Consider the following 230,686-nt stretch of genomic DNA (forward strand, 5'->3'; position numbering starts at 1 on the left):
CTGTCTCAACCAGAGACTCGGTGAAATTATAGTACCTGTGAAGATGCAGGTTACCCGCGACAGGACGGAAAGACCCCGTGGAGCTTTACTGTAGCCTGATATTGAATTTTGGTACAGTTTGTACAGGATAGGCGGGAGCCTTTGAAACCGGAGCGCTAGCTTCGGTGGAGGCGCTGGTGGGATACCGCCCTGACTGTATTGAAATTCTAACCTACGGGTCTTATCGACCCGGGAGACAGTGTCAGGTGGGCAGTTTGACTGGGGCGGTCGCCTCCTAAAGTGTAACGGAGGCGCCCAAAGGTTCCCTCAGAATGGTTGGAAATCATTCGTAGAGTGCAAAGGCATAAGGGAGCTTGACTGCGAGACCTACAAGTCGAGCAGGGACGAAAGTCGGGCTTAGTGATCCGGTGGTTCCGCATGGAAGGGCCATCGCTCAACGGATAAAAGCTACCCCGGGGATAACAGGCTTATCTCCCCCAAGAGTCCACATCGACGGGGAGGTTTGGCACCTCGATGTCGGCTCATCGCATCCTGGGGCTGTAGTCGGTCCCAAGGGTTGGGCTGTTCGCCCATTAAAGCGGTACGCGAGCTGGGTTCAGAACGTCGTGAGACAGTTCGGTCCCTATCCGTCGTGGGCGTAGGAAATTTGAGAGGAGCTGTCCTTAGTACGAGAGGACCGGGATGGACGCACCGCTGGTGTACCAGTTGTTCTGCCAAGGGCATAGCTGGGTAGCTATGTGCGGAAGGGATAAGTGCTGAAAGCATCTAAGCATGAAGCCCCCCTCAAGATGAGATTTCCCATAGCGTAAGCTAGTAAGATCCCTGAAAGATGATCAGGTTGATAGGTTCGAGGTGGAAGCATGGTGACATGTGGAGCTGACGAATACTAATAGATCGAGGACTTAACCATATAATATGTAGCAAATGTTATCTAGTTTTGAAGGAATATGCCTTCATAGTTTGGTGATGATGGCAGAGAGGTCACACCCGTTCCCATACCGAACACGGAAGTTAAGCTCTCTAGCGCCGATGGTAGTTGGGACCTTGTCCCTGTGAGAGTAGGACGTCGCCAAGCAAAAACCTAAGTCGTTTCGACTTAGGTTTTTTTGTATTTATTTATATATATCAAATGACATAATCCGTAAATTCAGTAATCTTAATGAGAGAAAAGAATGAAAATGAGGCTATTGAGGGTAACTGTTATTTCTTACTACAAGTATATATTTTACATAATGAGAGTAAGAAAAGCGGGATGATATAAGAATGAAAATAAGTATTCAATCATTACAGTAATGAATGCGATACAAAGGAATAGAAACGATATGCTTTATTCCGCATTAACGGGCAGTAAGACCCCCACCTCAAATTTCAGCGGAAGCAAAGAAGCTAGGTGGGGGATCAACTGCCCGTAAAAGCCCGATTGGTGAAGGTTGATTAAAGTTTCACTTTATATAAAAGCATACGGAATTAATATACAAACCGTTTTGTGTATGGTAGATCTCTAGAAATATATATTCTAATTGCTTATCCTTCTTGCATATAGTTACAATTATTCTTTTGAATATAACTAAAACACGAACGTTATTGGTGAGTAATAAAAAAACATTCGATTATTTATTGACATTGTTTATGAAATATTGTTAATATAGCCATAGAAAGAATAATATATAAGACCTCATATAATCGCGGGGATATGGCCTGCAAGTCTCTACCTAACGACCGTTATTCGTTAGACTATGAGGGAAAGTCACTCGGTATTTTTCTATTCACAAGGGATACGTATGCCTGAGTAGAGCGCTTTCTCTCATAGTAAAAGAGAAACTGTTCTATTTCAGGCTTTTTTTATTTGAATCGGGGGGATTCTAATATGAAATCACTAGTTGGAGTCATAATGGGAAGCACGTCAGACTGGGAAACAATGAAATATGCTTGTGACATTTTAGATGAATTAAATATACCGTATGAGAAAAAAGTTGTATCCGCTCATCGGACTCCGGATTATATGTTTGAATATGCAGAGACGGCTCGTGAACGTGGATTGAAAGTTATTATTGCTGGAGCTGGTGGAGCAGCGCATTTACCAGGAATGGTTGCAGCGAAGACGAATCTTCCTGTAATCGGAGTGCCAGTTCAATCAAAAGCGTTAAACGGCTTAGATTCATTATTATCCATCGTCCAAATGCCAGGAGGGGTTCCAGTTGCAACAGTTGCAATTGGTAAGGCTGGTTCAACAAATGCTGGTTTACTTGCTGCACAAATACTTGGATCATTCCATGATGACATACATGATGCATTAGAATTGAGAAGAGAAGCAATTGAAAAAGATGTGCGCGAAGGTAGTGAGTTAGTATGACGAGAATCATTTTACCTGGAAAAACAATCGGCATTATTGGAGGCGGCCAGCTAGGAAGAATGATGGCATTGGCAGCTAAGGAAATGGGATATAAAATTGCTGTTTTAGATCCTACAAAAAACTCACCATGTGCACAAGTTGCTGATATTGAAATTGTTGCATCATATGACGATTTAAAAGCAATTCAGCATTTAGCCAACATTAGTGATGTTGTCACATATGAATTTGAGAATATTGATTATAGATGTTTACAATGGCTTGAAAAGCATGCTTACTTACCGCAAGGCAGTCAGTTGTTAAGTAAAACGCAAAATCGTTTTACTGAAAAGAATGCAATTGAAAAAGCGGGATTACCAGTAGCAACGTATAGATTGGTTCAAACTCAAGAGCAGCTTACTGAAGCAATCACTGAGTTATCATATCCTTCCGTCTTAAAAACAACGACAGGTGGATATGATGGGAAAGGGCAAGTTGTTTTAAGAAGTGAAGCTGACGTTGATGAAGCGCGAAAGCTTGCGAATGCAGCAGAGTGTATTTTAGAGAAATGGGTGCCTTTTGAAAAAGAAGTATCAGTTATCGTAATTCGTAGTGTAAGTGGTGAAACGAAAGTATTTCCGGTAGCGGAAAATATTCATGTAAATAACATTTTACATGAATCCATCGTTCCAGCTCGCATTACAGAAGAACTTTCTCAAAAAGCAATTGCTTATGCACAAGTGCTCGCGGATGAACTAGAACTTGTGGGAACACTAGCGGTAGAGATGTTTGCTACAGCTGCTGGTGAGATTTACATTAATGAATTGGCGCCAAGACCTCACAATTCAGGACACTATACACAGGATGCATGTGAAACGAGTCAATTCGGTCAACATATTCGAGCAATCTGTAATTTACCTCTTGGAGAAACAAATTTGTTAAAACCAGTTGTCATGGTAAACATTTTAGGCGAACATATAGAAGGGGTCCTAAGACAAGTGAATAGATTAACCGGGTGCTATTTACACTTGTATGGAAAAGAAGAAGCAAAAGCGCAGCGAAAAATGGGGCATGTTAATATTTTAAATGATAATATTGAAGTCGCTCTAGAAAAAGCGAAGAGTTTGCATATTTGGGACCATCAAGAACAACTGTTGGAGGGAAAAAGATGATTAGTCGTTATACACGCCCAGAAATGGGTGCAATTTGGACGGAAGAGAACAAATTTAAAGCGTGGTTAGAAGTTGAGATTTTAGCTTGTGAAGCATGGGCTGAGCTTGGCGATATTCCAAAAGAAGATGTTAAGAAAATTCGTGAGCATGCATCATTTGATATTGATCGTATTTATGAAATTGAAAAAGAGACACGTCATGACGTAGTTGCATTCACTCGTGCTGTATCAGAAACACCAGCATTAGGCGAGGAACGTAAATGGATTCATTACGGTTTAACATCTACAGACGTAGTAGATACAGCGTTATCTTATATCTTAAAACAAGCGAATGAAATCATATTAAAAGACTTAGAAAACTTCGTAAGTATTTTAGCTAACAAAGCGAAAGAGCATAAATACACGATCATGATGGGAAGAACACATGGTGTTCATGCAGAACCAACAACATTTGGTTTAAAACTTGGTCTTTGGTATGAAGAAATGAAGCGTAACGTAGAGCGTTTCAAACAAGCTGCTAATACAGTTCGCGTTGGTAAATTATCTGGTGCGGTTGGTACATATGCAAATATCGATCCATTCGTAGAAAAGTACGTTTGTGAAAACTTAGGATTAGAAGCAGCACCAATTTCAACACAAACATTGCAACGTGATCGTCATGCTCATTACATGTCAACACTTGCATTAATCGCAACATCTATCGAAAAGATGGCAGTTGAGATTCGTGGTTTACAAAAGAGTGAAACACGTGAAGTTGAAGAAGCTTTCGCAAAAGGTCAAAAAGGTTCTTCTGCAATGCCGCATAAGCGTAATCCAATTGGATCTGAAAATATGACTGGTTTAGCTCGTGTTATCCGCGGTTATATGATGACAGCTTATGAGAATGTTCCATTATGGCATGAGCGTGATATTTCTCATTCTTCAGCAGAACGCGTAATTTTACCAGATGCTACAATCGCGTTAAATTACATGCTAAATCGCTTTGGTAATATCGTTAAAAACTTAACTGTATACCCAGAGAATATGAAACGCAATATGACAAGAACATATGGCTTAATTTATTCTCAGCGCGTCATGCTTACATTAATAGATAAAGGTATGGTGCGTGAGGAAGCTTACGATATCGTACAACCTAAAGCGATGGAAGCTTGGGAAACACAAGTACAATTTAAAGAGCTTGTAGAAGCTGATGAGCGTATTACGAGCAGGTTAACACAAGAAGAAATTAATGAATGCTTCAACTATGAGCATCATATGCAACACGTTGATACAATCTTTGAACGCCTAGGATTAAACGAAGCGTAAAATTTCATATGGCACAGAATAGAGTCATTCTGTGCCATTCTTTATAAAAACATTATTCACATTTTTCAAACTACAGGGGGCTTGCGAAATGCAAAAGCTAGAATTGCTGTATGAAGGTAAGGCAAAAAGAATTTATCGTACAGAATCAGCAGATATGGTTTGGGTAGAGTACAAAGATAGTGCGACTGCTTTCAATGGGGAGAAAAAAGAGACGATTACAGGAAAAGGTCGTTTGAACAATGAGATTACAACTTTATTGTTCAGAAAGTTACAAGAAGTAGGAATTAAAACACATTTTGTTGAGAAGTTATCTGAGACAGAGCAACTTGTTAAAAAAGTGAGTATTATTCCTTTAGAAGTTGTCACAAGAAATGTAATTGCAGGAAGTCTTTCAAAACGATTAGGAATGGAAGAGGGAACTGTACTTGCAGAACCAATCGTAGAATTTTACTTCAAAGATGATGATTTAGGAGATCCGCTTGTAACGGAAGATCATATTCGTGTATTAAACGTTGCATCGCCAGAGCAAGTAAGCGTATTACGAGATATGGCTCTACAAATCAATCAAGTGTTGATTGATCATTTCGCAAGCTGTCGTGTAAGATTAGTAGATTTTAAATTAGAGTTTGGTGTAACGGATGAAGGGGAAATCATTTTAGCAGATGAAATTTCACCAGATACTTGCCGTTTATGGGATGAAACGAGCAATGAAAAGTTTGATAAAGACGTATTCCGTCGTGATCTTGGAAATTTAACAGATGCTTATGAAGAGATTTTAAAACGTTTAGGGGGAATTTCACATGTATAAAGTTAAGGTATATGTAACATTAAGAGAAAGCGTATTAGATCCACAAGGAACAGCAGTAAAAGGAGCACTTCATAGTCTTTCATTCACAGAAGTACAAGATGTTCGAATTGGAAAGTACATGGAATTAACAATTGATAAATCAGTATCTGACCTTGACGCAAAGGTAAAGGAAATGTGTGAAAAACTATTAGCGAACGTTGTAATGGAAGACTTCCGTTATGAAGTTGAGGAGGTTGTCGCACAGTGAAATTTGCCGTAATAGTATTTCCAGGTTCGAACTGTGATGTTGATATGTTCCATGCAATTAAAGATGAGCTTGGCGAAGAAGTAGATTACGTTTGGCACGACACAGAGAATTTAGATGAATATGATGCAATTCTACTACCAGGTGGATTCTCTTACGGTGACTACTTACGCTGCGGTGCTATTTCTCGCTTTGCGAATGCAATGAAAGCAGTACAAAAAGCTGCTGAGCAAGGAAAGCCAATTTTAGGTGTATGTAATGGATTCCAGATTCTTGTTGAATCAGGATTACTACCAGGAGCATTAATGAGAAACGAAAACTTAAAATTTATGTGTCGAACAGTTCAGTTACGTGTTGAAAATAATGAAACGATGTTTACATCACAATATGAAAAAGATGAAGTAATCAATATTCCAATTGCACATGGTGAGGGAAATTACTATTGTGATGAAGAGACTCTTAAAAAATTAGAAGAGAATAATCAGATCGCATTCCGTTACGTAGAAAACCCGAACGGAAGCGTTTCAGATATTGCTGGTATTGTAAACGAAAAAGGAAATGTACTTGGTATGATGCCACACCCAGAGCGTGCTGTAGATGAATTACTTGGCGGTGCTGAAGGGTTAAAAGTCTTTCAATCTATCTTAAAACAGTGGAGGGAAACATATGTCGTTAATGCTTGAACCAAATCCAACACAAATTAAAGAAGAGCGCATATATGCGGAAATGGGGCTAACAGACGAAGAGTTTGCCATGGTTGAAAAGATTTTAGGCCGTCTGCCAAATTATACAGAAACAGGATTATTCTCTGTTATGTGGTCTGAACATTGTAGTTATAAAAATTCAAAACCAGTGCTTCGAAAATTCCCAACAACAGGTGAGCGTGTCTTGCAAGGACCTGGGGAAGGTGCTGGAATTGTAGACATCGGTGATAATCAAGCGGTTGTATTTAAAATGGAAAGTCATAACCACCCTTCTGCTATTGAGCCATATCAAGGAGCAGCAACAGGTGTTGGTGGTATTATTCGTGACGTATTCTCTATGGGAGCACGCCCAGTCGCTCTATTAAACTCACTTCGATTTGGTGAATTACAATCACCACGTGTGAAATATTTATTTGAAGAAGTAGTAGCAGGAATTGCAGGATACGGTAACTGTATCGGTATTCCAACTGTTGGCGGCGAAGTACAGTTTGATCCATGTTATGAAGGAAATCCACTTGTAAATGCAATGTGCGTAGGCTTAATTAACCACGAGGACATTAAAAAAGGGCAAGCGCACGGTGCTGGAAATACAGTAATGTACGTAGGAGCATCAACTGGTCGTGATGGTATCCACGGTGCAACATTCGCATCTGAAGAGTTATCTGAAAGCTCAGAAGCGAAGCGTCCAGCAGTTCAAGTAGGAGATCCATTTATGGAGAAACTTCTTATCGAAGCTTGCTTAGAACTTATTCAATCGGATGCACTTGTTGGAATTCAAGATATGGGTGCGGCTGGTTTAACATCATCTTCTGCAGAAATGGCAAGTAAAGCAGGAATGGGTATTGAAATGTACTTAGATGATGTACCACAACGAGAAACAGGAATGACACCATATGAAATGATGCTCTCTGAATCACAAGAGCGTATGTTAATTGTTGTGAAAAAAGGTAGAGAGCAAGAAATAGTAGATTTATTTGAGAAGTATGGTCTTGCAGCCGTTACGATGGGGAAAGTAACGGAAGACAAAATGCTTCGTTTATTCCATAAAGGTGAAATGGTAGCTGAAGTTCCAGCAGATGCTCTTGCAGAAGAAGCGCCAATTTATCATAAACCATCACAAGAAGCAGCATACTTTGCTGAATTCCAGCAGATGAAAATGGAAACACCAAAAGTAGAAAATTATAAAGAAACGTTATTCGCCCTATTACAACAACCGACGATTGCAAGTAAAGAGTGGGTTTATGATCAATATGATTATCAAGTTCGCACAAGCACAGTTGTTACACCAGGTTCAGATGCAGCAGTTGTACGTGTACGCGGTACAGAAAAAGGATTAGCAATGACGACAGATTGTAACTCTCGCTACATTTATTTAGACCCAGAAGTGGGCGGTAAAATCGCAGTAGCAGAGGCAGCACGTAATATCGTATGTTCTGGCGGGGAGCCACTTGCAATTACAGATTGCTTAAACTTCGGTAATCCAGAGAAACCAGAAATTTTCTGGCAAATTGAGAAATCAGTAGATGGTATGAGTGAAGCTTGTCGCACATTACAAACACCAGTTATTGGCGGAAACGTATCAATGTATAACGAACGTAGTGGTGAAGCGGTATATCCAACACCGACAGTTGGGATGGTCGGACTAGTACATGACTTAAAGCATGTAACAACACAAGAGTTTAAGCAAGCTGGCGATTTAGTTTATGTTATCGGAGAGACGAAAGCTGAGTTTGGTGGAAGTGAATTACAGAAAATGCTTCACGGAAAAATTTTCGGACAATCACCAAGTATTGATCTAGACGTAGAATTAAAGCGTCAAAAACAAATATTAGCAGCAATCCAAGCTGGCCTTGTTCAATCTGCACATGACGTTGCTGAAGGTGGTTTAGCAGTTGCGATTTCAGAAAGTGCAATTGGTGCTAACGGCTTAGGTGCTACTGTGAAATTAGACGGGGAAGCAACAGCGGCATTATTTGCGGAATCACAATCTCGCTTCGTAATAACTGTAAAACGTGAAAATAAAGAAGCGTTCGAAAAAGCGGTAGAAGCAATTCAAGTTGGAGAAGTAACAAATACAAATGAAGTGACAATTCATAATGAAGAAAATGAAGTATTACTTACAGCAAATGTAGATGAAATGAGAAAGGCTTGGAAAGGGGCAATCCCATGCTTGCTGAAATAAAGGGGTTAAACGAAGAATGTGGCGTTTTCGGAATTTGGGGGCATGAAAATGCGGCACAAGTTTCATACTACGGATTGCACAGTTTACAGCACCGTGGACAAGAAGGCGCAGGCATTGTCGTAAATAATGGAGAAAAAATCGTCGGTCACAAGGGGTTAGGTTTAATATCAGAAGTGTTTTCAAGAGGAGAGCTAGAAGGATTGAACGGAAAATCAGCAATCGGACACGTACGATACGCGACGGCTGGTGGAAGTGAAGTGGCTAACGTTCAACCATTACTATTCCGTTTTTCTGATCATAGTATGGCATTAGCTCATAACGGAAATTTAATTAACGCAAAAATGCTTCGTCGTGAATTAGAGGCAGAGGGAAGTATTTTTCAAACAAGTTCAGATACAGAAGTACTTTTACATCTTATTAAACGTAGTACGAAAGATTCGTTAATTGAAAGTGTAAAAGAAGCTTTAAATAAAGTGAAAGGTGCGTTTGCATATCTTTTACTAACTGGAAATGAAATGATTGTTGCGCTAGATCCAAATGGATTCCGTCCCCTTTCAATTGGAAAGATGGGAGATGCTTACGTTGTAGCATCAGAAACATGTGCTTTTGATGTAGTAGGTGCAACATACATTCGTGATGTAGAACCGGGTGAATTACTTATCATTAATGATGATGGAATTCACGTAGATCGTTTTACAAATGATGTAGAACATGCAATTTGCAGTATGGAATACATTTACTTCGCACGCCCAGATTCAAATATCGCTGGTGTTAATGTCCATGCAGCACGTAAAAACATGGGGAAACGTTTGGCGGCAGAAGCTCCTATTGAAGCTGATGTTGTTACTGGTGTACCAGACTCTAGCATTTCAGCAGCAATTGGTTATGCGGAGGCGACAGGCATTCCGTATGAGTTAGGATTAATTAAAAATCGTTACGTTGGACGTACGTTTATCCAACCTTCTCAAGAACTGCGCGAGCAAGGGGTTAAGATGAAACTTTCCGCAGTAAGAGGTGTGGTTGAGGGGAAACGAGTTGTTATGATTGATGACTCTATCGTAAGAGGAACGACAAGTAAACGAATTGTTCGTATGCTTCGCGAGGCTGGAGCGACAGAAGTTCACGTAAGAATTGCTTCACCGCCTTTGAAATATCCTTGTTTCTATGGCATTGATATTCAAACGAGAAAAGAATTAATTGCAGCAAATCATACGGTAGAAGAAATTCGTGAAATGATCGGTGCAGACTCATTAACATTTTTAAGTGAAGATGGATTAGTAGATGCAATTGGACGTCCATATGAAGGGAAATACGGTGGCCTTTGTATGGCGTACTTCAATGGAGATTATCCAACAGCTCTTTATGATTATGAGCAAGAGCTTTTAGAAAGTATGAAATAAGAAGAAAAAAGCTTCTACTTCTTTTGATGTAGAAGCTAGCTTCTTTCTTAAAACGGCCCGCACAGGATAGGGAGAAATTAAAAGACGAGGTGTAAATAACGATGGCGAATGCATATAAGCAAGCAGGAGTAGATATTGAAGCTGGATATGAAGCGGTATCTCGCATGAAAAAACACGTACAAACAACAATGAGAAAAGAAGTACTAGGCGGTTTAGGCGGTTTTGGAGGTATGTTTGATCTATCAAAATTTGCATTAGAAGAACCTGTATTAGTATCTGGAACAGATGGCGTGGGAACGAAATTGATGCTCGCTTTTATGGCAGATAAACATGACACAATTGGTATTGATGCAGTAGCAATGTGTGTAAATGATATTGTTGTCCAAGGAGCAGAGCCGCTTTTCTTCCTTGATTATATTGCTTGTGGTAAAGCTGAACCTAGTAAAATTGAAAACATCGTCAAAGGTATATCAGAGGGCTGTCGCCAAGCAGGTTGTGCTTTAATTGGTGGAGAAACAGCTGAAATGCCAGGAATGTATTCTACAGAAGAATACGATTTAGCTGGTTTTACAGTTGGGATCGTTGATAAAAAGAAAATTGTAACAGGTGAAAAAATTGAAGCTGGTCACGTATTAATTGGCTTGGCATCTAGCGGTATTCATAGTAACGGTTATTCTTTAGTACGAAAAGTATTACTAGAAGATGGAGAGCTATCTTTAGATCGCATTTACGGACGCTTAGAGCTACCTCTTGGTGAAGAATTATTAAAACCAACGAAAATTTATGTCAAACCTATTTTAGAACTATTGAAGAAATATGAAGTATACGGTATGGCACATATTACAGGTGGCGGATTCATTGAAAATATTCCACGTATGTTACCAGAAGAAATCGGTGCAGAAATTGAATTAGGATCTTGGGAAATTCAGCCGATCTTTAGTTTACTTCAAGAAGTTGGCAAGCTGGAAGAGAAAGAAATGTTCAATATTTTTAACATGGGTATTGGTATGGTAGTAGCGGTGAAGGAAGAAGATGCAAAAGATGTTGTTCGTCTTCTTGAAGAGCAAGGAGAAACTGCTCGTATTATTGGACGCACTGTACAAGGAGCTGGCGTTACTTTTAATGGAGGCACAGCGCTATGAGTAGATTAGCAGTTTTTGCTTCTGGAAGCGGATCTAACTTTCAATCTCTCGTTAATGCAGTAGAAGAAAAAAGATTGGATGCAGAAATTAGTTTATTAGTATGTGATAAACCAGAAGCACGCGCTGTTGGGCGAGCACATTATCATCATATCCCGTGTTTCGCTTTTTCAGCGAAAGCATATGAGTCAAAAGAAGCGTTTGAAAAAGAGATATTAAAGAAGCTAGAAGAGTATGAAATTGATTATGTTATTTTAGCTGGATATATGCGTTTAATTGGACCAACTTTACTAGAAGCTTACGGCGGAAGGATTATTAATATTCATCCATCACTATTACCGAGTTTTCCAGGGAAAGATGCTGTTGGTCAAGCGTTAGAAGCAGGTGTGAAAGTAACTGGAGTAACGATTCATTATGTAGACGCAGGTATGGATACAGGGCCAATTATTGCACAAGAAGCAGTAGTTGTTTCTGAAGGGGATACGAGAGAAAGCTTACAAAAGAAAATTCAACAAGTTGAACATAAATTATACGTAAATACAGTGAATCAAATTGTTCAATCTGTGAAAGAACCAACTGTTAACTAACATACAACCAGGGGTGAAGGATAAATGAAAAAGCGTGCATTAGTAAGTGTTTCAGATAAAACAGGAGTAGTAGAATTTGTTAAAGGTTTACTAGAACAAGGGATCGAAGTTATATCAACAGGTGGTACGAAAAAATTACTAGAAGAAAACGGCTTACAAGTAATCGGTATTTCTGAAGTAACTGGTTTCCCAGAAATTATGGATGGTCGTGTGAAAACATTACATCCAAATATTCATGGTGGTCTATTAGCAGTTCGTGATAATGAAACACATGTAGCGCAAATGAATGAATTAGGTATGGAGCCGATTGATTTTGTTGTCGTTAACTTATACCCATTCAAAGAAACAATCGCTAAGCCTGATGTAACATTTGCTGATGCAATTGAAAATATTGATATCGGTGGCCCGACAATGATTCGCTCTGCTGCGAAAAATCATAAATTCGTGTCTGTAATTGTAGATCCAGTAGATTACGATATTGTATTAGCAGAACTGAAAGAAAACGGTGAAGTAAAAGAAGAAACGAAACGTAAATTAGCAGCGAAAGTATTTCGTCATACAGCGGCATATGATGCGTTAATCTCTAACTACTTAACAGAGCAAATGGGCGAAGAAAGCCCAGAAACATTAACAGTGACATTTGAGAAAAAACAAGATTTACGCTATGGAGAAAATCCACATCAAAAAGCAACATTTTATAAAGCACCATTCGCTGTAACTTCTTCTGTTGCGTACGCAGAACAATTACATGGCAAAGAATTATCGTATAACAATATTAATGATGCAGACGCAGCGCTTAGCATCGTGAAAGAATTTACAGAACCAGCAGTAGTAGCGGTAAAACATATGAATCCATGTGGTGTTGGAGTAGGTACGGATATTCATGAAGCATATACACGTGCTTATGAAGCGGATCCAGTATCCATTTTTGGAGGCATTATTGCAGCGAATCGTGAAATTGATAAAGCTACAGCTGAAAAGTTACACGAAATTTTCTTAGAAATTATTATTGCACCTTCTTTCTCAAAAGAAGCTTTAGAAGTATTGCAAAGTAAGAAAAACTTACGTTTACTAACTGTAAATATTGAAAAAGCGACAAGTGCAAGTAAAAAACTAACTTCTGTACAAGGTGGCCTTCTCGTTCAAGAGGAAGATACGTTATCGTTAGATGAGAGCACAATTTCAATTCCAACAAAACGTGAACCGTCAGAGCAAGAATGGAAAGATTTAAAACTAGCTTGGAAAGTTGTAAAGCATGTAAAATCAAATGCAATTGTTTTAGCGAAAGATGATATGACAATTGGTGTCGGTGCGGGACAGATGAACCGTGTAGGTTCTGCAAAAATCGCAATTACACAGGCTGGTGAAAAAGCACAAGGTAGCGCGCTTGCATCTGATGCTTTCTTCCCAATGCCAGATACATTAGAAGAAGCAGCAAAAGCAGGAATTACAGCAATCATTCAACCGGGCGGATCAATCCGTGATGAAGATTCTATTAAAGTGGCGGATACGTATGGGATTGCTATGGTGTTCACTGGCGTACGTCATTTCAAACACTAATAATAGAGGAAGTTTAAAAAGTCCGGTTAAGATAACCTTCCTTTTTAAACTTTAATTGATATGAAAAAACAAACTAGGGGCATAGCTTCTAGTTTGTACTTATTTAAATATTGGGGGATGAAATATGAATGTTTTAGTAATTGGCCGCGGTGGGCGTGAGCATGCTTTAGCTTGGAAGTTTGCACAATCTGAAAAAGTAGAAAAGGTATATGTAGCACCAGGTAATGAAGGTATGCGTGATGTTGCAACACCAATTGATATTGATGAAAATGATTTTGATGCATTAGTTTTATTTGCGAAAGAGAATCATGTTGAGTTAACTTTCGTTGGACCAGAAATTCCACTTATGAATGGAATTGTTGATCGTTTTAAAGAAGAGGGACTTCGCGTATTTGGTCCGAATCAAGCGGCTGCTGTTATTGAAGGTAGTAAAGCTTTTACAAAAGAGCTTATGAAAAAATATAATATTCCAACTGCGGCATATGAAACTTTTACAGATTATGAAGAAGCAGTACAGTACATTCAAAAAGTTGGTGCACCAATCGTTATTAAAGCGGATGGCCTAGCTGCTGGTAAAGGTGTAACAGTAGCGATGACGCTGGAAGAAGCATTACAAGCTACGAAAGAAATGCTGCAAGATGTAAAGTTCGGGGAAGCGAGTAAGAAAGTTGTTATTGAAGAGTTTTTAGATGGACAAGAATTTTCATTAATGGCATTTGTGAATGGAACAACTGTACATCCGATGGTAATTGCACAAGATCATAAACGAGCTTTTGATGGTGATAAAGGTCCAAATACTGGCGGAATGGGTGCATATTCTCCAGTACCACAAATTTCGGAGTCAGCAGTTCAAGAGGCGATTGAAACGGTGTTACATCCAACTGCTAAAGCGATGATCCAAGAAAATCGATCGTTTACAGGAATTTTATATGCGGGACTTATTTTAACAAATGATGGTCCAAAGGTAATTGAATTTAATGCACGCTTTGGTGATCCTGAAACAGAAGTTGTATTACCCCGCTTAGAAAATGATTTAGTGGATGTTTGTAACGCTATATTAGATGAAAGTGAGTTAACGTTACAATGGTCAGAGGAAGCGGTAATTGGTGTTGTACTTGCTTCGAAAGGATATCCGGAAGCATATAAAAAAGGTGACATTATTAACGGGTTAGATGCATTGCAAGATGTGATTGTTTTCCATGCAGGTACAGCAATGAAGCATGGTGACTTTGTAACAAACGGTGGTCGTGTACTATTTGTTGCTTGTAAGGCGAATAGTTTACAAGAAGCGAAAGATAAGGTGTATAAAGAAATCGGTAAAATTGAGAGTGATGGTCTATTTTATCGAAGTGATATAGGATATCGTGCAATTGGGCATGAGATGACGAGAAATTAATATGTGAAAAATCCCGCTGATTCCTCAGCGGGATTTTTTATGCATCTTTATCTTTTTTTAATTTCCCTTTTTGCTTTGCCATTTCTCGAAGTAAATATTCGATGTGTGCATTGACGCTACGAAACTCATCATTCGCCCATTTTTCGATGACTGCGTGTAATTCAGGATCAATACGTAATGGAAAGCTTTTCTTTTTAGCCATAAGGATTTACAACCTTTTAGTATAGGCTTCCTGTATTAATAACTGGTTGCGCACCTTTGTCTGAAACGATGGCAACTAATAAGTTGTTCACCATATTTGCTTTACGCTCGTCATCGAGTTCTAGTACGCCTTCTTCATCTAACATATGGATTGAATCTTTTGCCATCTTCACAGCACCTTCAACAATCTCTTTTCTAGCAGCTAATACTGCTTTTGCTTGTTGACGTTGTAGCATTGCATGGGCAATTTCTGTTGCGTAAGCTAGGTGCGTTAAACGAGTTTCTAATACTTCTACACCAGCAATTTCAAGGCGTGCTTCTAACTCACGTTTTAATTCTTCAGAGATTTCTTCAGTATTTCCACGTAATGTAACGCAGGTTTCATCTTGGAAATTGTCATAAGGATATTTTGTTGCAACGTGGCGGATTGCCGTTTCGCTTTGAATTTCTACAAATCGATCGTAATGTTCAACGCCGAACATTGCTTTTGCAGAATCAACAACTTTATATACGATAACAGCGGCAATTTCAATTGGGTTTCCGTCGACATCATTTACTTTTAATTTTTTACTGTTAAAGTTTTCAACACGTAACGATACAGTTTGACGGAATGCGAACGGAATCGTTAAAAATAAACCGTTTTGACGAATTGTTCCTAAATAATTACCGAAGAACGTAATAACTTTTGCTTGGTTTGGTTGAACAATACCAATACCTGTAGCAAGAACTGCGGCTAAAATAATAGTTAATGCTGCTCCTATAAAAATTTCTTGCACGAGGAAAAATACACCGATAGCGGCTAAAATCAAAATTCCAATAATCCCAAGAAAACCATTAACATAAAATACTTGTTTTTCTTTCATATGATCGCCTCCTGATATAAAAATGATATCACTTTTATATCATTTTAAGCAAGGGATTTACACCTAATTTTCTGAATTTTATTGATTAGATATATTTTATGTATATTTTAATGTTTAAAATAAGAATGTATGTTCTGTTTTATGGTAATATAAAGAAGACTTAACCGCCCACTGCAGCAGCTAAGTCTCTTTGAGAGCATCTTGCATCGTGACAAATGATTCAAAGCGGTTTTGCCAGGATTATATCTTCAATCGCTGACTCAATCTCTTTGTCAGAAGCGTCATAACTTCCGTTTGACTGTGGTTTGTCGTGATTGGAAGTTTGATTCACTTCTTCTTTAGTATGTCCCTTCTCAGCAAAATTCATGCTAGGCATTTTAAATGCCCCCATATTCATGTATTTTCCGAATTTCCACATTTCAACAACAGGGCAGAAACGAACAATTCCCTCTGCAACTTTCATTGCACCAATCCATAGCAAAATGTTAGACCAAGTGCACCAAGGTTTGCGTACGAGTTTCGTTGCACTACAACCGAAGAGGACAAGTCCGAGTGTAATTCGAATTAGGGCATTTATTGTACCGATATTTTGCTTCATTAGAAAAACACTCCTTTTTATGAAAGTTGAAATAGATAATACTATTTCTCTTATTAGTATCCCGTTTGATTTTGGGGATATGTAATCCAACATTTGACGTGGAAAAAGATGTTGGATTGTGCGTGTGTGTAAGTAGCTTTTTTTGTTATAATGAGAGAATGCATAAAAGGAAGTTCAAAATTAAATCCTCTCGTTTGAAAAATGTGGAAGAGGGGATTCCAAACTTAATTCTCCGCTTTAAACAAATATTTAAGGTGAACTTAAAAAATCCTAATGAAAATAAACTGTTATTTTAAACAGAAATATATACAACTTGAGAAAAGAAAGGGTGTTTTCATGTACGATATTTCCGGGTGGAAACATGTATTTAAGCTTGATCCGAATAAGGAGTTAAGTGACGAACATTTAGAAATGATTTGTGAGTCTGGAACAGATGCTGTTATTGTAGGCGGAAGTGATGGAGTGACAATTGATAATGTACTACACATGCTAGTTAGCATTCGTAGATATGCAGTTCCTTGTGTGTTAGAGGTTTCTGATGTAGAAGCAATTACACCAGGATTCGATTTTTATTATATCCCAAGCGTTTTAAATAGCCGAAAGGTAGAATGGGTAACAGGCGTTCATCATGAGGCTTTGAAAGAATTTGGGGATATTATGGATTGGGACGAAATTTTTATGGAAGGATATTGTGTTTTAAATCCTGAAGCGAAAGTAGCCCAGCTTACAGATGCAAAGTGTGATGTAACAGAAGATGATGTAATTGCATACGCGCGTTTAGCAGACAAGCTATTACGTTTACCGATATTTTATTTAGAATATAGCGGTACGTATGGAGATGTTGAACTTGTTAAAAATGTGAAAGCACAATTGAAACAAGCTAAGTTATATTATGGCGGCGGTATTTCTAATGCTGAACAGGCGAAGGAAATGGCGCAGCATGCTGATACAGTAGTTGTCGGAAATATTATTTATGATGATATAAAAGCAGCGTTAAAAACGGTTAAAGCAGTAAAAGGAGAGTAGGTGCAGGCGTATATGAGTATGACAGATAGATTATTAAATGGTTTAAATCCGCAGCAACAAAAAGCAGTACAAACAACGAACGGACCACTTCTATTAATGGCAGGCGCAGGTAGTGGTAAAACGCGTGTGTTAACACATCGTATTGCGTATTTACTCGGTGAAAAAGGAGTAGCGCCATGGAATGTACTAGCTATTACCTTTACAAATAAAGCCGCTCGTGAAATGCGCGAGCGTATTGATACACTTGTCGGACCAGAAGCTGAAGATATTTGGATTTCTACGTTCCACTCTATGTGTGTACGTATTTTACGACGTGATATCGATCGCATTGGTATTAATCGTAATTTTACAATTTTAGATTCAGGTGATCAGTTAACTGTAGTCAAAAAAATTATGAAAGAGCGCAATATTGATCCGAAGAAATTTGAACCGCGCTCTATTTTAGCTGGTATTAGTAATGCGAAAAATGAATTGTTATCTGCGGATAAATATGCAAAGAAAATTACAATTGCTGATCCATATGAAAAATTAACGAGCGATGTATATACAGAATATCAAAAACGTCTTTTGAAAAATAACTCACTAGACTTTGATGATTTAATTATGACGACGATTCAACTATTTGAACGTGTTCCAGAAGTACTAGAGTTTTATCAGCGCAAATTCCAGTATATTCACGTGGATGAGTATCAAGATACGAACAAAGCGCAGTACCTTCTTGTTAAACATTTAGCAGCACGTTTTAAAAATTTATGTGTTGTAGGTGACTCAGATCAGTCAATTTATCGCTGGCGTGGTGCGGACATTTCCAACATTTTGTCATTCGAAAAAGACTATGAGAATGCGCAAGTTATCCTGTTAGAACAAAATTATCGTTCGTCACAAAATATTTTAAATGCAGCGAATGCGGTTATTGAAAGAAATACGAATCGTAAACCGAAGAAATTATGGACAGATAATGAAGTTGGAAACAAAATTTCGTATTATCGTGCTGCAACCGAAAAGGACGAAGCATACTTTGTTGCGAAAAAAATTCGCGACGATATTCAAATGGGAAAACGAAAATATACTGATTTTGCAGTGTTATATCGTACAAATGCGCAGTCTCGTATGGTCGAGGAGATTTTCCTGAAATCTAATATTCCTTACAAAATTGTCGGCGGTACGAAGTTCTACGACCGTAAAGAGATTAAAGACATTTTGGCGTATTTACGTTTAATTGGGAATCCAGATGATGAGATTAGTTTTGCGCGTATTATTAACGTACCAAAACGCGGAATTGGTGCGACTTCTATCGACAAAATTATTAATTATGGTGTACAAAATGGAATTTCTTTAACTGCTGTATTCGATGAGATTGAGCATGTTGGAGTAAGTGCAAAGGTTACAAAGGCAGTAAAGGAATTCGCAGGTTTATTACACAACTGGGTAAATATGCAAGAGTATTTATCTGTTACAGAATTGGTAGAAGAAGTTATTGAGAAAACAGGCTATCGCGATATGTTGAAAAATGAGCGTACGTTAGAAGCAGAAGGTCGTCTAGAGAACTTAGATGAGTTTTTATCTGTTACGCAAACATTTGAATCTCAAAGTGAAGATAAGAGTCTTGTTGCATTCTTAACAGACTTAGCACTTGTTGCAGATATTGATCGTGTAGATGAAGACCCAACTGCTGGTGAGGAAGTTATTTTAATGACGATGCACTCAGCGAAAGGATTAGAATTCCCAGTTGTCTTTATTGTTGGTCTAGAGGAAGGAATATTCCCGCATACTCGTTCTCTAATGGAAGAAGATGAAATGCAAGAAGAGCGTCGTCTTGCTTATGTAGGTATTACTCGTGCAGAAGAAGAGTTGTATTTATCTAATGCACAAATGCGTACTTTATTTGGTAGAACAAGTATGAATGCCGCATCTCGATTTATTACAGAAATCCCGACAGAACTAGTGGAATCATTAAATGAAACAGCGCCGAAGCGTGAAACTTCATTTGGTGCAAAAGGAAGAACGGCAAGTAGCAGTAAAACGACAACTACAACACGTTCTCGCTCAGCTTTCGCGCGTCCTGCAGCTAAGACGACAGGCGGCGAACAAATTGGCTGGGCAGTAGGCGATAAAGCTTCCCACCAAAAATGGGGAGTCGGTACAGTTGTAAGTGTAAAAGGTGAAGGAGATGCAAAAGAATTAGATATTGCGTTCCCAAGCCCAATTGGTGTTAAACGTTTGTTAGCAAAATTTGCACCTGTGACGAAACAATAGGAAAGGAATGAGGATATGTCAAAAGAGATAGCAAAAAAACGTATAGAAGAATTACGTGATTTGTTAAATACATTTAACTATCAATATCACGTATTAGACAATCCTTCTGTTTCTGATGCGGAGTATGACCGTAATATGCAGGAGCTTATAAAATTAGAAGCAGAGAATCCAGAGTTTATGAGTGAAGATTCTCCCTCCGTTCGCGTTGGGGGAACGGTTCTTGATATATTTGAAAAAGTAACACATAAGTCACCGATGTTAAGTTTAGGAAATGCATTTAACGAAGGGGATTTACGTGATTTTGACCGACGAGTACGTCAAGGAATTGATGATGCGAATGTAAGATATATATGCGAATTAAAAATTGACGGACTTGCTGTTTCACTTCATTATGAAAAAGGACGCTTCATTCAAGGGGCAACACGTGGTGATGGTGTAACAGGTGAAGATATTACCCAAAATTTAAAAACGATTAAAGCAATCCCGCTTCGTTTAAATGAAGAAGTAACGTTAGAGGCACGAGGCGAAGCTTATATGCCGAAGCGTTCATTCGTTAAGTTAAATGAAGAAAAAGAGCAAAATGGTGAAGATGTATTTGCGAATCCGCGTAATGCGGCAGCAGGTTCAATCCGCCAACTTGATCCGAAAATTGCAGCGAAGCGTAACTTATCTATGTTTGTATACGGTCTTGCGAATGTAGAAGAAAAAACAATCCTATCACATAGTGAATCGCTTGATTTCTTAGGTGAACTTGGATTCAAAACAAATCCAAATCGACGCACATGTGAAACAATTGAAGAAGTTATAGCTTATGTAGAAGAATGGCAAGAAAAACGTCCGCATCTTGATTATGAGATTGATGGGATCGTTATAAAAGTAGATGATGTCGCTCTTCAAGAAAGTCTAGGCACTACAGCAAAGAGTCCAAGATGGGCAATTGCTTATAAATTCCCAGCTGAAGAAGTTGTAACAAGATTAACAGGCATTGAATTAAGTGTTGGTCGTACAGGGGTTGTAACACCGACTGCAGAGCTAGAGCCAGTGCGAGTGGCTGGTACGATCGTTCGTCGTGCTTCTTTACATAACGAAGATTTAATTCGTGAAAAAGATATTCGAATTGGTGACTACGTTGTTGTGAAGAAGGCTGGAGATATTATTCCTGAAGTTGTGAATGTTCTTTTCGATAAGCGTACTGGTGAGGAAGAAGAATATCATATGCCAACGCATTGTCCAGCATGTGAGAGTGAACTAGTTCGTTTAGAAGAAGAGGTAGCACTTCGTTGTATAAATCCAACTTGTCCTGCTCAAATTCGAGAAGGGTTAATCCATTTCGTTTCAAGAAATGCAATGAATATTGATGGACTTGGAGAACGTGTCATTACACAACTCTTTGAGGCAGATTATATTCGTACATTTGCTGATTTATATTCGTTGACGAAAGAGCAATTATTACAGCTAGAACGATTCGGAGAAAAATCAGCAACGAATTTAGTACAAGCAATTGAGAATTCTAAAGAAAACTCATTAGAGCGATTATTATTCGGTCTTGGTATTCGCCATGTCGGAGCGAAAGCAGCACGTACATTTGCTGAGCATTTTGAAACGATGGATGCACTTGTGAAAGCGACAGAAGAAGAACTAAAAGCAATTAACGAGATTGGTGAAAAAATGGCTCAATCCGTCGTGGCGTATTTTGATAATGAAGACGTATTAGAGTTATTACAACAATTTAAAGAATACGGCGTGAACATGACATATAAAGGCATGAAAATTGCTGATTTACAAAACGTTGAGTCGTACTTCGCAGGAAAAACTGTCGTTTTAACAGGGAAATTAGAAGTTATGGGACGTAGTGAAGCGAAGAAGAAGATTGAGGCATTAGGTGGAAAAGTAACAGGAAGTGTTAGTAAAAGTACGGATTTAGTTGTTGCAGGTGAAGCGGCAGGTTCGAAATTAGCACAAGCGGAGAAACATAATGTCGAGGTTTGGAATGAAGAGAGGTTCTTACAAGAGCTAAATAAGTAAGAGGTGCAAACTTACCATGAAAAAAATAGCATTAGCGGTATTAAGCCTTGGCCTACTTGTAAGTGGGTGTAGTGCAGGTGCCGACAAAGATGAAAAAGTGGTTGAGAAATCGGGGAAAGCAAAAGAGCAAGCAATCGTCCCGAATTACTCTATTTCGGATGAATATTATAAGACGACTATTCCATTTGAGGGAGGAAACGCACGTGGCTTAGTTGTGCAAGGAGTAAGTAATCGCCTTGATATAGATGAATTTGAAACAGGATTAATGCGTATTGCGAAAGAATCATTTAGTACGAAAGATAATGTTTTAAAAGGCGGAAAGTCCCTAACTACTCAGTATATACAGATGCTTGTTAAAAGAAAACGTACAGATGCAGAACAAAAGGAACTAGAAGATACATTAAAAAAAGATGCGGTTAAATTCCCGAACATAGGGTTAAATCCCGCATTAGGTGCAGGATCCGAATCATTAGAGGCGAAAAATAAAAAAAATCCAATATATATTTCCAATATTTTAGAACATGATTATTATGTGAACAAAGACAAAAAAGATGAGCGTAGTGGCATTGTAGTTGGATTAGCGATGAATTCGGTTCATTATTATGAGGAAGAGCATGGGTATCCGCGTGAGGCTGCAATTTCGAATGAAAAGATGTTAGCTGAAGGGAAAAAAATGGTGCCAGAAATCTTGAAAGTTATGCATCAACAAGATCCTGAGACAAAAAACCTTCCGATAACATTTGCGATTTATCGTCAGGCTCCAAAGTCTTCGCTCGTACCAGGTAACTTTGTTTCTTATGCGAATGTCGAAAAAGGTAGTGAAACGGTTGAGGATTGGAAACAAATTAATGAGAAATATTATTTGTTCCCATCTGAACAAGCGAAAACAGATAATAAACGTGAAGACTTGGCTAGAGTATCAAACTTCAAGGCAAAATTAAGCGATTATTTCCAAGGTGACTATACAGCTGTTATCGGTACTGGTATGTATAGAGACGATGAATTAAGAGAAATAAAGCTTGATATTCCTGTCCAGTTTAATGGGAAAGCAGAAATAATTGGCTTTACACAATATGTAGCCGGGCTTGTTATGGAATACTTCCCGAATTATATGAAAGTACAAGTAACGATTAAATCTGTAGAGCGTCCAGAAGCGATTATTATACGTGAAGCGAAGCAAGATGAACCGTATGTGAAAATTTTAGATTAAGTAGAAGGGCCGTTCCTTTATGGAACGGCTTTTTTTCTTGGGTAATTTTGTTATAATTTAAAATGTTATAAATAATGGGGTAAGGGGTAAAGGGCATGGATGAATTAAGTTTTCAAGTCATTATTTTATTAATTGCATTCGGTTTTTTAGCAGCTTTTATTGATTCAGTTGTTGGCGGTGGAGGGTTAATTTCGCTTCCGGCACTTATGTTTGTTGGTTTACCGCCAGCTTCGGCAATTGCAACCAATAAATTAGCTGCAACGATGGGGACGTTTACGAGTGCGATTTACTTTATTCGATCGGGAAAGGTCGATTTTAAAATTGTAGGAAAGTTAATCCCGTTAACTGTTATAGGAGCAGTAGCAGGTGCTTTAGTAGTAAAGTTTATTCCTCCAGATATTTTACGTCCGTTAGTGCTTGTAATGTTGGTATTTATTGCTATTTATATTATTGCGAAAAAGGATTGGGGAAGTGTGTCTACCTATAAGAAGATGACGAAAAGAAAAACATTAATATTTTTCTTTGTTATTTTAATGATAGGGTTTTACGATGGTTTTTTTGGACCAGGGACGGGATCCTTTTTAATTTTTGCATTTTTATTAATTGGTTTGGATTTTATTCAAGCGGCAGCATCTGGAAAACTTTTGAACTTTGTTAGTAATATCGTATCGTTAATCACTTTTTTATTTTTAGACGTAATTCATTTTGAATACGGTATTATTATGGGGTTATCGATGATTTTTGGCGCTTATTTTGGATCGAAGTTTGCAGTTCAAAAAGGTGTTGGATATGTAAGGACTTTATTTTTGTTAGTAACCATTTTATTGATTAGCAAAAACATTTTGGAATATACTCATATTTTGTAGAGTTATACATTTGTATAACTCTGTTTTTTTATTATATTTTAAAAATTAATTAATTTTTAAAATATAAGTCTAGGAATATTTGAATAAATCTAAATTATCGTGTAGAATAATGTTGTAAAATGTAAACGTTTTTCTAAGGGGAGGCTAAAAATAATGGTAGTAGCATACAAACATGAGCCATTTACAGATTTTTCAGTGGAGGCTAACAAATTAGCGTTTGAAGAAGGTTTAAAGAAAGTAGAATCTTATCTTGGGCAAGACTATCCATTAATTATTGGGGGAGAAAAAATCACTACAGAAGACAAAATTGTTTCTGTAAACCCTGCAAATAAAGAGGAACTTGTTGGTCGTGTTTCAAAAGCAAGCCGTGAGTTAGCTGAAAAAGCAATGCAAGTAGCGGATGAAACATTCCAAACTTGGAGAAAATCAAAGCCAGAAATGCGTGCAGACATTTTATTCCGTGCTGCAGCGATCGTTCGTCGTAGAAAACATGAATTCTCTGCTATTCTTGTAAAAGAAGCAGGTAAACCATGGAATGAGGCAGATGCTGATACAGCAGAAGCAATCGACTTTATGGAATATTATGGTCGTCAAATGTTGAAATTAAAAGACGGAATTCCAGTAGAAAGCCGTCCAATTGAATATAATCGTTTCTCTTACATTCCATTAGGAGTAGGTGTTATCATTTCTCCTTGGAATTTCCCATTCGCAATTATGGCAGGTATGACAACAGCTGCTTTAGTTTCTGGTAACACAGTATTACTAAAACCAGCTAGTACAACTCCTGTAGTAGCAGCGAAATTCATGGAAGTATTAGAAGAAGCTGGCTTACCAGCTGGTGTAGTAAACTTCGTACCAGGTAATGGTTCTGAAGTTGGTGACTACTTAGTAGATCACCCTCGTACACGTTTCATTAGCTTCACTGGATCTCGTGATGTAGGTATCCGTATTTATGAGCGCGCAGCGAAAGTAAACCCAGGCCAAATTTGGTTAAAACGCGTTATCGCTGAAATGGGCGGTAAAGATACAATCGTTGTTGATAAAGAAGCAGATCTTGAATTAGCAGCTAAATCTATCGTTGCATCAGCATTCGGATTCTCAGGACAAAAATGTTCTGCATGTTCTCGTGCAGTAATCCACGAAGATGTATACGATCACGTATTAAATCGTGCTGTTGAATTAACGAAAGAATTAACAGTTGCTAACCCAGCTGTATTAGGTACAAACATGGGTCCTGTTAATGACCAAGCTGCATTTGATAAAGTAATGAGCTATGTTGCAATTGGTAAAGAAGAAGGTAGAATTTTAGCAGGTGGCGAAGGAGACGATTCTAAAGGCTGGTTCATCCAACCAACAATCGTTGCTGACGTTGCAGAAGATGCTCGCTTAATGAAAGAAGAAATCTTCGGACCAGTAGTAGCATTCTGTAAAGCAAAAGACTTTGACCATGCACTTGCAATTGCAAACAATACAGAATACGGTTTAACAGGAGCAGTTATCTCTAACAACCGTGATCATATTGAAAAAGCACGTGAAGACTTCCACGTAGGTAACTTATACTTCAACCGTGGATGTACTGGTGCAATCGTAGGATACCAACCATTCGGTGGCTTTAACATGTCTGGTACAGACTCTAAAGCTGGTGGTCCTGACTACTTAGCGCTTCACATGCAAGCAAAAACTACTTCTGAAACTTTATAAGAAATAGTAGAAGAGATCTTCGCAGTCTGCGAAGATCTCTTTTTTTTGAAAAAATTTTTATATGTGGATTAACATAGTAATCAGTAGAAAAACTAATAAAGTAATAAGGTTTACTTCAGCAAAATGAGGTATATTTATATTTGCTGAATAGATTCTCTTTAAAGATAAGAAAAGTAGGTGAACAAAGTGGGAAAATATCAATTGGATTACAAAGGCCAGGTAGCTGTCGCAAAGTTTCATGAAAAACAGACGCCTGTCAAATTTGATAAAAAGCAGCAAATTGAAAAATTGCGTGCGGAGTATTTGAAAAAGAAACAAAAACAAACAGATAAATAATAGGAGAAACTAGTTAATTTGAATCAAAAAACACTTACCATATATTACTACTTGGTAAGTGGAACTAGCTAAACCCTATTAATACCGGGATAAACATGTAAATAGAAATAAAACAACGAGAAAAGTTGACTTATTAGTCACATTTTTTTGTATTCATTTTAAGGATTTCCTGTATAATACAATTTGAAAGAAAATCTATGGTTTGACAAGAAACACTCTTTTCGGTTTTGCTCACTGAAGAGAGTGTTTTTTTGTAGCTAAAAACTCCTCTGTACTCATTACATTTGCATATACGCCATTTAAACTAGCTAAAATTGTATTATGAATATAAACAGCGGGTATCGTAGCATTCTTAAAAGAAAGATCTTTTGTCGCACAAGCATCATGTATAACAGTACATTGCAAGCCGAAATCAAAGGCAGCCCTTACGGTAGCATCAATACACATATGAGTCATCATCCCGCATATGACGAGGTGCTCAATATTTAAACGTTGTAATTGCTCTAGAAGATCGGTTTCGCGAAAACTATTTGGATAATGTTTGAGTATAACGGTTTCTTCTTTAAGTGGGCGCACGCTTTCATGAATATGTACACCTTCTGTATTGGGTAGGAAAAAAGTAGCGTCCTCTTTTATTGCTACATGTTGGATATGAAAAATAGGTTCGTTTTTCTTTCTAAAGAGCTGTAGTAGCCGACGGGCATATGCGCTTGCTTCGACTGGATTACGTAATTCCATTTTGCCGTGTGGAAAATAATCATTTTGAATATCAATGAGTAAAAGAGCTGTTTTCATATATTTATCTTCCTCCGATTTCATATTCAAATAATGGTATTCAATTAGTAGAGAAGATTATCCTTTTAAAAAATATGCAAGAGGAGAATTTTACATAACTTTAAATATTACTATTTTTTCTTGAATTTTTCATCTGAAAATTTTAATAAAGAAATAATTAATATTTTTCTAAAAAATGTATTGACTCTTATTATTCTGAGTTCTATAATGAGAATTAATTAAACGACAATTAAATCGATACATTCTTATCCAGAGAGGTGGAGGGACTGGCCCTACGATACCTCAGCAACGGGTTTTTTTAATACCGTGCTAACTCCAGCAAGTCTATGAAAGGCTTGGAAGATGAGAAGATGTGAACGAGTACATATAAGTGCTCTCCTTCTTATCTTTATGGTTGATAAGAAGGAGAGCACTTTTTATTTTACCTCGAGAGCTCTGCTTCAAGTTTTTACAGCATATAGGAGGGGGAAAAATGATTTCTTTTAATAATGTAAGTAAAGTATATGAATCAGGTGGGCAATCTGTTCATGCGGTGGAGGATGTAACGTTATCAGTTGAGAAAGGCGAAATTTTTGGCATTATCGGTTTTAGTGGCGCTGGAAAGAGTACATTATTACGCCTAGTAAACATGTTAGAGAGACCAACGGCAGGAACGATTTCAATAGATGATAAAGATATTACATCATTGTCGACGAAAGAATTACGGAAGCTAAGACAAAGAATCGGGATGATTTTTCAAAGCTTTAATTTATTTAATTCAAGAACAGTGTTTGGGAATATTGCTTATCCATTAAAGTTAGCGAAAGTACCAAAGAATGAGATAAAAGAAAGAGTAAATGAATTGCTGAAGTTTGTAGGGTTAGAAGATAAAGCAAACAATTATCCAGAGCAGCTATCAGGCGGACAAAAGCAACGTGTTGGTATTGCTAGAGCACTTGCAACATCACCAGATATTCTTATATGTGATGAGGCAACATCAGCTTTAGATCCAGAAACAACGACAGAAATTCTAAACTTATTAAAGAAAGTAAATCGAGAATATAATTTAACAATTCTTCTTATTACACATGAAATGCATGTTGTGAAAGAAATTTGTCACCGTGTAGCTGTAATGGAGAAAGGAAAAGTTATTGAAGAAGGAAAACTGTTTGATGTTTTCACACAACCAAAAACAAAGACGACTCAAAACTTTGTACGTTCTGTTATTAATGATCATTTACCGGAAAGTGTTTTAGCAAAAATTCAAAATGGTGGTCAGATTTATCGTCTAACATTTACTGGTGAGGAGACAGGACAGCCAGTACTATCATATATCGCAAAAAACTATAATGTCGATGTAAATGTACTGTACGGAAATATTATTGAACTTCAAAATGTGTTATTTGGAAATCTTCTTGTAGAATTGCAAGGTGAACAGAGGGAAATTCAAAAAGCATTACAACATCTAAGACTGCAAGTGCAGCTGAAGGAGGTAGAAGCTCATGCGAGTTGATTGGAGTATATTTTGGCCGCGCATATTAGATGCGACGGGGGATACCCTCTTAATGGTAATTGTAACCCTTATATTCGCTACAATTCTTGGTATACCTCTAGGTTTACTTTTATATGTAACGAGAAAAGGAAACTTTTTAGAAAATAAATGGGTCTTTTCTATTCTTAATATTATCATTAATACAATTCGTCCAATTCCATTCATCATATTCTTAGTAGCTTTAAGCCCGCTAACAAGAAGTGTTATCGGAACGACAATTGGAACGGCGGCAGCAATTTTCCCAATGACGTTAGTTGCATCAATCGGTATTGCTAGAATGGTTGAAACAAATCTTGTTTCTGTTCCGAAAGGGGTAATCGAAGCAGCGCAAGCGATGGGTGCTTCACCAATTAGAATTGTTTTTGAAATCCTTGTACCAGAAGCGTTAGCGCCATTAATTTTAGGTGTTACATTTATGACAGTTGGTTTAATTGAATTTTCTGCGGTTGCGGGGCTTGTCGGTGGCGGCGGTCTTGGTGATTTAGCAATGACATATGGTTATCAACGTTTTGATACATCAGTTATGTTCGTAACGGTCGTTTTACTTATCATTCTTGTACAGTTAGCTCAAAACTTAGGAAACTACTTTGCGAAAGTCTTTTTACGCAGATCATAAAAAGGAAGTGGGGAAAAGGAAATGAAGAAAATTTTAGCATTTGCATTATCAGCAATTGTAGGAATTTCGGCGTTAAGTGGCTGCTCGGATGCAGGAACAAAAGAGAAAACAGTTCGCATTGGTGTAACTGGAACGGATGGAAACGCTTGGGAAATTGTAAAGGAAAAAGCTGAAAAAGAAGGAATTAAAGTTAAACTGGTTGAGTTCTCTGATTACACAACGCCAAATAAAGCGTTAGCTGATGGAGATATTGAATTAAATTCATTCCAGCATATTGCATTCTTAGAGCAATTTAAAAAGGAGCATAAGCTAGATATTACAGCTGTTGGTACAACGCAAATTGCACCAATGGGTTTATACTCTGAAAAACATAAGAAAGCAAATGAAATTCCAGATGGTTCAGAAATTGCGATTCCAAATGATCCAACGAACCAAGCACGTGCATTAAAACTTCTTGATGCAGCTGGGTTATTAAAGCTTAAAAAAGACTTTGGTCTATTTGGAGATCCAAGCGGCATTGCTGAAAATCCGAAGAAGTTAAAAATTACACCGGTTATCGCACAGCAAACACCTCGTGTATTAAAAGATGTAGCAGCTTCAGTTATTAATAACGGTGTTGCTGGTCAAGCTGGATTAGATCCAGCGAAGGATCCAATTTTCTTAGAAGATCCAAAGAATGAAAATGCGAAGCCATATATTAATATTTTCGCAGCTCGTACGAAAGATAAAGATGATCCAACACTGAAAAAAGTAATTGAACTATATCATTCAAAAGAAGTAACAGATGCAATTAAGAAAGAAACAAATGATGGTTCAATTTCAGTAGATCTTTCACTTGATGAGCTTGAAAAAATCGTAAAATAATGATTGGGTTTAATGGACTAACAGAAGGAACCCCTCCGCTGTTAGTTCGTTCAACATATAATCTACTTAACAAACAAAACAAACCCTAATTCTGTACCTTCCAATTCTGTATAACATAGAATCCAATGTTTGTTAAGTAGAGTAATGGACCAGGAGTTTTCCTGGTCTTTTTTATGAATGAAAGTAGCTAGCGAATAGTAAGGTAATCCAAATTATAATAGGATAAGAAAATAAGCTGAAAGCGAGTGTAATTAAGAATTTATTTTTATGAATTAAGTGTTTTTGGGATGAAAAAAAGAAAATAGAAAAGATGGCAATGAAAACTGCGGATATTACGCCAGGGTTATAAGAACGGTAAATGAAAAACAAAATAATATGTTGAACAGAGTTGAAGAAAATTGCCCCTTGTATAAAAATAATCCAGTATATAGAAGACAAGATGTTTATTTGATATAGAAAGACGATAAGTAAAACAAAGAGAGTCAATATAAAAATAGCAATGGAAAATTGTTGACTAGTTATAAAAGTAATTGAAAATTGATTAGCAAGATATTGTGGCATTTGGAAAGATTCTTCAAGGTTATGAATGAAAAATAAAAAGGGAATAAGCCAAAGCATAATAGTTGGAATTTTTTTTGACAACTTACATCACTCCAATATGGAGATAGAAAGCCTAGAAAGGCCCTCTACCCAGAGATATTCATTCAATTATAATACTTTTTAAATTATCTTCATGATGCCCTTGTTCTTTTGGATAAGCAGCTAGTTCCTCTTGTAAAATATTTAGCATTTGCTTAGCTGATTGCTGGATTGGGGTAGGTAACTCTTCTAATATATGCATACCTACTTTTATTTTTGTACGGATGACTTTCCTTAGTAGTTCTTCATGCATGTACGACACCTCCAAATCGAATGTTTAGTACATCATCTTCGAATTTTGCTCCTTGAATAGAAAGATGTGTTAACGTTTTGGGTAATGTGATGTTCCGCTTAACAGAACCAGCACGAATGATAAGCTCATCGCCTTTTTGATTTAATGCAAGTTCACTTTTGTTAGAGAAGGGAATGGACAAAACGAAAATATATTCATCGCCATCTTTTTTTACATATTGAGTGCGACCGTTAAATTTTACTTCAGTAGGACAATGATCCGTTTTAAATAAAGTATCTCCTACACGTTCTAACATAGGTAAACCAACAACTTCTTGTTCAAACATTGGAGCTTCGTAAATAGGAAGTGGATCAAAACTATCTTGAATTAATGTTTTATATTTCTTTTGGGTATCTTTCCATGCTTGAAAATAAGGATCGGTGACAGTGTTAGGAATGACACGATTGATCATAATGGCATCTACGTTATAATCGTATAGATTTAAATACGTAAAGCTGCGCTGTGCTTCTTTAATGACCATTTTTTCGGGATTTACAACGATGCGGATACTCGTTACGTCTCGGTTTGATAAAATATCCCTCATTTCTCCGAGTTGTTCAAGTGTATTTGTTAATTCGTCCATAATATCATCGGTTGGAAGGGGGACACCAAGAAGTGGTTGAGCTACAGGGCGAACAACTTTTAAAACTTTTCTTTTAATAGGAAAGAGTTTTTCCATCCACCAGCCGAGCATGTCTGGAAAGCTGAGCATTGCTAATGTTTCTCCTGTTGGAGCACAATCAATGATAATAACGTCATATGTGTTTTGTTTATAATAATCGAGCACGCGAAGTAAGCTAATTAAATCTTCCATACCAGGAAACATCGTTAATTCTTCTGTTGTAATATCATCGGCTGCTTTGGAAGTGAAGAGTAGTGTAATATATTTCTGTAATTTTCCCCAGCCTTTTTCCATCTCATAAATCGTATTAATTTCTTGTGCCCACAAATTTTTACGAACTTCTAATGGCTCAGAAGATAGCTTTATACCAAATGAATCTCCTAAACTATGAGCAGGATCTGTGCTCATTACTAAAGTTTTTAATCCTTGTTTCGCACTTTGAATTGCTGTTGCTGCTGAAATGCTAGTTTTTCCTACGCCGCCTTTACCTGTATACAAGATAATTCTCATCATTCATATCCCCTTTGTTTCGAATATCGAATATTACGAGTGTCGAAGTATTTTTTTGAATAAAAACCCTATTAGGGTTTTTATTCAATCGGAATGTTTTTCATTTTAGGTGTAGAAACTTTTTCTTCTGTTTTTTGCTGTGACGTAGCGATGTGATTCATAATCTTTTGGAAGATTTGTAGTAAGAATGCTTTTTCTTCTTCTGATAATGCTTCTGTTACTAAGCTAAAGTAATGGGCTGCATTTTGCTTTACTTCTTGAACGAGTATTACGCCGTTTTCTGTTAAACGAATTAATACAATACGTCGGTCGTTTTCATCACGATAGCGTTCAATATATCCCTTTTTTACAAGGCGATTTACAACACCTGTCGTTGTACTCATCGGTATATCAAGAAGATCAGCAATTTTCGTCATTGTAATATCTGTATTTCGTTCCATCCAAAGTAAACAAAATACTTCTGTTTTAGAAAGTGTTAAATCTAGGCTTACCCATTCTTCAGGATAGAAAAGTTTCTTGGCGTTATCTAGCAGTAAGTCTAAAAAATGTTCATATTGCAACAATTAATTCCACTCCCGTATATTTCGAGGTTCGTAATATTTATTTTTATTTTATGTAGAATAGAAATAATTGTCAATGATTTTAATTGTTTTTTCAGATTAGGCAGAAAACTTTCTTTAAAATAGTATTCTTTTATGATAGATTTATAAATATAAAACTAGAATTTACATAAAAATCCATCATGGTAAATATACTTATCTATAATGGATGTACTGCTAACGAGGGGGAGAACGATGAGAAGACGTAATACGCAAGCGTTCACGTTTTTAGCATGGACTTCATTTGTTTGTGCACTTTCAGGTATGCTAATTGGTATTTATACGCTAGATGAAACGCTTAGTGTAAAAGGATACTATTTAATTGGAACATTATTTTTAACGATGTCTTGTTTTGTATTACAAAAAACAATTCGTGATAATGAAGAAGATAACGAGAGATTTCCGAAAAATAAACCGTTAGATAAAGAGTAAATTGTAAAGAAAGGCATTTGCCTTTCTTTTTTTATGTAAAAATGGCGTAAGTACTCTGTGTTGACTTGCTTGAAGTACTGAAAATTTGGTATCATCAATAGTATTGTAGATTGAACGATATATTATGGAGGTGGCCTAGCCGTGTCAAGAATTTCCGTTGAGAATGTAAAGCACGTAGCACATTTAGCACGTCTTGCAATTACTGATCAAGAAGCAGAAAAATTTCAAAAACAACTAGATGCAATTGTTACATTTGCAGAACAGTTAAATGAATTAGATACAACAGATGTAAAACCAACAACTCATGTATTAACTATGAAAAATGTTATGCGTGAAGATGTACCAGAAAAAGGTTTACCAGTTGAAGAAGTATTAAAAAATGCACCGGATCACAAAGATAATCAAATCCGTGTTCCAGCAGTATTAGAATAGAGGAGGGGAATTTCGATGTCATTATTTGATCATTCAGTATCAGAGTTACATAAGAAATTAAACAACAAAGAAATTTCCGTTACGGATTTAGTAGAAGAATCTTACAAACGTATTGCGGATGTTGAAGATAACGTAAAAGCTTTTCTTACATTAGATGAAGAAAATGCACGCGCAAAAGCGAAAGAATTAGATGCAAAAATCGGCGCTGAAGATAATGGTTTATTATTCGGTATGCCAATTGGTGTAAAAGATAACATTGTAACTAACGGTCTTCGTACAACTTGTGCGAGCAAAATGTTAGCAAACTTTGATCCAATTTATGATGCGACAGTTGTGCAAAAGCTAAAAGCTGCTGACACAATTACAATCGGTAAATTAAACATGGACGAGTTCGCAATGGGTTCTTCAAATGAAAACTCAGGTTTCTACGCTACGAAAAATCCATGGAACTTAGATTACGTTCCAGGCGGATCTAGTGGTGGTTCTGCAGCAGCTGTAGCAGCAGGAGAAGTATTATTCTCTCTAGGTTCTGATACAGGTGGTTCTATCCGTCAGCCAGCTGCATATTGCGGCGTTGTAGGCTTAAAACCAACTTACGGACGTGTATCTCGTTACGGATTAGTTGCATTCGCATCTTCACTGGACCAAATCGGACCGATTACACGTACAGTAGAAGATAATGCATACTTATTACAAGCTATTTCAGGTCTTGACCGTATGGATGCAACTTCTGCAAACGTTGAAGTAGGAAACTACTTAGCTGGTTTAACAGGCGACGTTAAAGGTTTACGTATTGCTGTACCGAAAGAATACTTAGGAGAAGGTGTTGGCGAAGAAGCTCGTGAGTCAGTACTAGCTGCTTTAAAAGTATTAGAAGGTATGGGCGCAACTTGGGAGGAAGTATCTCTTCCGCACTCTAAATACGCTCTAGCAACGTATTACTTATTATCTTCTTCTGAAGCATCTGCGAACCTTTCACGCTTTGATGGCGTACGTTACGGTGTTCGTTCTGATAATGTAAATAATTTATTAGACCTTTACAAAAACACACGTAGCGAAGGTTTTGGTGATGAAGTAAAACGTCGTATTATGCTTGGTACATTTGCACTTAGCTCTGGTTACTATGATGCATATTACAAAAAAGCACAACAAGTACGTACATTAATTAAAAACGACTTTGAAAATGTATTTGCTAACTACGATGTTATTATTGGACCAACAACGCCAACTCCGGCATTTAAAGTGGGCGAAAAAGTTGATGATCCAATGACAATGTATGCAAACGACATTTTAACAATCCCAGTAAACTTAGCGGGTGTTCCAGCGATTTCTGTTCCATGTGGATTCGGTGCTAACAACATGCCACTTGGTCTACAAATCATTGGTAAACACTTCGATGAAGCGACAATTTACCGCGTTGCACATGCGTTTGAGCAAGCAACAGACTATCATACAAAAAAAGCAAGTCTGTAAGGAGGCGAGCATAGATGAATTTAGAAACAATTATTGGTTTAGAGGTTCACGTTGAGTTAAAAACAAATTCGAAAATTTTCTCTGCGAGTCCAACAGAATTCGGAGCGGAGCCAAATACACAAACAAGTGTAATTGACTTAGGATACCCAGGGGTACTTCCTACTTTAAATAAAGAAGCAGTTAACTTTGCAATGAAAGCTGCAATGGCATTAAACTGTGAAATCGCAACGGAAACGAAGTTCGACCGTAAAAACTATTTCTACCCAGATAATCCGAAAGCTTACCAAATTTCTCAATTTGATAAGCCAATTGGTGAAAATGGCTGGATTGAAATCGAAGTAGACGGTAAAAAGAAACGTATCGGTATTACACGTCTTCATTTAGAAGAAGATGCTGGTAAATCAACGCATACAGCTGATGGTTCATTAGTAGACTACAATCGTCAAGGTATGCCTTTAATCGAGATCGTGTCTGAGCCAGATATGCGTACACCGGAAGAAGCATATGCATACTTAGAGAAGTTAAAATCAATTATTCAATACACGGGCGTATCTGACTGTAAGATGGAAGAAGGTTCCTTGCGTTGTGATGCGAACATTTCTCTTCGTCCAGTTGGACAAGAAAAGTTCGGTACAAAAGCAGAACTGAAAAACTTAAACTCATTCACTTACGTACAAAAAGGTCTTGAGCACGAGCAAGTGCGTCAAGAAAAAGAATTATTATCTGGTGGTATCATCCAACAAGAAACACGTCGTTATGATGAAGCAACGAAGAAAACAATCTTAATGCGTGTGAAAGAAGGATCTGATGATTACCGTTACTTCCCAGAACCAGACTTAGTTGAACTTTACATCGACGATGAGTGGAAAGAAGCAGTTCGTGCTTCTATTCCAGAACTTCCAGATGCACGTAAAGCTCGCTACGTTGCAGAATTAGGCTTACCAGCTTATGATGCACACGTATTAACATTAACGAAAGAAATGTCTGATTTCTTTGAAGCAACTGTTGCAGACGGTGCTGATGCGAAATTAACATCAAACTGGTTAATGGGTGAAGTACTTGCATACTTAAACAAACAACAAAAAGAATTAAAAGATGTTGCATTAACGCCTGCTGGTTTATCTAAAATGGTTCAATTAATTGAAAAAGGTACAATTTCTTCTAAAATTGCGAAGAAAGTATTTAACGAATTAATTGAAAAAGGTGGAGACCCAGAGGAAATCGTTAAAGCGAAAGGTCTTGTTCAAATTTCTGACGAGGGTACACTTCGTAAAGTTGTAACAGAAATTCTTGATAATAATGAGCAATCTATCGAAGACTTTAAAAACGGTAAAGACCGTGCGATTGGCTTCTTAGTTGGTCAAATTATGAAAGCTACAAAAGGACAAGCAAATCCACCGCTTGTTAACAAAATCTTACTTGAAGAGATTAATAAGCGATAATAGTAGTAACTTTTAAAGATTAAGCAGAAAAACACCCGTACATGGGTGTTTTTCTAGGTTAATCAAACGTTTGTTTAAATGAGAGAAAATCATTTAAACAAACGTTTGATTAACTGTCAAAAGTGGAAAAATGTTTGTATAGCAACTATGGTATGATAGTTGCAAAAAGGTGGGAATAATGATAAATCTAGACATAGAGGTTTTTTTCATCTCATGAAATAATAGATAATTATTATTCGTTATATGTAAATTGTTGTGAGGAAATAGATGGACATAAATTTTTTTGTCAAATAAAACAAAACCATTGAAATGAATACTTACTTTTGATGGGCTACACGAATCGGGTTCTTACTGCCTGTTTGAGCGAGATAAAAGAAGGATAGGAAGATGAGAGGAGGTAGGCATGGGAATACTGAATAGAAGTTCGGTATGTTCTTTTTCAATACATAAAGAAATCTCCTGTGCTAATAAATGATGAAGCGAGCAAGAATTATTTATAATCCTACTTCTGGGCGTGAGCTATTTAAGAAGAGCTTACCGGAAGTATTACAAAAATTAGAACAAGCTGGATATGAAGCATCTTGTCATGCGACAACGGGTCCTGGAGACGCAACTGTGGCGGCGAGGCAAGCTGTAGAGCGTAAATTTGATGTTGTTATTGCGGCTGGTGGTGACGGCACGTTAAATGAAGTCGTAAACGGTCTAGTTGGTCATGAATTCCGTCCGAAATTTGGAATTATTCCAGTTGGAACGACAAATGACTTTGCACGTGCAATCGGTGTACCTCGTTCTATTGAAGAGGCAGCGGATATTATTTGTGAAGGAAAAACTGTGCCATTAGACCTTGGTAGAGCAAACGATACATATTTTATTAACATCGCTGGTGGCGGTCGTATTACAGAATTAACATATGAAGTACCAAGTAAGCTAAAGACAGTATTAGGACAACTTGCTTATTATTTAAAAGGTATTGAAATGCTACCATCACTACATCCAACATATGTTGAAATTGAGTATGATGGAAAATTACTACAAGAAGAAATTACGATGTTTTTAATTACGAATACTCGTTCAGTGGGCGGCTTTGAAAAGGTAGCACCATATGCATCGATTAACGATGGCTTATTTGATTTATTAGTGCTGAAAAAAGGTTCGATTGCCGACTTAATTAAAGCTGCAACACAAGCGCAGCGTGGTGAACATATTAACAATCCAAAAGTACTATACACACAAGCGAACCGAATTAAAGTGCATTCACCAGATAAACTAATGATTAATTTAGATGGTGAATATGGTGGAGATGCACCGATGGAATTCGAAAATATGTATCATTGTCTGGAACTATTTGTTCCTGAACATCAAGAGGATGCCCTGTAAAGGCATCCTTTTTTATTTATACATATATGAACGTGTCCAAGGAATGGAATCACTAATCCCTTTTGTAAATACAAATTGATGTAAATCAATGTTACCAGTATAAAACGAAGCTGCACAAGCATTTAAATACAAGCGCCACATACGAATAAATCGCTCATCTTTTGTTTTACGTATTTCATCTAGTGTATTTTCAAAGTTTTCTGCCCAGTGTTGAAGTGTTTTACCGTAATGTCTGCGCAAACTTTCAACATCAACTATAAAGAAATGCTGATTAGTTATGTTAGTAATTAATTCATTAACGGCGGGGACGTATCCACCAGGAAATATATATTTCTCAATCCAACTATTAGTAGCGCCCTCTGTAGGAGAAGTAATACAGTGAAGAACGGAAATACCACCATCATTGAGTAATGCATTGACCGTTTCAAAGTACTCTGTAATGTGATCTTTCCCGACATGTTCAATCATACCTACACTAACAATTTTATCAAACTTTCGCTCGTGAATATCACGATAATCGAGTAAATTTACTTCAACTAAATCTGTGAGATTTTCTTTTTCGATTCTTTCTAGAGTTTTTGCATATTGTTCTTCACTTAATGTGACTCCCGTTGCTTTCACACCATATTGTTTTGCGGCAGCTGTAATGAGTTCACCCCATCCGCAACCAATGTCTAGCAAAGTATCTCCTTTTTGAAGGTTTAACTTTTTTAAAATATGATTTACTTTATTATGTTGAGCAGCTGTTAAGGAATCGGTTTCATTTTGGAAATATGCACAAGAGTATGTCATTGTTTCATCTAGCCATAATTTATAAAAATCGTTCCCAATATCATAATGATGGGCGATATCTTCTTTATTTTTTCGTTTTGAAAAATTCCATCTGCTTGTAAAGTATTGTAATTTGCTATTACCTAAAAAACTGTCTTTGTTTTTATAAATAGACTCAATCGCTTTTTCAAGGTTACCCTCTATTTCAATATCTCCATTCATATAAGCTTCACCAAATGCGATGGAGGGATCTTTTATTATCTCTTTTTTGGCAAGAGGTTTGTGGAATGTAATATGAAATTGAGGATTCCCTTCACCGTACTGTACAGTGTTTCCATCCCAAAGTGTAATTTGAACAGGATCTAAAAACAGATTTTCTAATGTTTTCTTATAAAATATTTCTTCAACCATATATAAACATCTCCTACTTAAAAAAAGAATTAGGAAACTATCATGATAGTTAATGAGGTTAAGTAATTAGCTAATTTTCAATAAGATGAGAGTAATTTTACGCTTCTGTTACGTAATAGTCAAACAATCCGATTTGTATTGTAAATTGGAAGTTAGTTTGATTTTCATGGTATTTTTACAATTCGTTTATTTTATATCCATACTTTATTGATACACTGGAGGAGATAAGAGACGAGAGGTGGGGTGTTATGGAGAAAGTAAAAGCAATACTATTTGATAAAGATGGGACATTAATGGATTTTCATTCAATTTGGATAAAAGTGGCTGAAGAACTTGTGGCTGAATGTATAAAATTATACCAACTGCCACAATCAATGCAGCCGACTTTATTAAAAGAAATCGGTGTGGATGGGGTATTTGTTCACCCACGTAGCGCAATAGCGGCAGGAACGAGCCTTGATGTGGCAAAGGGGCTTTGTAAGTATATTACGTCATCTAAAGAAGAGGAAATGCATGAATGGGTAAGTGAAAAACTGTTTGCCCTTATGTACGAGCATCGTTCTTACATGAAAATGACGGCGGATTTACCGAGAATTTTACAAGGTTTAAAGGATAGAGGATTTATTTTAGGTGTTGTCACGGCGGATGATTTTGCACCGACAGAATTATTTTTAAAACAGTATCAATTAGAGACCTTTTTTGATTATGTTGTAGCTTCAGATACATTTCCAGCACAAAAACCAGATAAAAGAATTGTAGAATCCTTTTGTGAGAGGTTTCATTTAGAGGCATGTGAAGTAGCGGTCGTTGGAGATACACCGACTGATTTATATTTAGCGAAAAATGGCGGTGATTGCTATGCAATTGGAGTACTATCTGGTACAGGAGATCGTCAAACATTAGAACCACTTGCTGATTTAGTAGTACAGTCTGTTGGGGACCTTATTTCTCATTCAGGTGAGTTTGTTTGGGAAAAAGGAAAGTCTAATGTGTAAGAAAAATAAGTCTATAAAGACTCTTAATGAGTCTTTATAGACTTATTTTTTATGGCGAAATAGATGAATACTAGAAAAGAATATTGGCATACATTTTGCAATGAAAAGAGAAAACAATGTAAAGAAAAGGATGGGGTACGTAATGAATATAAAAAAATTTGCTAAAGTAAATGAACAAATTCCTGGACCGAAAGCAGCGTCTTTATTAGAACGCCGCCAAAGTATAGTACCAAAAGGAGTAAGTAACGGCATCCCAACGTTTGTACAATCTGCAAATGGTGCTCTTGTTACTGATGTTGATGGTAATCAGTACATTGATTTCGCTGGAGCGATAGGAACAATTAACGTAGGACATTGTCACCCAGCTGTTAAAGAAGCGCTCCATAAACAAGTAGATCAATACATTCATACTGGCTTTAATGTCATGATGTATGAGCCATATATTGAATTAGCAGAAAAACTTGCGGCATTAGCGCCGGGAAGTTTTGATAAGCAAGTACTATTTTTAAATAGTGGTGCAGAAGCAGTTGAGAATGCGGTGAAAATCGCTCGTAAATATACAAAAAGACCTGGTATTATTGCATTTTCTAAAGGTTTCCATGGACGCACATTAATGACAATGACGATGACAAGTAAAGTAAAACCATATAAGTTTGGATTTGGTCCATTTGCGCCTGAAGTCTATAAAGCACCATTCCCGTACGAATATCGCCGCCCAGAAGGATTAACGGAAGAGCAGTACGATAACTTTATGATTGAAGAGCTTAAGAATTTCTTCGTATCAGAAGTAGCACCAGAAACGATTGCAGCCGTTGTAATGGAACCTGTTCAAGGGGAAGGTGGATTTATCGTCCCAAGTAAGAAGTTTGTGCAAGAAGTACGCAATATTTGTTCAGAACACGGCATCTTATTTGTAGCGGATGAAATTCAAACTGGATTTAGCCGTACAGGAAAATATTTCGCCATTGATCATTATGATGTCGTTCCGGATTTAATTACGGTATCTAAATCATTAGGTGCTGGTGTACCGATTAGTGGTGTTATTGGGCGCAAAGAAATTATGAATGAGTCTGCACCAGGAGAACTTGGTGGAACGTATGCAGGAAGCCCGCTAGGATGTGCGGCAGCATTAGCAGTACTTGATGTAATAGAAAAAGAGAATTTAAATGATAGAGCGATAGAATTAGGAAAAGTCGTAATGAACCGATTCGAAGAGATGAAAAATAAATATAATTGCATCGGTGATGTGCGCGGTTTAGGAGCAATGTGTGCATTTGAGCTCGTTCAAGATCGTAAGACGAAAGCACCTGATAAAACGTTAACAGCTAATTTATGCGCAGAAGCAAATAAACGCGGCTTACTTCTACTATCAGCAGGAACATACGGTAATGTTATTCGTGTGCTAATGCCATTAGTGATTACAGATGAGCAACTGGAAGAAGGATTAACAATCATTGAAGAATCGTTGCAAGTCTGTTATGAGAAAGCAAATATTGCTCGTGTTTAAAAGTTAAATAATAAAACAGCAAACATTCTAGCTGACTCTATATAAAATGCAGAAAATTCACTTTATAATAAAGGTAGTGAAGTGAATCGACGGAGTGGAAGTTAGGGGTGGCTAGGATGGTTGCAGAAAAGGAACGAGTGTTAATGGATTTACAAGATGTATTTGAATATGCGTTTGACGAAATTTTTGTGACTGACGAAAAGGGAATCGTTGTACGTGTAAATAGTACATGTGAAAGGCACTATCAATTGGCTGCAAAAGAGTTAGTAGGTAAACATGTAAAAGAATTGCAGAAAGATGGTATCTTTTATCCATCAGCAACGTTAGAAGTAATTGAAAAAAAGAGGCCAATCGAACTCGTTCAGACGACAAAATCAGGAGAATATTTACACGTTCGTACAAGGCCTGTTTTTGATGAAGAGGGCAATTTAAGAAGAGTAATTAGTTACTCTCGTGATCTTACAGAACTCTATCAATTACGTCAAAAGGTAGAAGAAATGGATAATCAGTTAAAAACATATAAAAAAGAATTAAGAGAAACATATGAACATGAAGGACTTATTTTTAAAAGTATCGCTATGCAAAAAATAGTCGAGACAATCAAGAAAGTATCCGTGGTAGATAGTACGGTTCTCGTTTTAGGTGAGACAGGAGTAGGAAAGAGTCGATTGGTGCGTCATTTACATGAAGTGAGTAACCGGAAGAATGAAAGTTTCTATGAAATTAACTGCGCGGCATTGCCGACAAATTTAATTGAATCAGAGCTTTTTGGATACTCAGGCGGATCCTTTACAGGTGCGAATCGTGAAGGGAAAAAGGGACTATTAGAATCAGCGCATAAAGGAACACTATTCTTAGATGAAATTGGCGAAATGCCGCTTGAAACTCAAGCAAAGCTTTTGCAAGTGTTGCAAGAAAAAACGTTTCGCCCTATAGGCGGAAGAGAATTAAAAAAGGTGGATGTTAGAATTGTAGCGGCAACAAATAGAGATTTAAGTATGATGGTGAAACAAGGAACATTTCGGAAAGATTTATATTATCGTCTGAATGTCATTCCCATTGTAATCCCACCACTACGGGAAAGAACAGAAGACATTTTGCCACTTATTTATCATTATTTACAACACTTTAACGAGAAATATGGTAGAAATGTAAAATTAGCGCCTAGCACATTACAAATGTTTGTTGGTTACCCGTGGGAAGGAAATAATAGAGAGATTGAAAATGTGATTGAGCGAATTGTTATAACTGCCGATGATATCGTTACGATAGAAGATTTACCAATAGCGATGCAAGAATCAACGGTTGAACAGTCCGGTCAAAGTCTCTATAAAATGTTAGAAGAAGTAGAACGGAATATTATTTTGAAAGCATATAAAACATATGGATCGAGTTATAAAGTAGCGGAGTTTTTAAAAATAAGTCAATCTGCTGCCACTAGGAAAATAAAGAAACTTATAGAGGAGGAAGAGAATATTGGATAAAAAAGCGACGTTTGTAAATGTAGAGAAAAAGGCGATGTATATAAATGGTGAGTGGGTTACATTGCAAGAGCAAATCGAAGTAAATAATCCAGCAACGAAGGAAATATTTGCGACTGTACCAAAGGGCGGGGTAACAGAGGCAAAGCAAGCTGTTGATGCTGCGCATGAAGCTTTTAAATTATGGTCTAAGTTAACAGCGGCAGATCGTGCAGCGAAATTAAAAAAATGGTTCACACTTATTGAGGAAAATAAAGAAGAGATTGCAGCGATCATGACGAAAGAACAAGGAAAGCCCTTTGCAGAAGCGCTTGGTGAAGTGAATTATGCAAATAGTTTTGTTGAATGGTATGCAGAAGAAGGAAAACGCGTATATGGTGAAATGATTCCTGCTTCTCATCCGAATAAACGTATTTTAGTCATGAAGCAACCAGTTGGTGTTATGGCAGCTATTACGCCTTGGAACTTCCCGGCTGCTATGATTACGAGAAAGGTAGCTCCGGCGCTTGCAGCAGGATGTACAGCGGTTGTAAAACCTGCAAGTCAAACGCCGTTAACTGCGTTAAAATTAGCTGAATTAGCTCATGAAGCAGACATTCCAAAAGGTGTAATAAATATTGTAACAGGTAGTGCGAAAGCAATTGCTGATACGTGGATGGAAGATGGGCGTGTTCGAAAAGTGTCCTTTACAGGATCAACGGAAATCGGGAAAGAGTTAATGGCTAGTGCGGCACAAACGATGAAAAAGGTTTCACTTGAGTTAGGCGGTCACGCACCGTTTATTGTTATGAATGATGCAGACTTAGATAAAGCAGTAGAGGCAGTAATCGGTTCGAAATTCCGTAACGCAGGACAAACGTGTATATGTACAAACCGAGTATTTGTTCAGGAAGAAGTGTATGAAGCGTTTGTAGAGAAGTTTCAAAAGGCAGTAGGGCAGTTAAAAGTAGGGGACGGTTTCAGTGACGGAACGACTGTAGGACCACTTATTGACGAGAATGCAGTTTCAAAAGTACAAGAACATATTGAAGATGCTATTCAAAAAGGTGGAACAGTTTTATATGGTGGCCAAAAGGTTACAGAGCTAGATGGACACTTTATTCAACCAACTGTAATTGGATTAGCGAATGATACGATGCTTTGTATGAATGAAGAAACATTTGGACCAGTTGCACCTGTTGCGAAATTTAAAACGGTTGAAGAAGTAATTGAACGTGCGAACAATACGCCATACGGTTTAGCAGCGTACATTTTCACGAAAGACATTAGCCAAGCATTCCAAATTAGTGAAGCACTAGAGTATGGTATTATCGGTTTAAATGATGGCCTCCCATCAGTTGCACAAGCGCCGTTCGGTGGCTTTAAAGAGAGTGGCATTGGTCGTGAAGGAGGTCATTTCGGTATCGAGGAATATTTAGAAATTAAATATATTTCATTAGGACTATAAGTAGTATACTAGAATCTCTATAAGGTAACAGAGAAGGAGATTCTAGTATGGTATATTGGCTATTATTACTTGTAACAATTATTTTTGAAGTAGCTGGAACAATTGCGATGAAGTTATCAAACGGTTTAACAAAGCTCATTCCAAGTGTACTTATTTTTGTATTTTACGGAATTTGTTTCAGCGTGTTCGCCATCGTTGTAAAAAAGATTCATTTAAGTATTGCTTATGCAATTTGGTCTGGTGTTGGGACGTTACTTATTACGATTATTAGTGTGTACTTTTTTAAAGAGCACATTAGCCTATTCCAAGCATTTTGTATTCTTTTCATCGTGTTAGGAGTAATTGGGCTTAAGGTTTCATCTGCATCATAAAAGGCTATCTTCCAGTGTGGAAGATAGCCTTTTGCTTTTATTAAAACGCCCAATTACCTTTACGGAAGATTGGTTCATGTCTGCCATCAGCTGTAATGCCGTCGATATCAAGCTCAGCTGATCCAATCATGAAATCTTCGTGTGTAATACTAGCGTTTGCGCCATTTTCAGCAAGTTCTTCTTTAGACATCGTTTTTCCGCCAACTAAGTTAAATGCATAAGCATTTCCGATTGCAAGGTGGCAAGATGCGTTTTCATCAAATAGCGTGTTGTAGAATAAAATATTTGTGTTTGAAATTGGTGAATCATGAGGTACTAAAGCTACTTCTCCTAAGAAGTGAGAACCTTCATCTGTTTCTACTAAATGTTTTAAAGCTTCTTCTCCAACTTCAGCTTTATAATCTACGATACGTCCGTTTTCAAATGTTAACGTGAAGTTATCGATAATGTTACCTGCAAATGCTAACGGTTTTGTACTAGATACTTGGCCATTTACACCTGTTTTAAGTGGCATTGTAAACACTTCTTCAGTTGGAATGTTCGCCATAAATGGTACGTTCTTTTCATTTAAGCTACCAGCACCAGCCCATACATGTTTTTCTGGAAGTTCGATCGTTAAATCTGTTCCAGGACCTGTATAGTGAAGAGCTTTATAATGCTTTTCGTTTAAGTAATCAACTTTTGTATGTAATGTTTTATCGTGTTCTTTCCATGCTTCCACAGGATTTTCTAAATCAGCACGAGTAGCTTTGAAAATAGCATCCCATAGTTTTGCTTCTTGTTCTTCTGGTGCAACGTCAGGGAATACTTTCGCAGCCCATTCTTTCGTAGGAACAGAAATGACACACCAGCTTACTTTATCAGCTTGTACGTAATCACGGTATACTTTCATTGCTTCACCAGCTACTTTATGAGCTGTTGCGATACGCGTTGGTTCTACACCTTTTAATAAATCAGGGTTTTCTGCATAAATAGAAATAAATGCAGCGCCTTCTTTTGCTAATTCTTCACGAGCGTGTGCTTTCCAAGATGGGAACTCAGCGAATGCTTCTTCAGGAGCTAGATCGAACTTTAAGCGTGTTAACGTCTCATCATTCCAATCCACATATACGTGTTTTGCACCAGATTTATATGCTTTTTCTGTAACGAGGCGTACAAATTGTACAGCTTCAAGAGGTGCGCTAATTGATAATGTTTGTCCTGGTTGAATATTAACACCAACATTGACTGCAAGGGCAGCATATTTCTCTAACGTTTGTTCAAATGACATATGTATAATCTCCTTTAATTTGAAAGATTTCTTACTATATATAATACAAGAAAATTCAAAAAATATATATAAATATAGCGTAAAAAGAGAGCTCAAAATATATTGAGCCCTCATCGTTATTTAATCGAAGAAGCAAACTGTTCTACGGTCGTCGTATGGTGTATGCGAACACGCTTCATTTTTAACAATTCATCGGGTTCACCTTTTGTAATGAATTTTCCGGGTTTTGTTGTCGTCGCAAATTGATAATATTTCTTCGTTTCTGCAACGACTTTATCATCTACATGACCGAATGGATAAGCAACTGCGATAACGGGCTTACCTGTTATTTTTTCTAACTTTTCTTTTGATCCTTTTAATTCCTCTTCATAGTTTGTAATTTTCGGTAAGTCTGCATGCGTCGTTGTATGAGATTGCACTGAGAAAATGCCGGAATCGACCATTTCTTTTATTTCAGAAGTAGACAGTGATCCTTCTACATCAACGTTATCAACAATCATATATTCTGTTGCCGCCGGTTTAAATGTATCGTCTTTTAGCTTTTGTAAAACATGGAATGCATTCATATTATTTTTCATACCGTCATCAAATGTAACAAAGATAGGTTTATTTACTTTATTAATATCACCCCAACGTTCAAAAGTTAGTAATGTATAGCCGTTGTCTTTTAAATATTTCATTTGGGCTTCAAAGTTAGCAGGTGAGACGAATAAATCTTTAATGCCTTGTCCGTGATAATCATCAATTGCATGATACATAAGAACGGGAACCTTTTGTTCGAAAGTAATAGCAGCTTTTGTGAGTGGAATGGTTTTCCCATCTTCTTTTATTCCTATTGCTTCAATTTGAAATTCACCGCGTTTTCCTTCAAATTCTTTTATGTCAAAAGGAAGTGTAAACTGTTTCTCCTTTTCTTTAGAAGAAAAAGATTTAGTGTGTTCCTTTCCATCAGCAGTACGCCAAATTTTATATTGTACTTCAGTTAAAGCATCTTTTATATCTGTCATATGAATGGTAGTATTTGTAATTTCGTGTGTAATGGGCTGATAAGAAATTTTACCTTGTTCTTGTACAGTATCTGCTTGTTTCTTAGTTTCTTGAACCTTTTTTTCTTTTTTAGGTTCCTGGTTTACATTGCTAGTATTACAACCTGCTAGAATGGCAGATGTGCATAAAGCGATTGCAACATATTTTCTCATAAAATCACCTTCTATTGTGTATTATGTTATATATTTATATTTAAAATCCCCACCGCTGTAAGAGAGGTGGGGACATACCCTTGTTCATCATAGCATTTGAAGAATATGTATGGAATGAGAAAAGTAACAATAGATAAAAAAACACCTTACTTCAACGACGAGTAAGGTGATTTTTTATTAAATAAACAATCCAGCGATTGTCGCAGATAAAATAGAAGCAAGTGTTGATGCAAATAGCATTTTCCAACCAAATTTAGAAACAACGCTTCCTTGTTTTTCAGAAAGGGCACGGATTGTACCAACGATTGCACCAATTTGGCTAATACTTGCGAAGCTAATTAAGAATACTGTAACGATTCCAACTGTACGTGGAGATAATGTTGATGCAACACCTTTTAAATCAAGTATTGCTACAAACTCGTTTAATACAATCTTCGTACCCATAATACCACCAGCTGGGATAATATCTTGAGTTGGAATACCCATTAAGAACGCGAATGGAGCAAGTATATAACCGAAGATTTGTTGTAACGTAACAGCATATCCCATTGCACCTGAAGCGGCACTAATTACGTAGTTTACAACTTCCATCACACCGATGAAGGCGATCATTAATGCGGCAACGATACCAGCTACTTTTAAACCGTCAAGTGCACCGTTAATCATTGCACCGATAAAGCTGTCTCCGAATAAAGTACGATCAAATTTCTGAACTACTTCGTCTTCTTTTTTCGTATCAACAGGTGTTAATAACGAACAAACGATTAAGCTTGAGAATAAGTTTAACGGAAGAGCTGCTAGTACATATTTCGCATCTAACATCATTACGTATGATGCTGTAACAGAGGCAGAAACTGAACTCATTGCAGAACAACAAATGATAAACATACGGTTTTTATTGAAATGTTGTAAATCATTTTTAATAACGATTAACGCTTCACTTGAACCAAAGAATACAGAGTTTACTGCGTGGAATGATTCAACGCGTGGTAAACCAGTAATTTTTGAAATGGCACCGCCGACAACGCGAACGATGAATGGTAAAACCCCTAAGTAACTAAAGATAGAAAGTAGTGCTGAGAAAAATACGATAATTAATAGTACGTTTAAGAAAAAGACAAAATCTCTTTGAATCCCATTAAAGAGAAAATCGACACCTGTCGTACCAAGTTTAATTAGTTTGTTGAAAACTTTACCAATGAAAATAATGATTTGTTGACCAATCTTTGTGCCAAACATAAACCAACCGATTAAAATTTGAAAACCAATCATAATAGCAATTGCACGGAAGTTGATTTTACTTTTGTTGTTTGACAAAGCAAAGCATAAACCTAAAACGACAAGAATACCGATAATGCTCATTACATATTGCATGTAGTTGCCCCTTTCAGAAGTTCGTATAAAGTTTGTACATAAAACGCTCGTTATATTACTAAAAATAAAACAAGGAGGTTTTATGTCATACGTAAGATGTCTGACCTTTTAGAAAAATAAAAATAAAAAAAGACCCATATGGATTCACTTTCATCTATGAGAGAAAGCTAATCAATATGAGTCCTTTTTGCACATGGGCTAATATTCATTAGTTTTCCCCATAGTCCAGCAATTTAAGGTTGCCGGGTAGAAACTCTCGATCCATATTATCGAGTATATATGAGGTAACATCGTCCGTATTAAATTAGTAGTAGCGTAACATTAACGGAGAACTATCGTCAATAGCTTTTTTTCTTCCAATAGAAATAGACCATATAAGTATGATAAAATGTAACGCAGTGTTATGAAAAAGAGAGGTCGGAAAATGAGTACAAAAATGACGCCACCAGTTGAAAAAAACGAGTTTATAGATGTAGTATTTGAAGATTTAACACATGATGGTGCCGGTGTTGCGAAAGTAAAAGGCTATCCTATTTTCGTTAAAAACGGATTACCAGGTGAAGAAGCACAAATTAAAATTATTAAAGTAAAGAAAAACTTCGCATTCGGTCGTTTAATGAAGCTTCATACAAAGAGCCCATATCGTAAAGATGCAGAATGCCCAGTGTACAATCAGTGCGGTGGTTGTCAGCTTCAGCATTTAACATATGAAGGGCAATTACAAGCGAAAGAAAAACAAGTACGCGACGTTATGCAGCGCATCGGCGGATTAAGTGATGTTCCTGTTCATCCTGTACTTGGCATGAAGAATCCGTGGGTATACCGTAACAAAGCACAAGTACCAATTGGAGAACGTGAAGGTGGACTTGTAGCTGGATTCTATCGTCAAGGAACGCATGACATCATTAATATGGAATCGTGTTTAATTCAAGCAGAAGAAAACGATACATTAATTCAAGAAGTAAAACGTATTTGTGAAAAACACGGGATTTCAGCGTACAATGAAGAGCGTAACAAAGGAACACTTCGCCACGTAATGGCTCGTTACGGACAAGTAACAGGGGAAATTATGCTTGTCTTCATTACTCGTACAGCAGAATTACCAAACAAGAAAGCAATCATTGAAGAAATTGCTGCGAAATTCCCTGAAGTAAAATCGATTGTTCAAAACGTAAACACGAAACGTACAAACGTAATCTTCGGAGACAAAACGACAGTACTGTACGGATCAGAATATATTTATGACTTTATTGGCGATATTAAATTTGCGATTTCAGCACGTTCATTCTATCAAGTAAACCCAGAACAAACGAAAGTGCTGTACGATAAAACGTTAGAATACGCAAAATTAGATGGTAACGAAACAGTAATTGATGCCTATTGCGGAATTGGATCAATCTCTTTATTCCTAGCGCAAAAAGCGAAAAAAGTGTATGGCGTTGAAATCGTCCCAGAAGCGATTGAAGACGCAAAGCGTAACGCAGCACTAAACAACATGACAAACGCTGAATTTGGTGTAGGAGAAGCAGAAGTAGTTATTCCAAAATGGTATAAAGAAGGCGTAATCGCTGACACAATGGTCGTAGATCCACCGCGTAAAGGTTGTGATGAGGCACTATTAAACACAATCATCGACATGAAACCAAAACGCGTTGTATACGTATCATGTAACCCAGCAACATTAGCACGTGACTTAAAAGTACTAGAAGAAGGCGGATATAAAACGCAGGAAGTACAACCTGTTGATATGTTCCCGCATACGACTCATGTAGAGTGTGTAGCTTGGCTTAAGTTGGTATAATAGGAAAGCAGTTGATATAGGAAAATCTATACCATCTGCTTTTTGGTTTATTGAGAGTTTGAAATTGTATTCATAGTGAGAGGATTTGAATTTGAAATGATAGATAATTTTTGGCGTGATTTACCACGACCATTTTTCGTACTTGCACCAATGGAAGATGTGACAGACGTTGTTTTCCGTCACGTAGTAAGTGAAGCTGGTCGTCCAGATGTATTCTTCACAGAGTTCACAAACTCAGATAGCTATTGTCATCCAGAAGGTATGAAAAGCGTACGTGGTCGTTTAATTTTTACAGAAGATGAACAGCCAATGGTGGCACATATTTGGGGAGATAATCCTGAATATTTCCGTGAAATGAGTATTGGTATGGCAGAGTTAGGATTTAAAGGCATCGATATTAATATGGGTTGCCCTGTGCCAAACGTAGCATCAAGAGGAAAAGGTAGTGGCCTTATCTTGCGTCCAGACGTTGCGGCAGAACTTATTCAAGCTGCAAAAGCAGGCGGACTACCTGTCAGCGTAAAAACAAGACTTGGCTTTAAAGAGTTAAGCGAGTGGGAAGATTGGTTAACGCACATTTTCAAACAAGATATTGCAAACCTTTCTATTCACTTACGTACAAGAGAAGAGATGAGCCAAGTAGATGCACACTGGGAGCTAATTCCGGAGATTAAAAAATTACGTGATCGTATTGCACCAAATACGCTCCTAACGATAAACGGAGACATTCCTGACCGTAAAACTGGGCTGGAACTTGCTGAAAAATACGGCATTGATGGCGTAATGATTGGACGAGGAATCTTTAAAAATCCATTTGCTTTCGAAAAAGAACCAAGAGAGCATAGCAGTAAAGAACATCTAGATCTTTTAAGACTACAACTTGATCTTCAAGATCAATATGCAGAAGTATTACCAAGATCCATAACAGGATTACATCGCTTCTTCAAAATTTATGTAAAAGGCTTCCCTGGGGCTGCTGAACTACGAAATCAATTGATGAGCACGAAGTCAACGGATGAAGTACGCGCATTGCTTAATAAGTTTGAGGCGAGTGTTAATGTGGTAGAAGGTAGTGAAACGGTATAACTCCCTGAAGTCGAGGGGGTGGATTATATTTATTTAGTTTTAAGTTCTTTTGTAGATTGCAACGGAAAAAACAGTTTTATAAATGTATTGAACTAACCAACATCTTTGTGTTCCCGCGTATACTCTGTATATATGGAGTTTGTGGCTGGCGTGTAGAGATAGTTTGAATATGCAGATGGAAATCTAGCCCCTGATGGGGGGAGATTTCCATCTGTTTTTTATTTTACATAAGCTGAGTTGTATTATAAGTAAATGAATTTTTTGAGAGTGGAAAATTTTGTGTAGCTTTTAGTAATAACAACGTATTTATCTTGCAATTTAGTAATAAAAATATTAGAGGATTATGCAAATAATTCCTATATTAAATGTATAAAAAACATTATAATAGTGAGAAATATGAAATATTTTGTCGAATTAGTAATAAATGCATAGTAAAATGATAGTATTGATAGGTTTTGGATAAAAGTTTTTGGATATAAATGGATATTTTCAATGAAATGGAGTTCGTTTTTATGTTGAAGGAACAAACGAGGTATTCTCGACTTGCGAATATAACTAAAATGATTAATACAAAGCTGGATTTACGTGAAGTTTTAGAGCAAGTCACAATAGCAATTTCTGAAGAAATCGTTCAATGCGATTCTGTTGGTATTTATTTGCCGCAGGAAGATGGGACTTTTAGAGGGTATGTAGGAAAACCGGAAGTTATTAACGGATGGACGTTGGATATGCATGTCATTGATACAGACATTGACCTGCTGGCGAAAGAAGTAATTGAAACAAAAAAAGCCATCTATATACCTGATACATCAAAGGATAGTCGGCCAGATCCGAGAGCAGTGGAAGGGTTTCGAATTAAATCTTTATTCGTTCTTCCTATCTCTTTTGAAGAAGAATTATTTGGTCTAGTTTTTTTATTTGATTACGGAATTCCTATGAACTTAACAGAGTCAGAAATTCAAACGGTTGAGGCATATGTGAATATGGCGGCTGTTGCGATTCAAAATGCGAACAATTTAACTCATAAGGTAAACCTTATTGCTGAAAAACAGCTCTTGCTGGATGTGACACGGGACTTATCTATGTGTTCCTCCATGCAGGAAAGTCTTGATACTTGTTTTTCCTATTTAGGAAAAGTTTTAGACAATTATAATATCGGGGTTCATTTACTAGAGCCTTTAGCTAAGAAAAAAATTAGACCGGTGAAGTTAAGTAAGGGTTCAGAATGGACAGAAGAAGATTGGATCAAGACACATGATAAGATAAAATTTGATAAAAGTAATGATAGAGTCACGCAAGAGGTCATTGAAACAAAAAAGCCAATCTGGATTCCAGATGTTTATGCAGATCCGCGCCCAAACCATGATGTTTGCCGTAATTTTGGTATGAAGGGACTCTTTATGTTGCCGTTGGTTTCAATGGGAGAGGTATTAGGACAAATATCTGTGGTCAATCTAGGAGATAGTAATTTTAGTTATTCTGAAGGACAAATACAGCTGTCGCAATCTATTGTCGATGCAACTGCTTCCACGCTATCAAACCTTTTATATATGGAAAAACAGGAAGTTATTATCGAAGAGAGGACCTCAGAAATTACGTTTAAAAATAAGGAACTGGAACGAGTAATAACGGAATTGCAGCAGCTTAGTCGTGAGAAAGAATTGATTCTAAATTCTGCCGGAGAAGGAATTTTCGGTTTAGACCTTGATGGAAATATTACCTTTTGTAACCCAGCTGGTGCCTCCATGTTAGGCTATGATATAAAAAATGAATTAATAGGAAAACCATCCAGTATGGTTTTCAACGGAATTGAAAAAGGAAAGAAAAAGCAGGTGGCATCAGGTTGCGATGAGGATTGGAATCTGTACGATAAAACCGAGCAATTTTTTAGAAAAGATCAATCCAGTTTTCCAGTGGAGTATGTAATTTCCTCTATAAAAGAAGGGACCGAGATTGTCGGAGAAGTTATTACTTTTAAAGATGTAACCCAAAGGAAACAAATGGAGGAAGAAATAAAATATCATGCTTATTTTGATAGTTTAACAGATTTACCTAATAGAGTTCTACTAAAGGACAGGCTAACTCAAGGGCTGACATATGCTCAATTACATGCTGAAAAATTAGCAGTTCTGTATTTAGATTTAGACAGGTTTAAGTTTGTGAATGATACGCTCGGGCATAGCTTCGGTGATTTGCTTTTGCGAGAAGTTGCAAATCGATTAAGTGCTTGTGTTCCTAAAAGTGCTACGGTCTCAAGACAGGGCGGGGATGAATTTACTATCTATTTACCGAATATCAAAAGTGAAAAAGAAGTGTTAAAGGTAGTAAATCGTGTCATTGATTCTTTTTCAAGGCCATTTCATTTAGTAGACAATGAAATCTATATGAAAACGAGTATTGGTATTAGTATATTTCCTGATAATGGTGATACGACTGAAATCTTAGTTAAAAATGCAGACACAGCTATGTACAAATCGAAAGAAATATCAGGAAGTAGCTATCATTTCTTCAGTGAAGGAATGGATACGAGAACTTTTGAAAGTGTCAAGCTAGAAAATGATTTGTATAAGGCATTGGAACAAGAAGAACTTGTGATTTATTATCAACCGCAAATAAATGGTAAAACGAATAAGATTGAGGGTGTAGAGGCTTTAATTAGATGGAACCATCAAGAACATGGGATGATACCGCCTGATAAATTTATCCCAATAGCTGAAGAAACTGGATTAATAGTCCCGATAGGTGAATGGGTTCTAAAAGAGGCCTGTAGGCAATTAAAGAAATGGCATGATCAAGGTTCCCCGTTAATTAGTATGTCTGTGAATTTATCTGCACGTCAATTTGAACAAAGTGATTTATTTGCTATGGTCAAAAATGTTTTAGAGGAAGTAGAGCTATCTCCGAAGTATATACAACTAGAACTCACTGAAAATTTAATTGTTAGAAATACGGAATCAACTTTAAAAACAATGAAGAAATTAAAAGGTTTAGGAATCAACCTCGCTATTGATGATTTCGGGACTGGTTATTCATCTTTAGGTTATTTAAAAAAATTGCCTATTTCAACGTTAAAAATTGATAAATCCTTTGTACAGGATATGACAAAAGATGATGCAGCTATTACGAATACTATTATTACGCTGGCTAAGAATTTGAACCTTGATGTTATTGCTGAAGGTGTTGAGACAAAGGAACAGGTCGAATTTTTATCTGCACGAAATTGTTATTTGATGCAAGGGTATTTTTTCAGCCGTCCTATGGCAGCTGAAGACATCGAAAAACTTTTTTAAATAGAGAAATAAATTAAAAATGAATGGAGCATACACATGAAAGCAGCCCGAAATGTATTAGAATATTTAATAGCTAATGAAGTTAAACATATATTTGGTATCCCAGCTGGTTCTGTAAATGCGTTTTTTGACGAACTTTATGATATGCCTGAATTAACACCAGTCGTAGCGAAGCATGAAGGGGCGGCATCCTACATGGCTGCCGCTTATGCTAAATACACAAATCAGCTAAGTGTGTGTATTGGTTGTAGCGGACCAGGTGCCACAAATCTTGTAACAGGTGCTGCTAATGCTATGCGAGAGCATTTACCTGTTTTATTCATTACAGGTGCCGTACCTCTTAGTACGGTAGGTTTGAATGCATCACAAGAATTAGATGTAGAACCAGTCTTCAGGCCTGTTACAAAATATAGCGTTACGGTTAATGATGTAAAGGATGTACTTAAAGAAGTCGCACTAGCAATTGAAATTGCTATATCGGGAGTACCAGGACCTGTACATATTGCGATACCGATTGATATTCAACATGAAAATATAGAAAATGTTGAAATGCCACCACTTCCCAAAAGACTTCCTATTGTTCCTGATCTAGACAAAATAAAAGAAACAGCTAGAGAATTGGTAAAAAGGGAGAAGGGTTATATTTTTACAGGACAGGGAATAAGAAACTCTGTTCAGTTATTAATAGAGGTGGCAGAATTGCTGAATTGGCCAATTATAACAACTCCACAAGCTAAGGGATATATCCCTGAGGAACATCCGCTTTTAGTCGGAGTGTTTGGATTTGCAGGTCATGAGGCTGCCTCTGCATTGATTAATGAAGGGGATGGGAAAGCATTATTAATTGTGGGCTCCAGTTTAGGGGAAACTGCGACAAATAATTATAATGGAAACTTAATAAAAGATCGTTTCTCTGTTCAAATGGATTTTGACCAATCTGTCTTCAATCGGAAGTACAAAGTGGATATTCCAGTACTAGGCGATATCAATTTAAGTTTATTAATGTTAATAGAAGAATTAAAGGCTTTAGGGTTGCAAATGGATCGCGCTGAATTTACCGTTGAAAAGAAGAAAGAGGAAGAGGAAGAGAATATAGAGGAATATAATACGAAAAATGTTCTCCTAAACCTTCAAAAATGTTTACCGTCAACTACTAGATATACCATTGATATTGGTGAATTTATGTCGTATGTTATTCATCACATGAAGGTCATAGATTTTGACTCCTATAATATTAATGTACATTTTGGTGCAATGGGAAGCGGAATTGGTTCTGCGATTGGTTCAAAACTGGCTGAACCGGAGCGTCCGGTTGTATGTATTACTGGTGATGGCTGCTTTTTCATGCACGGGTTGGAAATATTGACGGCGAAGGAATATAATTTACCTATTTTATTTGTTGTGATGAATAATGCTCGTTTAGGAATGGTATATCACGGTCATTCATTACAATTCCGTAGAACTCATCCATCCTTTGAACAGGAATCAATCAATATTAGTGCAATGGCCGCAGCTATGAATATACCAAGCTATAGAGTCAATGAATTACAAGATATCAATCAAGATGTTATAAACAACTTAATGAATGTAAATGGGCCAGCAATTCTAGAGGTTGCCTTAGTCGATAATAATACTCCTCCTATGGGAGATAGAGTTAAATTTTTATCGTCTTTTGGAAAATAAGGTTGTTTGATTCACTAATAAAAAAATCATATAGGGATTTCCTATATGATTTTTTTATAAAGATTGATATGAATTGTGAATTACCTTAAGAATTGCTCCGATGACTTGCCCTTTAAATTCGTCTGGAATTGCTTCTCCAGATGGATTTGAGTAATAGTAACATCCCGCACTTTCATCGCAAGAGAATCCAAAGTTTGTTAATGATTGCTTTAGGTCCTTCGGCAATTCTTCTAATCCAGTTTGTTCAGTGAAATAGTCAGTAGGAAAAACCTTTACATCGACATCACCTAATCCAGTATGAACAACAAATAAGTCTTGTTCATCCCTAATAACCCATTGATCTTTAGAAAATAAAGAAATTCTTGCCCCTTCTAAAGAGGAGATTGCATCTAAGTTAATACCAAAAATTTGATTGATAAGTTGGCGGATTTCTTTTCCTGTGGCCTTTCTTCCGTGATGGGTGAGGGTAGAATCTATGGCCATTATAGCAATGTTCTCAGTCGAAGAACCAGCTCCTGCCATTATCCATTCTTTTGATAGGACAGGTTTAGTTGTTAAATCAAATTTGAAAATGGACATGACAATGTTACAAATCTCGGTACTGGTTATTTTTCCTTGGTGAGAATCAAGATGTTTGTCCATTAATTCTACTTTTTTCACTCGGTCTGCACCTTTTTCTAACATTTACCAAAAACTCCAATCATAAAAGTAAAGTATGTTTTTTATCAATAACATAGAAAGAGCTGAAAAAATTCTTGCCCTTCCGTTAAAAATATAGACTGGATATTCTCCACTTAACTGAAAGCCCTTAAAACGCTGTTATTCTATTATACTAATTAATACCTGTATGTTGTTATAAAAAAATAAGATATATTTTATAGAAAAAAGGGAATTAAAAAGCATTCGAATCTCTGTCTAGATTTAATCCTAACAAGCATGAATCCACCTAAGACTACAAAACCTCCCTTTAAAATGTTAAAGTAGTAACTTGACGACATTCATTTACACATGCTAAAGGCATTATTATATTTAACATTTCAGGAGGAAAAACAATGGCAATGAGCAACAACGATATATTAAAAAGAGTAAGATATGCTTTAGATATAAGAGATATAGATATGGTAGAAATCTTTAAACTTGGCGGTATGGAAGTAACGAAAGAAGACGTAGTTGATATGCTTACAAAAATAAAGAGAGCGCCTCAGCACGAACCTGAAAACCCTGATGTGGAAGAAGATGAGTACGTAAAAACATGCGATATGATGATGTTAGAAGCATTTTTCAATGGATTTATTACTTTAAAAAGAGGGAAGCAAGATCCGAAACCAGGGCAACCGGCACCTGTACAAAGCAAAGAGAGTGCTAACAACCTTCTTCTAAAGAAAATGAAAATCGCACTATCTTTAACGAGTGAAGATGTACTTGATATACTAGATAGCGTAGGCGTTACAGTGACTAAGGGAGAACTAGGCGCTCTATTAAGAAAAAAAGGCCATAAAAATTACAAAGAGTGCGGCGATAGATACGCAAGGAATTTCATTAAGGGATTAGCTGTAAAGTATAGAGGATAATGAGTTCGTCAAAGCGGTAAATGATATAATAGGTAGAGTAGGACATTCGTATCCTACTCTTTTTTATATGTAAAATAATACGTTAGGTGATGAAATGGTACATACATATTTAGGTGAGACGATTCATTTTCATAGAGGACAGACAATTTTAAAGTTTCTCATGATTCTTTGTATCTTTTTACGACTAAAAATTAGGTCCAATCGTTCTCTTGCTTCTCGGCCAGTGGATGATTGTAGGTAGTTATAATATCCAGAATGGGAAACCTCTAAAAGATCACAAAAATACTTAGTCATTTACTTAAATTGATTGTGTTCAATAGTCATATAAATCAACTGATATACTTTATTCGGTTTTAGATTTTCGCTTGCGTTTAGCAGCCTCTTTTCTGTCTCTTCTAGTTTTTTAATAGTCCCACCTGCCCTTCAAGTAACTTGATTTTTGCCCTCTTGCCTTTTTATTACTTCGAATGGTGTAAGCTTTCGTTTTAATGGTCTACCAGACTGAGTTCTACACGAATCAGTTAATCCGATTAAACCATTCTTTTCATAAGTTTTTTTCCATCTGTAGGCGGATTGTTCAATTCGCTTCATTCCTATCACGTTCATACCGAAGCCATTCTCTATAAAAATTTGTCGAGGAAGTTTACCAGCTAAATACTCATCAATAAATCTATTTTTAAAGGATTCAGTATAGGTAATAGCTCGCTCGTTGTATATTTGAATTGTTTTGAAGCCTTTTTATCTCTTTAGTTGACAATATTATTTTACTCATGATGTCTCCTAATCTCCATACCTTGAAATTCAAGTGTTCTAACTATCGGTACCAGTTTAAATTGGAAGAACTCTTTTTTTTATTAAAGAAATGGTTGTTAATCTTATGAGGAAGAGAATGTATTAGAAGATCGTATCGTTTTTTGTAGCATAAGAGTCTCTGTATAAGTAAGTTTTTGTATAGAAATTTTCTGGCGAACTTAATTTTAGGATGAGAAGTTAAGTTCTCATAGAAATGAACCTTGTAGATAGGACTTGAAATTTATGTAAGTGAATACTTTGAAATTCTGAGAGTGTAAAGAAATTTGATTAAAATAGGTATTTGATAGAACTGACAGTTAAATATATAGTTTAAAACCTATTGTAGTTACAATTTTTATAATTTATTTCTCAATTCAAAACAAAAAAAACAAAAAAAACTGGAAATATAAATTAATTTTAACAATATGAATAATTAGAAAAATGAATTAACATGTAATTAATGGATATTCATATTTTGGACAGAGGAGCTTAATTATGAACACAATGATAATTAATAAGGAGAAAAAATGGTACGAGGAGGGGATGAATAGAATAGATCCTGATTTATATAAAAGGTACATGATTTATTTATATGATTTAGAAAAGTATTCAATTGAGAATCACCCATTTCTAGATGAACTTTCAAAATCATTAAGTTTCACTCCTTTTTCTCCAGAAAAGGCTTTATTTGTTAAAGGAAAACTGGAATTAGGTGAAAATGTTAGGAGGCTAGAGATTGATATTACAGATGTTTGTAATTTTAAATGTCCAGGATGCACCTTTCAATTTAGTCAAATGGATAAACAACTTCCGTTTGAAAAGTTAGATAGCTTTATACAGGAATTAAAGGAAGCAGGGTATACATCTATTACATTAGCGGGTGGAGGAGAACCGAGTATTTATAACTATAACGGGAAGCGGCTCCCTGATGTTACAGAAAGGTTTTTAGAAAATGGAATTGATACGTTTGTTATTACAAATGCCTTTGCTTTAGGAAGTCAAGATGATGTTAGAAGGCTCTTGCTTTCAACAAAAGGGATAAGAATTTCTTATTATAATTTTGTTGCACCGGGAGAACCTGAAAACAAAAATGATATTGTATCTGATAATGTCCGTTTATTATTAAGAACGAAAGAGTTAATGAATATAGATACAGAAATCATCGTTGGGAATTTAGTATCTTGGAATAGCAAAAGGGATTATGAATTTACAATCGAGCTAGCTAAAAGATATAGAACTATTATCACACCTCGACCGATGATTTCAATTAATCGAGATGCTAAAAAAGCTGTGAAAGGTGAAAATCTCAATAAGGTATTAAATAGAGTATTAGAGAATTACATGGGGATAAAGGAACAGATTGATAGTTTGTACAGCCCAGTAGCTGCCAGAGAATTTTTAGAAAGAATTTTGGCTTTTCATTTACCACTACCAAAGCGATGCATTGTTACAGAGTTAGGGCTAGTTGGAAAAATGAGAGCTAATGGTGATTTATACAGATGTGGTCAACTTTCGGCGAGATCCGGCGAGATTGAAAAAAAATATCCTAATGTAGATAAAACAACTTTTTACAATTCGATAGATGATAGTACTGATTATTTGAAAAGTCATATAGATGGTAAAAAGGGATTGGTGTCTTATAATATGTGCCCTGTTTGTAGGGAAACGATTAATAATATTAGATTTAGCAAGTTTCATGAAATCCCTAGTGAATTAAGAAATCCAATTTTACAAGAAGTTAATCAAGCTTTTAGTCATAATAAAAATTTAGCTGGTTTCTGGTAGGAGGAAAAAATGATTAAAGATAGTGCTTTAATAAAGGAAACAAAAGAATGGTTAAATACGGCAGCTTTCCAAATGGAAAACACTGAAAATTCAGATTTAATAACTTTTGTATTTCAAGATGATATGTATGCTGAATTAAATTTAAAGCTATCCAAGTTTATTTATCATTGTCCGGATTTAGGGGGCAAAGTGAATTATGGAATTCATCCAAACTTTAAGAGGGTAGCAAATTATACTGATCAAATTAACATTTACACTTTTTCTAAAACTGAGTGGGAAAGTGGAGAGTTTTTTCTTGAAAATCGGGCTGTAGAAAATGTTTTGTTTTCTAATTTTGAAATAGAAATTACTATCCCATCGAAAGTAACAATAGAAGAAAAATACTTTATTTATAATCAGTATCGTGGATTCTTACATCGATTACCATTTTGTTTTGCCAGTGAAATGTATGATCAGGAATTTAGAGGTATATTAAATTCCTTTGAACTAACTAATGCAGATATATCTGTATTAGATAGATATGAAAATATTTTTTTAAACGCAGATAAAGATTTTGACATAGTCTTTAAAAATAATAGTCATTACAAAAAAGTAGACTGGGTTTAATGAGGGGGAAGAAAAGTATTGGATCGCAAAATATTGGATAGCTTTGTTGCGGCATTTAGAGAGAAAGTTATTTATAGGTTACAAAATGAAATTGACTTAGCATTTATTACAGGAAGTTATGTTAGAAAAAAACAGTTTGATGATGAACCTAACATTAACATTTATCTTGTGTCAAAAGAGGATAATTTTTATAGAGCAAATTATTTGTATGGAAAATTACTTTCTGAATTAATCGCTGCGTGGTCAAATGAAACTTTAGAAGTGTTTGTAGATTTACATCCGTATGCTTTCGGGAAAAGAAATACTACACATATGGTAAAAAATAGAATTAGTATCACAACTAATATGTTCAATGGAAAAGACAAGAAAAATCGTTTGAACCTAACACAAAATATCGGTAATGGTTGGAATACTAGTTTTAAACTCTTATATGGTAATGAGGAAATTTTAAGAGAGCTGAAGAATGAAGTTACCAAGAGTGAATCATGGTGGCTTGAGCGAAAATATGCATTACATTTATATAAAAGCCAAGTTCAAGCCCTGCCATTCATCTATCCTGTTAAAGAGAGCCCATTAATCTTGTTTAGAGAATCACTTCACTATGCAGAGGAAGGTATTCGTGATGGTGTAAGTATTCAATTAGATTCTGAAAGCTTGGCTACAGGGGGGGATTTGCAAATTATTCATGATTGGAGAAACAAATTGGTTCCATTTTATCGAGAGAATTATAATGAGAAAATTTCTAGTATAGTAAGTAAATTCTCGGAACTTAAGTATTCAAAATTTGAAGAGCAGTGCGATTTAGAAAAAGCTGAAGAGTGCTATAAGTGGACTGTGGAATTATTACAAGAACTAATAAAAGTCTGTGAATCTAAATATAAAAATAGAAAGAAGGTTTACTCAGTTGAATAAGAGATATAATGTAGCAATAATAGGCATGGGTATTTTTGGTAAAAACCACCTTGAAGTATTAAAAAAACTAGAAGCAGTAAATATTGTTGGTGTTTACGATAATAACCCAGCACGAAAAGCTCAAATTTCTATTCTTTATCCTGATATTCACTTTTTTGATCATTTTGAAGAAATTTTGAATCATGCGGATATAAATGTTGTTCACGTTACAACAGACGAAAGAACTCATTTTGAAATTGGTAGGGCTGTTTTAGAAGCAAATAAACATTTGTTTATGGAAAAGCCAATTACAGCTAATTATGAAGAAGCAGTGGCACTATGGGGGTTATCACAGGCACGTTCAAAAAAAATAGGGACAGGTCATTTGTTACGACATGAAAAGAAACATAAAAAATTAAAAGAGAAAATCTTAAATGGTGATATAGGAAAAGTAAAAGCTATCACATTAAAGCGTAATTTTAGCCATGAAATGTTAGATCATTATGGAAGAATTAATGCGTATATTACAGCAATGGTACATGATATTGATTTAGTTCAATTTTTCACAGGAAGTTCCATAGAAAAAGTTGCGGGGATACAAAGTGATCCTACAAAACAATCATATTCGTTTAACACTGCTTATTTAGAGACTCAAAGTGGGGTGTCAGCTCATATAGAAAATATTTGGTTGCTACCAGATTCTTATCCATACGGTATGGATTATGAGGTAACTATTTACGGTCAAAAAGGAGTTCTTCGAACAAAAATTAACCATGATATAGAGATATATAATGAAAAGACTACTTATGAAGAATTGTTCTTAGATGAAGCTCTAAAAGAGGAATTAGAATTTTTTATCGATACTATTACCAATAATAAAGAAGTGACAGAACCAACTATTGAAGAGGCTATTCATAATATTGAAGTTGCTGAGGAATTAATAAAAGTGGCTAATAGAGGAGTAATTCCAATAAGCAGTAATACAACAAAGGATGAGCCCATTTATGGTTAAAGTTAAATTAATGAATGAATTATCAATTCAAGAATTTTTAGATGAAAATGCTTATGAGTATGAAACAGACATATCTAAATTAGAGATTTATAATTATGATGCTTATGTAACGAAAGGTGATGCAAGGTTTATCATTTTTCCTAGCAGTCAGGAACAGTTTTCAAATCTTGTCCAACGTTTAAATAGACATCAAATTCCGTATCTTATTAGAGCTTCAGGGACGAATTATTGCGGATCTGTACAAGCAAGAGAAGAGGATATTATTATCTCTACAATTAAAATACCTTTACATGTAACTAGTGAAACAGAAAGATTATTTACGGTACCTGCAAGTATCCGTTTAAAAGAAATTAATGAACGGATTAGCGGGAATCAAAAATTTTATCCTCCAGATCCCTCTTCTCATAATATCTGTACTATGGGTGGAACGATAGCCATGAATGCTGGTGGTGCAAAATGTTACATGTATGGTGTTACTTCAAATTATATTAGAACATTAAAAATGCTCACGCCTAAATTTGGGGAGGTATTATTAGGGTCAAAATACTTATACGCATTGTCAAATCAGGCCCTAAAGCACATGGTAATCGGTTCTGAAGGAACGTTAGGAGCGTTTACTGAGTCAGTGATAGAAACTCAAAACCAACTTGAGTACCATAAAGATTTAGTTTTGAATTTTTTGGATTATCAGCAAGCAATTGAATTTGTGTTTTATATTATTGAGAATAAACTATTAACTAATTCTATTGATATGTCTACAAATCCATATATCCCAAATAAGTCAAAAGGTGTAGGGGCAAAATTAATTATTGGAATTGAGCATGATGATGAAGAAACAGTTAATCAAAAAATTACCTACTTAAAAGAGGCTGTTAGTAAGTTTAATGGAAGGGTAACTGCTGAGGGAAACTTACATGAATTAAGAATAAAAGTTGTTCAAAATAATGTGAAACACATATTAGAAAATACAAATAAAAAGAAGTATTTTTTATTTGATACAGTAGTACCAAGAAGTAGGTTAAAAGAAATTATTGACTATTTCTTTAGTTTATCACTCAGTTTTGATTTTCCTCTATTAAATACGTATCATGCAGGAGATGGAAATATACATCCCACAGTTTTTTATGATCCTGAGTCTGAAGAAGAAATGGAAAAATTAGAGTTGTTTCTATTTCTTATTATAAAAAAGGCGAAAGAATTGGGAGGAGCTATAAGTGGAGAACATGGTATAGGAATTGAGAAAAAACATTTGCAATATATTTTGTCAGCGAAATATCAAAATAAAATGTATGAAATGATAAAAGATTATTTTGATCCTAATCATCTTATGAATAAAGGGAAAATGTTTAGTAACTTTAATGATAGTCAAAAGTATGTACATCGAATTTCACAGTTAAAAAATACATATCACATAACAGAATGTACTAGTTTAGATTATGTTAAATACGAACCAGTTAAAGAGGATGGTTTGAAGGATGTAAGTGTGAAAGAGCCATTTGAAGAAGTTAATGAAAGGCTCAATAAATCAGAATTAACTATTCCATATTACCCCGTTATAAACTTAAAATACTCTTTGGAAGAGTTAGTTAGATTAAATATCCCGAGTTTTATGGATAACTTTTATAATTTGGACTCCTTAATTAGAGCAGTTGAGTTTGAAGATTCTAAAACTATAGGTGCGAAGACATTAAAAAATGTAGAAGGATATAATCTTGTACCTTTATGTGCATTATTTGATGGGATAAAAGAATATACAATTAAAAATGTATTTTTGGAAGAGTTATATACAAGATTTTATTTTTATAAGATAGATGTAAATTTAGAAGAGCCATTTGAAATTCTAGAGAATGAAAAGGTAAAAAAATATTTAATTGATTATTATGTATGTTCTAACGGTACATTAATATTAATGTTTTCAAAAGCTATTGAACACGAGCAATTCCTCTTATTTGATGTTTTTAAGGGTGAGAATTTAGGTGAGTATAATACATTTACTATTATTTCATTAAAAGAATCCCTGCCATTTTCAATTATTAAATTTAAAAATTGGTTATATATGAATAACGAAAGATGTTTAATTGTATTTGATAAAGAAATAGATGAAATAGAGTTAAATAGTTTGAAACCTTTATCACTTTCTATAAGGAGAATAGAAGATAGAAAAAGCCATTATATCTTTTTGGACGAAAAATTAAGGCAACAAATAAATATACAATCACAAGTTGAAGAGGGGCTTAAAAATGAATTATTTAAACTGTGTTAGGTGCGGTCTATGTTTAAGTAATTGTCCACAGTATATTAATAATAGGAACGAACGTGTGACACCAAGATCGATTATGATTCATCTATCAAATGGAGATAAAGAAGAAGTCAATAATATAGCTCTTACTTGTAAAGACTTTTGTGAAAGTGATTGTGAAGGTTTAGTGATGTGTCCGATGGGAATTGAATTGAAAAAATTTGTTGGTTAGTGAGGAGAGAATAAATGGTAATAGATATTCTAAAGGATATAGTGAAAATTAATACAGCTAATCCCGGTGGGAATACAAAAGACTTAATAAATTATATTATAAAAAAAATAAATAAGTATGATTTTGAATATGAAATATTTAAGACCAGTGAGTCAAAAGTCAATTTAATTATAAAAGTAAGAGGTAAAGTTAATAAAACAGTTGTGTTGAATGGTCATCTTGATACAAAGCCTTACGGAAATATGAATGAATGGAAGTACGATCCATATGCTGCTACTGAAGAGAACAAGCGTATCTATGGTTTAGGTGCATGTGATATGAAGGCAGGAGTAGCTTCTATGATTACTCTTTTATGTACAATAGGGGAAGAAAAATTAATTCCAAGGTGGAATTTAGAATTTCATTTTGTAGATGATGAGGAAAATAATAGTACATATGGAATGAAGAGTTTGTTAAATTCGAATATTTTACAGAGAGATTTGTATGATTTAGCAGTTGTGTGTGAACCTACTGAAAATAGTCTAGTATTAGAATCTTTGGGGAATTCTTGGAAGATAATTAAAGTAAAGGGGAAGAAAGCCCATGCTGGCCATTATGAAGAAGGGGTAAACGCTAACGAAGTATTGGCAAATGTATTAATAAAGGCTCAGAAGAAAATCAGCAAAATGAAAGGAGAAAATCCATCTTTTCCAATGTTCCCTAATATTAATATAGGAATTTTCAAAGGTGGAGATCATCCAGGATCTGTAACGGATTATTCTGAAGCTGTTATAGACATTAGGGTAAGTAAAGAGTTTGAAAAAAAGATGATATTGGAAGAAATAGAAAATGTTCTTGAAGAGTATGATGTGCATTATCAAATCAATGATTACCTTCCAGAGATGTATTCATGGGATTATAAAAATTTATCAACTGAATTTTCAAGTGAGTGTTTAAACATATTAATGGATAAATTTAAAGATACTTTTAAGCAAGTTATAGCAAAAAATAAATTTTATGGTGGCTCCGATGCTGGCTATTATGCCGAAAAATTAGGGGTTCCTACTATTATTTTTGGTCCAGGTAGTTTACAACAGGCTCATCAACCAAATGAATGGGTCAATATTAAAGGTGTTATGGATCATTTTAAGATTTTACAGAAATGGATGATTGATATTGATTGATATTGTTGGGAAGGGAAACATGGCTGCGCATTATCGGGAAATTATATCCGGATATTCGAAATTTAAAAAGTCACCTAATAAGAATATGATTATTGCCATACCATTTTTTTTACACGAGACCTATTTAAGTAGCGCCGAAACCAACAGATTATTAATAGAAAAACCGGCTGTAACTACTAGGAAGGGAATCGAAATTCTAAAAAACAAATGTGTATATGTGGGACATATATTAAGATTTTTTGAGACAACTGAATTTGTAAGGGATTTATTGAATGAAACTCAGGCGGTTGTATATGAAATTGATATTAAACGCTATACCAATAAGAAGAAAAAAGATTGGTGGTATAAATGTAATAATTTTTTGTTTTGGTATGAAGTTATTCATAGTATAGATTTAATAGATTATGTATTCCCTATAAAAAATTTTGAGTGGCGAGAGAAAAGGTTAAATATTAATAATGGGTTATTAATAGGAGTGAAAAGTGGTTTTGTAGTAAATGGTGTAAAGGGTAGATTAAATCATTTTATGGAAAGTAGTTATGAAGAAAACAAATTTACACTAAAGACTTCGATAGGGAATATCGAGATTATTAATTATGAAAGAGTGTACGTTAATGGGAAACTAGAAGTGAATTTAAATTTTGAAGAAGAATTTAATAAAGCTTTAAGAGAACAGGTAAAATCTTTTGTATTTAAAACTCCTAAATTAGAGAGAATAAGTTGGGAAAATCTCGAACATATCTATGAAATAATGCTTGAATTTCAATAAGAGATTTTAAATAAAGGAATTCCTCTTAAGGATAAAGTGAATTCTATATAATAAAAAGGATATAGGTGAAGGGTATGAAAATGAAATTTAGATATATAGTATTTGTTTGCATGAGTATAGCATTAGTAGCGGGAACTAGCTTCTCGATGGAATTAAAAGAAAAAAATATAGTAGAAGAACATCCGCCATACAATAGTCCAAGTAAATTATTAGTAGAAGAACATCCGCCATATAATAGTCCAAGTAAATTATTAGTAGAAGAACATCCGCCATACAATAGTCCAAGTAAATTATCGAGAGAAAAATATCAATTGTATAATAATCAAAATAATGTATTGATATAAAAAAATATTTTAAGTTCATGGATATAATAAAGAATAAAACACAAAAAAAAGTACTTGTTTTTTACAAAACAAGTACTTTTTTTTGTGAGTTTAAATCTGATTATTTAAGTATTCAGTAAAATGTTTTTCAAAAAAATGGAATTGTGGTAAAATTTCTTGAGGGGGGGGTTCCATGCAAGAGAAAACATTGGAGAATTTAGGATCATTTATTCGTTTTAAAAGAATAAAAAAAGATTTTACTCAAGAGGGGTTAGCTCATGGAATTTGTTCAGTTACATATTTAAGTAAAATAGAAAATGAAAAAATAATACCTAATCAAGAAATAATAAAGTTATTACTAAAAAGATTAGGTATTGAAATAAATGATAGTTTGAAAATACATGATATGATAAATCGTGTAAATTCGCTAATAGATGAAGGGATTCAATTATTAGAAGAAAAGAAATTTAAAGAGGTTGAGGCAATATTTAAAGAAATTCAGAAAGATAAAGAGATGATTTTAAATACTCCTAATATTATTTATGACTATTACATTTTTAAATTAAGATACCTTGTTGTAATTGATGATCTTGATCAAGCAAAAGTAGTTATTGAACAATTAAATGGTATAAAAGATTTATTAAAGCCTGAGTTGTACTGTTCATTTCTTCACTATGCGGGTATGTATAAATGTAAAAAAGATAAGTATAAAGAAGGATTGCAATTACTACAAGAAGCAGAAATTGTTATGAATCAAATTGGTAAACCTATACCTAGTCTTTTGTACCATATGGCTTTAACTTTTAGTCATTTACAGAATAGCGTTTTAGCAATATATTATACAAATGAAAGCTTAAAAGTTTATTCTAATCAAATGAATTATCAGCGGATAATAGATTGCAAGATGATAATCGGTATTAATTATATAAGAGTAAAGAGATGGGAAGAAGCAGAAAAGGAATTTAATAATATAATGAAAGTAGCATCTGCTATAAATAATAAAGTAGTTATGGCGACAGTGTATCATAATTTAGGTTATTTATATTCCAAAAAAGGAAATCATGATGCAGCGATGCGCAATTTTCAATTAAGCTTAGATTTAAAGGGGACAAAAGATTCCTCGTATTTTACTACAATCTTGTATTTGGTAACATATCTTTATGCCATAAAAAGATTAGAAGAGTGCCAAGCTATATTAGAAAAGGTTTTAAAAGAAAAAAATCTTAAATCCTATGCAATGCTTGAAGTTCAATTGAGAAGTATATGGTTTGAAGTTGTTTTCGAAATAGGGAAAAAAGAAATAAGTGATGTGATTTCTTTTTTTGAAGATGTAGCACTACCATATTTCTTGGGGATAAACAATCAAAAGCATTTAGGCACTTGCTATTATAAATTAGGTAAGTATTATTCTAAAAATCGAAAGTACAAACTTGCTAGTGAATATTTTGAAAAAAGTTGTATATTAAAAGAATCATAATAATTAATGCTACTAAATTTAGATTTAGTAGCATTAATTATTATGATTAACGTGATTCGATGTATTCTTGATTATTTAAGTATTTTCTTAATGCTCTAGGTATATAGATGGATCCATCTTCTTGTTGATGAACTTCAAGTAAGGGGATTAATATTCTTGGTGTCGCGATAGCTGTATTATTTAAAGTATGACAGTATTTTATTTCGCCATTATTATCTTTATATCTAATTTTAGATCTTCGAGATTGAAAGTCCAATAAATTGGATGCAGATTGTGTTTCGCCATAACTGTTTCTGCTAGGCATCCAAGTTTCAATATCATATTTTTTAAAAACACCCTGTCCAATATCCCCTGTACAAACAGAAACAACACGATAAGGAAGCTCGAGCAGCTGTAGAATTTCTTCCGCATTTTGAGTGATTTCTTCTAAAATAAGGTTAGACTTTTCAACATTATTTTCACATAGAATAACTTGTTCAACTTTACTAAATTGATGAACTCTATATAATCCTTTTACATCCCTTCCAGCGGCACCTACTTCACTTCTAAAGCAATTTGATATTCCAGCTAATTTGATAGGTTTTTCTATATTAACGAATTCATTTGAATAATAGGAGACGATAGGTACCTCAGAAGTTCCTATTAAATATTTATTACTGTTTGCTAGTTTATAGGTTTGGTCTTGTCCAATTGGAAAAAATCCAGTATTAATAAACATTTCTTCATTAACCATTGCAGGAACTTCTAAAAGAGTGAAGCCTTTTTGAATTAAATGATCAATGGCTAGTTGCTGAACTGCTCTATGTAGAGAAGCTCCCATATTTTTTAAGTAATAATTCCTTGTACCAGCTACTTTCACGCCTCTTTTTATATCAATGATGTCTAATGAATGTCCAAGTTCAATGTGATCTTTGATACTGAAAGTAAACGTAGGTTTTCTTCCGCATTCTTTGACAACAACATTATCTTTGTCAGAAAGACCGATAGGTGTATCGCTTGAAATAATATTAGGTACTAAAAGCATTAGTGTATTGTATTCATTTAATATAGACTCTAAATTTTGTTGATTAGCTTTTAATGACTTATTAATTTCATCTATCTGTAATTTTATACTTTTTATTAGGTGCTGATTATCGCCTTTTAACACAAAATCTTTCATATCATTAGATAATTTCTTTTTTGTGAATCTAGCTAATTCGATATCATGAATTAGCTTTCTCCTTTCAAAATCTAGTTGAATAATTCTCTCGATTGAAATATTAATCCCCTTTTGGTTAGCAATTAAACTTAGATCTTGTTGGTGATTTCTAATAAAATTAATGTCTAACATAATTAAAAACCTCACTTTTTTTACATTGAATTGATCGAATCATTTATGATTTAGGCATTTAAAATTAATAAGTAATATTTAATCAAAACTATAGATGAAAGGTTGTATGGTGTAAAGGATTCTTAATGTATATTTTATACTCAAAAATTGCGAAAAAATTGCGATTTAAGTGCCGATTTTATCAATACCCTCTTCTATTATTAATTTGTATTATAGAACTATACATAATTATTAAGGAGGAAATGTTTTGCCAAATAATAAAAATAAAGAGGTTGAAAATACATTAATAGAACAAGACGGAGATACATTTAGTGTATTATCAACGTTTAAGGAGAAATTATTAACTTTTAAAGGAAAGAATATTATCCTTTACTTTTATCCAAGAAACTTTACGAGTGGTTGCACTAAGTTAGCTTGTAATTTTCGAGATTATAGTTCGGAATTTGTAGATTTAGATACAATTATTATTGGTATTAGCCCTGATTCAGCATTATCACATCAAGAGTTTATTCAATCTTATAAGCTACCTTATATTTTAATAGAAGATGAAAGTATGAAGATCGCAGATATGTATGGGGCGGTTGTTGAAGCAGATGATCGCAAGAAGATTATAAGAAAAACGATTTTTATCAATCGTGATGGAGAAATAGTACAAGAGTGGATTTATGATGATGTCGATGGACATGTTGAAGAAATTCTTCACTTAATAAAAAATTATAAATAGTATGGACTTTTTAAGAGTTGTAAGGTGAAACAATGGAGGGATTAAAATGAATAGGGAGTATTTAATAAAGAAATTAGAAGAACATGCGAATGTAAATCCTATGAAAATAGCAGTAAAATGTAAAGATAAGGAGTTAACATATCAGCAGTTTAATCAAATGACTAATTATGTTGCAAAGAATTTACTTAGAAAAACCGGTGGAGAAAATGTAATTATTCCATTGCGGACAAGGAATAATTTGAATACTTTAATTAGTATATTTGGAATTCTTAAAGCTGGGGCAGCTTGGTTACCTATGGCGAAGGAGATTACGCATGCTAAGTGTCAGGCTATTTTAAGTGAAATTGAGACATCCTTTTTTATTACAGATTTTGAAACTGAAAATTTTGGGAAGAAAATTATTCGAGCTAGTACTTTAATGTCTCAAAATAATTCTAACCTAGAATATGAAAGAGCCCAAGATAATTATAGGGATCAAAATATTTCATATGTACTATATACTTCTGGTACAACGGGCAAACCAAAAGGGTGTTTATTGGAAGACAAAAGTTTAATTCAAAAACTTATAACCCTTGATAATACGTTTCCTTTTAAAGAAAATGATAATTATTTATTTTCGACAAATTACTCTTTTGATGTATCTATCACAGAAATATTTGGTTGGGTATTTGGGGGAGGGGCGATTACTTTATACGATTCTACTATTCCTTCAACTGAATTACCTAAATATATTTTTGAAAAAGAAGTAACCCATGTAGCTTTTTCACCTTCATTTATCAAATTATTCTTTAAAAATCAAGAACATTATTTCCGTAATATCAAATATATGTTTATTGCAGGGGAAAAATTCCCATCTGATTTAGCTCAGAAGTTTAATGAGGCGGCTTTAGATATGCAAGTATACAATTTATATGGGCCGACTGAAACGTCTATATATGCAACTTATTTTAATATTAATCAATTATCAGATGAGGATTTAAATGTTCCAATCGGTTATGCTTTAGATGGCGTGGACATTAAAATTTATAAAAATAATCAATTATTATCCGATGGGGGGATTGGTGAAATCTTAATTGGCGGAGAAGGCTTAGCAAGAGAATATTATAAAAGAAGTGAATTAACTGAAGAGAAATTCTTTTTAATTGATAATAATAGGTACTATAAAAGTGGCGATTTAGGGTATATTCAGGATGGGAAAATTTTTTATTTGGGGCGTGAAGATTCACAAATAAAAATTAATGGAATTAGGGTAGAAGCTGAAGAGATTGAAAGTACATTAAAAAAAATAATGCCTATCGAAGATGCTATTGTTCGCTTAGAAGAATATGAAGGGAAAAAATTCTTAACAGCATATATTAAAACAGATTATTACCTGGATTTTATGGCTTATGAACCTAAACTAAAAGAACAAATTGAGTCATATTTTATCCCTAAAATGTATGTAAGTATAAAGGAATATCCTTTAAATAAAAATAATAAAGTGGACTTTGACAAATTACGTTTTGAATTTATTAATAAATTAGAGCACACTAATATAGACAGTTTTGAGTTTAGTGATGCAGTACAAAATAGCTTAGCAAATATATGGAAAACAATTTTGAAGAGTGAGATTAATGTTAAAGATAATTTCTTTTCCATTGGTGGAGATTCTTTAGATTCAGTAGCGCTTATGATGGAAATTGAGGAAAAATTTGATGTTATTTTATCAAATGAAGAAATTATTAAGAATTCTACATTTTCAAAGATGGCCGGGGTAATTTCGGATAAAATAAATAAGGTTAATATAGAGGCATTTAAAAGATATTGGGGAAAAGTGGAGTTAGGTTTCGAATTTGATATAAAAGAAGAAAATGAAGAAAATCTTTTAATCGTAAATCAAGAAAAAGAGAAATTAGTTTTACAAAAGTATTGTGAAAATCTTGATATAAGTGTGCAACCTGATCGAATTCTTTGCCTAGGGGGTATAAAACAGGAATATAAGTATAAGGAAAACGTAGTTATTCCGGTTTCAGCGCAAGGGACACCAAATGTCTCTACTTTTCCATTATTCAGTAGACAAGAATTTTATTTAAGACGAAATTTTAATTCTATTTTACTTAAGGAATTAGTGGTAATGAGTAAAGACGTTTCAAGAGTACTTGAGACGATTAAACATCTAGTTAATACGCAACTATTGTTAAGGGTAGTAATTGCGGAAAATAAACAATTTGTTGAGAAGAAAACAAATCCAAATATATTTAACGCAATCAATTATTATGATTTGTCAAATTTACCGTATGAGGAATCTATAGAGAGATTAACAGAGATTAAAAAGGATACACTTGAATCTTTGAGTAACCTGGATATCTATAATCACTTTTTATATGAAATTATACTTGTGAGAGAAAATAGTAAAAAACTTAAGGTTATTTTCTTTATGAATCACCATATCGCAGATGCATTTGCGTTAAATGTATTGCAAAGAGAATTTTTTGATTTTTATGATAATGAATCTTTAAATGTAGCAAGTCAGTTGTTTGATTATCGTGATTTTACAGAGGATGTATTAGCTTTATGTAATGAAAAAACTATTTTAGATGTACAAAATAGTGAGTATTATAGAGAACTTAAAAACAATTTTGATGAATTAAAACAAAATTTAGTTATAAATTCTGAGGCGCCTATTTATGAAATTGTGGTAAATAATCAATATAAGGATAGAAATCAAAGAGCGGATTTAGTATTTAATAAAATTGCGAGTATTGTTGAAGAAAACTATGGTAGTACAAAACAATGCTATCAAATTTTAAAAAATTTAAACACATATAATGGTAAAAACTATGAAAATCAATTAGGGGATTATCATGTAAGTATTTTTGTACCATTTGATTCTCAAAATGAAGAAAACCTATTTTCTAAGAGTGAATTATTATTGAAAGATATATATATTGATAAGAAGTGGCATTTAGATTACTTATGTTCTTCAGAAAAATACAAAGATAATGAACAAATGCGGATCTTTCCAGAAATAAATTTAAGTATTAATTATCTAGGGGAGTTTACCTTAGAAGACTTAAATGATTGGAGAAATAAACTAGCAGCATCAAGGGAAATGACAGCTAAATTAAATACAAAAATAAGAATTACGTGTTTTAATTACAAGAATCAGTCATACATTTATATTTTAAACAATGCGGCATTGAATACTAATTATGATACGTGTATTTTCAATGCTAAAAAAGTTATTCTAAATTAAATTGTAAGATAATTCTTTCTTCTTCCTATCGATTTTCCTATCCTTTTAATTTAGGATAGGAAAATCTTATATGAAATAAAAATTTAAAAATAGAATATGCAATTTTAAAGTTAAGGAAGGATATGTATGCAGGAGAAATTATGGTTACATAAAAATTTTTTACTTTTGACATTTGGAAATGTGACATCAAAATTGGGAAGTAAAATTTATGAAGTTATGTTAGCGTGGTGGCTGGTTGAAAAAACAGGCAGTGCTAAATTATTTGGGATGGTAACAGCTGCTGGTTTAATTTCAGTTGTTGTATGCAATATATTTAGTGGTGTTATAGCAGATAGATTTAATAAAAAACATATATTAATTATATCCGATTTAATTAGTGCGATTGTTTGTATCATTGTAGGGCTGTTCGTAATGAATGATGTTTTGCATGTACCGATACTAGTGTTAGCAGCAATTTTGTTAGGGATAACTAATAGCTTATTTACGCCAACATTGAAAGCGATTTTACCCTCTTTAATTGAAAAAGAAATGATAGTTAGTGCTAATTCTATAACTACTGTAATTAGTCAAGTTGTAACGGTGTCAGCTCCCTTGATAGCTGGTATGATGATTAAAGGTTTTTCATTTGGGCTAGGAGTTGCATTTCTTGTTAACGGTATAACTTATTTTGTTTCTGCAATAAGTGAATTGTGTATTAAATATTGTCATAAAGTTGAAAAAACATCGAAAAACATAAAATTTCTTACAGACATAAAAGAGGGTTATTCTTATGTGAAAAATCAAAAGTGGTTATTACATTTAATCTATGTATCTGCTGTAGTGAATCTTTTTATTGCAGCTTATAATACAATTTTGCCCATGTATTTTTTGCATAGTTATTCAGACGATGGCTCACTTTATAGTTATGCACTCGGCGCAGAGGCTGTATTTGCAATTATTGCGGGAATTGTAATATCTAAGAAGAAAAATGATAATCCTACTCCAGCTTCGTTGAAAAAAGAGCTGATCTTTTGTGGAGTACCGATTATTCTACTTCAACTTATTCAAGTAAGTTATATTTCAATCCTACTCGTAGGGTTCTTTGGTTATTATCTTACTAAATTTAATATTTATTTCTTTTCTATTGTTCAAAGAGAAGTCTCTAAGGATAAATTAGGTAGAGTTTTTTCGATTATATTTATGGTTGCTTTATCTATAATGCCATTGGGAAATCTGATTTTTGGATTATTTAGTAATCAAATCATAAGTTTTGTGTTTATTATTACAGGAGCCGGGATAATTATTTCTACATTGTTAATTAAGGTGAATGATTTAGAGGATATTAGTATAGAAAATGATAAGGGCATCTTAGTTGTAAAAGAGTAGATTGTTATATTAATTAAAAAAAGATGCTATGAAAGTTCTTATAAGAACTTTCATAGCATCTTTTATCTTATTTTAAATTAGTAATTAGAGTATGATAAATGGTATGTCAACACGAAACTAGACAATTTTTTTAAGGTGTTCCTGCCTGTACTGAACAGGACTCAAATAGTCTAGTGTTCCATGGATTCTAACATTGTTAAACCAGTTTACGTAGTCGTTCAATTCTAAGGTCAATTCTTCTAAACTTGCGAAATGACGACCGCGGACGAACTCTGTTTTAAAGATTTTGTAGGTTGCTTCCGCTACCGCATTATCGTATGGACAGCCTTTTGCACTTAATGAACGCTTGATTTGGAAGGTCTCTAACGTTTCATGAATCAGCTTGTTTTTGAACTCATTTCCTCGGTCTGTATGAAATAAGGTAATCCGATTCAAGTTTGCTTTCACCGTTGCGAAAGCTTGCGAAACAAGCGCGGCATCTTTCTTTTGGCCTGCGCTATGTCCTATGATTTCTCGATTAAAGAGATCAACTAATAAACATACGTAATTCCACTTTTTGTTCACACGGACGTATGTTAAATCACTTACGACTACAGCCAGTTCTTCTTTCTGGTTAAACTGACGATCAAGTTCGTTTGAAATTTTTTCTTCATTACAGCTAACTCTCTGTGGCTTAAATTGTGCAATCGTATAGTTAGATACTAAACCTTGGTTTTGCATGATTCGTCCAATACGACGACGTGAAATCACATATCCTAATTTCTTCAATTCCACTTTTATTTTTCGTGTTCCATAGTTCTGACGGCTCTCTCGGAAGATTTCTTTCACGAGTGGTGACAATTCATCGCCTGTATGTTGTGCTTGTTTTGCCTCATAGTAATACGTTGCTCTTGATAATTGTAGGACATTGCACATTGCTGATATCGAGTATTTATGTAGGTTATTCTTCACTACTTTTACTTTCGTCCTAGTATCAGCGCCGCTTGCTTTAAAATGTCATTTTCCATAAGAAGCTGTTTGTTTTGTTTTCTCAAAGCTTCCAATTCTAGTTGTTCAGCGGTCTTATTATCTTTCTCTTTAAACGAGCCAGACGTATGATTTTGATTGATCCACCGATCCAATGATGATGGTGTTAATCTGTATTCTTTAATGATGTCTTTCCCTGGTTTACCATTTTGATACAGTTGAACCATTTGGTGTTTAAATTCTGTTGTAAATGTTCTTCTTTCTCTTTTATTTTTCGTCATAGTAGATTCTCCTCAAATATATTAGTTGTAGTCTACTTGACCTTAATTTTTTTGTCTAGTTTAGTGTAGCCTATCCAAAATAACTAGATAAATTTTAAGGCTTGTTATTATTGAGTTCACTCTATTTATAGAAAACATTAAAGATTTGAAGAGATACGCTGGTTAAGTTTATATATTTTGCTTTGATTTTTTTATGTTTAATAATATTTATCAGCTTGTTTTCGTCAGCTTTCTCTATATGCCTCTATAAGTAATAGCTGTTGGTCGTGAATATTACTCACGGGTACAGTGTTAATACTTGTCCCACTATTTTTAGTGTTAGCAACTCCTGCACAAAACATGCTGTATATTCTTACTATAATTCTCCTTCAGCACTTTTATCTTTTGAACAAATTTCAGGTGTACTAAATATGAACTGAATTTACATGCACATTGAAAGAGACGAAAATGAATCGGAAAAATTGGATTCGTCTCTTGAAATTAAGTCTTCTTGTGTTTTTGGTATAGTCTTAAAAAATATTAATTAGAGAAGACTATACAATAAGCCCAATGATACTAAACATGTTAATTTAGAAACTAAAGTATGTCAGAGAATGCACTTCGACTGCCGTATAAATATTCAACATTTCAGGAGGAAAAACAATGGCAATGAGCAACAACGATATATTAAAAAGAGTAAGATATGCTTTAGATATAAGAGATATAGATATGGTAGAAATCTTTAAACTTGGCGGTATGGAAGTAACGAAAGAAGACGTAGTTGATATGCTTACAAAAATAAAGAGAGCGCCTCAGCACGAACCTGAAAACCCTGATGTGGAAGAAGATGAGTACGTAAAAACATGCGATATGATGATGTTAGAAGCATTTTTCAATGGATTTATTACTTTAAAAAGAGGGAAGCAAGATCCGAAACCAGGGCAACCGGCACCTGTACAAAGCAAAGAGAGTGCTAACAACCTTCTTCTAAAGAAAATGAAAATCGCACTATCTTTAACGAGTGAGGATGTACTTGATATATTAGATAGCGTAGGCGTTACAGTGACTAAGGGAGAACTAGGCGCTCTATTAAGAAAAAAAGGTCATAAAAATTACAAAGAGTGCGGCGATAGATACGCAAGGAACTTCATTAAGGGATTAGCTGTAAAGTATAGAGGATAATGATTCCGTTAAAGCGGTAAATGATATAATAGGTAGAGTAGGACGTTCGTATCCTACTCTTTTTATATGTAAAATAATACGTTAGGTGATGAAATGGTACATACTTATTTAGGTGAGACAATTAATTTTCATATAACTTATAAGAAGAAAAAATCAGTGCGTCTTTTTGTAGATTCTTACGGAAATGTAGAAGTACAAGCTCCAAAAGGGACACCTGTTGAATATTTAGTCCAGTTGCTAGAGGAGAAGTGGGATTGGATTCAGACAACACGTAAGGAAATGGCGGAGCGAGCGCGTGGACCACAGGAAAAGGATTATGATCAAGGAGAAGGCTTTTTGTATTTAGGAAGTACGTATCCGATACAAATTTCTCAAGATGCAAATATTACGCAAGACAATGCAGTGTTTGAAGGAGATAAGCTACATATTTATGTGAAAGATCTTAAAGATGAGAAAATACAGCAAGCGTTAAAACGATTTTATTATAAGCAGTGTAAAACCTTAGTAGAGAAGAGCATTAAATTGCATCAAAGTAATTTCAAAACAAAACCACGTTCTATTCGTATTACAGATAGTAGTCGTACTTGGGGTACTTGCGATTCGAATTTACAACTAACATTCAACTGGAAGCTAGCAATGGCACCACAGCGAGTAATTGACTATGTAGTTGTTCATGAAATGTGTCATATGGTTCATTTAAATCACGATCGCTCTTTTTGGCGTCTTGTCGGGAAGATCATGCCCGATTATAAGGAAATGGAGAATTGGTTAGCATTATCTAGTTGGAAGATGACGGTTTAGTGGTGGGCTTTATATAGGTTGCAATTATTGTCAATACTTGACGGTAAGCCGATATATTTCAAAAATCGTTGATATATTTGGAGTTGCAATCGATATGTTCAATAAAGAAAAAGGAGATCAGCAGACATCTCCTTTTTCTTACCTAGCAATTATCGTCCAAATTTCACAACAAAATCTTCGTCTATTTTCTCCAATCCATACCCACGATACCCCTCTGAAAGCAACGTCTGTTGTCCACCAGCATCGCTCATCAGAACGTTCTCAATCTCCGTCCAATCTCTCTCCTTGTCCCCACGCAATTCCTTCACAAAAACATACCGCATACTTCCGCCATACTTCTCCTTCAGTGCAGCAATCTCCATCCCTTGCGCGAACTTATCCTTTAAACTCGGAATGTTAAAAGGGGCAACGGTGCAGCACACATAATCATATTTGCTGTTTTCTTTTTGTAATTCGTCCATGATGACTGTCGCTAATATTTTTTGCATCCCATTTCCGCGGTAGTTCGGATGAACGTTTGAGATTTCTTGATAGATGACGCGGTGTAGTTCACTTTCTGGTAAGCCGATATCAAGTCCTAAATGTTCATCGTCGATAGGAGGGACGAGTAGGGCGCGAAATGCGATGAGTTCGTTTTTGATAAAAGCACCGATCATCATACCGTTTCCTTCTAGAATGTATTGAAATTCTTCTTGTGAAAGTGGTTGTAAACGGCTTTTATCTTCTAGTGCTTCAACTACAACGTTCTGTAGTAATAAAATTTGTTCGATGTGCTCTTTGGATAGTAATGTAACATGAAATGGATCGTTATTTTGTTTTAATGATCCTTTGTATAGAACTGTCATGCGTTAGTCCTCCTTTAGCGTACAACTTCTTGAAATACGGTTAGTTCTTGTAGTGTATCTTCGTTTATTTCAATGCCGAGTCCTGGCTTTTCGTTTAAGCGAATAAATGGTACGTCGTAATGTAAGTTTCCGATGTCTTTCGTGAACTTTAATGGACCTGTAAGTTCAACGCTCGTAATAATTTTTTTCGAGAAAGCGACATGGAATCCTGCGGAAGAGGCAACGGATGATTCGACCATGGATCCAACTTGGCATTCGATGCCGGCCATTTCTGCTTGGTGAGCGAGTTTTACAGCAGGATATATGCCACCGCATTTCATTAGTTTTATATTTACTTTATCAGCGGCGTCTAATTTAATGATTTGGCGCATTTCACGAGAACCTTTTAATCCTTCATCAATCATAAGCGGAAGGTCTGTTTTCGAACGAATGTGAGCCATTGCGTCAATATCGTCTGCAATGACAGGCTGTTCAATCCAGTCGATGTTTACATGACTTAATGAACGAAGTGCTGTTAATGTGTTGGCGCTATTTTTCCACCCTTGGTTTACATCAACGCGAATCGCAATATCATTTCCTACACGTTCACGTACCGCTTCAATTCTTTTTACATCTTCTTTTACATTTGTACCGACTTTCATTTTGAAAGATTGGTAACCTTTCTGAATCATAGAGGCAGCTTCTTCAGCCATTTCTTCTGGATCTGCGATACTTAAGACGTGAGTGACAGGAAATTCTTCATGGTAGCGTCCGCCAATTAATTGATATATAGGTTGATTTAGTTTTTTGCCCATTATATCAAAACAAGCAATATCTATTGCAGCTTTTGCAGTAGGAACACAGTAAATTGTATTGTCCATCATATCGTGTATTTTCTCGATATTCATTGGATTTTTCCCGATAAGAGCAGGAGCAAGTGTATGTTTTAAAGTATGGAAAGTACTTTCCCACGATTCGCCTGTAACGTGATCATCAGCAACGCCTTCACCGTAACCGATAATGCCTTCATCTGTTTCCATTTTGACGATAATAGAAGGCATATGAGAATAAGAACCGTAACTAATAACAAACGGATCGCGAAGCGGTAAACGAATTGCGTAAAGGTGAATAGCTGTAATTTTCATTGAATAAAGACCCCTTCCTGTTTACAATGGTTTTGTACATTTGATATAGTTGACGTTAAATAGTCGTTAATTAATGATAAGGAGTTAGAGAAATGATGATAAAAATTGCGGTTGTCGGTTCAAAAGAGTTTATGGAGACAATTTTACCTATTGCTCATAAACTAGAAGAAATAGAGATTGATCCATATATTTACCTTCATCCGGCGGAATCTTCTGAACTATTAAAGCGTTTAAAGCCTTGTGATGTCATCTTTTTCTCAGGTGCTTTACCTTATTATATGGCAAAAGAAATAAGAGAACAATTACGAATTCCAAGTACGTACTTACAGCAAGACGAGACAACTGTCGCATCTTCAATTCTTTCTATCATGTATCATCAAAGTATTCAACCACATAACATTTCTATCGATTTAGTAGACCGCTCGTTTATTACAAATGTGTTCCATGATATCGGTATAAAAGAAAGTCCACAAGTGTTTGATTATGAGAATATGCTGTGGAGTAAAGATGAAATAAATAGAGTTATCGATTTTCATGTAGCTAAATATCAATCTGGAGAGGCTCATTTAGCTTTAACTAGTATTCATGCTGTTTACGACGAGCTTCAAAAACTAGGTGTTCCTTCAGAGCGAATGATTGATCCAACACAGTCCATTATACATGGGTTAAAAGATGCAAAAATAAAAGCTGAGTTAGCAAAAAGCTATTCAGCTACTGTTGGTGCTTGTATTATTTCTTCCTTAGAATTACGAACGAATTTGCTTGAAAAACTAGATGTCATTTCAAAAGAACTACGTGGTTCATTTAAACAAGTGGATGAAATGACATGCATTTTGTATACAACTCGTGGTGATATCGAATCGATTATTAAAACAAATGCGATAGATAACTTGTTTGCGAGCGTAGAAAGAACGATAGCTATTGGATTTGGTTATGGGAAAACTGTGAAAGAGGCGGAGCAAAATGCAAAAATTGCTCAAAGTTTTGCAAAGAATAATCCAATAGATCGTTGTTTTTATATACTAACAAGTGATAAAGATTTATTTGGTCCGTTCCCGAAAGAACAGAGAGTACAAAGTTTGAAAAATGATAATCCGGAACTAATGAAAATAGCGAAGGAAACGAAGCTTAGTCCGGCCAACTTGTCAAAAATCATTCAATTTAGTCAATCGCATCCGTCATTGAAGTTTACAGCAGCAGATCTTTCTGAATACTTACAAGTGACTCGACGATCAACTGAAAGGTTATTAAAGAAACTAGTTGATTATGGATATGTTCATATTTGCGGCGAGGAAATGCCTTATCAACAAGGGCGTCCTCGCGCAATATATGAACTGAATTTACCGTTATCTTTAAGCTTCTAATTGAGCTTTTTGTTTCTTTAGTAGTTCCGCTTTTTCAATGTCAGATAGTTTCGTAATTGTGAGACCAGTTATACCGTAAATAATCGAGATAATAGGTACGATGAAATTCAATATAGCATAAGGAGCATATTCGAAAGCACCTACGCCGAGTGTTGCGAGTATAAATACACCGCATGTATTCCAAGGTACAAAAACAGAAGTTAATGTTCCTCCATCTTCTAATGCTCTGGATAAATTTTTAGAATGTAGTCCTTTTTCTGTGTATGCATTCGCGTACATTCTTGAAGGAACAACAATCGAAATATATTGTTCAGAGCAAGTAAGATTTGTTGCAAAGCAAGATGCGATAGTTGAAGCGATAAGTCCTTTTGCTGATGTCGCTAATTTTAAAATTTGATTTACAATGGAGCGAAGAATACCTGTATGTTCTAATACTCCTCCGAAAGTCATAGCGACAATTGTCATAGAGACGGTATTCATCATAGAGCTTAAACCACCACGATTAAATAGCTCGTCTACTAGCTTGTTGCCAGTGTCTATGACAAATCCACTTTGGAGTGCAGCGACAGCTGATGAGACAGAACCACCTTGAATAAAGACTTGTGATAAAAATCCTAAAATAATACCTACGAGAATAGCTGGTATAGCAGGAACTTTTTTAGCGACCAATACCATAACAACTACAGGTATGATTAATAGGAAAGGTGAGATAACAAAGTTTTGTTGCAATACTTGTAATGTTTGCTCGATGCTTTTTGCATCGATATTGTTAGCACCGAAGCTTCTTCCTAAGAACGCGTAAACGATAAGAGTAATAATTAAACCTGGAATTGTAGTAAATAACATATGACGAATATGTGTGAATAAATCTGTATTTGTTAATCCTGCGGCTAAGTTTGTTGTGTCTGAAAGCGGTGACATTTTATCGCCGAAATAAGAACCGGAAATGATAGCACCGGCAACCATTGGAGCTGGGATTCCCATACTTAGGCCAATACCCATTCCTGCAACACCAATTGTTCCCATTGTAGACCAAGAGCTACCAATAGCTAATGCAACAATAGAACAAATAATTGTAATTGAAACTAAAAATAGTGATGGTGTTAATAGATTTAAACCGTAATAAATCATTGTTGCGACGATTCCACCACCAATCCAAGCACCGATCGTTAAACCTACTAGAATAATGATAACGATAGCGGGTAATGCGAGGCGAATTCCTTTATACATTGCTTCTTCAATGTCGTTCCATTTGTAACCGTAACGCCAAGCGACGATGGAAGCAACGGTTGTACCGATAATAAGTGGGACGTGAGGGCTTTGTTTTAATACAACAATTGTAACCATCATAACTGCAACTGTAATGATAATAGGGATCATGGCTACACCAAAAGGTATTTCTTTTTTCATAAATGTCCTCCTTGTTATGTATGTATGTTTGTTTGTATTTTTAGAATTGTCGTAAAATAGACGTTTATTAGGTTATGATAACTAAAAATATATGTAAGCGTCAACATAAAAGACAGAAAATAAGTAATATTCTAGTTGTTTGTTTAGTTTGTAATATAGATGTAGAGTAAGCTTTTTTAGTGTTTAAAAATAAATAATTGACTTTTTTCTTAAAATTCAATATGTTCATAAAAACATCTGTTTTTCATAAGTATAATTAACCTGAATGGTTTGGAATTTGGGAAGGAGAATGTAGCTTTGAAAACATTAGAACTACAAGAGCGTTTAACTGAAATTTTTCAGCATTTACATGAAAACCCTGAAGTGAGTTGGAAAGAGTATGAAACGACAGCGTATATTACTAACTTTTTAAAAGAAGAAGGAATTTCATATAAAATATTTGATGATTGCCCAGGGGTGATTGCTGAAATTGGAAGCGGAAATCCAGTTATTGCGATTCGTGCTGATATGGATGCACTTTGGCAAGAAGTGAATGGAGAGTTTAAGGCGAATCATTCGTGTGGTCATGATGCGCATATGACGATTGTAATGGGACTTATGTTACAATTAAAGAATATGAGGTGGAAAAGTGGCACAGTTAGATTTATTTTTCAGCCGGCAGAAGAAAAAGGGAATGGAGCTTTAAAAATGGTAGAGAAAGGTGCTGTGGATGATGCGGATTTCCTATTCGGTGTTCATTTGCGCCCAATTGAAGAACTATCTTTGAAACAAGCTGCCCCATCAATTCGTCACGGAGCAGCAGGATTTTTAGAGGGTACGATTCACGGAGAAGATGCACATGGAGCACGCCCGCATCAAGGGATAAATGCGATTGATGTTATTTCCATGATTAATATCGGTTTGAAAAACATATGGCTACCACCGCAAAGTTCCTATTCAGTAAAGATGACGAGGTGCCAAGCTGGTGGTGATAATTTAAATATTATTCCGGGTAACGGGCATTTTAGTTTAGATGTCAGAGCGGAGAGTAATACATTATTAGAAGAATTGAAGAAAAAAATAGAGCATGTCATAGAATCAGCTGCATCGATGGGATCGAAAACTTCATATGAGTGGATTGATCTCGCGCCAGGAGCTGAAGTTTCAGAAGAAGCTGAGCGATTTATGCGTAAAGGCATTCTTGAAGTGTATGGGGAAGATAAATGTACGGGACCACTTTATACGACAGGAAGCGATGATTTCCATTATTACACAGTGAAGAGACCACATTTAAAAGCTGTCATGCTTGGATTAGGAGCAGACCTACAACCTGGATTACACCATCCGTATATGAAGTTCGATCATAGTTGCATTATGGATGGGGTAGAAATATTAAAACAAACTGTATTGAAAGTGTTAGAAGACAGGGGCTAGGGAGCTTCTGTTTTTTTTTTTTTTTTGTAGAAATTTGTCGTTAAGTCGATATCCTTTGTCGAAACGTCGATATATTGAAAAAATCGTTGATATATTTGAAATTACGATAGATATATTGAGAAAATCGTCGATATAATTTCACGTACCTATTAATTTGATAAAAAATGAGCATCCAGTACATGGTGTATAATAATAAGTACCATTTTTTAATAGGAGAAAACGAATGAACGAACAATATTACGATGCAGTTTTACATATAAAAACAGTCGGTGAGCAAAAAGGGTTTAACAAGTCTATGCATTATCATCGCTATGAACCGACGCCGTATAGCGGATTAGATGAGTTATTGAATCAATATGAAATACGAAGTAGCGACCGAATTGTAGACTTTGGATGCGGAAAAGGGCGATTAAACTTTTATATGCATCATAAATGTGGTGCTTCAGCAGTTGGAATTGAAATGAATGAAGAGTTTTATAAAGAAGCGATGGATAATCGAGATCGTTATGCACGAAAGGTAAGAAACAGCAAAGATAAAATTAGGTTTGAATGCTGTTTAGCGCAGGAATATGAAATTGATTCACGTGATAACCGGTTTTATTTCTTCAACCCATTTTCTGTACAAGTATTTATGAACGTAGTAAATAACATTTTACTTTCTGTAGAAGAAACGGGGAGAGAAGTGGATATTATTTTGTATTATCCTTCTGAGGACTATATTTTCTTCTTAGAAAATCAGACTGCGTTTGAGCTGAAGAAAGAAGTTAGATTGCCAGGTGCTTATGAGAAGAATGGGAATGAGAGATTTTTAATTTATACATTAAGATTATAAAAAAGCAGGTGCCAAGGCACCCGCTTTTTTTACTCACGTTTATATAATTAGTTACGGATTAAGTAATCAAATGCACCTAAAGCTGCGTTTGCACCTGAACCCATAGAGATGATGATTTGTTTGTACGGATTATTTGTACAGTCACCTGCAGCAAACACTCCTGGTACGTTTGTAGCGCCGTGCTTGTCTGTTACGATTTCACCGCGAACGCGCTCAACTGTTTCGCCTAACCAGTCTGTGTTTGGAACAAGACCGATTTGTACGAATACACCTTGTAATTCAACGTGATGAACTTCTTCAGTTTCACGATCGATGTAAGAAATACCGTTTACTTTATCAGTACCAGTAATTTCTTTCGTTTGAACGTTTTTCAGAACAGTTACGTTTGGTAAGCTGTTAAGACGCTCTTGTAATACAGCATCAGCTTTTAATTCCGGCATGAATTCAAGAACAGTTACGTGCTTAACAATACCTGCTAAGTCGATAGCTGCTTCAATACCAGAGTTACCGCCGCCGATAACTGCTACGTCTTTTCCAGTGAATAATGGACCGTCACAGTGTGGGCAGTATGCTACACCTTTATTTTTGAACTCAGCTTCACCTGGTACGCCAACATTACGCCAGCGAGCACCTGTTGAAACGATTACGCTCTTACTTTTCAGAATAGCGCCGTTTTCAAGTTCCACTTCAATAAGTTCTTTTTTCTCTAAACGTTTTGCACGTTGTAGATTCATTACATCGATGTCGTATTCTTTTACGTGCTCTTCAAGGCTTGCTACTAGCTTAGGACCTTCAGTGCGTTTTACGCTGATGAAGTTCTCAATGCCCATAGTATCCATTACTTGACCACCGAAGCGCTCAGCAACGATACCAGTGCGGATGCCTTTACGTGCTGCATAAATTGCTGCACTTGCGCCAGCAGGGCCGCCACCAACAACAAGAACATCGTATGGATCTTTATCAGAAAGCTCTGATGCATCTGGACCGTTACCCATTTTAGCTAAAATTTCTTCAAGTGTCATACGACCGCTTCCGAAAGATTCGCCGTTTAGGTAAACAGTTGGTACTGCCATGATGTCTTTGCTTTCTACTTCCTCTTTGAATGCAGCGCCATCAATCATAGTATGTGTAATACCAGAATTAAGAACGCTCATTACGTTAAGAGCTTGTACAACATCAGGACAGTTATGACAACTTAGGCTGATATAAGATTCAAAATGATATTCGCCTTGAATGTTTTTAATTTGATCGATTAATTTTTGTTCAACTTTTGGAGCGCGTCCACTTACTTGTAGTAAAGCTAACACTAATGAAGTAAATTCGTGTCCTAATGGAATACCAGCGAATACGACACCAGTGTCTTCACCAGGGCGGTTTACGCTAAAGCTTGGTGTTCTCTCTAGTTCAACTTTTTCTACTGTAATCTTAGATGACATAGTAGCTAATTCGTCTACTAAAGCTAACATATCTTTAGATACGTCGTCGTCTCCTGCGCTTACTTTAAGTAAAATATCGTTCTCCATTAACTGAAGGTATTGGGATAGTTGTGTTTTTATATCTGCATCTAGTATCATTTTGATCGAACTCCTTAGATTTTGCCTACAAGGTCAAGGCTTGGTTTAAGTGTTGCAGAACCCTCTTGCCATTTAGCTGGGCAAACTTCACCTGGGTTGTTACGTACGTATTGAGCTGCTTTAATTTTGTTAACAAGAATGCTTGCGTCACGGCCGATACCGTCAGCATTGATTTCCATAGATTGGATAACGCCGTCTGGATCGATGATGAATGTACCACGAGCAGCAAGACCTTCTTCTTCCATTAAAACGTTGAAGTTGCTAGTGATTGTACGAGTTGGGTCACCAATCATGATGTACTCGATTTTGCCGATAGTTTCTGAGCTATCATGCCATGCTTTGTGAGTGAAGTGAGTGTCTGTAGATACAGAGTATACTTCAACGCCTAACTCTTTAAGAGTTGCATATTGGTTTTGTAAGTCTTCAAGTTCAGTTGGGCAAACGAATGTGAAGTCAGCTGGGTAGAAACAAACTACACTCCATTTTCCTTTTAAACTTTCGTCAGTAACTTGGATAAATTCTCCATTATGGTAAGCATTAGCTTTAAACGGTTTTACTTCTGTGCCGATTAATAACATATTAAAATTCCTCCTAAATGTTGGTTTTGAGCATCAAAAAATAGTGTGCTCATAAAATATATTTTTTAATTAACTATAATAATTCTAATTCGATATTAATTATCATATAGAAGTGGTTATTTTGTCAAGCGAATAAACGAACTTTATATCAATTTAATTAATATTTATTCTCAATTAAGGATAACAGGGAATGGAAAGGTAATTTTAAGTTTATAAATTTTCAATGAGTGCTTGAAAGAGTAGTGTGTATGTTAGAGATATGATGTAAGTATCAATTCTTAGGAAGGAAATATTTCTTAGAAGTTGTCTTTTTGAAAAGGAACTGCGTATTTCTATTTTACAAAGAATTGTGTGATAAATAAAATAAAATGAACTAGAATCTTTTTGAACAATTTTTGTCCTCTCAAATATATAATTAGGAAGCATATTGCAATGATATAGAAACATTGACTCAAGATATTAACAAGATATAATAAAACCTAGATATACATTTCAAAAAGAAGAACATATATTATAGGATGAAAGATTTAATCCTATTATTTTTTATAGCTTTTAGAAAACGCTTACAATTAGTGTGGAGGGGAAACCATGTCTAAGTTCACGAAGTATTTTTTAATGGAAGCTAGCGATGTGATTGTATATGTGAAAGAGAAATTATGTAAGTTTGAACATGCAAAGGGGTTACAGTGTAAAGAAATAGGCGATGGTAATTTAAATTATGTATTCCGTGTTTGGGATGAACAGAAGAACATTTCTGTCATTGTAAAGCAAGCTGGGGATACAGCACGTATTTCAGATGAGTTTAAGTTGTCGACGAATCGTATTCGTATAGAATCGGATGTTTTGCAGTTAGAGGAAGAGTTAGCACCTGGACTTGTTCCGAAGGTGTATTTGTTTGATAGTGTGATGAATTGTTGCATAATGGAAGACTTATCGGATCACACAATATTACGTACAGCACTTATACATCATGAAATATTTCCGAGGCTTGCGGATGATTTAACGACCTTTTTGGTAAATACGCTCTTATTAACATCGGACGTTGTAATGAATCATAAAGAGAAGAAGGAACTTGTGAAGAATTATATAAATCCTGAGTTATGTGAGATTACAGAAGAACTCGTATACGCTGAGCCATTTACAAATCATAATAAGCGTAATGAGTTATTTCTGTTAAATGAAGGGTGGATTAGAGAACATATTTATAGTGATAAAGAGCTTCGTATAGAAGTAGCAAAACTTAAGTTTTCTTTTATGACGAATGCACAGGCGCTTATTCACGGTGATTTGCATACTGGTTCTGTTTTTGTAAAAAATGATTCCACAAAGGTAATTGATCCTGAGTTTGCTTTTTATGGACCAATGGGCTATGACATTGGGAATGTAATGGCGAATTTAATGTTTGCTTGGGTAAATGCAGATGCGACAATGTCAACTGGAGCCGAGAAAGATACGTATATGGATTGGTTACAATCGACAATGGTAGAGGTAATTGATCTATTTAAGAAGAAGTTTCTAGATGCTTGGAATATTCATGTGACAGAAATCATGGCGAAGGAGGAAGGCTTTAACGAAGTATATTTACAATCTGTATTAGAGGATACAGCTGCAGTGACAGGTCTTGAGTTAATTCGTCGTATTGTTGGGCTTGCGAAAGTAAAAGATATTACTTGTATTGAGAATGAGGAAGCACGTGCTAGAGCAGAACGCATTTGTCTTCAAGTAGCAAAGAAATTTATTTTACGAGCGAATCAATATAAAACAGGTACAAGCTTTGTAGAAACGTTAAAAGAACAGTCAATGCACTACGCGAAGTAAGGGGAGAAGATGATGGAAGAGCAATTAATACCAATCCAGTGGAAAGATGATGCTTTAGTTTTATTAGATCAAACATTATTACCGAATGAGGTTGTTTATGAATCTTTCAAGACAGCTGAAGGTGTGTGGGATGCCATTCAAGTAATGAAAGTAAGAGGTGCGCCAGCGATTGGTGTTTCAGCAGCTTACGGTGTGTATTTAGGAGCCAAGGAAGTTACTCAAAATACGGTGGAAGAATTGATAGAGGAAGTAAAAAAGGTATGTGCATACTTAGCAACATCAAGACCGACAGCAGTAAACTTATTTTGGGCACTTGAAAGAATGGAGGCAGTCGCGACAGAGAACGCACACTTATCAATCGCCCAGTTGAAAGATAGATTATTAGAAGAGGCAAAAGAGATTCATAGAGAAGATGAAGAAATTAACCGTCACATTGGAGAACATGCACTAACATTATTCCATGATGGAATGGGAGTATTAACACATTGTAATGCAGGTGCGTTAGCGACGACTAAGTATGGTACTGCGACAGCTCCAATGTACTTAGCGAAAGAAAAAGGATGGGACTTGAAAATCTATTCAGATGAGACACGTCCTAGATTACAAGGTTCAACGTTAACAGCATTAGAATTGCAGCGAGCGGGAATTGACGTCACTGTCATTACAGATAATATGGCAGCTATGGTTATGTCACAAGGGAAGATTGATGCGGTAATCGTTGGATGCGACCGTGTGGCAGCAAATGGTGATATAGCAAATAAAATTGGAACATTAGGCGTATCTATTTTAGCGAAATACTACAACATTCCGTTTTATGTAGCGGCACCAACGCCGACAATTGACTTAAAAACACGGACAGGAAAAGAAATTCCGATTGAGGAAAGAGATGCTTCTGAAGTAATTAATCGCTTCGGACAATATTCTGCTCCGAAAGAAAGTAAAGTATATAATCCAGCATTTGATGTCACGCCACATGAAAATGTAACAGCGATTATTACGGAAAAAGGCATTGTAAAAGCACCGTTTACGGAAAACTTAAAAAAGCTATTTCAATAAGTGGATAGATTTAAAAAGTCAGTCATCATAAGCTTCATACTTAGGGGGATGTATATGTTATTACAAAAAGAGAGAGAAGAAATTGTAGCGTATGGAAAGAAAATGATTTCTAGCGGTTTAACAAAGGGGACAGGCGGTAATATTAGTATTTTCAATCGGGAGCAAGGTCTTGTTGCCATTAGCCCAAGTGGTTTAGATTATTATGAAACGAAGCCTGAAGATGTAGTTATATTAAACTTAGATGGCGATGTAGTAGAGGGAGAGAGAAAACCATCAAGCGAACTTGATATGCATCTTATTTATTATAGAAAGCGTGAAGATATAAATGCGCTTGTGCATACACATTCTCCTTATGCAAAGACGATTGCATCATTAGGATGGGAACTGCCCGCAGTATCGTATTTAATTGCTTTCGCAGGCCCAAATGTTCGTTGTGCACCGTATGAAACATTTGGTACGAAGCAATTAGCAGAGGCGGCTTTCGAAGGGATGATTGATCGTCGTGCCGTTTTACTTGCGAACCACGGTTTAATTGCAGGTGCAAATCATATAAAAATGGCATTTACCGTTGCAGAAGAAATTGAGTTTTGTGCGCAAATTTATTATCAAACGAAAAGCATTGGGGAACCGAAGCTATTGCCAGAAGACGAGATGGAGAATTTGGCGAAGAAGTTTGAAGGGTATGGACAGCAGTAGTTAGCTATGGAGTGTTTTGTCTATTGCGATAGATTCGGAAAAGGATCTATTGCAGTAGATTTTTTTATAAATATTAAATCCTTTTAAGGGAATAATTTAATTTAATGATATAATGAGGTAAATATTGTAACTTTTATTAAGGATAGATAAGCATAAAATATAAGTAGTTTAGAAAAGTATATACATATTTTGGGGAGAATAACTGATAAAGTGAAGAGAATGAAGGGATGGATAAGGTTTGGGGAATAGTGAAATGTTAATGAATCAATTATTTCAGGGAATACAGTCTACTAATGATAGTTTGGAAGAAAAGATTATTTTACCGAATTTGACTGGCGGATATGATTTGAAAAGCAGAAGCGGAGAAGTGGTCGCGGAGTATCAGCCGTCTCCTGTTGAAGGTGGTGGCGTTATAATGGATGGTCATGGAGAAACAATTGCTCGTGTTCAAGAGAATGCGTATGATGGAACGACCTTTGATTTTGGAGGTGGACATACCGTTTCTTCTAGCCAAAATATGTATGGTGGGGAAACTTTTCATGATAATGTTGAAGGGATAATAGGGTACTCACAGCCTAATAGTTCGGGTGGCTTAACAATGAATACAGCTACAGGAGAAAAATTATATGATATGAACTCGAATCCACTAGGGGAAGGGATGACAATTGATACAAGTCCAGAATTCATATCCCCGAATATAGATATAGATGTGATTGATACTACTCATTTGGACGCTTTAGATGTAGTGAATAGTGTTGTGGATATAACGGATGCGGGTTCTATTTTGTCTACGTCTGTAGATGGATTAGATATTTTAGATTTGTTGGGGAATCTGTTTTGAGTTATATAAAAGAAAAAGAGCAAGCTGATAATCCAGTAGAGCTGTATTTAGAAACCAAAAAACAATTATATGAGCAACTTACTCATAATGTAGCAGAAGAAATTGAATCTTTTGTCGAGAGAGTAGGAGAGGCACTTTTCCAAAAAATTCATGAAAGTATTGAAAAACGGAATAAAATGCTAGAAGAAGAAGTCTTTAAGCCCTTACAAAATCCAGATAATAAAGAAATGTATTCACAATATATTACCCGTTTTTTTCAATTAACTCAGGTGGGCGAAATTAGAGATGAGCTGAAGAGGATACTGAGTTTTCCATATTTAGGGAAAGTGTATTATGAATTTCTTGAAGAAATATCAAAAAATCAACATGGACATTTATTTAAAAAATTATATTTTACAGGTAATGTTTTTGAGGGGTTAAAGAAAAGAATGAACCTTTCAATGGATACCACGATTAAAAACTTTCAAAATTACTATGAGGCATATGGTCAATATACAGAATTATTAAGAGATATACAAAGTAGGCTTCCAGGGAAAAAATTTGTGCAGCTTGTATCACAAATAATGGCATCGTTAATTATGGGGTTTGGAGGCTCCTTCTTAGTTAAAGGACTTGCAAAATTATTAGACCCAGATGCTTTAAAAATAGTAAACGCGCAAGAGAATGTACGACAAATGTGGGATAAATATAATGAACAGTTGAAGGTGGATCTGGAACAATTAAAAACCCATTATAAGTATGTTCAATTGAGTTTATATGGTGGCGCATTTGTAACTGTTAATAAGCAGCTGAAAAAGAGTGGCATAGAATTTCAAAAGTTATATTTGCAAGATAACGTTTATAAATTGCAATTAATTAAAGGTGAGCAAGGACAGGTAGTAACATGGGCAATAGAAACGATTTCTCATATACAATCTTTATTACAGAAAAAAGAAATTGACAAAGCAGTCCAAGTATCTAACCAGTTTTATCAACACGTTAGCAAGTATCCAATTATGGAACGAACAATTATAAAGAATGGGAAAAGTATTAAATATTATGCGAACTTATTAAAATTTGCAGCGCTTATGTGCAAATCGTTAGAACTATACGAAAAAGAAAAGGATACTTTTATCACCTTTACTGCAGAGTTATTTAAACAATTACCGATGGTAGTTCATGATCATGATCTTAGGAATTTAGGTTTGATGACAAAGATTGAGTTTACAATGAAATTTTTGCATCATGGTTTGAAAGAGAATCAAAAATTAAATCTGATTTTGGACTATGAAATGCGTATGGTTAAACGAAAAGATGAGCATGATTTATATCCTGGTGAAGAATTAAAAGAGTTTAGCTCTTCTCAATACCTTGCTATTTTACTTGCTCGATTTATGAAATCGAAGCGTCAGAAAGTAAATTCTTTTTACCGAATATCACAAAATGAAGAGGTACCATTCGCTGTTATGATTAGTTTGAAAAGATTGTATAAAAAGACACAGGGATGGGATTCTTTCTATAAATATTTACTCGCTTGTACAACTAATGAAAGACTTTCAAAGACCTTCAATAAGGTGAAAGGTGTACTACAGGTTATAAAAAAAGATAAAAGAATCTATATTCCACTTGGCATGGGTATATTGATGCTATTTGGTATAAGTGGAATGTACTTGATGAAAGAGGACAGTAACAGTGCTTGGCATGGAGAGAAAATAGTATGGCGTAGTAATGGAGAGAAGAGTTCTTCTCAAGAAAATACTACTCTTGCAAAAGAATCGGATGCAGATAAGTCAATTCCATCAATATCGGTGAATGATAGCGCTGGTTCTTCTTATAATTTTAAAGTTAAAACAAAGCAAGAACTAAAACAGGTTCTAGAAACAGCTTTAATTGACGGGAATTTGGGACCATTTGGATTGAATGTGATTGGACAAGAACAATCTGCAGTGAAACAAGAATTTGGTACACCTGATGCTTTACAGGAAGCAAAGTGTACAGCTTGTGATGCAGCTAATACTGTTACTTATGGTGATTATAACCTGGATATGTTTCCTTCAAAAGTTAAAAAAATTTGGTTACATATGAATATTCCTGTAAATGAGTTAAAGAGTTGGTTAGGTGAGCCGTATGGAATAGAAGAAGGGATAGATAGTGATGCCCTTGTATACCGCAAGGAGGGCTACGCTATCTATTTCAGTGTCGCTGATGATTTTGTAAAACGCGTTGATATGTATAAAAGTGAATAAAATGCTGGAGATAAAAATACCCTCAAGATTTCATTCTTGAGGGTGTTTTTTACGCCTTCTTAAGCAACAAATACATAAAGTAAGGAGCACCAATTAAAGCGACAACAATACCTGCTGGGATACCGTTAGGTTCAACGATATTTCGTCCAATTGTGTCTGCTAATAGTAATAGCCATCCGCCGATTAAAAGGGCGATAGGCATGAAGATTTGATGCCTTGGACCTACTAAAGATTTTGCGATGTGAGGAGCCATTAGTCCAATAAAGCTAATTCCTCCTGTTACGGAAACAGCTGCAGCTGCAAGCGCAACGGCTGCCACTAATAAGTATCTGCGTTCTTTTTCAATTTCAATTCCAACGCCAATTGCGACTGGTTCGTTTAATGCTAAAATGTTTAATCGATTTGCTTTATAGAAAACAAACGGAATGAATACGATTAACCATGGGAGCATTGCTAAAACGAAGATCCAGTCATCTCCCCAAATATTTCCGGCAATCCATTTTGAAATAAAGTCTACTTTCATACGATCTGCGGATGAAATAAGGACAATCATCATTCCAGATAGTGCAAATGCAAAACCGATACCGGTTAATGTTAATCGCACCGGCTGAAGTCCAGTTGATTTACTATATGAAAATACGTAGATTAGAACAGCTGTCAGAAACGCTCCGATAAATCCAACGATAGGTAGTAAGTAAAGAAATGAACCTACATCTATTGGAAAGTATAAGAAGAAAATAGCAACAGCAACACCGGCCCCAGAGTTGATTCCGAGAATACCAGGTTCAGCTAAATCATTTCGGGTAATTCCTTGCAGAATAGCTCCTGATAAAGCGAGAGCCATACCAGCTAATAATGTAATGATAATTCTAGGTAGTCTTAAAGAGTATAAAACGAACTCCTCTTTAAAAGTTCCTTGTCCCATTAACGTTGGGAGTAGTCGATCATAAGATAAAGATGCTGAACCGAGCCCCATTCCAATTACAATGGTTGTAATGGTTAGTATAAGTAAAGCGAGTATGATAAGACGTTGTTTTCTTAGAATAGATGGTATCATGAGAACATTTTTCCTCCTTTACGTACAATAAATAGGAAGAATGGTAATCCTACAATTGCGACAATAGCGGCAACTGGTGTTTCGTACGGAGCGTTAATGGTACGTCCGATTGTATCTGCAAGTAGCATAAAGGAAGCCCCAGCAATTGCTGACATCGGTATAACAAATCGGTAATCTGGCCCGACAATTGGGCGTACCATGTGAGGTACCATTAAACCGATAAATGCCATATTTCCGACAAGTGCTACAGACGCACCTGCAAGTAAGATGATAATGATAAATAGAATGGTTTTAATAACAATAATTTTTTGACCTAGTCCAATAGCCACTTCTTCACTGAAACTAAGAACTGTCAATTTTTTTGCTAGTAAGATAGCGATAAAGATACTAATTGAAATGACTGGAATAATAACTTTCAATTGGCTCCAAGTAGTTCCAATTACACCTCCAGCAGTCCAAAGTGATACATCTTGTGAAATTTTGAAGTAAATGCCGACTCCTTCTGAAATTGCGAGTAGAAATGCTGAAACGGCAGCACCAGCTAATACAATTCGAAGAGGGGAGAGCCCTCCTTTTTTCACCATACCAATTCCAAATACCATAATTGCACCAACTGCAGCACCGATAAAGCAAGCTAATGTTAAGTAAAGATAGCTGATGGAAGGGTTGAAAGCAAGGGTTAGTGCAAGCGCAGCATTTGCTCCACCAGATAGCCCGAGTAATCCAGGATCTGCAAGTGGATTTCGTGTTAATCCTTGCATAATTGCTCCAGAAACAGCAAGTCCAGCTCCTACAAAAATAGCGGCAACTTCACGGGGCAAACGTATTTCGCGAATAATAGATATTTTATCCCCTTTAGCGGAGGAAGTGAGTGCTGACCATACGTCTTTTATTGAAGTATCTGCAGCACCTAATACCATTGCTACCATAAAAATAAGAAAGAATGCAATTATGCTTAAAATTAATTTGTATGTAAAAGCTATAGAACGTGTATTGTCATGTTCTTTTGTCATTCGTTTCACATCTTTTCTTTTCATAGAATAAAGGAAGAGGAATTCTTAAAATAAGAATTCCTCATGTTTGTATTATTTACCAAGAAAGCTCTTCTTGAAGAAGTCTAGTTGGAAATCTAATGTAAGTGGATCATTGAAATAGAATTCCATCATGTTTGCTTCGTATACACGATTATTTTTTACTGCTGGGATGTTTTTATATGATTCTGTCTCTTGGAATGAGTTATCAGTATCTTTGTTTTTACTTACGATTAAGTAATCACCAGCAAACTCAGGTAATACCTCAGTAGATAATGCGTAGTAACCTTCTTTTAATGCTTTTTCTTTTACTTTTTCAGGCATTTTTAATTTCATTTCTTGGTACAGAATTTCTGTTCCGCGGCCCCAGTTCTCGCCGTATACATAAAGCTGTTTGTTGAAGTTTTCTACAACAGAAACTGTAGCATCTTCACCGATTTTTGCTTTAATTTCTTTACCAGCTTCTTGTGCACGTTTCTTGAAGTCATCAACCCAAGTTTTTGCTTCTTTTTCTTTGTTTAATAACTTACCGATTTCTAAATGTTGTGTTAAGTAATCAACTTTTCCGTAAGTGTATGTTACAGTAGGAGCGATTTTCTTTAACTTATCGACATTTTTAATATTTGATAAACCGATGATTAAATCTGGATTTAGTTCAGCGATTTTTTCAACATTTTCATCTGATACTTCAGCAACGTCTTTAAGTTTGCTATCAAAACGTGGGTTTTGTTTAGACCATGAATCTACCCCAACAAGATTTACACCTAATGACATTACGTTACCAGCGAATGATGATAAAACAACAACGCGTTTTGGATTTGCAGAAACTTCTACTTTACCATTTTCAGATTGGTATGTAATGGTTTCTGATTTACTACCTTTTGCATCGTTCTTTTTGTCTGTAGAGCCATTGCTACAAGCGCTCATAACAAGGACGAAAAGAACTGTTAGTGAAATAAATAACTTTTTCATCGTCTGTCTCCTTTAAATAGATGATATGTGTATACGATAATTTGTTTAACTGCAATCTTTTTGAAAGAGTAGTGGTAATACAAAATATTTATTAAAAATTTTGAATGTGAGATGTCACAATATAGTATTAACCATACTAATAAAAGAAGATGTAACCTCAAATTTTCTAATTATTAACAAATTGATAATGATTATCACTATTGATTCATTAAATAATATAATTTTATCTAGTTGTATTGTCAATAGTAATTTTAATTGTAAATTTTGCGGAAACAGGTTATATTTTATTGAGAATGATAATCAATGATTAGTAGCTGAGGAGTGAGCACGAATGAATCGAGAAGAATTGTTTGATGTAACTGTGATAGGCGGAGGACCTGCAGGGCTTTATTCAGCTTTTTATAGTGGACTCAGAGAAATGAAAACGAAAATAATAGAATTTCAACCACAGCTAGGTGGAAAAATACATGTTTATCCAGAGAAGATGATTTGGGATGTAGGTGGACTATTACCAGTTACAGGTGATAAATTAATTGAGCAACTTGTACAACAAGGGTTAACATTTCAGCCGGAAGTTGTATTAAATACAAAAGTAGAATCGATTATTCGTAATAAAGATGGCACTTTTACGTTAAAAGCAAACGATGGAAAAGAACACTTTTCAAAAACAGTTATTGTGGCAACTGGAAGTGGTATATTGAAACCACAAAAGTTATCAATTGAAGGTGCTGAGCGATTTGAAGTATCGAATTTAAATTATACAGTGAAGTCTTTAAAGCGTTTCAAAGATAAAACGATCATTATTTCCGGCGGAGGAAATTCTGCCGTTGATTGGGCAAATGAATTAGAACCAATCGCGAAAAAAGTATATGTAACATATAGAAAAGAAGAATTATCTGGTCATGAAGCACAAGTGAAGCAACTGCTGAACAGCTCAGCTGAGTGTTTCTTTCATACATCGATTACAAAATTAATTGCTGGTGATAGTCATGAAGCGATTGAATATGTAGAATTAACGAATCATGAGACAGGTGAAGTTTCTCATTTACCTATTGATGAAGTTATTATTAATCATGGATATGAACGTGACATTACATTATTAGAAAATAGTGAGTTAGACGTTGCGATTATAGATAATTTTTATATTGCAGGGAATGCAAATAGTGAGTCTTCAGTAGACGGATTATATGCTGCTGGGGATATTTTAAAGCATGAAGGAAAATTACACTTAATTGCGGGAGCATTCCAAGATGCTGGAAATGCTGTGAATAAAGCGAAACAATTTATTCAGCCAGATGCAAGTGAGTATGGAATGGTTTCTTCGCATAATGAGGTATTTAAGAAGAGAAATCGAGAATTGATTAAGCAGATGATGAAATAGTAAAGGAACAAGTATCCCCCCATTTACTTCTCTATTCGAATGATGAGAGAGGTAAATGGGGGTTTTCCTGTTTACTATATTTTCAATCATTATAATGACACCGGTTTCATCAGTTCATGTGACATGAACATTTTATTTGTGAATCTTCCTAGAAAATAATGAATCTATGTTTTGCTGACGCAGAACTGTATTACATTATGCTGTTCCTTTAGCTCGTTCGTTAGGAAATGGCATGTTTAATATAGAAGCAATGTACTGTTTTCCATGCATTCGAGCTAATGATTCTAATATTTGGCGAACACGTTTTGTAAGATGACCTTGTTTTTTTATTTCCTCACAATATGCGTCATAGAAAACGTATTTAGCCCAAAGGAAATCATCTTGTTGGAATAAGAAATGATTTTTGTACCATTCTCCAATTGTATGGTAACAATTGTTTTCCTGTATTGCTACGCTTTGAGAAAGAATACGATCAGATAAAGATGCAGTTAAATGAGAAATTGTGTTTTCTGTTTCAATTTGTAATGTTTTTTCTAACATTGTAATGATGTGACGAGTAGCCATATGTTAACTCTCCTTTGTGTAAATGGGTAATACCATTCTATATTTAAAAAATTCTTACTATATACTATTATACAATATATGGAATGCATCTACCTGCTTTTTAGGTTGCATTTACAAAATCTTTTTTATTTGTTTACAAAAATAAAGTAAGATACAGTATATAGGAAAAAATAATAAAGGAATGAACGAGTTGTATATAACAGTAGAAGAAGCTGCGGAGTATTTAAATTTACCAAAGTCGTATATTGAAGAGTTAATTCAGCAAAAGAAAATTCGTGCACTATTTGATGGAGAGCAATATTTATTAAATAAAGAACAATTCAATACACATTTAGAACAAATGGAGAAATATAAGCAATTAGTGGAAGAAATATTGAACGAACCAATTCCAGAAGATATGGATGTTAAAGACGAAGATTAAACTATGGGAAATCCCTTATGAAGATATGCAGAAATGTATCTTCATAAGGGATTTTTTTGTTTAAAGATATTAAAAGCATAAGGAGTTCTTAGCCTTTCCTCAAATTTTGATAGGTAGTAGTCTACCATGTTAAAAGCATATTTTTTTCTAGCTAGGACAAACATAGAGAACGTAACCTGTACAGATACATATACTATCAGTGCAAAAGCTTATAAATTAATGGAAGGGGTTTTCTCGTGAGTTTATTTCATTGTGATTTTTTGAAAGACTTAATTGGATCTTTTGTGAGAGTAAACAGGGGTGGTCCAGAATCTCAAAAAGGAACAATAATATCAGTATGTCCGGACTACTTCGTATTGCAGAATGAAAAAGGTGAGCTTTATTACTATCAACTTAAACATCTAAAGAGTATCACAAAAAATGCGAAAGAATGTGGATCAAGTGATTGCGAGTGGGAAGATTGCGCCTGTGCAGAAGACTTTGAAGAACTGCTTGAAAGTTTCAAATATTGCTGGGTGAAAATTAATCGCGGTGGTCCAGAGAAAGTGGAAGGCATTTTACAAGATGTTTCTTGTGACTTCGTAACATTAATCGTAAAAGAAGAAATTATCTTAATTGCAATAAAGCATATTAAAAGTGTTAACTATAATGCTTTAGCTTGTGGAGAGAGCGATGAGAGCGACGATAGTAAGGAAAGTAGCAATAATTCAGGTCGTGCTCGTGCACAAAGACAATCAAGTAGAGGAAGATAATAAGAAAGGGGGATACGAAATTGGAGAATGTATTATGTTGTGACCAAATTAAATGTTTAGTTGGTGAGACTGTCAAAGTAAACCTTCGCGGACCAGAAAGTCGAGTTGGTGAGCTTGTATCGTTAGGCAAAGATTATCTAACGTTACAATTACCACATGGTGAATTAGTATATTATCACTTGAAGCATGTGAAGAGTCTAGTTAAGAAAGTAAAAGAAAGTAAATGTGGTGATTGCTATAGTTCATGTTTCTGCTCTGATGAGGATACTTTTCTAGATATATTAAAAGACTTGAAGTATAAGTGGGTAAAAATTAATCGTGGTGGTCCAGAATGTGTGGAAGGTTTGTTAAGTGAGGTACACCATGGCTGCATTACACTAGTAAACTGCGATGAAGTGATTTATGTAGTTAAGTCTCATATTAAGAGTGTGAGTCAAGTAGTTAAATGTAAAAAGAATGAAGATGAATAATGTTTAATAAATAAGAGGGGCATTATGAGGGAAAGAGAAGAACAATTTCTTATTTCAATAGTATGAAAAGGAATTACTTACTATTAAAACAGAACTTTGCCCTGATTATTTTTTTAGAAATGAAAGACAGGAAAGAAGAAATTCATAGGAAGGAGGATATAGATGAATGAGTTAAACAAAAGTATTGGAGAAAATATATATGTTAAATTAATTGGTGAAAAAAGGTTTAAAGGTGTATTAATAGACGTAGGAAATGATATCGTTGTTCTTTACAATGGACAAGACTACGTATATATATCTTTATACCATGTACAATATTATAAATTTTTACGACCACATGATGAAGAAATCTTAAAACCAGATGTGGATTCTGTAATTAAGAGAGAGTCACCTTCAATTTCTTTGAGGAAAGTATTAAGTACTTCCAAAGGGATTTTTACGGAAATTTATGTAGCAGGAAATGCTCCAATACATGGGTATGTTACAAGTGTAATGAACGATTATATTGTTTTTTATAGTCCAGTTTATAAAACTGTATATATATCTTTAAAACACTTGAAATGGTTAATTCCGTATAAAGAAAATCAAGTGCCTTACGCCCTCAATAAAAATGAACTCCCCGTGAATCCCTTAAATATTACGTTAGCTCGAACGTTTGAAGAACAACTTATTAAAATGTCTGGAAAAATTATGGTGTTCGATTTAGGTGAGGAATATAATAAAATCGGAAAGATGGCGAAGATTGATGAAGGGCATATTGAAATATTAAAAGCGCGTGATGCGAAAATGTATGTAAATATTCAACATGTAAAATCTGTCCATTGTCCGTAAGTTAATTGAAAGGGCTGGCTTTTTCTTTTATATGCAGAAGAAAAGGTCGAGCCTATTTGTTTAGCTTGATCTGAATATGAGGGGAAAAATGAATTGAATATAAATATGTTAGTATGACTGTTGAAGAGGAAATTTTGTACTAAATTATAAAGAATATGTACGAGCTATCTTTTGATGTATTCAATTTATTTTTTTGAGGGAGAACTGCTTAACTAATATATTAAAGGGGTTTTGTTGGTGGAGCAGTTTCCAAATTCGTTATCGATTACATTACTTGGTAGTGCTGGTGGAGCAGCAAAAGCAGTTTTAGCGATTTTAAATCAAGCGATAGTAAATGAAAAAGACCCGATTTATGAAGTGATAAAGAATGTTACATTTTATTTGGTTGATATAAAACAAAAAGATAGGACGTATTATGACGAGTTGTTTCCAAATTTGGAAGATCAATTGTTTTTATCCGAAATAGATCTCCAAGATGTAGTGACATTTAAAAAACATTTAAAAGAAAGTAGTACGAGCGTTGTGATTGATGTTTCAGGGGCAGATACGATCAGAGTATTAAGCTGTTGTAATGAACTTGGAATTTGTTATATTAATTCAGCTTTGGAAAATGAGGCAGTAGATCAGGACGATAGTTTAATCGGCTTTCAACTTACGGAAAGATATACGCGGTTTGAGAAGGAAAAAGAGAAATTTACAAATACAAAAGCAATTATAGGCTCAGGTATGAACCCAGGTGTTGTTCAATGGATGGTTGTTGAACTTATGAAGGAACGTCCAAATGAAAAGCCAAAAGCATGCTATATAGTAGAACATGATACGTCATTTTTGAATGATACAGCACTTATAAAGCCTCATACACTGTATGCTTCATGGGCAGTAGAGCGATTTCTAGATGAAGCGATATGGAGTTATCCGATGTATATGAGTCATCATCGTCCTCTTTACTTTTATGAAGATGTATATGCTTCAGAGTATAAAGTAAAGTTGGGAGAGAAAGAATTTTATGGTTGTTTGATGCCGCATGAGGAAGTTTTAATTTTAGGGAAAAACTTTAACATGGAAGTAGGGTTTCTTTACCGAATTAACGAGTATACAACAAATATAATTAGACAGAACTTAGATAAGGTAGAAGATCTATGGAATTGGAATCGTAAAGTATTTAATCCAGCCGAAGAAGAGATTGCGGGCGAGGATCTAGTCGGTGTATTACTCGTTTATGAAAATAGCGAGACTTATATGTATAACGTGATGAATAGTAGTCAAGTTTTTCATAAATATAAAACGAATGCGACATACTTCCAAGTAGGATGTGGCATTTATGCTGGCTTGTGTAGTTTACTGTTCGATAACTTTAAACAAGGTGCCTATTATGTAGAGGAATTATTATTAAATACAGAAAGTAAGTACGGAGAATATTTGAATTTATATATGAATGATTTTGTAGTTGGTGGAAATGACTTTACGGATGGATTGCTACATGATCGAGTAAGGTGGATATAAATTGTGATGAAAAGGAAGGGGAAATCTCCTTCCTTTTCTCGTTATAAGGTTACAGATTGCTCTGAAAGTAATTTCCTTATCATTTAATGAGATAATATGTAGAGTTTTTGTATTGATCATGAGGAGTAGCAAGGAAGTATTGCGATTCAAAGTAGCGGAGAGCTAGGAATGAAGGTGGAGATTTTTTTACCGATAGCATAATGCGCTAGAAGAAAATATTTTTCAGAAAAGTGTTCTTGTTGCGTAAATATAAACATTTTATAAAATGTTTCGAGAAGGGTTTTTTTTATAAAATACTTCGTTTATAATGGAGGAAAATATCGACATGAGATTTGTTATTCATGTAACGGTTCGGTAGTGTTAGAAAAAGAAGGGGTGCACGCGCATCCTTTTTTCTATGCAGATATTATGAAAGAGGTGGTATGATGGAATTAACATTAAATTCGACTGTATGCTTACACGCGATTCAATTTCGAAAAGAGCAAAAGAATTATATTGTAAAAGATACAATTACAGGAGAAAAATATGAAATGCCGCCACTTTGGATTGATGCATTGGCAATGATGCGTGACGGTTTTTTATTAGGGGAAATTGAGGAGAAATTAAAAGAAGAGTATCCGGAAGAAGAAATAAATATGTTAGCATTTACGAGGCAACTGTTAGAGCTAGAGCTTGTCGGAATGGTTGATGGGGAAGAAATAGTTTGTACAAAGAAGAAAGAGAAAGATTATTTAGCTTGGTTACGTCCTCGCGTTGAGCAATTCTTTCTTAGTTTAAATAAAAGAAATAGAAGCAAAGGTCAATGACGATCTTTGCTTTTTTGTATAGTTTGTTTAAAAAATTACAGCGAATGCTCTTGCGAAAGCACCGTCGCTATTTTTAATTTTTAAAGGTGCCGCTGAGAAAAAGAAACGTTTCGCATTAATGGCATCTAAGTTTGTTAAGTTTTCGATTAAATAAATATTATTCCCAAGTAGTATGTGATGAATTGGCGATGTTTCTGTCGTTACCTCGTCAGGAGAAATGAAATCTAAACCGACAGATTTTACTTTTAATTGAACTAATTCTTCAGCTAATTCTTCGGAAAGATAAAAGGCTTCTTGTTCATACGCTTCTGTATTCCATTTATTAGATAGGTTGGAATGGAAAATGACAATATCATCTTCTTTTATGTCAGCATTGTGTAATACTTCTTTAGGTAGTTTTCGTTCTTGTACATGAGTTACGTCGATAAGAACAGCTTCACCTACAAATTGGTCTAGGGGCAATTGATCAATAGTCGTTGCGCCTGAAATGAAATGAGCAGGAGCATCACAATGTGTACCAACATGAACGACAGAATGAAAATCTGTAACTTGATAACCTGTTTCTTCAACGCTTGTAATGGCTTCTAAATTGATTTTTGGTGTTCCAGGAAATTGAGACATATTGTTTTCAAATGTTTGGGATAGGTCAATTACTTTCACTTTAAATACCTCCAAGTATATATTTTGAAATATAAAAAACTCACCTTTCATAATCAAGAAAGATGAGTTTTGCACACAATAGTTACGTTTTATCTTTCAAAATGCAATGCATTTTGCAGGAATTAGCACCTATTCAGTTTGTATAAACTGAGGTTGCTGGGCTTCAAAGGGCCGGTCCCTCTGCCTCTCTTGATAAAGGTATATTCAATTTAAAGTTCTGAATCTTCGTGATAATGAAATTGTAATTCATTTCCTTTTTCTGTGCAACACAAAATAGGTATTCACCCAAATAAAGTTGCTCGCATATTGTAGTTTATGTAAATAGAATGCTGCGAAGGAGTGAGTGCAGTGACAGGGAATGTATTGAATTATTATGCTGGTGGAAATACAGCTAGAGGATTTCATAATTTATATGAAGAGAATTTAAAAGGACTAAACAGATTATTTATTTTAAAGGGTGGACCTGGAACGGGAAAATCTTCTTTAATTAAGGCAATAGGTCGTGAATGGGTTGAAAAGGGATATGATATTGAATTTTTACATTGTTCTTCTGATAATAAATCGGTTGATGGTGTCATCATCCCGAAGTTAAAAGTAGGAATTGTTGATGGAACATCACCGCATGTTATTGAGCCAAAAATGCCAGGAGTTGTCGAGGAGTATATTAATTTAGGAATTGCTTGGGATTCAGATAAGTTAAGAAAGCAGAAAGTGGAAATTGAACGATTTGTTTCAGAAGCAAGCAAAGCTTTTCAAGCTGCTTACGCTCGTTTTAACGAGGCATTAGTTATACATGATGAGTGGGAGAAAATATATATTAGTAATATTGATTTTAATAAAGCGAACGAACTAACCGAGCAGCTCATTCAGAAATTATTTACAGATAAAGTTGGGAAACAATCGCTTGTGAAACATCGGTTTTTAGGAGCAGCTACACCGAAAGGAGCAGTTGATTTTGTTCCTAATTTAACAGAAGGATTACCACATCGTTATTTTATAAAAGGACGCCCAGGTTCTGGGAAATCAACAATGCTCAAAAAATTAGCTAAGGCAGCAGAAGAAAAAGGATTTGAAGTTGAAGTATATCATTGTGGGTTTGATCCAAATAGCCTTGATATGGTGATCGTAAGAGAATTAGGGTTTGCGATTTTCGATAGCACCGCACCACATGAATATTTTCCGAGCCGCGAAGGTGATGAAATTATAGATATGTATGCCCTTATTGTAACACCAGGGACGGATGAGAAGTATGCGGAGGAAATTCGTGACGTCTCTATTCAATATAAAGCAAAAATGAACGAGGCGATGTCTTTTTTAGCGAAAGCGAAATCAGTTCGTGATAAATTAGAACGAATTTATATTGCTGCTATGGACTTTTCAAAAGTAGATGCATACAAAGAGGAGATTCAAAAAGAGTTTGAACGAATTGCGGTTAGTGTAACTGAAAAGAACAAGTAAAAAATAACGAATTTTGACAGGCTGTCGGAAATTTTCTGACAGCTATTTTAGTATGTAGTAAACTTAGTAATATATTTGTCGAATTTCCAAGGAAATAATCAAAAAATGGAGAGGGTATGAAATGAGAGAGAAAATTAAGTTGGAGTTAGAACGAATTGAGAAAGAAAATGATGTGAAAATTTTATTCGCTGTGGAGTCAGGGAGTCGTGCATGGGGATTTCCATCAAAAGATAGTGATTATGATGTTAGATTCGTTTATATGCACCCGGTAGAATGGTATTTATCCATTCATGATAAACGAGATGTAATTGAGTATCCGATTAGTGATGATTTAGATATAAGCGGATGGGATATTAAAAAAGCGTTACAACTATTTGCAAAGTCAAACCCAGCTTTACTCGAATGGATTCGATCACCCATTTTTTATTCGAAAAACTCTAATTTTCCAGAACAGCTTCAGCAAATGAGTGAAAAGAACTTCGATCCGAAAGCGACGATATATCATTACTTACATATGGCTTCAAAAAATTATCGTGAATTTTTGCAAGATGAGAATGTAAAATTAAAAAAGTACTTTTATGTATTGCGTCCTATTTTGGCTTGTAAGTGGCTAGAGGAGAAAACAACTTTGCCTCCTGTAGAATTCGATCGATTAATTACAGAATTATCATTGGAGCGTAGCGTATTAGATGAAATTGAACAGTTGTTAATAAAGAAAAAGGCAGGTACTGAATTAGATGTTGGATTAAAAATTGATGTGTTGAATCAATTTTTGGAAGAACAAATTCATTACTATCAGCAATATGTAAAAGGAATTGAAAAGGGATCAGGGATCGATATTGAGAGTTTAAATACATTGTTTCGAGATATGTTGTTTGCGGTATACGAAAAAGAGCACAAGTAAGTTTGTGCTCTTTTTATTTTGTAGGAATAAAGAAAACAGATATAGCTGCAAGAAGACCTGCAAATGAGAATAAGTAAAAATTCCATACTAAGTCATATTGCATTGTCATAATAATACCGACAAGAATAGGACCAGTAATTGCGCCAACTCGGCCAAGTCCAAGTCCCCAGCCTAAGGAAGTAGCTCGGATATGGGATGGGAAGTATTGTGTCACATATGCATTTAATATTTGAGTAATACCGACCGATCCAATTCCAGCAAGACCAATTAAAAGATAAATGATTGTAACAGATGGTTTAATTGTTAATAGTCCAATACATACAGCTGCCATAAGATAGGAAATGCTAATAACAATTTTGGCTCCTATACGATCTGCGATTGCTCCAGCAAATAATGCACCGATAGCGGCGGTAATATTTAGCATAAGTAGAAATGATAAACTAGATCCAAGAGGATATCCTGCCTGTCGCATCATCTGAGGTAACCAAGTATTTAAACCGTATATTAAAAACATCCCCATTATATAAGTGATCCAAAAAAGCAGCGTTGCTTTTATGTATTCTTTTGAGAATAAAGTAAGAAATCCATTTTTCTTTCGTATATTAGATGGGGGTTGATGAGTTTTCTCTTTTGCATGGAATTCAATTTGAAAACGATTAAGAATTTTATCCACTTCTTCTTGGCGGTTACGTGATAACAAAAATTGAATGGATTCAGGTAAATAACGAATAATGAAAGGAATGAGGAGTAGTGGAATCATTCCGATGCCAAACATAATTCTCCATCCGAAGTCTTCTAACATAAACATGGACAAAATAGCGCCTAACACGATACCTAAAGGATAGCCAGTAAACATAAGAGCATAAATAAAAGATTGTCGCTTTTTGGGTGAATATTCAACAGTAAGTGCGGAAGCTGTTGGAATGACACCGCCTAGTCCAATTCCTCCGATAAATCGCCATAGTCCAAATAATTCAGGAGAAGGAGCAAGTGCAGCTAGGCCCATTGTGATAGAAAAAAGTGCTAAACAGCATATAAGCGTCCATTTTCGTCCAATTAGATCTGTAATAGTTCCAACTAGAATAGCGCCAATAAACATACCAAACAAAGCATAGCTTGCAATTGTACCAGCATGAGCTGGTGATAGTGCCCAGCTGTTGTCTTCCAGTAGCTTAGGCAGAACGGCCCCGTAAATACCTAAATCATAGCCGTCAGCTAGAATGGCTAGCCAACAAATAAAAACAACAAGTTTTGTAATAGAGTTTAAAAAGATAGTTTTTGTAGATTCTAGATGAGGTGGAGCTGAAGGTTGCATAATGTTCACCCCTTTTGATTTGTAGATGAATATATTATTTCATTTGATGTTAATATTTCCCTTCTTATGTCGGAATTTATATGAAAAAGTTTTATAGTAAATAAAGAAGTTCAACAGTCATTCTGTTGAACTTCTTTATTTACTCATTATCAACTCGTTTTAACGGTTGATCTGCCGGACCTTCAATAACACCTCCTTCAATTGAAAAACGGGAACCGTGGCAAGGGCAGTCCCAAGTACAATCACCATTATTCCATTCAACTTCGCAGCCGAGATGTGTACAAGTTGTATCGACAATATGTAATTTTCCATCTTTGTCCTTATAAGCACCTGCTCGTTTCCCGTTAACATGTACGACAGATCCTTCACCAACTTCGAGATCTTCTGGCTTACGTAATGCAGTTTCAATCTTTCCTTCAATTAAATGTTTCGCAACATCAATGTTTTGGGAGAAGAACGTTTTTATATCTGGATTTGCATGAAAGCGTGAAGGTGCATATAGTTCTTTATATGGACTGTCTACTTTTAGAATGGAATCCTTCAGTAAATGAGCGGCAGCAGTTCCAGTTGTCATCCCCCATTTACGATATCCAGTTGCAACAAATATATTTGGATTGCTCTCGTTAATATGTCCGATATAAGGGACCTTATCTAGCGTGATTAAATCTTGTGCTGACCATCTATAAGGAACCTCATCTACCCCAAACGTTGCTTCTGCAAAAGAATACAGTGCTTCATAATGAAGCATCGTGTTTATTCCTTGGCCTGTTTTATGACTTTCTCCGCCAATTAAAATTAATTTTTCCCCATTGCTTGTTGTGTAGCGTAAGGAGCGCTTTGGGTCATCAATACTTAAATACATGCCACCTGGATAATCTGTTTTTGTTTTAATAGCAAGAGCATAAGAGCGTTCTGCGTACATTCGTGTAAAGAAAAAGCTATTCGCATCATAAAAAGGAAAGTGTGAACAAGAGACAACATATTCACAAGTAATGCGATGTCCGCCCTTTGTAATGACTTGTGGAGAATCTCCTTTTTCTACATCCATGGCAGTCGTTTGTTCATAAACTTTTCCACCCATCTCCACAAACTTTTCTAAAAGCGTTTTCAAATAAAGAAGGGGATGAAACTGGGCTTGATTTTTCATGACAAGTGCAGATTGTACTGGAATTGGAATCGATAGAGATTGAACATAGTCACAAGGTATATTTAATTTTTGATAAGCTTCATATTCTTTCGATAAATTTCTTAATCCCTTATCAGTAGTTGTATATAAATATGAATCTTCATTTGAGAAATTACAGTCGATTTTATATGTTTGCAAAGTTTCATTAATAAATTGTAGAGCATGATTATTTGATTCATAGAAAAGCCCGGCCTTTTCCATACCGAAATGGTTTATTAATTCATCATAAATAAGATCATGTTGCGCTGTTATCTTCGCTGTTGTATGTCCAGTCGTCCCGTTTAAAATAAGACCAGAATCAATTAATACAACATCGATGCCTTCTTTTGCAAGTAAATAGGCAGTAGTAATACCTGTAATACCAGCACCTATAATAGCGACTTTTGTCTTTATATTTTCAGATAAAGGGGGAAAAGCAGGGAGTTGAGTAGATTCAATCCAATAAGATGATGGGAATTGTGGAAATGTATCGCTTGTCATTAAGGAAACCTCCTGATTTAGAACAATTTTCCTTTTAATATTTCCATATGAGATGAAATTCATGTGTGCTGTTTTAGAGGAAGGCTATTTTTATTTAAAAGAAAGATAAAATTATTTCAATATAATTATTAGGTCTTGTTGGTATGAAGAGGTAGAAGTTGTGTAAAGCTTAAATTTAAGTGAGTGTATTTGTTGTTTACACAGAGAGTTCTTGAATAAGATAGAGTCTATAGCATGTTAAGGTACGTATCTGTATAATAGATGAAACCTTATAAAATATGTGTTTTTTCTTTATTGAAATAAAGTATAATTATAAAAATATAACCAACTTTTATTACTAGATCATAAAAGTTATTGACAATGTAGAAATTCTATTGATATGATTCATCATGTGGAAAGGTTGATAGAGAGTAAAAAGATAAATGTTTTTCATTGATAATAAAAGCGAAAAATAAGTGACGATAGAGTGAGTATATTTTCCTTATACTAGATGCTTTTTAATCACCTAGTAAAATCAATCTGGAAGCAAGAATTGATATATGTAAGTTGCGCAAGGCGCGGCATAAGAAAGGGGCAAAAGGATGAAGGAGCTTCATACGTTTGGGTGGTATGCAGCACGTGTATCACCACATTTGCCGAAAAAAGCATTTAAACCAGTTCCTACTCGTTTATTTGGCGGACTGGCTTATTTACTTGTGGCATTGGCGGGGTTAATATCGATTGGTGTATTTGAATTGAATGTGTGGGCTAATCTAGGAATTGCGATCGTTCTTGGATTATGTTTTGCTTCACTTGGGTTTTTAGGGCATGAAATTTTACATGGAACTGTTGTAAGAAAGGCATGGCTTCGTGATTTCTTAGGAGCGATTGCATTTATGCCATTATCAACAGGTCCTAAACTTTGGCGAAAGTGGCATAATGCAACACATCACGTTCATACACAACATGAAGAGAATGATCCAGATGCATGGCCTACACTTGAGAAGCTTAAAAAGAGTAAGTTTTTGAGCTGGGTATATCGCATGCCTCTTCATGTACGTTCATTCTTTAGTTTTCTGTCACTAACAATTCAATTTACCTTGCATTCGACTCGAATGTTCTTTCATTTTATAAAAGAGTTTAAGTCATCCAATCAAAAATCTGTATGGCTTCAACTTCTTTTGCCTTGGACTGTTTGGATTAGTTTATTGTTTATTATGGGACCTGGAAAATGGTTATTTGCATATGTGATTCCATTGTTAATTGCTAACTTTATTGTAATGGCATATATCGCAACAAATCACCGCTTAAATCCAATTGTTCCAGTAAATGATCCGTTAGCAAACTGTTTATCAGTAACAGTGCCGCGTTGGGTAGACGTTTTACATTTCAATTTCTCATATCATACAGAACATCATTTGTTCCCTGCTATGAGCTCTAAATACTACCCGTTAGTAAAAGAGAAAATTAAAGAAATGTGGCCGGAACGCTATCATGAGATGCCGATGACAAAAGCTTTGGCAGCGCTATGGAATACACCACGTGTGTATTATCAAGGAAGTGAATTAGTGGATCCGCATAGAGAGCATTTCTATGGTTCTTTAGGAAATGGGCTAGATCCTCATAATATTTCATATCGTGAGGAACATATAGAGGAAGAAGAGAGTATTAAAAAAGTAAATCAGTAAATATATATACATTTTCAAAAAAGCAAGCTACTGAAAAGTAGCTTGCTTTTTGTTATTTTGTAGCTTGATATACTTTTTGCATGTAGTAGTAACTTTTCTTGAGTCGTGATGTATATTCGACAACATCACCCCATTTTGAATAGTTATACATAGCGTATTCTCCATCTTGTGCAGTTGTAATGTTTTCAGCTCCAATTTGAACTGTAAAGCCAATTGCGTTAATAATTTGTTTCGTAGTTAAACCATCTATTTCTTCATTTGCATAAATATCACCAATAAATTCTTTTATATTTGGTGCCTTCGCATTTAATAACATCCAAGGAATCCGAATCTCAATTGTCTCTTTTTTCGGAGTAGAAAAATCTGAAAGTGAGTTGTAATCAGCACTATCTGGATTACTATTTCCCATAGTTAATGCTCCGACATTAAATTTTTCAAATGGCAATTGTTCCTGAGTCAGTGGTAATGTAATTGGCAAACTTAATGCTGTATAAATAGGGGAGAATTGTCCGCTATTTTTTTCTGGTTTTGTATAAGGAACTAGATTTCGTTGGAAACCAAATTCATAAGAGAATACATCATAATAAGAATCAACAAGTACTTGATTAGATTGTCCGCCGTGCAAATCAATTTTAAAATCAGCGCCTTCTTTCATAGAAAGGCCGTTAAATTCTTTATTTCCTTGTTCAGGTAATATGTTTACTCCAATTGTAATAGGTTCCTCTTCAAGAGGTCTAGCTTTTGGACGATCAATGGATAAGTATAAATAGGACTCATCGTGTGTTACGAAAGTCGTGTAACCATTCTTATCCCCAATTTTTGTTTTTGTTTTCCAATCACTCGTATCACCATCGACATTAATAGTATGGGATTCAAATGATAGCAAACCGAAATGTTGTTCAGGAACTTGTACGTTGTTCCAATGTGGTCGTTCTTCCGTATTATCATATTTAGTTGTATTCCAAGAGAATTTAAACCATTCATCTTGCCAAATGAATACAATACCGCCGGCCAATTTCGCCTGAATAATATCTTCGAAGAGCTCTGCATTACGTTTCCCTTGTTCATCTTCATTCATATGCCCTTGGTCTTTTCCATGTATATTTTTATGAGAAATACCTCGGGATCCTGGGATACCAAATTCCGAAATAACAACAGGCATTTCATGTGAATCATGCAAGTCTTTTAAATAAGCAGCGTAACTATTGGATTGCCCTCGATGGTCTTTGAAATTTGCTTTATCTGGATCGAAATTTAAGAAGTCAGGGTAATAAGGATACACGTGATAAGAGGCAAACGCCCCGCTTGGGTAATTCTTATTAGCAAAGATATGATTTGGATTTATAGATACAGCATCTTCACCGATGAACGGTTCAGCAGGGTGATCTAGTAAATCTGTTGTAACCCAGTTGGAAAAAGCGATAGGCTGAGCGGTCTCATATTTGCTAATAGAATATTGAGCGATATAATTCATTCCTTCAGCTAGCCAAATTTCAAATGGACTAGCGTTCTTTGCTTCGAAATATTTACCCTTAAATGAAGTTTTATCAGCATGTTTTTTATTTGTTTCGATGACCATGTCAGGATCCCACTCAATCCCGAGAATCCAACCAGCTAAATATTGTGACACATCATAATTATATTCACCGTAAGCATGTCCTTTTTCAGCAGCGATTGTTGTATTACCATGAATTACATCGGCTGTTCTTTCAATATTTTTAAAGAGTTCATTTTTGGATTTGTAAGCATCTTTTGTTTCTAACAGTTGTTCTTCTTCAACCCATACACCATGGAACAAATATAAAGGTTGTTTTGCTTGTTGGTTAAATTCAAATAAAGCTTCGTAAAAAGCAGGAGGGTGAATGGTATAAATACGAATCGTATTTGCACCCATTTCGCTAATTTGTTTCAACCATTTTTTATATTCTGCTTTTGTAATTGCAGCATCACCTGGAAATGCCCCTGGTTTTGCCATACCTAGGTTCACACCTTTAATTGTCCAATCTTCCCATTTGCCCCCTGTATAATGTTGAAGGTTTTGCTTATTTCGCTCTGCTTTAAAACCATATGAAATATTATCTGCAGGGTTTTTTAGGAATGTTGGTTGCAATCGGTGTTTTGTTGCATCTATACCGAAAATAACAGCTAAAATAATTAGGATGAAGGCGATTCTTCGCAGCCACCAAAAACGCTCTGAGGATTGATTTTCAAGCGATTTACGCTTCATCTTCCCCCAACCTTTAATTCGGAAAAGACTTTGAAACAGTCCTAAAAATCGGTACCAAACAGTCAGTGGACGATACCAAAATGATTCAGTTAACGACCAGAGAAGTAAGAGTGTGAAATCTTTAATACTATTTTGCTTTTTCATACTCCATTCTTCTAATAAAACAACTCCTACGGATAGGAATGATCCGTATAGTACGGTAGCAGCTAACAGTAAAAATACATATTCTGTGAAAATTTCATCGAATAGTAAATGATACAGTAGTAGTAAATAGCCAAGTATTTCAATAATAGGACCGAGCCATTCTAGTAATAAATAAAAAGGCATTGCAATCATACCGAAAGCTTTATATTTTGGACGGAATAAAATATCTTTATGGCGCCATAAAGTTTCACCTAAACCACGGTGCCAACGACTCCGTTGTTTGCGGAAGGTTGTTAAATCATCGGGAGCCTGTGTCCAGCAAATTGCGTTTGGGTTATAAATGATTTTCTTTTCTTCTCCATCCTGTAAAGCTTTTTTATGAAGGTGAACGACAAGCTCCATATCTTCTCCGACAGTTTTTCGCTGATAACCTCCAACACGAATAACTTCTCCTTTATCGAAAATACCAAATGCACCAGAAATGATAGGAAGAATATTATACTTGCTCCATGCTAAGCGACCAAATAAGAATCCACGCAAATACTCGATAATTTGCATGAGCGCAAGAGGTTGTTTTGGAAGACGATTTTCAATCATTTGTCCATTTTGTATGTAAGAACCGTTCACAATTCGAACACTCCCGCCAGTTACCATAACTTTTTCTGGAGATTCATAAATTGGTTTCATAGCTTTCATAAGTGCATCACGTTCTAAGAGAGAATCAGCATCTAATGAACAAACGTACGGATAGTTGGAAATATTGATACCTGCATTTAATGCATCTGCTTTGCCGCCGTTTTCTTTATCGACAACGATAATTTGTTTATTAACAGATGAGCGATATATTTTTCGAATAGTCTCTGTTTCCAATTGTAATCTAACCACGTTCTGAATTTCGTATAGTTGGAAATGATCTTTTAATTGTTCTAACGTATCATCGCTTGATCCATCGTTTACGACGATTACCTCAAACTCAGGGTATTCTAAAGTTAAAAGTGATTGGACACTTGATACGATAGTGACTCCTTCGTTATAGGCAGGAACAATAATAGAGACAGGTCGAGTAATACCAGACTGTAAATAATGAAGTAATTCCCTATTTTCATCACGTTCTCTTTTTTTTCTTAAGGTGAATGCAGAAATCAGAAATATAGCTGTATAGAATAAGATAGCAACACCCATGTATAGTAAGAAGAGCCATTGTGAAATTTTTAAAAATATATCAAGATAATGCATATGTTGTCACATCCTTTCGTGCTAGAGCCTCTAATGCACTTTCACGTGCGAAACGATCAGGGTGATGTAATGCAATTTCAATATACTTTTCTTGCCAGTTTGAATAATATTGAATTGCATGTTGGACTTCACGACGTATCCACCAAGATTGATGCCCTGCTTGTTCTAGTAAATAAGGGAAGTATCCTTCATCTTTAAAGGGGGTTATTACACGAATAAGCATGAGGTGAATTTGCCAACTGTCCTTTTTAAATAACTGTTCAATGTGCTCTTTTGTTTCTGTTTTAGGCATTAACTTTGAAATAGCATGTAACGAGTGAATAATAATTTCCTCATCTTCATTCATTAAGTTTTGAATGAGGAAAAGATAACAGCTATTTTCTTCACGTGTACCGATTGCATTTAAAATTTCATATTGAAATTGTTTAGGTAATGTATGGAAAAACTCAACCCAAACAGAAAAATTTTCAGTTTGAGAAATACTTAAAGCGATCATAGTGATGGGAATAGAGTCATGGACTCTTGTAGCAAGTAAAATTGCTTGCCTTGTGTTTAATGTACTTAATGTAGTAAATGCTTGATGCTGGATAGATCCAGATGTTTGAGTGCATATATCTTTTACCTCATTTTCAAACTCTTTTATTTTGAAGAAAGAAATAATATCTAATATATTTTGTTTTTCTATATGAGTGCCGTGAACTAATTTTTCTTTATAATGGGGAAACAAATAGACTTGTAATAAATGATGAATGCGCTGTTTTTCATCAATCCCGGATACGAGCTGTGTAGCTTTAATGCAGAGAGATTCTAGTGCGTGAATATCTGCTGTATGTTCAATTTTGAAATCATGGCATTTATTATGCATGATAAATTCATATAGAGATTTTCTATTTTCTTCTTTCCATTTATTATTTTTTCTTTTGAAATTTCTACTACGTAATTTTAGTGAAATTAAATATATATACGCTATAAGAATAGCAACTATTAAAAAGATAACTATGGATTGTACAATTGTAACTATAATCAATAGCCTTCATTCCTTCCTTCTAATAAGTGCGCCAAACGAACCTTAAATTCTAAAGGTGAAAACGGCTTTTCAATAAAATCATCAGCACCGGCTTTAAATGCTTCCTCCAGGTGGTGGGCTGTTGATTTAGTAGAGGTCATAAAAATTCGGAAATGTCGACTAGGCAACAATCTCTTTAATCGATTAATAAGTTCTAAACCATCCATTTGTGGCATCATCCAATCCACAATTAGTATGAAGAATGGAAACTGTTCATAGATTTTTTCTGTGAAAAAGTGCTTTCCACTAGTGAAATGATATACGTTTAGTAAAGTTGTGTATTCAGTTTTTATAAATTTTGTTAATAAGTCGTCAGCGGTTACTACTAATAGTGGAGGGGTTTGGCGAGATACTGACATATATTTTTGTAATCTCTTCTGGATTGTTTCAAAAGGTAATTTTGTATGTAACACCTCTTGTACTCCGTGATGCACAATTTGTTCATCATCTACGTTCTCATAAAAATAAATGATAGGCTGTTGTATGAAATAAGAAGGGATAGTTTCTTTATATACAACAACACAATCAGCATTATTTATGTTGTCGAAAATTTGAATGGAGGCATTTTGAAGTACCTCAGGGATAGTACCAATTATATAAATTTTAAGTAATTGATCATCCTGTTTAAAGGAAAGCATCATTTCTGTGATATGCTCGACTACATCGTAGACAGAGCTAGAATCTTTTAACGTTGTAGATAATTGTTGTAAATCCTTTTGTAATTGATAGAATCCTAATGTTTCAGCCAGGCTAATTAAGTTGTTTATGTAGCTTGTAAGTTGCTGAAGGTTATAAATTTGATATTTTTGTTTCAGCCAATCTTTATAAATTAAATCCAGCATAGTGACCTCCTTATACTATTTAAGACGTCTAGATGTGTATATCCATCTTTACTATATTATGGATAATTTTATGATGTGTAAAGAGGGAGACTGTAGAAATATAATGAATTTCTTATACATAGAAAAATATTATTGGAGTAAAAAGTATGGAGAAGAAATAAAAACAGGTTAAGGAAATGGTCCTTAACCTGTTAGTTTGTTCAAAGAGAAATTTCTTTTGTTTTCTTTTTTGCAGTTTGTATAGAGTTTGTTTCTTTTCGCTGTAATCGTTTTTCTAAAAGATTAACAAGGTAAGTGAATAGGAGAACGAGCACGAGATAATATAAACCAACGATTATATATGTATCTAGTTGTTGGAAGTTCCCTGCAGCGATTGATAAACCTGACCCCCATAATTCGGACAATCCTACGTAAGCAACAAGTGAAGAATCTTTTAATCCAATAATAAATTGATTTCCTAAAGGAGGAATAGATTGACGAAATGCTTGCGGTAATACAATACGGCGCATCGCTAAAGGATATGGCATACCTAGAGAGCGAGCTGCTTCCATTTGTCCACGATCGACAGATTGGATAGAGCCTCGGAAAATTTCAGTAATATATGCACCGTTGTGGATTGCTAAAGCAATGGCTCCTGCCCAAAAAGGAGTAAAAACAACAACGGATGTAATCCCAAAATAGAGAATGGCGATTTGAACAATTAAAGGTGTACCACGAATAATGGCGATGTATACGTGAGCGATACTATTTAAAACTTTATTGTTAGAGATTCGAAAGAAAGCGAATAGTAATCCAATTAGTGAACCGAGTAATAGGGATGTTAGTGTTAATTGTAATGTGACAATAGTAGCTTTTAAGAGTGTGGGATAGGTAGAGATAAAAATTTCAAACATGCGTTTCACCTCATATTGTATAGATTTTAGTAGAGAATGAAATGCCCCACACAAAGTGGGGCATGATTTATGGAAACTTTGAAGGGCTAAATTACTTCGTTTTTTCCTCTTCACCAAGAATATTACGCCCAAACCATTTTTTACTGATCTTTTCATACGTACCATCTTTAATAATTTCATCTAAAGCTTTATTTACTTTCTCGACCATTTCTTTATCATCTTTACGAATAGCAATTCCCATTTCATCAAGGTTTAGTGGTTTTCCAGCTTCTTTTATATTTGATTTACCTTCTTTGATCATGCGTAAACCAACCATTTGATCTGTAATTACTGCGTCGATACGTCCAGGCTCTAAGTCCATAAGTGCAGTAATATCGCTATCGTATTCTGTAATTTGATCTGTGTATTTTGCAACGAGGTCTTTAAAGGTACTAGCTTTTACAACACCAATTTTCTTACCCTTTAAATCTTCTGGAGAAGAGATAGATGTATTCTTTTTAGCTACAAAAATTTGGGCACCAGAACGATAATAAGGATTTGAGAAATTAACAGCTTTTAAGCGTTCTTCTGTAATTGCCATACTGCCCAGTATTACATCATACTTTTTCGCTTTGAGACCTTGGATTAGCGTTTCCCATGGATTTGTAATAGGGGTTGGTTTCATATTCATTTTTTTCGCAAGTGCTTCACCTAGTTCTACATCAAAACCGACAAGTTTTCCGTCATTTTCTTTATAGTTAAAAGGCTTATATAAGCCACTCATCGCATAACGAAATTCTTTTTCACCATTTGAAGAAGTAGTAGCACTTTCCTTACTACAGGCTCCTAGTATAAAGGATGTGCATAATGTAATACTCGCAACAATGGTTAATAGTTTTCTTTTCATAAAACCCCTCCTATATATTGATCATACGGATGGTTTTAAGTATGTTATTGAAATATTTTATTTAGATGATTAGTTGTGCACCGTATGAATGTATTTCTTTTCGTTTGAAACAGAAGTTATATTATAAAACGTTACGTAAAAATTGTTTCGCTCGTTCATGTGATGGAGCTGAAAAGAATTGTGCTGGCGGAGCATCTTCTACAATTTTTCCATCATCCATAAAAATGACGCGATCAGCTACATCTCTTGCGAAATTCATTTCATGAGTAACAATAACCATGGTCATTCCTTCTTCAGCAAGTTCTTTCATAACTTGCAATACTTCTCCAATAAGTTCAGGGTCTAAAGCTGAGGTAGGTTCATCAAATAGCATAATTTTAGGATTCATAGCAAGAGCTCGTGCAATAGCAATACGCTGTTTTTGACCACCTGATAGGAGATGGGGCGTTACATCTGCTTTATCTTGTAGGCCGACTTTTTGCAGAAGCTGATTTCCGATTTCTTTTGCATTTGCTGCTTCTAATTTTTTTACATGAATAGGTGCTTCTATGATGTTTTCTAGTGAGGTCATATGAGGAAAGAGGTTAAAGTGCTGAAAAACCATACCGACATTTTCGCGGACTTTGTTTAAATTTGAATGCTTTGGATCAATTCGTTCACCTTGTAAGTGAATTTCACCTTCATCGTACATTTCTAAAAAGTTAAGACAGCGAAGTAATGTACTTTTACCGGAACCACTGGCACCAATTAAAACGACAACTTCTTTTTCTTGTACTTCTAAATCAATTCCTTTTAAAACGTCAAGTGAGCCAAATGATTTTACTAGATTTCGAACCTGAATCATACAAAACCCCCAGTCAAAAATATATTTTACAAATGTTGCCCCTTATTTCTGTTATTAGTCACAAATTGTCAGAATCCTTTATTTTTTTCGTGGATTTGATATTAAAGAAAATAATAATTTTTTGAAATCTCTATATCCTTCTATAATGAAAATATGGATAATAATATATAGGTAGTACTTATATTACTTATACAAAGGGGGAAAGAAGAGATGGAAAAAGAAAGGAAGGCATTTTCCTTTGGCTTACGTACACAACTTATGCTATTCACTACAGTTTTAGCTTTAATTACATATTCAACAAGTATATTTTTTATTTATGTGATATATGATTATTTTCAAAGTTATGTAAGTCAAACTGCATATAATATTATCGTTATGCTATTAGGGGTAGTATGGTCTGGGATTTTAGCATATGGAGCAGCCATATTTTTAATTAAACCGCTTCGAAAGTTAGAGGAGGCGGCAAGAAAAGCGGCTGAAGGAGACATTCGTGAAGATGTTCCGTTACCGAAGACTGATGATGAAATTAAATCTTTAAGTGTTGCATTTAATATGATGCTTGGGAACTTAAGGGGCATGGTAAAAAATATTGATACAACATTTTCGTATACAAACAATCAAGTACAGCAAATTAGAAAACAAACAGGCGAAGCAACGAAACAAGCACAAGGTGTTTCTGAAACTCTTGCAGAGATTTCTTCTGGCGCTGAGCAATCAGCGGCATCCATTCAGGCAATTGTTTCTGCTGTTGATACAACAACTTCTATTGCAAGTGAAGTAGAAGAGAAAGCGAAACAGTCTGATGAGTTGTCTTCAGAAATGGTTCAAGCTTTAGGGCATAGTACTCGTGTCTTTACGTCTTTAATTCAAGGTATTCAAACATTGGCGAAAGAAAATGAAGATTCAATGCAAAATGTACAGAAGTTAGAGGAAAGAATGAAACAAGTAGAACACATTGTATCTGTTGTGAGTGAGATTGCTAGCCAAACTAATTTATTAGCACTAAACGCTTCTATTGAGGCTGCTCGTGCAGGAGAGCATGGAAGAGGCTTTGCGGTTGTTGCGGAAGAAGTACGAAAACTTGCTGATGAAAGTGACCACTCTGCAAGAAATATATCGCAGTTATTACGAAATATGCAAGAGGAAGTACAACAAGTTGCAATGAAAATGACAGAACAAGTGAAAATAGCTAAAGAAGAGGCGAAACGTGGGGAGGCTACGGAATTAATTTTAAAAGAAATGTCATCAAGTGTTATGGAAGTAGCGGATGCAACGAAGCAAATTAGTGGTTATATGAATGAACAAGTGAACCACATTCATCAAACAGGAGCACAAACAAAGGCCGTAGCAGCAATTGCTGAAGAAACGTCAGCTGGTTCACAAGAAGTAGCACGTGTGACGTTGCAACAATCTAAAAATATGATAGCAATCGATCAATTATTAAAGGATCTAGAGAAACAAGCAACAGAATTGAAACAGACAATTGAAAGATTTTCAATGTGAAAAGGAAGAACAGCATTTTTGTTCTTCCTTTTTTATATATGAATAAGGTTTGTAATAAGCGTGGACAAGGAGATGAGAAGAATGAGATTTGCCTTTGTGAGAAATAAATAAAGCATAAGAATAAAGAAACTACATAGAGTTCAATGAAAACAGTTGCAAACTATTCATATTTTGTTATGATAGTGTTACGAAAACGTTTGCATAAAATTCCGATGGGATGCAAAAGGAGAGAATGACTATGAATAAGACATGGTGGAAAGAAGCGGTTGCTTATCAAATTTATCCACGTAGCTTTATGGATTCAAATGGCGATGGTATTGGAGATTTACAAGGTATTATTGCGAAACTGGATTATTTAAAAGATTTAGGAATAGATGTAATTTGGATTTGTCCAATGTATAAGTCACCTAATGATGATAATGGTTATGACATTAGTGATTATCAAGATATTATGGATGAGTTTGGGACGATGGAAGACTTTGATGCTTTACTAGATGAAGTTCATAAACGTGATATGAAGCTTATTATTGATTTAGTTATTAATCATACAAGTGATGAACATCCATGGTTTATTGAGTCTCGTTCATCTAAAGACAATCCGAAGCGTGATTGGTATATTTGGCATGATGGTAAAGATGGTGCAGAACCAAACAACTGGGAAAGTATTTTTAATGGTTCGGCATGGGAGTATGATGAAGTAACAGGACAATATTATTTACACTTATTCTCGCGTAAACAACCAGATTTAAACTGGGAGAATAAAGAAGTTCGAGAAGTGCTATACGATACAGTTAATTGGTGGCTTGATAAAGGAATTGATGGTTTCCGAGTAGATGCAATCAGCCATATTAAAAAAGAAGACGGCTTTAAAGATATGCCAAATCCAAAAGGACTAAAGTATGTTCCATCTTTTGATAAACATATGAATGTGGATGGTATTCAACCTTTATTAGAAGAATTAAAAGAAAATACATTTTCTAAGTACGATATTATGACTGTTGGTGAAGCGAATGGCGTTAAGATTGAAGATGCTGAGCTTTGGGTTGGAGAAGAGCAAGGTAAGTTCAATATGGTATTCCAATTCGAACATTTAAGTTTATGGGATGCAGAAAAGAAGAAAGATCTTGATGTTGTAGGGCTGAAAAAGGTATTAACGAAATGGCAAAAAGGGTTAGAAAATAAAGGATGGAATGCTTTATATATTGAGAATCACGATAAGCCGCGTATCGTTTCAACTTGGGGAGATGATAAACAATATTGGCGTGAAAGTGCAACGGCTCTAGGCGCGATGTACTTCTTTATGCACGGTACACCGTTTATTTATCAGGGACAAGAAATTGGGATGACAAATGTCCAATTACCAAATGTTGAAGATTACGATGATGTTGCAACTAAAAATTTATATCGTGAGAAAATTGCAGAGGGCGTATCCCATCAAGATATGATGGAAATTATATGGGCTTCTTGCCGCGATAATTCACGTACACCTATGCAGTGGAACGATGAGATGAATGCTGGCTTCACAACAGGTGCACCTTGGTTTAGTATGAATCAAAACTACAAAGAGATTAATGTTGAAAAGCAGAAAAATGAAGAAAACTCTATTTTCAATTTCTATAAGAAAATGATTGCCTTGAAAAAAGAGCACGATGTACTGAATTACGGTACGTACGATTTACTTTTAGAAGATGATCCGCAAATTTATGCATATACTCGTACATTAAACGATGAAAAAATAGTCGTAATTAGTAATATCTCAAAAGAGGAAGCTGTGTATAATGAGGATTTATTTGCACTAGAACGCAAACGTTTGCTTTTGAATAACTATGAAGTTGCGGAACATGAACAAGTAACTTCAATCACGTTAAAGCCTTATGAAACAAGGGTTTATCGTATTTCATAATAAAAAAGGATGCTCTTAGAGCATCTTTTTTTATGAAAAATAATAAATTTCTATTGCAAAGTGAAAACGCTTTTATTAAAATAGATTTATGAAAACGGTTGCGTAAAGATAAAAATGAAGTAACATAAGGAATCGTTTTCACAATAGAAACAGAAATTATAATTTAAATCATTATGTTGTTATAAATAAAGGGGAGGAAGAACAGATGAAAATTACGTCTTTTGATTTTTGGCAAAAGTTCGGGAAAGCGTTATTAGTTGTTGTAGCTGTAATGCCAGCAGCTGGTTTAATGATTTCTATCGGTAAGTTAATTGGAATGTCTGCTGGGGATATTAACGCAGTTCATACAATCGCTCGCGTAATGGAAGACATCGGTTGGGCAATTATTACTAATCTACACATCTTATTCGCAGTAGCAATTGGGGGATCTTGGGCGAAAGATCGCGCAGGTGGCGCATTTGCAGCGCTATTAGCATTCGTCTTAACAAACAGAATTACAGGAGCTATATTTGGCGTAAACGCTGAAATGTTAGCGGATTCAAAAGCGAAAGTTTCTTCAGTATTAGCAGGGAACTTAATTGTAAAAGATTACTTTACTTCTGTACTTGGTGCACCAGCATTAAACATGGGGGTTTTCGTAGGGATTATCACAGGTTTCTTAGGAGCTACTTTATATAACAAATATTATAACTATAACAAACTACCACAAGCATTAGCATTCTTTAACGGAAAACGATTCGTACCATTCGTTGTAATTGTTTGGTCTACAGTAACTGCAATTGTATTATCACTTTTATGGCCATTCATCCAAAGTGGATTAAATGAATTTGGTCGCTGGATTGCAGCTTCAAAAGATAGTGCACCAATTGTTGCACCATTTGTATATGGAACGTTAGAGCGTTTACTATTACCATTCGGTTTACACCATATGTTAACAATTCCGATGAACTATACTGAGCTAGGTGGAACATATACGATGTTAACTGGCTCAAAAATTGGACAAGTTGTAGCAGGACAAGATCCTTTATGGCTTGCATGGATTACAGATTTAAATAACTTATTAGCAAATGGAGATACAAAAGCATATAACGATCTATTAAATAATGTTGTACCAGCTCGTTTCAAAGCTGGACAAGTTATCGGTTCAACAGCAGCATTAATGGGTATTGCTTTCGCGATGTTCCGTAATGTTGATAAAGAAAAACGTGCAAAATATAAACCAATGTTCTTATCAGCAGCATTAGCAGTATTCTTAACAGGTGTAACAGAACCAATTGAATTCATGTTCATGTTTATTGCTCCAGTATTATATGTTGTATATGCAATTACAACAGGACTTGCATTCGCATTAGCAGATTTAATTAACTTACGTGTTCACGCATTCGGATTCATTGAGTTAATTACTCGTACACCGATGATGGTTAATGCAGGATTAACTAGAGATTTAATCAATTTCGTTATCGTTTCATTAGTATTCTTCGGTCTGAACTTTACATTATTCAATTTCTTAATTAAAAAGTTCAACTTACCAACACCAGGACGTGCAGGTAACTATATTGATAATGAAGATGAGGCATCAGAAGGAACAGGAAATGTACAAGATGGTTCATTAGCAACAAAGGTTATTGATTTATTAGGTGGAAAAGAAAATATTGCTGACGTAGATGCTTGTATGACACGTTTACGTGTAACAGTAAAAGATTTAGATGTTGTTGCACCAGAAGCGCAGTGGAAACAAAATGGTGCTTTAGGACTTATCGTAAAAGATAAAGGTGTACAAGCGGTATATGGACCGAAAGCTGACGTATTAAAGTCAGACATTCAAGATATGTTAGGTGCGTAATAATATGAAATTGCTAACTTTAAACTGTCACTCTTGGCAAGAAGAAAATCAAATAGAAAAGATAAAATATCTTGCTAAAGTCATTCAAGAAGAAGAGTACGATGTTATCGCATTGCAAGAAGTAAGTCAGTCGATAGGAGCTAAAAATGTATGCGGTAACAAGAAAGAAGATAATTTTGGACTTTTACTATTAGAAGAGTTAAAAGCGTTACATGTAAAAGATTACAATATTACTTGGGATTTCTCTCATATTGGTTATGATGTGTATGAAGAAGGATTAGCGATTATAACGAAGCATAATGTTGTAAAAGAAGATACGTTCTTTATTTCAGAAAATAAGGATACAGCGTATTGGAAAACACGCAAAATTGTAAGTGCAACAATTGCTTATAATGGTAAGAACATCACGTTTTACTCTTGCCACCTCGGTTGGTGGAATGATGAAGAAGAATCATTTAAAGATCAAGTGAATCGTTTGATGGAGCGTGTAGATAGCAATGAACTTTCCTTCTTAATGGGTGATTTTAATAATAACGCTCGTTTGCAAGGGGAGGGTTATGAATATATGATGCAAAAAGGTTTGTACGACACATATGGACTAGCAATAGAGAAGGATGAAGGAACAACTGTCCAAGGTGAAATTGCTGGTTGGGATGAAAATAAACATAATTTACGAATCGATCTAATATTGTGTAACCGAAGTGAAAAAGTTTGTTCTTCAAAAGTTATTTTTAATGGTACAAACCGAAATATAATTTCAGATCATTTCGGTGTAGAAGTGCAAGTAGATATATAATAGAAGAAATCCTCACAGATAATAAAAAGCTGTGAGGATTTTTTTAGGAATACAAGTATTTCCAAGAGAAAATACTTGTATTTTTTATGACATTTCCTATATATTTGTTATTATTGAATGTAAAACCGATTTGGTCATTTTGTATTCATACTTTGACTTACTTCGTTATATAATGTAGTAAGTTAAAGTTAATGGGAAAAAATAGTTCGTTTTTGGTTAATCCACGATGTAGAAAGTGATATAATTGCAAAATGTATGTATCATTTTCTAAAGAAGGAAAAATATATAATTAGGTGATAACTTCTATGAAACAAATTTGGCGTATTTATAAGACTGATTTACGGAATGTAGCTAAACATTGGGCTGCAATTGTTATTGTTGTAGGGTTAATGATTTTACCATCGTTATATGCATGGTTTAACATTAAAGCTTCTTGGGATCCATATGGAAATACAAAAGAAGTTCCCATTGCAGTTTCTAACCAAGATGCAGGCTCTAATTTAAGAGGGAAAGATATCAATATCGGGGACGAGATTGTAGATTCTCTTAAGAAAAACAAAAATCTTGGTTGGAAATTTGTAGATGAAAAACAAGCAATTTATGGAGTGGAACGCGGGGATTACTATGCAAGCATTACAATTCCAAAAGACTTCTCTGAAAAAATTGCAACTGTTCTGGATGAAAATCCACAGAAACCAGAACTTGATTACTATGTAAATGAAAAGGTAAATGCGATTGCACCGAAGATTACAGCAAAAGGTGCATCAGGTATTACAGAAGAAATTAGTAAAAACTTTGTTAAAACAGCGAACGGTGAGATTTTTAAAATCTTCAATGACCTTGGAATCGATTTAGAAACAAACTTACCAAGTATTGAGAAAGTAAAAGATCTTGTATTTAAGTTAGAAGCGCAGTTCCCAGAAATGAATACACTTATGGATAAGGCGTTAGATGATGCGACTCGAGCAGAGGATGTCGTGAAAGTAGCGCAGAAAGAATTGCCGGTTGTAGAGAGTGTTATTAATGATGGTCAGGATACACTTAAGAGCTTAGATGCATTCTTTGCGAGAAATGATGAAACATTGAATCGTGCCCCGGGAACTATTAAGAATAATTTAATTGCAATGCAAACAGGTTTGAATGGTGCGGCGGCAATTACGGATTTCTTAAAAAATCCATCTGTTGATTTCAATCTGGCACTTCCAGATCCATCTAAACTTCCAGAGTTACCAAATGTAACTATCCCGCAAATACCAGCGCTTCCAGAATTACCGCAAGTGAATGGTGAGGGATATAAAAACATTGCTAAAAATATTAATCAAACTGTAAATAATGTTTTTAGCTCAATACGTGTTGGAACAACTTATGCACAAGGTGTTATAAACGGGTTGCAAAATGGTAATTTCGACCCGGAAAAAGCGAAACAAGATCTTAATAAGGTTTCTGAGAATCTTCAAGATCGTGCGGATAGTGTTTCATATGTAATTGATGTCTTTACTAAATTTAAAGAGTCGGCATCAACTGATTTTGGAAAAGAATTCTTCCAAAAGAGAATAGAAAGATTAACAAGCCTTAAATCAGCTATCGAAAATGCAAATGGGGGCGTTAAAGATATTGCCAATATTATTGGTACAGGGCAAGAAGTGAAACAAGACGTAAGAGATGCTGCTAATAAAAAGTTAGACGCAATAAATAACTTGGTAAATCAAGCAGAAACAGATTATAATGCAACGTTCGTAGCGGATTTTGAAAAAGCAGTAAGCACAGCTGAACAATTAAAAAACAAGGCTGAAGGTGTAAAAGAAGATGCTCAGCAACTGAGAGGAAATTTAAATCAAGATATAAACAAAGCTAATGAGATTTTAAACAATGGTAGAGAAGCTTATGATAAGGCTGTAAATGATTATAGCAGATTAAAAACGGAGCTTGGCAAAGCAAGAGAAGACTTGAATAATAAAGGGATTAACGGATTAGATTCTACAAAAGTAGCTTTAAATGATATAAGAGGAGAGTTACAAGCTGGAAAGAATTTAGTTAATGATATGATTCCTGTTATGGAAAATACGAATAAAGTTTTAGCGGATGTAAATAGTGATAAGAACACGAATAACATGATTTCTAAATTGAATAAATTAAAAGATGGTTTACAAAAAGCAATCGATTTAACTGATAAAGGAATTGACGCTATTAATAAAGGTCAAAAGCCAGCAGCAGATGTTATTGAAAGTATTAACGCAGTATCTAAAAGTACTTCGGCCCAAATAAGTGACATCTTAGCTAAATACGATTCAGAAATCGTTCCAAACTTTAATGAAGCAATTGCTCGTACAAAAGAGATGTCTAAAAACACATCTCAAATTTTAAAAGAAGCAGACAAAAAGCTTCCAGATGTTAAAAAAATACTAGAAGATTCATCAAAAGGCTTAGTAGATGGTAAAAAGAAATTAACAGACATTAAAGCTGAAATGCCAGCTACTGAGAAAAAGATTAAAGAATTGGCAGATAAAATTCGTGATTTTGAATCTGAAGAGGATTTAAAAGACATCATACGCTTATTGAAAAACGATGTTGAGAAGCAAAGTGACTACTTTGCGAATCCAGTAAATTTAAAAGAGAATAAATTATTTGCGATGCCGAACTACGGTTCAGCGATGTCACCATTCTATACAGTGCTTGCATTATGGGTAGGCGCATTATTAATGGTTTCATTATTAACAGTAGAAGTACATGAAGAGGGCGCGAATTATAAGAGCCATGAAATTTACTTCGGACGTTTATTAACATTCTTAACGATAGGTCTTTCACAAGCGTTTATCGTATCGATGGGAGATATATTCTTACTCGGTACGTACGTAGTCGATAAATTCTGGTTTGTATTATTTAGTTTATTTATTGGTGGGGTCTTCGTTTGTATCGTATACTCACTCGTTTCTATTTTTGGAAACGTTGGGAAATCGATGGCGATCATTTTACTTGTACTGCAAGTAGCAGGATCGGGCGGAACATTCCCAATTCAAATGACACCGAAATTCTTCCAAGCAATTTATCCGTTCTTACCGTTCACATATGCAATTAGTGCAATTCGTGAAACAGTAGGCGGAATGCTGTGGGATATTGTAACGCGAGATTTACTTGTATTAAGTGCTTTCGTAGTAGTTATGATTGTAGCTGCGTTATTATTGAAAACACCAATTAACAAATCGAGCGAAAAATTCGTTGAGAACGCAAAAGGAAGTAAAATCATTCACTAACATAAAAGGTTCCTACCGATAGAGGTAGGAACCTTTTTGTTTAATCAAATTTTAATTTCTTTAATGCTTCTGTTTAGTGATTCTTAAACGAGTCATGTCAATTATGACTGATATATAAGGTGCTTCTTACTGCTCTTCTTGAAAACTGTGGTATATTAAACGGTATATAGTTAGTAAAGGAGTTTGAATAAATGGCAAAGAGTGTAGTAATTGCTGAGAAACCATCAGTTGCACGTGATATAGCAAAAGTATTAAAGTGTACAAAAAAAGGTAATGGATTTTTAGAAGGTGACAAATACATCGTGACTTGGGCTCTTGGGCATTTAGTGACGCTTGCAGATCCTGAGACTTATGATAATAAGTATAAAACATGGACTCTTGAAGATCTTCCAATGCTTCCAGAACGTATGAAATTAGTTGTTATAAAACAAACGGGAAAACAGTTTAATGCTGTGAAACATCAACTTACTCGAAATGATGTTAATGAGCTGATTGTGGCTACCGATGCAGGAAGAGAGGGCGAATTAGTCGCACGTTGGATAATTGAAAAAGCAAAAGTAAATAAACCAATTAAGCGTTTATGGATTTCTTCTGTAACAGACAAAGCAATTAAAGATGGTTTTAATAATTTAAAACCAGGTAAAGCTTATGACAATTTATATGCCTCAGCCGTTGCCCGCTCTGAAGCAGATTGGTATATTGGCTTAAATGCTACCCGTGCATTAACAACAAAATTCAATGCTCAATTAAACTGTGGGCGTGTACAAACTCCAACTGTAGCTATTATTGCTGGTCGTGAGGATGAAATTAAAAACTTTAAGGCTCAAACATACTACGGTATCGAAGCGCAAACAAACGATAGGTTAAAACTAACTTGGCAAGATGCAAATGGTAATAGCCGTAGTTTTAATAAAGAAAAAATCGATGATATTGTAAAAAATCTAGATAAACAAAATGCCACTGTTGTGGAAATTGATAAAAAGCAGAAGAAGTCATTCTCTCCTGGTCTTTACGATTTAACTGAATTGCAACGTGATGCCAATAAAAAGTTTGGTTACTCTGCGAAAGAAACATTAAACATTATGCAGAAATTATATGAACAACATAAAGTGCTAACGTATCCTCGTACAGATTCACGCTACATTTCATCTGATATCGTTGGAACACTTCCAGAGCGTCTAAAAGCATGTGGTGTTGGAGAATACCGTCCTTTAGCACATAAAGTATTACAAAAGCCTATCAAACCTAATAAATCATTTGTTGATGATAGTAAAGTGAGCGATCATCATGCGATTATTCCAACAGAAGGATACGTTAACTTTTCAGCATTCACAGATAAAGAACGCAAAATTTATGATTTAGTTGTAAAACGTTTCTTAGCTGTTTTATTCCCAGCATTCGAATACGAGCAACTAACATTACGTACCAAAGTTGGTAACGAAACGTTCATTGCACGCGGAAAAACGATTTTACATGCTGGTTGGAAGGAAGTATATGAAAATCGATTTGAGGATGATGATGTAACTGATGACGTAAAAGAGCAGCTTTTACCTCGTATCGAAAAAGGCGATACATTAACTGTAAAGTTAATTATGCAAACATCAGGCCAAACGAAAGCACCTGCACGTTTTAACGAAGCGACTTTACTTTCAGCAATGGAAAATCCTACGAAATATATGGATACGCAAAATAAACAACTTGCTGATACGTTAAAATCAACTGGTGGATTAGGTACTGTAGCAACGCGTGCTGATATTATCGACAAGCTATTCAATTCATTTTTAATTGAAAAACGTGGTAAAGATATTCACATTACTTCAAAAGGTCGTCAATTACTTGATTTAGTACCAGAAGAGTTAAAATCACCTACACTAACTGGTGAGTGGGAACAAAAGCTAGAGGCAATTGCAAAGGGGAAACTGAAAAAAGAAGTATTCATTTCCGAAATGAAGAACTATACGAAAGAAATTGTTTCTGAAATTAAATCGAGTGATAAAAAATATAAACATGACAACATTTCAACGAAGTCTTGCCCGGACTGCGGTAAACCAATGTTAGAAGTAAACGGCAAAAAAGGAAAAATGCTCGTATGCCAAGACCGTGAATGCGGTCATCGTAAAAATGTATCTCGTACAACAAACGCTCGTTGCCCACAATGTAAGAAGAAACTAGAATTACGTGGTGAAGGTGCAGGTCAAATCTTTGCATGTAAATGTGGCTATCGCGAGAAGTTATCGACATTCCAAGAGCGACGTAAAAAAGAATCTGGAAACAAAGCGGATAAACGCGACGTTCAAAAGTATATGAAACAACAGAAAAAAGAAGAAGAACCATTAAATAATGCATTCGCAGAAGCATTAAAGAAATTAAAATTTGATTAAAATGAGATCATAAAATTTAATTTAGCAGTTAGTTTAAAAACTCCATTTGGAATAAAGGTTATTCCAAATGGAGTTAATTCTTTAAATTATTTTTTTGATCTTATAAAGGAGTTTAATGTTTTCGGTGATTGTTATATAAGAAATTAATAAAAGTAATATTTAATTCTTCAGAACAAGAGTTATCAAGAGTTAATGAAATTTTTGAAAAATTAGATTTAAGGGATGCTCATAATATTATTCTGGTGGGCGCAAGAAAGAATAATAAATGATCTGCATGAATTGCTTAAGTTAATTTAGAACCAAGACCACATTAAAGTGGTCTTTTTCTTTATCAGCTGAAGTACTCTGTTCTATAAAGAGCGGCCATATAAGAACAAACGAAGGAATGGTATTTCTCCGATTAAGGAAAAAGAATACTTGTAGAAGCTACTTGAGGAGACAACTTAGAGGAATTGTCCACCTTTGTAAAATTAATAAATTACCTAAAATGGAAAAGTTAAAATAATCAATGATTCATGTGCATTTTTAGGAGGAAATATTTAGGTTTTTTCCAGCAGGAATCTCAATTGATGAAAGGTTAATATAATAAATTTAAGAAAATTAATACAAAAATAAGTTAACAAAGGTATTTGCTATTAACAAACATATATCTAATAAATACTATAAAAATCGTTCTGTTTTTATGAATGGAAATTTAAAAGTTACGTTCATTATACCTTGCATTACAAGTTATCGTATGTTATTTTTATGTTTATGTTTAAAGCACTTGTATTAAAAGTTAACAGGAGAGAGGGGAATGAAATGAAAAAATCAACACAAATGTTAAAAGGTGTTTTAGATGGATGTATTTTATCCATTATTCAAGAAGGGGAAATATACGGTTACGAATTAAAGGAAAAATTACATAACTATGGCTTTCACTCTTTTAGTGAAGGGACGATATATCCATTATTATTACGTATGCAAAAAGAAGGATTAGTTACGAGTGTATTAAGGGAATCTACGACTGGTCCAAAAAGAAAGTACTATGCGTTATCAAAAATGGGGGAAAAGGAATTGGATAAATTCAAAGAGCGTTGGGACGATTTAAAATTATTTGTTGAAAATGTAATTAATAAGGAGGGGAAGTAGAATTATATGCAAGAAGTCTGCTCAATTTTTAATCGAACTTAGAATGCTGTTATTGTAACAAAGAGTCACCATATCAAAAAAGAAAATTATACGTTTCGAAACAAATTAATCGGTTACTAATGTGACAAATTGTATACTGTCATGAAGATAATCTTATCTATGTCGGCGTATCCGGTAAAAACTTTGTTATTAATACAACAAGTGCAAATGAAAACGTAGTTTTGAATATAAAGAAGATGAGAATTGGAATAGCAAATTTTAATTTACTTAATCCAATTTATAACCCTAAACAAAAAACAGTTAAATTTGATACATAGGATGTTTAAATTGTACTACTAATTCTATATGCAAATGTACCTTTCGTAAATAATGAGCCTAAACTCGTTTATTTAGTTGTTCTGCCAAATGAAGTTAAACTTAAAATAGCCTTAATAAGACCACTAATGATAATAATAGTTGTATAAGGAGTATTATTTCGAAAAAACATCATAAAAACTTAATAATGACCTAATGATTTTTAATCTTAACAATCGCTGTTGATGTATACATAATATTACGCACTGCAACTACCAAAAAGAACTTGTAGCAGTGCTAATAAGAAGAACATGTCTCAAATTTTTTCTCATTCGAATTGTACTCCAGGATCTGTAATCATTTTAAGTAAAGGCGGTTTTTCTTCGCCAACTTTCTGTTTATTTAAACTCACTTCCTTTATAATACATTTTTATATTAATATAAATGGTTATAAGGGGGAGTTTCACATCCTCTTTATTCTCGAGGATGTGAAATGCCTACTAAAACAATGGGTATGTGTAATAGAGAATAACATTCCTACTACACTAGTAATTTATTCATAACGAAGTGCTTCAATTGGATCTAATTTTGCAGCTTTGTTCGCTGGAATTAATCCGAAAATAACGCCGAGTGTTATTGAGAACAATACGCCGCCTATGACAACTTCCCATGAAACAAGTGGTGGCCACTTTGCAAACGTGGAAACAATATATGCACCACCATAACCAAGCCCAATTCCTATCAGCCCACCAAGAAGCGTTAACATAACTGCTTCAATTAAGAACTGTAATAAAATTTTGCTGCGCGTTGCACCAAGTGCTTTACGTATACCAATTTCACGTGTACGCTCCGTTACAGATACGAGCATGATGTTCATAACACCGATACCACCAACAATTAGTGAAATACCAGCGATACCACCGATGATCATTGTCATAATCCCTGTCATCTTTGAAATGCCTTCTTGAAGTTCTTTTAAATTTAGAACCTCGTATTTACCAGTTGCGTCACTTGGTTTGCGGCTGTTTAAGACATCGGCAGCTTTTTTACCTGCTTTCTCTAAATCATTTACATTTTTGGCTTGAACAGAAATATTTTGAATTTCATCTTTCCCATATAGTATTGGCCATAATGAAATTGGAATTAATATTTCTGATGTTCCCATTCCCATAAACTCACTATCTGATTTGTAGATACCAATAATTTGCATTGGTTGTCCCTTTATTTCAATAATTTTACCTACTGGATTGGCATCCTTAAATACCTTTTCTTCCATTTGTTTACTAATCATGACAACGTTATTACCTTGGTCCACATCTGATTCTTGTAAAGAACGTCCCTTTAACAACTTTACTTTATTTACTGCAAAGTACTCACTATCTAATCCAGTAATACTTACCATTTCTTTTTTATCTTCAATATCAAGTGGTTCCATGCTTGAGTTTGTTGTCACAACATGTGTGATCTCTGAGATTTTTTTTATTTCAAAAATATCTTCTTCAGTTATTTTCGGTGCTTCTACCATTTTCATACCAAAAGGATCATTCATATCTGCACTATAATGAATTTGAACAGTTTGATTACCTGAACCAGCAAATTGAGATTTCAGCATCGATTCCCCGCCCTGTCCGATTGCAACGACAGTAATAATCGAACCTACTCCGATAATAATACCGAGCATCGTAAGAGCAGAACGTAGTTTATGAGCTAAAATAGAAGACAGGGCAATTTTTATACTATCTAGTAAACTCATACCGCACACCTTCTATCTTCTGTAACTTTCCCGTCCCGCAGTACAATGCGGCGGGACGAATACGCTGCTACTTCCTCTTCATGCGTAACCATAACAATCGTCGTGCCTTCTGCATTAAGCTTCGTGAAAATATTCATGACCTGCTCACCAGACTTCGTATCAAGTGCACCAGTCGGTTCATCGGCCATAATGAACGTTGGATTATTTGCAATCGCTCTTGCAATCGCTACACGCTGCTTCTGTCCACCTGATAACTCATTTGGTAAATGATGCACACGATCTGCCAATCCAACTTTACCTAACGCCTCCAAAGCACGCTTGCGACGCTCCGCTTTCTTCACGCCACCATATACGAGCGGAAGCTCAACATTTTCCACTGCTGAAAGACGCGGCAGCAAATTAAAATGCTGAAACACAAAACCAATATATTCATTACGAATTAAAGCAAGTTTTGACTCATCTGCTGTTAGGATATTCACGTCGTTCAGCATATATTCGCCTTCTGTTGGACGATCTAAACAACCGATAATATTCATAAGCGTCGACTTACCAGAACCAGACGGCCCCATAATCGAAACAAATTCACCACTCTGAATCGTTAAACTAATACCGTGCAAAATCGGCACTGCCAATTTTCCTTGATAATACGTTTTAGCAATATGATTTAACGTAATCATTTCTCTTTCACTTCCATTCCGTCATATACATCTTCGGAAGGATTTTTAACCACCTTTTGCCCCGCTGTTACGCCTTCTACAATCTCTGTCCAGTCTCCATCAGTAGATCCTTTTTTCACATTTTGTTTACGAAGCTTTCCTTTATCCTCAACATAAACAAATGCATCATCGCCCTTTTCTACAATGCTCTTAGTTGGAACAGCAACCATCTTCTTATTCCCTAAATTTACTTGTAGAGAAACGTGATAACCTGGAGATAAACCATCTTGACTATCAAGACTTGCTTTATATGTATATTGAGACATATTTTGAGTTGCCTCACCTACACCACCGGCTTGAGCCATCTCTGCACTTGTTGGAAACTCACTTACCTCTGTAATCTTACCTGTCCATTTCTTCTTATTATTTGCTTTCGCCGTTACAGTAAATGTTTGATCTTTTTGAATTTGTGACTTCTGAAGCTCAGTTAACGTCCCTTGAATTTGGAACGGATCTTTAGAAGCAATTTGTAAGAACGCTTTCCCCTGACCACCTACCGCTTGAGATGAGCTTTGTGCAGCATCTTTATCTAACTTTTGAACAACACCAGCAAAATTACTATAAATCGTAAGTTCTTTCTGTTGCTTTTTTAATTCTTCTGCTTGCAACTTTCCTTTTTCTTTCTCAAGCTCAGTTGTCTTTTGCTGCATTTCTAGTTCATTTAGTTGCTCTTCCAGTGGATTTATGATTTCTGTAGTAGCACCGCTATCTTTTGTCTTCTTAATTTCTTGCTTCAATGAATCTATTTTCTTCTTGCTTTGATTGTATCGCATATCTGCCATCTTTTGATCAAGCTCAGCTTGTTTCATCTTTAAATTAATTTCCTCATTATCATAAGAGAATAACTTCGTACCTTTTTCTACCTCTTGTCCTTCTTTTACCGTAATATCCTTCACTTTTCCTTTAGTCGAATCTGTGTAGAATCCTTCAATATTTCCTGGTTTCACTTGTCCGGAAATTAACTTCGTATTATTAAGTTTACGTTCTGATACCTTTTCGAAACTTACAGTACCTGTCTTAACCTCGCCTTTCTTCGTACTTTGCATGACAAAAATGTTAATAGCTGCAACAATAGCAATTAAAATAATAACACTAACAATAATCCTTTTCTTCTTATTTGAAGTATGGACTTGATTTTGTAACATAACTTATCTCCTTTACAATAATTTATTTTTAATTTGTATAGTAATTAAATACTATAACAAAATTTGTAAAATAACATAATAAGATAACCATTCCTAATTTCTTACTTATCGTATTAATAATGCGGTTGAAAAGAAATTTCATTCAACTAGAATAGGAAATTTATATTATTTTCTTTCAAACTGATCTAGCGTAATTAAATTGCTTTCTCAGTAAATTAAATAACCAAATATATTTTAATATGAACTTTTTAACTTCGTAAAACTAGTTTTATAAATATGCAAATTTACATATTTATAAAATATTTTTTTATGGTATTATTTTCTAGTACCCGGGGAACAACATAAAAAATAGAATTTGGGATATTTAATTCTTGTATTGTTTTATATAATTAAAAGGATGTAAGGGTTAAATGGATATTTAGGGAGGAAATTTAAATGAAAACAGTAATGATTAGATCACTTATCGGTTGTAGTGCAGCTACTGCATCAACTATTATTGATTATATGGATTGGATTTCTTATGCTTCATTATTAATGTCTCTAACTGGAATTGGTGCTTCTGCATCAGCTGCTGTTTGGGCATATCGTGCTACAATTTTAGGAATGACTAGAATGGGTAAGAGAGCTGCAGCAAACGCACTTTAAAAAGATATTAAGGTGGGGTTGTTTAGCCCCACCCCTAATAAATTTGGACTCCTTTCTTAACAAATAATAAACTTTTAGTTAGGAGAGGAGTCCAAGATGATTAGGAAAATATGAATAATAGAGAAAGTAACAAACGATATGGTATTGCGTCATAAGAAGAATCAATAAATGTTTTTTATAAGAGTGGGGCGTTATTCTTCAAATAGAGTAATAAATATCGTATTACGGCGGAGTAGAAATGTCTAAGAAAAGTATATTCCTTTATATAAAATTAAAATGAACCAATGAATGGAATTTAGATTTAATACAATTAGGCAATGAAATTACTAGATTTGTACCACCAAAATAAAATAATGATAAACTATTAAAAATAAGAAGTAGTGTTCAATTTTAGGGGATGGTCAGTTAACTTTGTTTATTATAAAGGGGATTAAAAATGATCAAATTAAAAAATAAAAGAATAATTAATTTACTATCTTTTTGCCTTCTGGCTTTGGTGCTTTTTGCAAACACATTTTTTTCAATTAAAAACTTTGGCGTGATTGAACAATTTGATATAATCCAAAAAAAATTACCTCTATTTACCAATTCATTTGTTATTGTCTTTTTAACTTCGATACAAGTGATTGTGGGTATTACTGTGGTAATAATAGAAACACTATTTGTTACTTTTATTACAAACTTTATTGCTAATAAAAAATTAAACTTTAGCAACTTTTTATCAGTAATAATTTTTTCAAATATATCTTCTATATTATTAAATATGACGGTTATTTGGATTGTTGGGTTGAATAATTTACAAGACCTTGAATGGCTAGGCTGGTCTCCAGGTTCTCAAATGTTATTATCTGGTTTCGTTTATCTATATTTATCAAATTTAAATGATTCTATCTCAAATAGATTAAAAGTTAAAATAAGTGTAATTATATTCTCAATAACTTATGGTTTGACTTTTATCATTCAAATGCTGATGACTTTTGTGTAATTTAAATAACTTTAGGAAGGTGAGTTAAATGGAAAAAAAATTTAAAACTACAATGAAGATAATATTAGTAATAGCGGTTCTGTCTGGTTTGGTAGCAAGCTTTAGCCTAATAAAAAATATTGTGAAAATATTAGGAAATTGAAGAAGATGAAGTACTTCAAATACAAAAGATTAATGAAAAAAAGAAAAGCATTTGCCAATATAGAGCTTTTATTGGGGGATTTTCTAAATAAGTTTGCTGATGGCGATAAAAAGTTATTGCTAACTTTTTTGTATAACGTAAATGTAGTCATTACTTTCGTTTCGATATTAGCACCAATTTTTGTTTACGAGCTAATTTATTATTTTCGTTCATTTATAAACCCTTTTTATATTGCTACTACTTATTTTTTTGTGACAATGTTAATCACAGATATTAATAATGATGATTATGACCCAGAAGAGATGGAGAATGTTTCTCAGTGGATGTATAGTGCTCAAGAAAATAATTTTAAATTACTTATCATAAAAAAACTATTGTTAACATTTGGATTTAAAATTCTTTTTTATTGTTCTTTTATTATCATTTTTATGAGGGAACTCTATTTTAGTTACACAACAATATTTTTATATGAGTTTTTAGTATTAATAACTGTTTTAATTACTATTATTTTGAAATTCTTATGGAGTAATCATCAGATTGTCTTTTTATTTATAAACGGACCAAATAATACGAAAAAGAAAGAACATATAATAAAAGATCGAAATGATTCACAATTTGATAAGTATCAAATTGCTTTATCTAGATCTTGCCAAAATAGAACTTATTATTTACATATCCTATATACTTATATATTTACAATAGCTTCTCTATGTATAATAGGGATTTTAAATTTTTATTTTAATATTAATAAATTCATTATTATTTCTGTTTATTTAGCTTCTGAAAGCGCTATTATAAGTTTTATATCCCAAGGAATCATAAATAGCTCAAAAATGTTACAGGGATCTAATTTAAGTGATTTTTATTATATAAAGAAGTTTGATCAAAAAAATTATTATAATAATTTACTTTCTAAGTTTCTTTCAAGAAAGCTCATAGCAATCCTGATTGGTTATTATCTTGGTGTAATCATTCTTTACGGATTGTCATTATTTACAGCTATCATTATTGTATGTTCAACAATTATCTACTTCTACTCAATAAAAATCATTACAAAAAGAGTCTATCGCTTTAAAAAATTATCAATAGAAGATATAAAAAACAATTTCTTTTTGTATTTCTTTAATCCTATTGAAGATCTTTTAATTTTAGGCTTGCCTTTTATTACCTGCAGTGTTGTAGCTGTTTATTCAATGAGATTAGGAAATATATATCCTATAATGGTTTTCTTCATTGTATATTCTAGTTATTTATTGTTATATAATTTCCTTACAAAAGAGAGGTAAGACATGCTTGAATTGATAAACATAAAAAAAAAATATGGTGAATCAACTTACATTTTTGATGGAATAAACTTGAAAGTAGACAATATGAGTATTGTAGAATTAGTGGGTAAAAATGGTATAGGTAAATCAACGTTATTGAATATAATTGGTGGAATGACGAAATTTGATGGGGAACTCATACTAAATAAATTTTCAGTAAAGGAAAATTTTAAAGAGTATATTGCAGGTGTCTCATTAATTGGTAATACACCTTTCTTATACGATTATTTAACACCCTCTGAAACAATAGATATGGTACTATCTTTCCTAAATAGAGAAAGATTAGATTCATCTTTAGAACATCTCATTCAAGAGATTGGACTCGATAAATATCAAAATACTTATACACGTGAATTATCATTAGGAACTAGACAAAAACTATCATTAATACTAGCTCTTCTAACTTCGCCTAATTTAATTCTCCTTGATGAACCTTTTGTTAATTTTGACATTAGGTCGAGGAAAGTTACTCTAGATTATCTGAAGGATTATATAATTCAACATAAAGCAATTTTAATTTATGCAACTCATTCAACAGATACTGATGTAGCGAATTTTTCAGATAAAAAAATAATTTTAAAAAGAGATGAGCAACTCGATAAAGTAGTTCTGGAGAGTGATAATTGTGAAACCTAAATTATTTAGTATTTGTTTTATTGCTTGTTCAGTTATAGGAAGCTCATTTTTCTTTTTGGGTTTTTTACTACTTCCTAATGAACAGTTTAGTCCCAATTTACAGCCTTCTTTCATTACTATTTTTAGTACTAACTTTGAAATCCATTTTACTACAATCATATTTTCCATTATTAGTTTCGGATTTTTTTCTTTGATTTTTCTGTTCCAACAGTTTTTTTCTTTAGGATTTGCTTTTCATAGTTTGGTAGAAAAAACTTCCTTAAAAACAGCATATTCTTATTTTGCAGGTCATGGAATAGTTGAAATCATAAATATGTTTTTCACTGCAGCAATAGGTTTATTTGTAGCAGTATGCATTGTTAACATGATTAGAAAGAAAGAACTTAATAAGAATTCATTTATCTTATTAGGAAAAAATCTTTTAGTGCTATTAATTATAGATTTACTACTTTTATTAGTTGCCGCATTATTAGAAACATATTTATCTCCGTCATTAGTCGACAAAAGTTATATAATTTAATTACTCAGCCACCCTTTGGTGGCTTTTTTATTTTACTAGCTTCGTATGTTGTTTTTTGTAAATATTGATGGTATCGAATCAGGAAGGTGGTAATATCATTAAAAGAAAAGTTATTTTAAATGCGTATAAAAAAAGCCATAAGGCTGTTATTGCTTTATTTTAATAAATTTTTTACAAATCAGAAATTACACAAAAATACAGAATACCCCAAATTTGTGGAGAGGCTTATCTTAATTAATTGCACTTTATCGTTGATTTCCCTAAGTCTAAATTGTCTCATATAACTTATTTCAAATGCTAAAATGAAGAGTGGCCTCAAAAGTAGTAATCCTTGCATTGATCCTATGTGTAACACACCAAGGAGTATATTATCTTTTGGCGGTCGTAAAAATGAAGCAAACTCTAATAATTAAACGTATCGGCAAAGGATTTTGACGGGATCACTTGCTTGTAGAATAGATAAATTCATTTAAATAGTTTTAAAGTATATACGAATTAATATTTCTTTAATTATATATTGAATCAAATTAGCTATATCACTTGGATTAAATTAGAATATAAAGTGCTTTATATTATCTTCCTTTTTCTTAGTACTATGTACAATTATAAAAAAGTAAATAGCCTTTATTAAACAAAGGATTAGGTATGTTCTAGGATTTTTGTACAGGCATATTTTATAGAGATAACCCAGCGTCTGTCGCTACAATAATTTCATTTACATCTTTTCTAAGTAGCTGACTTTTTACAGCATTAAATTGTTTCCCTGTTTGTTTAATAACTGTTAATTTCAAACGCTCAGGTAGCATCGGTAAATCTTCTAAATTCCACTTTTTATATTTCACATCGTAGCTTTCTGGATCTGCTAATGTAACGAGATGACCTAAAGCCCAAGTTACAATATATTTACTACCTTCAAGGTAGCCGTTTCCCTTTTTATCGCACTTCAGTACACGTGCAATATCTCGTGCAACGGAAGGCTTTTCAGCGATTACAACGCTTTTTGACATATTTAAAACATCCTTTCAAATTTCCATACGTTAACTATAGCATACATCTTCTTGAGATTCAGTTTCGCTCCAGATTTGAACGTTTTTTAATGGGATAACATCTGTTTGAAAGTGAATGATCGTGACAGAACATAATATGCACCATGATGAGACTGTGAGAAATAGATAGTTATTATGCGTATTGTTTTATTAGTTGCTTCTATATTAAATAGAAAAGTAAAGAACTTGTTATTTTACTAGAATAAGAGTAGACTTTGAAGTAGAAGAATACTAAACACATGGGAGTTTGTGGATACAAACTGAGAGTATGACTAGTCCGTCATTGACCATTTGAACCTGTTGGATAATGCCAGCGTAGGGAGAGTGTAAAAGCACATGTTCAGGCACTTTGCGTACGCGCAAAGTGCCTTTTTGTGTATCTCCCATAACTATAGTTAGGAGATGAGAAGGATGAATAGGAAAGAAATTAGTAAAGTAGTGGATTTGGTGAGAGAATCTAATCCGCTCGTTCATAATATTACAAATGTTGTTGTAACAAATTTTACAGCTAACGGTTTGTTAGCGTTAGGGGCATCGCCTGTAATGGCGTATGCAAAAGAAGAAGTGGCAGAAATGGCTAGCATTGCTGGAGCGTTAGTATTAAATATGGGAACACTTCGTCCGGAAGAAGTAGAAGCAATGTTACTTGCCGGTAAATCAGCAAATGTGAACAATGTACCAGTACTGTTTGATCCAGTTGGTGCAGGAGCAACATCGTATCGAACAGAAGTTGCGAGACATATTCCGGCTGAAATTGAATTAGCGATTATTCGCGGAAATGCAGCTGAAATAGCGAACGTTATTAATGAGAGATGGGAAATTAAAGGGGTAGACGCTGGTGCTGGAAATGGTAATGTCGTAAGTATTGCAAAGCAGGCAGCGGATGAATTGAATACAGTTGCGGTAATTACTGGGAAAGAAGATGTTGTTACAGATGGGCAGCGAACGATTGTTATTCGAAATGGCCATCCTATTTTAACGAAAGTTACGGGAACTGGTTGTTTACTAACTTCTGTAATAGGAGCATTTGTAGCGGTAGAAAAGGATTATGTAAAGGCAGCGGTAGCGGCATTAACGTTTTATGGGGTAGCGGCAGAACTGGCAGCCGCTAAGACAGTGGAAAAAGGACCTGGTAGTTTTCAAATTGAATTTTTGAATCAGTTAGCGAATACGACTTCAGGTGATATAGAGAAGTATGGGGAAATTGAGGTTATATAGTAAGGAGGGAAAATAAATGTCACGTATTTCAAAGTCAGAAATGTCTAGGTTGTTATCCGTATATTTTATTATGGGAAGTAACAATTGTACGAAGGATCCACTGCAAGTATTGAGAGAGGCACTTGAAGGTGGTATAACAATTTTTCAATTTCGTGAAAAGGGGGAAGGCGCTTTAACGGAAGAGAAACGCATTTGTTTTGCAAAAGAACTACAAGCAATTTGTAAGGAGTACGGTGTACCGTTCATTGTAAATGATGATGTGGAACTAGCTCTCGAGTTAGATGCAGATGGCGTGCATGTTGGGCAAGATGATGAAGGAATTACCTCTGTTCGTGAAAAAATGGGTGATAAGATTGTTGGTGTATCTACACATACAATTGAAGAAGCACGCTGGGCAATTGAAAATGGGGCTGACTATTTAGGTGTAGGACCTATTTTTCCAACGAGTACGAAAAAAGATACGAAAGCAGTGCAAGGAACGAAAGGTTTAGCTCATTTTAGAGAACAAGGAATTACAATACCGATTGTCGGAATTGGGGGCATTTCAATTGAAAATACCGCTTCGGTTATAGAAGCAGGTGCGGATGGTGTTTCAGTTATTTCAGCGATTAGTTTAGCTGAATCTGCGTATGAAAGTACGAAGAGGCTAGTAGAGGAAGTGAGTAACAGTTTGTAGAAGAAGGCTATGTAGTATTAAAACGCTACATAGCTTTTTATGTTTTGATATCGATAGTTAGAAAAAGGGGGAGGATTGTTTGAAAAGGAAACGGTTTATAGAGTTGCAAAATGAGTTGTTTCGTTTATTCGAAAAAAGAGAATTCGAAGCGATTTATAGATGCATAGATAAAGCAAAAAGGGAGTTTCCTGAAAGAATAGAAAAAACTAGTTTTTGGGAAGTGTGTGCACTTTCGGCAGAAGGTAAGTATGAGGAAGCGATTGTTAGTTTAAACGAAGCTTTAGAAAAGGGGATTTGGTGGAATCCACCTACACTTATGGGGGATGAAGATTTAAAGGGATTACGAGAGAATGCAGCTTTTAAAATGATAGTGAAAAAGTGTGAAGAAATCTTTAAGAAACAGCAGCTAACAGCCGAACCGAAATTATTTACTTATGGAAATAAAGAGGCGAAGATAGGGTTATTTTCTTTGCATTGGAGAGGATCAAATATAAATGATTTTGCACCATATTGGTGTGAAGAAGAAATACTAAATGAGTATATATTAGGTTTTCCCCGGTCCTCACAAATACATGGAATGAAGTCGTATAGCTGGGATAATCATGAAATAGCTATAAAAGACGTTATGAAAACTTTTAATGATTTTGTAAATAAATATAACTTGGAGGACATCATCATCGCGGGAGCTTCTCAAGGGGGAAATATAGCGATAGAGTTAGCGTTAAAGAATATGTCAGCGACTCAAAAATTTATTGCAGTTATACCTGCTATTCGAGATGTTAAGGAAATTGAAAGTATAGTTGTATCAAATGATATAACGAATGTAGAAGGATATATTGTTACGGGAGACAAAGATCCATTTTATGAAAACACACTTCAATTAATGTCTATGTTTGAGGAATATAATGTGGACTGTAAATTAATTGTGAGAGAAGGTTTGGGGCATCTTTTCCCAGCGGATTTTACACAAATATTAAAGAACATAATGGAAGAATGGACAGCTAAAAATATTTAAACAAACGTTTGATTAAAAAAGCACAAACCCTGTAAATTTGTAGGTTTGTGCTTTTTCTTTAAAACATAATTGATATTAAGAGCATTCCAATTCCGATAGAAGTGAATGTTGCGATTAGTCCTGGAATCATAAAGCTATGATTTAAAACATATTTACCAATGCCAGTTGTGCCAGTACGATCAAAGTTAATGGCAGCAACGATTGTTCCGTAGTTTGGAATGAAGAAATATCCATTTACTGCAGGGAACATCGCGATTAGTAGTGCTGGTGGAATACCGAGTGATAATCCAAGTGGCATTAAAGCACGTACTGTTGCGGCTTGGCTATATAGTAAAATAGATAGAATGAATAATGCGATGGCAAATAGCCATGGCGCACTTGTTACTAGATGCTGAATTGATCCTTGAATCATATTTAAGTTTCCGTTAAAGAAAGTATCTCCCATCCAAGCGATACCGAAAATAGCAACAACTGCTGTTGCCCCCGCTTTAAAGACGTTACCAGACACGATGCTTTCTACATTTGGTTTACAGAAAATAATAATAAGAGCTGCAATCGTTAACATAACCATTTCAATTGTGTTTGGCATGGAAAGACGGGCTAACTTCCCATCAACTATCCATCCTGGACGAAGTACTTCAAATGAACCAAGAAGTACGACAAGAAAAGTTCCTGCTAGGAAAAGGATAACTGATAATTTAGCGCCTTTTACACCAACAAATTCTTTTTTCTCTTCAATCTTAGGAATCATTCCTTCTTTTAATCGTTTTAAGTATTCAGGGTCTTCATTTAATTCTTTCCCCATTTTGCTAGCAACAAATGCAGCTACCATACAAGCGATAAAAGTAGAAGGGATACTTACTTTTAAAATATCTAATAAAGTGATTTTATAGTCAGCTAACATTGCTAAAAGTGCAACTGTTGCAGCTGATATAGGACTAGCTGTAATTGCTTGTTGGGAAGCAATTACGGCAATTGACATTGGTCGTTCTGGTCTAATTCCAGATTCGCGAGAGACTTCTGCGATAACAGGAAGTACAGAATAAGCAACGTGACCAGTTCCCGCACAAAGTGTGAATAAATAAGTAACAATTGGAGCAAAGAATGTAATGCGTTTTGGATTTTTTCGTAATGCTTTCTCAGCCAGATGAACAAGGTATTCCATTCCTCCAGCGGCTTGGAGTGCACCAGCAGCTGTAATTACTGCTAAAATCATAAGCATGACATCAATAGGAGGAGCTGTAGGTTGTAAGTGGAAGACGAAAACAAGTATTGCCATACCAACGCCACCCATTACCCCTAGACCAACTCCGCCTAGACGTGCGCCAATAAAGATGCAGAGTAGTAACGTAAGAAATTGTAGCCAAAACATGATAAACTACCTCCGAAATTCATTAGTTAAGATATATTCGAATAATTTAATTTAAATGAAAATTAAAATAAATACTCAAAACAATCCCTGTGTTATATACATTTTTTATTATATAACACAAGAAATGTAACATTCACGTACTTTGTTAAATTATTTCGAAAAAATAATACATTAAAACTTTGCATTTGTATCTCTAAATAGGTAGACATTTTAATTTTTATGTTGTAATCTTTGATAGAGAATAATGTAATTCTCATAGAACTCCCATATCGTTCAACTCGTTCAGCGAGAAAGGCAAACTGGTGGAAACATTAGGACGCAAAACTACAGGAGCTAAGGCCGAAAGGCTACGCTAGCCAGTTACCGGACGGATAGGGTTGGTCTTGACCAATGCTTTTTCATTGGTCTTTTTTTATTTGCAAACAAATGAGAAACCTTATCAGTTGTTGATAAGGTTTCTATTTTAATAGTTTTCCTTTATATTAAGTTAATTAAGAAAGGTGATGTGAATGAAAAAATATTGGCACAAGCTATCATTTCTTCAAAAGAATGTATTGTTAACTGTGTTAGTTATTTTGACGCTTGTTGGTACTATGGGAGCGTTAAGTTTTAACATGTTTCAAAATAGCATGATGTCTATATTTGAAAGGCATTCTTTTGAAACAGGAGATACGGTATTACATAAATTAGACGAAGAAATAGTGAGAGATGTTACAAAGGATCCAGTGGCACAAAGAGAAAAGAGAGAGAAGTTAACAGAGAAATTAGATGAAGCAACGGAAGAATTGAATAGCGTTGGACAAATCTATATTGTTGGAGCAAAAGAAAATGAAAAAGGTGAGTTATTAATCGTCGATTTGTCTACAGAGTTAGCAAATGTTGTTGAAGTAAGGCCGGGAGAATATTATAAACAACCAGATCTTTGGATGAAAGCATACGATAAGGTAATGAGCACGAAAAAAGCAAACATGACAGTAGTATATGAAGATCTATTAGGATCATGGGTAACGATATTAGAGCCAATTAAAGATGGAGACGGAAATATTGTGGCAATTGTTGCAGCCGATGTAGATGCTTCTATTGTTCCTATTACAAAGGAAAAATTCATTATACAAGGTTTAATGTTTATTTGTATTTCTGTTTTAATTGCAACTGTTATTCAATTCTTAATCGTACGTAACGCACTTGCTCCATTGCGGGATTTACGTGAAGGATTACGCAGAGTTGGTGAAGGTGATTTAAGTATTAAATTAGAGGAAAGACCAGATGATATTGGTATTATTAATGCGTATTTTAATAATACCATCGAGAAGTTTAAAGGAATTATAGATAAAGTGAAGCAGACAGCAGAACAGGTTTCCTCATCTTCACAAGAATTGTCAGTGAGTACGAAAGAAAATAGCATGGCAGTCCAAGGAATCGTAAGTTCTATAGTTGAGTTAAGGGCTGGCGTTCAATTGCAAGAAACGTCAGTACCAAAGTATTTAGATATTGTATATGAAATGGAAGATAGGATGGAAGAGATAACTAATATTGCAAAACAAATGACGAAAGAGTCTGAAGGTACGAAGCATCATTCAGAAAAAGGAAATGGTATTATTGAACAGACGATGAATCAAATGAACATAATACAAAATGCAGTACAAGATTTATCTTCTATCATTTATTCTTTGGAAGTAAGATCAAAAGAAATTAGTGATATTGTAACTGTAATTACAAGTATTTCAAATCAAGCGAATTCGCTAGCTTTACATGCTACTATTGAAGCTTCACGTGCTGAGGAAACTGGAGAGGGATTTGCCGTTGTTGCTGATGAAGTGCGTAAATTAGCAGAGCAGACGGAAGCATCAGCAAAAGATATAGCAAAATTAATAGGGGAAACACAAGCAGGAACGGAAGAAGCTGTTGTTTCAATGCAAAAAACCTCAAAAGAAGTAGAGTCTGGAATGAAACTTGTTGAAAGTAGTGGTGCTTTCTTTGAAAAAATTTCGAAATCAGCACAAACTGTTACTAATCAAGTTGGAGTTGTTTCTAGCAATTCAAATAATATATTGCAAAATAGCCAAAATATTGTTCGTGTTGTAAATGAACTATCACTTATTGCAAATAAGTATGCGAATAGTAGTAGTAATGTTGAAGAAATCATGAAAGAACAGGAAATGTCTGTACAGGATATTGCTGAATTAGCCAGTTCTTTAAGCTGGCTCTCACAGGAGTTACAAGAGTTAATTGGGGAATTCAAAAGTTAAATGAAATGATTATACATGCTTTTGTTTGTTCAATAAAATAAATCATGCTACAATGAAAACGAATTAAGGACCGGGGAGCCAATTGGCTGAGAGGATGTGAGCAAACATCGACCCTCAACCTGATCTGGATAATGCCAGCGTAGGGAGTTACTTAAAGTGATGTAGCATATGTTATTCTATAATAACTTGCATACAAGGCTTTCCTACGCAGTAGGAAAGCCTTTTCTTGTTTTAAAATTTAATTTCATAAGGGGGATTTTATTATGTCACAACAAGTTACAATTTCGTTTTCAGTAGTACCACAAGCAAAGAACAAAGATGTGTATTCTGTTGTTGATAAAGCGATTGAGGTTGTACAACAATCGGGAGTTCGTTATGAAGTAGGGGCAATGGAAACGACGCTGGAAGGAGAATTAGATGTACTTCTTGATATCATTAAACGTGCACAACAAGCTTGTGTGGACGCTGGAGCAGAAGAAGTGATTACTTCTATTAAAATCCATTATCGTCCAAGCACTGGTGTAACGATAGATGAAAAAGTTTGGAAGTACCGTGATGAATATGCAAAACCAGAAGCAATCTAAAATAATTACAGCAATTTGGCTTATCCTTCTCATTGCGATATGGGAAGGATCTGTTTCAGTATTTAAAATTGAACCGTGGATTTTACCGAAGCCTTCTGCCATTGTTCAAGAATTAATTGGAATGAAAGATTTACTATTACCGAATACGATGCAGACGCTGCAAGAGGTTATAATTGGACTGTTCTTTGCGATTTTAATTGGGACAAGCATTGCAATTCTTATGGACGTTATCCCTTTATTTCGTATTTTAATAAATCCGTTGCTTGTTATTTCGCAAACGATTCCAATCGTTGTACTTGCACCGTTATTTATTATTTGGTTTGGATATGGAATGCTACCGAAAGTAATGGTAGTCATACTCGTTTGTTTCTTCCCGATTGCGCTTAGCATTTTAGAAGGTTTTCAAACGGTAGATAAAAATATGTTGAAGTTGTTGCAAACGATGAAGGCAACGAAATGGCAAGTTTACCAGAAAGTAAAGTTTCCAGCAGTGCTTCCATACTTTTTCTCCGGTTTAAAAATTGCAGTTACATATAGCGTAATGGGAGCGATTATTGGAGAATGGCTCGGTGCCAGTGAAGGATTAGGAGTTATGCTTACAAGGGCTACGAAATCCTTTTTAACAGCCCGAGTATTTGGTGTTGCAGCAATTATTGTAATGGTGACATTATGTCTGTATTTTATCGTGGAGTTTATGGCAAGAATAACAGCACCATGGATATATAGAAAGGACGGCAGAAAATGAAAAAAGGTTTAAAAGTTATGTTGGCTGCCTTATTAGCAGTAGGTGTAGCTGGATGTAATCCGGCGAAGAAAGAAGAAAGTGCAAGTAAAGATCAAAAAGTAAAAGTCGTATTAGATTGGTTTCCGAATACGAATCATACTGGCTTATATGTAGCACAAGCGAAAGATTATTATAAAAAACAAGGCTTAGATGTAGAAATCATTCAGCCTGGTGATAATGTGACGGCGGAGCAAATGATAGCTTCGGGAAAAGCTGACTTCGCAATAAGCGCACAAGAAAATGTAACGTTGGCTCGTGTGGAAGGTATTCCTGTTGTATCTGTAGGTGCGATTATTCAGCATAACACTTCAGCTTTTGCATCGCTTAAGAAAGATAATATGACGTCACCGAAAGATTTTGAAGGGAAACGTTACGGTGGCTGGGGAGGACCAGCGGAAGAAGCGACATTAAAGACAATTATGGATAAGCACCAAGCCGATTTTAATAAAGTTGAAAAAATCATTTTAGGACAAACAGATTTCTTTAAATCAATTGGTCGTGATGCAGACTTTGAATGGATTTATTACGGATGGGATGGAATTGAAGCGAAGCGCCAAGGAAAAGAGTTAAATACGATTATGGTGAAAGACTTAGATCCAGCACTTGATTTCTATAGTCCTGTTATGATTACGAGTGAAAAACATACGAAGCAAGATAAAGACTTTGTGAAAAAGTTTATGAGTGCAACGACAGAGGGTTATAATTTTGCAATTAAAGAACCGAAAGAAGCTGCCGATATTTTAATTAAAGCTGTTCCAGATGTAAATAAAGATTTAGTACAAGAAAGTCAAAAATGGCTAAGTACGAAGTATCAAGATGATGCAAAAGCGTGGGGAGTACAGAAGGAAGAAGTTTGGACGAATTACATGAATTTCTTATATGATAACAAAGTTATTAAGAAGAAAATTGATGTGAAAGATGCCTTTACAAATGAGTTCCTTCCAAGTGAAAAATGAGTGGATTACAAATAAAAGATATTGTGAAATCTTTCGATGGCAAGAATGTATTAGCAAATATTAGTGCTTCTATACGAGAGGGAGAATTTGTTTCTTTTGTAGGACCGAGTGGTTGCGGGAAAAGTACACTATTAAATATGATCGCAAATGTTGAAAATCCAACAAGTGGAAGTGTAACGTATAACGATAAACAAATACAAGAGCAAGATATTGTAAGTTATATGCCGCAACAGGATTTATTACTACCGTGGCGATCAGCTTTACAAAATATCGTTCTTCCGTTAGAAATTGAAGGGAAGCCGAAAAAACAAAGGCTGACAGAAGGAATGGAAGCATTAAAGCAGTTTGAACTAGATGAATATGCAGACCATTATCCAGATGAATTGTCTGGAGGGATGCGTCAAAGAATTAGTTTTCTGCGCACATATTTATGTGAAAAGCCAATTATGCTACTTGATGAGCCTTTTGGTAAATTAGATGCTTTTACAAAAATGGAAGTACATAGCTGGCTTTTACACTCTTGGCACCAAGAGAAGCAAACAATCGTTATGGTTACACACGACTTAGATGAGGCAATCTTGCTTTCGGATCGCGTATTTATTTTATCTCAAAGACCAGCATCAATAGTTGGTGAGGTACAAGTGAAATTACCTAGGCCGAGAACGATGGATATGTTAACATCACTTGAGTTAAAGAAAGATAAGGAAGAAATTTTGAGAGTATTAGCTCCTTATATGAAAAAATAGAAAAAGCCTTTTAACAGTTTTTGGTATGATTACTGTTAAGAGGCTTTTTTATATAGGGGGAGAAAGATGAAAACTATAGAGAAAATAGTAGATGAATTAACGGCAGATAATCTTGAAGAAAGAAAAGCTTTATTAAAAAATCATATTTTATTAATGAAGTATGGTATGGAACATCATGAATTAAAAGAAGAAGAAATGACAGAAATTTTAAAGTGGGTTCAAGGTCGAGATCAATTGAAAAAAGATGTTCCGGAGTTACGTGATTTACATTTAATTAAAAAGTTTCAAGCGGTATTAGATGAATTTATTCATTCCATAATTTCAAATGGTTATGTAGAAGACGCGGTAGAAATTCTAGAGAGTGTATTAAAAAGTATGGGGGCAGTCGCTCATATTGTAAAAATTATGTTTGTCGGCAAAATGAAAGTTAATAGAAATTCCTTGGAAATGGTAGAGGTGTTAAAACGAGAGTGTTACACCTTAATGGAACAGCGTGCTGTTGTCGGTTTACATGCTCAAATTTTTCACGTTTTAGGTTTTGTTCATTCAATTCAGTTTGATTTAGAAGAAAGATCACAGGAACACGGACGAGTTGTGATAGGTCTTTTAACAGATTTTAAAACGGGTGAATTGAAGTCTGTACAACAATTTCAAGCTGAAGACCATATTTCAGAAGTGAAAAGTATGGTGAGTAAAGGATACGGAATAGAATTACAGAGAAGAATTTATATGTGGAAATCGTTAACGCTCATCTTTACAAGTCCATATGCATTAGAAAAGATGTATAAAGAAATTTATGTAGAAAACGATAACATGGGGAAGGAACAAAAAGAAAAGTAGAGAATAGAATATAACAGAGTAGTTTATACTCTTAATATAACAAATGTTAAAGGAGTGAAAGGATAAAATGACTTTATCAACTGTTCTTCAAATGGTTTTAGCTTGATATGGGAGAAGTCTGCCCATTTTTATCGATTAAGCTAAATTGAAGACAGCAGGTAAAGAACCTTAATCCTTTCTTACGATAATATGTAATGGGTAAGGTGTATTCACCTTACCCATTTTTTATATGCACAATTAAATAAGGCTTTATACTGTTGCTCTCTCTATTTAGCTTATGAATCATAAGTAAAGGAGAGAAAATAATGAGTATATTAACGGTAGAAAATTTAAGTCATTCGTATGGTGAGAAAACCATTTTATATAATGCATGTTTTCGAATATTGAAGGGTGAGCATGTTGGGGTAGTAGGGCAAAATGGAATTGGAAAATCAACATTGCTAAGGATTTTAACAGGAGAACTTATACATGATGATGGGAACATTGAATGGTTTCCACATGTGAAGGTAGGTTTCTTGCAGCAGCATATGGATTTAAAAGAAGGGATGACAATTGAGGGATACTTGCAAAGTGCATTTGCTGATTTGTATGCGATTGAATACGAAATGTTAAAAATTGCTGAAGAAATGAATGGAGCAGGAGAAGTAGAAAAACTGTTAGTAAAGTATGGAGAATTACAAACTATATTGGAAAGCTCTAATTTCTATCACATTCATACAGAAGTTGAAGAAGTAGCAATCGGTTTAGGTTTATTTGAAATAGGTTTGAAAAAGGATGTATCGAAGTTAAGTGGGGGACAGCGAACAAAGTTATTACTTGGGAAGCTTCTTTTAGAAAAAGCTGATGTTTTATTACTAGATGAGCCAACAAATTATTTAGATACAGCTCATATAGAATGGTTGCAATCATATTTGAGACTATATGAAAAAGCTTATGTAATCATTTCGCATGACGAATTATTTTTGAACAGTATTACAAATGTTATTTTTCATCTAGAAGGAGGAAAAGTGAAGCGATACGTAGGAAACTATGAAAAGTTTGTGCAAAGTTACCAAGTGCAAAAGAAACAATTACAATCGGCGTATGCGAAACAACAAAAAGAAATCTCTCAGTTAGAAATATTTATTCAAAAAAATAAAATTCGAAAAGCGAAACAGGCTAAAAGTCGAGAGAAAGTATTAGAGAAAATGCAAAGGATTGAAAAGATTCATTCTGTAACTCGATCCCGTTTTGATTTCAGTGTTTATGAGGAACCGGTGAGTCGTATATTGCAAGCTGAGAAACTAAGGATAGGTTATAGTGATCCTTTATGTCCAGAGTTGAATTTACAAGTGAAAAAAGGAGAAAAGATAGCGATTATTGGTCATAATGGAATTGGAAAAACGACGATGTTAAAAACATTATTAGGTCAAATTAAGCCGCTAAGCGGTTCAATTTCTGTTGGAGAACGAGTAAATCCTGCGTACTTTGCCCAGGAAGAGTTTGCTTCAGAAACAACACCCTTAGAGAAAGTTTGGGCAGAGCGACCAGATATGACAAAGAAAGAAGTGCGCCAAGCATTAGCAAAGTGTGGATTGCGAGAAGAACATGTATTAAAACCTATTCGTTTATTAAGCGGCGGAGAACAAACGAAAGTACGTTTATGTGAACTGATCGTAACGAAAAGTAATGTTTTAATTTTAGATGAACCAACTAATCATTTGGATATAGAAACAAAGAAGGCGTTGCAGGAAGCGCTACAACGATATAAAGGAACCGTTTTACTTGTATCACATGAGCCTTCTTTCTATGAAGCATGGATAACAAAAGTGTGGAATATAGAAGAATGGAACGCTGAACAATATGAATAAAGAAAAGGCATTAGCTTGTATAAGCTAATGCCTTTTCTTTGTGATTAACATGATTTTCGAGAACTCTTACATGAGAATTGTATGAAGAAGCACTCTTATGGTGCGCTTATAAGCGTGCTTTTTCTTTTGTTATGTTTATATTTATAATAATACTAGATGCCTTTCCCTAATAGGCGACTATCTTCTTTTATATATATAGATAGTTTGAAATGGAATAAAAATAATTCCTATATGTAAAGGATAATGTGATTACTATAGGAAGACAATAGCACTGAAAGGAAATTCATGTAAAATTCAGATGAACTTCACATGAACTTCATATTAGAAACTAAATATAATTATAATAAGTTATTGTAATTTAATTTGTGATTTTTCATGAAATTAAAAGTTTGAATTTAGGAAAGAGTGCTTAAACCTAAATTCAAACTTTAGTGAAATAATTAAGGGATGTTACCTTTAGTTTTCGCTAATGGATGCATTTACAAGTTCGGCGGGATTACCTGTTCCTGCCCCTCCGATTGTAACCGATCCACCGGGAGGAATTTCACCATTCCATCCTGCATTCGTAATTACGTAATGACTATTTATTTTACTACTAATTTTAGAATCCCAAACTTGCGTTAAATTGCCGTTATAATCAAATTCTAATTTCCAGTTTTTAATAGAGGTCGTTCCACTATTTTTAATTACAATCGAGAAGTTGTAACCACTTCCCCAATTTGAAGTGACTGAAAAGGTAGCATTGCTATTTCCACCAGGAGGTGTTGTGTTAGCATCATCTGTTTTTACAATAATAGAAGTAGGCTGTGATTTATTCCCAGCAGCATCTTTTGCTAGTATTGAAAATTTGTATTCTGTATTAGATTTTAAGTTTTTAATTGTAATGCTATTTGTTGTTGTACTCCACTTCTCTTCTCCAGCAGTAATTTCATATTCCGTAACTCCTACGTTATCAGTAGATGCCGTCCAGTTTAATTGAACTGAGTTTGAATTTTTATTTGTTACAGCAATATTTTTTACGTTTGTTGGTGGCTCAATATCTTTTTGAGTAATAGGTCCACCTAGTAATTCTTTTACTAACGTATCAAGTAATTTTGGTCCACTACAACTATATTTTGGACTTGTGCGACAGTCACCACTAAGCTCCCAAAACATTGCACCACTTAAACCTTTTGTCTTTATATAGCCTGTTTTATATTTCATAGATTCGTTGTCATCATAGCTAATAAATGTACCTGTAGTTGCATTATATAAATAAGGTACTTTCGCCACATCGTTCCATCCGCGAACAAAGCCATTTTTATTAACATAATTAGCTGCTAAATCACCATAATCGTACACACCTGTATCACCGGTAGAATAGTCATCCCAAGTACCTTTAGAAGCGAGCTTTCCATCACTACCTGGTTTACAAGGTTGGTATTGTCCGTTATTTTCTTTTCCACAACTTTTCCACCCGCGTCCGTAAAATGGTACACCTAATACGAGTTTATCTGCTGGAACCCCTTCATTTGTATAAATGTTTATCGCACCATCTACGTAAAAATTCGTATCCGCTGCTGGGTCATTTGGATCTTTGTATAGAGCTGCATTATGGTTAGAAGTAGCTTCCCATCCACCGTGGAAATCATATGTCATAATATTAATCCAATCCAGTATTTGAGAGATTTTCTTTAGCTCTGTATGATCAGCGTAACGTTGGCTTGCACCTGATGCAATTGTTAGTAAATATTGTTTACCATCTTCTGCACCAGCTTTCGTTAATGCATTTCGAACTTCTTGAAGGAGTAGGGTGAAGTTTTGCTTATCTTCAGGACGATAACTACCACCAGGAATCGTTTCTACGCCCGGATATTCCCAATCTAAATCAACGCCGTCAAATCCATATTCGCGTAGGAAATCGACTGTAGATTCAGCGAATACTTTTCTTGTTTTTTCATCAGCGGCCATGTCAGAAAAGCGGTTAGACCAAGTCCAGCCACCAACGGAAATAATTGTTTTTAAGTGAGGATACTTAGCTTTTAATCGTTTTAGTTCGCCGAAATTTCCGCAGCGTGCGTATTTATCACAATCTTCCCAAGTTGTACCTGAGCCAGGATAAGATTTTGTGACATCGGCCCATGGTTCACCGAGTACGAGAGTACCATTAGGGACTTCTTTATTTTGCAGTGGTACACCAGATTCTTTACAGTTCCACGTTTGTTTATTTGGATTATCGGGGTGAGTAGAAGGGTTTCCATGTTTTCCATTCCAGCAAATATCAGCGAAAGCATAGTTTAAATGAGTTAGCTTTGATGCATCAATATCTGCAACTTGATAATTACGTCCGTAAATGCCCCATGAAGGAAAATACCCAACAATTTTTTGACCTTGCTTTTGTGAATCTGCTAATGCGACATTGGGAGTAATAAAGTTTGTGAGAAAAAGAGGTAAGAAGAGTAGTAGGGATAGTAATAGCAGTGTAAATTTTTTTGATTTCATAGTCATTTCTCCTTTCAAAGTAAAAGATATATTTAAAGGCATGCGCCAATAAATCACAATGAATCTAGATAAAAATGATCAGACATCACGAAGTCTATACAAGGAGCTGAAGCTGATTAAATCGTAGCAAATGTAAGATTTGGTGTAAACGCTTTATTGAATTCGAAAAGACTTTCTCAATATGAAATGGCTCTAATACAGATTACACATGAAAATAAAATATCGATTAGAGAGGAAAGGGCTTCTTGGAGTTAAATTTGAGAAAAAATTGTATGAGGTCAATTTGTAATAGCGTAGCAAGATAATGAAATTTCATGTAAAATAATAGTAAAAATATGTAAGGGAGGGAGTAATGTGGATGTGTTTTTGAATATTGCCGAAGAAAAAATTCGACAAGCAATACGGAATGGAGACCTTGATCATATTCCGGGAAAAGGAAAACCACTACAATTAGAAGACCTTTCAATGGTACCTCCAGAACTTAGAATGAGTTATAAAATTTTAAAAAACGCGGGCATGATTCCACCAGAAATGGAACTACAAAAAGATATATTAAAAATAGAGGATTTAATTGCTTGCTGTTATGATGAAGAAGAGAGAAAAAAATTAAAAGAAGAGTTAACGGCAAAAACGCTACGTTTTCAGCAAGTAATGGAAAAAAGAAAGATTAAAGATAGTTCAGCATTTCGTATGTATCAAGATAAAGTATTTCATAAACTACGTTAAGAGGGATAAGATGAAAAACTTTGAAACAATAGAAGAATTAGTAACATATATTGAAGAACAACAATTAGTACTTCTGTTTATTAAAACGGAAAATTGTGGTGTTTGTGATGTCATGTTAAGGAAAGTAAATTACGTATTAGAGAATTATGATTACGTAGAGAAAATAGAGATATTACTGCAAGACATGCAAGAGGTTGCAGGGCGATATGCAGTATTTACTGGACCGACAATTTTATTATTTCATAATGGAAAAGAGATTCTTCGTGAATCGCGCTTCATTTCACTTGAAAATCTAGAGAGAACCATTCAATTATTCGAGGAATAGGGGAGGCTTTTATATGGAATTTATTATTGTCATACTATTATTTGTTGTAGTTGGAACAATCTTAACAGCAGTTCGATCAAACAAAAAGAAGGTAAATCTTACAAAACAAAATAACATTCATAATTCATCTAACAACTCATCACCGCTATTTTTCTTTGCTGGATCTGATAATGATAGCTCGCATGATGGAGGTTCACATGATTGTGGAGGGTCTTTTGGTGGAGATAGTGGGGGAAGCTGCGGTGGTGGCGGTGATTGATGAAAATGCGCCTTATATAGGCGTATTTCTTTTTAAACAAACGTTTGATTAGTTGGCTTACATATGCATAAAAACAGTTAAACAAACGTTTGATTAAATACTTTTAACATATTAAGGGGAATGGAAATGAAAAGGGAGCCGAAAGTGAAAAACAAGGGGAAAGTAATGTTATTTTTATTAGCTGCGGGAGGCGTATTTCTTGTTAAATTAGGAGTTAAAATTGGAATTATACACATGATTCGAACGTGGTTTGAGAGTACGTTTTCTTAAATAAGGAATATAGCCTCTTGTAATAGAGGTTTTTAATTTGTTATCATTAGACTGAACGGTCGGTTTAAAGAGGTGTGAATATGAGAAGAAGTGCAGAAGAGATAAAGAAAGAAATTGCATATAAAGCAGAAAGTCTGTTTTCACAGAAGGGCTATGCAGCTACATCTATGGAAGAGATTTGTGAAATTACAGAACGAAGTAAAGGAAGTATTTATTATCACTTTAAAAGTAAAGAAGAATTATTTTTATTTGTGGTAAAACAGCATACGTATGATTGGCTTGAAAAATGGAATGAAAAAGAGAAGTCGTATAGTACGAATACTGAAAAATTATATGGTCTCGCGGAATATCATGTAGAGGACATACAGCAACCAATTTCAAATGCAATAGAGGAATTCTCTATGAGCCAAGTTGTAAGTAAAGAGATTTTGGATGAACTATTAGCTTTAACTAGAGAATCATATGTTATGTTTGAGAAACTAATTGAAGCAGGCATACAGTCTGGAGAGTTTCGTGAAGATAATACGCGCGATCTTATGTATATTGTGCATGGATTATTATCAGGGCTTGGAGTACTTTACTACGAGTTAGATTATAAAGAGTTGAAACGTATTTATAAAAAGGCAATAGATGTATTGTTAAAAGGAATGGCAGCTGAATAATAAGTCAGTTGCTTTTCTATAAAATAAATTAGACCGAACGGTCGGTTTATGAAAGGGGAATGAAAATGAACGCTTTATTTAAAAACCGAGCATTTATGCTCGTTATGGCGTCTGATATTTTACAACAATTTGCAATTTGGATCAGAAATATGGCCCTTCTATATTTCATAATGGAGCGAACGAATAATGATCCAGTTTCCGTTTCATTGTTATCGGTTATGGAATATGCACCTATTTTTATTTTCTCGTTTATCGGTGGTGCGCTAGCTGATCGCTGGAATCCGAAAAGAACAATGGTCGCTGGAGATGTATTAAGTGTAATGTCTATTATAGGAATTGTCCTGTTGTTAAAACTGGATTATTGGCAGGCTATATTTTTTGCAACACTCACTTCCGCGATTGTAGGCCAGTTCTCTCAGCCATCATCTTCGCGTATATTTAAGCGCTACGTAAAGGAAGAACAGGTAGCGAATGCGATTGCATTTAACCAAACATTACAGTCATTATTTATGATTTTTGGACCAGTGGTAGGATCACTTGTGTATACACAACTTGGTTTATTTACGTCACTATATAGCTTAATCATTTTATTTTTGTTATCTGCTATCGCTCTTTCATTTTTACCGAAATGGGTTGAACAAGAGCAAGTGGCGAGAGATTCATTAAAAAATGATATAAAAGAAGGGTGGAAATACGTTCTTCATACGAAAAATTTACGTATGATTACAATTACTTTCACCATTATAGGCTTAGCTGTTGGATTAACAACGCCATTAGAAGTGTTTCTTGTAATAGAACGCCTTGGAATGGAAAAGGAAGCAGTTCAATATTTAGCTGCAGCTGATGGAATAGGTATGTTAATTGGTGGTATTGTTGCTGCGATTTTCGCTTCAAAAGTGAACCCGAAAAAAATGTTCGTATTCGGTATGGGCATATTAGCGATGTCATTTTTAGTAGAAGGGCTATCTACATCATTTTGGATTACTAGTTTCATGAGATTTGGAACAGGTATTTGTTTAGCCTGTGTTAATATCGTTGTCGGTACGCTTATGATTCAACTTGTACCAGAAAATATGGTTGGAAGAGTAAATGGGACGATTTTACCGCTGTTTATGGGAGCTATGCTAATTGGTACTGCTTTAGCTGGAGGATTAAAGGAAATGACATCACTAGTTATTGTGTTTTGTATAGCAATGGCACTTATTTTATTAGCAATAGGGCCAGTTCTACGCATGCAAATAAAGAAAGAAGATGTCACTAATAAAGAGGAACTAACAAATTCGTTAGCGTCGCAATAACTATTGTAAGGGAGCAGAAGTGCTCCCTTTTTCTTTGGCGAACTTTTGACAACTATATGAGCCAATTATATACTGATGATGTAAAAACGATTTTACAGGTTAGGAGAAATGGTGTGAAAAATCAAATCTATGAATTACGCACTGAAAATAATATTTCACAAGGCGCATTAGCTGATAAATGTAAGGTTTCTAGACAAACGATAAATGCAATTGAGAATAATAAATATGATCCAAGCTTAGCGTTAGCTTTTCGTTTAGCGGAAGTATTAGGAACAACTGTTGATAAACTATTTTTGTACAAGCAGTAGGGGGAGTAGTTGTTGGGGAAAGAAAAGATAAGCCTTTTCGTTACTATATTAGTTGCTATAGGTACGTTAGTGTATGCACTTTACTATTGGTTAACTGAACTTCAAGTAAACTGGTATGCACTATTTATTTGTAGCATCGCGTTACATTATCTATTTAAAAGTTTGGCATCACATAGCGTCGAAGGGGATACTGAGGAGAAAGATGATTTAGAAAAACATGTATTAAAAACAAGTGCCAATGTTACATATTATGTACTCGTTGTATTAATTTTTGGCTTGTTTTTCGCATCGGTAGGGTTTAATAGATGGATTGATTTTCATAACATACCGTTATTGTTTGCGTTATGTGCTGCGATAGTTGTAAAGCCGGCTGTTGAGTTTTTAATTGTAAGACGTTATAGATAAAAAAGATCCTCTTCTTGCATGAAGAGGATCTTTTTCTTATAGCGTTTTAGTTTTCGGATTAGGTGGTGTAACGGATGTATTATTTTCAGGGACCTTAGTTAATAAAAATCCACCGATAATAAACAACACAATAATACTAAGAACACCAGCATTTGTTTTTCCTGTTAATTGCGTTGTAACACCGACTAATACTGGACCCATAATCGCGGCGAATTTGCCAAATATATTATAAAATCCAAAAAATTCATTTGCAGATTCTTTAGGTACTAGTTTTGCAAAATAGGAACGACTAAGTGCTTGAATCCCGCCCTGAGAAGTAGCAACTAACATTGCTAAAATCCAGAAATCGAGTGTCGTTTTTAAGAAATAAGCATATATGCAGATAATGATGTAAATAATAATACCGACATATAGCATTTTTTTACCGGTAAATGTCTCAGATAGTTTTCCGTACAATAAAGCGAATGGACAAGCTACAATTTGTGTGACGAATAATATGATTAATAGATTTGTTGCACTAATACCGAGGTCTGTTCCGTAAGCGGTGGACATAGTAATAATTGTATCGACCCCATCAATATAGAAAAAGTAAGCAATTAAGAACATAAAGACCGTTTTATATTCTTTAATATTTTTAAAAGTATCAGCAAGGCGTTTGAAGCTCATTGTAATTGGTCTTGGGTGACGTTCAATATAGTGCGTTTGTTCTACGTTTTTTAGCATTGGAATTGTAAATAATCCCCACCAAAGAGCTGTGATCGCAAATGAAATTTGACTAGCAATGCCGACTGATAAAGGGATAGTTCCTTTTTGAGCAAGAATGATAAGAGCGATACAACCGATAAATGGAATAGTACTCCCAATATAGCCTAAAGCGAAACCTCTTGTAGAAATTCGATCCATTCTATCTTCAGAAGTGACATCTACTAAAAATGCATCATAAAAAATGTTTGCTCCAGCAAAACCGACTAATGCGAGCATATAGCATCCTAGTAATAAGTACCACTGAGATGTTGGAACGACTGCTAGCATACTTGTAAATACGATACCGAGTCCAAAGAAGAATGTGAAAAATCGTTTTTTAAATCCTTTATAATCAGCAACTGTGCCGAGAATAGGAGCAAGTATAGAAATTAAAAGTGTTGCGAACGAGTTTGCATATCCCCAATATGCTGTTGAAGTTGCACCAGATAACCCGGCTTCTTTTGCAGCTGCTTTAAAGTAAATTGGGAATAATGCGGTTGTAATGACGAGCGAATATACGGAGTTCGCCCAATCGTATAATATCCAGCTTTTTTCTTGTCTGGACATTTTTTTCATATAATGTTCCCCCTCAAATTTGTTCTACTAACAGTGTACAAAAATAAAAATTATAAAAAGAGAAACAATGATGAATTTTACATAACTTTTACATATATACACAGTTATTTACAATTGGAGTAAATCCTCTACAATTGATCCGTCTGTTTCACCTAAGTGTAAACCGAGTAGTCTAGCGATAGTTGGGCCTTCATCAATAAGTCTCATATACGGTATGGTAATGCCGCTTTTTATTCCTTTCCCAGCAGCTATAAAAATTGTTTCATAGTTAGGTTTTGTTGGAGAGTATCCATGCGTACCAAATGTATATTTTTTACTAGGCGTAACATCTTTTTCAGTAATTTCTTTTATAAAATCTCCTGTATAGTTTTCAGTGAAATAATATCCTTCTCGTGCTTCCAACATAAATAAACAATTACCATCTGCACCGCATTCCTTCGCATCCTCATCATGAAGTATAAATTCAATACCGTTTTGTTTATTTTGAAGCAGTTCTTCAAGGAGTAGTTGTACTTCTCGAATTGTATCGGTATCGTTTTTGTCTTTCACATATACATAGGCGGACCCATCGCAACTTTGGCAATAAGCATTCCAGTCTACTAATTTTCCTTTTGAATTTATAGAGATAAGCCCTTTTTGATGAAATAGTACATTTAATTGAATGGCTTTGTTTTCACTTAAAGCGCTATGATCACCAAGAGCGATAATAGTGCTCTCTTCGTATAGTCCACTGTCTTTTAAAGCTTGAATAATTTTCCCTAGTCGCTCATCATGTCTATGAATTGCGGCTATTGTTTCTTTTGATTCAAAGCCGTGATAGTGTCTTTGGGTGTCTAAATCGGTGAAATGTACAAACATGACATTAGGCTTTTTCGTCTGGATTGTATGCACAGCAGAAGCAAGTACGAAATCATCGAGTTCAGGTTGTGACACTCCATTTCGTATATGGCCGAAACGACGATTTAAATCTAATTGATATAGCGGGCTACCGCTAAATAATGAAACTAAAACTTGATTTTGCCACGGTCTATTTGGAAAGATTTCTGGTAAATTGTAATCAATATTTGCTCTGCCGGTAACAGGCCATAGAAGGGCAGCTGTCGTTAAATTTGCTTTATGTGCTTCATCATATAACGTTGTTCCTTGTATTGATTTTCGGTACCAATGCCAATCGGGTGATTCACGTCCAGGTTGAAGTAACGTATTGCTAACAACACCATGTTTATTAGGGTAATTACCAGTTACGATTGTTGAGTGACTTGGGTATGTTACAGAAGGATAAATTGGTTCTACTTTTTCGACAACCGTACCCTTTTTGATTAGAGATTGGAAGTGAGGTAATTTTTGTAGTATAGGAAAATCTAAAGCTGATAAACAGTCGAATGATAAAATGATGACACGATTCGTTAATGCTTTATCCATAAAGTAATCCTCCTAATTATATAAAACCTATTACTATATACTACTATTAATACCTAGTAATAAAAATATGTTTTTAAATAAAATTTATTATTTATTTTCAGAAAAGTTGAACATATAATAAGTATAAGGGAATCTATGGAAGGAGGGAATGGTATGGACTGGTTAGATGGATTTGGTATATTTTACATCATTGGCGGAATCACGATTATCCTTGTATTTGCTATTTCGTATTTACTAAAGAAACGGTTTCCAGACAAGCAGTTCGATATTATATTTGCACTTAGTCTAATACTTCTTTGTTTAGCATCCTTTCCTGTTACAATGATGGTTATTGGTGGATGGGAAGGAATGGGGTATGGGTTTATTGGTTTCTTCGTCCTACTTGGTACACTTATTGGTATGATTGCACATCAACTTTTAAAAATATCACGAAAAAGCTACGTATAAAACTGTAAAAAATGAAAAGAATATATAAAAATAAGAAAATTCACTCTTGTTTTGAAGTGAAATTTATATTATGATATTCAACAAATTTATTTTGTTATAACGATGAAAAAGGACTAGTATATGTTCAACCTTTTTAGCAGAGAGAGAATCCGTCAGGCTGAAAGATTCTTAAAAAGACAACATGGAACCTACCTTTGCGTTCTGCATATGCAGCGGGAATTTCCCGTTATCAAAAAGAGAGCATGCACAATTTTGTGCATGAATCAGGGTGGTAACGCCGGCAAAGCTCGGTCCCTATTTAGGGACGCGGGCTTTTTTGTATTTTCTAGAAGGAGGAAGACTGACTATGGCAAAAGAACAAGTACAAGCGATTACGAAGATGGAAGAGGACTTTGCACAGTGGTACACAGATATTGTAAAAAAAGCAGAACTTGTTGATTATTCAAGTGTAAAAGGATGTATGATTCTACGCCCGTACGGCTATGCCTTATGGGAAAATATGCAGAAAGTTATGGATGAGAAGTTAAAAGCAACCGGTCATGAAAATGTGTATATGCCAATGTTTATCCCAGAGAGCTTATTACAAAAAGAGAAGGATCATGTAGAAGGATTTGCTCCTGAAGTAGCATGGGTGACACATGGGGGGGATGAAAAATTAGCAGAAAGACTTTGTATACGCCCTACATCTGAAACTTTATTCTGTGAGCACTTTTCAAAAATTGTGCAATCCTATAATGATTTGCCAAAGTTATATAATCAGTGGTGTTCAGTAGTTCGTTGGGAAAAGACAACGAGGCCATTTCTTCGCACAACGGAATTCTTATGGCAAGAGGGACATACAATCCATGAAACAGCAGAAGAATCTCAAGCTGAAACGTTAAATATTTTAAATCTATATGCTTCTTTCTGTGAAGACTATTTAGCGATACCGGTAATTAAAGGACAAAAAACAGAAAAAGAAAAATTTGCGGGAGCAAAGGCAACTCATACGATTGAAAGCTTAATGCATGATGGGAAAGCACTTCAAACAGGAACATCCCATAACTTTGGAACGAATTTCTCTGAAGCATTTGATATTAAATTTTTAGATCGTAACGGTAAGTGGCAATATGTACACCAAACATCTTGGGGTGTATCAACGAGAATGATAGGTGGGCTTATTATGGTTCATAGTGATAATAATGGGCTTGTAATGCCTCCTAAAGTCGCACCAGTGCAAGTTGTTATTGTACCGATTGCTCAGCATAAAGAAGGAGTTTTAGCGAAAGCAACAGAGTTACAAGGACATATTCAAAAGGTTGCAAGAGTGAAAATAGATGCTAGTAATAAAACGCCAGGTTGGAAATTTAATGAGTATGAAATGAAGGGTATTCCAATTCGATTAGAAGTTGGCCCTAAAGATATTGAAAAGAATCAAGTTGTACTTGTAAGAAGAGATACGAAAGAAAAAGAATTTATAGCAATGGATCAATTAGAAGAACGCATTCCAGCACTACTTGAGGAAATTCATAACTCTTTATTTAATAAAGCAAAAGTATTTCGTGATGAAAATACGTATAGTGTGACGAAGTTTGAAGAGATGAAAAAAGTAGCTGATGAAAAGCAAGGATTTATTAAGGCGATGTGGTGCGGGGAACTAGCTTGTGAAGAGAAATTAAAAGAAGAAGTCGGAGTATCTTCTCGCTGTATGCCTTTTGAGCAAGAGCATTTAGCTGACGAATGTATTTGTTGTGGTAAAGAAGCGAAACAAATGGTGTATTGGGGAAAAGCGTATTAATGCTCTTTTGGATAGGAAGGATGAAAAGGACTTTAGGCTGCATAATAAAATGCAATCCAAAGTCCTTTTTAGTTTTACAATTTGTTTCATGTATTTTTAAGATGGAAGGATATGTTTTTATTTTGCGTTTTTACGGCGAATGAATAGTAACATACCAATTAGGAATGTTGAAAGTCCCATTAAAATAGATGCAGGATAATGTGTTGCAGTATTCGGTAACTTATCGCCTTGTTTTTTCGCGTTATCTTTTACGTTACCACCTTTGGAACTATTGCCACCTTGAGGGCCATTTCCTCCTTGAGAACTGCTATCGCCTTTACCACGGTTACCTCCATGAGAGTCATTTCCCCCTTGAGAACTGCTATCGCCTTTACCACGATTGCCGCCCGAGCCATTGCCACCCGAGCCATTGCCGCCAGAGCCGTTGTCGCCAGAGCCACTGCCGCCCGAGCCGTTGCCACCAGAACCATTACCGCCGGAACCACTGCCACCCGAGCTGTTGCCACCAGAACCACTGCCATCAGAACCGCTACCGCCGGAACCATTGCCACCAGAACCATTGCCACCAGAACCACTGCCATCAGAACCGCTAGAGCCATTGCCACCCGAGCCGTTGCCACCAGAACCACTGCCATCAGAACTACTGCCACCCGAGCTGTTGCCACCAGAACCACTGCCATCAGAACCGCTAGAGCCATTGCCACCCGAGCCGTTGCCATCAGAACCATTGCCACCAGAACCACTGCCATCAGAACCGCTAGAGCCATTGCCACCCGAGCCGTTGCCACCAGAACCACTGCCATCAGAACCGCTACCGCTAGAGCCATTGCCACCAGAACCATTGCCATCAGAGCCGTTGCCGCCAGAACCGTTGCCACCAGAACCACTGCCATCAGAACCATTGCCACCCGAGCCGTTGCCACCAGAACCACTGCCATCAGAACCATTGCCACCAGAACCATTGCCACCAGAACCATTGCCACCAGAACCATTGCCATCAGAGCCGTTGCCGCCAGAACCGTTGCCATCAGAGCCGTTGCCGCCAGAACCGTTGCCACCAGAACCACTATCGTCCTGAGAACCACCGTTTCCTGGTGGTTTATTATTATCTTTTGAGTTACCTTCTGCGAAATGATCGTTATTTTGTATAATCGCATTTGTTACTGGAGAGAAGTTTTCTGTTGCTGCATTACCAATATTTAAACCACTAAAAAAAGATAAAGAAAGAGTTGATGCTAAAATAAAAATTTTCTTCATTGATTTCCTCCTGAAAAATTAATATTCCATCTAAAATACATCCCTTTGTAATATTTCATAGGAAAAAGAGTTTTATACAAAAAAATCTATATATAGAAAAAGGTGGTGTATTTCTAAAGAGAGAAAAGAGTTAGTGTAAATTCTTTATAATAGTAGAGTAGTGGGAATTTCACATACATTACAGTAGAGGAAGTGACAGCAGATGAAAGAGTATATTGCATTTGATATTGGTGGTACACACATTAAATATGGAATTGTTTCAGAAACAGGAACAGTACTAAAGCATAAAACAGTTCCAACAGAAATTCATTTGGGCGGAGAACAAATCATTCAAAAACTCATTCTTTTATCAAAAAAATTAATGGGGGAACATAAGGTTTGGGGAATTGGTATTAGTACGGCAGGAATTGTTGACGTTAATAAAGGGATTGTGACGGGAGGTGTGGATCATATTCCGGGCTATAGTATGATTCCTATTATGAATAGATTGCAAGCGGTATTAAAAGTTCCTGTATCCATTGATAATGATGTGAATTGTGCAGCGTTTGGAGAAAAGTGGAATGGTAGTGGAAGAGAGAAAGGAAACTTTATTATGCTCACCCTTGGAACTGGTATTGGAGGAGCAATTTTTATAGATGGAGAGTTATATAGAGGACATTCGTTTAGTGCTGGTGAATGGGGAAATATGTTAATAGAAGGAAAAGCGTTTGAAGAGGTCGCTTCCGTTTCAGGGTTAATTCATCTTGTCCGAAAATATAAAGGAGAAGGTGATTGGAATGGGAAAAGGATTTTCGAACTGTATGATAAAGGAGATAGGGAAGTTACGCAAGTAGTTGAGGTGTTCTTTAAACATTTAGCGATTGGAATTAGTAATCTTGCTTATATTTTTAATCCAGAAACAATTATTATTGGTGGAGGAATTACCGCTAGAGGAAATGAGTTTTTAAAAGAAGTAAAAGAAGAGATCAGTAAATACTTAAATAAGGAGATTTATAGTAATTGTGAGATTGAACTTGCACAAAACGGTAATTGTGCAGGAATGATTGGTTCTATTTACCACTTCTTACATCATCATAAGTAAATTATATGAATGTTTTCATATAACTGAGAATTTATCCTTTTTATCACTAGGTAAATAATGCTACAATATAAGGGAAGAATACAATATTTTCCGATTTGGAAAATGCTTTGTAGAAAGGGAGAAACTGCATGCCTATTATTTTAGAAAAAGGTCAAAAGATCGATTTAACGAAAGGACAACCAAAAGTAGCAAAACTACAGGTTGGCTTAGGCTGGGATCCAATTGGGCAATCAGGTGGGTTTCTGTCTTCATTATTTGGAAGTAAACCAAATGTAGATTGTGATGCATCTGTTGTTATGTTAGAAGGGGATCGTTTTTTAAATAAAAACGATTTAGTTTACTTCGGAAACAAGCTTTCTACTTGTGGTAGTATTATTCATTCAGGAGATAATTTAACAGGTGAAGGCGCTGGTGATGACGAAACAATTTTCGTAGAATTACATAAAGTTCCAAGCCGTATTAATCGTTTAGTATTCGTTGTAAATATTTATGACTGTGTAAATCGTCGTCAAGATTTCGGGATGATTCGTAATGCATATATTCGTATTCAAAACCCGCAAACTGGTGAAGAATTCGCACGCTATAATTTATCGGATAATTATGCTGGCAAAACGACTCTAATTGCAGGTGAAATGTATCGCCACGGAAGTGAATGGAAGTTTTCAGCTGTTGGGGAAGGCACACAAGATAAAAACTTAAGTGAGATTGTATCACGTTATCAATAAAATAAACCGAGGAGGAATTGTGTATGGCATCAATTTCATTGAAAAAAGGACAAAAGGTAGACTTAACAAAAACGAATCCAGGTCTTTCAAAAGTTCTTGTAGGACTTGGTTGGGATACAAATCGTTATGATGGACAAGCTGATTTTGATTTAGATGTTAGTATTTTCTTAGTAGGTGCGAACGGTAAAGTTTCAGGTGCAGAGGATTTCGTTTTCTATAATAATCCAAAAGGCGCAAATGGTGCTGTAGAGCATCTAGGAGATAACCGAACTGGCGAAGGTGAAGGCGATGATGAATCTATCAAAGTAGATTTGAAAAATGTACCTGCACATATCGAACGTATTTGTTTCACAATTACAATTTACGATGGAGAAGGTCGTAGCCAAAACTTTGGTCAAGTTTCTAACTCTTTCGTACGTATTTTAGATGAAGAAAAGAATGCAGAGTTAATTCGTTACGATTTAGGAGAAGATTTCTCTATTGAAACAGCTGTTGTAGTAGGTGAACTATACCGCCATGCAGGTGACTGGAAGTTCAATGCAATCGGAAGTGGATTCCAAGGTGGATTAGCGTCTCTATGTAATAACTTTGGTTTAGACGTAGAGTAATAGAGTTATATATCCATCCGTAAATATGTATTTACGGATGGATATATTCTTTAAGATTAAAATATAGAGGTGAATATAAATGGCTATTCAGTTACAAAAAGGACAAAAGATTGATTTAGGTAAGACGAGTCCTGGTTTAACAAAAGCGGTAATTGGTCTTGGCTGGGATATTAAATCTTACGACGGTGGATCAGATTTCGATTTAGATGCATCAGCATTCCTATTAGATGCGAACGGAAAATGTACAAAGGAAACTGATTTTATCTTCTATAATAATTTACAGTCTCCTTGTGGATCTGTTCTACATACAGGAGATAACCGCACAGGTGAAGGTGAAGGTGACGATGAACAACTTGTTGTGGACTTAAAGAAAGTTCCAGCAGATGTGCACAAAATTGCTATTACAGTTACAATTTATGATGCAGAAGGCCGTAGTCAAAACTTTGGACAAGTAGGGAATGCGTTCGTTCGTTTAGCGAATGAAGAAACGAATGAAGAAGTTCTTCGTTTTGATTTAGGGGAAGATTTCTCCATCGAAACAGCAGTTGTCTTTTGTGAATTATACCGTCATAATGGACAGTGGAAGTTTAATGCAGTAGGAAGCGGATTCCAAGGTGGCTTAGGTGCGCTTGTAAGAGCGTATGGCTTGGATGCATAGGAAGGAAACGATATTCGTTTCCTTTTTTTGACCTTTCTATAAATCTAGCAAAGAATAGGGGATAAAGGTAAGATGAGTATTTTGCAAGGAATCCTTGATACGTATGCTCAATTTTTCGACTTGGACATGTGGATTAAAGTGTTGCAGGATCCAGTATCTTGGGGATTAATAGGTACACTTGTTGTACTTGAAGGATTGTTATCTGCTGATAACGCACTTGTATTAGCGGTAATGGTAAAACACCTTCCGGAAGAAAAACGTAAAAAAGCATTATTCTATGGACTTATTGGAGCTTATGTATTTCGATTTATCGCAATTGGAATTGGAATGTTCTTAATTAAATTAGCATGGGTAAAAGTGTTAGGTGCACTTTACTTAGCATGGCTTTCAGTTAAATACTTTATTGATAAACGAAAAGGTAATGCAGAAGAAGAGGAAGCTCATGGTATGAACCAAAACAGTGTTCTCTTCAGAATGTTTGGTGTCTTCTGGGGAACAGTTGCGATGGTTGAATTAATGGATATCGCATTCTCTGTAGATAGCGTACTTGCTGCATTTGGTGTATCAAATGAAGTTTGGATTCTATTATTAGGTGGAATGCTCGGTATTTTAATGATGCGCGGTATCGCTGGTGTATTCTTAAAATTGTTAGAGCGTATTCCAGAACTTGAAACGACAGCATATATTTTAATCTTAATTATCGCAGCAAAAATGTTATTGTCTGTCATTCATATTGAAATAAGCCATACAGTGTTCTTCATTATTTTAGTTGTAGCATTTGGAGCAACATTTATACTTCACTACATGAAGAATTCTGGACAAGCTAAAGAAGAAGTTGCAGCTACTAAAGAAGACAATAAATAATTGAAATGGGTTTGCTCGTTTTACGAGCGCCCATTTTTTATAGACAGAAATAGTTTATAATAGAAGAAAGACTTAGAAAAAGTAAATGTTTTTGGAGGTGAACTGTTGTGTTTTCACGTTTTACACTTCAACCATATGCATTAAAAGATGAATCAGATTTAAAGCAATTTGAAACGCTTTTAGAAAAACGTCCACAATATGAGCTGACAGAGAATGAGATGAAATTTAGTTATATAGCATGTCGAATCCTTGGCGTTCCTAATGATGTAGATGAATATTTCAATGAACTATTTGATTATAGTGAAGCGAAAGGAATTGAAGTTTTACATGAACAAAATTTAAATAAAGTAATCGATTCGGAAAAACTTCGTCACATTCAAGAAGTGTTCGGATTACATCAAGAAGCACCAAATGGCCTAACAGTAAATAGGCTAGTGGCACACTTATCTGGGAAACAACTTTTGCCGAAAGTAGATAATCCTGATTTACAACATTATATACATACGACATTTATTTCTGTATTGAAATTATATGAGAAACAACATAATCAATCTTTAAAGACAGAAGGCTTCCGTCGTTTCTTAATCGACATGATTAAATTAAGCGAAAATTACGTAGCGAAGTGGTTCTCTACGACTAACTATAAGAAACAAATGCCGCGTATTGTTTGGTACGGTGATGCACAGGAAAGCCGTATATATTTCTTATACTTTCTTATTATGCTCGGCTGCGATGTACTTTATTATCACCCAGAAGGAAAAGATGGATTTGAGAATGTTGATGAGGAAGGAAGAAGTTTTATTGTGTCTCATCCAAGTCGCATTTCTCTTGAGCCATTTCCAGATCGCCGCCGCGAGCGTGTTGCAACAGTGGCATATCAAGCTTCAAAAGAAATTGAACAAGTACTTCACCACGATAATTCATTATTATACAAGCCGTGGCAATTCCGTTCCTATACACCTGTAGCTCGTACGTTAAAAACAACATACGATGAACTATTTTTAATTACGAAAGAAAAGGCGTTTGTACGCCCGACATTCTTTGTTGAAAATAAACACATTTATATCCCTTCTTTATTTGCGAAAATATCAGGTGTTTCAAAGAATGATAAAGAGTATTTTCAACGATTAAAGGCTGTTACATCATTTGATAACAGTTTATTAATTAATACATTTCCGTTTACGAAAGAACAAAAAGCAAATTTCCAATACCATTATCGAGATGCATTAGACCGTGGGGGGAAATTGCATCCAGATTTAATTATGAACAGTCATTGGTGGCCACACAAACGATTGCCAGAAGGATTACAACATGGTATTGCAGAAGCGATTATCCATACGTGTGAAAGCGAAATGTGTAAACCAATTGCAAAAGAGACGAAACAAGATGTAGCGCTATATGTTTTCGCGCAACTTTCTCAAATACCACCGAATATTTTAGAACAGCTTGAGAAATTTGATTATTCACAAGATGTACCGAAAATTGTTATATTTAATAATGAGAAGAGTGGAGAGTTAACTCGTTCTGATGCTGTTTTATTACTATTTTTAAATCAAATTGGAGTAGATGTATTCCATTTCAATCCAACGGGAAGAAACGATATTGAACCATATATTGAAGCGGGGGCATTTGATTCACATTGGCTTGAAGAAGTTAATTTCGATCTTGAGTTTCATGGTTCATCAGCCTATAAAAATTTATCACAAACAATAAAAGGACTATTTCGTCCATTTTTATAAGGAAAGGGAGAATACCATATGAATAACCCAGTCGTACTAGATTCGAAAACAGAATTAAATGAGCAAACAGCACAAGATGTTCGCTTGCAACTTAGACAAGATGCGGATGTACAACGTATTTATAATGCGGTAGATATTAAAGATCAATTAGAATTAATTGAACTTGGAAAAGAACCTTCTATGGAAATTTCACGTTTTGCTGATCAAATTTTACATACGATGTCATTATCAAAGATAGAAGATTCTGGTGAATTATTAAAACAGCTTGGTAAAATTATGGACCGATTCGATAGCAAAGACTTTGCGGAAGAGAAAAGCGGTTTCTTCTCACGTATGTTCAAAAAAGCGGATAAAATGATTGAACAAATCTTTAGCAAATATCAAACGATGGGCCGTGAAATTGATAAAGTGTATGTGGAAATTACAAAGTATCAAGATGAAATGAAAAAATCAATTGGTACGTTAGATGGTTTGTATGAGCAAAACTTAAAATATTATTTAGACTTAGAAAAATACGTAGTAGCAGGAGAAATGTTATTAGAGCGTTTAAATACAGAGTTAGTTCCGATGTATGAAGAGCGTGTACGTAATAATGATCAATTAGCAGGTATTGAATTAGAGTCGCTTAAAAACTCTGTTGAAATTTTAGAACAGCGTATTGATGATTTAGAAAAAGCACGTATGGTTGCGTTACTTACAGCACCACAAATTCGTATGATTCAACGTGGTAATAATAAATTAATTGGTAAAATCAATACAGCATTTATTACAACGATTCCTATCTTTAAAAATGGTATCATTCAAGCGGTAAATGCGAAGCGTCAAAAGCTTGTTGCAGATTCTATGGCTGAACTGGATCGCCGTACAAATGAATTACTTAAGAAAAATGCACAAAATATCGCGACGCAAAGTGTGGAAGTAGCGAGGTTATCAGGTTCTTCTAGTATTAAGATGGAAACACTTGAGGAAACTTGGAACATTATTTCAAGAGGTATGCAAGAAACACAACAAATTGAAGAACAAAATAAACGTGAGCGTGAAGAAAGCCGCAAACGTATGGCTACATTAACAGAGAACATTAAAAAAGAATTACAAGGATAAAGTGAAACTTTAATCAGTGGGGTTTTGTTCATTCCCGCTGATTATTAGCCTTCACCGATCGGATGTTTACTGCCGGTGAATAGTGGGGTAAATGAAAAGGCAATGAGGAATAGTCCTCATTGCCTTTTAGTTTTTCTTCACTAATTTAATGATTTCATTCACAACAAGCGGAATGATACTTAATAAGAGAACAAATCCCCAATCTCGCATTGTTAATGCATGCACACCGAATACATTTGCAAGGGGCGGGATGGAGATGATACAAACTTGCATAAGAACACCGATAAGAAGGGAGAAGACTAAATATTTATTTGTAAAAATCCCAATTGAAAAAATTGATTTCGTTCTTGAACGTAAGTTAAATGAATGAACGAGCTGAGAAAAACTAAGAACGACAAATGCCATCGTTTGAGCGTGTAATAGAGCATCCTCATCAATTTGCTCTGGGAAAAGAGGGAATAGATGTGTATCTCCAGTATAGAACTTTGCTCCGGCGATAAAGGCTATTAGCGTCAAAAGGCCAATGACAACCCCATTGAAAATAAGGAAAGGAACGCTACCACTAAATAAGCTTTCTTTCGCATGTCGTGGTTTTTCCTTCATCACATCAGGATCTTCAGGATCAACCCCAAGTGATAATGCAGGCAGCGTATCTGTAATTAAATTCACCCACAAAATGTGAATAGGTCGTAGTGGTGTTGCCCAGCCGAGTAAAATGGCTAAAAATAAAGTGATAATTTCTCCGAAGTTACAAGAGAGTAGGAAGAGAATTGATTTTTTTATGTTACGATAAATGTTTCTACCTTCCTCAACAGCTTTCACGATAGATGAGAAATTATCATCTGTTAATACGACATCCGCTGCCCCTTTTGCAACATCTGTTCCTGTAATGCCCATCGCTACGCCAACATCTGCTTGTTTTAAAGATGGAGCGTCATTGACGCCATCACCAGTCATAGAAACGATATTGCCTTTTGCACGTAATGCTTTTACGATCTTTACTTTATGTTCTGGAGAGACTCTAGCGAATACATGTAAGCGATCAATTTTGTTTGCTAGTTCTGTATCTGAAATGTTGTCTAATTCAGTTCCAATCATAATTTCAGATATTTCTTCAGCGATGCCAAGTTCTTTAGCAATTGCAAAGGCGGTATCTTTATGGTCACCAGTAATCATAACTGTGCGAATACCGGCTTTTTTACATTCTGTAATTGAATCTTTTACTTCAGTTCGCGGTGGATCAATCATACCGACAAGACCAATAAAGATGAGATTTTCTTCGAGATGATCTATATCCACATCGTTTGAATTGTATTGTTTAAATGCGAATGAAAGTACTCTTAAAGCTTCTTGAGACATTGACCCAGCGGCTTCTAATATTTGATCTTTATCAGCATCTGTTAGAACCTCGATTTTACCGTTTTTAAATATGTGGGTACATCGAGGTAAGAGTTTATCGATAGCACCTTTCGTCATGCTATAGTAGCTTTCATCATATGTATGCACGGTTGACATCATTTTACGATCTGAATCAAAAGGTAGCTCATTTACACGTTCATGTATTTTTTCTAAATGATCTTTTTGCATATTAAAGGTGCTCCCGGCAACGAGAAGAGCAATTTCAGTCGGGTCTCCCGTTTGTGAGTCATTATTGTAAGATGCATCATTACATAGCACCATATTTTCTAACAATAGACGTTGCACATCATTATTTACGTTTAAATTTTCTAATTGATCGTATGTGTTATCACTATAAAAGTGAGTAACGGTCATTTTATTTTGTGTTAACGTACCTGTTTTATCTGAACAAATAATTGTGACAGAACCGAGAGCTTCAACAGCTGGTAGTTTCCGAATGATAACATTTTGTTTAATCATACGCTGCACACCAATTGCAAGAACGATGGAAACGATAGCTGGCAAACCTTCTGGAATAGCTGCAACGGCTAAACTAATTGCAGTCATAAACATTTCTAGTGTATCTCGTCCTTGTAAAAAGCCGATGAGAAACATCACGATACAAATAGCTACAGCAACAAAGCCTAAATACTTTCCGACTTGTGCTAAGCTTTTTTGAAGTGGTGTCATATCATCGTCTGCTTCATGTAACAAGGTAGCAATCTTACCAATTTGTGAGTTCATTCCAGTTTCAACAGCAACACCAACGCCTCGTCCATATGTAACAAGAGTAGACATAAAGGCCATATTCTTTTGATCACCGAGTGGTACTTGTTCATCACTTTGCATGGAAGGGTGGTAGATTGCATCTTTATCAACAGGGACAGATTCACCAGTTAGAGCAGATTCTTCAACTTTTAAATTTGCGGTTTCGATCAGGCGTAAATCGCATGGGATATATCGTCCGGCGTCGAGCATAACGATATCACCTGGAACGACGTGCTCAGATGGAATTTCTTTTAGTTCACCATCTCGCTTGACGATAGCTTTAGGTGTCGCCATCTTTTTCAATGCCTCTAAAGCTTGTTCTGCTTTCGATTCTTGGACGACACCGATAACAGCATTTAAAACTACAACGAGCGCAATAATACTTGCATCAGCCCATTCACCTACAAAGGCTGAAATAAGGGCAGCAATAATAAGGACATATACGAGGACGTCATTAATTTGGGCGAAAATACGCTGCCATAAAGTGCGTTTTTGTTTTGTAGCTAATTCATTAGAACCGTATTGCTTTAAACGTCCATTTACAATTTCTTCTGTTAAACCGTGTTGTTCGTTTGTTTCTAGGTCGATTAATGTTTGATCTTTCGTCTTACTGTACCAATTGCTCATAAGTAAGCACCTCCAGTAAAAACAGTTAGCAATGGTAGTGTTGCTATTATTTGTGAGTAGTATGTATGGAGAAAAAATCTAAGGTGAGGTTCTACTTCTATTGTACAATATTTTACAGTTGATTGAGGGAAAGAGAAGAGTTGTCATGAATTTGTTGGAAGTAAAAAAGAGCCTCATAAACGAGGCTCCTTTACTTTTTAATTAATGTACCTAATTCTTCTGTAATAGCTTGCATTTCACTAATGCTGAATGTTTCACGTTTCATAACATGCTCATAAATGTCACGTAAGTCTTCGTACATTTCTTCATTAAAGCTAGCAGCTCTCATCGCTCCAGCATTAACCATACGTAATTTTTCTTTAATAGCTTCAACCATATATTCAACGTTTTCTTCTGACTTTACGGATAAATCCACCGAAGTGTCCCCCTTTAAAATAACATAAGGCTATCTTAACATTTTTTATCATTTTCGTTAATGAATCTTTTCAATCCTATTAAATTAGTAGGGATTTCCTTTATATTCACTAATTGGTTGTTTATACTATAAGTATATATAAAGAAATGCACCAAGAAAGGAAGAAACAAAAATATGGTTCAAGTATTGTTTGTTTGTCTTGGGAATATTTGCCGTTCTCCGATGGCAGAAGCGATTTTTCGAGATCTTGTCGTAAAAGAGGAACTCGAAGAGAAAATTGTCATTGATTCTGCAGGAACTGGAGATTGGCATGTTGGCCATCCGCCACATAAAGGAACACAAAAAATTTTAAAAGAAAATGCAGTCACTTTTGAAGGAATTAAAGCAAGGCAAGTAGAAAAAGAAGACTTAACAAAGTTTGATTATATTATTGCCATGGACAACAAGAATATAGCAGATTTAAAAAGTTTAGGTAAAACTGGAGGCTATATTGGTAGGCTGTCCGATTTTGTTCCAGACGGTGGCTGGACAGACGTTCCCGACCCTTACTATACAGGGAATTTCCAAGAAGTATATGACCTTGTAACAGAAGGGTGTGCAAAGCTATTAGCTTTCATTCGAAAAGAACAAGGAATATGAGGAAGCTTAGAAAGAAATACTTTCTAACATAAGAAATGAAAGGGTGAAGGAATATGGCAAAGAAAAATAATATTGCTCGAAACATTGCGATTGGTGTAGCTGCAGGTGTAGCTGTATCTATGTTGAAGAAAGAAAACCGTGAAAAAGTAAAAAATACTGCAGAAAAAGCAAAAACAAAGATGATTGAAATTGGTGAAAATGCAAAAATCAAAGAAAAAGTGCAAACTGTTACAGATAAAGGACGCGAACTTGCTGATTTAAATGTAGTGAAAGCAAAAGTAGCAGAAATTAAAAAATTGACGCCGTCTGTTGTAGAGACGTTAAAAGAAACGAAAGAAATTTTTAGTAAGAAAAAGGTTGAGCCAGCAGAGAAGCCAGAAACGATTGAAATTCAAGCTGTTTCTCCAAAAGTAGATGAACTGAAAGCAGAAGAAGAGCCGGTAGTTGCTGAAGATGGCGGTATGAAAGAAGCGCGTGAACTATTTATGAAAGACTCCAATGTAGAGGAAAAAAAAACTGAAGCGTACATTGAGTTGAAGCAAGATAAAGAAGAGAAGAAAAGCGTTTAACCATATATGAGAAAAATTTTAGAAAAGGTGAGAAGAAATCGTACTTATTCGTTTGGTAAAGATTTATATGACCGAACGATGCGCGATGATGTAGCGGGCTTGGCAGCACAGCTCGCTTATTTCTTCTTGCTTGCGATTTTTCCTGGGCTTGTTTTCTTAATTACGCTTCTTGGATTCATTGACCTTCAAACAGAAAGTGTGCTCAACTTATTAGAACCGTACGTACCCGAAGATGCAATGTCTTTAATTGAAGTAAACGTGGATAAAGTTGTAAATGAGCAAAATGGTGGTTTATTATCATTTGGTTTATTATCAATGCTATGGTTTGCTTCAAATGGTGTAAATGCGGTGATGAATGCTTTTAACCGTGCGTATGATGTAACAGAAACACGTTCTTTTATTAAAACGAGGGCGTTATCAATTGTATTTACATTAGCGATTATTTTTATGATTGTGTTTGCACTAATTGTTCCAGTGTTTGGACAAGTCATTGGGGCAGCTGTATTTAAAGCAATTGGTTTATCGGATAGTTTTTCTTACGTGTGGAGTATTACGCGTTTAGTAGCGAGTTTCTTCGTGTTATTTGCATTGTTTAGTTTTTTATATACATTTGCACCAGATCGAAAATTAAAAAGAAGAGAAGTCATTTCAGGAGCAACATTTGCTACTGTAGGATGGATTGTGGTATCGTACTCATTTGCTTATTATGTAGATAAGTTTGCGAATTACGCCAATACATATGGTGGTCTCGGTGGTATTATTATTTTAATGTTATGGTTTTACTTAACTGGATGGGTAATTTTACTTGGCGGTGAAATTAATGGTTTACTCCATCATTATAGAACGGGTGACAATAATTCCCGTAATGAAAAGTGAGCTCTTGTTCCATAATAATAGGGAACAGGGGGGATATTTCATGAGTAATAATAAAAAGAATCACAACAATAAAAATAACAATAAACAAAAGAGTAGTTCGCATCCAAAGCATAAAACGAGTGGTAGTGCAAACGGGCATAATAGCTACCATTAGAAAAAACGGGTCCTTTATGAGGGACCCGTTTTAATTGTTTCCTTTTAATAATCGTAAGCCATTTAAAATAACAAGAATCGTACTTCCCTCATGCCCGATAACACCGAATGGAAGAGCTAAAAATTGCATGAAGTTTGAACAAATCAGCATTGCAATTACAGCTAGTGAAAAGATTACGTTTTGCTTTACAATACGGTTCATTCGTTTTGATAAACGGATTGCTTGTGAAAGGCGAGATAATTCGTTCTTCATAAGTACAACGTCTGCCGTTTCTAAAGCTACGTCTGTTCCTTCACCCATTGCTACACCAATGCTAGCAGTAGCGAGTGCAGGGGCATCATTTATACCATCTCCGACCATTGCTACTGTCCCGTATTTTTCTTTTAGCTTTTTAATCGTTTCCACTTTTGTTTCTGGTAAGCATGATGCGTAATATTCCTTTATATTACTTTCAGAGGCAATTGCTTTTGCTGTTTCTTCATTATCACCAGTAATCATAGTTGCTTCGACACCGATGCTTTGTAATTCGCGAATAGCAGCTATCGTTTCTTGGCGAAGTGTATCTTTTAAAGCGATAAGTCCAAGGATACCATCTTCGTCACTAATATAAACGACAGTTTTACCTTCTTTTTCAAGGGAAGCAGAAATACCATTATGAAATGTCTTTGTTTCTTCACCGATAAAATCAGCTTTACCTATTTTATAAGCTTTGTTTTCGAATGTTCCTTTTAGCCCAAAACCAGTTACATCTTCAACGTTTTCTGGTTTTTTTAATGTAATGTCATACGCATGTTGTGCATACTTCACAATAGATTCAGCTAAAGGATGTGTAGAGTGACTTTCAATTGCTGCTGTAATAGAAAGTACTTCTTTTTCTGTCATATTTTCTCGAACATATACATCTGTTACAGTAGGTTTTCCTTCTGTTAATGTTCCTGTTTTATCAAAAGCAATTGCTTTTACTGAAGCGAGACGCTCTAAATGTATGCCACCTTTAAAGAGAATTCCGTTTCTTGCGCCGTTAGAAATAGCAGATAACGTTGCTGGTGTAATGGCAGCAACGAGTGCACAAGGAGATGCGACTACAAGTAAGATCATAGCGCGATAAAACGTTTCATTCCAGCTCCAATCTAGTAAGAAATGAGGGACGAACATCATAAGCGCAACAACGAGTAGTACACCTTTTACATATGTTCCTTCAAACTTTTCGATGAATAGCTGTGATGGTGATTTTTCACTTTGTGCACTTTGAACGAGACGAATAATCTTTTGGAATAATGTTTGATCGCTCGGCTTCGTAATTGTAACTTCGATAGCGCCGCGTAAATTTACAGTACCAGCAAATACTTCATCACCATATTTTTTTTCATTTGGAATAGGTTCACCAGTAATCGCTGCCTCATCGATATTTGTTTCACCGCTATGAATCGTACCGTCAGCAGGAACGCGCTCCCCTGGTTTAATTAGAATAATGTCGTTAATTTGTAATCGTCCAACAGGAACACGTTCTTCAGTTCCATTTGAAATACGTAATGCTTCTTCAGGTTGTAGATCAAGAAGCGCTGAAATTTCTTTTTGACTTTTACTTAATGTATAAGATTCCATAGCACCGCTTAGTGCGAAGATAAAGATTAAAATCGCGCCTTCTGCCCAGTAGCCAATAATTGCAGCGCCGATAGCAGCAAGGAGCATAAGCATTTCGACATTTAGCTCTTTCTCCTCAATTGTATCTTCAATACCTTCTTTTGCTTTTGCATATCCACCAACTATATAAGCAAGGATATAGCAAGTAATGCCTACATTCATTACATCGTTCTTTGTGAATAACCAACCAGCTAAAATGAAAATACCAGATGCGATTGCAAATATAAGTTCATAATGTTTCTTTAATGTATCCCATAAAGAGGGATGAGAAATAGACTTTTGTACTTGTAATGTTTTTACTTCTGAGTTCATTACTACTCGCTCCTTCCAAATTCTTATTGAGAAAAATAATCAAAATCGAAACCCCTATAAAACGACGAAAGCTGCCATCCATAATGGATAGCAGCATTTCTGTTGAATCTGTTTTTAACAGTTATTATGTTGTAATTATTCTATAGTATAGCATATGTTTTCGTTAGATGATATGTTTTTGTTTGCATATAAACTGAAAACTTGTGTTTTCACACTTCCTTTGGTATATATGAATATTGTTCGTAAAAAAGATCGGAAAGGAAGACAACAAGTGAAGACAGAGAAATTTTTTACCCATCCGATTGGCGTATTTATTGCTGCAATAGTAGCGACTTTTTTATGGGGAAGCGCATTCCCTTTTATTAAATTAAGTTATGCTGAACTTGGAATTCAGCCACAAGAAGTTGGGGAGCAAATATTATTTGCTGGTTATCGTTTCTTCTTATCTGGGGTTATGCTTTTATTCTTCTTTAAAGCGTTAGGAAAAGATATGAGCTTCAAAAAAGGAACGGGGAAGCAGTTAGTACAAATTGGCTTATTTCAAACATTTCTTCAATATATATGTTTTTATATTGGAATGAGTTATAGTTCTGGCATTGAAGGAGCTATAATTTCAGGAACATCATCATTCTTTCAAATTTTACTTGCGCACTTCTTATATAAAGACGATGCGCTCAATATGAAAAAAATAATTGGAGTCTCTATCGGATTTTGTGGTGTCGTTTTAGTAAATGTACCGAGTGATGGTAGTTTGTCATTCCATTTCGGAATTGGTAGTTTATTACTTCTGATTGCAGCAATGTTGTACTCGTATGGGAATATATTGGCGAAAGAAGGTAGTAAAACATTAGATGTTGGCTATATGACAGCATACCAAATGATTTTTGGTTCTATCGGGCTATTATGTATAGGGGGTTTGCAAGTTGGAGTTATGCCATTTACATTTAGTATACATGCAATACTAATGCTTATCTACTTATCTTTCTTATCCGCAGCAGGCTTTTGTATTTGGAATACGATTATGAAGTACAACAAAGTTGGAAAAGTATCAATGTACATGTTCTTTATACCCGTATTTGGTGTGTTATTATCGAGCATGATTTTAGGAGAAGCAATTCATTCATTTGTATTATTTGGTTTAGCATGTGTAGCCGCGGGAATTATCGTGGTGAATCGTACGCCAGCTAAGCAGAAAATGGAGCAAGAAAAACAAGTAGCATAAATAACAGGAAACTGATTACAATGGAAGAACAGTACTGTTCTTCTTTTTTTATGTAGAAAAAGGATAATAGACTAGGTATAACGAAAAAAGATACAAAAAGCATTTATTGGGGAGAACGTGTTATGAATCTACTTTACATGGTGTTAATTGCACAAATCATTCTTTTTTTAATTGGTGTAATTTATGCAATAGGACAGACAAAAAAGAAAAGAAATAATATGCCGTTACCTTTAGCGGTGCGTCTTATTCTTAGTTTTTCTTTAACAGCAAGTGCAATTTGGATATGGTTACAAGATCCATCAGTAGATTATAGTACGTGGGTTGCACTAGGTATGACGTTATCAACTGTAGGGGATTTATTTATGGCAGGTTTAATTCCAATTGGTCACAGGCTAATTGGAGGGATGATTACTTTCGCGCTTGCACATTGTTTTTATGTAAAAGCATTTTTGCAAACAGGCATTTCATGGAATGGTTTTTGGATTGGTTTACTCGTATACGGACTCTTTCTCATTATAGGATGGTTCTTTTTTATTCGAAATGAGAAACAAGATAAATTGTTTACGATAGGGGCGCTAATTTACGGATTGTGGGTTGGAGGAATGGCTTGCTTTGCATTCGCCTTATACTATGAGAATACAGGAATATGGTGGATACCAGCTTTTGGTGGTTTACTATTTGTGATTTCTGATTTTATTATTGGCGTGACAGATATTGGAGGGCGCAAATTAAAGTATGAACCACTTTGGATTTGGTTTACATATGTAGCGGCTCAAATGTGTATTGTATATGTGGGAATATAAAAAGATACTCTTCGAATAGTGGATAGACTATTTGAAGAGTATCTTTTTTGTTACTATGCTACAATGTTTTTTTGTTGTAGAGCAGAAAGGCTGTATTCATCTGCTGCTTTATAACCTTGGGATAATAAATCATTGATGTAAAGCTTGTTGTAAATAAAGCAGAAGACTAAGTTAGAGAATCCGAATGTAAACATACTAGCGACTAAAATAATTAAAAACCATTTCCAGTCTCCACGGAATATAGCAGGGAAGAAACCAAAGAAAAATACAGTCCAACTAAAACCAATTTTTGCTTGTTTAATTTGACCGGTATTTTCATTTTTAAGCATAACTTTCATAGAAAAAGTCCTCCTAAGTAACTAAAAATATAATGATAAATGCAAGGTATAGTATATCAAAATAATACATTCTTGAATATTATTATTTGTATTTTTGTAATATTATAATTTCTTAATTCAGAATCTTGTGGAAAATATACAGTTGAAGTCTTTATAATAAAAGTAAAAAGACGATGAGATGGTGGAATGATGCAAAAGAAAAAACGTTTGCGTGAATTCTTTGGAACAATTGCAATTGCTTGTTTGCTCGTGCTTTTGGCGAAAATTTTCGTATTTTTTCCTACGACTGTAAAAGGGGCGTCTATGAAGCCAACGTTACAAGATGGGGATAAGGTGATTGTGAATAAGTTGGCAAAGCAATTTGAAAGTTATGGGAGAGAAGATATTATTGTTGTAAAGACAGATAATTTTTATGTGAAAAGGGTTATTGGTTTGCCTGGCGATGTTATTGAGGTGAGAAATGATCAATTATATGTGAATCATGAAGTGATAGAGGAAGCGTATTTGTATAGTAATAAAAAACAAGCTGAAAAAAAACTTATGAATTTAACGGAGGACTTTGGACCGATTACAGTTCCTAAAAATAAGATTTTTGTTATGGGAGATAATCGCTTAATAAGCAGAGATAGTAGAAATGGTTTAGGACTCATTGATAAAGCTGATGTATTAGGAGAATTAGCAGCAATTTATTATCCATTTGAACATATGAAAATAATGAATTAAAGTAAAAAACCAAGCAAATTTCAGTTTGCTTGGTTTTTTATGTTAAATCGTAGGAGACTCATTAAATTCATAGACGTCTTCATTGTTTTTGTGCGTACTTAAAACGAATTTGTGCTGCAATAGTTGCAGTTTAAAGAATGCTAACGGATCGTGATAAGTTTCTGGATTGCTTCTTAACGTTGCTAATGTTTGCTCGTCTTCCTGTATTTCAAGTTGAGCGGCTTCTACATTTTGTTTCAATATGCTAAGTGGATCTTTAAAGAACATCATGATATCTCGTTCTAATGCGCCTTCAAATACTTCAAATTGAAGGAAGAATTGTTTTGAGATTATTTGAGCAATTTCCGTATAGTCTTCCGTTTCAATGTATTGTTTATATTTATTTGCAAGCATAGATTGATTTTTTTGCATGTTACCAAATAGTTTTCCTGCACTCTTTAAGAAAAATTGTGTCGGTGTAAAGCGTAATAAAATATTGATGTTCGATACTGTAATTCTATTTGTCATACGTACAACATCTCGATGCCAATCATCTAGTAATTTGAAATCGCAAGGAAGTTTCATACGTTCTTCTTTATATAATTTATTAAAGGTTTCACTCATTTCATCTAAATACGATTGAGCTTGAATAAATTCATTATGCGCTGTTTCAATCCACTCTTGAATAAACCCAGTAAATTTAGGGAGAAGCACTTGCTGTACATGTTTTTGAATTCGTTCGTTCATCGCAGTATTTAATTCTTCATGAACTAATTTGAAATCACTATCTTCTTGAACAAGGTCAGAGCAGCTCTGTAATAATTCAGGAATTTGAGAATGGATATCTCTTGTGATTTCTTCTTTCGTTAAAAGATAAGATTCTGTAATAGAACGAATTTTATCTTTTTCAAGAGCAGTAAGATTGTTAATAAATCCGTTTAGTTTTACTGAGATATGTTTATTCCAGCGTACTGATTTGACTAATGTATTTTCTAATTCCACACGTTCATTTACAAGGTATGCGATTGTCTTTTGAGTAAACCATATTAGTTTTTCGATACGTTCTTGTTCTATATCGCGTTCTGCTAGATTAGAAAGAATAGACTCTGTCACGTCCCCAAGTTGTTGGCTCCCCTCTTGTGAAGGAGAGTATGGGAAGAACTGCGCATTTGGGAAATGGACTTTCATCTTACTCATTAGTTTTTCATTCGTATCCGCACTATTTGTATGTAATACGAAATGAATTTGTAAGTTTGGTACTTGTTCACGTAAATAAAGTAATGTATCAAGTTCTTCACCATGTAACGATGAAGCAGAATTTAATACGTAAATAAGGCTATCTGCGGCTTGTAAGTATTCAAAATATGAGCTGTTTTTATCCACTTGTCCTCGAACAGATGGTGTAACAAGAAATGCAAATTTATTCTTTCTCAAAAATCTACTTGGTAATTTAATTTCTATACATTTGTTCTCAAGTTCTGATTGTTCAGGTGTAGCCATTATTTGATGGAATTCATCAAAGTTCGGTATATTGTGCACATCTAACGCAGTGAATTCTGTTATTTCAGTTTGGCTATCATCTTTAAATAGAATAGGAGTTGTTATAGTTTCAGTTAAGATGTTCTCTCCTAATATTGAATTGACGAATGATAATTTATCATAGTCACTAGTTCCCGAAATTAGTAATTTTGTAACATTTAAATCACATAGTTCATGAACGAGTAACGTAAATTGATGACTTAAATCTACATCATTTTTTTCAGCCCATACAGCAATTGTTTCGAATAAATGAGAAACAGTTTCCATATTCACATTTGTTTCAGCTGTTGAATTAGAGAGTAGGACTCCCGCACTTTTTACGAGTAATGACTCTAAAGTTGTAGGTGAAACTTCATTCCACGCTAACACTGCAGCAGAGACGAATAGGGCGTCTTTTGCTCTCGTTAAACTAAACCAATTTGTTAATAAGTCAGGTACAAGTCCTTGCATTTCATGCATGAAATGTTCACCAGTAATTAATTCAAAGTACGTATCTTGATAGCGTTCAACAATTTCATGCCAATCGTCATTGTTGTCTGTCTCAATATGTAAGAATAAATGATTGATTGTTTGAATCCAAGGTAGATGTGATTTTTCATTTTGATAGCTGTTCCAAAGAGCGATAACAAGTTCCTTAAATTGGACTTGATCAATTGCATATAAAGCTTTTAAAGATTCATAGAAATATTCTGGTTTGATTTGTTTCGTAAATCCTTGATTCACATAATTAATTAAAGTATCGAACCAGTGTAATGATTTTGTTCGAATTCCTTCTTGAACGGCAAGTTCGATGGCATTATTCCAATCTTCTTGTTTTTCATAGAACGAGCGAGCAATTGAAGTAATATTTGGATAGTCAGGTTGAAATGCAACAGCTTCACTAATCGTTTTAAATGCTAGACCTAAACGATCTTGTTCGATATAAAGAGAAAGAAGTTGTAAGGAAACTTCCATTGTAAGAGTTGTATCTTCCGTTTGGATAGATTGATACATTTCTTCTGCTTTTGGTAAGAATCCTAGTTCAAAATAAGCATCTGCAATATTTTTGGTTGCCCAAAGTGCAAGCTCGTTATTTACTTTCTCCCATTTAAATATCGCTGCTTCAAAGTCTTTATTTTGGTAATAAAATTCACCTTGAGCAAAGCGAATATTAGAAATGTTGGAGAATTCATTTGTAGATTCATTTATATATGCTTCACCGAGTACTTCTGATACTGGAGTAGAAGTTTCTTCTGTTAAAAATGTTTTATAGTAAACCTTTTGGATAAATTGATTTTCAATGGTCATGTTCGTTCCCCCTGTATAATTTAGAAAAATGATGTTGTATGTAAAGGGTGCATGTTCTTTTAATAGGTAGAAGTTGCATTATATCGACCAAACTGTGTTTTTGCTAGGTATATCATTTTTCCTGAGAGTTAAACCGTTGCGAAAAGTAACTTTCCTTTATTGTAACAAAAAAACAAGCATATGAATTTTTATTTTTTAATCATGGTATTTGTGGATAGTAAGATTAGTCCTTCAAGAGGAGATGGATATAAGGAAAGAAGGCGGGAGTCTAGCACATGATTGATGTGTACTAAGAATGAGCGAGGTCACTGATTAATAGTTCAATTTCTGCCTGCTAAAGGAATGGATAGAAGTAGAGTTCATTATAAAAACAATGTATAGTGAATATGTATACCATGTTTGTCTGAAAGATAGAAAGGGCACAATGTGGAATAACGATCGTGTATAGGATGTGTCTTCCGAATGGAACAACATATTGGCGAGTTAATCGCACATTATGGGTATTTTGGAATTATTATAGCTTTAGCTGGCGGGATTGTTGGATTACCGATACCAGACGAGTTTTTATTGACCTTCGTTGGTTATAACGTTTCAAAAGGCGTTATGTCAGGAACTGCTGCGTTTTTAAGTGGGATGGCTGGTGCGATGTTAGGCATTACATTAAGCTACATATTAGGTTTAAAACTTGGACTCCCTGTTTTAAAAAAATATGGACCGAAAATTAGAATTAAAGAACATCACATTGAAAAAACACATATTTTATTTGAAAAATATGGCCCATTTCTTTTAATAGTTGGTTATTTTATCCCAGGAGTACGTCATTTAACAGCGTATTTTGCTGGGATGTCGAATTTAACACTTTGGCGTTTTTGTTTGTACGCTTACGGTGGTGCACTTATTTGGATCAGTGTTTTTATTGGACTTGGCTGGAAGTTAGGAGAGAAGTGGCGTTTCGTTGAGTATAGTTTGCATCATTATGGAATATGGATTTTATCCATTTCAGTAGTTGTTACATGTGTCGTATGGTTTTACATAAAGAAAAAGAAAAACCGCGAGTAGCGGTTTTTTAGCTGAAAGCGATAAATAGTACACCAGCTGTAATAAAGACAACACCAATACCAGTCATAAAGTTTAATTTTTCGCCGAGTATAATCATAGCGAGAATGATAGAAAATACGACGCTTAATTTATCGACAGGAGCTACTTGTGAAACCTTTCCTGTTTTAAGGGCAAGAAAATAAAATAGCCATGACGAAGCACCTGCAACCCCACTTAATGTGATAAAGAGCAGTGCTTTTTTATTTAGAAGTACGTCGCCAATATTTTGAAATTTACCTTGTATAATAATAACGCCTACCATAAATAATGCCATGATAATAGAACGAACCGTCGTAGCAACATTGGCATCGATTCCATCTAAACCGATTTTACCGAAAATAGATACAAGGGCAGCAGCAATTGCTGATAATAGTGCGAATAAGAGCCATGAACTCATAGTAAAATTCCTCCAATCGTACATTATTATACATGAAAATCATTCTCACGTATAAAGTGAATGGGATTTTACCGCCTCGCAAAGAGCTGGATAGATAACGAAATAATCCCCACCTTATATTTTTCATAAGGTGGGGATTATTATACTACTCTGCAATTTCCTCATATAAAAAGTACGTTACATTATAAATATGTTCTACTTCATCGTCTGTCATAAATAATAATTCGTCACGCTCAATCCCTTTTTTCTTTTCGATAAACTCAATCATGTTTTTGCGTTCTTCTCTTTTCATCAATTTTATTTCTCCTCTCAATCTGTTTTAATACAGTTTATTTAAGTTACTGCTATTATATAACAGAATCTTTAGAAAGTTCCACCTATTTTATTGTTTTTTTCAGAAGAACTTTTCGACAAAACAAGCCCACATAAAGGTGGGCTTGTTTCACTTTATAGTCGTAAAAACTCGGGCTCCGTCGTACCGGCACCATCGATGTAATAAATTGTATCGGGGTTGATTTTAATTAGTACATAATTAGGGTCTTCAGGACCGAGTAACCAACGCTTTAAGCTATTATTCCAAAACTTGTTTTTTAATGTGGAGTCTTCCTCGATGGAGGCTAAGCCTTCCACTTCAATATAATCTTCATCTAATTTTTTTCCTTCACGACCAAGTAGAACATGTACATTTGGATTGTTTTTAATATCTGTTATCTTTTTTGATTGTCGATCTGTTGCAACATACAGTACAAAATCTTCGTGGAAAAACATCATAAAGGCGCTATGAGGTTTCTCATTTCGTACTGTAGATAATACACCGGTACGTTGACCTTGAATAATAGTTGCGATTTTTTCTTTTAAGTGCATAATTTTAACCCCTTTTCATAATTTATAATTCTGTCTGTTTCAACAAGGTAATTTAAATATCTTTCATACTGTTTTCTTCAATCCGATTTTTTAAACGCAATTGTGATGAAATCGGACAAGTTAGGAGAAGAATAATAATAATATCGAGGAGAAATACATACGATGGAAGGATGGAAAGCATGTTTAATAAAATATTTCTTATCGTGGCGCTTATAGGTGTACCACTGTCTGTACTTGGGAAAACACTTCATTGGCCTCAAACAATTATGTTTGCTGTGTATTGTATTACGATTATCGCATTAGCGGGTTTTATGGGGAGAGCGACAGAAAGTTTGGCAATTGTATCTGGTCCTAGAATAGGTGGATTATTAAATGCTACTTTCGGTAATGCCGTTGAACTAATCATTTCAATTTTTGCCCTTCAGGCAGGATTAATTGAAGTTGTGTTAGCTTCTTTAACGGGTTCTGTACTTGGAAATTTATTATTAGTAGGAGGGCTATCCTTCTTTGTGGGAGGGCTTAAATATAAGAGACAAAGTTTTAATGTATATGATGCAAGGCATAATTCGGCTTTATTAATCTTTGCTGTAGTAGTAGCATTTGTTATTCCAGAGATTTTTTCAATGAAGATGGACGCTGGAAAGACGTATCAGTTAAGTATAGGTGTCTCGATTATTATGATTATTATGTACCTTGCTGCATTGCTATTTAAGTTAGTTACGCACCGTGGTGTATATCAGCATAAAAGTGATGAAGTCGCTCATGAGGAAGAACCAGAGTGGTCGAAAGGGAAAGCATTACTCATTTTAGCGATAGCAACAATTGCGGTAGCTTATGTGTCAGAGGCGCTCGTGCATACATTTGAGACAGTTGCAAAATCATTTGGTTGGTCAGAATTGTTTATAGGTGTTATTATCGTTGCGATTGTTGGAAATGCAGCAGAACATGCATCTGCAATTATTATGGCGTATAAAAATAAAGTAAATATTGCAGTTGAGATTGCGATAGGTTCTACATTACAAATTGCCATGTTTGTTGCTCCTGTATTAGTACTGCTTTCTATGTTTTTCACGCAAAGGATGCCTTTAGTATTTACAATACCAGAACTTGTTTCTATGATTACAGCTGTTTTCTTAACGATTGCGATTTCAAATGATGGAGATACAAACTGGTTTGAAGGCGGTACTTTATTAGCTGCGTATGTCATTATGGGAATTGGTTTTTATTTATTATGAAAAATAGGCATAACAATTGTGCTCAGAGAAAACAATAAACGAAGTAGTATATATACCTTTATGTAGGAAGGAGCCAGACAGGTGAAACGAGTATACAGCATATGTCTTTCAACTATGGTCTCGTTTATTTTATTATTTCCTAACAGTGGCTTTGCAAAGACAACAGTAGAAACAAAAATGCCTTCATCTGTTTTAAATATTTCTAAAGACAATACGTTTCCAAATGATGCGCAAGATTTACCGCGTTTACAGCCGAGTAAGTTTGCTCAAGAATTATTAAAAACAGCAAATATTAAAATTGAAAATCCGGACTTAATTCGAATGTTTAATGAAACAACAATTTCGAATGCGCCGCTTGCGGTAGGGTACCGAGCAAAGATTTATTTAGGGCAATGGGCTTTACATTATGAATCGATTGATACATCGGTTAATTGGGAATATAAACAAGTAAATCGCAATGTGTACGATAATCGCGGAGGAGATCGCCTATATCCACTACGCTATAAGCAAGAAACACAAAAGACGGTTGAAGGTGATTTAACAGCAGATATGAAAGATGCTGCAGATGTGAAAAAAATGATGCTTCTCAAAGCACTTGAAAAAGTACAATTGCCACTTTCATTTAAAACGACTATTGGTTATGGTACAGGGCATGAGCGTGTGTATAATATTAGTCCGAGTCAACTTGGATATTTATATGCTTATACACCAGCAGTAAATGAAAAAGGGAAAGTAACATTTGGAGAAGTATATCTCGTATTAAAAGGAAATCAAAAAAGGCTTGTTGTAAAAAATATTACTTCTCAAGGAATTGGAGCCGCTATCCCAATTCATGATCATTTATATTTTAAATTCATTTCTTCTTCTCATTCGCAATAAGATAAAAAACGTCAGCTTATAAGCTGACGTTTTTTTATAATGTAATATTTGCTGTTTTTGATAAGAAATCTTCGGTTGGATAGTAGCTGTTTTTTACAAGAACATTCGGTCCAAGACATTTTACTGCTGGACAGTGACAGCTTAATGATTTTGCTGTTTTTGAAGCGCTCCATTTTTCATACGCTTCTTGTAACGTATTTGTTTGAATGTTACCTAGAAGTGGAACATCACCAAAGTCCGTTACAATAATATTTCCATCAAAAATATTTACATTTAAACGAGAACGGCCATCTGGATCGTTACGAACAGTTACATTTTTGCTCTTTTGTAATTTTTTAAATGTGGCAATGTCTCGCTCATCATCGCTACAAGCATAGAAAGGTAAAGTTCCAAATAACATCCATACATTTTCATCGCGAATTTCTAGTAAATGCTCAATTGCATCACGAATTTCAGCTTTTGTTAAAATCTCTAGATTACTCGCGAAGTCACTTGGATACATTGGGTGAACCTCATGACGTTTACATCCCATTTCATCAACGATTTGACGATGAATATGCTCAATGTGTGGTAGAGTTCGTTTATTCAACATCGTTTCGGCTGATACGAGTACACCTGCATCTGATAGAGCTTTACTATTTGTGATCATACGTTCAAATAATTTTGCACGCTGTTCATACGTAGGTTTACGCTCCATCATTGCAAATCCGCCTTCAACGAAGTCGTCAATTGTTCCCCAGTTATGAGATATATGCAATACGTCTAAATAGGGAATAATTTGTTCGTAACGTGCTAAATCTATAGTTAAGTTTGAGTTGATTTGAGTGCGAACACCTCGTTCGTGGGCGTATTTTAAGAGTGGTGTTACATAGTTGTCGACGGATTTTTTTGAAAGCATAGGTTCTCCGCCAGTAATACTTAAAGAACGTAAATGAGGAATCTCATCTAATCGTTTTAATAAAAGATCCATCGGAAGCGGATTCGGGTCTTTCGGCTGTAACGTGTAACCAACAGCGCAATGCTCACAGCGCATATTGCATAACGTCGTCGTTGTAAATTCAACATTTGTTAATAGTAGTTTGCCGTACTCTTCAAGGTCCATATACGCTTCCCATGGATCGTAAGAAGGAGTAATCGGCTTCATTTTTTGTGATATCGTCATATGAAATACTCCTTTGACTATTGAAATAACAATTTGTCCATTCTCTATAATAGAAGAATATGTGCTTTTTATAAAGCGAAACTTTTTAGAGGAAAAAGAGAGAGGGCTTACATTATAGCGAATAACCGTGACAAAATTGATGAAATTACATACCCATTGTAATCATTTTTGCGGTATAATAAAAGCAACTCGAATTAAAAGGAGAGTGCCTTCATGGGAAAAGCAATTCAAGATAAAGATACACAATTAGTATATTTAAAAGAACGTTTAAATATGTTCATTGAAGTAATTGATACAATTGAACCTGAAGAAGTAGAATTAGAAGATGTAGATCGTCTTCTTGCAATGTTAGATGAATTAGAATTAAAATGTGAGCAATTTAAAAAAGACGAATAATATATTAAAAAGGCTGCCAATTCCAATTTGGTAGCCTTTTTCTGTGCGGATAATAGAAGGACGATAGAAAAAGAGGTATAATCAAGTTGTGAAAAATTTCATTTATGCTTGAATAGCTTGAAACAAATAAAAAGCTAAAGAGCATAACAATGAAATTTTCAGCTCATAACGTTTTGGTAGCGTTCACAATTGAGGGGGAAGTAACAATGGAAAAGCTTCAAGAAAGCATGTATCAACTAATTGTTGAAACGTCAACGAACTTACCGAAAGATGTTCGTCGTGCGATTCAACAAGCGAAAGAGCGAGAAAATGCAGGGACTCGTTCTGCGATGGCACTTGGCACAATTACAAATAATATTAAAATGGCTGATGATAACATCTCACCAATTTGCCAAGATACAGGGATGCCAACGTTTAAAATTTATACACCAGTTGGTCTGAATCAATTAAAGTTGAAGGAAGCTATCTATAATGCGCTTGAGCGGGCGACAAAAGATGGTAAACTTCGTCCAAATTCTGTTGATTCTCTTTTTGGAGACAATAGTGGAAATAATTTAGGACCAGGTACACCAGTTATTAAGTTTGAGCAATGGGAAAAAGATTATATTGATGCACGTTTAATCCTAAAAGGTGGTGGCTGTGAGAATAAAAACATTCAGTATAGCTTACCATGTGAATTAGAAGGACTTGGACGAGCTGGCCGTGATTTAGAAGGGATTCGTAAATGCCTTCTTCATGCAGTATATCAAGCACAAGGTCAAGGATGTAGTGCAGGTGTAATTGGTGTTGGTATCGGGGGAGACCGCACATCAGGTTACGAATTAGCAAAAAATCAATTATTCCGTACATTAGATGATGTCAATCCAATTCCAGAGTTACAACAACTTGAAGAGTACGTATTAGAAAATGCGAATAAGCTTGGCATTGGTACGATGGGATTTGGCGGAGAAACAACTTTACTTGGCTGTAAAATTGGCGTGTATAACCGTCTGCCAGCTAGCTTCTACGTATCTGTGGCGTATAATTGCTGGGCATATCGTCGCCTTGGTGTAACAATCCATCCTGAAACAGGTGAAATTATGGATTGGTTATATCAAGAAGGTGACGATACACTGAAGCAAGAAGCACAAGAAAAAACAGAGCAACGTGAGATTGTATTACAAGCGCCAATTACAGAAGAGCAAATTCGTGAACTTCGCGTTGGTGATGTTGTAACAATTAATGGCATGATGTATACAGGTCGTGACGCAATCCATAAGCATTTAATGGATAACGATTGTCCAGTAGATCTAAATGGGCAAATTATTTACCACTGTGGTCCAGTTGTTGTGAAAGATGAAAATGACAATTGGCAAATTAAAGCGGCAGGTCCAACGACAAGTATTCGTGAAGAACCGTACCAAGGCGATATTATGAAGAAATTCGGTATTCGCGCTGTTATTGGAAAAGGCGGTATGGGTGCGAAAACATTAGCGGCTTTAGAAGAACACGGCGGTGTATATTTAAACGCAATCGGTGGTGCAGCGCAATATTATGCTGAATGTATTAAAGAAGTGAAAGATGTTGATTTCTTACAATTTGGTATTCCAGAGGCAATGTGGCATTTACGTATCGATGGATTTAAAGCAGTTGTAACAATGGATTCCCACGGTAATAGCTTACATGCAGATGTTGATAAAACATCACTTGAAAAATTAGCTAGCTTTAAAGAGCCAGTATTTAAGTAAATAAAAAATGCATCTCGAATGATTCGAGATGCATTTTTTTGGTATATATAGAAAAACATGTTCAGCATGAAAGAATGCAAGGCAACAGAAACTACAAGTACGATTATATATGGAAAGGAGACTATTTATGAAATATAAATGGTTATATATCGGTCTCATTTTTTCAATTATGATGGCACTTGTTCCAGTTTCGGCACTAGCTTATACAAATACCCCACATAACTGGGGAATCCCGCGTCCTAAAAATGAAACAGTACCAGATGCAGGAAAGTTATATACAGATTTATTACAAAAAAATGGTGGTTTTTATTTAGGAGATACGAAGAAAAAAGATATTTATTTAACATTTGATAATGGATATGAGAATGGATACACAGGGAAAATCTTAGATGTATTAAAAGAGAAAAAAGTACCAGCAACTTTCTTTGTAACGGGGCATTACATTAAAACACAAAAAGATTTATTGTTAAGAATGAAGAATGAAGGACATATTATTGGAAACCATTCTTGGAGTCATCCTGATTTTACAGCGGTAAATGATGAGAAACTTCGTGAAGAATTAACGAGTGTAACGGAAGAAATTAAAAAAGTAACTGGGCAAAAAGAAGTGAAATATGTACGTCCTCCGCGCGGCGTATTTAGTGAAAGAACGTTAGCTCTTACGAAAGAAATGGGCTATTATAATGTATTTTGGTCACTTGCATTTTTGGATTGGAAAGTAGATCAGCAAAGAGGATGGCAATATGCGCATAATAATGTTATGACGATGATTCATCCAGGATCTATTTTATTACTTCATGCAATATCAAAAGATAATGCAGAAGCACTTGCAAAAATCATTGATGATTTGCGCGAGAAAGGGTATCATTTTAAAAGTCTAGATGACTTAGTAAAAAGCAATCAACCGTAAGCATGTATGCTTGCGGTTTTCTCATGCTATAATGATGTGTAAAAAGGATGGGGAAACGTATGTGGAGCGAACATGTTACGTTAGAGTATCCGTATCATTTTGAAGAAGTATTAAAACGTTTATCTTTTGATCCTCTTAACGTCATTCAATTAGATGAGAAAGTTATTTATGTCCCGCTTTGTATAGACGAGGAACAGATTGTTGTTCGCCTGCAAGGGATTGGTACTGTTCAAAATCCACAGTTTTGGATTTCTAGTCAGACAGGAGATCCAGAGAAAGTTATGAAACGAATGAGGGCCATTTTTCATTGGAATGAACCGTTTCAAGATATACAAAATCATTTTTTAAACACATCATTACGTCCACTATTTGAAACATATGCTTATACTCCAATTATTTTAGAATTTGATTATTTTGCTTGTCTTCTTCGCTGTATCATTCATCAACAAATAAATTTGAAATTTGCTACTGTGTTAACAGAACAGTTTGTGAAACGATATGGAACAGAAAAGAACGGTGTATTCTTTTTCCCCACTCCAGAAATAGTAGCAAATATTTCAATAGAGGAATTGAGAGAGCAGAAGTTTAGTCAGCGAAAGGCTGAATATATAGTAGGATTAGGTCGAAGTATTGCCAGCGGTACATTAAATTTAGCGAGTATAGAAACCAAGGCGGAAGAAGAGATTTCAGCACAATTGTTACCAATTAGGGGGATTGGTACATGGACAGTGCAAAATTTTTTAATGTTTGGGCTTGGACGGAAAAACATGTTTCCGAAAGCGGACATTGGGATTCAGCGTGCAGTACAAGGTGTATTTCAATTAGATGATAAGCCTGATGATGCATTTTTAGAAAAAGTGAAACAAGAGTGTGAACCATACTGCAGTTATGCAGCGTTATATTTATGGAAAAGTATAGAGTAGAGGTGTAATAATGATACAAAAGCAACATGAGAGTAAGTTGGAAGTTGGTCAAACGTTCCCTGTGACAATTAAACGTCTTGGGATTAACGGAGAAGGCGTTGGTTATTTTAAGAGACAAGTTGTTTTCATTCCAGGGGCATTACCAGGAGAAGAAGTTGTTGCAGAAACAACGAAAATTCAGCGTGGCTTCGCTGAAGCGAAAGTGAAAAAAGTTCGTAAAGCTTCACCACATCGTGTGAAAGCACCATGTCCGGTATATGAAGAGTGTGGCGGTTGCCAATTGCAACATTTAGACTATAAAGAACAATTAAATCAAAAGCGTGATATCGTTGTACAAGCATTCCAGAAGTATATGAACAACGGTTTGGAAGAGAAAATTCTTCCGACGCTTGGCATGGAAAATCCATGGCATTATCGTAATAAGAGTCAACTACAAGTGGGGCGTAAAGACGAAAAGGTTATTACAGGACTGTATAAACAAAATTCACATCAGCTAATTGATATTGCTCATTGTATGATTCAACATAAAGCAACGAATGAAGCGACAAAAGTTGTAAGACGTATTTTAGAAAAATTAAATGTTTCTATTTACAATGAGAAAAAACAAAAAGGTTTAGTACGTACAATTGTGACACGTACTGCAGTTCAAACAGGGGAAGTACAAGTTACACTTATTACAACAAAAGAAGAGTTGCCAAATAAAGAACAATTTATTGCAGAAGTACAAAAACAGATGCCAGCTGTTAAATCAATTATGCAAAATGTAAACTGGCGTAAAACATCTGTTATTTTCGGTGATAAAACATTTAAATTAGCTGGAAAAGAAGTAATTCAAGAAACACTTGGTGATTTATCATTTGAATTATCAGCACGTGCATTCTTCCAGTTGAATCCAGAACAAACGGTTGTTTTATACAATGAAGCGAAAAAAGCCGCTGCTTTAACTGGCAATGAGAAAATTGTAGATGCGTATTGTGGTGTTGGTACAATCGGACTTTGGCTTGCAAATGATGCAGCGGAAGTACGTGGTATGGATGTAATTCCAGAAGCAATTGCAGACGCAAGAAAAAATGCGAAGCGTCACGGATTTACAAATACGAAATATGAAGCAGGTAAAGCTGAACAATGGCTACCGAAATGGGTAAAAGAAGGATGGCGTCCAGATGTAATTGTTGTCGATCCACCTCGTACAGGTTGCGATGATAAATTACTGGAAACAATTTTAAAAGTGAAGCCGAAACAAGTTGTTTACGTATCTTGTAACCCTTCTTCATTAGCACGTGATGTACAAGCGTTAATGAAGAGCTATGAAGTGGAATATGTACAACCAGTTGATATGTTCCCGCATACAGCTCATGTAGAAAATGTAGTGAAGCTTGTTAGAAAGTAAAGTGTATTTATATTCCCTCACGATATGAGGGAATATTTTCTATGAAGGAGAATAAAATGAACAATTATAAATTAACGATTCAGTACGATGGTGCACGTTTTAAAGGATGGCAACGTCTCGGTAATAACGATAATACGATTCAAGGAAAAATCGAAAGTGTCATTTCCGAAATGGTCGGAAAAGAAATTGAAATTATCGGTTGTAGTAGAACAGACGCTGGTGTACATGCTTTGAATCAAGTTGCTAACTTTCAAAGTGATGAGAAGTTAGTGGAACATAAAGTGAAAAAATATTTAAATCAATATTTGCCAAATGATATTAGCATTACAAATGTGGAAGAAGTACATGATCGATTCCATGCTCGTTACAATTCTAAAGCAAAAACATATCTGTATAAAATTTGGAATGAAGAGCATACGAACCCATTTATGCGTAAATACAGCATGCATGTGAATAAAAAATTAAATGTGAAAAGCATGAAAGAAGCTGCGAAACATTTAGTTGGTTCACATGACTTTACTGCTTTTTCAAATGCAAAATCAAAGAAAAAGTCTATGGTGCGAGAAGTATATACACTTGATGTGATGGAAGAGGCAGGATTTGTACAAATTAGAGTAAGTGGTAACGGATTCCTTCATAACATGGTACGAAAAATTGTTGGAGCATTAATTGAAGTTGGATTAGGACAATTAGATGCAGAGGCGATTCCACACATTTTAGAGGCGAAACAACGTAATCAGATTAATTGCCTTGCTGAGGCAAGTGGTTTGTATTTGGAGAATGTTGAGTTTTAATTATGGAATAGAATAAGCAGTTTGAAAAAATAGAATGTGTTTGTTAATAATTTACATGGATGCATGTGTAATTTATAATAAAAATAGTAAGAAATTAGCGGGAGACCTAAGGGGCTTCTGCTTTATTTTTAAGTGAAGGTGTGGAGCTGTTGGAAATAAAAGATATTTCTAAATGGAAAATAGATAATGAAAAGACAGCTTCTGGAACTAGGGAGAAGCACTGGGTAAAACATCCAGAAACAGGACAGTTATATTTGTTCAAATTACCAAAAGCCGGAACTGGGGAAATCTGGGCAGAAAAAATTGCGGCTGGAGTGGGGACAATTTTAGGATTAGAAACAATGGATACAGAGATAGCTATATATGAAGGTGAACAAGGTATATTACTGAAAAATTTTGTTGAATATGGAAAGGAAGAGCTTTTTCATGGTGGTGACCTTTTACAGCCTGTAGTCGAAGAATTTGATCCAAGAACATTAGACGACTATAATTTGGATAATATAATGCAATCATTAATTCCTTTTAATATGGAAGAAAATTTCATTTCTATTTGTGTGTTTGATGCATTAATCGCTAATCAGGATAGGCATTGTGAGAACTGGGGAGTAATTCAAAGAATGGGAGATGTGAGGTTTGCTCCTATTTATGATAATGGTGCTTCAATGGGCTTTAATGTAGCTGAGGAGGTTATAATGGCTTGTTTAAAGGATGAAGTAAGGTTTAAAGCATTTACTAATCGTTCTAAAACAATTATTGAGGTAAATGGGAAAAGAAAGCCGAAAATTATAACTCTTTTAGACGAGCTGAAAAAAAGGTATCCTACATATATGCAACAGAATATTGAACATATAAGCAATTTATGTTATGATAATCTACTGCCCGTTATCGATGAGGTTCCTCATTGTATAATGTCCTCAAATTATAAAAAATGGGTAGTAAAACTATTGTTATATAGAGCAAAATGGCTTGAACAATGGTATAAGGGGGCTGTATAGAAATGGTGAAATCTGTATTGTGGCTAATTTGGCAAAATATCGAAACTCGTCAGCGCTATCATATTGGGAATTTATATCATGATCAGACTGGTTACTATTTTGAATATGAGAAATCAAAAAAGCATAGGGGATTGCAAGAGGCTTTAGAACAAGGGTATTGTGTGCATCTTGCATTTCCAGATCTAAAAAAAACATATTACTCTCCTTTCTTATTTAGTGCTTTTTCTCGACGCCTTCCAAGTACTGGGCGTCCGGATTTTAATGAGTTATTAAAGCGTTATGGTTTATCGAATGATTATACAGAAATGGATTTATTGCGTGTTACAAATGGAAGATTAGCTACGGATTCCTATGAAATGGTAGCTCCCATATTTATAGATGATAATCGATTTGGATTTGATTTTTTTGTAGCTGGTTGGAGGCATTATGAAGGAGAGGCTTTGTTAGAAACATTATCTAGTGAAACGCCTGTATGCTTAAAGAGGGAACCGAAGAATAAACAGGACAGTTTTGCAGTTAGAGTAGAGACAGAAGAAAAGAATTTACTTGGGTATGTTCCAGCCTTTTACAGTGAGTTTGTTGCTGAAGTATTAGATAAGGAATGTACCTATAAACTTCAAATCGATAAAATTGATGCAGGTGCTATTCCGCAATTAAGGATGAATATTTTAGTAGAAGGTTATTTGGATCACAATGTTGATAAGAATGTTTTATTAAATTTTTTGCCGATCCAAGAGGGATTTGAAGTGAAGGTTTGTACAAATTAAAAAGAGGTAAAACACGAGATAGGTGAAAAAACTTGTGTTTTACTTCTTTTTAAGTTTAGTTAAGAAGATTTCTCTTTCTTCATCTGTATCTTCAAATTCCAAAAAGCAGCAAGCATAATAGCCGCAAAGGAGCCGCTAATTGCTGCGAATAGCTTTGCATAAGGATAGGCATTTATATCAACTAGTAACATCATACATACAATGGTAGGGAAGAAGGCTAAGTATTGTAATAACTTTAATTTGTTATCATTACTCATATATATCGTTCCTTTCTAGTATGTTATATGTTTATTGTAACATATTTTCCCATTTCTAGCACTTGGAGAAACATTCACTTCATATGTGTAAATGCAATTTTTTAATTCGATATTGTAAGTTTTGTCTACTTAACCCTAAAAACTTTGCAGCTTGTGAAATATTACCGTGATACTCTTTCAAAATTTGATTGATGTAGTTCTTTTCCATTTCTTCTATTGTGTGCTTTAACGTTTTTGGCGCATCAGTATCGTTATTAGTTAGGAGAGGTTGCATATTGAATTCTTTTTTTATTCGTTCGCGAAAGCGATTGGGAAGATGAAACGCTGTAATGATATGTTCATCTTCAACTAAATTCATTGAACCTTCAATGACATGTTCCAATTCTCGTACATTTCCAGGCCAATCATATGCATACAGGAATTCTCTTACATGTATATCTACATCTGTTACGCCGAGTCCAAATTGAATGTTGTACTTTTCGATAAAGTGCTGAACAAGAGCAGGAATATCTTCTTTTCGTTCACGTAAAGGTGGGAGACATAAAGTAACGACGCTTAATCGGTAATATAAGTCTTCCCGCAATCGATTGTGTGTCATAGCTTCAAGTGGGTCTTCATTAATAGTTGCTATAATACGAACATCAATTTCTTTTTCTTGTGTGCCTCCGATTCTTCGTATTGTTTTTTCTTGTATAGCTCGCAGTAACTTCGCTTGAAGTGCTGGACTTAACGAATTAATCTCATCTAATAACAAAGTTCCTCCGTTCGCTTCTTCAAATAAACCGGCTTTATCGATAGCTCCTGTAAATGCACCTCGGTTCGTACCAAATAATAAACTTTCCATTAACGTATCAGGTATAGCGGCACAGTTTTGTGAAATAAATGGTTTGCCTGAACGCTGGCTTTCATTATGGATACTTTGTGCAAATAGTTCTTTCCCAGTGCCTGTCTCTCCTACGAGAAGTATAGAGGAGGATGTACGAATTACCCTTTTTCCTTCCGCAATGATTGATTGAATGGCTTCAGAATCACCAATTATGTGATCAAAGGTAAACTTATTATTTTGTTTTCGGGAAAGGTTTGTTTTCATTGTTTGTTTAGAATTGCTAATCTCTTTTGAAATTTCAATAGCGCCTTTAATTTTTCCATTTTCTATTATAGGGAAAGTATTGTTAATCGTCGTAATTTCTTGCCCTTTATTGTTAAAATAAGTTTGTTTTATATTTTTGTTTGTTTTTCCTAATTTTAATGCTTCTATAAGAGTACTATTTTTATTTTCCTCAAATGCGAATACTTCTAAAGGACTTTTATATAGCACATCTGAGCGCTCCATTGATTCAATTTCCATCATTTTACGGTTATAGATAATCGTTTTACCTTCCTCATTAATAATATGAATCCCGATATCGAGTTCATTGAGCAAAGTTTCATATAGCATATTCATTTCAATGATCTGTTTTAAATTAATTTCTTCTGTACGCATAGATTATCTTCTCCTCATTTCACCCTATGAAGACTGACTTTTTATAATTTTATTAAAATTCTTATAAAACCGCAAAATTTTTTTGCTATTTTCTTTTTAAAACTTCTTAAATGCTAGAAAAATTTTGCGGTTATGAAGTTTTTTTTGTGAGAAACCTTCATTTTAAATAGGAATTGGAGATTGGTACGCATTTTGCATAAATAATAATTGAAATTTTTAAAGGAGGGATATGCAACGTTTCAGTACCAACTAATAAGAAGGAGGAATTTATAAAGTGAAGACGGTTATAGAAGGCGTGTATAGTCCTTGTTACGGGAAAGTAGAGAAGTTATTTGTTAAGGAAAGTTCTTACGTATATGAGTGGGAGAAATTAGCGTTAATTGAAACGATAGATAAACAGAAAGTAGAAATTAAGGTAGGAATAAGTGGGTATATTGAATCATTAGAAGTAGTAGAGGGACAAGCTATCGCTGATCAAAAGTTATTAATAACAATGAGGGATGATCTTTTAATAACAGGTAGTGATTAATTGCATGATATGTATTTTGCACTCTTTAATAATTTATTTTACGATGAAGAATTTTTGAAACGCTTACATTTAATAGGGTTACAAAGTGAAAAGGGGGGATTTATATGATGGATCAAAACCAAGGATTAAAAAGGGAATTGAAAAGCAGACACATATTTATGATTGCACTTGGAGGAGTTATTGGTACCGGACTTTTTTTAGGATCGGGGTATACAATTCATGAAGCTGGACCTGGAGGAGCGATTGTAGCTTATCTTGTTGGAGGATTTGTTATGTATTTAACGATGCTCTGTCTCGGAGAATTAGCTGTTGCGATGCCTGACGCAGGATCTTATCAAACGTATGCTACAAAGCATATTTCCCCTGCAGCGGGTTATGTAGTCGGATGGATGTCGTGGCTAAACTGGTCGGCTACAATAGGTATTGAACTAATTGCAGTTAGTATTTTAATGAAACGCTGGTTTCCTGATGTATCGTCTTGGGTTTGGTGCGTAGTGTTTGCGGTACTACTTTTTGCTATTAACGCGTTATCTTCAAGAAGTTTTGCAGAAGTTGAATTTTGGTTTGCAAGTATTAAAGTCATTACAATCATTGCATTTATTATTTTGGGCGGGGCAGCGATGTTTGGTTTTCTAGATATGAAAGGAAATGAACCAGCACCAATGTTCTCTAGTTTTACTGATTATGGTGGATTGTTTCCAAATGGATTATCCGCTATTTTAATTACGATGATTGCTGTTAACTTTTCCTTCCAAGGAACAGAACTAGTCGGTATTGCAGCAGGTGAGAGTGAAAATCCAGAGAAAACAATTCCGAAGGCAATTAATAATACAGTTTGGCGTATACTCGTGTTCTTTGTATTATCTATTTTCATTCTTGCAGGATTATTCCCTTGGCAACAGGCGGGAGTAATAGAAAGTCCATTTGTAGTTGTATTTGATAAAATTGGTATTCCTTATGCAGCCGATATTATCAATTTCGTTATTATTACAGCGGTTCTATCCGTTGCGAATTCAGGATTATATGCAACTTCTCGTATGCTATGGTCTATGTCTAATCAAGGAATGATTAGTCCGATTTTTGGTAAGTTATCTAAAAATGGTGTTCCTATTTATGCATTGATTGTAAGTACAATTGTAGGTTGCCTTTCATTACTATCAGGTATTTATGCGGAAGATACAGTTTATTTATGGCTACTTTCTATTGCCGGGTTCGGAGCGATATTAGTTTGGGCATCTATTGCTTTATCTAACTTATTAGCTAGAAGGTCATATATAAAGCAGGGCGGAGATGTGAAAGACTTGAAATTTAAAACACCACTGTATCCATTCGTACCACTGCTTGCATTAGTATTAAATGTAACAGTAATTGTTGGTATGGCCTTTATTCCAGAACAAAGAATGGCGTTATATTGTGGAATTCCATTTATGATTGTTTGCTTACTGTTTTACCGTGCGACAAGAAATAAGGCACATAAAGTAGAACATATTGAAAAGACAGATACAACAGAAGTAGAAAGTTTATAATATTGAGTAATTTAGAGACTGTAAAATTGTAAACAGTCTCTTTTTTTGTGAAAATAAAGCTGGAAACATACTATGTATGCAAAGGGGGATTAGCGATGAATGAAGAAGTTTCACAGCTATTAGAACAGATTGATTTACGAAAAGATGAGTTACTAGAGCTTACAAAAACCTTAATTCGTTTTGAAACACCAGCACCGCCGGCGAGAAACACAAATGAGGCGCAAGAATTTGTTGCACAGTTTTTAAGAAAACGAAATTTTAGTGTTGATAAATGGGATGTATATCCGAATGATCCGAACGTTGTTGGGGTGAAAAAAGGGATAGAAAGTGACACATATAAAAGTCTTATTATTAATGGGCATATGGATGTAGCGGAAATATCAGCAGGTGAGGCGTGGGAAACGAATCCGTTTGAGCCATTTATAAAAGATGGTTGGTTAGTTGGACGTGGTGCAGCAGATATGAAAGGGGGACTGGCTGGGGCACTATTTGCTATTCAGCTATTACAAGAAGCTGGTATTGAATTACCTGGAGATCTAATCTTTCAATCCGTAATTGGGGAAGAAGTGGGAGAAGCGGGTACACTTCAATGCTGCAAAAGAGGGTATGATGCTGATTTTGCAGTCGTAGTAGATACGAGTGATTTACATATGCAAGGACAGGGCGGCGTAATTACTGGGTGGATTACTGTGAAAAGCCCGCAAACGTTTCATGATGCAACACGTAGGCAAATGATCCATGCAGGGGGTCGTTTATTCGGAGCGAGCGCGATTGAAAAAATGATGAAAATTGTGCAAAGTTTACAAGAATTAGAGCGTCACTGGGCAGTTATGAAAACATATGAAGGCTATCCATTTGGAACAACAACAATTAATCCAGCTGTTATTGAAGGCGGAAGACATGCAGCATTTATTGCGGATGAGTGCCGGTTATGGATAACAGTACACTTTTATCCGAATGAAACACATGAACAAATAATAAAAGAAATTGAAGAGTATATTGGGAAAGTGGCAGCTGCCGATCCATGGCTAACTGAAAATCCACCACAATTTAAGTGGGGCGGAGAATCAATGATTGTGGATCGTGGCGAAATTTTTCCTTCTTTAGAAATAGATAGTGAACATGCAGCTGTAAAAACGCTTAGCTCAGTACACGAATCAATTCTTTCTAAAAATGCAATTTTAGATATGTCTGCAACGGTAACGGATGGTGGTTGGTTTAGTGAATTTCATATTCCGGCCGTTATTTACGGACCAGGTACATTAGAGGAAGCTCATTCAATAAATGAGAAAGTAGAAATAGAACAGTTAATTGAATTTACAAAAGTAATAACAGCATTTATATACGAATGGTGTCATACGAAAAAAATAGATTAGTATGTTGAAATCGTACAGGTATGTATACTTGTACGATTTTTTAGTGAACTATTTCAGAGTTGGATAGAAACAACTGAAATAGTTCTTTATTTTTCTATGTCTTTCGTTTTAGCTCAATTAATTTCTCTTTCGCTAATTCAACAGCAATTGCATCATCTAAATAACCAATTGGAAAGAGATAGTCGGGAATAATATCTGTCGATAAAATGAAATACAGTAATGCGCCGCCAAGAACTGCACGCTCTTCTTTTGAAATCGTTTCATTGCAAAATTGTTGATACATATCCGTTAATTGTTCAATGAAAGGACCAGCACTATCAATTTGTTCTAACTTGCTTGCAAAACTTTCATGAATACGTTTTTCACCCTCTGTTGTTTGCGCATATCGTTCATAGTTTTCAAGTTCTTGTTTTACGCGGGTTGTTGTGTAGTCGAAATCGAATAAGTTAGAGGATTGCAGCGTTTGCTGAATTGTATCAAGAGATGTGTACATATCCGTCTTTTCTTTATTAATGTGAGGAGAATCCGGATACATTTCATCAAATAACAATTGGGGTGGAACTTGCAGACATTCTGCGAATTTTTGTAGGTGTTTTTGTTTTGGCGGTTGTTTACCATTCATAATTCTTGAGATTGTTGCGGGATCAATATTTGTAAGCATTCCGAGTTGACGCATAGATAAGGCACGTTCTTTTAAAAGTTTTTTTATTAATCTACTAAGCCGCTCATTTGGATTTTCTTTAGGCATAGCGAAGGCACTCCTTTTTATTGTTGAAAAAATGTTGAGTATTTATTACATGTATATGAAACAGACAGGCACAGTTGCTCAACATTTTCATAAGATGCATTGAAAAGTGAGAAAAAGGGGTGGCTATTTATGAGTACGGCAGGTCTATTTTCAATTTTTTTAATTGGGATTGCTTCTAATTTAGATAATGCAGGTGTTGGGATTGCATATGGCATTCGTAAAATTAGAATTTCGTGGTTCAACAATTTTATCATCGCATTTTTTGGTTTTTTATTTACTTTATTAGCTGGATTTTTTGGGAACTGGATTGCGTTATTTATTTCAGAGTTTACAGCAAACTTGATTGGAGCAATCGTTTTAGGGATAATCGGTGTGTTTATTTTGTGCCAGCCTTTCTTGGGGCAAAGAAATACCGTAGGCTCTAAAGATGGTAATGTACTTATGGGGATTTTACGTGATCCAGAAAAAGCAGATTTTGATGGTTCTAAAACAATTAGTTTTTCAGAAGCAATTGTTTTAGGGATTGCGTTGTCTATTAATAATATTGCAGGTGGATTTGATGCTGGAGTAACAAACTTGAACCTTTGGCTTACAGCAACTATTTCTGGGGTGTTTAGTTTTATTTGCATAAGTGGTTTTGCGTATGTAGGAAAACGATATTTAGCAGAATACTTAGGGAAATGGGCTACGGTTATTGCGGGCGTGTTATTAATTCTTATCGGGATAGATCAGTTGTTGTAAGGAGAGTAGAAAACAAGGTTCGAGTATTTCCTTGGAAATACAGCAAGGGATTGCATATATCGACGTACTTTTCTCCATACTAATACGGATTTCTTTTAAGAAAGGGGGATTTGTATGGGACGCGGGAAAGCATTTGATCATAAGAAAAAAGGGCATGATCACCAACCACCTAAAGGTGCGTTCATTCATAAAGATGTAAATGAACATACTTTGGAAGAGGAAGAGCTACCAGTAAATATTGAAGCGTATAAAAATAGTTTGAAAAAACATTAAAAGCACCTACATAGGTGCTTTTTTTAACGTATATCTTCAATTAATTGTTCCGATTCTTCATGCATACTGTACTCACTTAATACTTGGATACAAAGCCACTTTAATTCTTCAATTGTATGTTCAAGTTCTTCAGGAAGCACATGATGAATGTCTTCAAGTCCCATTCCGAAATGAATAAGTTCCAGTACTTGATCATCGATGTTCCGATCCATTAATAGTTCAAGTACTTCTAAATTGAATATGTATCGGTGAGCTTCATCGAGTGAAACGACTTTTAACTTCAAGCTTTCTACAATACTCAATATAAAAAGAAGAATTGTTTTTTCAAGAACAGGTTGTTTTCCCATTTGAAATATTAGTTTCATCTTTCACACCTCCACATATAGCGCTAGGTTGTACTATATTATTCAGGAGGGGGGAGCAAATATGCATGATATAGAGAAACTTTCAGCACGGTTTTTGTATGGGCGTGGATAGTTGATACAGTTAAGGTTTTTATGAAATGAAAAAATCCTGCTAGTATAGCAGGATAGCTCTCAATTAAAAAATACTCCAACCTTCTTGGGCAGAAAGAAGTTCAAGAATTTTAAAGCCAGCGATACTATTTCCGTTTGCATCTAAAGCTGGTCCGAAAATACCAATGCCCATTTCTCCTTTTACACAGCCGAAAATGCCACCAGCTACACCACTTTTTGCGGGAATACCAACACGAATCGCAAATTCACCAGACTCGTTATACATACCGCATGTAACCATAAATGTTTTACAAATCTTTGTAATATGCTTAGGGATAATTTGTTTTTCCTTATATGGATCATATCCATCCATCGCAAAAATTAAACCGATACGCGCTAAATCGATACAGTTTACCTCAACTGCACATTGACGAGTGTATAAATCCATCAGTTCTTCGATATCACAATCAATAATTCCGTTTTGTTTCATATAGTAACAAAGTGAACGATTTAAGTAAGCTGTCTCTAATTCTGAATTGGCAACTTTAGAAGAATAATTAATAGTAGGATTATCTGTTATTTCACGTACGAAATGAAGAATGCGATCCATTTTTTCTTCATTATCTTTTCCTTCTAACATGCTTGTAATGGCTAGTGCCCCTGCATTAATCATTGGATTAAGTGGTTTAGAAGGACTTGTCGTTTCTAATTTAATAATAGAATTAAATGGATCACCGGTTGGTTCCATTCCAACTTTAGAAAATACATATTCTTCACCACGATCTAAAAGGGCAAGTGCAAGTGTAATTACTTTTGAAATACTTTGAAGAGTGAATAGTGTTTGTGAGTTGCCAGCATGGATGTATTCTGTTTCTTTATGAAAAATGGCAATCCCTAAATCATCTGGATTGGCATTTCCTAGTTCGGGGATATAAGTAGCAAGCTTTCCTTTTTTCGTATATGGTTTTACTTGTTCTAACAACTGTTGTAAGTTGTTTGTTTCAATGCACTGCATAGTACCAACGCTCCTATTTCGAATTAACTAAGTTTACTTTTCCCGATATGCTCGGAAATAAATAATAACATGAAAAAGTGGAATGATAAAACGAAAGTTGCATGTTCTATAGAGGGTCTTTCGTTTTGAATATCCTGTAGTGAAAAAGGAGAAATTTCCTTTTATATAACAGTTTGGAAATAGGAGATTTATCCATAAAAAATTCAAAAATAAAAACTACACATCTATACAACTATATGTTATTATGGTTATGTAAATAGAAAGCGTTTTCTAAGGCGTACTTATAATGATAACGATTTCATAAATTTGATAGGGGGAATTAAAATGTTGCAGTTTCTACAACGTATTGGTAAAGCGTTAATGCTTCCAATTGCCGTACTACCAGCAGCAGGATTATTGCTTCGTTTAGGACAAGAAGACGTATTTAACATTCCTGTTATGGCACAGGCCGGTGCAGCAATTTTTGATAATTTAGCACTTATTTTTGCAATTGGTGTTGCAATCGGTTTGTCTGTTGACGGTAGTGGAGCAGCTGGACTTGCCGGAGCAATCGGATATCTTGTTTTACAAAATACAACGAATGCTCTAAGTAAGACGTATTCAGCAGCAGAGTTAAATGATAAATTAAAAAGTGTTCAAGATTTAGTCGGTTCAGTAGATCCAACTAAATTAGCAGATACAATGACAAAGGTTTCAAAAGCAGCGGCGTTAACGCCAAAAATAAACATGGCCATACTCGGTGGTATTATTGCAGGGGTTGTTGCGGGATTATTATACAACAAATTCCATAAGATTAAACTACCAGAATGGTTAGGATTCTTTGCAGGAAAACGCTTCGTACCAATCATTACTTCAATCGTAATGTTACTTTTAGGATTGGTATTCGGTCAAATTTGGCCAACAATTCAAAGTGGTATTGATGCAGTGGCACATGGTATCGTGAACTTAGGTTCAATTGGTGCTGGTTTATTTGGATTATTAAACCGTTTATTAATTCCAATTGGTTTACACCACGTAATGAACACATACTTCTGGTTCGTACTTGGTGACTTTACAAATGCAGCAGGCGATATCGTTCATGGTGATATTGCACGTTTCTTTGCAAAAGATCCATCAGCAGGTATGTTTATGACTGGTTTCTTCCCAGTTATGATGTTCGGTTTACCAGCAGCATGTTTCGCAATGATTGCAGCTGCTAAACCAGAAAAACGTAAAATGGTTACAGGTATGTTAGGTGGTCTAGCATTAACTTCATTCTTAACTGGTATTACAGAGCCAATTGAATTCTCATTCATGTTCTTATCACCAGTACTATATGGAATTCATGCTGTATTAACAGGTCTGTCTCTATTCATTACAACAACACTTGGCATTCATGATGGTTTCTCATTTAGTGCCGGGGCAATCGATTACGTCTTAAACTTCGGTATTGCAACAAAACCATTGTTACTAGCAGGAATCGGTTTAATTTACGCAGCAATTTACTTTGTAGTATTCTACTTCTTAATTAAGAAGTTCGACTTAAAAACTCCTGGTCGTGAAGATGAAGAGGAAATGGCTGAAGGCGAAGAAGCTCCAGTTGCAGGTTCAATTGGTGAAACTTACGTAGCAGCTTTAGGTGGAAAAGAAAACTTAACAGTTATTGATAACTGTGCAACACGTCTACGCTTACAAGTGAAAGATGCTGGTCAAGTAAACGAAGCAGCATTAAAACGTGCTGGTGCAAAAGGTGTTATGAAATTAAGTAACACGAGTGTCCAAGTTATCGTAGGTACAAATGTTGAATCTGTTGCCGATGATATGAAAAAACACGTATAAATAATTAGATAAGAGGATATCCAAAAAGATTGATAACATCAGTTTTTAGAGGATATCCTCTTTTTTTATGTTAAAAATTTAACGGGAATCTTACTTTTGTAAATTTTCTTTTTCTTTTTTATACATATAGGTTGGTAATATGTGCAGTGCGTGATAAAGTAGGGATGACATAGAATGGATTATCCATAATCTACTAAAATAAATCTTTAGTAGAGAGATTAAATTATTGGTGAATAAGGGGAAAAAAGTAATCATGGATCACGAAAAAAATAATGCGAATGGGAAATCACGTCGGCCGATTGTATACATAAAAAGAACAATCATTCTCGTCTTACTATTTTCACTTGTATATTTCATGTATACAAAAATTGTTGCGCATAATAAGAAAGAAGAAACTTTAAAAGTAGCAGCAGAAATGAAGAAACAAGAAGAGCTAAAAAAGAAAGAAGAAAAAAAGAAGCAAGAAGCAAAAAAACAAATAGAGCAGGAAGAACAAGTGAAGCAAGCACAAGCTGCAGAACAGCCTGCTGAGGGACCACCTCAAGAAATTAATGAAAACGCTCAATTAGATCAATATTTGCAAAAAACAGGATTTAGCGGGACAGCGGTTATTGTGAAGAACGGAAAGGTTCTTTTGAATAAAGGATACGGTATGGCGAATAAAGAGAAACAAGTACCGAATAATTCAGAGACAACTTTTTATATTGGTTCTATTTCAAAGGCTTTTGTAGCGACTGCTATTATGCAATTAAAAGATCAAAATAAGTTAAATGTAGAGGATACGATTGCGAAGTATATTCCAGATTTCCCTCAAGGTAATGGCATTCAGTTAAAACATTTACTAACACATACATCAGGAATTCCAGAGTACGAGCAGGGAACAGAGGATATCTCTCATGAAGAATTGATAAAACGAATAGGAAAGCAAAAGCGTATTGGAAGTCCAGGAGAGAAATGGAAGTATTCCGATTCTAACTATTCGATACTTGCCTATATTGCTGAGAAGGTAAGCGGACAACCGTTAGAAGAGTATATTAAACAACATGTTTTTGCTACTGCTGGTATGAAACATTCTGGTTTTGGTAGAGAGCTAGAACAAACGAGATTTCCATCGACAGGTTATAAAATAGTAAATAACAATATGACAACACCTAATATTCCAAGTATGTCACAACTTTATGGTTGTGGTGATATATATACAAGTGCCCATGATTTATATTTATTTAATGAAGCGCTCTTCTCTGGAAAGTTGATTTCAAAAGAAAGCTACGATCAAATGTTTACAGGTGGAAAAAAAGATTACGGGTTTGGATGGTACGTAGACCCGGGAAGTTATTCGAATCACGGTGTAATGCCAGGCTGGAACTGTTTAAATGGATTTAGTAAAAATGGTAGTGTGTATGTTGTTTTATTATCTAACATTCAAAACAACATTAAATCTTTTGGTAAAGTGAATAATGACATTTATACGATGTTACGAAATATTGAAGTGTAAGAGACTATCTTTTTAGGTAGTCTTTTTTTTATGTGATTAGAACATATTGTTTCGTTGAAAAATGTATGTCTTACCTATCACAAAAAGAGTCTGCTTTGTATACATTAAGATGTATGGATATATTTTTATAATTTAAAAATAATAGGAGGAGAAGTGTATGTGTTTATTCGTTAAGTATTGGAAAAAGTTATCGAGATTGTTTAATAGACAATTAGATTATTTTTTAGATAATAAGTTATTGCCTGCTGTGGAACGACTTTTGTTTTCGCAAAACTTCGCGAGGTTTATTCAAAGAAACTCCAAGCAAGCTACGGAAGAATTTATTGAATCAAGTAGATTTCAATCTATTATTTGTAACATTTTAAAAGAATGTAATACATCACCTTTTAAAGAAATTGCAGAGCAGTATTTAGGTAAAAATGTAGAAATTACGGTGACAGTTGGACAGTTAACAGGTGTAATTGTAGCAGTTGGTGATGATTTCTTAACACTGCAAGAAGGAATAGGAACAGAAGTTTTATTACCATTTACAAGTATTATATCAATTAAAGAAGCGTAAGAAAGGAGACTTATATATGTTATTTACTGAAGAATTACGTAACCATGTTGGTGAGCTAGTGCAAGTTGTGACAGCGGTCGAAATTGTTGCGGGTATTTTGTTATCTGTGACAGACGGGGCAGTAAGTGTTCGTACTTCTCCTTCTTATGGACCACCGGAAGATGTAGTTGTACGTATTCCTATCATTTCTTATGTTCGCTTGGAAGGGTAAGCGTGGTACAAGTATGAGGGTATCAGTTATTATTCCGGCGCATAATGAAGCGAGTACTTTATCACAAGTCTTAGTAGAAGTGGAGAAATTGAAACCATATGAAATTATCGTAGTAGATAATGGGTCGACAGATGGAACAAAAGAAATAGCCTTACAACATCATTGCCATGTCATTTATTATAAATATTCTCTTGGTAATGATGTTGGACGGGCAATTGGTGCAAGAGAAGCGAAAGGCGACATTGTTTTGTTTTTAGATGGTGATATCGTCATTGATCATAGAGAGCTGCAACGTTTTATAAAAGGCATTCAGCAAGGCCACCAAATTGTTGTGAATAATTTAACATGGTCCGTTTATTTAAAGATGAGACCGCATTATACGACAGTTGGAAAATTTATGTTGAATCGTTATTTGAATAAAAAAGAGCTTGTTGTTGGATCTTTAATCGCAATTCCGCATGCAATGAGTAGGGAAGTTATTCAAAAGTTTGGTTGGTGGAATTTAGCGGATCCAGCACTATTTCAAGCGATAGCGATGTCTAGAGGAGTAGATATTGTTGATATGGCTTCTGTCGATGTCATTCATACAAATAAAGTGCGTCCTGTTCATACTGGTACATCACCCGGTTCTCCTTATCCGAAAGCGACTAGCCGTATTATGGGGGATCATTTACGTGCTTTGCAATACGTAATCGAAATATATGGTAAGCGTGGCGGCTTTTCGGAAGGAAAGAGGGATAGAGAATTTATAGGAAAGTATAAACCAATTTTATTACAAAGAGAAAAAGCAAAATATAGTGCGATTATCCCAGTATCAGAAGAAAAGACGACTATAAGATCTGTTATACAAGAAGTGAAAAAAGCAGATATAGATGAAATTATAGTTGTTGCGAATGGAGCGGACGTTGAGACAGTTAAACAAGCGAAGCTAGAGAATGTCATTGTTATTGAATTTGAGGAAGCGCTTGGACATAATGTAGCCCGAGCGATAGGAGCTATGCATGCTACGGCCGATATTTGTTTATTTGTCGATGGTGATTTTGTTATTCCAGGGGAAAAACTAATTCCATTTTTACATGCTATCGAAGATGGAAATGATGTGGCATTGAATGATTTACAGTGTTTATTAGATATGTTTCATCCGGCAGACCCAATTAGCATGGGAAAATATTTTGTGAATTTGGTAGCGAAACGACCAGATTTATGGAATAACTCATTAACGGCAGTACCACATGCTATGCATAAAAAGGTAATAGAGAAAATCGGATATGATTCTCTTATCATTCCACCACTAGCTCAAATGAAAGCTATTTTGGAGGGATTTTCTATTACAGCGGTAGACTTTGTAGATGTCATAAAAACAAATCGAGTACGCCCAGAGCAACATGGATTTGTAAATGGGCGTATTCCAGCATTTGATCGTATTTTCGGTGATCAACTTGAGGCGATTGCATATTTATTGCAATCCACAGACGAGCGCGGGAGTTTTACAGATGGAGAGCGGAATAGAAATATAATTCAACAATTGAGAAAGGAAGAAGAGAATACAGATGAATGTTAGTAATACAGTTGCCATTATCGGATTAGGATATGTTGGTCTTCCTTTGGCAGTTCATTTTGCAGAGAGAGGACATACAGTGCTTGGATTAGATAAAGATGCTAGAAAAATAGAATCAATTATACAGGGAGAAAGTTATATTCCAGATGTTTCTTCTAAATCGTTACAAAGTTTATTGACTAGAAAAAAATTAATAGTCAATACACCGGATCAAGGTGTTGCTGATTTTCAAAATAGTGATTACGTTATTGTCACTGTCCCAACTCCAATTAATGAACAAAGAGAACCAGACTTAAGTGCCCTCATTTCAGCTTCGCATTATATACAACAACACCTTCAAAAAGGACAAACCTTCATTTTCGAAAGTTCCACATATCCAGGTACGCTCGAGGAAGTTATCATTCCGATTATTTCTCAAACAGGAAAAAAGGTAGGAGAAGATTTCTATATTGGATATTCTCCTGAGAGAATTGATCCAGCTAATAGTCAATATTCAGTTCAAACGATTCCAAAAGTCATTAGTGGACAAACAGAAATGTGTAAACAAAAAGTACAGGCTTTGTATAGCACTATATTTGATGTAGTTGTTCCAGTTAGCTCTCCAAAAGTAGCAGAAATGTGTAAGCTATTTGAAAATATTCAGCGCTTAGTCAATATTTCATTAGTAAATGAGTTAAATACACTATGTGAAAGTTTAGGAATTGATTTTTATGAGGCACTTGAAGCGGCATCTACAAAACCATTTGGATTTACCCCATATTGGCCAGGACCAGGAATAGGGGGACACTGTATTCCGGTAGATCCTTTATATTTCCAGTGGAGAATAAAAAAGAATGGAGCAATGAGTCAATTAATTGAGGCGGCACATGTAATTAATGAGGAAATGCCAGAAAAAATGGTCCGGAAAGTAAAAGGTGTGGTGCAATCACCTGCAACGATTTTAATTGTAGGGATTGCATATAAAAAAGATGTAAATGACTTAAGAGAATCACCGGCGTTGCCAATTATTGAATTGTTAATAAAAGCAGGATATGAGATAGCGTATCACGATCCATATATTTCTTCTGCAAAATTTGGAGATAAGGTGTATCAATCTGTTTCTTTGGATGAACAAGTCGTTAAACAAGCGGATTGTATTTTAATTTTAACAGACCACTCTAATATCGATTGGAAGGTTTTTAAAGGGATAAAGCAAGTCGTAGATACACGTGGAATTATAAAGAAGGTGAGTGTATGAGTAAGAAATGTTTAATCACAGGTGGAGCAGGATTTATTGGATCGCATTTAGCTGAAGAGCTGGTGAAAAGAGGTTATGATGTCACTATCGTTGATAACTTCTATAAAGGGAAAAATAAATATCATAATGAGTTAATGAAAGAAATTCGGGTTATTCCAATAAGTGTTTTAGATAAAAATTCTATTTATGAATTAGTAAATCAACATGATGTAGTGTTTCATTTAGCAGCAATTTTAGGTGTGAAAACGACAATGGAAAAGAGTATAGAGCTTATTGAAACGAATTTTGATGGAACGAGAAACATTTTACAAGCAGCGCTAAAAGGAAAGAAGAAAGTAGTTTTTGCGTCTACTTCAGAAGTATATGGTAAGGCAAAGCCGCCCTTTTCTGAAGAAGGAGATCGATTATACGGTGCAACCTCTAAAATACGTTGGAGTTATGCAATTTGTAAAACGTTAGAAGAAACATTATGTTTAGGATACGCTTTAGAAGGTTTACCTGTAACGATTGTTCGTTATTTTAATATTTATGGTCCAAGAGCGAAAGATGGTCCGTATGCAGGGGTAATCCCACGATTTATCCGCGCAGCACTGCAAGGAGAAGACATTCTCGTATATGGAGATGGAAAGCAGACACGTTGTTTTACGTATGTAAGTGATGCGGTAGAGGCAACGATTCGAGCAATGGATGAGAAGGTAAATGGTGAGATTATTAATATAGGTTCTGAGAATGAAAAGAGTATAAAAGAAGTAGCAGCAGTAATAAAAAAATTAACGAATTCTTCTTCAAAAATTGTTCAAGTTCCTTTCGAAGAGGTATATCCACATGGCTTTGAAGAAATTCCAAATAGAAGACCAGATGTAACGAAATTAAGAGAACTTGTTCAATTTCAAGCAAAAGTAACGTGGGAACAAGGGTTGAAAGAAACTATTAAATGGTTTCGTGAAGAAAACAATGGCTAAGTCACTATCGATTATTATACCTGTATGTAATGAAGTGGATACGATTTCAGACGTTATTCAATCGGCAAAAGGATTAAATCCAGTAGAGATTATTGTAGTAGCAAACGGTTGTAACGATGGTACAGAAGAGGTTGCTGATCGTTTAGGGTGTAAAGTAATCAAGTATACAGAGCTACTGGGGAATGATGTGGGCCGTGCAGTTGGCGCAAAACACGCGATAGGTGATGTATTACTATTTATAGATGGAGATTTTGTTATTCAAACTTCAAAGTTACAATTATTCCTAAATCCAATTTTACATGATCAGGCCGACATCGTTTTAAATAATTTGGATGCATTATTTTTAAAGAAACAAAAACCGCACTCAGTGACAGTGTGGCGCCAAATATTAAATGCAATGTTAGAGAGTGAGGAGTTAAAAATTGACTCTTTATTATCTGTACCTCATGCATTGACGAAAGAAGTTGTTCAAAGCATTGGGTATGAATGTTTTGTTAATCCTATTGTCGCTCATTTACGTCTTGTTCAAAGCAAATGGAGAATTAGTCGACATTGTGCAATTGACGTTATTACACCAAATAAATTTCGGCCGACCGAGCATGCTGCGTATGGCACGGGTCTTTCTCATTCTGAAAAACGGATGATAGGTGACCATATAGAAGCTGTAGCGGAGCGAATAGTAGGTAGCGATGAGCGCGGAGGGTATTATGATGGAAATAGGAAAAGAGATAGTGTCTATCATACTTTAGATTTTGAAGATTTTTATCAAGGATGGGGCGTTACATCGAATTTGTATAAGGGAAAGCAATTATCGGTCATTATTCCTGTACAAGATGAAGAGAAAACAATTGGAAACGTTATAGAAGAACTTCGCAAAATTGAACCTTTTGAAATTATCGTTGTTGTAAATGGTTCGTCTGATCAAACAGCAACGATTGCAAAAGAAAAGGGAGCAACGACAATCGTATATAAAGAAGCACTCGGAAATGATGTGGGGCGCTCACTTGGAACGTATTTCGCAAAAGGAGAAATTGTATTATTTATAGACGGCGATTTTGTTATTCCAGCGAGTGAGTTATATCCTTTTGCGAAAGCTATTGCAGATGGAACAGATGTTGCATTAAATGATCTAAATCATTATTTAGATTTAAGAGTACCGCTTCATCTTGTAACTGCATTTAAATATGCATTAAATTTAGCTTGTGATAGAAAAGATCTAGGCGTAGGCTCTCTTATCGCTGTACCGAATGCATTTAGTCGTAAGTGTTTGAAAGAAATTGGATATAGATCTTTACTGGCACCGTGTGTAGCTCAAGTGAAAGCTATTCTTTCAGGATTTGAAGTTGCATGTGTAAGTCGTGTTGAAGTCGATAAGATGAACCGTATTCGACCCAGTGAACATTTTGCTAAAATAGGTCATCCACCAGCTGTACTTCGAATTATTGGTGATCATATAGAAGGGTTAGAGCAATTAATTGTATTAACAGGTAGTCGTGGTGGATTCCATGATGGAAATAGAAAAAGAGATATTTTATAGGTAACAAAAAAGTGTACAACATATGTACACTTTTTTGTTCTGTTATAAAAACTATAACAGATTAGGAGATAAGAGTATTACAGCTCTACAATGGGTATTGTTTTTATATTACAAAATAGGACTCGTATATAAGAATACCAAAAAAATACAATTAAGGAAAGGGTTAATTTTAAAGACTTTAAAATGAAGTTAACACTATGTATATAGTAGTTTGCTCAACATTTCACAAACATGTCACAACTATTTCGTTCACTTTCGTAAAAAAGTAGTATTCTAAGTGTGTAAGCTGTTATATAAAAAATCTTAGTCCTGTACTAATCAAAAATGGAGGAGATTAGGATGACTCAAGTATTAGAAAATGTTAAAAATGCATGGGAAAACTTTAAAGGTGAAAAATGGAAAGCAGAGATTGATGTTCGCGATTTCATTTTAAATAATGTAAACGTTTACGAGGGAGACGAATCTTTCTTAGCGGGAGCAACTGAAGCAACGAAACAACTTTGGGATCAAGTAATGGATTTAACAACGAAAGAACGTGAAAACGGTGGCGTTCTTGATATGGATACAAAAATTGTTTCTTCTATTACATCACATGAACCAGGATATTTAAATAAAGAGACTGAAAAAGTAGTCGGTTTCCAAACTGATAAACCATTTAAACGTTCTTTACAACCGTATGGTGGTATTCGTATGGCGGAACAAGCTTGTGAATCTTATGGATACGAAATGGATAAAGAGCTTAGTCGTATTTTTAGAGATTGGAGAAAAACTCATAACCAAGGTGTATTTGATGCTTATACACCAGAAATGAGAGCTGCTCGTAAATCAGGTGTTATTACGGGTCTTCCGGATGCATACGGACGTGGACGTATTATCGGTGACTACCGCCGCGTAGCATTATATGGAGTAGATCATTTAATTGAAGCGAAGAAAGCAGATTTAAATTTAACTGGCGGTGTAATGAGTGAAGATACAATGCGTTTACGCGAAGAGTTATCTGAACAAATACGTGCACTTCAAGAGTTAAAACAAATGGCTGCTTCTCATGGCTTTGATATTTCTAAGCCAGCAACAACTGCTCAAGAAGCATTCCAATGGTTATACTTCGCATATCTTGCAGCAATTAAAGAGCAAAACGGAGCTGCAATGAGTCTTGGACGTACTTCTACATTCTTAGATATTTATATTGAAAGAGATTTAGCAAATGGTACTTTAACAGAAGAAGACGTACAAGAAATTGTGGATCACTTCATTATGAAATTACGTCTTGTGAAATTTGCAAGAACACCTGATTATAATGAATTATTCTCTGGTGACCCAACTTGGGTAACTGAGTCTATCGGCGGTATGGCATTAGATGGCCGTCCATTAGTAACAAAGAACTCATTCCGTTTCTTGCATACACTAGATAATTTAGGACCAGCTCCAGAACCAAACTTAACAGTTCTTTGGTCTAAACAATTACCACAGAACTTTAAAAACTACTGTGCGAAAATGTCTATTAAAACATCAGCAATTCAATATGAAAATGATGACATTATGCGTGCTGACTACGGCGATGACTACGGGATTGCTTGTTGTGTATCTGCAATGAGAATCGGTAAACAAATGCAGTTCTTCGGTGCACGTGCAAACTTAGCAAAAGCATTGCTATATGCGATTAACGGTGGTAAAGATGAAAAATCTAAAGCACAAGTTGGTCCTGAGTACGCACCGATTACTTCTGAAGTATTAGATTATGAAGAAGTTATGCATAAGTTTGATATGACAATGGAATGGTTAGCGGGTCTATATTTAAACACATTAAATGTTATTCACTACATGCACGATAAATATAGCTATGAACGTATTGAAATGGCACTTCACGATACAAATGTTCTTCGTACAATGGCAACAGGTATCGCGGGTCTATCTGTAGTAGCAGACTCTTTAAGTGCAATTAAATACGCAAAAGTAAAACCAATTCGCGATGAAAACGGAATTGCAGTTGACTTTGAAATTGAAGGAGATTTCCCTAAATACGGTAACAATGATGACCGTGTAGATGAAATTGCTGTAAATCTTGTGAAAACATTTATGAATAAACTTCGTAAACATAAAACATATAGAAATTCTGTTCATACAATGTCAATCTTAACAATCACATCTAACGTTGTATACGGTAAGAAAACTGGTAACACTCCAGATGGTCGCCGTACTGGAGAACCATTTGCACCAGGTGCGAACCCGATGCATGGACGTGATACAAAAGGTGCGTTAGCTTCATTATTATCTGTAGCTAAATTACCATATGAAGATGCACAAGATGGCATTTCTAATACATTCTCTATTATTCCAAAAGCACTTGGTAAAGAGGATGAAGTACAAGTACGTAACTTAGTATCAATGCTTGATGGTTATGCAGTAAAAGAAGGACATCACTTAAATATTAACGTATTTAACCGTGAAACATTAATGGATGCAATGGAACATCCTGAGAAATATCCACAATTAACAATTCGCGTATCTGGTTACGCTGTAAACTTTATTAAATTAACTCGTGAACAACAAATCGATGTAATTAACCGTACAATGCATGAAAGCATGTAAATGAAAAAAGTGTCCCTCTGCATTTTATAAATAGCAGAGGGAGGCTGTTTCAATAAAGGAGGAAGTAACATGGTAAAAGGAAGAATTCATTCTGTAGAGTCTTGTGGTACTGTTGATGGCCCAGGAATTCGTTATGTCATATTTACACAAGGGTGTTTATTACGTTGTCAATATTGTCATAATGCTGATACGTGGGAGATCGGTAAAGGAAAAGAAATAACAGTCGAAGAAGTAATGCAGGATGTGACATGTTACCTTCCTTTTATTGAAGCTTCCGGAGGCGGTATAACAGTTAGTGGTGGGGAACCATTATTACAACTAGATTTCTTAATTGAATTATTTAAGAAGTGTAAGGAAATTGGAATTCATACAACAATTGACTCTTCGGGTGGTTGTTATTCTGAAGAACCAGAATTCCAAAATAAGCTAGATATTTTAATGGAGTACACAGATTTAGTTTTATTGGATTTGAAACATATTGATTCAAAGAAACATCGTAAATTAACAGGAAAACCAAATGAACATATTTTACAATTTGCTCGTTATTTATCGGATAAAAATAAACCGATTTGGGTACGACACGTATTAGTTCCTGGTATTACTGATAATGAGGAGGATCTACAAAAACTATCTAGTTTTATTCAGAGTCTGTCTAATGTTCAGAAAGTTGAAGTGCTACCATACCATAAGCTTGGTGTATATAAATGGGAGGCACTTGGGCATAAGTATCCACTCGCAAATGTAGAACCGCCTACTGAAAAAAATGTAGAAGAAGCAAGACATATTTTACAAGCAGTCTAATCCAAATGTTGGGTTAGGCTTTTTGCTTTCTTTACAATAAAACCTAGAGTATATATGGAGAAAAGAGTATACTGAAAATAGAATATCCATATTTTTGTAAGGAATAAGTGGAGAAATTTACATAATTGTAAAGGGAAATCAAAATAGTAAAAAGAATTAAGAAGTAAAAGAGTGAGTATCATGGAATAGAGAACATTTGTAAGTTATTGCGAAAGCTCTTATAGGAAAGTATAATGTAAAGATATGAGCACAGATAGGATTAAGGGGTCAATCTTATATGCTTTGCATATCCACGACAGGTACATAGCTGAAAGAGAAATATTAGAGTCTGTTTATGTAATTTTTAAGGAAAATGTTTTTCCTATTGTCGTATATGCAATATGGAGAAACAATAAGCTAGGAGTGGATTTGTTTGATAAAAAACCCCAAGGTTTTAATATTAACTGCACATTACGGAAACGGTCATGTGCAAGTAGCGAAAACATTAGAACAAACATTTCGCCAAAAAGGAATTAAAGATGTAATTGTATGCGATTTGTTCGGAGAATCACATCCGGTTATAACCGATATTACAAAATATTTATATTTAAAAAGTTATACAATAGGAAAAGAATTGTACCGCTTGTTTTATTATGGCGTGGAAAAAATTTATGATAAAAAAATAGCATCTTGGTATGCTAATTTTGGAAGAAAACGTTTGAAATTACTTTTACAAGCGGAGAAACCGGATATTGTTATTAATACGTTTCCGATTATAGCTGTACCAGAATTAAAAAAGCAAACAGGTATTTCAATTCCTGTGTATAACGTATTAACGGATTTCTGTGTGCACAAAATATGGATTCATCGGGAAGTAGATCGTTATTTTGTAGCAACTGATCACGTAAAAAAAGTTATGGTTGATATTGGTGTGCCTGCGGAGCAAATTGTTGAAACTGGAATTCCGATTCGTAGTAGTTTTGAGTTAAAGATCAATTCAGATATTATATATAATAAATATCAGTTATGTAAGAATAAAAAGATTTTACTAATTGTAGCAGGTGCTCATGGAGTATTAGGAAGTGTAAAAGAACTATGCCAATCATTTATGTCAGTACCTGATTTACAAGTAGTTGTTGTTTGTGGGAAAAATGAAGCGTTAAAACAGGATTTGTTAGGGTTACAGGAAAAAAATCCTGATGCATTAAAAGTATTTGGTTATGTAGAAAATATTGATGAACTATTCCGTGTTACTTCTTGTATGATTACAAAGCCAGGCGGTATTACGTTAAGTGAAGCGGCAGCATTGCAAGTACCTGTCATTTTATATAAGCCTGTTCCAGGACAAGAAAATGAAAATGCGATGTACTTTGAAAGAAAAGGGGCTGCAGTTGTCATTCGTGATGATAGTGAGGTTTTTGCAAAAACAGAGGCGTTATTACAAGATGATATGAGGCTTCTTCAAATGAAAGAAGCGATGAAAAGCATTTATCGTCCAGAGCCAGCTGATCATATTGTGGATACAATTTTGGCAGAAAACCATGTAGAACCGAATCATATACCTATTAAATCACCTGCTCTTGCACAATCATTTACTTAATATGAAACCCTCTTTTGTATGTTTAAAGAGGGTTCTTTATTATTTTCGAAGATAAAGACTTATCCACATGAAGAGTGCGCTTTCATTAAACAGTAAAGTCGGAATATTAACAACTATATCCACATTATCCACAATTTTTAGAAAAATATCCACAATTCTAACATTTGATGTGCGTTACGATATATAAACTGGTGAAAGGTTTGCCTAATTTATTCACAATTCTATAAATTATGTGGATAACGTTATCCACATAAAAAAGGTTCCTTATTTATAAGGAACCTTTTTCCTACTCTATCACGTAGAAAAAATATGTAATGAGAATGAATAATTAGGGGGGGAGAACTTCTAATTATTCATTCTCACTTTAAATACTTTTCGAGCGATAACCCGCTGCGCGATCTGCTTTACGAAATTCTCGTTGGTAGAGAACTTCTTGTGTACTAGATAATGCGTTTTTTGCTTTATCACGTTTCTTTTTATCCATTACAAATCACCTCGTGTCCTAAAGTCACTATTTATCGTTTCCAAAGACATGGGGTGATATACGTATATATCAAAATGTTAATGGTTAATTATTATTTCTGAAAATTTAGATTATGCTTCTTTTAAGTGATGAGAATCTTGGAACGTTGTATCTCGCATTGTAGCAAGTGTATATTGATCTTTTGGAATTTCATATAAGTTATATACTTCTTCATTTGCGTTAATTTCATCATAAACGGCCTTTCTTGTTTCGTTTGCTAGGTTTACATATTGTAATTTTTCTGCAGCTTTAATAGAACGAATATTTATTTTGCGAATACGCATAAAGATCGTTTCAATATCTAACTCGTAGAAAAGTTCGCTAAAAAATGAATCTTTTGCCAATTTATTGTAGCCTTTTCCGTGATAAGGTTTGCCAAGCCATGTTCCAAGGAATCCGGCTTTTTCTTGCACATCAAATAAAGTAATTGTTCCGATAGGGTTACCCCATTCATCTAAAATTGTGCGTGAAATTAATTCCCCACGCTCTTCAGCTTCAATCGTTTGTTTCGTTAAAAATAAATATTCCTCATAAGAATAAGCCTTTTGACGCACAAAAGGGAAGACAGCTGGATCCACCATTAACTCGTATAGAACGTGGCTGTCGTGTAAGTCGCGTTTTTTCAACATACTAACTCCTCCTCACACGAGGGTAGCATGACGAAAAAACACCCCACCCTCGAAATTTTTATATCAATCTTTAAAAAATTTCGGGGTGGGAATCGAACCCACTAGAACCAGTTTCTAACGCTGGTGGCGCACCATTTGCCTTCCCCATTCATCAATTTGAAAATGATAATCACGACACAAATTGATTATGGTTTCATTCAGTTTATAATCGTATAATACTTTATCTAGTCAAAAAAATAAACTAGTTTTTTTTATTTTTTTTGTAAATTATTTTTCCATCAATCATAGTTAGTACAGGCTTGGCTAAATAATGGAAAGGATGATGGGTCCAGAGCACAAGATCAGCGTCTTTTCCAGCCTCAATGCTTCCAATTCTATCCTCTAAACGTAAATTTCGCGCTGGAAATATAGTGATTCCTTCTAGTGCAGTTTTTTCGTCTAACCCTTCCCTTACTGCGACAGCAGCACAAACATTTAAATATTGAATGGGTGTATAGGGGTGATCTGTTGTGATGGAAACTTCCACTCCATTTTTTGATAATATATGGTAAGTATCCCATGTTTTATTTTTTAGTTCGATTTTAGAACGGCGTGTAAGCGTGGGGCCAACTGAAACCTTCAAATTGTGTTTTGAAAGTTCTTCAACAATAAAGTGTCCTTCTGTACAATGTTCAATACGTAAATCAAGATTGAACTCTGTTGCAAAGCGTAGAGCGGAACTAATATCATCTGCTCGGTGAGCGTGGATACGTACGGGTATTTCACGGCGTAATGCTTTTAAAATAGGAAGCATTCGAAAATCTGCTTCATGCCCGTAGTGCTGTGCTTCATAAAATGATTCCCGAAGTAATCCCATAATTCCCATACGCGTAATGGACTCTTTTGTGCCATTACTATGGACTTTTTTAGGATTTTCGCCAAAGGCAATCTTTAAGCCAGCAGGTTCTTGAATGATCATATGATCAATACAAGTTCCGGCTGTTTTTATTACACAAGTCGTACCACCGATAATGTTTTGACTTCCTGGCATAACGTGAACAGTTGTAATTCCATTTTGTACCGCATCTTGAAATGCAATATCCAAAGGGTGGATTCCGTCTAAAGAACGAATATGGGGTGTTGAAACTTCAGACGTTTCATTTGCATCATTGCCAGCCCAACCAGTACCTTCATCATAGAGACCAAGATGGGTATGGACATCAATAAATCCAGGTAAGAGATGAAGAGCACGTGCGTCTATAACTGTCATATCTTGAGTAGGTTGAATGGAAGGCTTGACCTCAGCAATTTTTTCTCCTATAACGAGTACATCCCCTTGAAATTTTTGGGATGTAATAGGATAGACAATGGCTTGTTTGAGCAATATTTTCATAGGTACCTCATTTCTGTTACTTTATAATGTTAATGGAATGTAAGGGAAAGTAACTGAAAGATTATTTGTGTAATAATGCTCCGGATGCTAGAAAATAAAAGTTTTGAAAGGGCCCTCTGTAAAACTGTGTTTTAGAAGTACTACATTGTATGCGAAAGTATATTTTGTAATGCATGGTCTATTGACGGAAATGTGTATTGATACCCATACTCAATTGCTTTACTAGGTAATACATGTTGCCCTTCTAGTACAAGTATGCTCATCTCGCCTAATAAAGCATGAAGCATAAATGAAGGGACAGGTAACCAATGAGGTTTTTTTATTATAGTTGCAATGATTTCTCCAAATTCCTTCATTCTTATAGGATCAGGAGCTGTAATGTTAAGAGGTCCATCAATTTCTTCTTTGTGTATGATGAAATCAATCATGGAAGCGACATCGTCTATATGAATCCATGATAACCATTGATTTCCAGATCCAACTGTACCTCCGATATAGAATTGATAGGGAAGTAGCATTTTTGGAAGGGCTCCTCCGTCTGGACCTAATACGACTCCGAATCTTGCATAGATTGTCCGTATTCCGAGAGCACGTGCTTTAGATGCTTCTTGTTCCCATGAATATACTGTATTTGCTAAAAAGTCATTTCCAGGAGTCACATGCTGTTCTGTAAAAGACTCGGTTTCAGACGTTCCATAGTATCCAATTGCACTTGCGTTAATAAATGTGTGTGGTTTTGTAGGGAGTGCCTGCAATTGTTTAATGAGTCCTTTTGTTGTTTGAATTCTACTGTTTAAAATGACTTTCTTTTGTTTCTTTGTCCATCTACTATTAATAGACTCTCCAGCTAGATTAATAACTACATCAATAGAAGAGAGGGGGAAGGTTTGTAAATCTGGTGTCCATTGTACATACTGAAGGTTAGGATCGGAAGTTTCAGCAGTTTTTTTTCGTGAGAGAATGTAAACAGTATATCCTTTTTGAATAAAAAAGGTAGAAAGGTATTTACCTATAAAGCCGGTACCACCAGAAATTGCGATTTTCACAATTATTTCCTCCTCATTATATATATTCTTGAAAAGCAAAAACGTTCCTTGACTATGTTAAAATAATAGAGAGGTGAGAGTATGGCTGTCATTACAAAAATAGAAGTGCAAAAACGATCGAAAGAACGGTTTAATATTTATATCGATAAAGGTCAAGGTGAAGAATACGGATTTAGTGTCAATGAAGTAATCTTAATAAAACATGGATTACAAAAAGGCTTAGAAATTGATGAAATAGCGTTAGGAAATATTTTGTACAATGAAGAGGTACAAAAAGCATATTTACAAGCAATCTCCTATTTATCCTATCAAATGAGAACGAAACTAGAAATAGAAGATTTTTTACGAAAAAAAGAAGTTGGACAAGCCATCATCTCTGAGGTCGTTTCGAAATTATTACATGACCGATATATTAATGATAAAGAGTATGCTATTTTATATACGAGAACGCAAAGTAATGTGAATCGAAAAGGTCCAACGGTTATTAAAAGAGAGTTGTTAAATAAAGGTGTTCAGGATTTAATTATTACGCATAGTTTACAAGAATATCCGAAGGAAAAGCAAATTGAGAATGCTTTAATTCTTATAGAAAAGAAGAAGAAATCTTATCAAAAGCATTCCTTTTTACAAATGAAGCTAAAGTTAGACGAAATGCTGGTTCGTAAAGGATATTCTAGAGATGTGATTCAAATTTGTTTAGAAGAATTGAAAGACGAAAAAGATGACGAAAAGCAACGAGAAGCGTTACACTATCATGGGAATAAATACTATGAAAAATATAAGAAGTATGATGGATGGACATTTGAAAATAAGATGAAACAAGCGTTATATCGCAAAGGATTCTCTATCGATGAGATAGAGATATTTTTGCAAATGAAACGCGAAGAGGGATGAGGGAATAAAATGAATATGCCAAAACGCTACAGTGAAATGACACCATATGAGCTAAGGGAAGAAATTGGGGTTTTGAAAGAGCAAGCAATAAAAGCTGAGCAACTTGGAATTGTAAATGAGTTCGATGTATTAATGCGAAAGATAGCAATGGCTCGCGCTTATATGACTGACATAAACAAATTCCATATTGGTGAAACGTATGAATTAGTAGAAGAACCTGGTATATTATTTGAAATTACGTATTTCAATGGGGTATTTGCTTGGGGACATAAGCAAAATGATAATGAAGAGATCGGAATACCGATTTCTTTATTACAAGAAAAATGAAAACCAGAGAGCGAATATCTCTCTGGTTTTCATCTTTGGTAGGCGTTACAGGAGATAGGAGATTCTAAAATTGGCGTTTTTTACATTCATTCGCCAAGATAATGAGAGACTGGGTTTGTTGCGTCTGTCCGTTAACTTGCGCTTTTGCATGTTTCGGACGAGTCCACGTATGGTTAAATAATTCAGAACGACTATCTAAGCGATCACGGTAGCTCATCTTTATCACCTCGTGTAGGAAGTTGAATTACTTTGTACTACTCTTCCTGCTGATTTGCAGCACGCATACGTTCTTGTGGGTGCGTGTTAATTGTGCCGTTAGGTCGCTTCGAAGCGAAGCGTGATTTCGCTTTCGGTTGACCGTCGATTTTGCTGTTGTTTTTTGACTCAGACCAAAATTCGGCTTGTTTACCCATTGCGAACGCCCTCCTCATCATCAGTTGATACCTCTTGAAGAAGTATCAATTATAGAATGTGCAAAATAGAAGAAACTATCCTTTAGAAATGAAGGGATAATTAGGTAAAGGAGATTAGAACATGAATGATATTTATGAAGCATTAACGAAAGAACTATTAGACAAAAATGACAAACTTTCTTACGCGCAAGCTCGTGCGTGGGTTGAATTACTGTGGGAAGATTTTCAAACAACTTATGCAAAATCAGGTCGTTATCAAGGAGAAGAAATGACTGAACAAGTGGTGCGATCATGGATTAATAATCATGGAGGACGCCTTCATGAAATGCGTACAAATAATCCGAAATATAGCCATCTAATCAATCAAGAAGATCATTTGAAACATTAAAAAAAGCGACTGAAGTCGCTTTTTTTAATGTGGAAGTAACTCCAGTTTTTTTCGAAGTTTTTCTTCACTAAAAATCCATCCTGTATAGGAACTAATAATATTTAAATTATGATCGAGTTGAACGATTGCAACGAATGGATAATAGTCTTTACTGCGATATCGCAAATCAATGAATCGAACTTCATAATAATGATCATAATCGAAAATGTCCCAGCGATATACAGGGGAGAAAGATAAAAATGCTGAGATGTTTTCATCTTGTTTAGCTGCGCGCATAATAGCATTATCTGGGAACGGTACCCGATCAAACTTATCATATACCATGATGTTACCACGATGCCATCTAGCAACGTAGTAATAATTGGTTGTAACGATTGCTAAATGATAATGATAAAATCGATAAGAAGGAGAAATAATTATCTTCTCAACATGTTTGAAACGTTTTTGTACAACGCTTCTTATATTTCTATGCATCATAATCCGTCCGATGTAGTAAACAATCATTAATATATACGCTGCTAAGGCAGTATATCCTTTATGGGAACCTACGAGCATACAAGCAATTGCGAGTATATGGATAAAGAAAATGACGGTATCAAATGTATTAATGATGCCGAGCGCTACCCATTTTTTTGTGAAGGGCCGTAATGCTTGTGTACCGTAGGCATTAAAAATATCTACAAAGACATGAAGAAAGACGGCAATAAAGGACCAAAGTAGTAGATGCAAATATGGAGCGTCTGAAAAGAAGGCGAAAGAGATGCCACTTATAAGGAATGACCAAAGAATCACTGCAGGAATGGAATGAGTAATCCCGCGATGATTTCTTATATATTTAGCGTTATTACGCAATTTTAAAACTGTATCGATATCAGGAATATTAGAACCAGCAATTGTAGCGAGCATAACTGCTTGTGGCCCAATATCACTTTGTGCTATGGCTGGATCTAACGTGGCCAAGCTGCCTAGAGTAACGCCCATAACAAGGTGAGTGGCTGTGTCCATAGAAATCCACCTCCGTTTTTTATTAATGTAACTCTTTTTATTCGATACCTCAAGTCCTTTGCCTTCTATTTCCTATGTCATCTTACTTAAATTTTTTCCTAAAATCTTTATAATAGTACTTATATGCAAAAAAATGAGGGGGATCAAGTTTGACACTTGA

209 protein-coding genes, 2 rRNA genes, 2 pseudogenes, 7 riboswitches and 1 other annotated feature (2 of these 221 only partly in view) are annotated in these 230,686 nt (G+C 35.0%); of the genes and pseudogenes, 149 read left to right on the forward strand and 64 right to left on the reverse strand.

Annotation, left to right across the window (positions count from 1 at the left end; all coding sequences use genetic code 11):
- From NLJ82_RS01700 to purD, 14 genes are all read left to right on the forward strand, one after another.
- A 23S ribosomal RNA gene (locus NLJ82_RS01700) occupies nt 1–910 on the forward strand (it extends 2,013 nt beyond the left edge of the window).
- Nucleotides 911–959: 49 nt separating this feature from the next.
- Nucleotides 960–1,075 (forward strand): 5S ribosomal RNA (gene rrf, locus NLJ82_RS01705).
- Between the two features lie 580 nt (nt 1,076–1,655).
- Nucleotides 1,656–1,757: riboswitch (purine riboswitch) on the forward strand.
- Nucleotides 1,758–1,867: 110 nt separating this feature from the next.
- Nucleotides 1,868–2,353 carry a 5-(carboxyamino)imidazole ribonucleotide mutase gene (gene purE, locus NLJ82_RS01710; protein WP_000839367.1) on the forward strand — a complete coding sequence of 162 codons (486 nt, stop codon included), beginning with the start codon at nt 1,868–1,870 and terminating at the stop codon, nt 2,351–2,353.
- Complete coding sequence (gene purK / locus NLJ82_RS01715; RefSeq protein ID WP_000196806.1) at nt 2,350–3,501, forward strand: 5-(carboxyamino)imidazole ribonucleotide synthase; 1,152 nt, start codon at nt 2,350–2,352, stop codon at nt 3,499–3,501. Before purE ends, purK begins: the two co-directional genes overlap by 4 nt.
- Nucleotides 3,498–4,805, forward strand: a complete 1,308-nt coding sequence (gene purB, locus NLJ82_RS01720) for an adenylosuccinate lyase (RefSeq protein WP_000625678.1) — start codon at nt 3,498–3,500, stop codon at nt 4,803–4,805. The genes purK and purB overlap by 4 nt, the downstream gene beginning before the upstream one ends.
- Before the next feature lie 88 nt (nt 4,806–4,893).
- Complete coding sequence (gene purC, locus NLJ82_RS01725; RefSeq protein WP_001170542.1) at nt 4,894–5,613, forward strand: phosphoribosylaminoimidazolesuccinocarboxamide synthase; 720 nt, start codon at nt 4,894–4,896, stop codon at nt 5,611–5,613.
- The gene (gene purS / locus NLJ82_RS01730; protein ID WP_000278820.1) at nt 5,606–5,860 is read left to right on the forward strand and encodes a phosphoribosylformylglycinamidine synthase subunit PurS; all 255 of its coding nucleotides are present in this window, start codon (nt 5,606–5,608) and stop codon (nt 5,858–5,860) included. The genes purC and purS overlap by 8 nt, the downstream gene beginning before the upstream one ends.
- Nucleotides 5,857–6,540 carry a phosphoribosylformylglycinamidine synthase subunit PurQ gene (gene purQ / locus NLJ82_RS01735; protein ID WP_000666778.1) on the forward strand — a complete coding sequence of 228 codons (684 nt, stop codon included), beginning with the start codon at nt 5,857–5,859 and terminating at the stop codon, nt 6,538–6,540. Before purS ends, purQ begins: the two co-directional genes overlap by 4 nt.
- A complete protein-coding gene (purL, locus tag NLJ82_RS01740) occupies nt 6,524–8,743 on the forward strand; it encodes a phosphoribosylformylglycinamidine synthase II (RefSeq protein WP_000055588.1) in 2,220 nt (739 codons plus the stop codon). Before purQ ends, purL begins: the two co-directional genes overlap by 17 nt.
- Nucleotides 8,728–10,143 carry an amidophosphoribosyltransferase gene (gene purF, locus NLJ82_RS01745; RefSeq protein WP_000879021.1) on the forward strand — a complete coding sequence of 472 codons (1,416 nt, stop codon included), beginning with the start codon at nt 8,728–8,730 and terminating at the stop codon, nt 10,141–10,143. The genes purL and purF overlap by 16 nt, the downstream gene beginning before the upstream one ends.
- A gap of 101 nt (nt 10,144–10,244) precedes the next feature.
- A complete protein-coding gene (gene purM, locus NLJ82_RS01750; RefSeq protein ID WP_001262431.1) occupies nt 10,245–11,285 on the forward strand; it encodes a phosphoribosylformylglycinamidine cyclo-ligase in 1,041 nt (346 codons plus the stop codon).
- On the forward strand, nt 11,282–11,869 hold the full coding sequence (gene purN / locus NLJ82_RS01755) for a phosphoribosylglycinamide formyltransferase (protein WP_000088581.1): 588 nt from the start codon (nt 11,282–11,284) through the stop codon (nt 11,867–11,869). Before purM ends, purN begins: the two co-directional genes overlap by 4 nt.
- Before the next feature lie 24 nt (nt 11,870–11,893).
- Nucleotides 11,894–13,429, forward strand: a complete 1,536-nt coding sequence (gene purH, locus NLJ82_RS01760; RefSeq protein WP_000745424.1) for a bifunctional phosphoribosylaminoimidazolecarboxamide formyltransferase/IMP cyclohydrolase — start codon at nt 11,894–11,896, stop codon at nt 13,427–13,429.
- Nucleotides 13,430–13,553: 124 nt separating this feature from the next.
- Entirely contained in the window at nt 13,554–14,825 is a 1,272-nt protein-coding gene (gene purD / locus NLJ82_RS01765; RefSeq protein WP_001101953.1) for a phosphoribosylamine--glycine ligase, read from the forward strand.
- Nucleotides 14,826–14,862: 37 nt separating this feature from the next.
- Here the strand turns inward: purD and NLJ82_RS01770 are convergent, their stop codons facing one another.
- The 3 genes from NLJ82_RS01770 to NLJ82_RS01780 all read right to left on the reverse strand — a co-directional run bounded on the left by NLJ82_RS01770 (nt 14,863) and on the right by NLJ82_RS01780 (nt 16,487).
- Complete coding sequence (locus tag NLJ82_RS01770) at nt 14,863–15,027, reverse strand: type II toxin-antitoxin system antitoxin (RefSeq protein ID WP_001085171.1); 165 nt, start codon at nt 15,025–15,027, stop codon at nt 14,863–14,865.
- A 16-nt stretch (nt 15,028–15,043) separates the two neighbouring features.
- Nucleotides 15,044–15,889, reverse strand: coding sequence for an SPFH domain-containing protein (locus tag NLJ82_RS01775; protein WP_000660685.1), 846 nt, complete (start codon nt 15,887–15,889; stop codon nt 15,044–15,046).
- 220 nt (nt 15,890–16,109) lie between these two features.
- A complete protein-coding gene (locus NLJ82_RS01780; RefSeq protein ID WP_000812350.1) occupies nt 16,110–16,487 on the reverse strand; it encodes a YgaP family membrane protein in 378 nt (125 codons plus the stop codon).
- 336 nt (nt 16,488–16,823) lie between these two features.
- Between NLJ82_RS01780 and pcrB the strand changes: the two genes are divergently transcribed.
- From pcrB to NLJ82_RS01815, 7 genes are all read left to right on the forward strand, one after another.
- Entirely contained in the window at nt 16,824–17,513 is a 690-nt protein-coding gene (pcrB, locus tag NLJ82_RS01785) for a heptaprenylglyceryl phosphate synthase (protein ID WP_000272093.1), read from the forward strand.
- A gap of 12 nt (nt 17,514–17,525) precedes the next feature.
- Complete coding sequence (gene pcrA, locus NLJ82_RS01790) at nt 17,526–19,769, forward strand: DNA helicase PcrA (protein WP_002026868.1); 2,244 nt, start codon at nt 17,526–17,528, stop codon at nt 19,767–19,769.
- Nucleotides 19,770–19,784: 15 nt separating this feature from the next.
- The gene (gene ligA / locus NLJ82_RS01795; protein ID WP_000031441.1) at nt 19,785–21,794 is read left to right on the forward strand and encodes an NAD-dependent DNA ligase LigA; all 2,010 of its coding nucleotides are present in this window, start codon (nt 19,785–19,787) and stop codon (nt 21,792–21,794) included.
- Nucleotides 21,795–21,810: 16 nt separating this feature from the next.
- Complete coding sequence (locus tag NLJ82_RS01800) at nt 21,811–23,004, forward strand: CamS family sex pheromone protein (RefSeq protein WP_000717041.1); 1,194 nt, start codon at nt 21,811–21,813, stop codon at nt 23,002–23,004.
- 95 nt (nt 23,005–23,099) lie between these two features.
- Entirely contained in the window at nt 23,100–23,870 is a 771-nt protein-coding gene (locus NLJ82_RS01805) for a TSUP family transporter (RefSeq protein WP_000343965.1), read from the forward strand.
- A 153-nt stretch (nt 23,871–24,023) separates the two neighbouring features.
- Nucleotides 24,024–25,571 carry an L-glutamate gamma-semialdehyde dehydrogenase gene (pruA, locus tag NLJ82_RS01810; protein WP_000259550.1) on the forward strand — a complete coding sequence of 516 codons (1,548 nt, stop codon included), beginning with the start codon at nt 24,024–24,026 and terminating at the stop codon, nt 25,569–25,571.
- A 186-nt stretch (nt 25,572–25,757) separates the two neighbouring features.
- Entirely contained in the window at nt 25,758–25,907 is a 150-nt protein-coding gene (locus NLJ82_RS01815; RefSeq protein WP_000521648.1) for a hypothetical protein, read from the forward strand.
- Between the two features lie 231 nt (nt 25,908–26,138).
- On the opposite strand, the gene NLJ82_RS01820 is transcribed toward NLJ82_RS01815, so the two are convergent.
- Nucleotides 26,139–26,702 carry a cysteine hydrolase family protein gene (locus NLJ82_RS01820; RefSeq protein WP_000844889.1) on the reverse strand — a complete coding sequence of 188 codons (564 nt, stop codon included), beginning with the start codon at nt 26,700–26,702 and terminating at the stop codon, nt 26,139–26,141.
- 242 nt (nt 26,703–26,944) lie between these two features.
- A riboswitch (SAM riboswitch) is annotated at nt 26,945–27,051 on the forward strand.
- A gap of 123 nt (nt 27,052–27,174) precedes the next feature.
- Here NLJ82_RS01820 and NLJ82_RS01825 point away from each other — a divergent pair.
- Genes NLJ82_RS01825 through NLJ82_RS01835 form a run of 3 tightly spaced genes read left to right on the forward strand, consistent with a single transcriptional unit; the run spans nt 27,175 to nt 29,713 of the window.
- Entirely contained in the window at nt 27,175–28,194 is a 1,020-nt protein-coding gene (locus NLJ82_RS01825; protein ID WP_000622979.1) for a methionine ABC transporter ATP-binding protein, read from the forward strand.
- Nucleotides 28,184–28,849, forward strand: coding sequence for a methionine ABC transporter permease (locus tag NLJ82_RS01830; protein ID WP_001261859.1), 666 nt, complete (start codon nt 28,184–28,186; stop codon nt 28,847–28,849). Before NLJ82_RS01825 ends, NLJ82_RS01830 begins: the two co-directional genes overlap by 11 nt.
- A gap of 21 nt (nt 28,850–28,870) precedes the next feature.
- On the forward strand, nt 28,871–29,713 hold the full coding sequence (locus tag NLJ82_RS01835) for a MetQ/NlpA family ABC transporter substrate-binding protein (protein ID WP_001992483.1): 843 nt from the start codon (nt 28,871–28,873) through the stop codon (nt 29,711–29,713).
- 171 nt (nt 29,714–29,884) lie between these two features.
- Here NLJ82_RS01835 and NLJ82_RS01840 read toward each other — a convergent pair whose 3' ends face one another.
- The 4 genes from NLJ82_RS01840 to NLJ82_RS01855 all read right to left on the reverse strand — a co-directional run bounded on the left by NLJ82_RS01840 (nt 29,885) and on the right by NLJ82_RS01855 (nt 32,339).
- The gene (locus tag NLJ82_RS01840) at nt 29,885–30,355 is read right to left on the reverse strand and encodes an HXXEE domain-containing protein (RefSeq protein ID WP_041185156.1); all 471 of its coding nucleotides are present in this window, start codon (nt 30,353–30,355) and stop codon (nt 29,885–29,887) included.
- 58 nt (nt 30,356–30,413) lie between these two features.
- Complete coding sequence (locus NLJ82_RS01845) at nt 30,414–30,605, reverse strand: DUF3926 domain-containing protein (RefSeq protein WP_000544092.1); 192 nt, start codon at nt 30,603–30,605, stop codon at nt 30,414–30,416.
- Nucleotides 30,598–31,779 carry an ArsA family ATPase gene (locus NLJ82_RS01850; RefSeq protein WP_002092701.1) on the reverse strand — a complete coding sequence of 394 codons (1,182 nt, stop codon included), beginning with the start codon at nt 31,777–31,779 and terminating at the stop codon, nt 30,598–30,600. Before NLJ82_RS01850 ends, NLJ82_RS01845 begins: the two co-directional genes overlap by 8 nt.
- Nucleotides 31,780–31,856: 77 nt before the next feature.
- Nucleotides 31,857–32,339, reverse strand: a complete 483-nt coding sequence (locus NLJ82_RS01855) for a MarR family winged helix-turn-helix transcriptional regulator (protein ID WP_000942473.1) — start codon at nt 32,337–32,339, stop codon at nt 31,857–31,859.
- Nucleotides 32,340–32,570: 231 nt separating this feature from the next.
- On the opposite strand from NLJ82_RS01855, the gene NLJ82_RS01860 reads away from it, so the two are divergent.
- The 5 genes from NLJ82_RS01860 to NLJ82_RS01880 all read left to right on the forward strand — a co-directional run bounded on the left by NLJ82_RS01860 (nt 32,571) and on the right by NLJ82_RS01880 (nt 37,531).
- Complete coding sequence (locus NLJ82_RS01860; RefSeq protein WP_001254393.1) at nt 32,571–32,807, forward strand: YiaA/YiaB family inner membrane protein; 237 nt, start codon at nt 32,571–32,573, stop codon at nt 32,805–32,807.
- A 141-nt stretch (nt 32,808–32,948) separates the two neighbouring features.
- Complete coding sequence (gene gatC, locus NLJ82_RS01865) at nt 32,949–33,239, forward strand: Asp-tRNA(Asn)/Glu-tRNA(Gln) amidotransferase subunit GatC (RefSeq protein WP_000086999.1); 291 nt, start codon at nt 32,949–32,951, stop codon at nt 33,237–33,239.
- A gap of 15 nt (nt 33,240–33,254) precedes the next feature.
- A complete protein-coding gene (gene gatA / locus NLJ82_RS01870) occupies nt 33,255–34,712 on the forward strand; it encodes an Asp-tRNA(Asn)/Glu-tRNA(Gln) amidotransferase subunit GatA (RefSeq protein ID WP_000051444.1) in 1,458 nt (485 codons plus the stop codon).
- A 14-nt stretch (nt 34,713–34,726) separates the two neighbouring features.
- Nucleotides 34,727–36,154, forward strand: a complete 1,428-nt coding sequence (gene gatB, locus NLJ82_RS01875) for an Asp-tRNA(Asn)/Glu-tRNA(Gln) amidotransferase subunit GatB (protein ID WP_001047685.1) — start codon at nt 34,727–34,729, stop codon at nt 36,152–36,154.
- 471 nt (nt 36,155–36,625) lie between these two features.
- Nucleotides 36,626–37,531, forward strand: a complete 906-nt coding sequence (locus NLJ82_RS01880) for a diacylglycerol kinase (protein ID WP_000977677.1) — start codon at nt 36,626–36,628, stop codon at nt 37,529–37,531.
- Between the two features lie 12 nt (nt 37,532–37,543).
- On the opposite strand, the gene NLJ82_RS01885 is transcribed toward NLJ82_RS01880, so the two are convergent.
- Nucleotides 37,544–38,713, reverse strand: a complete 1,170-nt coding sequence (locus NLJ82_RS01885) for an SAM-dependent methyltransferase (RefSeq protein ID WP_000229022.1) — start codon at nt 38,711–38,713, stop codon at nt 37,544–37,546.
- 248 nt (nt 38,714–38,961) lie between these two features.
- Here NLJ82_RS01885 and NLJ82_RS01890 point away from each other — a divergent pair, with 248 nt between their 5' ends.
- From NLJ82_RS01890 to NLJ82_RS01910, 5 genes are all read left to right on the forward strand, one after another.
- On the forward strand, nt 38,962–39,708 hold the full coding sequence (locus NLJ82_RS01890; protein WP_000416635.1) for an HAD family hydrolase: 747 nt from the start codon (nt 38,962–38,964) through the stop codon (nt 39,706–39,708).
- Between the two features lie 142 nt (nt 39,709–39,850).
- A complete protein-coding gene (gabT, locus tag NLJ82_RS01895) occupies nt 39,851–41,215 on the forward strand; it encodes a 4-aminobutyrate--2-oxoglutarate transaminase (RefSeq protein WP_001022110.1) in 1,365 nt (454 codons plus the stop codon).
- A gap of 116 nt (nt 41,216–41,331) precedes the next feature.
- Nucleotides 41,332–42,699, forward strand: coding sequence for a sigma-54 interaction domain-containing protein (locus NLJ82_RS01900; RefSeq protein WP_000225164.1), 1,368 nt, complete (start codon nt 41,332–41,334; stop codon nt 42,697–42,699).
- Nucleotides 42,692–44,143 (forward strand): NADP-dependent succinate-semialdehyde dehydrogenase, encoded by a 1,452-nt coding sequence (gene gabD, locus NLJ82_RS01905; protein ID WP_000358118.1) that lies wholly within the window; start codon nt 42,692–42,694, stop codon nt 44,141–44,143. Before NLJ82_RS01900 ends, gabD begins: the two co-directional genes overlap by 8 nt.
- Nucleotides 44,144–44,190: 47 nt before the next feature.
- Complete coding sequence (locus tag NLJ82_RS01910; RefSeq protein WP_000263254.1) at nt 44,191–44,514, forward strand: DMT family transporter; 324 nt, start codon at nt 44,191–44,193, stop codon at nt 44,512–44,514.
- 40 nt (nt 44,515–44,554) lie between these two features.
- On the opposite strand, the gene NLJ82_RS01915 is transcribed toward NLJ82_RS01910, so the two are convergent.
- The 3 genes from NLJ82_RS01915 to NLJ82_RS01925 form a co-directional block, all read right to left on the reverse strand.
- The gene (locus tag NLJ82_RS01915; RefSeq protein ID WP_000007342.1) at nt 44,555–45,784 is read right to left on the reverse strand and encodes an aminopeptidase; all 1,230 of its coding nucleotides are present in this window, start codon (nt 45,782–45,784) and stop codon (nt 44,555–44,557) included.
- A 116-nt stretch (nt 45,785–45,900) separates the two neighbouring features.
- Nucleotides 45,901–46,983 carry a polysaccharide deacetylase family protein gene (locus NLJ82_RS01920; RefSeq protein WP_001234135.1) on the reverse strand — a complete coding sequence of 361 codons (1,083 nt, stop codon included), beginning with the start codon at nt 46,981–46,983 and terminating at the stop codon, nt 45,901–45,903.
- A gap of 177 nt (nt 46,984–47,160) precedes the next feature.
- On the reverse strand, nt 47,161–48,357 hold the full coding sequence (locus NLJ82_RS01925) for a NupC/NupG family nucleoside CNT transporter (RefSeq protein WP_001200499.1): 1,197 nt from the start codon (nt 48,355–48,357) through the stop codon (nt 47,161–47,163).
- A 201-nt stretch (nt 48,358–48,558) separates the two neighbouring features.
- Nucleotides 48,559–48,660, reverse strand: a riboswitch (purine riboswitch).
- Between the two features lie 121 nt (nt 48,661–48,781).
- On the opposite strand from NLJ82_RS01925, the gene rlmD (NLJ82_RS01930) reads away from it, so the two are divergent.
- From rlmD (NLJ82_RS01930) to NLJ82_RS01945, 4 genes are all read left to right on the forward strand, one after another.
- A complete protein-coding gene (rlmD, locus tag NLJ82_RS01930) occupies nt 48,782–50,158 on the forward strand; it encodes a 23S rRNA (uracil(1939)-C(5))-methyltransferase RlmD (RefSeq protein WP_000105049.1) in 1,377 nt (458 codons plus the stop codon).
- Between the two features lie 96 nt (nt 50,159–50,254).
- Nucleotides 50,255–51,244, forward strand: coding sequence for a tRNA dihydrouridine synthase (locus tag NLJ82_RS01935; RefSeq protein WP_000566678.1), 990 nt, complete (start codon nt 50,255–50,257; stop codon nt 51,242–51,244).
- 512 nt (nt 51,245–51,756) lie between these two features.
- The gene (locus tag NLJ82_RS01940; RefSeq protein WP_000910761.1) at nt 51,757–54,534 is read left to right on the forward strand and encodes a bifunctional diguanylate cyclase/phosphodiesterase; all 2,778 of its coding nucleotides are present in this window, start codon (nt 51,757–51,759) and stop codon (nt 54,532–54,534) included.
- A gap of 36 nt (nt 54,535–54,570) precedes the next feature.
- On the forward strand, nt 54,571–56,217 hold the full coding sequence (locus NLJ82_RS01945) for a thiamine pyrophosphate-binding protein (protein WP_000642324.1): 1,647 nt from the start codon (nt 54,571–54,573) through the stop codon (nt 56,215–56,217).
- A 54-nt stretch (nt 56,218–56,271) separates the two neighbouring features.
- Here the strand turns inward: NLJ82_RS01945 and NLJ82_RS01950 are convergent, their stop codons facing one another.
- The gene (locus NLJ82_RS01950; protein WP_000890291.1) at nt 56,272–56,901 is read right to left on the reverse strand and encodes a hypothetical protein; all 630 of its coding nucleotides are present in this window, start codon (nt 56,899–56,901) and stop codon (nt 56,272–56,274) included.
- 368 nt (nt 56,902–57,269) lie between these two features.
- On the opposite strand from NLJ82_RS01950, the gene NLJ82_RS01955 reads away from it, so the two are divergent.
- The gene (locus NLJ82_RS01955) at nt 57,270–57,788 is read left to right on the forward strand and encodes a YehS family protein (protein WP_001251737.1); all 519 of its coding nucleotides are present in this window, start codon (nt 57,270–57,272) and stop codon (nt 57,786–57,788) included.
- 423 nt (nt 57,789–58,211) lie between these two features.
- On the opposite strand, the gene NLJ82_RS01960 is transcribed toward NLJ82_RS01955, so the two are convergent.
- The gene (locus tag NLJ82_RS01960; protein WP_014297621.1) at nt 58,212–58,394 is read right to left on the reverse strand and encodes a helix-turn-helix domain-containing protein; all 183 of its coding nucleotides are present in this window, start codon (nt 58,392–58,394) and stop codon (nt 58,212–58,214) included.
- Nucleotides 58,395–59,075: 681 nt separating this feature from the next.
- On the opposite strand from NLJ82_RS01960, the gene NLJ82_RS01965 reads away from it, so the two are divergent.
- The 10 genes from NLJ82_RS01965 to NLJ82_RS02010 all read left to right on the forward strand — a co-directional run bounded on the left by NLJ82_RS01965 (nt 59,076) and on the right by NLJ82_RS02010 (nt 69,077).
- Nucleotides 59,076–60,365: a radical SAM protein gene (locus NLJ82_RS01965; RefSeq protein WP_001094977.1), complete on the forward strand. Its 1,290-nt coding sequence runs from the start codon at nt 59,076–59,078 to the stop codon at nt 60,363–60,365.
- 9 nt (nt 60,366–60,374) lie between these two features.
- Nucleotides 60,375–60,971 carry a hypothetical protein gene (locus tag NLJ82_RS01970; RefSeq protein ID WP_000588632.1) on the forward strand — a complete coding sequence of 199 codons (597 nt, stop codon included), beginning with the start codon at nt 60,375–60,377 and terminating at the stop codon, nt 60,969–60,971.
- A gap of 18 nt (nt 60,972–60,989) precedes the next feature.
- Nucleotides 60,990–61,883, forward strand: a complete 894-nt coding sequence (locus NLJ82_RS01975; RefSeq protein ID WP_000375183.1) for a hypothetical protein — start codon at nt 60,990–60,992, stop codon at nt 61,881–61,883.
- Nucleotides 61,876–62,874 carry a Gfo/Idh/MocA family protein gene (locus tag NLJ82_RS01980; RefSeq protein ID WP_001042907.1) on the forward strand — a complete coding sequence of 333 codons (999 nt, stop codon included), beginning with the start codon at nt 61,876–61,878 and terminating at the stop codon, nt 62,872–62,874. Before NLJ82_RS01975 ends, NLJ82_RS01980 begins: the two co-directional genes overlap by 8 nt.
- Nucleotides 62,867–65,137: an FAD-binding oxidoreductase gene (locus tag NLJ82_RS01985; protein ID WP_000241461.1), complete on the forward strand. Its 2,271-nt coding sequence runs from the start codon at nt 62,867–62,869 to the stop codon at nt 65,135–65,137. Before NLJ82_RS01980 ends, NLJ82_RS01985 begins: the two co-directional genes overlap by 8 nt.
- Nucleotides 65,115–65,345, forward strand: coding sequence for a 4Fe-4S dicluster domain-containing protein (locus NLJ82_RS01990; protein ID WP_001108475.1), 231 nt, complete (start codon nt 65,115–65,117; stop codon nt 65,343–65,345). The genes NLJ82_RS01985 and NLJ82_RS01990 overlap by 23 nt, the downstream gene beginning before the upstream one ends.
- A gap of 14 nt (nt 65,346–65,359) precedes the next feature.
- A complete protein-coding gene (locus NLJ82_RS01995; RefSeq protein ID WP_000234087.1) occupies nt 65,360–66,508 on the forward strand; it encodes a M20 family metallopeptidase in 1,149 nt (382 codons plus the stop codon).
- On the forward strand, nt 66,501–67,277 hold the full coding sequence (locus NLJ82_RS02000; protein WP_000565588.1) for a hypothetical protein: 777 nt from the start codon (nt 66,501–66,503) through the stop codon (nt 67,275–67,277). Before NLJ82_RS01995 ends, NLJ82_RS02000 begins: the two co-directional genes overlap by 8 nt.
- 74 nt (nt 67,278–67,351) lie before the next feature.
- A complete protein-coding gene (locus tag NLJ82_RS02005; RefSeq protein WP_000782276.1) occupies nt 67,352–67,621 on the forward strand; it encodes a hypothetical protein in 270 nt (89 codons plus the stop codon).
- 172 nt (nt 67,622–67,793) lie between these two features.
- Entirely contained in the window at nt 67,794–69,077 is a 1,284-nt protein-coding gene (locus tag NLJ82_RS02010) for a tetratricopeptide repeat protein (RefSeq protein ID WP_001156760.1), read from the forward strand.
- Between the two features lie 46 nt (nt 69,078–69,123).
- Here the strand turns inward: NLJ82_RS02010 and serS are convergent, their stop codons facing one another.
- Nucleotides 69,124–70,407: a serine--tRNA ligase gene (gene serS / locus NLJ82_RS02015; RefSeq protein ID WP_000884299.1), complete on the reverse strand. Its 1,284-nt coding sequence runs from the start codon at nt 70,405–70,407 to the stop codon at nt 69,124–69,126.
- A 247-nt stretch (nt 70,408–70,654) separates the two neighbouring features.
- Between serS and NLJ82_RS02020 the strand changes: the two genes are divergently transcribed.
- From NLJ82_RS02020 to NLJ82_RS02030, 3 genes are all read left to right on the forward strand, one after another.
- Nucleotides 70,655–71,131, forward strand: a complete 477-nt coding sequence (locus NLJ82_RS02020; RefSeq protein WP_001133472.1) for a peroxiredoxin — start codon at nt 70,655–70,657, stop codon at nt 71,129–71,131.
- A 46-nt stretch (nt 71,132–71,177) separates the two neighbouring features.
- Nucleotides 71,178–74,366: a non-ribosomal peptide synthetase gene (locus NLJ82_RS02025; RefSeq protein WP_001078570.1), complete on the forward strand. Its 3,189-nt coding sequence runs from the start codon at nt 71,178–71,180 to the stop codon at nt 74,364–74,366.
- Nucleotides 74,367–74,492: 126 nt separating this feature from the next.
- The gene (locus tag NLJ82_RS02030; RefSeq protein ID WP_001156586.1) at nt 74,493–75,731 is read left to right on the forward strand and encodes an MFS transporter; all 1,239 of its coding nucleotides are present in this window, start codon (nt 74,493–74,495) and stop codon (nt 75,729–75,731) included.
- Between the two features lie 117 nt (nt 75,732–75,848).
- Here the strand turns inward: NLJ82_RS02030 and NLJ82_RS02035 are convergent.
- Nucleotides 75,849–76,978 (reverse strand): IS3 family transposase gene (locus NLJ82_RS02035; protein ID WP_085964324.1). Its coding sequence is split into 2 segments (ribosomal slippage): nt 75,849–76,723 and nt 76,723–76,978, totalling 1,131 coding nucleotides; the frame shifts between segments, so codons are not numbered across the junction.
- A gap of 642 nt (nt 76,979–77,620) precedes the next feature.
- On the opposite strand from NLJ82_RS02035, the gene NLJ82_RS02040 reads away from it, so the two are divergent.
- The gene (locus NLJ82_RS02040; protein ID WP_001251737.1) at nt 77,621–78,139 is read left to right on the forward strand and encodes a YehS family protein; all 519 of its coding nucleotides are present in this window, start codon (nt 77,621–77,623) and stop codon (nt 78,137–78,139) included.
- Nucleotides 78,140–78,232: 93 nt separating this feature from the next.
- Nucleotides 78,233–78,940: a M48 family metallopeptidase gene (locus NLJ82_RS02045; protein ID WP_000233766.1), complete on the forward strand. Its 708-nt coding sequence runs from the start codon at nt 78,233–78,235 to the stop codon at nt 78,938–78,940.
- 149 nt (nt 78,941–79,089) lie between these two features.
- Here NLJ82_RS02045 and NLJ82_RS02050 read toward each other — a convergent pair whose 3' ends face one another.
- Nucleotides 79,090–79,785: an N-acetyltransferase gene (locus tag NLJ82_RS02050; RefSeq protein WP_000217572.1), complete on the reverse strand. Its 696-nt coding sequence runs from the start codon at nt 79,783–79,785 to the stop codon at nt 79,090–79,092.
- A 14-nt stretch (nt 79,786–79,799) separates the two neighbouring features.
- Nucleotides 79,800–80,909: a mandelate racemase/muconate lactonizing enzyme family protein gene (locus tag NLJ82_RS02055; RefSeq protein WP_000704470.1), complete on the reverse strand. Its 1,110-nt coding sequence runs from the start codon at nt 80,907–80,909 to the stop codon at nt 79,800–79,802.
- Between the two features lie 92 nt (nt 80,910–81,001).
- Here NLJ82_RS02055 and NLJ82_RS02060 point away from each other — a divergent pair, with 92 nt between their 5' ends.
- Nucleotides 81,002–82,273: a hypothetical protein gene (locus NLJ82_RS02060; RefSeq protein WP_000972828.1), complete on the forward strand. Its 1,272-nt coding sequence runs from the start codon at nt 81,002–81,004 to the stop codon at nt 82,271–82,273.
- On the opposite strand, the gene nhaC is transcribed toward NLJ82_RS02060, so the two are convergent.
- The gene (nhaC, locus tag NLJ82_RS02065) at nt 82,262–83,683 is read right to left on the reverse strand and encodes a Na+/H+ antiporter NhaC (protein ID WP_000711544.1); all 1,422 of its coding nucleotides are present in this window, start codon (nt 83,681–83,683) and stop codon (nt 82,262–82,264) included. The genes NLJ82_RS02060 and nhaC overlap by 12 nt on opposite strands.
- A gap of 297 nt (nt 83,684–83,980) precedes the next feature.
- Here nhaC and NLJ82_RS02070 point away from each other — a divergent pair, with 297 nt between their 5' ends.
- Nucleotides 83,981–85,096 (forward strand): M20 peptidase aminoacylase family protein, encoded by a 1,116-nt coding sequence (locus NLJ82_RS02070; protein ID WP_000853530.1) that lies wholly within the window; start codon nt 83,981–83,983, stop codon nt 85,094–85,096.
- Nucleotides 85,097–85,319: 223 nt separating this feature from the next.
- Entirely contained in the window at nt 85,320–85,928 is a 609-nt protein-coding gene (locus NLJ82_RS02075) for an SAM-dependent methyltransferase (RefSeq protein ID WP_001005638.1), read from the forward strand.
- 47 nt (nt 85,929–85,975) lie between these two features.
- On the opposite strand, the gene ahpF is transcribed toward NLJ82_RS02075, so the two are convergent.
- Both ahpF and ahpC read right to left on the reverse strand, forming a co-directional pair.
- Complete coding sequence (gene ahpF / locus NLJ82_RS02080) at nt 85,976–87,502, reverse strand: alkyl hydroperoxide reductase subunit F (RefSeq protein ID WP_000599494.1); 1,527 nt, start codon at nt 87,500–87,502, stop codon at nt 85,976–85,978.
- Nucleotides 87,503–87,516: 14 nt separating this feature from the next.
- Nucleotides 87,517–88,080, reverse strand: coding sequence for an alkyl hydroperoxide reductase subunit C (gene ahpC / locus NLJ82_RS02085; RefSeq protein ID WP_000924421.1), 564 nt, complete (start codon nt 88,078–88,080; stop codon nt 87,517–87,519).
- Nucleotides 88,081–88,668: 588 nt separating this feature from the next.
- On the opposite strand from ahpC, the gene mtnK reads away from it, so the two are divergent.
- From mtnK to NLJ82_RS02110, 5 genes are all read left to right on the forward strand, one after another.
- Nucleotides 88,669–89,898, forward strand: coding sequence for an S-methyl-5-thioribose kinase (gene mtnK, locus NLJ82_RS02090; protein WP_000033256.1), 1,230 nt, complete (start codon nt 88,669–88,671; stop codon nt 89,896–89,898).
- 12 nt (nt 89,899–89,910) lie between these two features.
- Complete coding sequence (mtnA, locus tag NLJ82_RS02095) at nt 89,911–90,954, forward strand: S-methyl-5-thioribose-1-phosphate isomerase (protein WP_000392484.1); 1,044 nt, start codon at nt 89,911–89,913, stop codon at nt 90,952–90,954.
- A gap of 54 nt (nt 90,955–91,008) precedes the next feature.
- Entirely contained in the window at nt 91,009–91,650 is a 642-nt protein-coding gene (locus NLJ82_RS02100; protein WP_000926545.1) for an L-fuculose-phosphate aldolase, read from the forward strand.
- A gap of 253 nt (nt 91,651–91,903) precedes the next feature.
- Complete coding sequence (locus NLJ82_RS02105; protein WP_000928931.1) at nt 91,904–92,491, forward strand: hypothetical protein; 588 nt, start codon at nt 91,904–91,906, stop codon at nt 92,489–92,491.
- Complete coding sequence (locus NLJ82_RS02110) at nt 92,488–94,716, forward strand: hypothetical protein (RefSeq protein ID WP_000120380.1); 2,229 nt, start codon at nt 92,488–92,490, stop codon at nt 94,714–94,716. Before NLJ82_RS02105 ends, NLJ82_RS02110 begins: the two co-directional genes overlap by 4 nt.
- A gap of 49 nt (nt 94,717–94,765) precedes the next feature.
- Here the strand turns inward: NLJ82_RS02110 and NLJ82_RS02115 are convergent, their stop codons facing one another.
- From NLJ82_RS02115 to NLJ82_RS02125, 3 genes are read right to left on the reverse strand one after another with little or no spacing between them, the layout of a single operon-like run.
- Nucleotides 94,766–95,773: a FecCD family ABC transporter permease gene (locus NLJ82_RS02115; RefSeq protein WP_000613090.1), complete on the reverse strand. Its 1,008-nt coding sequence runs from the start codon at nt 95,771–95,773 to the stop codon at nt 94,766–94,768.
- Nucleotides 95,770–96,810: a FecCD family ABC transporter permease gene (locus NLJ82_RS02120; protein WP_000823048.1), complete on the reverse strand. Its 1,041-nt coding sequence runs from the start codon at nt 96,808–96,810 to the stop codon at nt 95,770–95,772. The genes NLJ82_RS02115 and NLJ82_RS02120 overlap by 4 nt, the downstream gene beginning before the upstream one ends.
- Before the next feature lie 48 nt (nt 96,811–96,858).
- The gene (locus tag NLJ82_RS02125) at nt 96,859–97,776 is read right to left on the reverse strand and encodes an iron-hydroxamate ABC transporter substrate-binding protein (protein WP_000732583.1); all 918 of its coding nucleotides are present in this window, start codon (nt 97,774–97,776) and stop codon (nt 96,859–96,861) included.
- 331 nt (nt 97,777–98,107) lie between these two features.
- On the opposite strand from NLJ82_RS02125, the gene NLJ82_RS02130 reads away from it, so the two are divergent.
- Nucleotides 98,108–99,157: an NAD(P)/FAD-dependent oxidoreductase gene (locus NLJ82_RS02130; protein WP_001078293.1), complete on the forward strand. Its 1,050-nt coding sequence runs from the start codon at nt 98,108–98,110 to the stop codon at nt 99,155–99,157.
- A gap of 195 nt (nt 99,158–99,352) precedes the next feature.
- Here NLJ82_RS02130 and NLJ82_RS02135 read toward each other — a convergent pair whose 3' ends face one another.
- Nucleotides 99,353–99,721, reverse strand: coding sequence for a hypothetical protein (locus NLJ82_RS02135; protein WP_000235473.1), 369 nt, complete (start codon nt 99,719–99,721; stop codon nt 99,353–99,355).
- A 181-nt stretch (nt 99,722–99,902) separates the two neighbouring features.
- On the opposite strand from NLJ82_RS02135, the gene NLJ82_RS02140 reads away from it, so the two are divergent.
- The 6 genes from NLJ82_RS02140 to NLJ82_RS02165 all read left to right on the forward strand — a co-directional run bounded on the left by NLJ82_RS02140 (nt 99,903) and on the right by NLJ82_RS02165 (nt 104,504).
- A complete protein-coding gene (locus NLJ82_RS02140) occupies nt 99,903–100,142 on the forward strand; it encodes a helix-turn-helix domain-containing protein (protein ID WP_001004507.1) in 240 nt (79 codons plus the stop codon).
- Nucleotides 100,143–100,378: 236 nt separating this feature from the next.
- Nucleotides 100,379–100,894: a hypothetical protein gene (locus NLJ82_RS02145; RefSeq protein ID WP_000051521.1), complete on the forward strand. Its 516-nt coding sequence runs from the start codon at nt 100,379–100,381 to the stop codon at nt 100,892–100,894.
- Nucleotides 100,895–100,914: 20 nt separating this feature from the next.
- Nucleotides 100,915–101,364: a spore coat protein gene (locus tag NLJ82_RS02150; protein ID WP_000432501.1), complete on the forward strand. Its 450-nt coding sequence runs from the start codon at nt 100,915–100,917 to the stop codon at nt 101,362–101,364.
- Between the two features lie 162 nt (nt 101,365–101,526).
- A complete protein-coding gene (locus tag NLJ82_RS02155; protein WP_001004271.1) occupies nt 101,527–102,195 on the forward strand; it encodes a YwrJ family protein in 669 nt (222 codons plus the stop codon).
- A 237-nt stretch (nt 102,196–102,432) separates the two neighbouring features.
- The gene (locus NLJ82_RS02160) at nt 102,433–103,698 is read left to right on the forward strand and encodes a hypothetical protein (protein ID WP_000434742.1); all 1,266 of its coding nucleotides are present in this window, start codon (nt 102,433–102,435) and stop codon (nt 103,696–103,698) included.
- Nucleotides 103,699–104,123: 425 nt separating this feature from the next.
- Nucleotides 104,124–104,504: a hypothetical protein gene (locus tag NLJ82_RS02165; RefSeq protein WP_000424101.1), complete on the forward strand. Its 381-nt coding sequence runs from the start codon at nt 104,124–104,126 to the stop codon at nt 104,502–104,504.
- Nucleotides 104,505–104,531: 27 nt separating this feature from the next.
- Here NLJ82_RS02165 and NLJ82_RS02170 read toward each other — a convergent pair whose 3' ends face one another.
- Nucleotides 104,532–105,164 carry a cyclase family protein gene (locus NLJ82_RS02170; RefSeq protein ID WP_000862959.1) on the reverse strand — a complete coding sequence of 211 codons (633 nt, stop codon included), beginning with the start codon at nt 105,162–105,164 and terminating at the stop codon, nt 104,532–104,534.
- 86 nt (nt 105,165–105,250) lie between these two features.
- Nucleotides 105,251–105,363: riboswitch (SAM riboswitch) on the reverse strand.
- 149 nt (nt 105,364–105,512) lie between these two features.
- On the opposite strand from NLJ82_RS02170, the gene NLJ82_RS02175 reads away from it, so the two are divergent.
- Entirely contained in the window at nt 105,513–106,622 is a 1,110-nt protein-coding gene (locus NLJ82_RS02175) for a PRK06851 family protein (protein ID WP_000147491.1), read from the forward strand.
- 121 nt (nt 106,623–106,743) lie between these two features.
- Nucleotides 106,744–107,526: a nucleotidyltransferase domain-containing protein gene (locus tag NLJ82_RS02180; RefSeq protein ID WP_001208294.1), complete on the forward strand. Its 783-nt coding sequence runs from the start codon at nt 106,744–106,746 to the stop codon at nt 107,524–107,526.
- Nucleotides 107,527–107,539: 13 nt separating this feature from the next.
- Here the strand turns inward: NLJ82_RS02180 and NLJ82_RS02185 are convergent, their stop codons facing one another.
- Together NLJ82_RS02185 and NLJ82_RS02190 are read right to left on the reverse strand one after the other, a co-directional pair.
- Entirely contained in the window at nt 107,540–108,841 is a 1,302-nt protein-coding gene (locus NLJ82_RS02185) for an MFS transporter (RefSeq protein WP_001183110.1), read from the reverse strand.
- Nucleotides 108,842–108,980: 139 nt separating this feature from the next.
- Nucleotides 108,981–110,507: an FAD-dependent oxidoreductase gene (locus tag NLJ82_RS02190; protein ID WP_000199954.1), complete on the reverse strand. Its 1,527-nt coding sequence runs from the start codon at nt 110,505–110,507 to the stop codon at nt 108,981–108,983.
- A 581-nt stretch (nt 110,508–111,088) separates the two neighbouring features.
- Here NLJ82_RS02190 and desB point away from each other — a divergent pair.
- The gene (desB, locus tag NLJ82_RS02195) at nt 111,089–112,174 is read left to right on the forward strand and encodes a Delta(10) desaturase DesB (protein WP_000661225.1); all 1,086 of its coding nucleotides are present in this window, start codon (nt 111,089–111,091) and stop codon (nt 112,172–112,174) included.
- 52 nt (nt 112,175–112,226) lie between these two features.
- Here the strand turns inward: desB and NLJ82_RS02200 are convergent, their stop codons facing one another.
- The 6 genes from NLJ82_RS02200 to NLJ82_RS02225 all read right to left on the reverse strand — a co-directional run bounded on the left by NLJ82_RS02200 (nt 112,227) and on the right by NLJ82_RS02225 (nt 120,312).
- The gene (locus NLJ82_RS02200; RefSeq protein WP_000559075.1) at nt 112,227–115,781 is read right to left on the reverse strand and encodes a glycosyltransferase family 2 protein; all 3,555 of its coding nucleotides are present in this window, start codon (nt 115,779–115,781) and stop codon (nt 112,227–112,229) included.
- Nucleotides 115,768–116,808 carry a HEAT repeat domain-containing protein gene (locus tag NLJ82_RS02205; protein WP_000587810.1) on the reverse strand — a complete coding sequence of 347 codons (1,041 nt, stop codon included), beginning with the start codon at nt 116,806–116,808 and terminating at the stop codon, nt 115,768–115,770. The genes NLJ82_RS02200 and NLJ82_RS02205 overlap by 14 nt, the downstream gene beginning before the upstream one ends.
- On the reverse strand, nt 116,805–117,689 hold the full coding sequence (locus NLJ82_RS02210) for a response regulator (protein ID WP_000886124.1): 885 nt from the start codon (nt 117,687–117,689) through the stop codon (nt 116,805–116,807). Before NLJ82_RS02210 ends, NLJ82_RS02205 begins: the two co-directional genes overlap by 4 nt.
- A 200-nt stretch (nt 117,690–117,889) precedes the next feature.
- The gene (locus NLJ82_RS02215; RefSeq protein ID WP_000461540.1) at nt 117,890–118,582 is read right to left on the reverse strand and encodes an amino acid ABC transporter permease; all 693 of its coding nucleotides are present in this window, start codon (nt 118,580–118,582) and stop codon (nt 117,890–117,892) included.
- Nucleotides 118,583–118,673: 91 nt separating this feature from the next.
- Nucleotides 118,674–119,468, reverse strand: coding sequence for an ABC transporter substrate-binding protein (locus NLJ82_RS02220; protein WP_000823738.1), 795 nt, complete (start codon nt 119,466–119,468; stop codon nt 118,674–118,676).
- Between the two features lie 121 nt (nt 119,469–119,589).
- The gene (locus NLJ82_RS02225) at nt 119,590–120,312 is read right to left on the reverse strand and encodes an amino acid ABC transporter ATP-binding protein (RefSeq protein WP_000616943.1); all 723 of its coding nucleotides are present in this window, start codon (nt 120,310–120,312) and stop codon (nt 119,590–119,592) included.
- Between the two features lie 375 nt (nt 120,313–120,687).
- Here NLJ82_RS02225 and NLJ82_RS28845 point away from each other — a divergent pair.
- From NLJ82_RS28845 to NLJ82_RS02260, 8 genes and pseudogenes are all read left to right on the forward strand, one after another.
- Nucleotides 120,688–120,873: pseudogene (locus NLJ82_RS28845) on the forward strand (HAMP domain-containing protein); the annotation flags it as partial.
- Between the two features lie 15 nt (nt 120,874–120,888).
- Entirely contained in the window at nt 120,889–121,815 is a 927-nt protein-coding gene (locus NLJ82_RS02230; RefSeq protein ID WP_406565718.1) for a methyl-accepting chemotaxis protein, read from the forward strand.
- Between the two features lie 238 nt (nt 121,816–122,053).
- Nucleotides 122,054–123,718 (forward strand): glycoside hydrolase family 13 protein, encoded by a 1,665-nt coding sequence (locus NLJ82_RS02235; RefSeq protein WP_050266875.1) that lies wholly within the window; start codon nt 122,054–122,056, stop codon nt 123,716–123,718.
- Nucleotides 123,719–123,923: 205 nt separating this feature from the next.
- Nucleotides 123,924–125,561, forward strand: coding sequence for a PTS transporter subunit IIBC (locus NLJ82_RS02240; protein WP_000705546.1), 1,638 nt, complete (start codon nt 123,924–123,926; stop codon nt 125,559–125,561).
- Between the two features lie 4 nt (nt 125,562–125,565).
- Nucleotides 125,566–126,357 (forward strand): endonuclease/exonuclease/phosphatase family protein, encoded by a 792-nt coding sequence (locus tag NLJ82_RS02245; RefSeq protein WP_000771959.1) that lies wholly within the window; start codon nt 125,566–125,568, stop codon nt 126,355–126,357.
- A 305-nt stretch (nt 126,358–126,662) separates the two neighbouring features.
- A complete protein-coding gene (locus tag NLJ82_RS02250) occupies nt 126,663–129,608 on the forward strand; it encodes a YhgE/Pip domain-containing protein (protein WP_000810126.1) in 2,946 nt (981 codons plus the stop codon).
- A 191-nt stretch (nt 129,609–129,799) separates the two neighbouring features.
- Entirely contained in the window at nt 129,800–131,989 is a 2,190-nt protein-coding gene (topB, locus tag NLJ82_RS02255; protein ID WP_001140202.1) for a DNA topoisomerase III, read from the forward strand.
- Nucleotides 131,990–132,790: 801 nt separating this feature from the next.
- Nucleotides 132,791–133,120, forward strand: coding sequence for a PadR family transcriptional regulator (locus tag NLJ82_RS02260; RefSeq protein ID WP_000749965.1), 330 nt, complete (start codon nt 132,791–132,793; stop codon nt 133,118–133,120).
- Nucleotides 133,121–133,967: 847 nt separating this feature from the next.
- Here NLJ82_RS02260 and NLJ82_RS02270 read toward each other — a convergent pair.
- Genes NLJ82_RS02270 through NLJ82_RS02280 form a run of 3 tightly spaced genes read right to left on the reverse strand, consistent with a single transcriptional unit; the run spans nt 133,968 to nt 137,028 of the window.
- Entirely contained in the window at nt 133,968–135,167 is a 1,200-nt protein-coding gene (locus NLJ82_RS02270) for an ABC transporter permease (RefSeq protein ID WP_000054390.1), read from the reverse strand.
- Entirely contained in the window at nt 135,164–135,844 is a 681-nt protein-coding gene (locus NLJ82_RS02275; RefSeq protein ID WP_000631604.1) for an ABC transporter ATP-binding protein, read from the reverse strand. Before NLJ82_RS02275 ends, NLJ82_RS02270 begins: the two co-directional genes overlap by 4 nt.
- Complete coding sequence (locus NLJ82_RS02280) at nt 135,841–137,028, reverse strand: efflux RND transporter periplasmic adaptor subunit (protein WP_000941145.1); 1,188 nt, start codon at nt 137,026–137,028, stop codon at nt 135,841–135,843. The genes NLJ82_RS02275 and NLJ82_RS02280 overlap by 4 nt, the downstream gene beginning before the upstream one ends.
- A gap of 435 nt (nt 137,029–137,463) precedes the next feature.
- On the opposite strand from NLJ82_RS02280, the gene NLJ82_RS02285 reads away from it, so the two are divergent.
- From NLJ82_RS02285 to NLJ82_RS02305, 5 genes are all read left to right on the forward strand, one after another.
- Nucleotides 137,464–137,673: a hypothetical protein gene (locus NLJ82_RS02285; RefSeq protein ID WP_000859781.1), complete on the forward strand. Its 210-nt coding sequence runs from the start codon at nt 137,464–137,466 to the stop codon at nt 137,671–137,673.
- Between the two features lie 436 nt (nt 137,674–138,109).
- Nucleotides 138,110–138,658, forward strand: a complete 549-nt coding sequence (locus NLJ82_RS02290) for a hypothetical protein (RefSeq protein ID WP_000593546.1) — start codon at nt 138,110–138,112, stop codon at nt 138,656–138,658.
- Between the two features lie 147 nt (nt 138,659–138,805).
- On the forward strand, nt 138,806–140,086 hold the full coding sequence (locus NLJ82_RS02295; RefSeq protein WP_000873292.1) for a hypothetical protein: 1,281 nt from the start codon (nt 138,806–138,808) through the stop codon (nt 140,084–140,086).
- Between the two features lie 3 nt (nt 140,087–140,089).
- On the forward strand, nt 140,090–140,761 hold the full coding sequence (locus tag NLJ82_RS02300; RefSeq protein ID WP_000891224.1) for an ABC transporter ATP-binding protein: 672 nt from the start codon (nt 140,090–140,092) through the stop codon (nt 140,759–140,761).
- Nucleotides 140,751–141,281 carry a stage II sporulation protein M gene (locus NLJ82_RS02305; protein WP_000802882.1) on the forward strand — a complete coding sequence of 177 codons (531 nt, stop codon included), beginning with the start codon at nt 140,751–140,753 and terminating at the stop codon, nt 141,279–141,281. The genes NLJ82_RS02300 and NLJ82_RS02305 overlap by 11 nt, the downstream gene beginning before the upstream one ends.
- Nucleotides 141,282–141,967: 686 nt before the next feature.
- Here the strand turns inward: NLJ82_RS02305 and NLJ82_RS02310 are convergent.
- Nucleotides 141,968–142,288: pseudogene (locus NLJ82_RS02310) on the reverse strand (toprim domain-containing protein); the annotation flags it as partial.
- A gap of 268 nt (nt 142,289–142,556) precedes the next feature.
- Nucleotides 142,557–142,666: riboswitch (TPP riboswitch) on the forward strand.
- A 72-nt stretch (nt 142,667–142,738) separates the two neighbouring features.
- On the opposite strand from NLJ82_RS02310, the gene thiM reads away from it, so the two are divergent.
- From thiM to NLJ82_RS02325, 3 genes are all read left to right on the forward strand, one after another.
- Nucleotides 142,739–143,545 carry a hydroxyethylthiazole kinase gene (gene thiM, locus NLJ82_RS02315; RefSeq protein WP_001080178.1) on the forward strand — a complete coding sequence of 269 codons (807 nt, stop codon included), beginning with the start codon at nt 142,739–142,741 and terminating at the stop codon, nt 143,543–143,545.
- A gap of 16 nt (nt 143,546–143,561) precedes the next feature.
- Nucleotides 143,562–144,221 (forward strand): thiamine phosphate synthase, encoded by a 660-nt coding sequence (gene thiE, locus NLJ82_RS02320; protein WP_000086996.1) that lies wholly within the window; start codon nt 143,562–143,564, stop codon nt 144,219–144,221.
- A 79-nt stretch (nt 144,222–144,300) separates the two neighbouring features.
- The gene (locus NLJ82_RS02325) at nt 144,301–145,236 is read left to right on the forward strand and encodes an alpha/beta hydrolase (RefSeq protein WP_000824016.1); all 936 of its coding nucleotides are present in this window, start codon (nt 144,301–144,303) and stop codon (nt 145,234–145,236) included.
- A gap of 58 nt (nt 145,237–145,294) precedes the next feature.
- Here the strand turns inward: NLJ82_RS02325 and NLJ82_RS02330 are convergent, their stop codons facing one another.
- Complete coding sequence (locus NLJ82_RS02330; RefSeq protein ID WP_000498725.1) at nt 145,295–146,608, reverse strand: anaerobic C4-dicarboxylate transporter family protein; 1,314 nt, start codon at nt 146,606–146,608, stop codon at nt 145,295–145,297.
- A 283-nt stretch (nt 146,609–146,891) separates the two neighbouring features.
- Nucleotides 146,892–146,976: riboswitch (cyclic di-GMP riboswitch) on the forward strand.
- Nucleotides 146,977–147,117: 141 nt separating this feature from the next.
- On the opposite strand from NLJ82_RS02330, the gene NLJ82_RS02335 reads away from it, so the two are divergent.
- The 7 genes from NLJ82_RS02335 (at nt 147,118) to NLJ82_RS02365 (ending at nt 154,617) form a co-directional block, all read left to right on the forward strand.
- On the forward strand, nt 147,118–148,857 hold the full coding sequence (locus NLJ82_RS02335; protein WP_000761091.1) for a methyl-accepting chemotaxis protein: 1,740 nt from the start codon (nt 147,118–147,120) through the stop codon (nt 148,855–148,857).
- A gap of 61 nt (nt 148,858–148,918) precedes the next feature.
- Nucleotides 148,919–149,020: riboswitch (TPP riboswitch) on the forward strand.
- Nucleotides 149,021–149,120: 100 nt separating this feature from the next.
- A complete protein-coding gene (locus NLJ82_RS02340; protein ID WP_000082897.1) occupies nt 149,121–149,441 on the forward strand; it encodes an MTH1187 family thiamine-binding protein in 321 nt (106 codons plus the stop codon).
- Nucleotides 149,413–150,186: an ABC transporter permease gene (locus tag NLJ82_RS02345; RefSeq protein ID WP_001057153.1), complete on the forward strand. Its 774-nt coding sequence runs from the start codon at nt 149,413–149,415 to the stop codon at nt 150,184–150,186. Before NLJ82_RS02340 ends, NLJ82_RS02345 begins: the two co-directional genes overlap by 29 nt.
- Entirely contained in the window at nt 150,183–151,181 is a 999-nt protein-coding gene (locus tag NLJ82_RS02350) for an ABC transporter substrate-binding protein (RefSeq protein ID WP_000715551.1), read from the forward strand. Before NLJ82_RS02345 ends, NLJ82_RS02350 begins: the two co-directional genes overlap by 4 nt.
- The gene (locus NLJ82_RS02355; protein ID WP_000016064.1) at nt 151,178–151,927 is read left to right on the forward strand and encodes an ABC transporter ATP-binding protein; all 750 of its coding nucleotides are present in this window, start codon (nt 151,178–151,180) and stop codon (nt 151,925–151,927) included. Before NLJ82_RS02350 ends, NLJ82_RS02355 begins: the two co-directional genes overlap by 4 nt.
- A 66-nt stretch (nt 151,928–151,993) precedes the next feature.
- Entirely contained in the window at nt 151,994–152,767 is a 774-nt protein-coding gene (locus NLJ82_RS02360) for a hypothetical protein (RefSeq protein ID WP_000848338.1), read from the forward strand.
- 305 nt (nt 152,768–153,072) lie between these two features.
- Nucleotides 153,073–154,617 carry an ABC-F family ATP-binding cassette domain-containing protein gene (locus tag NLJ82_RS02365; protein ID WP_000025936.1) on the forward strand — a complete coding sequence of 515 codons (1,545 nt, stop codon included), beginning with the start codon at nt 153,073–153,075 and terminating at the stop codon, nt 154,615–154,617.
- A gap of 456 nt (nt 154,618–155,073) precedes the next feature.
- Here the strand turns inward: NLJ82_RS02365 and NLJ82_RS02370 are convergent, their stop codons facing one another.
- Nucleotides 155,074–157,098, reverse strand: a complete 2,025-nt coding sequence (locus tag NLJ82_RS02370) for a glycosyl hydrolase family 18 protein (protein WP_000837171.1) — start codon at nt 157,096–157,098, stop codon at nt 155,074–155,076.
- Between the two features lie 354 nt (nt 157,099–157,452).
- Here NLJ82_RS02370 and NLJ82_RS02375 point away from each other — a divergent pair, with 354 nt between their 5' ends.
- The 8 genes from NLJ82_RS02375 to NLJ82_RS02410 all read left to right on the forward strand — a co-directional run bounded on the left by NLJ82_RS02375 (nt 157,453) and on the right by NLJ82_RS02410 (nt 161,351).
- Entirely contained in the window at nt 157,453–157,824 is a 372-nt protein-coding gene (locus NLJ82_RS02375; RefSeq protein ID WP_000382354.1) for a DnaJ family domain-containing protein, read from the forward strand.
- Nucleotides 157,825–157,834: 10 nt separating this feature from the next.
- Entirely contained in the window at nt 157,835–158,149 is a 315-nt protein-coding gene (locus tag NLJ82_RS02380) for a thioredoxin family protein (protein ID WP_000787596.1), read from the forward strand.
- A gap of 13 nt (nt 158,150–158,162) precedes the next feature.
- Entirely contained in the window at nt 158,163–158,408 is a 246-nt protein-coding gene (locus NLJ82_RS02385) for a hypothetical protein (protein ID WP_000394365.1), read from the forward strand.
- Nucleotides 158,409–158,534: 126 nt separating this feature from the next.
- On the forward strand, nt 158,535–158,678 hold the full coding sequence (locus NLJ82_RS02390) for a hypothetical protein (protein WP_000817979.1): 144 nt from the start codon (nt 158,535–158,537) through the stop codon (nt 158,676–158,678).
- Between the two features lie 80 nt (nt 158,679–158,758).
- Nucleotides 158,759–159,340: a TetR/AcrR family transcriptional regulator gene (locus tag NLJ82_RS02395; RefSeq protein ID WP_001254444.1), complete on the forward strand. Its 582-nt coding sequence runs from the start codon at nt 158,759–158,761 to the stop codon at nt 159,338–159,340.
- Between the two features lie 65 nt (nt 159,341–159,405).
- On the forward strand, nt 159,406–160,638 hold the full coding sequence (locus NLJ82_RS02400; RefSeq protein WP_000992578.1) for an MFS transporter: 1,233 nt from the start codon (nt 159,406–159,408) through the stop codon (nt 160,636–160,638).
- A gap of 56 nt (nt 160,639–160,694) precedes the next feature.
- Nucleotides 160,695–160,946 carry a helix-turn-helix transcriptional regulator gene (locus NLJ82_RS02405; RefSeq protein WP_001996603.1) on the forward strand — a complete coding sequence of 84 codons (252 nt, stop codon included), beginning with the start codon at nt 160,695–160,697 and terminating at the stop codon, nt 160,944–160,946.
- A 12-nt stretch (nt 160,947–160,958) separates the two neighbouring features.
- Entirely contained in the window at nt 160,959–161,351 is a 393-nt protein-coding gene (locus tag NLJ82_RS02410; protein WP_000514010.1) for a hypothetical protein, read from the forward strand.
- Between the two features lie 36 nt (nt 161,352–161,387).
- Here the strand turns inward: NLJ82_RS02410 and NLJ82_RS02415 are convergent, their stop codons facing one another.
- The gene (locus tag NLJ82_RS02415) at nt 161,388–162,671 is read right to left on the reverse strand and encodes an MFS transporter (RefSeq protein WP_000738822.1); all 1,284 of its coding nucleotides are present in this window, start codon (nt 162,669–162,671) and stop codon (nt 161,388–161,390) included.
- A 108-nt stretch (nt 162,672–162,779) separates the two neighbouring features.
- Entirely contained in the window at nt 162,780–164,093 is a 1,314-nt protein-coding gene (locus NLJ82_RS02420; protein ID WP_000356448.1) for an alkaline phosphatase family protein, read from the reverse strand.
- A gap of 153 nt (nt 164,094–164,246) precedes the next feature.
- On the opposite strand from NLJ82_RS02420, the gene NLJ82_RS02425 reads away from it, so the two are divergent.
- Complete coding sequence (locus NLJ82_RS02425) at nt 164,247–164,540, forward strand: YesK-like family protein (RefSeq protein ID WP_000383851.1); 294 nt, start codon at nt 164,247–164,249, stop codon at nt 164,538–164,540.
- Between the two features lie 93 nt (nt 164,541–164,633).
- Nucleotides 164,634–164,839, forward strand: a binding site (T-box leader).
- Between the two features lie 47 nt (nt 164,840–164,886).
- Entirely contained in the window at nt 164,887–166,317 is a 1,431-nt protein-coding gene (gene proS / locus NLJ82_RS02430; protein ID WP_001040947.1) for a proline--tRNA ligase, read from the forward strand.
- A 117-nt stretch (nt 166,318–166,434) separates the two neighbouring features.
- On the opposite strand, the gene NLJ82_RS02435 is transcribed toward proS, so the two are convergent.
- Complete coding sequence (locus tag NLJ82_RS02435; protein ID WP_254754628.1) at nt 166,435–167,574, reverse strand: LPXTG cell wall anchor domain-containing protein; 1,140 nt, start codon at nt 167,572–167,574, stop codon at nt 166,435–166,437.
- Nucleotides 167,575–167,776: 202 nt separating this feature from the next.
- On the opposite strand from NLJ82_RS02435, the gene NLJ82_RS02440 reads away from it, so the two are divergent.
- The 7 genes from NLJ82_RS02440 (at nt 167,777) to NLJ82_RS02470 (ending at nt 174,350) form a co-directional block, all read left to right on the forward strand.
- A complete protein-coding gene (locus NLJ82_RS02440; protein ID WP_000666105.1) occupies nt 167,777–168,655 on the forward strand; it encodes an ROK family protein in 879 nt (292 codons plus the stop codon).
- Nucleotides 168,656–168,783: 128 nt separating this feature from the next.
- Entirely contained in the window at nt 168,784–169,380 is a 597-nt protein-coding gene (locus NLJ82_RS02445; RefSeq protein ID WP_001121583.1) for a TerD family protein, read from the forward strand.
- Nucleotides 169,381–169,403: 23 nt separating this feature from the next.
- Nucleotides 169,404–169,988 carry a TerD family protein gene (locus NLJ82_RS02450; protein WP_000146722.1) on the forward strand — a complete coding sequence of 195 codons (585 nt, stop codon included), beginning with the start codon at nt 169,404–169,406 and terminating at the stop codon, nt 169,986–169,988.
- A gap of 79 nt (nt 169,989–170,067) precedes the next feature.
- Nucleotides 170,068–170,646 (forward strand): TerD family protein, encoded by a 579-nt coding sequence (locus NLJ82_RS02455; protein ID WP_001007533.1) that lies wholly within the window; start codon nt 170,068–170,070, stop codon nt 170,644–170,646.
- Between the two features lie 72 nt (nt 170,647–170,718).
- Nucleotides 170,719–171,510 (forward strand): TerC family protein, encoded by a 792-nt coding sequence (locus tag NLJ82_RS02460; RefSeq protein WP_000025699.1) that lies wholly within the window; start codon nt 170,719–170,721, stop codon nt 171,508–171,510.
- A 107-nt stretch (nt 171,511–171,617) separates the two neighbouring features.
- Nucleotides 171,618–173,249, forward strand: a complete 1,632-nt coding sequence (locus NLJ82_RS02465) for a YceG family protein (RefSeq protein ID WP_000492875.1) — start codon at nt 171,618–171,620, stop codon at nt 173,247–173,249.
- A gap of 18 nt (nt 173,250–173,267) precedes the next feature.
- Entirely contained in the window at nt 173,268–174,350 is a 1,083-nt protein-coding gene (locus tag NLJ82_RS02470) for a toxic anion resistance protein (RefSeq protein WP_001064413.1), read from the forward strand.
- Between the two features lie 126 nt (nt 174,351–174,476).
- On the opposite strand, the gene NLJ82_RS02475 is transcribed toward NLJ82_RS02470, so the two are convergent.
- Together NLJ82_RS02475 and NLJ82_RS02480 are read right to left on the reverse strand one after the other, a co-directional pair.
- Nucleotides 174,477–177,143: a cation-translocating P-type ATPase gene (locus tag NLJ82_RS02475; RefSeq protein ID WP_000073720.1), complete on the reverse strand. Its 2,667-nt coding sequence runs from the start codon at nt 177,141–177,143 to the stop codon at nt 174,477–174,479.
- Between the two features lie 190 nt (nt 177,144–177,333).
- A complete protein-coding gene (locus NLJ82_RS02480; protein ID WP_000366197.1) occupies nt 177,334–177,558 on the reverse strand; it encodes a DUF1128 domain-containing protein in 225 nt (74 codons plus the stop codon).
- A gap of 174 nt (nt 177,559–177,732) precedes the next feature.
- Here NLJ82_RS02480 and NLJ82_RS02485 point away from each other — a divergent pair, with 174 nt between their 5' ends.
- From NLJ82_RS02485 to NLJ82_RS02495, 3 genes are read left to right on the forward strand one after another with little or no spacing between them, the layout of a single operon-like run.
- Nucleotides 177,733–178,197, forward strand: a complete 465-nt coding sequence (locus NLJ82_RS02485; protein WP_000250902.1) for a low molecular weight protein-tyrosine-phosphatase — start codon at nt 177,733–177,735, stop codon at nt 178,195–178,197.
- A gap of 53 nt (nt 178,198–178,250) precedes the next feature.
- Nucleotides 178,251–178,766, forward strand: a complete 516-nt coding sequence (locus NLJ82_RS02490) for a DUF4075 domain-containing protein (RefSeq protein ID WP_001085393.1) — start codon at nt 178,251–178,253, stop codon at nt 178,764–178,766.
- 6 nt (nt 178,767–178,772) lie between these two features.
- Nucleotides 178,773–179,642, forward strand: a complete 870-nt coding sequence (locus tag NLJ82_RS02495; RefSeq protein WP_001226530.1) for a YihY/virulence factor BrkB family protein — start codon at nt 178,773–178,775, stop codon at nt 179,640–179,642.
- A 184-nt stretch (nt 179,643–179,826) separates the two neighbouring features.
- Here the strand turns inward: NLJ82_RS02495 and NLJ82_RS02500 are convergent, their stop codons facing one another.
- Nucleotides 179,827–181,752: a heavy metal translocating P-type ATPase gene (locus NLJ82_RS02500; RefSeq protein WP_254754630.1), complete on the reverse strand. Its 1,926-nt coding sequence runs from the start codon at nt 181,750–181,752 to the stop codon at nt 179,827–179,829.
- A gap of 271 nt (nt 181,753–182,023) precedes the next feature.
- On the opposite strand from NLJ82_RS02500, the gene NLJ82_RS02505 reads away from it, so the two are divergent.
- Complete coding sequence (locus NLJ82_RS02505) at nt 182,024–182,974, forward strand: DMT family transporter (RefSeq protein ID WP_012644172.1); 951 nt, start codon at nt 182,024–182,026, stop codon at nt 182,972–182,974.
- Nucleotides 182,975–183,096: 122 nt separating this feature from the next.
- Nucleotides 183,097–183,777 (forward strand): lysoplasmalogenase, encoded by a 681-nt coding sequence (locus NLJ82_RS02510; protein ID WP_001051052.1) that lies wholly within the window; start codon nt 183,097–183,099, stop codon nt 183,775–183,777.
- Nucleotides 183,778–183,830: 53 nt separating this feature from the next.
- Here NLJ82_RS02510 and NLJ82_RS02515 read toward each other — a convergent pair whose 3' ends face one another.
- Nucleotides 183,831–184,115 carry a hypothetical protein gene (locus tag NLJ82_RS02515; protein ID WP_000867043.1) on the reverse strand — a complete coding sequence of 95 codons (285 nt, stop codon included), beginning with the start codon at nt 184,113–184,115 and terminating at the stop codon, nt 183,831–183,833.
- A 186-nt stretch (nt 184,116–184,301) separates the two neighbouring features.
- Here NLJ82_RS02515 and lepB point away from each other — a divergent pair, with 186 nt between their 5' ends.
- Nucleotides 184,302–184,838, forward strand: a complete 537-nt coding sequence (gene lepB, locus NLJ82_RS02520; protein WP_000983298.1) for a signal peptidase I — start codon at nt 184,302–184,304, stop codon at nt 184,836–184,838.
- Between the two features lie 42 nt (nt 184,839–184,880).
- Here the strand turns inward: lepB and NLJ82_RS02525 are convergent, their stop codons facing one another.
- A complete protein-coding gene (locus tag NLJ82_RS02525; RefSeq protein WP_000151442.1) occupies nt 184,881–187,643 on the reverse strand; it encodes a tetratricopeptide repeat protein in 2,763 nt (920 codons plus the stop codon).
- 462 nt (nt 187,644–188,105) lie between these two features.
- On the opposite strand from NLJ82_RS02525, the gene NLJ82_RS02530 reads away from it, so the two are divergent.
- A complete protein-coding gene (locus tag NLJ82_RS02530; protein ID WP_000434856.1) occupies nt 188,106–188,702 on the forward strand; it encodes a DedA family protein in 597 nt (198 codons plus the stop codon).
- Nucleotides 188,703–188,709: 7 nt separating this feature from the next.
- Here the strand turns inward: NLJ82_RS02530 and NLJ82_RS02535 are convergent, their stop codons facing one another.
- The 3 genes from NLJ82_RS02535 to NLJ82_RS02545 form a co-directional block, all read right to left on the reverse strand.
- Nucleotides 188,710–189,138 carry an EamA family transporter gene (locus tag NLJ82_RS02535; RefSeq protein ID WP_000100306.1) on the reverse strand — a complete coding sequence of 143 codons (429 nt, stop codon included), beginning with the start codon at nt 189,136–189,138 and terminating at the stop codon, nt 188,710–188,712.
- A gap of 145 nt (nt 189,139–189,283) precedes the next feature.
- Complete coding sequence (locus tag NLJ82_RS02540) at nt 189,284–189,430, reverse strand: BH0509 family protein (protein ID WP_000817786.1); 147 nt, start codon at nt 189,428–189,430, stop codon at nt 189,284–189,286.
- A gap of 155 nt (nt 189,431–189,585) precedes the next feature.
- The gene (locus NLJ82_RS02545) at nt 189,586–190,002 is read right to left on the reverse strand and encodes a pyridoxamine 5'-phosphate oxidase family protein (protein ID WP_000550221.1); all 417 of its coding nucleotides are present in this window, start codon (nt 190,000–190,002) and stop codon (nt 189,586–189,588) included.
- A gap of 179 nt (nt 190,003–190,181) precedes the next feature.
- Between NLJ82_RS02545 and cax the strand changes: the two genes are divergently transcribed.
- Together cax and NLJ82_RS02555 are read left to right on the forward strand one after the other, a co-directional pair.
- The gene (gene cax, locus NLJ82_RS02550; protein ID WP_000482144.1) at nt 190,182–191,237 is read left to right on the forward strand and encodes a calcium/proton exchanger; all 1,056 of its coding nucleotides are present in this window, start codon (nt 190,182–190,184) and stop codon (nt 191,235–191,237) included.
- Nucleotides 191,238–191,318: 81 nt separating this feature from the next.
- Nucleotides 191,319–192,116: a YfkD famly protein gene (locus NLJ82_RS02555; RefSeq protein WP_001992424.1), complete on the forward strand. Its 798-nt coding sequence runs from the start codon at nt 191,319–191,321 to the stop codon at nt 192,114–192,116.
- 34 nt (nt 192,117–192,150) lie between these two features.
- On the opposite strand, the gene yfkAB is transcribed toward NLJ82_RS02555, so the two are convergent.
- Entirely contained in the window at nt 192,151–193,278 is a 1,128-nt protein-coding gene (gene yfkAB, locus NLJ82_RS02560) for a radical SAM/CxCxxxxC motif protein YfkAB (RefSeq protein ID WP_000156010.1), read from the reverse strand.
- A 213-nt stretch (nt 193,279–193,491) separates the two neighbouring features.
- On the opposite strand from yfkAB, the gene NLJ82_RS02565 reads away from it, so the two are divergent.
- The 8 genes from NLJ82_RS02565 to NLJ82_RS02600 all read left to right on the forward strand — a co-directional run bounded on the left by NLJ82_RS02565 (nt 193,492) and on the right by NLJ82_RS02600 (nt 201,180).
- Nucleotides 193,492–193,674: an SE1561 family protein gene (locus tag NLJ82_RS02565; protein WP_000513558.1), complete on the forward strand. Its 183-nt coding sequence runs from the start codon at nt 193,492–193,494 to the stop codon at nt 193,672–193,674.
- Nucleotides 193,675–193,880: 206 nt separating this feature from the next.
- On the forward strand, nt 193,881–195,401 hold the full coding sequence (gene fumA, locus NLJ82_RS02570) for a class I fumarate hydratase (protein WP_000413498.1): 1,521 nt from the start codon (nt 193,881–193,883) through the stop codon (nt 195,399–195,401).
- Nucleotides 195,402–195,528: 127 nt separating this feature from the next.
- Nucleotides 195,529–196,311, forward strand: a complete 783-nt coding sequence (pdaA, locus tag NLJ82_RS02575) for a delta-lactam-biosynthetic de-N-acetylase (RefSeq protein ID WP_000875959.1) — start codon at nt 195,529–195,531, stop codon at nt 196,309–196,311.
- 59 nt (nt 196,312–196,370) lie between these two features.
- Nucleotides 196,371–197,234, forward strand: a complete 864-nt coding sequence (locus tag NLJ82_RS02580; protein ID WP_000269439.1) for a DNA-3-methyladenine glycosylase family protein — start codon at nt 196,371–196,373, stop codon at nt 197,232–197,234.
- 10 nt (nt 197,235–197,244) lie between these two features.
- Nucleotides 197,245–198,624: a 23S rRNA (uracil(1939)-C(5))-methyltransferase RlmD gene (gene rlmD / locus NLJ82_RS02585; RefSeq protein ID WP_000615222.1), complete on the forward strand. Its 1,380-nt coding sequence runs from the start codon at nt 197,245–197,247 to the stop codon at nt 198,622–198,624.
- Between the two features lie 56 nt (nt 198,625–198,680).
- Nucleotides 198,681–199,418, forward strand: coding sequence for a tRNA pseudouridine(38-40) synthase TruA (truA, locus tag NLJ82_RS02590; RefSeq protein ID WP_001067307.1), 738 nt, complete (start codon nt 198,681–198,683; stop codon nt 199,416–199,418).
- 149 nt (nt 199,419–199,567) lie between these two features.
- Complete coding sequence (locus NLJ82_RS02595) at nt 199,568–200,413, forward strand: HipA domain-containing protein (protein ID WP_000402988.1); 846 nt, start codon at nt 199,568–199,570, stop codon at nt 200,411–200,413.
- 2 nt (nt 200,414–200,415) lie between these two features.
- On the forward strand, nt 200,416–201,180 hold the full coding sequence (locus tag NLJ82_RS02600) for an HIRAN domain-containing protein (protein WP_000241070.1): 765 nt from the start codon (nt 200,416–200,418) through the stop codon (nt 201,178–201,180).
- A 59-nt stretch (nt 201,181–201,239) separates the two neighbouring features.
- Here the strand turns inward: NLJ82_RS02600 and NLJ82_RS02605 are convergent, their stop codons facing one another.
- Nucleotides 201,240–201,437: a hypothetical protein gene (locus tag NLJ82_RS02605; RefSeq protein WP_000063915.1), complete on the reverse strand. Its 198-nt coding sequence runs from the start codon at nt 201,435–201,437 to the stop codon at nt 201,240–201,242.
- A 79-nt stretch (nt 201,438–201,516) separates the two neighbouring features.
- Complete coding sequence (locus NLJ82_RS02610; protein WP_001258437.1) at nt 201,517–202,920, reverse strand: sigma-54 interaction domain-containing protein; 1,404 nt, start codon at nt 202,918–202,920, stop codon at nt 201,517–201,519.
- Nucleotides 202,921–203,194: 274 nt separating this feature from the next.
- On the opposite strand from NLJ82_RS02610, the gene NLJ82_RS02615 reads away from it, so the two are divergent.
- From NLJ82_RS02615 to NLJ82_RS02625, 3 genes are all read left to right on the forward strand, one after another.
- Nucleotides 203,195–203,449, forward strand: a complete 255-nt coding sequence (locus NLJ82_RS02615; protein WP_000859486.1) for a biotin/lipoyl attachment domain-containing protein — start codon at nt 203,195–203,197, stop codon at nt 203,447–203,449.
- A gap of 104 nt (nt 203,450–203,553) precedes the next feature.
- Nucleotides 203,554–204,975, forward strand: coding sequence for an amino acid permease (locus NLJ82_RS02620; RefSeq protein ID WP_000969261.1), 1,422 nt, complete (start codon nt 203,554–203,556; stop codon nt 204,973–204,975).
- A 95-nt stretch (nt 204,976–205,070) separates the two neighbouring features.
- Nucleotides 205,071–206,351 (forward strand): acetylornithine deacetylase, encoded by a 1,281-nt coding sequence (locus NLJ82_RS02625; protein ID WP_001001583.1) that lies wholly within the window; start codon nt 205,071–205,073, stop codon nt 206,349–206,351.
- Nucleotides 206,352–206,445: 94 nt separating this feature from the next.
- Here the strand turns inward: NLJ82_RS02625 and NLJ82_RS02630 are convergent, their stop codons facing one another.
- Nucleotides 206,446–207,099, reverse strand: coding sequence for a helix-turn-helix domain-containing protein (locus NLJ82_RS02630; protein WP_001123720.1), 654 nt, complete (start codon nt 207,097–207,099; stop codon nt 206,446–206,448).
- 129 nt (nt 207,100–207,228) lie between these two features.
- On the opposite strand from NLJ82_RS02630, the gene NLJ82_RS02635 reads away from it, so the two are divergent.
- Nucleotides 207,229–207,840: a manganese efflux pump gene (locus NLJ82_RS02635; protein ID WP_000100725.1), complete on the forward strand. Its 612-nt coding sequence runs from the start codon at nt 207,229–207,231 to the stop codon at nt 207,838–207,840.
- Nucleotides 207,841–207,954: 114 nt separating this feature from the next.
- Entirely contained in the window at nt 207,955–208,113 is a 159-nt protein-coding gene (locus NLJ82_RS02640) for a hypothetical protein (protein ID WP_000532409.1), read from the forward strand.
- A 23-nt stretch (nt 208,114–208,136) separates the two neighbouring features.
- Here NLJ82_RS02640 and NLJ82_RS02645 read toward each other — a convergent pair whose 3' ends face one another.
- Both NLJ82_RS02645 and glsA read right to left on the reverse strand, forming a co-directional pair.
- Complete coding sequence (locus tag NLJ82_RS02645; protein ID WP_000766603.1) at nt 208,137–208,478, reverse strand: DUF3969 family protein; 342 nt, start codon at nt 208,476–208,478, stop codon at nt 208,137–208,139.
- A gap of 175 nt (nt 208,479–208,653) precedes the next feature.
- Entirely contained in the window at nt 208,654–209,583 is a 930-nt protein-coding gene (glsA, locus tag NLJ82_RS02650) for a glutaminase A (RefSeq protein WP_001149860.1), read from the reverse strand.
- 324 nt (nt 209,584–209,907) lie between these two features.
- Between glsA and nagE the strand changes: the two genes are divergently transcribed.
- From nagE to NLJ82_RS02705, 11 genes are all read left to right on the forward strand, one after another.
- Nucleotides 209,908–211,401, forward strand: a complete 1,494-nt coding sequence (gene nagE, locus NLJ82_RS02655; RefSeq protein WP_000938883.1) for an N-acetylglucosamine-specific PTS transporter subunit IIBC — start codon at nt 209,908–209,910, stop codon at nt 211,399–211,401.
- A gap of 253 nt (nt 211,402–211,654) precedes the next feature.
- Nucleotides 211,655–212,896, forward strand: coding sequence for a serine hydrolase domain-containing protein (locus NLJ82_RS02660; RefSeq protein ID WP_000349479.1), 1,242 nt, complete (start codon nt 211,655–211,657; stop codon nt 212,894–212,896).
- Between the two features lie 157 nt (nt 212,897–213,053).
- Nucleotides 213,054–213,455, forward strand: a complete 402-nt coding sequence (locus tag NLJ82_RS02665) for an LSm family protein (protein ID WP_000335552.1) — start codon at nt 213,054–213,056, stop codon at nt 213,453–213,455.
- A 16-nt stretch (nt 213,456–213,471) separates the two neighbouring features.
- A complete protein-coding gene (locus NLJ82_RS02670) occupies nt 213,472–213,666 on the forward strand; it encodes an LSm family protein (RefSeq protein WP_000899481.1) in 195 nt (64 codons plus the stop codon).
- Entirely contained in the window at nt 213,647–215,227 is a 1,581-nt protein-coding gene (locus NLJ82_RS02675; RefSeq protein ID WP_000458454.1) for a glycosyltransferase family 2 protein, read from the forward strand. Before NLJ82_RS02670 ends, NLJ82_RS02675 begins: the two co-directional genes overlap by 20 nt.
- Nucleotides 215,217–216,461: a nucleotide sugar dehydrogenase gene (locus tag NLJ82_RS02680; RefSeq protein ID WP_001103162.1), complete on the forward strand. Its 1,245-nt coding sequence runs from the start codon at nt 215,217–215,219 to the stop codon at nt 216,459–216,461. The genes NLJ82_RS02675 and NLJ82_RS02680 overlap by 11 nt, the downstream gene beginning before the upstream one ends.
- On the forward strand, nt 216,458–217,423 hold the full coding sequence (locus tag NLJ82_RS02685) for a UDP-N-acetyl-alpha-D-glucosaminuronate decarboxylase (RefSeq protein WP_000037037.1): 966 nt from the start codon (nt 216,458–216,460) through the stop codon (nt 217,421–217,423). Before NLJ82_RS02680 ends, NLJ82_RS02685 begins: the two co-directional genes overlap by 4 nt.
- Nucleotides 217,416–218,960 (forward strand): glycosyltransferase family 2 protein, encoded by a 1,545-nt coding sequence (locus NLJ82_RS02690; protein ID WP_001129993.1) that lies wholly within the window; start codon nt 217,416–217,418, stop codon nt 218,958–218,960. The genes NLJ82_RS02685 and NLJ82_RS02690 overlap by 8 nt, the downstream gene beginning before the upstream one ends.
- Nucleotides 218,961–219,299: 339 nt before the next feature.
- Nucleotides 219,300–221,549 (forward strand): formate C-acetyltransferase, encoded by a 2,250-nt coding sequence (gene pflB, locus NLJ82_RS02695; RefSeq protein WP_000195487.1) that lies wholly within the window; start codon nt 219,300–219,302, stop codon nt 221,547–221,549.
- A gap of 69 nt (nt 221,550–221,618) precedes the next feature.
- A complete protein-coding gene (gene pflA / locus NLJ82_RS02700; protein ID WP_000238472.1) occupies nt 221,619–222,350 on the forward strand; it encodes a pyruvate formate-lyase-activating protein in 732 nt (243 codons plus the stop codon).
- Between the two features lie 412 nt (nt 222,351–222,762).
- A complete protein-coding gene (locus tag NLJ82_RS02705) occupies nt 222,763–223,929 on the forward strand; it encodes a diglucosyl diacylglycerol synthase (RefSeq protein WP_000594713.1) in 1,167 nt (388 codons plus the stop codon).
- Nucleotides 223,930–224,293: 364 nt separating this feature from the next.
- Here NLJ82_RS02705 and NLJ82_RS02710 read toward each other — a convergent pair whose 3' ends face one another.
- From NLJ82_RS02710 to NLJ82_RS02725, 4 genes are all read right to left on the reverse strand, one after another.
- Nucleotides 224,294–224,413, reverse strand: a complete 120-nt coding sequence (locus NLJ82_RS02710) for a YfhE family protein (RefSeq protein WP_000358480.1) — start codon at nt 224,411–224,413, stop codon at nt 224,294–224,296.
- A 110-nt stretch (nt 224,414–224,523) separates the two neighbouring features.
- Nucleotides 224,524–225,081, reverse strand: coding sequence for a GNAT family N-acetyltransferase (locus tag NLJ82_RS02715; RefSeq protein WP_000914738.1), 558 nt, complete (start codon nt 225,079–225,081; stop codon nt 224,524–224,526).
- 241 nt (nt 225,082–225,322) lie between these two features.
- On the reverse strand, nt 225,323–226,453 hold the full coding sequence (locus tag NLJ82_RS02720) for an amidohydrolase (protein WP_000698303.1): 1,131 nt from the start codon (nt 226,451–226,453) through the stop codon (nt 225,323–225,325).
- 140 nt (nt 226,454–226,593) lie between these two features.
- Nucleotides 226,594–227,499 carry a TIGR01777 family oxidoreductase gene (locus NLJ82_RS02725; protein ID WP_000684392.1) on the reverse strand — a complete coding sequence of 302 codons (906 nt, stop codon included), beginning with the start codon at nt 227,497–227,499 and terminating at the stop codon, nt 226,594–226,596.
- Between the two features lie 81 nt (nt 227,500–227,580).
- Here NLJ82_RS02725 and recX point away from each other — a divergent pair, with 81 nt between their 5' ends.
- Together recX and NLJ82_RS02735 are read left to right on the forward strand one after the other, a co-directional pair.
- Entirely contained in the window at nt 227,581–228,393 is an 813-nt protein-coding gene (recX, locus tag NLJ82_RS02730; RefSeq protein ID WP_000268522.1) for a recombination regulator RecX, read from the forward strand.
- 9 nt (nt 228,394–228,402) lie between these two features.
- Entirely contained in the window at nt 228,403–228,720 is a 318-nt protein-coding gene (locus NLJ82_RS02735) for a YfhH family protein (RefSeq protein ID WP_001057035.1), read from the forward strand.
- A gap of 64 nt (nt 228,721–228,784) precedes the next feature.
- On the opposite strand, the gene NLJ82_RS02740 is transcribed toward NLJ82_RS02735, so the two are convergent.
- Nucleotides 228,785–228,937 (reverse strand): YpzG family protein, encoded by a 153-nt coding sequence (locus NLJ82_RS02740; RefSeq protein ID WP_000122093.1) that lies wholly within the window; start codon nt 228,935–228,937, stop codon nt 228,785–228,787.
- 37 nt (nt 228,938–228,974) lie between these two features.
- Nucleotides 228,975–229,133 carry a small, acid-soluble spore protein K gene (locus tag NLJ82_RS02745; protein ID WP_000517891.1) on the reverse strand — a complete coding sequence of 53 codons (159 nt, stop codon included), beginning with the start codon at nt 229,131–229,133 and terminating at the stop codon, nt 228,975–228,977.
- A gap of 121 nt (nt 229,134–229,254) precedes the next feature.
- Here NLJ82_RS02745 and NLJ82_RS02750 point away from each other — a divergent pair, with 121 nt between their 5' ends.
- Entirely contained in the window at nt 229,255–229,521 is a 267-nt protein-coding gene (locus NLJ82_RS02750) for a YfhJ family protein (protein WP_000998157.1), read from the forward strand.
- A 24-nt stretch (nt 229,522–229,545) separates the two neighbouring features.
- Here NLJ82_RS02750 and NLJ82_RS02755 read toward each other — a convergent pair whose 3' ends face one another.
- The gene (locus NLJ82_RS02755) at nt 229,546–230,526 is read right to left on the reverse strand and encodes a metal-dependent hydrolase (RefSeq protein ID WP_000379127.1); all 981 of its coding nucleotides are present in this window, start codon (nt 230,524–230,526) and stop codon (nt 229,546–229,548) included.
- 149 nt (nt 230,527–230,675) lie between these two features.
- On the opposite strand from NLJ82_RS02755, the gene mutY reads away from it, so the two are divergent.
- Nucleotides 230,676–230,686: the start of an A/G-specific adenine glycosylase gene (gene mutY / locus NLJ82_RS02760; protein WP_000171405.1), read on the forward strand. 1,087 nt of this gene lie beyond the right edge of the window; the window shows 11 of its 1,098 coding nt (coding positions 1–11); the start codon lies at nt 230,676–230,678; the stop codon falls past the right edge of the window.

Source organism: Bacillus paranthracis, from assembly GCF_024296885.1.
Taxonomy (GTDB): Bacteria; Bacillota; Bacilli; order Bacillales; family Bacillaceae_G; genus Bacillus_A; species Bacillus_A paranthracis.

What these genes read in the sequence shown, in the direction of transcription:
- NLJ82_RS01915 (WP_000007342.1), bottom strand. Translation starts at nt 45,784, where the DNA reads ATGTCATTTGAACAAACGTTAGAGAAATATGCTGCCCTTGCAGTCAAT.
- NLJ82_RS02220 (WP_000823738.1), bottom strand. Translation starts at nt 119,468, where the DNA reads ATGAAAAGAAAACTATTAACCATTGTTGCGAGTATTACATTATGCACA.
- NLJ82_RS02540 (WP_000817786.1), bottom strand. Translation starts at nt 189,430, where the DNA reads ATGAAAAGAGAAGAACGCAAAAACATGATTGAGTTTATCGAAAAGAAA.
- truA (WP_001067307.1), top strand. Translation starts at nt 198,681, where the DNA reads ATGAACAATTATAAATTAACGATTCAGTACGATGGTGCACGTTTTAAA.
- NLJ82_RS01965 (WP_001094977.1), top strand. Translation starts at nt 59,076, where the DNA reads ATGAACACAATGATAATTAATAAGGAGAAAAAATGGTACGAGGAGGGG.
- NLJ82_RS01995 (WP_000234087.1), top strand. Translation starts at nt 65,360, where the DNA reads ATGGTAATAGATATTCTAAAGGATATAGTGAAAATTAATACAGCTAAT.
- purN (WP_000088581.1), top strand. Translation starts at nt 11,282, where the DNA reads ATGAGTAGATTAGCAGTTTTTGCTTCTGGAAGCGGATCTAACTTTCAA.
- NLJ82_RS02045 (WP_000233766.1), top strand. Translation starts at nt 78,233, where the DNA reads ATGGTACATACTTATTTAGGTGAGACAATTAATTTTCATATAACTTAT.
- ligA (WP_000031441.1), top strand. Translation starts at nt 19,785, where the DNA reads ATGTCAAAAGAGATAGCAAAAAAACGTATAGAAGAATTACGTGATTTG.
- NLJ82_RS02405 (WP_001996603.1), top strand. Translation starts at nt 160,695, where the DNA reads ATGAGCCAATTATATACTGATGATGTAAAAACGATTTTACAGGTTAGG.
- pruA (WP_000259550.1), top strand. Translation starts at nt 24,024, where the DNA reads ATGGTAGTAGCATACAAACATGAGCCATTTACAGATTTTTCAGTGGAG.
- NLJ82_RS01960 (WP_014297621.1), bottom strand. Translation starts at nt 58,394, where the DNA reads ATGAACGTGATAGGAATGAAGCGAATTGAACAATCCGCCTACAGATGG.
- pdaA (WP_000875959.1), top strand. Translation starts at nt 195,529, where the DNA reads ATGAAATATAAATGGTTATATATCGGTCTCATTTTTTCAATTATGATG.
- NLJ82_RS02120 (WP_000823048.1), bottom strand. Translation starts at nt 96,810, where the DNA reads ATGAAAAGAAAAGATGTGAAACGAATGACAAAAGAACATGACAATACA.
- purH (WP_000745424.1), top strand. Translation starts at nt 11,894, where the DNA reads ATGAAAAAGCGTGCATTAGTAAGTGTTTCAGATAAAACAGGAGTAGTA.
- fumA (WP_000413498.1), top strand. Translation starts at nt 193,881, where the DNA reads ATGGAAAAGCTTCAAGAAAGCATGTATCAACTAATTGTTGAAACGTCA.
- NLJ82_RS02350 (WP_000715551.1), top strand. Translation starts at nt 150,183, where the DNA reads ATGAAAAAAGGTTTAAAAGTTATGTTGGCTGCCTTATTAGCAGTAGGT.
- NLJ82_RS02275 (WP_000631604.1), bottom strand. Translation starts at nt 135,844, where the DNA reads ATGATTACGTTAAATCATATTGCTAAAACGTATTATCAAGGAAAATTG.
- NLJ82_RS02190 (WP_000199954.1), bottom strand. Translation starts at nt 110,507, where the DNA reads ATGACAAGCGATACATTTCCACAATTCCCATCATCTTATTGGATTGAA.
- mtnA (WP_000392484.1), top strand. Translation starts at nt 89,911, where the DNA reads ATGGAAGAGCAATTAATACCAATCCAGTGGAAAGATGATGCTTTAGTT.
- NLJ82_RS02230 (WP_406565718.1), top strand. Translation starts at nt 120,889, where the DNA reads ATGGTAAAAAATATTGATACAACATTTTCGTATACAAACAATCAAGTA.
- NLJ82_RS02040 (WP_001251737.1), top strand. Translation starts at nt 77,621, where the DNA reads ATGGCAATGAGCAACAACGATATATTAAAAAGAGTAAGATATGCTTTA.
- NLJ82_RS01805 (WP_000343965.1), top strand. Translation starts at nt 23,100, where the DNA reads ATGGATGAATTAAGTTTTCAAGTCATTATTTTATTAATTGCATTCGGT.
- NLJ82_RS02215 (WP_000461540.1), bottom strand. Translation starts at nt 118,582, where the DNA reads ATGTTTGAAATTTTTATCTCTACCTATCCCACACTCTTAAAAGCTACT.
- NLJ82_RS02100 (WP_000926545.1), top strand. Translation starts at nt 91,009, where the DNA reads ATGTTATTACAAAAAGAGAGAGAAGAAATTGTAGCGTATGGAAAGAAA.
- gatA (WP_000051444.1), top strand. Translation starts at nt 33,255, where the DNA reads ATGTCATTATTTGATCATTCAGTATCAGAGTTACATAAGAAATTAAAC.
- purS (WP_000278820.1), top strand. Translation starts at nt 5,606, where the DNA reads ATGTATAAAGTTAAGGTATATGTAACATTAAGAGAAAGCGTATTAGAT.
- NLJ82_RS02295 (WP_000873292.1), top strand. Translation starts at nt 138,806, where the DNA reads ATGAAGTACTTCAAATACAAAAGATTAATGAAAAAAAGAAAAGCATTT.
- NLJ82_RS02240 (WP_000705546.1), top strand. Translation starts at nt 123,924, where the DNA reads ATGAAAATTACGTCTTTTGATTTTTGGCAAAAGTTCGGGAAAGCGTTA.
- NLJ82_RS02360 (WP_000848338.1), top strand. Translation starts at nt 151,994, where the DNA reads ATGAAAACTATAGAGAAAATAGTAGATGAATTAACGGCAGATAATCTT.
- NLJ82_RS02135 (WP_000235473.1), bottom strand. Translation starts at nt 99,721, where the DNA reads ATGGCTACTCGTCACATCATTACAATGTTAGAAAAAACATTACAAATT.
- NLJ82_RS02390 (WP_000817979.1), top strand. Translation starts at nt 158,535, where the DNA reads ATGAAAAGGGAGCCGAAAGTGAAAAACAAGGGGAAAGTAATGTTATTT.
- NLJ82_RS02115 (WP_000613090.1), bottom strand. Translation starts at nt 95,773, where the DNA reads ATGATACCATCTATTCTAAGAAAACAACGTCTTATCATACTCGCTTTA.
- NLJ82_RS02530 (WP_000434856.1), top strand. Translation starts at nt 188,106, where the DNA reads ATGGAACAACATATTGGCGAGTTAATCGCACATTATGGGTATTTTGGA.
- NLJ82_RS02755 (WP_000379127.1), bottom strand. Translation starts at nt 230,526, where the DNA reads ATGGACACAGCCACTCACCTTGTTATGGGCGTTACTCTAGGCAGCTTG.
- NLJ82_RS01920 (WP_001234135.1), bottom strand. Translation starts at nt 46,983, where the DNA reads ATGAGAAAATATGTTGCAATCGCTTTATGCACATCTGCCATTCTAGCA.
- ahpF (WP_000599494.1), bottom strand. Translation starts at nt 87,502, where the DNA reads ATGATACTAGATGCAGATATAAAAACACAACTATCCCAATACCTTCAG.
- rlmD (WP_000615222.1), top strand. Translation starts at nt 197,245, where the DNA reads ATGATACAAAAGCAACATGAGAGTAAGTTGGAAGTTGGTCAAACGTTC.
- NLJ82_RS02055 (WP_000704470.1), bottom strand. Translation starts at nt 80,909, where the DNA reads ATGAAAATTACAGCTATTCACCTTTACGCAATTCGTTTACCGCTTCGC.
- NLJ82_RS02290 (WP_000593546.1), top strand. Translation starts at nt 138,110, where the DNA reads ATGATCAAATTAAAAAATAAAAGAATAATTAATTTACTATCTTTTTGC.
- gatB (WP_001047685.1), top strand. Translation starts at nt 34,727, where the DNA reads ATGAATTTAGAAACAATTATTGGTTTAGAGGTTCACGTTGAGTTAAAA.
- NLJ82_RS02280 (WP_000941145.1), bottom strand. Translation starts at nt 137,028, where the DNA reads ATGTTACAAAATCAAGTCCATACTTCAAATAAGAAGAAAAGGATTATT.
- NLJ82_RS02435 (WP_254754628.1), bottom strand. Translation starts at nt 167,574, where the DNA reads ATGAAGAAAATTTTTATTTTAGCATCAACTCTTTCTTTATCTTTTTTT.
- lepB (WP_000983298.1), top strand. Translation starts at nt 184,302, where the DNA reads ATGATGCAAAAGAAAAAACGTTTGCGTGAATTCTTTGGAACAATTGCA.
- NLJ82_RS02635 (WP_000100725.1), top strand. Translation starts at nt 207,229, where the DNA reads ATGAGTACGGCAGGTCTATTTTCAATTTTTTTAATTGGGATTGCTTCT.
- NLJ82_RS01850 (WP_002092701.1), bottom strand. Translation starts at nt 31,779, where the DNA reads ATGATGAGAATTATCTTGTATACAGGTAAAGGCGGCGTAGGAAAAACT.
- NLJ82_RS02030 (WP_001156586.1), top strand. Translation starts at nt 74,493, where the DNA reads ATGCAGGAGAAATTATGGTTACATAAAAATTTTTTACTTTTGACATTT.
- NLJ82_RS02475 (WP_000073720.1), bottom strand. Translation starts at nt 177,143, where the DNA reads ATGAGCAATTGGTACAGTAAGACGAAAGATCAAACATTAATCGACCTA.
- NLJ82_RS02645 (WP_000766603.1), bottom strand. Translation starts at nt 208,478, where the DNA reads ATGAAACTAATATTTCAAATGGGAAAACAACCTGTTCTTGAAAAAACA.
- NLJ82_RS01770 (WP_001085171.1), bottom strand. Translation starts at nt 15,027, where the DNA reads ATGGCTAAAAAGAAAAGCTTTCCATTACGTATTGATCCTGAATTACAC.
- NLJ82_RS02330 (WP_000498725.1), bottom strand. Translation starts at nt 146,608, where the DNA reads ATGTTTTGGCTACAATTTCTTACGTTACTACTCTGCATCTTTATTGGC.
- gabT (WP_001022110.1), top strand. Translation starts at nt 39,851, where the DNA reads ATGAATATAAAAAAATTTGCTAAAGTAAATGAACAAATTCCTGGACCG.
- NLJ82_RS02355 (WP_000016064.1), top strand. Translation starts at nt 151,178, where the DNA reads ATGAGTGGATTACAAATAAAAGATATTGTGAAATCTTTCGATGGCAAG.
- NLJ82_RS01820 (WP_000844889.1), bottom strand. Translation starts at nt 26,702, where the DNA reads ATGAAAACAGCTCTTTTACTCATTGATATTCAAAATGATTATTTTCCA.
- NLJ82_RS02380 (WP_000787596.1), top strand. Translation starts at nt 157,835, where the DNA reads ATGAAAAACTTTGAAACAATAGAAGAATTAGTAACATATATTGAAGAA.
- NLJ82_RS02025 (WP_001078570.1), top strand. Translation starts at nt 71,178, where the DNA reads ATGAATAGGGAGTATTTAATAAAGAAATTAGAAGAACATGCGAATGTA.
- NLJ82_RS02580 (WP_000269439.1), top strand. Translation starts at nt 196,371, where the DNA reads ATGTGGAGCGAACATGTTACGTTAGAGTATCCGTATCATTTTGAAGAA.
- purL (WP_000055588.1), top strand. Translation starts at nt 6,524, where the DNA reads ATGTCGTTAATGCTTGAACCAAATCCAACACAAATTAAAGAAGAGCGC.
- cax (WP_000482144.1), top strand. Translation starts at nt 190,182, where the DNA reads ATGTTTAATAAAATATTTCTTATCGTGGCGCTTATAGGTGTACCACTG.
- NLJ82_RS02605 (WP_000063915.1), bottom strand. Translation starts at nt 201,437, where the DNA reads ATGAGTAATGATAACAAATTAAAGTTATTACAATACTTAGCCTTCTTC.
- NLJ82_RS02470 (WP_001064413.1), top strand. Translation starts at nt 173,268, where the DNA reads ATGAATAACCCAGTCGTACTAGATTCGAAAACAGAATTAAATGAGCAA.
- NLJ82_RS02105 (WP_000928931.1), top strand. Translation starts at nt 91,904, where the DNA reads ATGTTAATGAATCAATTATTTCAGGGAATACAGTCTACTAATGATAGT.
- NLJ82_RS02225 (WP_000616943.1), bottom strand. Translation starts at nt 120,312, where the DNA reads ATGATTCAGGTTCGAAATCTAGTAAAATCATTTGGCTCACTTGACGTT.
- pflA (WP_000238472.1), top strand. Translation starts at nt 221,619, where the DNA reads ATGGTAAAAGGAAGAATTCATTCTGTAGAGTCTTGTGGTACTGTTGAT.
- NLJ82_RS01860 (WP_001254393.1), top strand. Translation starts at nt 32,571, where the DNA reads ATGAGAAGACGTAATACGCAAGCGTTCACGTTTTTAGCATGGACTTCA.
- NLJ82_RS02385 (WP_000394365.1), top strand. Translation starts at nt 158,163, where the DNA reads ATGGAATTTATTATTGTCATACTATTATTTGTTGTAGTTGGAACAATC.
- NLJ82_RS01845 (WP_000544092.1), bottom strand. Translation starts at nt 30,605, where the DNA reads ATGCATGAAGAACTACTAAGGAAAGTCATCCGTACAAAAATAAAAGTA.
- NLJ82_RS01825 (WP_000622979.1), top strand. Translation starts at nt 27,175, where the DNA reads ATGATTTCTTTTAATAATGTAAGTAAAGTATATGAATCAGGTGGGCAA.
- NLJ82_RS02740 (WP_000122093.1), bottom strand. Translation starts at nt 228,937, where the DNA reads ATGAGCTACCGTGATCGCTTAGATAGTCGTTCTGAATTATTTAACCAT.
- NLJ82_RS02050 (WP_000217572.1), bottom strand. Translation starts at nt 79,785, where the DNA reads ATGACAGTTCTATACAAAGGATCATTAAAACAAAATAACGATCCATTT.
- nhaC (WP_000711544.1), bottom strand. Translation starts at nt 83,683, where the DNA reads ATGAAAAAAGAAATACCTTTTGGTGTAGCCATGATCCCTATTATCATT.
- NLJ82_RS02610 (WP_001258437.1), bottom strand. Translation starts at nt 202,920, where the DNA reads ATGCGTACAGAAGAAATTAATTTAAAACAGATCATTGAAATGAATATG.
- NLJ82_RS02600 (WP_000241070.1), top strand. Translation starts at nt 200,416, where the DNA reads ATGGTGAAATCTGTATTGTGGCTAATTTGGCAAAATATCGAAACTCGT.
- thiE (WP_000086996.1), top strand. Translation starts at nt 143,562, where the DNA reads ATGTCACGTATTTCAAAGTCAGAAATGTCTAGGTTGTTATCCGTATAT.
- purE (WP_000839367.1), top strand. Translation starts at nt 1,868, where the DNA reads ATGAAATCACTAGTTGGAGTCATAATGGGAAGCACGTCAGACTGGGAA.
- NLJ82_RS02680 (WP_001103162.1), top strand. Translation starts at nt 215,217, where the DNA reads ATGAATGTTAGTAATACAGTTGCCATTATCGGATTAGGATATGTTGGT.
- NLJ82_RS02500 (WP_254754630.1), bottom strand. Translation starts at nt 181,752, where the DNA reads ATGAACTCAGAAGTAAAAACATTACAAGTACAAAAGTCTATTTCTCAT.
- NLJ82_RS02495 (WP_001226530.1), top strand. Translation starts at nt 178,773, where the DNA reads ATGAGAAAAATTTTAGAAAAGGTGAGAAGAAATCGTACTTATTCGTTT.
- NLJ82_RS01800 (WP_000717041.1), top strand. Translation starts at nt 21,811, where the DNA reads ATGAAAAAAATAGCATTAGCGGTATTAAGCCTTGGCCTACTTGTAAGT.
- NLJ82_RS01835 (WP_001992483.1), top strand. Translation starts at nt 28,871, where the DNA reads ATGAAGAAAATTTTAGCATTTGCATTATCAGCAATTGTAGGAATTTCG.
- NLJ82_RS02165 (WP_000424101.1), top strand. Translation starts at nt 104,124, where the DNA reads ATGGAATTAACATTAAATTCGACTGTATGCTTACACGCGATTCAATTT.
- NLJ82_RS01935 (WP_000566678.1), top strand. Translation starts at nt 50,255, where the DNA reads ATGATAGATAATTTTTGGCGTGATTTACCACGACCATTTTTCGTACTT.
- NLJ82_RS02640 (WP_000532409.1), top strand. Translation starts at nt 207,955, where the DNA reads ATGGGACGCGGGAAAGCATTTGATCATAAGAAAAAAGGGCATGATCAC.
- NLJ82_RS02400 (WP_000992578.1), top strand. Translation starts at nt 159,406, where the DNA reads ATGAACGCTTTATTTAAAAACCGAGCATTTATGCTCGTTATGGCGTCT.
- NLJ82_RS02420 (WP_000356448.1), bottom strand. Translation starts at nt 164,093, where the DNA reads ATGGATAAAGCATTAACGAATCGTGTCATCATTTTATCATTCGACTGT.
- NLJ82_RS02075 (WP_001005638.1), top strand. Translation starts at nt 85,320, where the DNA reads ATGAACGAACAATATTACGATGCAGTTTTACATATAAAAACAGTCGGT.
- proS (WP_001040947.1), top strand. Translation starts at nt 164,887, where the DNA reads ATGGCAAAAGAACAAGTACAAGCGATTACGAAGATGGAAGAGGACTTT.
- NLJ82_RS02300 (WP_000891224.1), top strand. Translation starts at nt 140,090, where the DNA reads ATGCTTGAATTGATAAACATAAAAAAAAAATATGGTGAATCAACTTAC.
- NLJ82_RS02455 (WP_001007533.1), top strand. Translation starts at nt 170,068, where the DNA reads ATGGCTATTCAGTTACAAAAAGGACAAAAGATTGATTTAGGTAAGACG.
- NLJ82_RS02130 (WP_001078293.1), top strand. Translation starts at nt 98,108, where the DNA reads ATGAATCGAGAAGAATTGTTTGATGTAACTGTGATAGGCGGAGGACCT.
- NLJ82_RS02675 (WP_000458454.1), top strand. Translation starts at nt 213,647, where the DNA reads ATGTTCGCTTGGAAGGGTAAGCGTGGTACAAGTATGAGGGTATCAGTT.
- NLJ82_RS02395 (WP_001254444.1), top strand. Translation starts at nt 158,759, where the DNA reads ATGAGAAGAAGTGCAGAAGAGATAAAGAAAGAAATTGCATATAAAGCA.
- NLJ82_RS02365 (WP_000025936.1), top strand. Translation starts at nt 153,073, where the DNA reads ATGAGTATATTAACGGTAGAAAATTTAAGTCATTCGTATGGTGAGAAA.
- NLJ82_RS02155 (WP_001004271.1), top strand. Translation starts at nt 101,527, where the DNA reads ATGAATGAGTTAAACAAAAGTATTGGAGAAAATATATATGTTAAATTA.
- NLJ82_RS02630 (WP_001123720.1), bottom strand. Translation starts at nt 207,099, where the DNA reads ATGCCTAAAGAAAATCCAAATGAGCGGCTTAGTAGATTAATAAAAAAA.
- serS (WP_000884299.1), bottom strand. Translation starts at nt 70,407, where the DNA reads ATGTTAGACATTAATTTTATTAGAAATCACCAACAAGATCTAAGTTTA.
- pflB (WP_000195487.1), top strand. Translation starts at nt 219,300, where the DNA reads ATGACTCAAGTATTAGAAAATGTTAAAAATGCATGGGAAAACTTTAAA.
- NLJ82_RS02005 (WP_000782276.1), top strand. Translation starts at nt 67,352, where the DNA reads ATGAAAATGAAATTTAGATATATAGTATTTGTTTGCATGAGTATAGCA.
- NLJ82_RS02335 (WP_000761091.1), top strand. Translation starts at nt 147,118, where the DNA reads ATGAAAAAATATTGGCACAAGCTATCATTTCTTCAAAAGAATGTATTG.
- NLJ82_RS02720 (WP_000698303.1), bottom strand. Translation starts at nt 226,453, where the DNA reads ATGAAAATATTGCTCAAACAAGCCATTGTCTATCCTATTACATCCCAA.
- NLJ82_RS02250 (WP_000810126.1), top strand. Translation starts at nt 126,663, where the DNA reads ATGAAACAAATTTGGCGTATTTATAAGACTGATTTACGGAATGTAGCT.
- NLJ82_RS02545 (WP_000550221.1), bottom strand. Translation starts at nt 190,002, where the DNA reads ATGCACTTAAAAGAAAAAATCGCAACTATTATTCAAGGTCAACGTACC.
- NLJ82_RS02445 (WP_001121583.1), top strand. Translation starts at nt 168,784, where the DNA reads ATGCCTATTATTTTAGAAAAAGGTCAAAAGATCGATTTAACGAAAGGA.
- NLJ82_RS02710 (WP_000358480.1), bottom strand. Translation starts at nt 224,413, where the DNA reads ATGGATAAAAAGAAACGTGATAAAGCAAAAAACGCATTATCTAGTACA.
- pcrA (WP_002026868.1), top strand. Translation starts at nt 17,526, where the DNA reads ATGAGTATGACAGATAGATTATTAAATGGTTTAAATCCGCAGCAACAA.
- yfkAB (WP_000156010.1), bottom strand. Translation starts at nt 193,278, where the DNA reads ATGACGATATCACAAAAAATGAAGCCGATTACTCCTTCTTACGATCCA.
- NLJ82_RS02750 (WP_000998157.1), top strand. Translation starts at nt 229,255, where the DNA reads ATGAATGATATTTATGAAGCATTAACGAAAGAACTATTAGACAAAAAT.
- NLJ82_RS02660 (WP_000349479.1), top strand. Translation starts at nt 211,655, where the DNA reads ATGGATCACGAAAAAAATAATGCGAATGGGAAATCACGTCGGCCGATT.
- NLJ82_RS01830 (WP_001261859.1), top strand. Translation starts at nt 28,184, where the DNA reads ATGCGAGTTGATTGGAGTATATTTTGGCCGCGCATATTAGATGCGACG.
- NLJ82_RS01900 (WP_000225164.1), top strand. Translation starts at nt 41,332, where the DNA reads ATGGTTGCAGAAAAGGAACGAGTGTTAATGGATTTACAAGATGTATTT.
- NLJ82_RS02370 (WP_000837171.1), bottom strand. Translation starts at nt 157,098, where the DNA reads ATGAAATCAAAAAAATTTACACTGCTATTACTATCCCTACTACTCTTC.
- NLJ82_RS02245 (WP_000771959.1), top strand. Translation starts at nt 125,566, where the DNA reads ATGAAATTGCTAACTTTAAACTGTCACTCTTGGCAAGAAGAAAATCAA.
- NLJ82_RS02270 (WP_000054390.1), bottom strand. Translation starts at nt 135,167, where the DNA reads ATGAGTTTACTAGATAGTATAAAAATTGCCCTGTCTTCTATTTTAGCT.
- NLJ82_RS01780 (WP_000812350.1), bottom strand. Translation starts at nt 16,487, where the DNA reads ATGAAGCAAAATATCGGTACAATAAATGCCCTAATTCGAATTACACTC.
- rlmD (WP_000105049.1), top strand. Translation starts at nt 48,782, where the DNA reads ATGAGTACAAAAATGACGCCACCAGTTGAAAAAAACGAGTTTATAGAT.
- NLJ82_RS01990 (WP_001108475.1), top strand. Translation starts at nt 65,115, where the DNA reads ATGAATTATTTAAACTGTGTTAGGTGCGGTCTATGTTTAAGTAATTGT.
- NLJ82_RS02425 (WP_000383851.1), top strand. Translation starts at nt 164,247, where the DNA reads ATGGACTGGTTAGATGGATTTGGTATATTTTACATCATTGGCGGAATC.
- NLJ82_RS02490 (WP_001085393.1), top strand. Translation starts at nt 178,251, where the DNA reads ATGGCAAAGAAAAATAATATTGCTCGAAACATTGCGATTGGTGTAGCT.
- NLJ82_RS02340 (WP_000082897.1), top strand. Translation starts at nt 149,121, where the DNA reads ATGTCACAACAAGTTACAATTTCGTTTTCAGTAGTACCACAAGCAAAG.
- NLJ82_RS02745 (WP_000517891.1), bottom strand. Translation starts at nt 229,133, where the DNA reads ATGGGTAAACAAGCCGAATTTTGGTCTGAGTCAAAAAACAACAGCAAA.
- NLJ82_RS02185 (WP_001183110.1), bottom strand. Translation starts at nt 108,841, where the DNA reads ATGCAACCTTCAGCTCCACCTCATCTAGAATCTACAAAAACTATCTTT.
- NLJ82_RS01950 (WP_000890291.1), bottom strand. Translation starts at nt 56,901, where the DNA reads ATGTTAGAAAAAGGTGCAGACCGAGTGAAAAAAGTAGAATTAATGGAC.
- NLJ82_RS02690 (WP_001129993.1), top strand. Translation starts at nt 217,416, where the DNA reads ATGGCTAAGTCACTATCGATTATTATACCTGTATGTAATGAAGTGGAT.
- thiM (WP_001080178.1), top strand. Translation starts at nt 142,739, where the DNA reads ATGAATAGGAAAGAAATTAGTAAAGTAGTGGATTTGGTGAGAGAATCT.
- purK (WP_000196806.1), top strand. Translation starts at nt 2,350, where the DNA reads ATGACGAGAATCATTTTACCTGGAAAAACAATCGGCATTATTGGAGGC.
- purM (WP_001262431.1), top strand. Translation starts at nt 10,245, where the DNA reads ATGGCGAATGCATATAAGCAAGCAGGAGTAGATATTGAAGCTGGATAT.
- NLJ82_RS02125 (WP_000732583.1), bottom strand. Translation starts at nt 97,776, where the DNA reads ATGAAAAAGTTATTTATTTCACTAACAGTTCTTTTCGTCCTTGTTATG.
- NLJ82_RS02535 (WP_000100306.1), bottom strand. Translation starts at nt 189,138, where the DNA reads ATGAGTTCATGGCTCTTATTCGCACTATTATCAGCAATTGCTGCTGCC.
- NLJ82_RS01955 (WP_001251737.1), top strand. Translation starts at nt 57,270, where the DNA reads ATGGCAATGAGCAACAACGATATATTAAAAAGAGTAAGATATGCTTTA.
- topB (WP_001140202.1), top strand. Translation starts at nt 129,800, where the DNA reads ATGGCAAAGAGTGTAGTAATTGCTGAGAAACCATCAGTTGCACGTGAT.
- NLJ82_RS02235 (WP_050266875.1), top strand. Translation starts at nt 122,054, where the DNA reads ATGAATAAGACATGGTGGAAAGAAGCGGTTGCTTATCAAATTTATCCA.
- purC (WP_001170542.1), top strand. Translation starts at nt 4,894, where the DNA reads ATGCAAAAGCTAGAATTGCTGTATGAAGGTAAGGCAAAAAGAATTTAT.
- NLJ82_RS01940 (WP_000910761.1), top strand. Translation starts at nt 51,757, where the DNA reads ATGTTGAAGGAACAAACGAGGTATTCTCGACTTGCGAATATAACTAAA.
- NLJ82_RS02060 (WP_000972828.1), top strand. Translation starts at nt 81,002, where the DNA reads ATGATGATAAAAATTGCGGTTGTCGGTTCAAAAGAGTTTATGGAGACA.
- NLJ82_RS01885 (WP_000229022.1), bottom strand. Translation starts at nt 38,713, where the DNA reads ATGGTTGAAGAAATATTTTATAAGAAAACATTAGAAAATCTGTTTTTA.
- NLJ82_RS02510 (WP_001051052.1), top strand. Translation starts at nt 183,097, where the DNA reads ATGAATCTACTTTACATGGTGTTAATTGCACAAATCATTCTTTTTTTA.
- NLJ82_RS02440 (WP_000666105.1), top strand. Translation starts at nt 167,777, where the DNA reads ATGAAAGAGTATATTGCATTTGATATTGGTGGTACACACATTAAATAT.
- NLJ82_RS02180 (WP_001208294.1), top strand. Translation starts at nt 106,744, where the DNA reads ATGAGAGAGAAAATTAAGTTGGAGTTAGAACGAATTGAGAAAGAAAAT.
- NLJ82_RS01775 (WP_000660685.1), bottom strand. Translation starts at nt 15,889, where the DNA reads ATGAAAGAAAAACAAGTATTTTATGTTAATGGTTTTCTTGGGATTATT.
- NLJ82_RS02345 (WP_001057153.1), top strand. Translation starts at nt 149,413, where the DNA reads ATGAATATGCAAAACCAGAAGCAATCTAAAATAATTACAGCAATTTGG.
- recX (WP_000268522.1), top strand. Translation starts at nt 227,581, where the DNA reads ATGGCTGTCATTACAAAAATAGAAGTGCAAAAACGATCGAAAGAACGG.
- glsA (WP_001149860.1), bottom strand. Translation starts at nt 209,583, where the DNA reads ATGCAGTGCATTGAAACAAACAACTTACAACAGTTGTTAGAACAAGTA.
- NLJ82_RS02210 (WP_000886124.1), bottom strand. Translation starts at nt 117,689, where the DNA reads ATGCTGGATTTAATTTATAAAGATTGGCTGAAACAAAAATATCAAATT.
- NLJ82_RS02625 (WP_001001583.1), top strand. Translation starts at nt 205,071, where the DNA reads ATGAATGAAGAAGTTTCACAGCTATTAGAACAGATTGATTTACGAAAA.
- purD (WP_001101953.1), top strand. Translation starts at nt 13,554, where the DNA reads ATGAATGTTTTAGTAATTGGCCGCGGTGGGCGTGAGCATGCTTTAGCT.
- purB (WP_000625678.1), top strand. Translation starts at nt 3,498, where the DNA reads ATGATTAGTCGTTATACACGCCCAGAAATGGGTGCAATTTGGACGGAA.
- NLJ82_RS02010 (WP_001156760.1), top strand. Translation starts at nt 67,794, where the DNA reads ATGCAAGAGAAAACATTGGAGAATTTAGGATCATTTATTCGTTTTAAA.
- NLJ82_RS02200 (WP_000559075.1), bottom strand. Translation starts at nt 115,781, where the DNA reads ATGCATTATCTTGATATATTTTTAAAAATTTCACAATGGCTCTTCTTA.
- NLJ82_RS02260 (WP_000749965.1), top strand. Translation starts at nt 132,791, where the DNA reads ATGAAAAAATCAACACAAATGTTAAAAGGTGTTTTAGATGGATGTATT.
- mtnK (WP_000033256.1), top strand. Translation starts at nt 88,669, where the DNA reads ATGTCTAAGTTCACGAAGTATTTTTTAATGGAAGCTAGCGATGTGATT.
- NLJ82_RS02515 (WP_000867043.1), bottom strand. Translation starts at nt 184,115, where the DNA reads ATGAAAGTTATGCTTAAAAATGAAAATACCGGTCAAATTAAACAAGCA.
- NLJ82_RS01910 (WP_000263254.1), top strand. Translation starts at nt 44,191, where the DNA reads ATGGTATATTGGCTATTATTACTTGTAACAATTATTTTTGAAGTAGCT.
- NLJ82_RS02565 (WP_000513558.1), top strand. Translation starts at nt 193,492, where the DNA reads ATGGGAAAAGCAATTCAAGATAAAGATACACAATTAGTATATTTAAAA.
- NLJ82_RS02285 (WP_000859781.1), top strand. Translation starts at nt 137,464, where the DNA reads ATGAAAACAGTAATGATTAGATCACTTATCGGTTGTAGTGCAGCTACT.
- NLJ82_RS02670 (WP_000899481.1), top strand. Translation starts at nt 213,472, where the DNA reads ATGTTATTTACTGAAGAATTACGTAACCATGTTGGTGAGCTAGTGCAA.
- NLJ82_RS02460 (WP_000025699.1), top strand. Translation starts at nt 170,719, where the DNA reads ATGAGTATTTTGCAAGGAATCCTTGATACGTATGCTCAATTTTTCGAC.
- pcrB (WP_000272093.1), top strand. Translation starts at nt 16,824, where the DNA reads ATGTACGATATTTCCGGGTGGAAACATGTATTTAAGCTTGATCCGAAT.
- nagE (WP_000938883.1), top strand. Translation starts at nt 209,908, where the DNA reads ATGTTGCAGTTTCTACAACGTATTGGTAAAGCGTTAATGCTTCCAATT.
- NLJ82_RS02415 (WP_000738822.1), bottom strand. Translation starts at nt 162,671, where the DNA reads ATGAAAAAAATGTCCAGACAAGAAAAAAGCTGGATATTATACGATTGG.
- NLJ82_RS01945 (WP_000642324.1), top strand. Translation starts at nt 54,571, where the DNA reads ATGAAAGCAGCCCGAAATGTATTAGAATATTTAATAGCTAATGAAGTT.
- NLJ82_RS02620 (WP_000969261.1), top strand. Translation starts at nt 203,554, where the DNA reads ATGATGGATCAAAACCAAGGATTAAAAAGGGAATTGAAAAGCAGACAC.
- NLJ82_RS02665 (WP_000335552.1), top strand. Translation starts at nt 213,054, where the DNA reads ATGTGTTTATTCGTTAAGTATTGGAAAAAGTTATCGAGATTGTTTAAT.
- NLJ82_RS02735 (WP_001057035.1), top strand. Translation starts at nt 228,403, where the DNA reads ATGAATATGCCAAAACGCTACAGTGAAATGACACCATATGAGCTAAGG.
- NLJ82_RS01890 (WP_000416635.1), top strand. Translation starts at nt 38,962, where the DNA reads ATGGAGAAAGTAAAAGCAATACTATTTGATAAAGATGGGACATTAATG.
- purF (WP_000879021.1), top strand. Translation starts at nt 8,728, where the DNA reads ATGCTTGCTGAAATAAAGGGGTTAAACGAAGAATGTGGCGTTTTCGGA.
- NLJ82_RS02450 (WP_000146722.1), top strand. Translation starts at nt 169,404, where the DNA reads ATGGCATCAATTTCATTGAAAAAAGGACAAAAGGTAGACTTAACAAAA.
- NLJ82_RS01925 (WP_001200499.1), bottom strand. Translation starts at nt 48,357, where the DNA reads ATGCAATATGTAATGAGCATTATCGGTATTCTTGTCGTTTTAGGTTTA.
- NLJ82_RS01880 (WP_000977677.1), top strand. Translation starts at nt 36,626, where the DNA reads ATGATGAAGCGAGCAAGAATTATTTATAATCCTACTTCTGGGCGTGAG.
- ahpC (WP_000924421.1), bottom strand. Translation starts at nt 88,080, where the DNA reads ATGTTATTAATCGGCACAGAAGTAAAACCGTTTAAAGCTAATGCTTAC.
- NLJ82_RS02140 (WP_001004507.1), top strand. Translation starts at nt 99,903, where the DNA reads ATGAACGAGTTGTATATAACAGTAGAAGAAGCTGCGGAGTATTTAAAT.
- NLJ82_RS02525 (WP_000151442.1), bottom strand. Translation starts at nt 187,643, where the DNA reads ATGACCATTGAAAATCAATTTATCCAAAAGGTTTACTATAAAACATTT.
- NLJ82_RS02485 (WP_000250902.1), top strand. Translation starts at nt 177,733, where the DNA reads ATGGTTCAAGTATTGTTTGTTTGTCTTGGGAATATTTGCCGTTCTCCG.
- NLJ82_RS02715 (WP_000914738.1), bottom strand. Translation starts at nt 225,081, where the DNA reads ATGTTGAAAAAACGCGACTTACACGACAGCCACGTTCTATACGAGTTA.
- NLJ82_RS01985 (WP_000241461.1), top strand. Translation starts at nt 62,867, where the DNA reads ATGGTTAAAGTTAAATTAATGAATGAATTATCAATTCAAGAATTTTTA.
- desB (WP_000661225.1), top strand. Translation starts at nt 111,089, where the DNA reads ATGAAGGAGCTTCATACGTTTGGGTGGTATGCAGCACGTGTATCACCA.
- NLJ82_RS01970 (WP_000588632.1), top strand. Translation starts at nt 60,375, where the DNA reads ATGATTAAAGATAGTGCTTTAATAAAGGAAACAAAAGAATGGTTAAAT.
- NLJ82_RS02685 (WP_000037037.1), top strand. Translation starts at nt 216,458, where the DNA reads ATGAGTAAGAAATGTTTAATCACAGGTGGAGCAGGATTTATTGGATCG.